Source organism: Alteromonas sp. NFXS44, from assembly GCF_040148705.1.
Taxonomy (GTDB): Bacteria; Pseudomonadota; Gammaproteobacteria; order Enterobacterales; family Alteromonadaceae; genus Alteromonas.
Genome location: NZ_JAGDEA010000002.1, coordinates 57,672 through 288,357 on the forward strand (window position 1 = coordinate 57,672; position 230,686 = coordinate 288,357).

Annotated in this window: 198 protein-coding genes, 1 pseudogene and 2 riboswitches (2 of these 201 only partly in view); of the genes and pseudogenes, 97 read left to right on the forward strand and 102 right to left on the reverse strand. The window is 49.5% G+C overall.

Annotated features, from left to right (window positions below; genetic code table 11):
* From J3369_RS03460 to J3369_RS03485, 6 genes are all read right to left on the reverse strand, one after another.
* On the reverse strand, positions 1 to 570 hold the 5' portion of the coding sequence (locus J3369_RS03460) for an ATP-grasp domain-containing protein (protein WP_349583821.1). The gene continues 321 nt to the left of window position 1, outside the view; only the first 570 of its 891 coding nucleotides appear in the window; it begins with the start codon at positions 568 to 570; its stop codon lies beyond the left edge, outside the window.
* 83 nt (positions 571 to 653) lie between these two features.
* Positions 654 to 833, reverse strand: a complete 180-nt coding sequence (locus J3369_RS03465; RefSeq protein ID WP_303573884.1) for a hypothetical protein — start codon at positions 831 to 833, stop codon at positions 654 to 656.
* A 65-nt stretch (positions 834 to 898) separates the two neighbouring features.
* A complete protein-coding gene (locus J3369_RS03470) occupies positions 899 to 1,207 on the reverse strand; it encodes a hypothetical protein (RefSeq protein ID WP_119499951.1) in 309 nt (102 codons plus the stop codon).
* Between the two features lie 2 nt (positions 1,208 to 1,209).
* Positions 1,210 to 1,461, reverse strand: coding sequence for a helix-turn-helix domain-containing protein (locus J3369_RS03475; RefSeq protein WP_349583825.1), 252 nt, complete (start codon positions 1,459 to 1,461; stop codon positions 1,210 to 1,212).
* Positions 1,454 to 3,619: a peptidase domain-containing ABC transporter gene (locus J3369_RS03480; protein WP_349583828.1), complete on the reverse strand. Its 2,166-nt coding sequence runs from the start codon at positions 3,617 to 3,619 to the stop codon at positions 1,454 to 1,456. The genes J3369_RS03475 and J3369_RS03480 overlap by 8 nt, the downstream gene beginning before the upstream one ends.
* Positions 3,619 to 4,872 (reverse strand): HlyD family secretion protein, encoded by a 1,254-nt coding sequence (locus J3369_RS03485; RefSeq protein ID WP_349583831.1) that lies wholly within the window; start codon positions 4,870 to 4,872, stop codon positions 3,619 to 3,621. The genes J3369_RS03480 and J3369_RS03485 overlap by 1 nt, the downstream gene beginning before the upstream one ends.
* 406 nt (positions 4,873 to 5,278) lie before the next feature.
* On the opposite strand from J3369_RS03485, the gene J3369_RS03490 reads away from it, so the two are divergent.
* Positions 5,279 to 6,823 carry a hydroxymethylglutaryl-CoA reductase gene (locus tag J3369_RS03490; protein ID WP_349583834.1) on the forward strand — a complete coding sequence of 515 codons (1,545 nt, stop codon included), beginning with the start codon at positions 5,279 to 5,281 and terminating at the stop codon, positions 6,821 to 6,823.
* Between the two features lie 109 nt (positions 6,824 to 6,932).
* On the forward strand, positions 6,933 to 7,946 hold the full coding sequence (locus tag J3369_RS03495; RefSeq protein ID WP_349583837.1) for a hypothetical protein: 1,014 nt from the start codon (positions 6,933 to 6,935) through the stop codon (positions 7,944 to 7,946).
* A 44-nt stretch (positions 7,947 to 7,990) separates the two neighbouring features.
* Here J3369_RS03495 and J3369_RS03500 read toward each other — a convergent pair whose 3' ends face one another.
* Positions 7,991 to 11,308, reverse strand: coding sequence for an amidohydrolase family protein (locus J3369_RS03500; protein WP_349583839.1), 3,318 nt, complete (start codon positions 11,306 to 11,308; stop codon positions 7,991 to 7,993).
* A gap of 589 nt (positions 11,309 to 11,897) precedes the next feature.
* Between J3369_RS03500 and J3369_RS03505 the strand changes: the two genes are divergently transcribed.
* Together J3369_RS03505 and J3369_RS03510 are read left to right on the forward strand one after the other, a co-directional pair.
* Positions 11,898 to 12,134: a ribbon-helix-helix domain-containing protein gene (locus J3369_RS03505; RefSeq protein ID WP_349583842.1), complete on the forward strand. Its 237-nt coding sequence runs from the start codon at positions 11,898 to 11,900 to the stop codon at positions 12,132 to 12,134.
* Positions 12,131 to 12,415: a type II toxin-antitoxin system RelE/ParE family toxin gene (locus tag J3369_RS03510; protein WP_349583845.1), complete on the forward strand. Its 285-nt coding sequence runs from the start codon at positions 12,131 to 12,133 to the stop codon at positions 12,413 to 12,415. The genes J3369_RS03505 and J3369_RS03510 overlap by 4 nt, the downstream gene beginning before the upstream one ends.
* A 29-nt stretch (positions 12,416 to 12,444) precedes the next feature.
* Here the strand turns inward: J3369_RS03510 and J3369_RS03515 are convergent, their stop codons facing one another.
* Together J3369_RS03515 and J3369_RS03520 are read right to left on the reverse strand one after the other, a co-directional pair.
* Positions 12,445 to 13,143, reverse strand: coding sequence for an NUDIX hydrolase (locus tag J3369_RS03515; RefSeq protein WP_349583848.1), 699 nt, complete (start codon positions 13,141 to 13,143; stop codon positions 12,445 to 12,447).
* Complete coding sequence (locus tag J3369_RS03520) at positions 13,136 to 13,663, reverse strand: nicotinate-nicotinamide nucleotide adenylyltransferase (protein ID WP_349583851.1); 528 nt, start codon at positions 13,661 to 13,663, stop codon at positions 13,136 to 13,138. The genes J3369_RS03515 and J3369_RS03520 overlap by 8 nt, the downstream gene beginning before the upstream one ends.
* A gap of 168 nt (positions 13,664 to 13,831) precedes the next feature.
* Here J3369_RS03520 and J3369_RS03525 point away from each other — a divergent pair, with 168 nt between their 5' ends.
* The 7 genes from J3369_RS03525 to J3369_RS03555 all read left to right on the forward strand — a co-directional run bounded on the left by J3369_RS03525 (position 13,832) and on the right by J3369_RS03555 (position 23,525).
* Complete coding sequence (locus J3369_RS03525; protein ID WP_349583854.1) at positions 13,832 to 14,467, forward strand: isochorismatase family protein; 636 nt, start codon at positions 13,832 to 13,834, stop codon at positions 14,465 to 14,467.
* Positions 14,468 to 14,486: 19 nt separating this feature from the next.
* Positions 14,487 to 15,695 (forward strand): nicotinate phosphoribosyltransferase, encoded by a 1,209-nt coding sequence (gene pncB, locus J3369_RS03530; RefSeq protein ID WP_303573872.1) that lies wholly within the window; start codon positions 14,487 to 14,489, stop codon positions 15,693 to 15,695.
* Between the two features lie 8 nt (positions 15,696 to 15,703).
* Entirely contained in the window at positions 15,704 to 17,818 is a 2,115-nt protein-coding gene (gene nadE / locus J3369_RS03535; protein WP_349583857.1) for an NAD(+) synthase, read from the forward strand.
* A 190-nt stretch (positions 17,819 to 18,008) separates the two neighbouring features.
* Positions 18,009 to 20,702 carry a TonB-dependent receptor gene (locus J3369_RS03540; protein WP_349583860.1) on the forward strand — a complete coding sequence of 898 codons (2,694 nt, stop codon included), beginning with the start codon at positions 18,009 to 18,011 and terminating at the stop codon, positions 20,700 to 20,702.
* 81 nt (positions 20,703 to 20,783) lie between these two features.
* Positions 20,784 to 21,659, forward strand: a complete 876-nt coding sequence (locus tag J3369_RS03545; protein WP_349583863.1) for a family 16 glycosylhydrolase — start codon at positions 20,784 to 20,786, stop codon at positions 21,657 to 21,659.
* Positions 21,593 to 22,714 (forward strand): sensor histidine kinase, encoded by a 1,122-nt coding sequence (locus J3369_RS03550; RefSeq protein WP_349583866.1) that lies wholly within the window; start codon positions 21,593 to 21,595, stop codon positions 22,712 to 22,714. The genes J3369_RS03545 and J3369_RS03550 overlap by 67 nt, the downstream gene beginning before the upstream one ends.
* Positions 22,701 to 23,525 (forward strand): LytR/AlgR family response regulator transcription factor, encoded by an 825-nt coding sequence (locus J3369_RS03555; RefSeq protein WP_349583868.1) that lies wholly within the window; start codon positions 22,701 to 22,703, stop codon positions 23,523 to 23,525. The genes J3369_RS03550 and J3369_RS03555 overlap by 14 nt, the downstream gene beginning before the upstream one ends.
* Here J3369_RS03555 and J3369_RS22025 read toward each other — a convergent pair.
* Both J3369_RS22025 and J3369_RS03560 read right to left on the reverse strand, forming a co-directional pair.
* A complete protein-coding gene (locus J3369_RS22025; RefSeq protein ID WP_502877403.1) occupies positions 23,490 to 23,783 on the reverse strand; it encodes an alcohol dehydrogenase catalytic domain-containing protein in 294 nt (97 codons plus the stop codon). The two genes, J3369_RS03555 and J3369_RS22025, sit on opposite strands and share 36 nt — an antisense overlap.
* Before the next feature lie 25 nt (positions 23,784 to 23,808).
* Positions 23,809 to 24,804: a zinc-dependent alcohol dehydrogenase family protein gene (locus tag J3369_RS03560; protein ID WP_349583871.1), complete on the reverse strand. Its 996-nt coding sequence runs from the start codon at positions 24,802 to 24,804 to the stop codon at positions 23,809 to 23,811.
* 120 nt (positions 24,805 to 24,924) lie between these two features.
* On the opposite strand from J3369_RS03560, the gene J3369_RS03565 reads away from it, so the two are divergent.
* Positions 24,925 to 25,308, forward strand: a complete 384-nt coding sequence (locus tag J3369_RS03565; protein ID WP_349583874.1) for a winged helix-turn-helix transcriptional regulator — start codon at positions 24,925 to 24,927, stop codon at positions 25,306 to 25,308.
* Between the two features lie 48 nt (positions 25,309 to 25,356).
* Positions 25,357 to 25,539, forward strand: a pseudogene (locus tag J3369_RS03570) (IS256 family transposase); the annotation flags it as partial.
* 25 nt (positions 25,540 to 25,564) lie between these two features.
* On the opposite strand, the gene J3369_RS03575 reads toward J3369_RS03570, so the two are convergent.
* Together J3369_RS03575 and J3369_RS03580 are read right to left on the reverse strand one after the other, a co-directional pair.
* The gene (locus tag J3369_RS03575; RefSeq protein WP_349583876.1) at positions 25,565 to 26,557 is read right to left on the reverse strand and encodes an MBL fold metallo-hydrolase; all 993 of its coding nucleotides are present in this window, start codon (positions 26,555 to 26,557) and stop codon (positions 25,565 to 25,567) included.
* Between the two features lie 47 nt (positions 26,558 to 26,604).
* The gene (locus tag J3369_RS03580) at positions 26,605 to 27,597 is read right to left on the reverse strand and encodes a zinc-dependent alcohol dehydrogenase family protein (RefSeq protein WP_349583879.1); all 993 of its coding nucleotides are present in this window, start codon (positions 27,595 to 27,597) and stop codon (positions 26,605 to 26,607) included.
* Positions 27,598 to 27,782: 185 nt separating this feature from the next.
* Between J3369_RS03580 and J3369_RS03585 the strand changes: the two genes are divergently transcribed.
* On the forward strand, positions 27,783 to 28,694 hold the full coding sequence (locus J3369_RS03585; protein WP_349583882.1) for a LysR family transcriptional regulator: 912 nt from the start codon (positions 27,783 to 27,785) through the stop codon (positions 28,692 to 28,694).
* A 52-nt stretch (positions 28,695 to 28,746) separates the two neighbouring features.
* On the opposite strand, the gene J3369_RS03590 is transcribed toward J3369_RS03585, so the two are convergent.
* The 3 genes from J3369_RS03590 to gorA all read right to left on the reverse strand — a co-directional run bounded on the left by J3369_RS03590 (position 28,747) and on the right by gorA (position 31,423).
* Positions 28,747 to 29,508 carry a tyrosine-type recombinase/integrase gene (locus J3369_RS03590; RefSeq protein ID WP_349583885.1) on the reverse strand — a complete coding sequence of 254 codons (762 nt, stop codon included), beginning with the start codon at positions 29,506 to 29,508 and terminating at the stop codon, positions 28,747 to 28,749.
* 47 nt (positions 29,509 to 29,555) lie between these two features.
* The gene (locus J3369_RS03595) at positions 29,556 to 29,975 is read right to left on the reverse strand and encodes a hypothetical protein (protein ID WP_349583888.1); all 420 of its coding nucleotides are present in this window, start codon (positions 29,973 to 29,975) and stop codon (positions 29,556 to 29,558) included.
* A gap of 95 nt (positions 29,976 to 30,070) precedes the next feature.
* On the reverse strand, positions 30,071 to 31,423 hold the full coding sequence (gene gorA / locus J3369_RS03600; RefSeq protein WP_349583891.1) for a glutathione-disulfide reductase: 1,353 nt from the start codon (positions 31,421 to 31,423) through the stop codon (positions 30,071 to 30,073).
* Positions 31,424 to 31,547: 124 nt separating this feature from the next.
* On the opposite strand from gorA, the gene J3369_RS03605 reads away from it, so the two are divergent.
* Positions 31,548 to 32,885: a sensor histidine kinase gene (locus J3369_RS03605; RefSeq protein ID WP_349583893.1), complete on the forward strand. Its 1,338-nt coding sequence runs from the start codon at positions 31,548 to 31,550 to the stop codon at positions 32,883 to 32,885.
* Here J3369_RS03605 and nosR read toward each other — a convergent pair.
* From nosR to J3369_RS03625, 4 genes are read right to left on the reverse strand one after another with little or no spacing between them, the layout of a single operon-like run.
* Positions 32,877 to 34,211: a response regulator c-di-GMP phosphodiesterase, NosR family gene (nosR, locus tag J3369_RS03610; protein ID WP_303573863.1), complete on the reverse strand. Its 1,335-nt coding sequence runs from the start codon at positions 34,209 to 34,211 to the stop codon at positions 32,877 to 32,879. The two genes, J3369_RS03605 and nosR, sit on opposite strands and share 9 nt — an antisense overlap.
* A 36-nt stretch (positions 34,212 to 34,247) precedes the next feature.
* The gene (locus J3369_RS03615; protein WP_303573862.1) at positions 34,248 to 35,186 is read right to left on the reverse strand and encodes a sensor histidine kinase; all 939 of its coding nucleotides are present in this window, start codon (positions 35,184 to 35,186) and stop codon (positions 34,248 to 34,250) included.
* 1 nt (position 35,187) lies between these two features.
* Positions 35,188 to 35,553, reverse strand: a complete 366-nt coding sequence (locus J3369_RS03620) for a hypothetical protein (protein ID WP_303573861.1) — start codon at positions 35,551 to 35,553, stop codon at positions 35,188 to 35,190.
* Between the two features lie 26 nt (positions 35,554 to 35,579).
* On the reverse strand, positions 35,580 to 36,140 hold the full coding sequence (locus J3369_RS03625) for a response regulator (protein WP_119499978.1): 561 nt from the start codon (positions 36,138 to 36,140) through the stop codon (positions 35,580 to 35,582).
* Between the two features lie 360 nt (positions 36,141 to 36,500).
* Between J3369_RS03625 and J3369_RS03630 the strand changes: the two genes are divergently transcribed.
* From J3369_RS03630 to J3369_RS03665, 8 genes are all read left to right on the forward strand, one after another.
* Positions 36,501 to 38,204: a two-component system response regulator gene (locus tag J3369_RS03630; protein ID WP_349583899.1), complete on the forward strand. Its 1,704-nt coding sequence runs from the start codon at positions 36,501 to 36,503 to the stop codon at positions 38,202 to 38,204.
* A gap of 141 nt (positions 38,205 to 38,345) precedes the next feature.
* Complete coding sequence (prlC, locus tag J3369_RS03635; RefSeq protein ID WP_349583902.1) at positions 38,346 to 40,382, forward strand: oligopeptidase A; 2,037 nt, start codon at positions 38,346 to 38,348, stop codon at positions 40,380 to 40,382.
* Positions 40,382 to 41,068: a DNA-3-methyladenine glycosylase I gene (locus J3369_RS03640; protein ID WP_119499981.1), complete on the forward strand. Its 687-nt coding sequence runs from the start codon at positions 40,382 to 40,384 to the stop codon at positions 41,066 to 41,068. Before prlC ends, J3369_RS03640 begins: the two co-directional genes overlap by 1 nt.
* Positions 41,069 to 41,191: 123 nt before the next feature.
* Positions 41,192 to 41,974 carry a bifunctional demethylmenaquinone methyltransferase/2-methoxy-6-polyprenyl-1,4-benzoquinol methylase UbiE gene (gene ubiE / locus J3369_RS03645; protein ID WP_349583905.1) on the forward strand — a complete coding sequence of 261 codons (783 nt, stop codon included), beginning with the start codon at positions 41,192 to 41,194 and terminating at the stop codon, positions 41,972 to 41,974.
* Positions 41,974 to 42,618, forward strand: a complete 645-nt coding sequence (locus J3369_RS03650; protein WP_349583907.1) for a ubiquinone biosynthesis accessory factor UbiJ — start codon at positions 41,974 to 41,976, stop codon at positions 42,616 to 42,618. Before ubiE ends, J3369_RS03650 begins: the two co-directional genes overlap by 1 nt.
* Positions 42,619 to 42,638: 20 nt before the next feature.
* The gene (gene ubiB, locus J3369_RS03655) at positions 42,639 to 44,279 is read left to right on the forward strand and encodes a ubiquinone biosynthesis regulatory protein kinase UbiB (RefSeq protein WP_349583910.1); all 1,641 of its coding nucleotides are present in this window, start codon (positions 42,639 to 42,641) and stop codon (positions 44,277 to 44,279) included.
* Positions 44,280 to 44,569: 290 nt separating this feature from the next.
* The gene (gene cspE / locus J3369_RS03660) at positions 44,570 to 44,779 is read left to right on the forward strand and encodes a transcription antiterminator/RNA stability regulator CspE (RefSeq protein WP_108568737.1); all 210 of its coding nucleotides are present in this window, start codon (positions 44,570 to 44,572) and stop codon (positions 44,777 to 44,779) included.
* 258 nt (positions 44,780 to 45,037) lie between these two features.
* The gene (locus tag J3369_RS03665; RefSeq protein WP_349583914.1) at positions 45,038 to 45,715 is read left to right on the forward strand and encodes a hypothetical protein; all 678 of its coding nucleotides are present in this window, start codon (positions 45,038 to 45,040) and stop codon (positions 45,713 to 45,715) included.
* Between the two features lie 321 nt (positions 45,716 to 46,036).
* Here the strand turns inward: J3369_RS03665 and J3369_RS03670 are convergent, their stop codons facing one another.
* The 3 genes from J3369_RS03670 to fadB form a co-directional block, all read right to left on the reverse strand.
* Complete coding sequence (locus J3369_RS03670; protein WP_349583917.1) at positions 46,037 to 46,486, reverse strand: MBOAT family O-acyltransferase; 450 nt, start codon at positions 46,484 to 46,486, stop codon at positions 46,037 to 46,039.
* Between the two features lie 168 nt (positions 46,487 to 46,654).
* Positions 46,655 to 47,818, reverse strand: a complete 1,164-nt coding sequence (gene fadA / locus J3369_RS03675; RefSeq protein WP_349583920.1) for an acetyl-CoA C-acyltransferase FadA — start codon at positions 47,816 to 47,818, stop codon at positions 46,655 to 46,657.
* Positions 47,819 to 47,837: 19 nt separating this feature from the next.
* A complete protein-coding gene (fadB, locus tag J3369_RS03680) occupies positions 47,838 to 49,988 on the reverse strand; it encodes a fatty acid oxidation complex subunit alpha FadB (RefSeq protein ID WP_349583924.1) in 2,151 nt (716 codons plus the stop codon).
* A gap of 328 nt (positions 49,989 to 50,316) precedes the next feature.
* On the opposite strand from fadB, the gene J3369_RS03685 reads away from it, so the two are divergent.
* A complete protein-coding gene (locus J3369_RS03685) occupies positions 50,317 to 52,347 on the forward strand; it encodes a transglycosylase SLT domain-containing protein (RefSeq protein ID WP_349583926.1) in 2,031 nt (676 codons plus the stop codon).
* Between the two features lie 65 nt (positions 52,348 to 52,412).
* Entirely contained in the window at positions 52,413 to 53,732 is a 1,320-nt protein-coding gene (gene pepQ / locus J3369_RS03690) for a Xaa-Pro dipeptidase (RefSeq protein WP_349583928.1), read from the forward strand.
* Between the two features lie 105 nt (positions 53,733 to 53,837).
* Here pepQ and ispB read toward each other — a convergent pair whose 3' ends face one another.
* Entirely contained in the window at positions 53,838 to 54,812 is a 975-nt protein-coding gene (gene ispB / locus J3369_RS03695) for an octaprenyl diphosphate synthase (RefSeq protein WP_349584550.1), read from the reverse strand.
* Between the two features lie 310 nt (positions 54,813 to 55,122).
* On the opposite strand from ispB, the gene rplU reads away from it, so the two are divergent.
* The 4 genes from rplU to folA all read left to right on the forward strand — a co-directional run bounded on the left by rplU (position 55,123) and on the right by folA (position 57,579).
* Entirely contained in the window at positions 55,123 to 55,434 is a 312-nt protein-coding gene (rplU, locus tag J3369_RS03700) for a 50S ribosomal protein L21 (protein ID WP_349583930.1), read from the forward strand.
* Between the two features lie 15 nt (positions 55,435 to 55,449).
* Complete coding sequence (gene rpmA / locus J3369_RS03705) at positions 55,450 to 55,707, forward strand: 50S ribosomal protein L27 (RefSeq protein ID WP_070125553.1); 258 nt, start codon at positions 55,450 to 55,452, stop codon at positions 55,705 to 55,707.
* A 182-nt stretch (positions 55,708 to 55,889) separates the two neighbouring features.
* Positions 55,890 to 57,053 carry an Obg family GTPase CgtA gene (gene cgtA, locus J3369_RS03710; protein WP_349583933.1) on the forward strand — a complete coding sequence of 388 codons (1,164 nt, stop codon included), beginning with the start codon at positions 55,890 to 55,892 and terminating at the stop codon, positions 57,051 to 57,053.
* Between the two features lie 22 nt (positions 57,054 to 57,075).
* Positions 57,076 to 57,579, forward strand: coding sequence for a type 3 dihydrofolate reductase (gene folA, locus J3369_RS03715; RefSeq protein WP_349583936.1), 504 nt, complete (start codon positions 57,076 to 57,078; stop codon positions 57,577 to 57,579).
* 97 nt (positions 57,580 to 57,676) lie between these two features.
* Here the strand turns inward: folA and rpoS are convergent, their stop codons facing one another.
* The 11 genes from rpoS to J3369_RS03770 form a co-directional block, all read right to left on the reverse strand.
* Entirely contained in the window at positions 57,677 to 58,627 is a 951-nt protein-coding gene (gene rpoS, locus J3369_RS03720) for an RNA polymerase sigma factor RpoS (protein WP_474845368.1), read from the reverse strand.
* A 119-nt stretch (positions 58,628 to 58,746) separates the two neighbouring features.
* Positions 58,747 to 59,616, reverse strand: coding sequence for a peptidoglycan DD-metalloendopeptidase family protein (locus tag J3369_RS03725; RefSeq protein ID WP_502877406.1), 870 nt, complete (start codon positions 59,614 to 59,616; stop codon positions 58,747 to 58,749).
* Positions 59,617 to 59,625: 9 nt separating this feature from the next.
* Positions 59,626 to 60,204: a YqaA family protein gene (locus tag J3369_RS03730; RefSeq protein ID WP_349583939.1), complete on the reverse strand. Its 579-nt coding sequence runs from the start codon at positions 60,202 to 60,204 to the stop codon at positions 59,626 to 59,628.
* A complete protein-coding gene (locus J3369_RS03735) occupies positions 60,201 to 60,836 on the reverse strand; it encodes a protein-L-isoaspartate(D-aspartate) O-methyltransferase (RefSeq protein WP_119499995.1) in 636 nt (211 codons plus the stop codon). Before J3369_RS03735 ends, J3369_RS03730 begins: the two co-directional genes overlap by 4 nt.
* An 84-nt stretch (positions 60,837 to 60,920) precedes the next feature.
* The gene (gene surE / locus J3369_RS03740) at positions 60,921 to 61,670 is read right to left on the reverse strand and encodes a 5'/3'-nucleotidase SurE (protein WP_349583943.1); all 750 of its coding nucleotides are present in this window, start codon (positions 61,668 to 61,670) and stop codon (positions 60,921 to 60,923) included.
* Positions 61,671 to 61,709: 39 nt separating this feature from the next.
* Positions 61,710 to 62,780 (reverse strand): tRNA pseudouridine(13) synthase TruD, encoded by a 1,071-nt coding sequence (gene truD, locus J3369_RS03745; protein ID WP_349583945.1) that lies wholly within the window; start codon positions 62,778 to 62,780, stop codon positions 61,710 to 61,712.
* Between the two features lies 1 nt (position 62,781).
* A complete protein-coding gene (gene ispF, locus J3369_RS03750; RefSeq protein WP_349583948.1) occupies positions 62,782 to 63,255 on the reverse strand; it encodes a 2-C-methyl-D-erythritol 2,4-cyclodiphosphate synthase in 474 nt (157 codons plus the stop codon).
* 14 nt (positions 63,256 to 63,269) lie between these two features.
* Complete coding sequence (gene ispD / locus J3369_RS03755) at positions 63,270 to 63,971, reverse strand: 2-C-methyl-D-erythritol 4-phosphate cytidylyltransferase (RefSeq protein ID WP_349583951.1); 702 nt, start codon at positions 63,969 to 63,971, stop codon at positions 63,270 to 63,272.
* Positions 63,972 to 63,974: 3 nt separating this feature from the next.
* A complete protein-coding gene (gene ftsB, locus J3369_RS03760; protein ID WP_349583954.1) occupies positions 63,975 to 64,265 on the reverse strand; it encodes a cell division protein FtsB in 291 nt (96 codons plus the stop codon).
* A 56-nt stretch (positions 64,266 to 64,321) separates the two neighbouring features.
* A complete protein-coding gene (locus J3369_RS03765; protein WP_349583956.1) occupies positions 64,322 to 66,031 on the reverse strand; it encodes a TIGR03545 family protein in 1,710 nt (569 codons plus the stop codon).
* Positions 66,032 to 66,054: 23 nt separating this feature from the next.
* Positions 66,055 to 67,686, reverse strand: a complete 1,632-nt coding sequence (locus J3369_RS03770; RefSeq protein ID WP_349583959.1) for a methyl-accepting chemotaxis protein — start codon at positions 67,684 to 67,686, stop codon at positions 66,055 to 66,057.
* A gap of 370 nt (positions 67,687 to 68,056) precedes the next feature.
* Between J3369_RS03770 and putA the strand changes: the two genes are divergently transcribed.
* Positions 68,057 to 71,857, forward strand: a complete 3,801-nt coding sequence (putA, locus tag J3369_RS03775; RefSeq protein WP_349583961.1) for a bifunctional proline dehydrogenase/L-glutamate gamma-semialdehyde dehydrogenase PutA — start codon at positions 68,057 to 68,059, stop codon at positions 71,855 to 71,857.
* A gap of 106 nt (positions 71,858 to 71,963) precedes the next feature.
* Here the strand turns inward: putA and J3369_RS03780 are convergent, their stop codons facing one another.
* A complete protein-coding gene (locus tag J3369_RS03780) occupies positions 71,964 to 72,578 on the reverse strand; it encodes a TIGR04211 family SH3 domain-containing protein (protein ID WP_303573841.1) in 615 nt (204 codons plus the stop codon).
* Positions 72,579 to 72,781: 203 nt separating this feature from the next.
* Here J3369_RS03780 and J3369_RS03785 point away from each other — a divergent pair, with 203 nt between their 5' ends.
* On the forward strand, positions 72,782 to 74,287 hold the full coding sequence (locus tag J3369_RS03785) for a CYTH domain-containing protein (RefSeq protein WP_349583965.1): 1,506 nt from the start codon (positions 72,782 to 72,784) through the stop codon (positions 74,285 to 74,287).
* A 54-nt stretch (positions 74,288 to 74,341) separates the two neighbouring features.
* Positions 74,342 to 75,406 carry a helix-turn-helix domain-containing protein gene (locus tag J3369_RS03790; RefSeq protein WP_349583968.1) on the forward strand — a complete coding sequence of 355 codons (1,065 nt, stop codon included), beginning with the start codon at positions 74,342 to 74,344 and terminating at the stop codon, positions 75,404 to 75,406.
* Positions 75,407 to 75,446: 40 nt separating this feature from the next.
* Here J3369_RS03790 and mutH read toward each other — a convergent pair whose 3' ends face one another.
* Positions 75,447 to 76,121 carry a DNA mismatch repair endonuclease MutH gene (mutH, locus tag J3369_RS03795; protein ID WP_349583971.1) on the reverse strand — a complete coding sequence of 225 codons (675 nt, stop codon included), beginning with the start codon at positions 76,119 to 76,121 and terminating at the stop codon, positions 75,447 to 75,449.
* A gap of 106 nt (positions 76,122 to 76,227) precedes the next feature.
* Between mutH and rppH the strand changes: the two genes are divergently transcribed.
* The 8 genes from rppH to J3369_RS03835 all read left to right on the forward strand — a co-directional run bounded on the left by rppH (position 76,228) and on the right by J3369_RS03835 (position 85,078).
* Entirely contained in the window at positions 76,228 to 76,773 is a 546-nt protein-coding gene (rppH, locus tag J3369_RS03800) for an RNA pyrophosphohydrolase (protein WP_119500007.1), read from the forward strand.
* A 34-nt stretch (positions 76,774 to 76,807) separates the two neighbouring features.
* Positions 76,808 to 79,099, forward strand: a complete 2,292-nt coding sequence (gene ptsP / locus J3369_RS03805) for a phosphoenolpyruvate--protein phosphotransferase (RefSeq protein ID WP_349584555.1) — start codon at positions 76,808 to 76,810, stop codon at positions 79,097 to 79,099.
* Between the two features lie 125 nt (positions 79,100 to 79,224).
* On the forward strand, positions 79,225 to 80,517 hold the full coding sequence (locus tag J3369_RS03810) for a methyl-accepting chemotaxis protein (protein WP_349583974.1): 1,293 nt from the start codon (positions 79,225 to 79,227) through the stop codon (positions 80,515 to 80,517).
* A 77-nt stretch (positions 80,518 to 80,594) separates the two neighbouring features.
* Positions 80,595 to 81,401: a sulfite exporter TauE/SafE family protein gene (locus tag J3369_RS03815; RefSeq protein ID WP_303573836.1), complete on the forward strand. Its 807-nt coding sequence runs from the start codon at positions 80,595 to 80,597 to the stop codon at positions 81,399 to 81,401.
* 3 nt (positions 81,402 to 81,404) lie between these two features.
* Entirely contained in the window at positions 81,405 to 82,217 is an 813-nt protein-coding gene (gene lgt, locus J3369_RS03820) for a prolipoprotein diacylglyceryl transferase (RefSeq protein ID WP_349583977.1), read from the forward strand.
* Positions 82,218 to 82,229: 12 nt separating this feature from the next.
* Positions 82,230 to 83,063, forward strand: coding sequence for a thymidylate synthase (locus J3369_RS03825; protein ID WP_119500011.1), 834 nt, complete (start codon positions 82,230 to 82,232; stop codon positions 83,061 to 83,063).
* A gap of 9 nt (positions 83,064 to 83,072) precedes the next feature.
* The gene (locus J3369_RS03830) at positions 83,073 to 84,095 is read left to right on the forward strand and encodes a response regulator (protein ID WP_303573834.1); all 1,023 of its coding nucleotides are present in this window, start codon (positions 83,073 to 83,075) and stop codon (positions 84,093 to 84,095) included.
* The gene (locus tag J3369_RS03835; RefSeq protein ID WP_349583981.1) at positions 84,092 to 85,078 is read left to right on the forward strand and encodes a sensor domain-containing diguanylate cyclase; all 987 of its coding nucleotides are present in this window, start codon (positions 84,092 to 84,094) and stop codon (positions 85,076 to 85,078) included. The genes J3369_RS03830 and J3369_RS03835 overlap by 4 nt, the downstream gene beginning before the upstream one ends.
* On the opposite strand, the gene J3369_RS03840 is transcribed toward J3369_RS03835, so the two are convergent.
* The 6 genes from J3369_RS03840 to rapA all read right to left on the reverse strand — a co-directional run bounded on the left by J3369_RS03840 (position 85,075) and on the right by rapA (position 93,696).
* Positions 85,075 to 87,261 carry a response regulator gene (locus tag J3369_RS03840; protein ID WP_303573832.1) on the reverse strand — a complete coding sequence of 729 codons (2,187 nt, stop codon included), beginning with the start codon at positions 87,259 to 87,261 and terminating at the stop codon, positions 85,075 to 85,077. The two genes, J3369_RS03835 and J3369_RS03840, sit on opposite strands and share 4 nt — an antisense overlap.
* A 67-nt stretch (positions 87,262 to 87,328) precedes the next feature.
* The gene (locus J3369_RS03845) at positions 87,329 to 88,669 is read right to left on the reverse strand and encodes an AmpG family muropeptide MFS transporter (protein WP_349583985.1); all 1,341 of its coding nucleotides are present in this window, start codon (positions 88,667 to 88,669) and stop codon (positions 87,329 to 87,331) included.
* Between the two features lie 87 nt (positions 88,670 to 88,756).
* Positions 88,757 to 89,077: a hypothetical protein gene (locus J3369_RS03850; protein ID WP_349583987.1), complete on the reverse strand. Its 321-nt coding sequence runs from the start codon at positions 89,075 to 89,077 to the stop codon at positions 88,757 to 88,759.
* A 136-nt stretch (positions 89,078 to 89,213) separates the two neighbouring features.
* The gene (locus tag J3369_RS03855) at positions 89,214 to 90,086 is read right to left on the reverse strand and encodes a DUF3530 family protein (RefSeq protein ID WP_349583990.1); all 873 of its coding nucleotides are present in this window, start codon (positions 90,084 to 90,086) and stop codon (positions 89,214 to 89,216) included.
* A 56-nt stretch (positions 90,087 to 90,142) separates the two neighbouring features.
* On the reverse strand, positions 90,143 to 90,868 hold the full coding sequence (locus tag J3369_RS03860) for a pseudouridine synthase (RefSeq protein ID WP_349584558.1): 726 nt from the start codon (positions 90,866 to 90,868) through the stop codon (positions 90,143 to 90,145).
* Positions 90,869 to 90,870: 2 nt separating this feature from the next.
* Complete coding sequence (gene rapA, locus J3369_RS03865) at positions 90,871 to 93,696, reverse strand: RNA polymerase-associated protein RapA (protein ID WP_349583993.1); 2,826 nt, start codon at positions 93,694 to 93,696, stop codon at positions 90,871 to 90,873.
* A 324-nt stretch (positions 93,697 to 94,020) separates the two neighbouring features.
* Here rapA and J3369_RS03870 point away from each other — a divergent pair, with 324 nt between their 5' ends.
* A complete protein-coding gene (locus J3369_RS03870; protein ID WP_349583996.1) occupies positions 94,021 to 95,418 on the forward strand; it encodes a PhoH family protein in 1,398 nt (465 codons plus the stop codon).
* Positions 95,419 to 95,458: 40 nt separating this feature from the next.
* Here the strand turns inward: J3369_RS03870 and J3369_RS03875 are convergent, their stop codons facing one another.
* The 3 genes from J3369_RS03875 to J3369_RS03885 form a co-directional block, all read right to left on the reverse strand.
* A complete protein-coding gene (locus J3369_RS03875) occupies positions 95,459 to 96,412 on the reverse strand; it encodes a hypothetical protein (protein WP_349583999.1) in 954 nt (317 codons plus the stop codon).
* 107 nt (positions 96,413 to 96,519) lie between these two features.
* Positions 96,520 to 97,905 (reverse strand): siroheme synthase CysG, encoded by a 1,386-nt coding sequence (gene cysG, locus J3369_RS03880; RefSeq protein ID WP_303573825.1) that lies wholly within the window; start codon positions 97,903 to 97,905, stop codon positions 96,520 to 96,522.
* Between the two features lie 149 nt (positions 97,906 to 98,054).
* Positions 98,055 to 99,800 carry a DEAD/DEAH box helicase gene (locus J3369_RS03885; protein WP_349584002.1) on the reverse strand — a complete coding sequence of 582 codons (1,746 nt, stop codon included), beginning with the start codon at positions 99,798 to 99,800 and terminating at the stop codon, positions 98,055 to 98,057.
* Positions 99,801 to 99,987: 187 nt separating this feature from the next.
* On the opposite strand from J3369_RS03885, the gene prsT reads away from it, so the two are divergent.
* The gene (gene prsT / locus J3369_RS03890; RefSeq protein ID WP_349584005.1) at positions 99,988 to 102,768 is read left to right on the forward strand and encodes an XrtA/PEP-CTERM system TPR-repeat protein PrsT; all 2,781 of its coding nucleotides are present in this window, start codon (positions 99,988 to 99,990) and stop codon (positions 102,766 to 102,768) included.
* Between the two features lie 86 nt (positions 102,769 to 102,854).
* On the opposite strand, the gene J3369_RS03895 is transcribed toward prsT, so the two are convergent.
* Entirely contained in the window at positions 102,855 to 103,667 is an 813-nt protein-coding gene (locus tag J3369_RS03895) for an ion transporter (RefSeq protein ID WP_349584007.1), read from the reverse strand.
* 113 nt (positions 103,668 to 103,780) lie between these two features.
* Between J3369_RS03895 and J3369_RS03900 the strand changes: the two genes are divergently transcribed.
* Positions 103,781 to 103,948, forward strand: a complete 168-nt coding sequence (locus J3369_RS03900) for a hypothetical protein (protein WP_161599088.1) — start codon at positions 103,781 to 103,783, stop codon at positions 103,946 to 103,948.
* A gap of 71 nt (positions 103,949 to 104,019) precedes the next feature.
* On the opposite strand, the gene tolC is transcribed toward J3369_RS03900, so the two are convergent.
* Entirely contained in the window at positions 104,020 to 105,399 is a 1,380-nt protein-coding gene (tolC, locus tag J3369_RS03905; protein ID WP_119500025.1) for an outer membrane channel protein TolC, read from the reverse strand.
* 246 nt (positions 105,400 to 105,645) lie between these two features.
* Between tolC and nudF the strand changes: the two genes are divergently transcribed.
* Genes nudF through J3369_RS03925 form a run of 4 tightly spaced genes read left to right on the forward strand, consistent with a single transcriptional unit; the run spans position 105,646 to position 108,015 of the window.
* Entirely contained in the window at positions 105,646 to 106,272 is a 627-nt protein-coding gene (nudF, locus tag J3369_RS03910; RefSeq protein WP_349584012.1) for an ADP-ribose diphosphatase, read from the forward strand.
* A gap of 38 nt (positions 106,273 to 106,310) precedes the next feature.
* Positions 106,311 to 106,706, forward strand: coding sequence for a DUF1249 domain-containing protein (locus J3369_RS03915; RefSeq protein ID WP_119500027.1), 396 nt, complete (start codon positions 106,311 to 106,313; stop codon positions 106,704 to 106,706).
* A complete protein-coding gene (locus tag J3369_RS03920; protein WP_349584015.1) occupies positions 106,706 to 107,440 on the forward strand; it encodes a metallophosphoesterase family protein in 735 nt (244 codons plus the stop codon). The genes J3369_RS03915 and J3369_RS03920 overlap by 1 nt, the downstream gene beginning before the upstream one ends.
* Positions 107,437 to 108,015 (forward strand): YqiA/YcfP family alpha/beta fold hydrolase, encoded by a 579-nt coding sequence (locus J3369_RS03925; protein ID WP_349584018.1) that lies wholly within the window; start codon positions 107,437 to 107,439, stop codon positions 108,013 to 108,015. Before J3369_RS03920 ends, J3369_RS03925 begins: the two co-directional genes overlap by 4 nt.
* On the opposite strand, the gene J3369_RS03930 is transcribed toward J3369_RS03925, so the two are convergent.
* Entirely contained in the window at positions 107,993 to 110,293 is a 2,301-nt protein-coding gene (locus tag J3369_RS03930; RefSeq protein ID WP_349584020.1) for a DPP IV N-terminal domain-containing protein, read from the reverse strand. The genes J3369_RS03925 and J3369_RS03930 overlap by 23 nt on opposite strands.
* Before the next feature lie 214 nt (positions 110,294 to 110,507).
* On the opposite strand from J3369_RS03930, the gene parE reads away from it, so the two are divergent.
* Positions 110,508 to 112,400, forward strand: coding sequence for a DNA topoisomerase IV subunit B (gene parE, locus J3369_RS03935; RefSeq protein WP_303573817.1), 1,893 nt, complete (start codon positions 110,508 to 110,510; stop codon positions 112,398 to 112,400).
* Positions 112,401 to 112,583: 183 nt separating this feature from the next.
* Here parE and J3369_RS03940 read toward each other — a convergent pair whose 3' ends face one another.
* Positions 112,584 to 113,036: a GNAT family N-acetyltransferase gene (locus tag J3369_RS03940; RefSeq protein WP_349584023.1), complete on the reverse strand. Its 453-nt coding sequence runs from the start codon at positions 113,034 to 113,036 to the stop codon at positions 112,584 to 112,586.
* 199 nt (positions 113,037 to 113,235) lie between these two features.
* On the opposite strand from J3369_RS03940, the gene J3369_RS03945 reads away from it, so the two are divergent.
* Complete coding sequence (locus J3369_RS03945) at positions 113,236 to 114,858, forward strand: PAS domain-containing sensor histidine kinase (protein WP_349584026.1); 1,623 nt, start codon at positions 113,236 to 113,238, stop codon at positions 114,856 to 114,858.
* Between the two features lie 3 nt (positions 114,859 to 114,861).
* Here J3369_RS03945 and J3369_RS03950 read toward each other — a convergent pair whose 3' ends face one another.
* A complete protein-coding gene (locus tag J3369_RS03950) occupies positions 114,862 to 116,040 on the reverse strand; it encodes a GGDEF domain-containing protein (protein ID WP_349584029.1) in 1,179 nt (392 codons plus the stop codon).
* Between the two features lie 171 nt (positions 116,041 to 116,211).
* Here J3369_RS03950 and J3369_RS03955 point away from each other — a divergent pair, with 171 nt between their 5' ends.
* Both J3369_RS03955 and J3369_RS03960 read left to right on the forward strand, forming a co-directional pair.
* Positions 116,212 to 116,883 carry an HAD family hydrolase gene (locus J3369_RS03955; RefSeq protein ID WP_349584032.1) on the forward strand — a complete coding sequence of 224 codons (672 nt, stop codon included), beginning with the start codon at positions 116,212 to 116,214 and terminating at the stop codon, positions 116,881 to 116,883.
* An 80-nt stretch (positions 116,884 to 116,963) separates the two neighbouring features.
* Positions 116,964 to 118,253: a hypothetical protein gene (locus tag J3369_RS03960; RefSeq protein WP_349584034.1), complete on the forward strand. Its 1,290-nt coding sequence runs from the start codon at positions 116,964 to 116,966 to the stop codon at positions 118,251 to 118,253.
* Positions 118,254 to 118,260: 7 nt separating this feature from the next.
* On the opposite strand, the gene J3369_RS03965 is transcribed toward J3369_RS03960, so the two are convergent.
* Complete coding sequence (locus tag J3369_RS03965; protein WP_349584037.1) at positions 118,261 to 118,572, reverse strand: hypothetical protein; 312 nt, start codon at positions 118,570 to 118,572, stop codon at positions 118,261 to 118,263.
* 145 nt (positions 118,573 to 118,717) lie between these two features.
* Between J3369_RS03965 and J3369_RS03970 the strand changes: the two genes are divergently transcribed.
* Positions 118,718 to 118,909 (forward strand): hypothetical protein, encoded by a 192-nt coding sequence (locus tag J3369_RS03970; RefSeq protein ID WP_119500038.1) that lies wholly within the window; start codon positions 118,718 to 118,720, stop codon positions 118,907 to 118,909.
* Here J3369_RS03970 and epmB read toward each other — a convergent pair whose 3' ends face one another.
* Complete coding sequence (gene epmB / locus J3369_RS03975) at positions 118,910 to 119,935, reverse strand: EF-P beta-lysylation protein EpmB (RefSeq protein WP_349584039.1); 1,026 nt, start codon at positions 119,933 to 119,935, stop codon at positions 118,910 to 118,912.
* A gap of 36 nt (positions 119,936 to 119,971) precedes the next feature.
* On the opposite strand from epmB, the gene efp reads away from it, so the two are divergent.
* The 4 genes from efp to J3369_RS03995 all read left to right on the forward strand — a co-directional run bounded on the left by efp (position 119,972) and on the right by J3369_RS03995 (position 124,879).
* Complete coding sequence (gene efp / locus J3369_RS03980; RefSeq protein ID WP_349584042.1) at positions 119,972 to 120,541, forward strand: elongation factor P; 570 nt, start codon at positions 119,972 to 119,974, stop codon at positions 120,539 to 120,541.
* Positions 120,542 to 120,634: 93 nt separating this feature from the next.
* Positions 120,635 to 121,612 carry an elongation factor P--(R)-beta-lysine ligase gene (epmA, locus tag J3369_RS03985; RefSeq protein ID WP_349584045.1) on the forward strand — a complete coding sequence of 326 codons (978 nt, stop codon included), beginning with the start codon at positions 120,635 to 120,637 and terminating at the stop codon, positions 121,610 to 121,612.
* Positions 121,613 to 121,822: 210 nt separating this feature from the next.
* A complete protein-coding gene (locus J3369_RS03990) occupies positions 121,823 to 124,216 on the forward strand; it encodes a TonB-dependent receptor (RefSeq protein ID WP_349584048.1) in 2,394 nt (797 codons plus the stop codon).
* Positions 124,217 to 124,345: 129 nt separating this feature from the next.
* Positions 124,346 to 124,879 carry a GNAT family N-acetyltransferase gene (locus tag J3369_RS03995; RefSeq protein ID WP_349584051.1) on the forward strand — a complete coding sequence of 178 codons (534 nt, stop codon included), beginning with the start codon at positions 124,346 to 124,348 and terminating at the stop codon, positions 124,877 to 124,879.
* 29 nt (positions 124,880 to 124,908) lie between these two features.
* On the opposite strand, the gene J3369_RS04000 is transcribed toward J3369_RS03995, so the two are convergent.
* Together J3369_RS04000 and J3369_RS04005 are read right to left on the reverse strand one after the other, a co-directional pair.
* Complete coding sequence (locus J3369_RS04000) at positions 124,909 to 125,508, reverse strand: peptidylprolyl isomerase (protein ID WP_349584053.1); 600 nt, start codon at positions 125,506 to 125,508, stop codon at positions 124,909 to 124,911.
* 12 nt (positions 125,509 to 125,520) lie between these two features.
* Positions 125,521 to 126,705, reverse strand: coding sequence for a methyltransferase (locus tag J3369_RS04005; protein ID WP_349584056.1), 1,185 nt, complete (start codon positions 126,703 to 126,705; stop codon positions 125,521 to 125,523).
* A 26-nt stretch (positions 126,706 to 126,731) separates the two neighbouring features.
* Here J3369_RS04005 and J3369_RS04010 point away from each other — a divergent pair, with 26 nt between their 5' ends.
* From J3369_RS04010 to J3369_RS04025, 4 genes are all read left to right on the forward strand, one after another.
* Complete coding sequence (locus J3369_RS04010; protein WP_349584058.1) at positions 126,732 to 127,385, forward strand: alpha-ketoglutarate-dependent dioxygenase AlkB family protein; 654 nt, start codon at positions 126,732 to 126,734, stop codon at positions 127,383 to 127,385.
* Entirely contained in the window at positions 127,373 to 127,693 is a 321-nt protein-coding gene (locus tag J3369_RS04015; RefSeq protein WP_119500046.1) for a BolA family protein, read from the forward strand. The genes J3369_RS04010 and J3369_RS04015 overlap by 13 nt, the downstream gene beginning before the upstream one ends.
* Positions 127,694 to 127,962: 269 nt before the next feature.
* On the forward strand, positions 127,963 to 128,919 hold the full coding sequence (locus J3369_RS04020) for a TIM barrel protein (RefSeq protein WP_349584061.1): 957 nt from the start codon (positions 127,963 to 127,965) through the stop codon (positions 128,917 to 128,919).
* A gap of 28 nt (positions 128,920 to 128,947) precedes the next feature.
* Complete coding sequence (locus J3369_RS04025; RefSeq protein WP_349584064.1) at positions 128,948 to 130,567, forward strand: carboxylesterase/lipase family protein; 1,620 nt, start codon at positions 128,948 to 128,950, stop codon at positions 130,565 to 130,567.
* 101 nt (positions 130,568 to 130,668) lie between these two features.
* Here J3369_RS04025 and J3369_RS04030 read toward each other — a convergent pair whose 3' ends face one another.
* Positions 130,669 to 131,601 carry an AEC family transporter gene (locus J3369_RS04030; RefSeq protein WP_349584067.1) on the reverse strand — a complete coding sequence of 311 codons (933 nt, stop codon included), beginning with the start codon at positions 131,599 to 131,601 and terminating at the stop codon, positions 130,669 to 130,671.
* 196 nt (positions 131,602 to 131,797) lie between these two features.
* Between J3369_RS04030 and J3369_RS04035 the strand changes: the two genes are divergently transcribed.
* Complete coding sequence (locus tag J3369_RS04035) at positions 131,798 to 132,430, forward strand: phosphatase PAP2 family protein (protein WP_349584070.1); 633 nt, start codon at positions 131,798 to 131,800, stop codon at positions 132,428 to 132,430.
* 1 nt (position 132,431) lies between these two features.
* Here the strand turns inward: J3369_RS04035 and J3369_RS04040 are convergent, their stop codons facing one another.
* Complete coding sequence (locus J3369_RS04040; protein WP_349584073.1) at positions 132,432 to 133,760, reverse strand: nitrate- and nitrite sensing domain-containing protein; 1,329 nt, start codon at positions 133,758 to 133,760, stop codon at positions 132,432 to 132,434.
* A 441-nt stretch (positions 133,761 to 134,201) separates the two neighbouring features.
* Between J3369_RS04040 and J3369_RS04045 the strand changes: the two genes are divergently transcribed.
* The 3 genes from J3369_RS04045 to cynS all read left to right on the forward strand — a co-directional run bounded on the left by J3369_RS04045 (position 134,202) and on the right by cynS (position 137,337).
* A complete protein-coding gene (locus tag J3369_RS04045) occupies positions 134,202 to 135,059 on the forward strand; it encodes a formate/nitrite transporter family protein (RefSeq protein ID WP_349584076.1) in 858 nt (285 codons plus the stop codon).
* Positions 135,060 to 135,150: 91 nt separating this feature from the next.
* Positions 135,151 to 136,872, forward strand: coding sequence for a bifunctional protein-serine/threonine kinase/phosphatase (locus J3369_RS04050; RefSeq protein ID WP_349584079.1), 1,722 nt, complete (start codon positions 135,151 to 135,153; stop codon positions 136,870 to 136,872).
* A gap of 15 nt (positions 136,873 to 136,887) precedes the next feature.
* Positions 136,888 to 137,337 carry a cyanase gene (gene cynS / locus J3369_RS04055; RefSeq protein WP_119500051.1) on the forward strand — a complete coding sequence of 150 codons (450 nt, stop codon included), beginning with the start codon at positions 136,888 to 136,890 and terminating at the stop codon, positions 137,335 to 137,337.
* Positions 137,338 to 137,421: 84 nt separating this feature from the next.
* On the opposite strand, the gene J3369_RS04060 is transcribed toward cynS, so the two are convergent.
* The 4 genes from J3369_RS04060 to J3369_RS04075 all read right to left on the reverse strand — a co-directional run bounded on the left by J3369_RS04060 (position 137,422) and on the right by J3369_RS04075 (position 140,520).
* Complete coding sequence (locus J3369_RS04060; protein WP_119500052.1) at positions 137,422 to 137,691, reverse strand: hypothetical protein; 270 nt, start codon at positions 137,689 to 137,691, stop codon at positions 137,422 to 137,424.
* Between the two features lie 98 nt (positions 137,692 to 137,789).
* Entirely contained in the window at positions 137,790 to 138,983 is a 1,194-nt protein-coding gene (locus J3369_RS04065) for a JmjC domain-containing protein (RefSeq protein WP_349584083.1), read from the reverse strand.
* 244 nt (positions 138,984 to 139,227) lie between these two features.
* A complete protein-coding gene (locus J3369_RS04070) occupies positions 139,228 to 139,659 on the reverse strand; it encodes an OsmC family protein (protein ID WP_349584086.1) in 432 nt (143 codons plus the stop codon).
* A 636-nt stretch (positions 139,660 to 140,295) separates the two neighbouring features.
* On the reverse strand, positions 140,296 to 140,520 hold the full coding sequence (locus J3369_RS04075) for a hypothetical protein (RefSeq protein ID WP_349584089.1): 225 nt from the start codon (positions 140,518 to 140,520) through the stop codon (positions 140,296 to 140,298).
* A gap of 239 nt (positions 140,521 to 140,759) precedes the next feature.
* Here J3369_RS04075 and J3369_RS04080 point away from each other — a divergent pair, with 239 nt between their 5' ends.
* The 11 genes from J3369_RS04080 (at position 140,760) to mobA (ending at position 155,842) form a co-directional block, all read left to right on the forward strand.
* A complete protein-coding gene (locus J3369_RS04080) occupies positions 140,760 to 142,325 on the forward strand; it encodes a SulP family inorganic anion transporter (protein WP_303573792.1) in 1,566 nt (521 codons plus the stop codon).
* 355 nt (positions 142,326 to 142,680) lie between these two features.
* Positions 142,681 to 145,224 carry a nitrite reductase large subunit NirB gene (nirB, locus tag J3369_RS04085; protein WP_349584092.1) on the forward strand — a complete coding sequence of 848 codons (2,544 nt, stop codon included), beginning with the start codon at positions 142,681 to 142,683 and terminating at the stop codon, positions 145,222 to 145,224.
* Between the two features lie 12 nt (positions 145,225 to 145,236).
* The gene (gene nirD / locus J3369_RS04090; protein ID WP_119500057.1) at positions 145,237 to 145,590 is read left to right on the forward strand and encodes a nitrite reductase small subunit NirD; all 354 of its coding nucleotides are present in this window, start codon (positions 145,237 to 145,239) and stop codon (positions 145,588 to 145,590) included.
* A gap of 52 nt (positions 145,591 to 145,642) precedes the next feature.
* Complete coding sequence (locus J3369_RS04095; RefSeq protein ID WP_349584095.1) at positions 145,643 to 148,414, forward strand: nitrate reductase; 2,772 nt, start codon at positions 145,643 to 145,645, stop codon at positions 148,412 to 148,414.
* Positions 148,407 to 149,297 carry a uroporphyrinogen-III C-methyltransferase gene (gene cobA, locus J3369_RS04100; protein WP_349584098.1) on the forward strand — a complete coding sequence of 297 codons (891 nt, stop codon included), beginning with the start codon at positions 148,407 to 148,409 and terminating at the stop codon, positions 149,295 to 149,297. The genes J3369_RS04095 and cobA overlap by 8 nt, the downstream gene beginning before the upstream one ends.
* Entirely contained in the window at positions 149,281 to 150,279 is a 999-nt protein-coding gene (locus tag J3369_RS04105; protein WP_349584101.1) for a glycosyl transferase family protein, read from the forward strand. Before cobA ends, J3369_RS04105 begins: the two co-directional genes overlap by 17 nt.
* 500 nt (positions 150,280 to 150,779) lie before the next feature.
* The gene (locus J3369_RS04110) at positions 150,780 to 152,105 is read left to right on the forward strand and encodes a CmpA/NrtA family ABC transporter substrate-binding protein (RefSeq protein ID WP_349584561.1); all 1,326 of its coding nucleotides are present in this window, start codon (positions 150,780 to 150,782) and stop codon (positions 152,103 to 152,105) included.
* Between the two features lie 21 nt (positions 152,106 to 152,126).
* The gene (locus J3369_RS04115; RefSeq protein ID WP_349584104.1) at positions 152,127 to 153,116 is read left to right on the forward strand and encodes an ABC transporter permease; all 990 of its coding nucleotides are present in this window, start codon (positions 152,127 to 152,129) and stop codon (positions 153,114 to 153,116) included.
* A 15-nt stretch (positions 153,117 to 153,131) separates the two neighbouring features.
* Positions 153,132 to 153,989, forward strand: a complete 858-nt coding sequence (locus J3369_RS04120) for an ABC transporter ATP-binding protein (RefSeq protein ID WP_119500064.1) — start codon at positions 153,132 to 153,134, stop codon at positions 153,987 to 153,989.
* 90 nt (positions 153,990 to 154,079) lie between these two features.
* Positions 154,080 to 155,282, forward strand: coding sequence for an alginate export family protein (locus J3369_RS04125; protein WP_502877408.1), 1,203 nt, complete (start codon positions 154,080 to 154,082; stop codon positions 155,280 to 155,282).
* Positions 155,255 to 155,842, forward strand: coding sequence for a molybdenum cofactor guanylyltransferase (mobA, locus tag J3369_RS04130; protein ID WP_349584107.1), 588 nt, complete (start codon positions 155,255 to 155,257; stop codon positions 155,840 to 155,842). Before J3369_RS04125 ends, mobA begins: the two co-directional genes overlap by 28 nt.
* Before the next feature lie 53 nt (positions 155,843 to 155,895).
* On the opposite strand, the gene J3369_RS04135 is transcribed toward mobA, so the two are convergent.
* The 5 genes from J3369_RS04135 to ccoG form a co-directional block, all read right to left on the reverse strand.
* On the reverse strand, positions 155,896 to 157,284 hold the full coding sequence (locus J3369_RS04135) for a sensor domain-containing diguanylate cyclase (RefSeq protein ID WP_349584110.1): 1,389 nt from the start codon (positions 157,282 to 157,284) through the stop codon (positions 155,896 to 155,898).
* Between the two features lie 167 nt (positions 157,285 to 157,451).
* Positions 157,452 to 158,054, reverse strand: coding sequence for an HD domain-containing protein (locus J3369_RS04140; RefSeq protein ID WP_349584113.1), 603 nt, complete (start codon positions 158,052 to 158,054; stop codon positions 157,452 to 157,454).
* Between the two features lie 68 nt (positions 158,055 to 158,122).
* Complete coding sequence (locus J3369_RS04145; RefSeq protein WP_349584116.1) at positions 158,123 to 158,746, reverse strand: thiol:disulfide interchange protein DsbA/DsbL; 624 nt, start codon at positions 158,744 to 158,746, stop codon at positions 158,123 to 158,125.
* 94 nt (positions 158,747 to 158,840) lie between these two features.
* Positions 158,841 to 159,848, reverse strand: a complete 1,008-nt coding sequence (locus J3369_RS04150; RefSeq protein ID WP_349584119.1) for a serine/threonine protein kinase — start codon at positions 159,846 to 159,848, stop codon at positions 158,841 to 158,843.
* A complete protein-coding gene (ccoG, locus tag J3369_RS04155) occupies positions 159,820 to 161,253 on the reverse strand; it encodes a cytochrome c oxidase accessory protein CcoG (protein WP_119500071.1) in 1,434 nt (477 codons plus the stop codon). The genes J3369_RS04150 and ccoG overlap by 29 nt, the downstream gene beginning before the upstream one ends.
* A gap of 265 nt (positions 161,254 to 161,518) precedes the next feature.
* Between ccoG and J3369_RS04160 the strand changes: the two genes are divergently transcribed.
* The 3 genes from J3369_RS04160 (at position 161,519) to J3369_RS04170 (ending at position 167,346) form a co-directional block, all read left to right on the forward strand.
* Positions 161,519 to 161,884: a hypothetical protein gene (locus J3369_RS04160; protein WP_349584123.1), complete on the forward strand. Its 366-nt coding sequence runs from the start codon at positions 161,519 to 161,521 to the stop codon at positions 161,882 to 161,884.
* A 218-nt stretch (positions 161,885 to 162,102) separates the two neighbouring features.
* Complete coding sequence (locus J3369_RS04165; protein ID WP_349584126.1) at positions 162,103 to 162,633, forward strand: DUF3016 domain-containing protein; 531 nt, start codon at positions 162,103 to 162,105, stop codon at positions 162,631 to 162,633.
* A gap of 231 nt (positions 162,634 to 162,864) precedes the next feature.
* Positions 162,865 to 167,346: an ExeM/NucH family extracellular endonuclease gene (locus J3369_RS04170; RefSeq protein WP_349584129.1), complete on the forward strand. Its 4,482-nt coding sequence runs from the start codon at positions 162,865 to 162,867 to the stop codon at positions 167,344 to 167,346.
* 87 nt (positions 167,347 to 167,433) lie between these two features.
* Here J3369_RS04170 and J3369_RS04175 read toward each other — a convergent pair whose 3' ends face one another.
* Positions 167,434 to 169,194 carry an acyl-CoA dehydrogenase family protein gene (locus J3369_RS04175; RefSeq protein ID WP_349584132.1) on the reverse strand — a complete coding sequence of 587 codons (1,761 nt, stop codon included), beginning with the start codon at positions 169,192 to 169,194 and terminating at the stop codon, positions 167,434 to 167,436.
* Between the two features lie 273 nt (positions 169,195 to 169,467).
* On the opposite strand from J3369_RS04175, the gene J3369_RS04180 reads away from it, so the two are divergent.
* The 3 genes from J3369_RS04180 (at position 169,468) to J3369_RS04190 (ending at position 173,047) form a co-directional block, all read left to right on the forward strand.
* On the forward strand, positions 169,468 to 171,336 hold the full coding sequence (locus tag J3369_RS04180; protein ID WP_349584135.1) for an acyltransferase family protein: 1,869 nt from the start codon (positions 169,468 to 169,470) through the stop codon (positions 171,334 to 171,336).
* A 119-nt stretch (positions 171,337 to 171,455) separates the two neighbouring features.
* Entirely contained in the window at positions 171,456 to 172,205 is a 750-nt protein-coding gene (locus J3369_RS04185) for an SDR family NAD(P)-dependent oxidoreductase (protein WP_349584138.1), read from the forward strand.
* Positions 172,206 to 172,207: 2 nt separating this feature from the next.
* On the forward strand, positions 172,208 to 173,047 hold the full coding sequence (locus J3369_RS04190; protein ID WP_349584141.1) for an amidohydrolase family protein: 840 nt from the start codon (positions 172,208 to 172,210) through the stop codon (positions 173,045 to 173,047).
* Positions 173,048 to 173,104: 57 nt separating this feature from the next.
* Here J3369_RS04190 and J3369_RS04195 read toward each other — a convergent pair whose 3' ends face one another.
* The 5 genes from J3369_RS04195 to J3369_RS04215 all read right to left on the reverse strand — a co-directional run bounded on the left by J3369_RS04195 (position 173,105) and on the right by J3369_RS04215 (position 178,042).
* The gene (locus J3369_RS04195; protein ID WP_349584144.1) at positions 173,105 to 174,469 is read right to left on the reverse strand and encodes a TrkH family potassium uptake protein; all 1,365 of its coding nucleotides are present in this window, start codon (positions 174,467 to 174,469) and stop codon (positions 173,105 to 173,107) included.
* Positions 174,466 to 175,122: a potassium channel family protein gene (locus tag J3369_RS04200; RefSeq protein WP_349584147.1), complete on the reverse strand. Its 657-nt coding sequence runs from the start codon at positions 175,120 to 175,122 to the stop codon at positions 174,466 to 174,468. The genes J3369_RS04195 and J3369_RS04200 overlap by 4 nt, the downstream gene beginning before the upstream one ends.
* 197 nt (positions 175,123 to 175,319) lie before the next feature.
* Positions 175,320 to 176,504 (reverse strand): mandelate racemase/muconate lactonizing enzyme family protein, encoded by a 1,185-nt coding sequence (locus J3369_RS04205; RefSeq protein ID WP_119500080.1) that lies wholly within the window; start codon positions 176,502 to 176,504, stop codon positions 175,320 to 175,322.
* 234 nt (positions 176,505 to 176,738) lie between these two features.
* Positions 176,739 to 177,506 carry a class II aldolase/adducin family protein gene (locus tag J3369_RS04210; protein WP_119500081.1) on the reverse strand — a complete coding sequence of 256 codons (768 nt, stop codon included), beginning with the start codon at positions 177,504 to 177,506 and terminating at the stop codon, positions 176,739 to 176,741.
* A 119-nt stretch (positions 177,507 to 177,625) separates the two neighbouring features.
* The gene (locus J3369_RS04215; RefSeq protein WP_303573769.1) at positions 177,626 to 178,042 is read right to left on the reverse strand and encodes a hypothetical protein; all 417 of its coding nucleotides are present in this window, start codon (positions 178,040 to 178,042) and stop codon (positions 177,626 to 177,628) included.
* Positions 178,043 to 178,377: 335 nt separating this feature from the next.
* On the opposite strand from J3369_RS04215, the gene J3369_RS04220 reads away from it, so the two are divergent.
* Both J3369_RS04220 and J3369_RS04225 read left to right on the forward strand, forming a co-directional pair.
* A complete protein-coding gene (locus tag J3369_RS04220) occupies positions 178,378 to 179,436 on the forward strand; it encodes an efflux RND transporter periplasmic adaptor subunit (RefSeq protein ID WP_349584152.1) in 1,059 nt (352 codons plus the stop codon).
* 2 nt (positions 179,437 to 179,438) lie between these two features.
* Entirely contained in the window at positions 179,439 to 182,546 is a 3,108-nt protein-coding gene (locus J3369_RS04225) for an efflux RND transporter permease subunit (RefSeq protein ID WP_349584155.1), read from the forward strand.
* 59 nt (positions 182,547 to 182,605) lie between these two features.
* Here the strand turns inward: J3369_RS04225 and tmpT are convergent, their stop codons facing one another.
* The 3 genes from tmpT to J3369_RS04240 all read right to left on the reverse strand — a co-directional run bounded on the left by tmpT (position 182,606) and on the right by J3369_RS04240 (position 185,559).
* Positions 182,606 to 183,232: a thiopurine S-methyltransferase gene (gene tmpT, locus J3369_RS04230; protein WP_349584158.1), complete on the reverse strand. Its 627-nt coding sequence runs from the start codon at positions 183,230 to 183,232 to the stop codon at positions 182,606 to 182,608.
* A 30-nt stretch (positions 183,233 to 183,262) separates the two neighbouring features.
* Positions 183,263 to 184,822: a sodium:solute symporter family transporter gene (locus tag J3369_RS04235; RefSeq protein WP_349584161.1), complete on the reverse strand. Its 1,560-nt coding sequence runs from the start codon at positions 184,820 to 184,822 to the stop codon at positions 183,263 to 183,265.
* 209 nt (positions 184,823 to 185,031) lie between these two features.
* Positions 185,032 to 185,559, reverse strand: a complete 528-nt coding sequence (locus tag J3369_RS04240; RefSeq protein WP_349584164.1) for an NADPH-dependent FMN reductase — start codon at positions 185,557 to 185,559, stop codon at positions 185,032 to 185,034.
* Positions 185,560 to 185,798: 239 nt separating this feature from the next.
* On the opposite strand from J3369_RS04240, the gene J3369_RS04245 reads away from it, so the two are divergent.
* On the forward strand, positions 185,799 to 186,941 hold the full coding sequence (locus tag J3369_RS04245) for an MFS transporter (RefSeq protein ID WP_349584167.1): 1,143 nt from the start codon (positions 185,799 to 185,801) through the stop codon (positions 186,939 to 186,941).
* Between the two features lie 3 nt (positions 186,942 to 186,944).
* Here the strand turns inward: J3369_RS04245 and J3369_RS04250 are convergent, their stop codons facing one another.
* Genes J3369_RS04250 through J3369_RS04265 form a run of 4 tightly spaced genes read right to left on the reverse strand, consistent with a single transcriptional unit; the run spans position 186,945 to position 191,606 of the window.
* Positions 186,945 to 188,351 (reverse strand): ABC transporter ATP-binding protein, encoded by a 1,407-nt coding sequence (locus J3369_RS04250; protein WP_349584170.1) that lies wholly within the window; start codon positions 188,349 to 188,351, stop codon positions 186,945 to 186,947.
* On the reverse strand, positions 188,348 to 189,139 hold the full coding sequence (locus J3369_RS04255) for an ABC transporter permease (RefSeq protein WP_349584173.1): 792 nt from the start codon (positions 189,137 to 189,139) through the stop codon (positions 188,348 to 188,350). The genes J3369_RS04250 and J3369_RS04255 overlap by 4 nt, the downstream gene beginning before the upstream one ends.
* Positions 189,139 to 190,077, reverse strand: a complete 939-nt coding sequence (locus tag J3369_RS04260; protein ID WP_349584176.1) for an ABC transporter permease — start codon at positions 190,075 to 190,077, stop codon at positions 189,139 to 189,141. The genes J3369_RS04255 and J3369_RS04260 overlap by 1 nt, the downstream gene beginning before the upstream one ends.
* Entirely contained in the window at positions 190,077 to 191,606 is a 1,530-nt protein-coding gene (locus J3369_RS04265; RefSeq protein WP_349584179.1) for an ABC transporter substrate-binding protein, read from the reverse strand. Before J3369_RS04265 ends, J3369_RS04260 begins: the two co-directional genes overlap by 1 nt.
* A gap of 219 nt (positions 191,607 to 191,825) precedes the next feature.
* Here J3369_RS04265 and J3369_RS04270 point away from each other — a divergent pair, with 219 nt between their 5' ends.
* From J3369_RS04270 to J3369_RS04285, 4 genes are all read left to right on the forward strand, one after another.
* A complete protein-coding gene (locus J3369_RS04270; RefSeq protein ID WP_349584181.1) occupies positions 191,826 to 193,958 on the forward strand; it encodes a TonB-dependent siderophore receptor in 2,133 nt (710 codons plus the stop codon).
* A 69-nt stretch (positions 193,959 to 194,027) separates the two neighbouring features.
* Positions 194,028 to 195,074, forward strand: coding sequence for a succinylglutamate desuccinylase/aspartoacylase family protein (locus J3369_RS04275; protein ID WP_349584184.1), 1,047 nt, complete (start codon positions 194,028 to 194,030; stop codon positions 195,072 to 195,074).
* A gap of 239 nt (positions 195,075 to 195,313) precedes the next feature.
* Positions 195,314 to 196,126 (forward strand): 2,5-didehydrogluconate reductase DkgB, encoded by an 813-nt coding sequence (dkgB, locus tag J3369_RS04280; RefSeq protein ID WP_502877409.1) that lies wholly within the window; start codon positions 195,314 to 195,316, stop codon positions 196,124 to 196,126.
* A gap of 21 nt (positions 196,127 to 196,147) precedes the next feature.
* The gene (locus tag J3369_RS04285; RefSeq protein ID WP_349584189.1) at positions 196,148 to 196,441 is read left to right on the forward strand and encodes a putative quinol monooxygenase; all 294 of its coding nucleotides are present in this window, start codon (positions 196,148 to 196,150) and stop codon (positions 196,439 to 196,441) included.
* 41 nt (positions 196,442 to 196,482) lie between these two features.
* Here the strand turns inward: J3369_RS04285 and dgcA are convergent, their stop codons facing one another.
* The 8 genes from dgcA to rpsU all read right to left on the reverse strand — a co-directional run bounded on the left by dgcA (position 196,483) and on the right by rpsU (position 205,390).
* Positions 196,483 to 197,475 (reverse strand): N-acetyl-D-Glu racemase DgcA, encoded by a 993-nt coding sequence (gene dgcA / locus J3369_RS04290; protein ID WP_349584191.1) that lies wholly within the window; start codon positions 197,473 to 197,475, stop codon positions 196,483 to 196,485.
* On the reverse strand, positions 197,475 to 198,470 hold the full coding sequence (gene dgcN, locus J3369_RS04295) for an N-acetyltransferase DgcN (RefSeq protein ID WP_349584194.1): 996 nt from the start codon (positions 198,468 to 198,470) through the stop codon (positions 197,475 to 197,477). The genes dgcA and dgcN overlap by 1 nt, the downstream gene beginning before the upstream one ends.
* 114 nt (positions 198,471 to 198,584) lie before the next feature.
* Positions 198,585 to 199,472, reverse strand: coding sequence for a LysR family transcriptional regulator (locus J3369_RS04300; RefSeq protein WP_349584196.1), 888 nt, complete (start codon positions 199,470 to 199,472; stop codon positions 198,585 to 198,587).
* Between the two features lie 151 nt (positions 199,473 to 199,623).
* The gene (locus tag J3369_RS04305) at positions 199,624 to 200,349 is read right to left on the reverse strand and encodes an SHOCT domain-containing protein (protein ID WP_349584199.1); all 726 of its coding nucleotides are present in this window, start codon (positions 200,347 to 200,349) and stop codon (positions 199,624 to 199,626) included.
* A gap of 168 nt (positions 200,350 to 200,517) precedes the next feature.
* Complete coding sequence (gene rpoD, locus J3369_RS04310) at positions 200,518 to 202,359, reverse strand: RNA polymerase sigma factor RpoD (RefSeq protein WP_349584202.1); 1,842 nt, start codon at positions 202,357 to 202,359, stop codon at positions 200,518 to 200,520.
* A gap of 294 nt (positions 202,360 to 202,653) precedes the next feature.
* Entirely contained in the window at positions 202,654 to 204,429 is a 1,776-nt protein-coding gene (gene dnaG / locus J3369_RS04315) for a DNA primase (RefSeq protein WP_349584204.1), read from the reverse strand.
* A gap of 174 nt (positions 204,430 to 204,603) precedes the next feature.
* Positions 204,604 to 205,050, reverse strand: a complete 447-nt coding sequence (locus J3369_RS04320; RefSeq protein ID WP_119500099.1) for a GatB/YqeY domain-containing protein — start codon at positions 205,048 to 205,050, stop codon at positions 204,604 to 204,606.
* 124 nt (positions 205,051 to 205,174) lie between these two features.
* Positions 205,175 to 205,390: a 30S ribosomal protein S21 gene (rpsU, locus tag J3369_RS04325; RefSeq protein WP_012517258.1), complete on the reverse strand. Its 216-nt coding sequence runs from the start codon at positions 205,388 to 205,390 to the stop codon at positions 205,175 to 205,177.
* A gap of 252 nt (positions 205,391 to 205,642) precedes the next feature.
* On the opposite strand from rpsU, the gene tsaD reads away from it, so the two are divergent.
* Positions 205,643 to 206,656, forward strand: coding sequence for a tRNA (adenosine(37)-N6)-threonylcarbamoyltransferase complex transferase subunit TsaD (tsaD, locus tag J3369_RS04330; protein WP_303573749.1), 1,014 nt, complete (start codon positions 205,643 to 205,645; stop codon positions 206,654 to 206,656).
* 82 nt (positions 206,657 to 206,738) lie between these two features.
* Positions 206,739 to 207,962 (forward strand): alkaline phosphatase family protein, encoded by a 1,224-nt coding sequence (locus tag J3369_RS04335; RefSeq protein WP_349584209.1) that lies wholly within the window; start codon positions 206,739 to 206,741, stop codon positions 207,960 to 207,962.
* On the opposite strand, the gene J3369_RS04340 is transcribed toward J3369_RS04335, so the two are convergent.
* A complete protein-coding gene (locus J3369_RS04340; RefSeq protein WP_349584212.1) occupies positions 207,937 to 209,133 on the reverse strand; it encodes an MFS transporter in 1,197 nt (398 codons plus the stop codon). The genes J3369_RS04335 and J3369_RS04340 overlap by 26 nt on opposite strands.
* Positions 209,134 to 209,212: 79 nt before the next feature.
* A complete protein-coding gene (plsY, locus tag J3369_RS04345) occupies positions 209,213 to 209,812 on the reverse strand; it encodes a glycerol-3-phosphate 1-O-acyltransferase PlsY (RefSeq protein WP_119500103.1) in 600 nt (199 codons plus the stop codon).
* 144 nt (positions 209,813 to 209,956) lie between these two features.
* Here plsY and folB point away from each other — a divergent pair, with 144 nt between their 5' ends.
* Genes folB through J3369_RS04365 form a run of 4 tightly spaced genes read left to right on the forward strand, consistent with a single transcriptional unit; the run spans position 209,957 to position 212,009 of the window.
* The gene (gene folB, locus J3369_RS04350; RefSeq protein WP_349584215.1) at positions 209,957 to 210,322 is read left to right on the forward strand and encodes a dihydroneopterin aldolase; all 366 of its coding nucleotides are present in this window, start codon (positions 209,957 to 209,959) and stop codon (positions 210,320 to 210,322) included.
* The gene (gene folK / locus J3369_RS04355) at positions 210,322 to 210,816 is read left to right on the forward strand and encodes a 2-amino-4-hydroxy-6-hydroxymethyldihydropteridine diphosphokinase (RefSeq protein WP_349584218.1); all 495 of its coding nucleotides are present in this window, start codon (positions 210,322 to 210,324) and stop codon (positions 210,814 to 210,816) included. Before folB ends, folK begins: the two co-directional genes overlap by 1 nt.
* Before the next feature lie 2 nt (positions 210,817 to 210,818).
* Positions 210,819 to 211,619, forward strand: coding sequence for an undecaprenyl-diphosphate phosphatase (locus tag J3369_RS04360; protein WP_349584222.1), 801 nt, complete (start codon positions 210,819 to 210,821; stop codon positions 211,617 to 211,619).
* 18 nt (positions 211,620 to 211,637) lie between these two features.
* Entirely contained in the window at positions 211,638 to 212,009 is a 372-nt protein-coding gene (locus J3369_RS04365; protein WP_349584224.1) for a histidine triad nucleotide-binding protein, read from the forward strand.
* 67 nt (positions 212,010 to 212,076) lie between these two features.
* On the opposite strand, the gene J3369_RS04370 is transcribed toward J3369_RS04365, so the two are convergent.
* Positions 212,077 to 213,765, reverse strand: coding sequence for a DUF8614 domain-containing protein (locus tag J3369_RS04370; protein ID WP_349584567.1), 1,689 nt, complete (start codon positions 213,763 to 213,765; stop codon positions 212,077 to 212,079).
* Positions 213,766 to 214,035: 270 nt separating this feature from the next.
* Here J3369_RS04370 and J3369_RS04375 point away from each other — a divergent pair, with 270 nt between their 5' ends.
* Complete coding sequence (locus tag J3369_RS04375) at positions 214,036 to 216,033, forward strand: cache domain-containing protein (protein WP_349584227.1); 1,998 nt, start codon at positions 214,036 to 214,038, stop codon at positions 216,031 to 216,033.
* Positions 216,034 to 216,082: 49 nt separating this feature from the next.
* Here the strand turns inward: J3369_RS04375 and J3369_RS04380 are convergent, their stop codons facing one another.
* The 12 genes from J3369_RS04380 to J3369_RS04435 form a co-directional block, all read right to left on the reverse strand.
* Positions 216,083 to 217,921 carry a TonB-dependent receptor plug domain-containing protein gene (locus J3369_RS04380; RefSeq protein WP_349584230.1) on the reverse strand — a complete coding sequence of 613 codons (1,839 nt, stop codon included), beginning with the start codon at positions 217,919 to 217,921 and terminating at the stop codon, positions 216,083 to 216,085.
* Positions 217,922 to 218,086: 165 nt separating this feature from the next.
* A riboswitch (cobalamin riboswitch) is annotated at positions 218,087 to 218,240 on the reverse strand.
* 53 nt (positions 218,241 to 218,293) lie between these two features.
* Positions 218,294 to 219,343 (reverse strand): threonine-phosphate decarboxylase CobD, encoded by a 1,050-nt coding sequence (cobD, locus tag J3369_RS04385; RefSeq protein ID WP_349584232.1) that lies wholly within the window; start codon positions 219,341 to 219,343, stop codon positions 218,294 to 218,296.
* Complete coding sequence (locus J3369_RS04390; RefSeq protein WP_349584235.1) at positions 219,340 to 220,302, reverse strand: cobalamin biosynthesis protein CobD/CbiB; 963 nt, start codon at positions 220,300 to 220,302, stop codon at positions 219,340 to 219,342. The genes cobD and J3369_RS04390 overlap by 4 nt, the downstream gene beginning before the upstream one ends.
* Positions 220,295 to 221,152 (reverse strand): cobalamin-binding protein, encoded by an 858-nt coding sequence (locus J3369_RS04395; protein ID WP_349584238.1) that lies wholly within the window; start codon positions 221,150 to 221,152, stop codon positions 220,295 to 220,297. The genes J3369_RS04390 and J3369_RS04395 overlap by 8 nt, the downstream gene beginning before the upstream one ends.
* Positions 221,152 to 221,745 carry a cob(I)yrinic acid a,c-diamide adenosyltransferase gene (gene cobO / locus J3369_RS04400; protein ID WP_349584241.1) on the reverse strand — a complete coding sequence of 198 codons (594 nt, stop codon included), beginning with the start codon at positions 221,743 to 221,745 and terminating at the stop codon, positions 221,152 to 221,154. Before cobO ends, J3369_RS04395 begins: the two co-directional genes overlap by 1 nt.
* Positions 221,746 to 221,834: 89 nt before the next feature.
* Positions 221,835 to 223,316, reverse strand: a complete 1,482-nt coding sequence (locus J3369_RS04405; RefSeq protein ID WP_349584244.1) for a cobyric acid synthase — start codon at positions 223,314 to 223,316, stop codon at positions 221,835 to 221,837.
* Positions 223,317 to 223,943, reverse strand: a complete 627-nt coding sequence (gene cobC / locus J3369_RS04410; protein WP_349584247.1) for an alpha-ribazole phosphatase family protein — start codon at positions 223,941 to 223,943, stop codon at positions 223,317 to 223,319.
* A complete protein-coding gene (gene cobU / locus J3369_RS04415; protein ID WP_349584249.1) occupies positions 223,940 to 224,473 on the reverse strand; it encodes a bifunctional adenosylcobinamide kinase/adenosylcobinamide-phosphate guanylyltransferase in 534 nt (177 codons plus the stop codon). Before cobU ends, cobC begins: the two co-directional genes overlap by 4 nt.
* Positions 224,470 to 225,267, reverse strand: coding sequence for an adenosylcobinamide-GDP ribazoletransferase (locus J3369_RS04420; RefSeq protein ID WP_349584252.1), 798 nt, complete (start codon positions 225,265 to 225,267; stop codon positions 224,470 to 224,472). Before J3369_RS04420 ends, cobU begins: the two co-directional genes overlap by 4 nt.
* The gene (cobT, locus tag J3369_RS04425; RefSeq protein WP_349584255.1) at positions 225,268 to 226,341 is read right to left on the reverse strand and encodes a nicotinate-nucleotide--dimethylbenzimidazole phosphoribosyltransferase; all 1,074 of its coding nucleotides are present in this window, start codon (positions 226,339 to 226,341) and stop codon (positions 225,268 to 225,270) included.
* A gap of 16 nt (positions 226,342 to 226,357) precedes the next feature.
* Positions 226,358 to 227,368, reverse strand: a complete 1,011-nt coding sequence (locus tag J3369_RS04430) for a FecCD family ABC transporter permease (protein WP_349584258.1) — start codon at positions 227,366 to 227,368, stop codon at positions 226,358 to 226,360.
* On the reverse strand, positions 227,358 to 228,191 hold the full coding sequence (locus J3369_RS04435; protein WP_303573731.1) for an ABC transporter ATP-binding protein: 834 nt from the start codon (positions 228,189 to 228,191) through the stop codon (positions 227,358 to 227,360). The genes J3369_RS04430 and J3369_RS04435 overlap by 11 nt, the downstream gene beginning before the upstream one ends.
* Before the next feature lie 164 nt (positions 228,192 to 228,355).
* A riboswitch (cobalamin riboswitch) is annotated at positions 228,356 to 228,497 on the reverse strand.
* 303 nt (positions 228,498 to 228,800) lie between these two features.
* Here J3369_RS04435 and J3369_RS04440 point away from each other — a divergent pair.
* Positions 228,801 to 229,637 (forward strand): HDOD domain-containing protein, encoded by an 837-nt coding sequence (locus J3369_RS04440; RefSeq protein WP_119500121.1) that lies wholly within the window; start codon positions 228,801 to 228,803, stop codon positions 229,635 to 229,637.
* Between the two features lie 251 nt (positions 229,638 to 229,888).
* Positions 229,889 to 230,686: the 5' portion of a benzoate/H(+) symporter BenE family transporter gene (locus tag J3369_RS04445; RefSeq protein ID WP_349584262.1), read on the forward strand. The gene runs 387 nt beyond the window's last position; only the first 798 of its 1,185 coding nucleotides appear in the window; it begins with the start codon at positions 229,889 to 229,891; the stop codon falls past the right edge of the window.

A 230,686-nucleotide genomic window follows, 5' to 3' on the forward strand; every position in this document is an offset into this window, starting at 1 on the left:
GTCAATCCATGTTTGTAACGTTACCGCACCGGTATCCTGCTGATGCAGAAGTTCACTGATATACACGCCATGCTGACGAAGCAAGGTGGTATGGGCACCACCGGAAACAGGCTTGATAATGACATCCTGAAACTGCTCAGCAAAGTGTTTAAGGGCTGTGGCATCATTACTGATGAACGTCCCGGGAATGGTGGCGCCCAGTGCTGATGCTGTTTGCAATTGCACGGGCTTGGCCTGGTGAAAACGAATGGCGCTCAGCGGGTTATACCAGCGCTCAGGCTGATGATAAAAAAGCGGTGACAGTGCACTGATTTGATTTTTACCGGCAACAGGATCTGCTGCTGGTGGAATTGAAAAGCGTTGCCACCAAAAGGCGCCGGCTTCGTCAAGATCCACGTATTCGTTATCGACAACAAGCGTGAAGGCATTTTTAAGCGGTTGCCATTGCAACTTTAACTGATCGCCCAGGTTCGCTGTATTGAGGATCAATGTTTCTTGCTGAAGATCGTGAAGTGTTGTTACTACATGCTGTAATTGATGGTCTGATTCATCACCCAGACAAAGAATCATACATTACGTCCTTGTTAAAAATGACGCTGACGCCAACAGGTGCGGGAGACAACCCTGTCCGCGCAGCATCATCAGGCCTGAAATCAGTAAACCGATTCTTCCGGGTAATCGCCACCATTTTCACCCAGCGCCAGGGTGAAATAGCGGGGCGGGATTAAGATGGCTTTGGCTTCTGTGACCGGCGTAGTTTTTATAAGACCGGCGCCTGATACTTCGCAGGCTTCTTCATTCGTTAACGGGCGTGGTGTGGTTGTTTCTTTCATGATGTTCTCCTTGAACAGGTTATTTTTCCGTTATGGGTTTCGTTGCGCATAACTCACAACAGGTTTTAGTTTACCGGGTCTTCCGGCGCTGTCTTCTGGCTAAAAGTCCGGTTATCGCCCACGCCGGGTTTCAGATAGGGCGACTGGCCTACTGTGTCTGAAACCCCTTGCAGGTAACAGGTTAAAATGGTCTCGCGCAGACTCATTATCCAGCACAAATTAAACGTTAAACCCACCACCCACATATCGGGTAATGTGCTGGTAATCGCGAAATACAACAGGCAGCAAAGCGAAGCTGCCGCCATGGGAATGAGACTGTTCATAAACAGGACTTCAGTCTCAAACGCCACGGTTTTATTGATGCGAAAGGACATTGCTACCCCTCTTGCTCTATCCGTGTACCGGGCTGATGAAACTGGCGGTAGTAACTCGCCATCAGTGAGGTACGGTTGTGGATATCCAGCTTGCGGTAAATGTTGGCGCAGTGAAATTTCACCGTTCTCTCGCTGATAAATAGCTGGGAAGCGATTCGCTTATTCGGCAGCCCTTCCATAATTTTATGGGCAACCTGCAATTCCCGGCGGGAAAGCTGCTCCAGGCGATCATTGATAGGGGTTGGATTAGTCATGACTCTCTCCTTGTTGTTCAATAACGGGGTTGGTACTGACGGGGTAGATTTCGGTTAATTTGCCTGCCTCAAGGCGGAAAACACGGTCTGCCATGGCGATGGTTTGCGGCCTGTGGGCGATAATAATGCGGGTGATGTTCAGCTGTTTCAGGTTGTGGTTTACCTGTGCTTCGTTGTGCATATCAAGGTGACTGCTTGCTTCATCGAGGAACAGGATCTGCGGCCGTTGATACAGTGCCCTGGCCAGCATAATCCGCTGGATCTGACCGCCGCTCAGGGTGCTTCCCATGTCGCCGACCAGTGTCTGGTACTGCATTGGCATGGCTACAATGTCATCGTGAATACAGGCCAGTTGTGCCGCGCCTGCTGCCCGCTGAATATCCGGGGAATCACAATAGCCGGCTATATTTTCAAGAATACTGCCGTTGAGCAGGGCGTCATCCTGATAAACCGCTGAGGATACGCCCTTCAGCGCGCCCTGACTGACAGGCTTTGTGCCGAAATATACTGAGCCTGAACAGAGCGGGTGTATACCGGTAATACATTTAAGTAACGTAGATTTTCCGCAGCCGCTTGCGCCGGTGATCGCTATGGCTTCGCCGGGGGCAACGGTCAGGTCGATATTTTCAAGTACCGGTGCTGAAAAGCTGTCGTAAGCATAGCTGACCTGTCTGAGGGATAAGGTTGCCGGGCCGGCATTATCCGTGCCGTCAACACCGGAAAAGGCAACAGTTACGTCTTCACATTCAGCCAGCACCACATCTGACAGCCGGTCAATGTGCAGCGATAACATACGCCATTCCAGTGCGGTGGTGATCAGACTTTCAGCGGCGGTAACAAAGCGGTTTTTGTAGCTGATAAACGCATACAGCATACCGGTGGTCAGTGCATTTTCCATGGCCATCTGTGCGCCAAGGTAAATCACCACAATGTTTTCAGCTCCGGTGATGACCTGTTTGGCAATACTGATACGCAAACCCCATTTGCCAATACTGATGTCTGCATTTAAGGATGATGTCAGCCGGTTCAGCCAGTGGCCGTGGCGGCTCGCCTCCAGGTTAAATTGCTTGATTGTCTGAATGGCCCGCATGGATTCGATGAAGTGCGTTTGCTCCTTTGAAGCCAGCTCCAGTTTGTCGGCGTGATGAGGCCGGACGCAATGCCAGGCAAACACGCGGAACAGCGCATACAAAAAGGTGATAACAATGACTACCGTGGCCAGAAGCGGCGCATAAACATACATGACTGCCACTGTCACCAGTGCCATCAGTCCGTCCATGATCACGGTAATGAAGCTGGCAGTGAGAAAATCCCGCAATGCATTTAATGAACTGAAACGGGAAATAATGTCGCCGGTGTGCCGGCTGTGAAACCATTTTAGCGGCAGTTGCAGTAAATGACTGAATACCCTGGCGCTCATCAGCAGTTGCAGGCGGCTGGTGAAGTGTAAAAGGATATGTTGGCGTAACGCTGAAGTCAGACATTCAATTAACAGAAAAAGCGCAAAGCCTATAGTTAATGCAGTCAGAAAGTCAGACGATCCTGCGGGCAAGGCATCATCTACCACCATTTGCATGTAATAAGGAGACAACAGGGCAAATAACTGAATAAGCAGGGTAATACAGAAGGTAAGCAGCAAGGTTCTGCGAAGCCCGCTGAGACCTGAGAAGAAACTGCTGATAGTGAGTTTTGGGGTAGCCGTGACCGGTGTAAAAGCCGGGGCCGGAGATACTTCCAGAGCAATGCCGGTGAAATGATCGGAAAAACGGGATAACGGCATTTTACGTTTACCCGTAGCCGGATCATGAATGGTTACGCTGTTTTTGTTCACTGCGATGAGTACCACAAAATGCTTCATATCCCAGTGAACTACGCAGGGCAATTGCAGCTTTGGCAGGTCGTCCAGATCCAGTTTCAGCGCTCTTGCAGATAAAGAAAGGCGCTTAGCGATGGTAATAATATCTCCCAGCGTGGCCCCTTTCAGTGACAAGCCATATTCCTGCCGGAGTTCTGCCAGTGTTCTTTTATCGCCATGGGCCTGCAATATCATACACAGGCAGGCCAGTCCGCATTCTGCGGCTTCCGCCTGATACACCACCGGTGTTTTAACAGAGCGGCGAAGGGAAGGGAGCGGGTTTGCTGATAAGAGGGCCTGCATTACCACGCTCCTTTTACAGACAGTAACGGTGCGAAAAGCCACTCAATCAGGCTGGACTCCCGTGTCGTCACATCGGCACTGAAGGTCATGCCGCTTCTCAGTGGTGTTTCCTGTCCGTAGGTGGCGATGCTTTGTTTATTCAGCGAAACCTGAACCAGATATGCCGGTTCGTCTGTGGTGACAGGAAACCATTGCTTACTCTGTGGCTGGATAAGATCGTCGGATATTAGCGTAATAATACCGTCAACGGTGCCGTATTGCTGATAAGGGAAAGCATCCAGTTTAATGCGGACTGACTGACCCTGTTGCAGTAAACCTGATGACCGCGCTGGCAGTAACACCTTGCCGGTAAGGGTGTCAGAAGAGGGTTGTATGTTCAGTAACGGTTTAGACGTATTGATGAAGTCACCGCTACGTACAGACAAATCGGATACGACACCAGCTCTTGATGAGGTAATTACCTTCTTGTGCTGACTGTCCCACTGCAGCATCTGATTGCGTAATGCACTGAGTTGATGCTGAAGGTCAAGGCGCTCCTGCTCCTGACTGGCGGGGAGTCTCGTCAGCTCATGGCGATTTTCTTCAAGATAGGCGAGTTTACTTTCACGCTCCCGCTGGTATTCCAGTAATTCCTGTTTCAGCGATAACACAGCACGGGCGGCACTGAGATGTTCATTTTTCGCCAGCAATCTGGCATCGGCGAGGGTTGCCATTGAGTTTGCAGACGTTTCTGCCAGAGCGATCCGTTGGGCTACCAGCTCAATGAGTCCGTTAAGTTTGGTAATATCCCGCTCTAGCTGCTTGCCGGTAGTTCTGGTCGTAGCAATAGCCAGCTTATGGGCAATTGTGAGGTAGCGGAGTTGTTGTTCAAGCTGTTCCTGCTGAACTTCATACTGACTGTGCACCGCAAAATGCACGTCTTCGCCGGAGCCCAGCGTCTGGCCGCTGTTGATTTGAAGTAAGGGGGTTCCCGCCTCAACCTCATCGCCATTTTTCACGAGAATGGCGGCAACCCTTCCGCCGGTATTGTCCGGATAAACCGGCGTACTGCCCTCTGACATTTCCAGCCAGCCGTTGATCCGGGTGAAGGTTTTGTATTCCTGACTATTCAGATACCAGGCCATCACGATGACCCAACCTGTTACCATCAGGCAGATCATCCTGACAGGCAAAGACGGTAAAACAAATACGTCTCCCTGACTGGCTGTCAGCTGATGTTGCAAAGCCTGTTGTCTGAACAGCTTGTGTTCCATGAGTTACTCCTTGCTAAATAAAAGTCCGGCAGATTACCCCTGAACAGCATCCTTAACTGATCAATTGAATCCCTGGCATCGTAGTCCCTGACACCTCCTTTTCCGGTAACAGGGGCAATCTGTCGAAAACACATCAGCGTCCTGCTGACGGAATTAAATTTACAAGAAGCAGTGCCGGAGGCTTTCAAATCACGGACACTGGATGATTTGTGTACAAAAAATGTGCGTTATGTCCGTTTTTGTTAAGTCATGTCCGTTTCAGGCAAGTCCGGAAAGGTTGACGGGGGTCAATCCGGTGGCTGGTTTGACCGGGAAAGAAGTGAAATTGTTGTTAACTGACGCTACTGTATTACATTGATAATAAGTGCGTCTCAAAAAGCGTCAGCCATTAAAAAGGAAGTGCCTCATGTTTATCCCCAGCATGCTTTTAAAGCAGTTGTATACTCACGGCAGTCTGCAAAAAACGGAAGATGGTTTGTGCTTTATGCTGAAAAACCGCTTGAAAGACGCCAGTATCAGCGAAATTTTACATATCGTGCTGGATGGCAATCATATTCCGAAAGAGAAAATTACCCTGAAAGTCGGGGCGGATATGCTGCTCTCTGCTGAGGAAATTAATGCAAAAGGGGATATTTCCTTTCCGCTACGGGAAGTCATTACGGTCTTTTTGAACGTGCGGGCAAAGGCCGGGCCTGAAAAGCTCAAATTGGGGCTCTCTTTTAAAGCCTCTCCATTCGGTAAACTGAAGTTTGAAGTCGAAGACTATATTTCGGACATCAGTGCCAAACCTGAGGGGATCCCAAGAGATCCTCACGACGATTATCAGGCAGAAATCATCAAAGCCCGTCAGGCATATTTTGCTTCTGCAACCGGCGCGCCGGTGAATCATGTGGGCAACTATTCTATCGATCCCAACACACTCAAAGGCAATATTGAGCACTTTATTGGTGTGGCGCAGGTACCCATTGGCATAGCGGGCCCGCTCAGCATTGACGGAGAATATGCGAAAGGCGATTTTGTAGTGCCGCTGGCTACCACTGAAGGCACGCTGGTGGCATCTTATAACCGTGGCATGAAGCTATTGAATATGAGCGGTGGTGTAAAAGCAACGGTGGTTGATGATGCCATGCAACGGGCGCCGGTTTTTGTTTTTTCTGATGCGCGCGGGGCACGGGATTTCGTTAAATGGATAAATAAAAATATCGAAAAGATCCGTGATGAAGCAGAAGCAACGTCTTCGGTGGCGAAGCTCACTTACATCGACCATTTCCTGTCTAACAAATTTGCGTTTCTCCGTTTTAACTACAGGACCGGAGATGCTGCCGGTCAGAATATGGTGGGGCGCGCCACATTTGCTGCCTGTGGCTGGATCATGGATCACTACGAAGGGATTGTGAATTTTTATCTGGAGTCTAACTTTGCCACCGACAAAAAGGCCTCGCAGATAAATATTATGCGGACCCGGGGGAAACGGGTTACTGCAGAGGCTACCATCAAGCGCGAACATTTACTCAGCGTAATGCGGGTGGAGCCAAAACAAATTGATTACCATGGCAGAGTCGCTGGTATCGGTTCGTTTTTATCCGGCGTTAATAACACCGGCCTGCATTCGCCCAACGGTATCACCGCCATGTTTATTGCCACGGGACAGGATGTCGCTAATGTCTCTGAATCCTCGGCGGGGATCATGTACTCCGAGCTCACCGATGAAGGGGATTTATACGTTTCACTGACTATCCCTTCTCTGATTGTCGCCACCTACGGCGGTGGAACCGGCATAGGTACACAGAAAGAGTGCCTGGAGCTAATGGATTGTTACGGCAAAAATAAGGTGTACAAGTTTGCCGAGATTGTAGGAGCGGTGGCACTGGCCGGAGAGATCTCGCTGGCTTCGGCCATTTCTTCATCTGACTGGGTGTCATCTCACGAACAATACGGACGTAACCGGTAAGTGAGACGCCGTTCGGGTAACATTCTGAAACTTATCTCCCTTTGCGCAGAGAACTGACCATGCAGTAAACTTTACCGGTGGCATGGTTAAGCAAACAGGGAGTGTTGTTATGCAGAAATCTGCTCAGTATCGTCTTATCTATTTCGTTCTGATGGTCGCTACATTTGCCGGCGGCTATTACTTTTTACCTGACACGATCCGGTTACCGCAGGATAAGTGGCTTACCGCACTTTTTGCAGGCTTGTATTTTATTATTTTGCCTGCAGCGTACTATGTTTGTGTTGTTGTGAAAGGCAAACAGAAACTGTGGAAAATAATTATCAGTTTTAGTCTCGCGGCGGTGGCCGCGCGGTACACCTTTCCTGAAGATCTTGCTGCTTATTTTGAGTTTATTTCCTGGCTACGTTATCCCATTGCGGCAGTGCTTATTATTCTCGAATTTGCACTGGTTTATATGGTGGTTAAAAGCTTGTGGAAAGCCCGCCATCTTCCCGGTGATCCGAGATTGCATGCTCATAAAGCGTATGCAGAGGATGACAAAAAACGAATGACTGCTGTTTTATGGGCCCATGAACCGGCATCCTGGTTTTATGCCATCCCCCGGTTTACCCGCCGGCATGTGTCGCCCGTGGGGAAACTACATACCAAATCAGACAGCGTGATTTATCAATGCGTGCTGACAGGCGGAATAGTGATGGCAGCTGCGCTCTCATACTGGCTTTTGGCTGAATGGAGTAGTACCGCAGCGGTTATCGTTTGCAGCCTGATCCTCTGGACGATGATTTCTGCCGTTGCCAGTATCCGTATAGGGAAGCATTTCTCGCTGTACATTCAGAACGATGATCTGGTTATCAATCCGGGGTTCTACAGTACCCTGTTTGCCAGGCTGTCTGCCATTGAGTCTGCAGAGGCAGGAAGCTGGAGCAGAGCTGACTATGGTGATGCATTGATTTTGGGGCAGGGTGATGAAGCTAACGTGCGCATCCGGTTCAGTAAGCCGGCGCTGTTATATTCAATGATGGCGACATTTGAAGACTGGCAGGATGAGGTTTATCTTATTTGCCGCGATCCACAACAGGTCGCTGACAGTCTCAAACCTGCAATGGCGTTGCCAGCAGCATGAAATAAAAAGGGCGCCTTATCAGGCGCCCGTAGAGGTTTAAGGTATCAATGCCTCCAGTGATACATATGCGCTTTGGCGTTGATTTCCTGCGCAGTCTCTTCCGGCATAAACAGTTTATTATCTGCTTCGAAGAAGAACGGCTTACGCTGTTTGCGGCTGCCCACTTCATTCATCGTCGCAGCTTCATAAACCCGTCCGTTCAGCACGGTATACTCAACAAATTCGCTTCTGCGGATATCGCTCAGTACATCACCGTCAATCACAACTAAATCGGCCAGCTTACCTTTTTCTATACTGCCAAGGTCGTTACCCATGCCTAAGTGTTTTGCACCGTCAATGGTTCCGCCACGCAGGGCTTCCCATGGCGTGAAACCACCCTGAGCCATACTCCACAATTCCCAGTGAGCGGCTAAACCTTCACGCTGGCCATGGGCACCGATGTGCACGCTCACACCTTTATCGCGCAGTGTTTTTGCATACGCTGCCACTTCGAAGTGATTGTACTGGTTATCCGGTGCGGTAGGACGGCGGATAGCACGGCTGTCGAGAATGGTTGACGGCACATAGCGTAGCAGGCGTTCGTTCTTCCACACTTCAGTTCTGTCGTACCAGTACTCTTCGCCCATCAGGCCACCATATGACACCACGAAGGTTGGCGTGTAACCCGATTCTGTGGCTGCCCATAACTGGTTAACATCATCATAGCCTTTCGCCACAGGAAAACTGTGCTCAAGGCCGGTATGTCCGTCTACCACCATGGTCAGGTTCTGCTGCATCTTACCGCCGCCTTCCGGCACAACCATCATCTGCTGTTCGTGTGAAGCCCACAGAATTTGCTGACGTTGATCCCGTCGCGGCTGGTTATAACTTTTTACTGAAATTGCACCCGCTTCTTTCAGCCTTTCAACATGGAAATACGCATCATCGTAGTTGTTGATAATGGCTTTATAACCCAGTGACTCGGCACCGTATAAAATCGCGCCGGTGGAATAAATGCGCGGAGCAATAATATCGCCATGTCGTTGCAACTCTGAGGCGGCAAAGATTTCAGTGGTGTCGTTGGACGGATCGTGAATCGTGGTCACACCAAACGCTACGTTGGCAAATTGTCCCCAGTTTTGTTGAGGAATAATTTCGTTACGCCCCTGAGAACCGTGAGCATGGGCATCGACTAAGCCCGGAATAATGGTTTTTCCGCGGGTATCGATGCGCATGGCGTCATCAGGAATAGTAATATCGTCAAGTGAGCCAACAGCTTCAATCCGGTTATCGCGAATAAGCACTACGCCGTTTTCGATGACTTCCTGTGTGTTATCTGCATCACGCATGGTAACGACTTTACCGCCAACCAGCGCTTTGTAGCCACCGGGTTTATCTGCCTTCGATTTGAAAGACAGGTTCATGCCTTTGGTTTCCGGTTCAGGCAGTGCATCTTTTTCTTTACCGGCAACAAAAGTAAATGCATCTTCCAGTGCGCGCTCGTAATACACCGGTCCGTGGAACCAGCCTAACGACGTACTATCCGGACTCCAGTTCAGGTACTCGCCGGCACGGGCAGACAGTTGTGTAACCGGTAATGATGTCATGTCCGGTCCCAGCGTAATTTTCTGACCGTTGTCTACGAACGGTGCTACGTAGGTCTTGAACTGGTAAACAAACGCCACCCACTTTTTGTCATGAGACAAACGGTATTCGCTGACTTTATCCGCACCGTATAAATGCGTGCGCTTGTCTTCACCGCGTAAATCTGTGCTGCTCAATTGCGTTTCAGGGTAAGCAGACCCGCCGGCGCGTTCAGTGAAATACACACGACCGTCATTTCCGGCAAAATGGGGTTGTGCACCACTTTCGCTGACTCTGACTTCAGTGTAGTTCTTCAAGTCTGCCACATATAAACCGGGCTCTACCGAATAAGTAGGATCTAACAAATAGCCGCCGCTGAATTTCCTGAATGCGACATAACGGCCATCTGGCGAGAAGCTTGGCTCTGCATAGTGTCCCGGCTTTTTGGAGATCACTTTACCTTTGCCACCTTTGGCGGAAACTATGCGTACATCACCCAGCTTTTCGTCATTCCAGGTGGTGTAAACGATGAATTTTCCATCGTTGGTATAACGGGGGAAGTATTCATCGTGCTCGTTTTGTTTCGTCAGGCGGGTCATTTTTCCGCTTTTAATATCTTTCACATAAAGCTTGCCCAGGGCCTGGAATAAAATGCTTTTGCCGTCCGGCGATTTTTGTGACCAGCGAATCATTTTTACATCGAATTCATCCGGTGCCACATCCACATCAAAGCGCAGTGCATCTGCATAATGCAGTGTCGCTTTTACGCTGACATCAATATCTCCGATATTGCCGGTTTTAATGTCGATGTTGTGAAACTTACCACCTGTCCAGTAAACCAGAGACTGGCTGTCGGGCATCCAGTCGTAATAGGCAAAGTAGCCTTCTGAACCAAAGCCTTCCTGCATATCTCGCTCAAGGGTAAGGGTTAGCGGTTTCTCAAGGCCGGTTTCCAGCTCTTTGAGAAAAAGCCCGGTTTTGTTTTTTACCCTGCGGATAAAGGCGATGTATTTACCGTCCGGTGAGGGCACAGGTACAATAGCGCCGCCGGTGCCACTGATAAAACTGTCCTCTTTACCGGTTTTGCGGTCGAAGCGGGTGATGTCGAAAATCCCTTCGAGGGGATCTCTGTTGTACTCGAAGCCTGCACCCGGCACGGTGTTGTGGGTGTAATAGATGTACTGGCCATCATGTGAGAACACCGGGTCGGCAATATTTTGCTGGTCGGCGTTCCCGTGTTCGCGGGCTTTGATTTGCAGACCGTCACCACCGGCAATGTGATACATCCAGATTTCACCGGCCGGAATACTCCGGCTGGACATAATCCCTTTGGTGGCAACAATGTACTGCCCGTCCGGACTCCATTTCGGAGAATGAATGATGTTTTTCTTTTCCGTAGTCACCTGACGCAAATTACTGCCGTCGATATCCATCACCCACACATTGGACAAACCGCCACGGTCTGAAATAAACGCAATATGCTTACCGTCCGGCGAAATGGCGGGATGAATATTCCAGGCAAAATCCTGTGTTAGCGACGTCGCAGCGCCGCCGGATAAAGGCACTTTATACAAATCGCCCAGCATATCGAACACCATAAATTTGCCATCCGGTGAGATGTCCAGGCTGGACCAGGTGGTTTCGCTGGTTTCAATATCCACGCTGTTAAGTGCAAAGGGGGGCTTGAGCACATCCCAGTTTTCGTTTTCTGATTTGTTTGTCGTTGCGGCCAGTGCAGCACTGCTGCCCAGCATCAGGCTGACAGCGAGTGCCAGACTGTTTCGGGTGTTTTTTATCATTATGCGTTCCGGTAAAGGTACTTATTGTGTGTTATGCGGCTGGCTGGCATCAATGCCGGCGAACAGGCCGTTTCCCGTTCAGAAGCATACGACACGGCTTACCGGATTTGCAAAGCGGATGGTTTTACTAAAGAGGTTATTCATCGTATCTGCAGGTTTACGACAACGACCTGCAACCTGAGACAGACCTAAAATGATGCGGAAGAAGGGTCCAGTTCAGTGAGGATCCAACGGATGCACAAATGAAAAAATGACACCATTAAGGCTGAAAAACCGCTCATCACCAAGTTTACAGTCAGAACATAGGTGGCAACAAACGCAACAGCGAACAACACAGCGACAGTTGAAATACCAGCTCTCATAATATATCTCTCCATTAAATTTAATGAATGTATTATGCGCGGTATTTCAGAAAGAGCGTAACGGGACTAATTGATAGACTTAATCTTAAAAATTAATCAAAAAGTGGTTCTGTATTTGAGTTCAGGTGAAAGAACATTATTGATGTGGGATATTACTGACGGTTATTGGCAGAAAGCAATTGAAGTGGTGTAAAATTGCACCAGTTGCTTTTTACAGGAGAATAACTATGCCCCGGCAAAGTATCACTTTAACCGAAAAAAACGATGCCTGGCTCAGGCAGCAAGTGGAGGGAGCGGGTGAATACGCGAATAAAAGTGAACTTGTGAATGATCTCATTCGCCGGGCGAGGCGGGCGGAAATCATAAATCATCGCCTGGCGATAGCGGAGAAGAGCGGGTTTAGTCATCAATCTCCGGCCGATATGCTCGAAGAATTCAAAAAGAGGCAATCTGAAGAGCCGTGAAGTATGTACTTTCCGAAAACGCGAAAGAAGACCTTTACAGAATATATGCATGCGGCGTTGCGACGTTCGGACAAGAATTGGCGGAAGATTATTTTTGGAAAATGCACAAGGCTTTCGGAAGAATTTCAGAAGATCCTTTCCGCTTTCCATTGGTGAATCATATCCGTACCGGTTATCGCCGTTATTTACTCCGGTCTGACACTATTTACTTCAGAATTGCAGAGAGCATGGTTGAAATTATGGCAATCATTGGTAGTCAGGATGTGGATGAATGGCTCTAGTTTTTAAGAGCGTTTCTACTGTAAACCCTCTAATCAAACGCACCTTGCATGACCCGGGAGAAAAAGTGGGGCTTTAACGGGGGTTTGTGGGTGTAAAGCTTGGCCCGGCTTCGTTTTACAATTTTACTGTCACCGGTTTCTTCCACTGACATACTTTCTTCAATCCGGTCTCTGAAGTTCTTTTTGTGCAGGGGTTTGCCAAGTACAATTTCATACACCGTTTGCAATTCTGAGAGGGTAAACGGATTCTTGAAAAAGTAATTGGGTTCGGTACTGTATTTTGCGCGGTGATAAAGCCGTTGAAAGGCTTTCTGTATAAGTTGCTGATGGTCAAACGGCAGTGTCAGTGAGGGGGAATCACACAGAAAATCGCTGACGTCATGCCAGTGAACATGCTCAAGACACGGCGCTGAGTCATCCACCAGACACAAATAAGGACAGGTAATACTCCATCCCTCCGGATCCCGGCTGATGTTACCTTCAAATTCCAGTTTAGCGATATAAGCCGGACACAACCCCACCTTTGACTGCAAATTGCGAAGGAGTGTGTCGTTGAGTGTCTGATCCCTGTCTGTATGAACAAATCCCCCCGGCAATGCTAATACGTTGGCGTATACCCGCGCATCAGCAGGGCGGCGGATCAGGGCCACTTCCAGCTTATTAGCACGGATACGAAATAAAATGGCGTCAATGGTACACACCGGGGCCGGGTAAGCAGTTTCACGCATATAACTGATGCCTGTTGATGTAGTCAGCCACGGAAGGGGTTATCAGCGATGTTGCGGCATTCCCCTCTGCCAGCGCTTCACGGACCATGGTTGAACGGATAGATTGCCGTTCAGGTACCACCAGAACATGCCACTTTTCTTCAATTTCCTGCGCTTTATAAAACTTCGGCCAGTTTGCTTTGTTATCCGGCCCGATGACGAAAGTAAGCTGATCGCCGCTAAACTGCGTATTGTGTAAGTAAGACAGTACATCGTAGGTATATACAGGGTTTTCACCGTCACTGATGAGGTGCTCAACGGGCAGGGCGTGTATACGGTCATCCTGAAGATCACTCACGAACGCATTCAGCATGGCAACCCTGTGACTGTAATCAATCATGTTTTTCGCGAACGCGTGGCAAAAAGAAGGGATGAGCACTACCCGTTCGTAGTGATTTGCATGTGCCAGAATCGATTCAATCGCATCAGCATGCCCCTTAGTGGGCGGATTAAACGCTGAACCAAACACCGCTACTTTCATATTGAACACCTTCTTAATGAGTATTTTTAAAATACTCATTAGTTACCAGAAAGGCAAATAAAACCACATTTTATAAGTCTTGAATCTAAATAGGTGGTGATTAATTAAATTTTGATTGACTTTAAAGGGTATTGATAGAATACTCTTTAAAAAGTGAGGAGTTTACTGATGAAAATTGCATCCGTTAATGTTGATCCGCAAAAAGGGTTCACCCCGTTATGCCCCGATGAACTGCCTGTTCCGGGTGGGGATGAGATTGTACCGGCGTTGCTGGCACAAAATGCACTTGCGGACTTCATTGTGGGTTCCAGCGATTCTCATTGTGATGCAGCCTTGTTCCGGGTGGAGAACGACGATGAACAGTTTCAACCGCTGGATCATCCGAATACCGATTGCACATTTAAAATGCACTGCAAGCCCGGTACGAAAGGCTTTGAGCTGCTTGACGGTTTACCTGCGCCCACAGAGTACGATTTTTTCGTCTGGAAAGGCGTGGCTCCCGACCTTCATCCCTATGGTGCCTGTTACCATGACCTGGCTGAAAAACTGTCCACGGGGTTAATTGAATACTTACGCTGCAATGACGTGACAACGGTAATTGTCGGTGGCCTGGCGACAGATTTCTGTGTCGCTACTACCGCCCGTCAACTACAAAAAACCGGCCGGTTTACTGTCATATTGCACCTGAATGCGTGCCGGGGCATTGCGCCTGACGGTATCGACACCCAAATTCAATCTCTTAAAGAATCAGGAGTTGTCATCGCCGCTACCATCGACGATGTCAAAAAGGCCCTTGCTGCATAATCCACTAAGAAACAAACCCATGTCCCGAAATTCTTTGTTTAAGGAACACTTAAACTTTTCTGCGTTAGATAACGACTTCTACAAAATGAATATGTGGCAGTGTTTTATGCACCAGTTTCCTTATGTTGAAGATGTGGAATACCGGTTTGTGGTGCGCAGCGATGTGGATTTACGTCCTTACCGGGCTGAAATTCAGCAGGAGCTGGAAAAGCTGGACGGCCTCCGGTTTACGCCGGACCAGATAAGCTGGCTGGAATCTATCCCGTGGTACACGAAAGACTTCATTGAGTGGCTTCGAATGTGGTCTTATCAGACACGCTTTTTGCATTTTTCAGAAGAAGACGGACAGTTGTCGATTCGTGCGAAAGGGCCCCTGATGCACGTACATAACTTTGAGATGCCGGTGTTGTCTACCGTGGCAGAAGTGTACAACCGCCGGAACTATCCAGATAAAACCTACGAGGATGTGCGTCAGCCTTTGTTCGAAAAGGTGAAATGGCTGAAAGAACAGCATGAAAAGCATGATTTAACCGGCTTATCCATTGCTGAGTTTGGTACCCGTCGTCGCTTCAGCTATGAAGCGCAGCTTACTGTTATTGATATGTTGAAAAGCATGGTGCCGCAATTTCTCACCGGTACATCGAACATGCATCTGGCGAAAGAGTTCGACATTTTGCCAATCGGTACCATGGCCCATGAAATTTTTATGTTGTCCCAGCAAGTCGGCGTGCAACTGGTAAATTCACAAAAGCACACTCTTGAAGCCTGGGTGAAGGAGTTCCGTGGCCAGCTGGGTTATGCCCTGACAGATACCATTGGTATGGACGCTTTCGTCCGTGATTTCGATTTGTACTTTGCAAAACTGTTCGATGGTTTAAGACATGACTCCGGTGATCCGATAGAATTCGGGGAAAAGGCGATTCGCATGTATGAGAATTTGCATATTGATCCGCGAACGAAAACCATTATTTTCAGTGACGGACTGGATTTTAAAACCATGGTAACGCTGTTTTTGCGGTTCCGCGGGCGGATCAAAACATCATTCGGGATCGGTACCTTTTTGTCTAACGATGTTCGCGGCGTCACACCACTGAATATTGTGATGAAACTCGTACGGGTCAACGGTAAGCCGGTGGCGAAAATATCTGATGCGCCGGGTAAAAACCTTTGCGAAGATCCTGAATTTGTAAGCTACCTGAAAAAGGTATTCGAAGTAGACTGGGCATAAGATCACCTATGGCAAATTACACCCGAATCGGCACAGCAGCGCTGCGTCAAATTCCTTTCGACTTTAAGGGCAATGTGTCCCGAATCCTCAGCGCTGTTGAGCGTGCAATGGACGCCCATATCAATATCCTGCTTATGCCTGAACTTGCACTGACAGGCTACGGGTGTGAAGACAATTTCAGTTACCAGGAATTTAACCAGGCGACGGAAGCTGCGCTGAACGATGTGCTCGCCGGCTATCAGGCACTGGCCCATGAGCGCGAACATGCCGGCAACATGCTTATTGCTATGGGCATGCCGGTGATGTTTCCGGGCGGTCAGGTGTATAACACCACGGCGTTTATCAGTGCCGACGGCCTGCATGGCTTTGCCTGTAAACAATATCTGGCCCGTAATGGCTTGCACTATGAGCCGCGCTGGTTTGAAGCCTGGCCACGGGGCAGGGTGGTAAATCATCCGACTTTCAACGTGCCCTTTGGCGATGTGGTAGTGAATGCCGGTGGCCTGCGTATCGGCGTGGAAACCTGCGAAGACGCCTGGGTGGCAAACCGTCCGGGGCGTGATCTCTATCATCGTAACGTGGATGTATTATTAAACCCCAGTGCCTCTCACTTCGCAGTAGGCAAAAATTTTATCCGCGAGCAGTTTATTAAAGAAGGCTCCCGTGCCTTTGGCGTGGTGTACGCCTATGCTAACTTAGCCGGAACGGAAAACGGCACCAGCATTTTTGACGGCGGTTCACTGATTGCGTCGGAAGGAAAAATCGTCTCCCGTGGCGACCGCTTCAACGTGCGCGATGTAGTTATGAACCAAACCCTGGTGAACGTGAGCGCGAACCGTGTTTCCCGCGTTATCAGTTCTGAAACCATCGATATCGACGACACTAACGTGGTGGATATCGAACTGTCACTTACCCTGCCTAACGATGCCGTGCTGGCTGCACGCAGCAACGACCGCGTAGATTCCGCCAAAGACGAGCTGCCGGTGTTCTGGGATACCCTCAGCGGCGACGACTATGCTTTTACCGAAATTTGCTATGCGCTTGGCAACGGCCTGTGGGACTGGACAACACGCACCCATACCGACGGTTACGTGGTGAGTTTGTCCGGCGGTGCAGATTCCGCGCTGGTGGCGGCTTCGGTGTATGTGTCGCATTTCGTGGCGCTGGAACAACTCGGCGTACACGATTACCTGGCGACCTTGCCGAAAGGGTTAGCTGCGAAAATAGACGCCATCGCGCCGGGCGAAGATAAAATTGTCTGGCTGAAAGAAAAGGCGATGCCGAAGGTGTTGTTATGCTTGTATCAGGGTACGGATAACTCATCGGAAACTACGTTCAATGCCGCGAAATATTTGGCAGAGGAAATTGGCGCGACTTTCCACAGCTGGAACATTGAACCGGTAGTACAGCAGTATCATTCACTGGTGAACGGCCTGTATCCAGACCGTCCGCTAAGCTGGAAAACCGATGATATCGCCATGCAAAACATTCAGGCCAGAAGCCGTAGCCCTGGTGTGTGGATGCTGGCGAACCGTGAGAACAAATTGCTGATTGCGACTTCTAACTTGTCTGAATCGGCGCTGGGTTACGCCACCATGGATGGTGATACCTCTGGTGTGATCTCCGTGATTGCGGGTATTAACAAAACCACTATCCGCAAGGTGAACCGCTGGCTGGAAGAAGTGGGTCTGCCATTGTCTGTCGACGGCAAGAGCGCCCGCCATCAGCTGAAAGAAATGCACCGCGTGAACGTACAGCAGCCTACTGCAGAATTACGGCCTGAAGAGCAGACAGACGAAGCGGATCTGATGCCTTACGTGGTGTGTGATTTCATCATGGATTGCTATCTGGCCCGCCAGATGTGGCCGAAGAGTATTCTGGTAGAACTGATGCTCAACGGCTTCGATAAAGAGCACGACATGCGCCAGCTGGCCGCTTATGTAGAACGCTGGTTCAGACTGTTCTGCCGTAATCCGTGGAAACGCTACGGCACCCGCGCCGGTTTCCACATTGAACAGGTGTCGCTGGATCCGAAAACCTTCCACCGCTTCCCGCTGCTGAACAATGGTTTCAGCGAACAATTACAGCAAATGTGGGATTATGTTGAGGAAGTAGAAGGGTAATAAATCAAAGAGCTTGCAATAGCATTTGCAAGCTCGTTAAACATTAGTTGCACGTTTTGTAGTATTTGCCACTCGGGTTGGCGAAAAGCAATTCGGGTTGTCCAGATTTGTATGTAGTTTGTTAAAAAATAGTAAATAGCGTGATTTTAGCGCTTTGCATTAACAGCCACAGGAAGTCGGGACACCACACATGCATAACATCAACAAAATCACCCTGGCCATGGTTTTTGGCCTGGCTTTTTCTGCTTACGGGCAGGAAGCCACTACCGGACAAGCAGACACATCAGCTCAAACCAGAGCGACCGAAGACGAGCTTGGCCTTGAGGTCATTTCGGTTACTGCCACCAAGCGTAAAACCAAACTTATGGAAACGCCGGTGGCAATCTCGGCACTCAGTGAGGCGCAATTAAAACAGAATGGTGTGAATAATGTAAAAGACATTGCCAATCTGGTGCCTGGCCTGGATATTTCTACGGCTACCGATCAGTCTGCGCCGGTGATTTCCATGCGTGGTGTTCGCTCAACCAACATCACTGAGCTGGGCGACCCCGCGGTAGGTGTGCACCTCGATGGCGTGTATTCTCCACGTATGCAGGGTGCGCTGGCCCTGATGTACGATGTCGACCGGGTTGAGGCGCTTCGCGGACCACAAGGTACGCTGTTTGGCCGTAACTCCACGGTAGGGAGCATCAATGTGATTTCGGCGAAGCCGAAATTCGAAGCCACTTATGGTGGTGTTAATGTTGAAGCGGGCAAGTACAACAGCCGGGTTATCGACGGGTTTGTCAACGTACCGCTGAGCGACGACTTTGCAATTCGTATCGCGGCTAAAGGCCTGCAGCGCGATTCATACCTGGAAGGCTATTACGACCCCAACCAGTATGACACCCGTTGGTTAAGCGATGAGGTGCTCTCGGCACCGGTGATTTCTGAAGATTCCTATCAGGGCATTGGCAGCACAGTTACCCAGCGGGAGAACTGGTGGATTGACGCTGCGGGCACCGATCCGGAAGCGCAGAAAGTACGCGCGCTTACCCCTGCCAGCAAGGATAACTTCTACAACAATGCCGATGAATATTCATTCCGCATTAGTACCCTGTGGGCACCACTGGACGGTAATTTCTCTAACCACACGGTGTTCCAGCAATATGTGAACCGCAGCGGTGGCAATGTTGATTTGGTAAATTGTGACAAGTTACGTGGTCGCCCGGCGGAATACGGCGGTGACTGCAATAACCTGCTGCCCGGCGACAATACCTATCAGGCCGTGGTGAATGTACCCGGTGAGCTGAATCTGGACATCACTTACCTGCGCAACACCTTGAACTACAACCTGAATGATGAGTTGAGCGTGGTGTGGTTGCTTGGTTATGAAGACATGGAGCGTTCATCACAACAGGATTCGGAAATTGGTCTGGACCCATGGGATGGTGCCATTTACTTCCTCGACGGTACCGGCGCGACATCGTACTCCACCGAATTACAATTGCAGTCTGACGAATACGGCGATTTAATCTGGATTGCCGGGGTGAACTATTTCCACGAGAAAACCACTACCCTGGGTTACTACGACAACGCCATGGATGATAAAGCGTTCTGGGATCAGCCGGATCGTTCCACGGATGCGCTGGCGGTATTCGGTCAGGCAACCTATAACCTGAGCAAGGATTTACACCTTACCTTAGGCTATCGCTACAGCGACGAAACGAAAGAGGACGTAGGTGGCCGTACATACCGCTGTTCCAATGCCGATGGTTGTGCGCCGGGCTGGTTCGGCCGCACTATTCTGAACGACCTGCCAACAGATGCCTTTGAAGACCCGTCTATCTATCCGGGCTACTTTGCCAACGACAACAAAGGCAGCTGGACGCATCATGATTTTCGCGTGGGACTGGATTACGACATTTCTGCCGACACCATGGTGTACAGCTATATCGCATCGGGCTTTAAAGCGGGCGGTATTGGTGATGTGTATGAAGTGGTGAACGACCGTACCGGCGATACCACACGCTTTGAAACCCAGTTTGATCCGGAAGAAGTGCTTACCTGGGAAATTGGCGCGAAATCCAGCTTGTTGAACAACTCGCTGAACTTGCAGGCGGTATTTTTCTATACCGACTACACCGATATGCAGTATGCCTCGGTGGGTTCCATCGGCAACGTTGAGCGTTTGTCGTCGGTGGAAGATGAGGAAGGGCGTCCAATCCTGGATGAAAACGGTCAGCCAGTGCTGGACTTCCAGAACCAGCCGGTAATTGCTTACTACACCCAGAATGTACCGGGTTCTACTATCAAGGGTATTGAACTGGAATTTGACTGGAAACCGTATGCGGGTGGCCGCATCACCGGTTATGCCACCTGGACGGATGCCAAGGTCACAGAAGACTGGATCACCAAGTGGGATTACGATCCGGAATACCTGTTTAATATTTCATATGAAGAGTCTATCGGCCCCACCAACGATGTGCTGACCACTAACCTGAATGGTAACAACATGGCGATGACGCCGCGATTCACCGCCAACGTCAGCTATACCCACACAGTGAACCTGGGCAACTACGGCTATCTGCATGGCTGGTTTAACGTAAGCTGGAAAGACAAGTCATACACCACCATCTGGAACCTCGACAAACACCTTGATGATATGGATTTCGTGGTACCGGATGAAGCCACTACCTACATGAACGATACCCGCGACAGCTTCGCCATGGTGAATGCGTCAGTGAAGTATGAGCCATTAAGTCAGGGGTGGTACGCCGAAGTATTCGTTAATAACGCCACCGACGAGCTGGTGCAGTACTGGAACAATACCAGTAAGGGTATCGGCAAGGGCAGTTTCGGTATGCCGCGTTATTACGGCGTGCGTGCTGGCTTCTCGTTCTAATCAGAACAATTCCACTCCCTCGCAGACTGCTGCTGCACTGGTTTCCAGTGGCAGTCTGCACCCACTCATACCGGAGGTTTTATGAAAACACTGACTGGATTATGTATGGCCGCTACCCTCGCTACCACAGCAGGTGTTAGCATTGAGGCAACTGCCGCAGGCTATTTCAAAGATGATTTTAGCTGGGGTTTTAACAGCGCAATCTGGCAGCCGCGCAATGGCAGCAATGGCACACCGTTTGGCTGTACCTTCAATGAAGGTGCTATTTCGCCCAGTTCCCATGGCATTACATTGTCGGTATCCGATGGCACCTGTTCAGAATTGCAGTCGAAAGCATTTTACGGGTACGGCAAAGTGCAGGGCTCGCTGAAAACCGGAAACACCGCAGGCACGGTTTCATCCATTTTCACTTATACCTCATGGTGGGATTCACCGGGCCGGGCATGGCAGGAAATTGATATTGAATTTTTGCCCGGTCTTGGCAATGTTGTGCATACCAACGTGATTTATCAGCCACAGGGTGGTCAGTACCAGAGTTGGGAGCAGGATGTACCGCTGGGCCAGTACGGCCTGAACATCCAGAACTATTTACTGACCATTGGCTTTGACTGGTCGGCAACGCAAATTCGCTGGTACGTGTATGATTCATCAGGCAATGAACAAACTCTGCGGGTGGTGTATAAAGACAATGGCGATGGCTATATAGCCAGCGATGAAATCCCCGCCTATGCCTGGCCGGTGGATAATACCAAAATCATGATTAATCACTGGCACGGTGACAACAGCGCGGAAGCGTTCTATTTCCCCGGTCAGTACTACCATCAGACCGCTTGGGCGTATTACGATTTTCTTGAATATATACGACAGGCAGGTCTGACTGAGGGCCCGCTGTGTTGGCAAACGAGTATAACGACAACAACATTGATGTATTTGTGCAGAAACTACCTTCCCGAATAAAGCTCTTCTGGTTCTGCCAGTTGAGCGGCTGGGCCGTTTATGCCCTGCTAACCGAAATCATGATAAAGCTCTCCGGCGACGAACCCTGGCGCATTCATTTACCCCATCTGGTGATGGATACGTTATGCGGTATCGCCATTACACTAGCGTTGCGCTGGCTGTACCGGCAGGCGTCTGCTTCCCAGCATTATGTGGTAGCAAAGCACGTGGTGTTACTTCTGCTGGCTGCGCTGCTATGGACGCAGTTCAAGTGGTATACCTTGCAGGCGCTGTTTGGCTCGTGGTGGGTGTCGATGACCTGGTTCGATTTTGGTACCTGGACGTCGGCGTCACTCACTATGCTGGCGACCTGGACGGCGGGCTACTACGGCATCAAGAATTACCTCACCAGTGTGGAAGAGCGGGAACGTGCCGACAAAGCGCTGCATCTGGCCAACGAGGCACAATTAAAAATGCTGCGTTATCAGCTGAACCCGCATTTTATGTTTAACAGCATCAATGCGATTTGCACGCTGATACTGAAAAATGAAAACACCCACGCGGTATCCATGCTGGAACAGCTGTGTGATTTTCTTCGCTACAGTCTGTATACCGACCCGCTGTCGATCATTCCGGTGGCCGAGGAAATCGATATTCTGAATAACTATCTGGATATCGAAAAAGGCCGTTTTCAGTCGCGCTTACAGGTAGATATTCAGGCTGATGAAAGCTGTCAGGATGTGCTGATCCCGTCGCTCATCGTTCAGCCGCTGGTGGAAAATGTGCTTAAACACGGCATGATCCCCAATCAGCCTATTGTTATTAAGGTAAATTTTGAAAGCCATAATCAGGGCTTGTTAGTCACTGTAAAAGACAACGGCAAAGGCTTTACAAAAAATACTCCGATGACAACAGCAGATAGTGAATCGGGCATTGGTCTGAGTAATTGCCGCCAGCGTTTGAAGCTTATCTATAATGGTTATGCGACACTGGATACCGGCAATAACGCCGGGGGTGGGGCATGGGTAAAAATCTGGCTACCGGTGAAAGAAGGAGCCCGCGATGCAGCCCATTAAAGCACTGCTGGTGGATGATGAATTCAGTGCCATAGAAGGCCTGCGGATACGGCTGGAACAATTCCCGGCCATTGAGATTATTGGTGAAGCCACCAGTGTGGATGAAGCACTGGCGTTTACCAATAAGTGTATGCCGGACCTGATTTTCCTGGACATTGAGATGCCCGGCCAGTCGGGCTTTGAATTGCTAAAGGCACTGCAACCGGAAACCTATCCCGCGATTATCTTTGTTACCGCCTATCATCAACATGCAATTCGTGCGTTTGAAGTTAGGGCGGTGGATTACCTGCTAAAGCCTATAAAAATGGCGCGATTGCAGGAAGCTGTCGCCCGGGTGGAAGAAAATATCGCGCTGAAATCGTCAAAGGCCACCATGCTGGCAACCCGCGAGGCGATGGATACACCGACAACATCTCACAAAGTCATGAACGATATTTACGCAGCTCCTACCGAAGGTTATTACGTCGAAAATGAAAAGCTGGTCATTCAGGGTGGCCGTTCGCCGACTGCGTTGGTTCCGTTTACTGACGTGTTCTGGGTGGATGCAGCCGGTGATTACATGTGTGTACATACCTGCAGTGACACCTACGTGATGCGGGCACGGCTGAAGAATTTATTGCACGACACACTGCCCGATGAGTTCGTACAAATTCACAAGTCCACCATTGTAAACCTGCGACACATTCAGCAACTGGAAGCTTTACGTAACTCTGAATTTAACGTGCAACTGGCAAACGGCAAAATGCTTAAAGCCAGCCGCACGTACAGTAAAGAACTAAAGGCTGCAATACTGAATAAAAAACGTATTTAAAACCGAAACAGCATAACCATATCGGTGAGTCTCATTCATTAGTTCATAAACCGTCCCAGCCGCTTCAAATCCGAGTTGCGATGGAAAAGTGGCTTTCTCCAAATAGTTGCCAGTTCGAAGCATGATATCGGCTCTGTTCATTCCGATTGCCTTAACTTCCAAAACAACTTCATCTAACTGGGGAGATGGAATAGGTCGTTGTTCAATAAACAATACGTCCGAACTATCCAACTGTTTGAATTTAACCACTCTTGACATCACACAACTCCGAAACTGTCTTAACTTACTGAATACTAATTACTAATTTACCTGTAATACGGCCTGACTCCTGATCGTGATGCGCTTTCAGTGCGTCACTAAAGTTATATTCGCGTTCATCCAATAGAGGTTTGACCTTTCCTTCCTCAACCAAGCGTGTCGCTTCGCGTAAAATGTCACCGTGATGAGCACGTCCTGTACCGCTAATCATTGGGTACAATACATATACACCAGATAACGTGGCACATCGCAAAGATCCCGGAGCTAAATTATGTTCAGCAAAAGCATAACAACTCAAAACGTGGCCATACGGTTTCACTGCAACGAGTGAATCATCCAAAATTGATCCGCCCACCGTGTCATAAACGACATCAAAACCAAGACCTGCTGCATGAGTTTGTACATAATCAGTCACGTTTTGGCGATTGTAGTCAATAAAGGTCGCCCCATATGATTCAATGATATGTTGCTTAGCTGCTGAAGCCGTTGCAAATACAGTAGCACCTTTGGCTCTGGCTATTTGCACTGCCATATGTCCAACGCCGCCAGCGCCGCCCTGAACCAAAACATGTTGACCTGCACTAACGTTTGCCTTGTCAACTAAGCCCTCCCAAGCGGTTAAGAACACTAATGGGATTGCCGCAGCTTCTCGCATACTGATGTTTTGGGGTTTGATCGCCAATAAATCAGCGTCAACAGCAACAAATTCTGCCAGAGATCCTTGAAGTCCACGCACACCGCCAGTTAACCCATATACCTCATCGCCAACTGTAAACTTGCTTACTTCTGAGCCAACGGCTTCAACAACGCCAGCCAAATCAGTACCTAATACAGCCGGCAACTCAGGCTCAGCGTAAGGCGCTTGACCTGTTCTTATTTTGTAATCTATTGGATTAACGCCACTGGCCATTATTCGAACCAGAACTTCGTTTGTTCCTACCGTTGGAACCGGGATTCGCTGTTCAATCATTTCTCCCGTTTCATAACTTTCAAGTACCAGTGCTTTCATTGATTCGTTCATTTTGTGTCCTCTCATTAAATTAAATTGCATTACGAAATGAAGTGCGCATAATAATAACTAGATGCCAAATAGACAATTAGGCACTTTTTTGTGCCATAGTAACCAAATGGAGACCATGCATTGAGTAAGACAAGAGAAGCACCAAATCCTTTTTTAGTGTCCGAAAATTGTTTACCTCGAAGAATAAACTTTCTATTTTCTTCTAAATGGACGTCTATGGTGTTGTATATCTTAAATTTTAAAACACTTAGGACGGGCGAATTAATGCGCACCATGCCGGGTATTTCAAAAAAAATGATGACTCAGACACTGAGAGAATTGGAGGAGTTAAAACTAATTCACAGAGAGGTTTATCAAGTAGTGCCGCCAATGGTGGAATATTCCTTGACCGACTTAGGTAAGCGATTTGTAGAGCCACTATTATCGCTGTATGACTGGGCAGAAGATAACAGTGACTTGTTGGATAAAATAGAAGAATACAGAAAGTTAAATGGATTAGGATAAAAAGCTTAACGTTTCTGCTCCATTGGGGCGTCTGTAAAAAAATCTGTGTTAGTGGCATTCTTGCAAAAAGTCACCAAAACCAGACGTTCATTCCCGAACGACGAAGCCGTGCTAAAACTGCTGTATCTGGCTTTACATCAAATTGCGAAGAAGTTGACAATGCCACTTAGGGACTGGAAACCGGCGATGAATCAGTTCATTATCATGTACGGTGACCGCGTATCGCTATGATAAACAGCCACTTACACAGAAAATTTTACATACTCTGTTCTGAATTAATAGGGTTTCTATATTCAACGGGGATCCAACGATATCCTTTGCCATTTTTCTGAAGATGACCTAATCCAGGGAACGGTAAATGTGGGGATGCGATCATCCATCGTTCCTTAGTTGCTTGGGCCAGTAAAAGCTTACGTGACTCAATTGCGGCTTCAGGATTGACATCAACTTCAATACTTACTTCAGGGTGTTCCAATTGTACTGAATGCACATGGATTATATCCCCCCAGAGCAGCAGCTTCTCAGAGCCAGAACTTAAAAGATATGATGTATGGCCTGGGGTGTGTCCATTACTCGGCATAATCTTGATGCCCGAAAAAAGCATATCGCTATCCTTAAAGGTCTTAAACTTACCTACACTTTTGTAAGGAGCAATAGCGTTTTGTGCTATGGGGAAAAACACGCGTTGACTTTCAGGGAGCGAACTTGCTGACTCATTGTTTAACCAAAACTGAGCATCTTTTTCGGCAGCCCAAACGGTAGCGTTTGGAAATGCAGCCTTACCATTCGGCAGTGTCACACCAGCGGCATGATCTGGGTGCATATGGGTTAATATCACGTCGTCGACTTCTTCAGGAGAAAAACCCGCAGCACGAATATTATCGACCATATTTCCCATCGTAGGACCAAAACTGTCTGATGAACCAGAATCGACAAGTACCAGTCTTTGACCGTCATCAATCAAAAATGCATTAACGGCGGTCTGTACCAGCGGTGAAGTCTTTTGATATTCGTTAAAAATATATTCTTGGATTTGCTTTTGTGACATACCAGATAGATGTCCCGGATTCAGACCTATGAAGCCGTCATAAATTGCGGTAACCACTACGTCCCCAACCATCTGACGATAAAATCCCGCAGCTTGCTGGTATTTTTCTGTAGGTTCAGCTTGGGCGGCAAGGCTTAGTGTTAGTATGCTTACCACACCTAGAGCACTCATACTTCTAGATATGTTTTTTGAAATATTCATAATTTTCCTTTAAATTCAATGATATTAGTTGATTTTAAAAAGTTGTATCACTCAATCGTGACGATGATTTTGCCAAATTGAGCGTTAGACTCTAGGAATTGAGTTGCTTCGACGATTTGTTCAAATGGGAACACTTTCGCTACTTTCGCTTTAAATTGACCAGATTCCATACCTTCTGTTATGAATTTTTTCGCTCTTGCTAGCTTCTCATCATCAGCAGTAACTTCAATGAACTCATAACCACGGATCGTTGTGTGTTTACCAAGGATATGCATCACTGGAATTGGAGTCGCATCGTGGCTTAACGCACCGTAAATAAAAACAATTGCATCTTTGCTAGTTGCTTTGATGATGTCTTCAAAGTCGGGACCAGTTACTGGGTCAAAGACCACACGTGCACCTTTACCGTTAGTTAGTGCCATGATCTCTTTTTCAAGATCATGAACTCCAACCTGTAGGACATGTTTCGCCCCTGCGTTTAGTAGCTGTTGAACCTTCTCATCTTTACGAGTCAGAGCAATTGGTGTTGCGCCAACACTGTATGCAATTTCCATTGCTGCCAAGCCTACGCTGCTCGATGCTGCACCAAGCACAACAAAGTCACCTTCACCAAGGTTTGCGATGTCGATCAATGCCCCCCAAGCGGTTGTGTAAGGCATCCATGTAGCAGCGGCTGTTTCCCAACTTACACCTTCTGGGTTTTTAACCACAGCACGAGCCGGTGCGACAACGAGATCACCGTATAGACCGTATTCATCAAACATAAAGGCAGGGATCACACTTACAGCATCACCCACTTCCAAACTTTTCACTTCTGCACCAACCGCATCGATATAGCCGGATGCTTCATAACCCATTGTCGCTGGGAACTGAGGTTCGATAACGTAACGGCCTGAACGGTACATACTCTCTGCACGGTTTAAACCCAGTGCGTGTACACGAATTCGTACTTCACCCGCTTTGGGTTCAGGTGTTTCTACTTCTTCAATTTTTAGAACTTCCGGGCCACCGGTTTCATGGAATCGTACATGACGTGCCATATTGATTTCCTCTTGATGTCGCTCCCAAATGGAGCCGTATTAGTCAGTAATGGTTGTTATAAAGCAAGTTGAGCGCAGTGGATTTGGCTTCTCTCTGCGTGACATGAATATTACTGTGACTGCTGCTATTTTTTAAGACAACAAAGTGATACTTTATTGTTATCAAAAAAGGAAATAATAGTGCTATGGATTTTATAAGACAGCTCCAAATATTTGTCACCGTGGCAGAGATGGGAAACTTTACTCGTGCCGCAGATACGCTTCATATGGCAAGGCCCGGAATCACTAAAGCCATTGGGGAACTAGAGAAAAACGTAGGTGTACGCTTGCTCCAGCGAACCACGCGACGGTCGAATTTAACAGGGGAAGGAGAAGCGCTTTATGCAAAAGCAACCGAATTGTTGCGTGAAGTGGAAGTGACTCAAAATCTGTTTGGCGGGAGTAAGGAGCGGCCTAGTGGACGTCTGAGAATTGATATTCCTGTCGCTCTTGCTAAATCACTGGTTATCCCAGAACTTCCTAAGTTTCGTCAATTGTACCCTGATATCAGTGTCATACTCGGTGTGAATGATCAACCTATTGATTTAATTGCAAACTCTGTGGATTGTGTATTGAGACTAGGGGAGCTACCTATCAGCAGTATGATAGGTAGAAAGATTGCGACCGTTAAAATGGTCATTTGCGCTTCCCCTGAGTATCTGGAGAAACAAGGCATTCCGTCTTCGCTTGATGATCTTAAAGACCATATGACGATTAACTACTTTTCAGGACAAAAACATACTCCTTTGTCATGGTACTTTTCGCATAATGGTAGCGTTGAAGAAGTCATACTATCAGGCGCATTAATGGCTAATGACGCAGAGGCTGTCGTCGCTTGTGCTCTCATTCACATGGGGTTGATTCAAGTACCAGGAATTTTAGTCTCAGAGGAATTAAGCCAAGGAAAGCTTGTGAGAGTGCTCGGAGAAATCAGCGATGTTGAGTTTCCTCTGTCCATCATGTACCCAAACCGCCAGTATTTGGCACCTCAAGTCAGGACTTTTATTGATTGGATAATTCAAACTACAGACTCACAAAAGGGGCTTTGGATTCGTTGAGCAATGTCAATCCTCAATGACCTTTAACTTACTTATAGTTATCCGTTGTTAACTAATTTAACGGAATCACAGGCTCACTACACATCCACGCCATAAACAGTTCCATACACTCAAGATCAAGGAGTCCGGCTTCGAGTAGGTCGCTGAGGCGGTAAGTGCCATAGGTCGAGCGAAAATCGTGGAAACGGTGGGTGAAGGTGGGGTGTGACTTTTTAATTACGCTGCGTAACTCTGACCACCTTGCTTCGATGGATTTTGCGGTTACCGGATTACCTTGTTCACTGACAAAAAGAGGTTCGTGGCGTTCACAGCGCTCCAGCGCATCAACAGCTTCCTGTTTCAGCCCTAATGCCACTTCAAATAAATTATCCAGTTTATTATTTAGCTTTGTCACACGCTGTAAGCGCCGCGCAGAGGTGCGGTAATTATCTAACTGAGCTAATAATTCGGCTGATATTTCAATGGTTCTTTGCTTGGCATATTTGGTTTGAACACCATTCAGTTGTGGTGAAATCGTCAGTTCATAGCGGTGCTCACTTTCAGCAAGTCGTATGGCAGTCTTTAATGCATCAAGGGTGAGTGTGGCGACTTCGTTGATCCGCATTCCGGTATCAATAGAAAGCAGCACTTGAAGGCGTAGTTCAATGGATGCTTGAGGCAGATACGAGGTCAATATGCCCAACGAATCATTACTCAGGGGGGTGAGCGGCCTTATGTTATTGCTGCTACTGTCCCTCGGCACTTTAATTCGTAGATCACTGGTCTGCACGGTGAATGTTGGAGATACGTGGGCCAGCATCCCTGTGCTTTGCACAGAAACATACTCCATCTTAAACGGCGCTTCTTTTTCGCTTTTGACTATCAAGTAGCCCTGTAAATCAACCACTTATAGTAGCTAACGATTTGGTTCATCCGAACGCTGGCGGTTGAGTGAGCTAATTCCCCGCTTTTGATCTGCTTGAGCAGATGTGAGCGAAAGAGGTAGGTTGGCTTTAAGCATTTAACAGGTGGGAAGTAATCCCAACGGAGGTTGTTATCTTCAAAAAACTGATAAAAGGCTTGGAGAGCTTGGGCGCAAGGCGATAAGTCTTTGGCTTGCTTAATGGCCTTCTGATAGAAGAAGTAGCTATTGGCTTCGCGATTAAAGGCTCCTTCTTTGGTAAACAACGTGGGTAAAGAACCAATATTGTCTTTAAGTGGGGAGCAATGGAACAAGCCATCACTATTCGCTATCAACTCCGTTTCTTTAAAAACATCATCTGAATGTATAAGAACCGACATAAATCCCTCTCAATACCCACTGTCCATGCATACAGTATGGCCAGTGGGTGATTATTTTCCAGAGTTATTTATGTGTGTAAGATGCTTTTCCTACACTAACCTGTCATTGTAACAAACTCTTCGGCGCTGGTAGGGTGAATTGCAATGCAGCTGTCGAAGTCCGCCTTGGTTGCACCCATCTTCATCGCCACGGCAAAGCCCTGCAGAATTTCATCCATGCCCATTCCGATGCCATGCAGGCCAACCACACGTTCATCTTCACCGGCACAAATAAGCTTCATCTTGGTGGCCTGACGGTGTTTGGTTACCGCGGTGTACATAGCGGCAAACGATGAGGTGTATACCTTCAGGTTTTCTTTACCGTAGGCTTCTTCTGCTTCCGGTTCGGTCATGCCCACGGTACCGATAGGTGGGTGACTGAATACCACGGTTGGGATGAGATTGTAATCCAGGTGCGCATTGCTCTGGCCATTGAACAAGCGTTCACTGAGCAAACGTCCGGCTTTAATGGCAACCGGCGTCAGTTCTGCATGACCGGTGACATCACCCACACAGTACACACCGTCTACGGTGGTGTTCTGGTATTTATCTACTTTAATAAAACCTTTATCGTCGGTGTCGATACCGGTGTTTTCCAAAGCCAGTTTGTCGCTGGAAGGTACACGGCCGATAGCCCAGATAAGCACATCGGTTTCGATGATTTCACCGGTGGAAAGGGTGATTTTCAGTGAATCGTCATCCTGCTTTTCCACTTTTTCAATTTCTGAAAACTTATGCAGGGCAGGGCCTTCGCTGTCGATGATTTCCGTGAGCGTTTCAGCAATCATGGGGTCGAAATGACGAAGTGGCTGACCGTGACGGATAACCAAATCGGTTTTTGTGCCCAGTGAATGCAGTACGCCCGCCAGTTCCACACCAATGTAGCCGGCTCCTACAACCACTGCCCGTTCGGGCTGTGTTTGCAGGGCAAAGAAGCCGTCTGAGTCGATGCCGTGTTCCGCGCCCGGAATATCAGGAAAGCGGGGGCGGCCGCCAACAGCAATAGTGATATGCGGCGCGGTGTACTGCTCGCCATTTACTTCAATGGTGTGATCGTCAACGAATGTTGCAAAGCCTTTGATAACGGTAATATCGTTGGCACCAAGCACGCGATCATAGGAAGCGTGGATACGCTCAATGTACGCCTGACGGTTGGCCACCATCACTTCCCAGCTGTAGTTATTGACGGTGACATCAAAACCATAGTCAGGGCCATACTTATGAATGGCTTCTGCCACGTTCGCGCCGAACCACATGGCTTTTTTCGGCACACAGCCCACGTTTACACAGGTACCGCCAATATCAGCGCCTTCAATGAGTGCGACTTTCTTGCCATGTTTTGCTGCGCGGTTGGCCGATGCGATTCCGCCGCTGCCACCACCAATACAGATATAATCAAAGGTTTTCATAATCATTTGCCCGTTAAGAGTAATATAGCTATTCTGGCACGAATAATTTCTTCGCTCAAAATGCAACAACTGTCTACACTACGAAGTAGCAAGAAATAAAGTCTAACGGGTTATGCGATGGGATATGAGTAGTATGCCTCAGGTAAATGACACGCGCGGTAATCAATCTGTACACATACTCATGCAAGAGCTGGGAAGTGTACTGTGCCTGGACTGCTCTTTGCACACTCTGCTGGATAAATACATTGAGCTGCTGGTCAATCATTTTGAGGCCCGCTGCGGCTTCTATACACCTTTCTGGTTCGAAGAACTTTCTCTGGTTTCCTCATTGCGGGTATTCAAAGAAGAAGCCTGGTCCGGCGATGATGCTGAACTTGATGCGTTGTGTGAGCGGGCGAGAAAGCGATACGCGGCTTATCCTGATGACACATTTCTTTACGACGCAGAAGATGACCCTTTTCTTTGTTTGCGGCTTGCTGACAATGGTCACCCGGAAATGTGGTTGATCATCGCGCTTGAAAAGCCAATGAGTAATGAGGCACTGAATGCTTTTGTGCCCCTGGTTAGCTGGTTTCAGAATGGAATGGTGCAATGCCGGCGCAAAACCACACTGGACAGTACGCAAACCCGCATTGATGAAATGACCCGGGGAATGGCAGAAACCATGGCTCAGCTTGTACAGGCTGAGAAAATGTCGGAGTTAGGTAAACTCACCGCAGGCATTGCTCACGAAATTAATAATCCCATCGGTTACATCCGCTCTAATCTTGAAACCCTTGTGCAGTATGTGGAAACGTTTGAAGAACTGTTTGCAGAAATCGCACAGTGGGCGAAAACCAAACCTGGTTGCTCAGAGATGTTGCAGGAGCTGGAAGCTAAATACGATTTGTCATTTTTATTAGAAGATGCACATGAGATTGTAGCAACCAATGTCAGTGGTATTGATCGTATCCGCGACATAGTCAGTGATTTATATGCGTTTTCCAGAAAGGGCGAAGGTAAGATGATGCCGTTGTCTTTGCAGGATGTTATACAGCGGTGCGTGAAACTCACTAAAACCCGTTTCGATAATCATCATCAGATTCAGGTCAATGTTCACACAGACACCCCCTACTGTGTTGGGGATGCTTCACAGCTTGAGCAGGTGATGATTAATATGATGATAAACGCCGCCCATGCTATGCCGGCAGGAGGCGTGTTATCACTGGACTTAAGCAGTACGGAAAACCGTCTTATTCTGAAAGTGAAGGATACTGGCGTCGGGATGGATAAGGTCACTCAGCAGAAAATTTTCTCGCCATTTTTCACTACCAAGCCCACCGGAGTGGGAACGGGGCTGGGATTGTCGATTTCTCACGGAATTTTGCAGGCGCATAACGCCACAGTGTCGGTGGAAAGCGCAATCAACGAGGGGACCGAATTTACCCTGTCGTTTCCCCTCTACCGCGAATCGTCAGATTGATTCAGGTTCAGCCTGATTTTCTGATTCACCCACGTCCAGCCGGCCAGCTTTAATCGTGATTTCAAACATCTTGCCGTGGTCATCTTCGAACTGACATAGTTTGGCAATCGTTGACTCGGTAAATACATGCCCTTCCGGCAAAATCAGAATATGACTGTCGTTGTACAGGTTGGCCGCCAGCACCATGCCGGGGGTGAGTTCATTGGCAGTAAACGTATTGTCTATGTGCTTAGGCAATCCGATTTCCTGTGATTCCAGCAGGATATCCAGATAAGTTGCGTCATAACGGGTGTTGCGGTGTTTCTTAAGTTCCTGCTTGGCTTCGTTCGGTGTCATGTGTTTTTCGGTCAGGCGTCCGGTGATTAACCGCCAGTAGTCGCGACTTATCGATAAAATTCGGGCACCGTCAGGGATCTCTTTCGCCACCTTGTGATACAAACCGGAACCGTTCCAGTGTTCAAACTGTAATTCGATAATGTCAGAAATCGGTTGCAGATGCTGGGCAGGTGCCAGGATAGTGGCCGCCTGTTTTGTTTGCGACAGAAAATTCTTTTGTTGCTCGTAGTTCAGCTTGTTAAACGGAGGCGCATAATCCGCCGGTGTCAGACCGAGACATCCCAGTTCACAAATTAAGCTGGCATAACGGATCAGTTTAATTTCCTCTGCGGGTAATCCGGCACGCTCTGCTAAAAGAGTCGCAAGCTCACTGACTTCAATGGCAAATTTGCCATCTATATCAGGGTTGATGCTGATCACATTGAATAACACCTGCTCAAGTGCCAGATTGTGTTTCTCAATGCGGTGAAGCGCCAGTTTGATTTGCTTAGTCCGCTTAATCACCGTTTGTTCGAGATTGGCATTAATGTCCTTAAGCTTTTTATTCTGCAGCCTTGTCAGTTTTTGCAGGCGGGCATTTTCGTCTTTTAATTTAACCCGCTCGAGCCCTTCTTCCAGGGTATTCATTAATTCCTGATTGTCCCAGGGTTTCTGAAGATAACGGTGGATTTTGCCCTGGTTAACGGCCTTTATGGTTGAATCAATGTCTGCGAAACCGGTGAGGACGACACGGAATGTGTCGGGATATAATTTAGCAACCTGTTCAAGCAATTCTGCACCTGACATATGCGGCATCTTCATGTCAGACACTACAACGTGAACCGTGTGACTTTCCAGTAACTCAAGGGCTTTCTTGCCGCTCTCTGCCAGCAGCATGTTTATGTTCATTTTGAACAGGGCACGCTTCAGCGCCCGAAGAATATTCGGCTCATCATCGACAAACAGAATCGTGTACTTCTTTTCCTCTTGAGTGGGCGTCTGCTCGCTCATGTATTCTCCTGTGAACCTCGCTTGCTGCTGCCGGCTTTAGCAGTCTGATTCCGGCTCCTGCTCATCTTCCGGGCCGGTCGTCGGCAGACTTAATGTGAAGGTGCTGCCTACTCCTTCTTTACTGGCGACTTTCAGTTCGCCGCCATGTTCTTCGGCAATGCCAAATGAAATCGATAAACCCAGTCCGGTACCTTGCCCCTCAGGCTTGGTGGTGAAAAACGGATGAAACAATTTATCGAGGTGCTCCTGTTTAATTCCGGAGCCGGAATCGGTCACGCTGATATGAACATAGTCACCTTCATGCCATGACTTAACAATAATTTGCCCTTGTTTGCCGGTAGATTCAATCGCCTGACCAGCGTTTATTAAAAGGTTAGTAAAGATTTGAGTAATTTTCCCTACATTTATATACACCTTTGGTATATCTTCGAGACGCAATTCCTGCTGACAAATATATTTCAGTTTGTTATTTACCATACTCAATGTGGTACGCATGCACTGGTTAATATCAAACCACTGCCGGTCGTCAGAGTCTATGCGGGAGAATAACCGCAGCCCGCGCACAATTTCACTGACACGCTCCAACCCTTCGGCAGACTCATCTACCAGCGCCAGAATATCTTCGCTGATAAATTCGATATCGTGTTCTTCAATGGCACTGGCCAGTTTCGATTTAATCGTGTCCTGCTCAGTGTTTTCCGGACTTGCCAGCTTAAGAACCTGCGTCATCACTTCCTGATAAGCATGAACGTAATCAGCCAGAGTGGACAAGTTGCTGGAAACAAAACCTACCGGATTATTAATCTCATGCGCAACACCGGCGGCAAGCTGACCCACTGAGGCCATCTTTTCTGCTTGTAACAATTGTCGCTGGGCATCGCGGAGATCTTTTTGCAGGCTGTCTATCAACCTGTCTTTTTGCTCCAGTTCCAGCTGCAGTTGATCTGCGCTTTTGCCATTTTCATGTTGTGTCATGTTAGCCCGCACTGCGAAAGGTAAAGAATAAGCCCGGTGGCGAAGCCGGATATCCTGTCGGAACGTCAATACGCGTCAGGGCAGGGGAGAGTAAATGTAATGCATCACAGATATGTGGTGCTTTTATCGGGTGTTTTACTTCTTTAACTACTGCCATGCTTTGCCCGGATTTTTGCCATCCATCATAAAAATAGCCGGGTATTTCCGATTTATGTAGTTTTGCAGTGTAAATCGCAGAAAAATCAGGTGTTGTGAGTTCTGTCACTGGTATATCGTCATGCTCAGATGCCAGACAGGCACATGTCATCACGACAAACAGTACCGCACTTAACACCGGGGGATGCAAAAATACAGAACGTTTCACCATTGACAGACTCCTCAGGCAAACAGGGCTTACACCGTCATAAATTTATCTAACAGTTCTGTCAGATCATGATTAGAAAAAGGCTTGGACAGTACCGCGTCAGCACCAAGATCCAGTGCCCGTTCAAGGCTGTTGTCGTCGAGGGCAGAAATGACAATGATTTTCAGACGCTTGTATCTTGCCTGCTCACGGGTAAATTGAATTACACTGTAGCCGTCCATACCCGGCATGCTTAAATCCAGTGTCATCAGTCTCGGATTGTGCTGGCTGAGCATGACACCTGCCTGAAAACCGCCGGTGGCGATCATAGTGTCGTAGCCCGCACGCCTCGCTACACGTTGGATTGACTTTGCTACAGGCAATTCGTCGTCTACAATCAAAATGCCCGGGGTTGCTTCTCCCTGCAATTGTGAGGGAACAGGCATATTGTGATGTTCGAGAAATTCAATAAAGTCGTCTACCAATACACGATTGTTACCCCGGCCGGGTAACTTAAAACCCTTGAGTTTTCCGCTTTCAATCCAGCGGATGACGGTTCGGAGATTCACATCGCAGTATGACGCGATTTCGCCAGACGTTAACGTCTTCATAAAGTATTGCTCCGCAAGATGCTCAAATAATAACCTTTGTATTTATAGCACTGAAAATTTAAAGTGACAATAAAGACTAAAGTATAGTAAATGACATTTGTGACAATTGAAGTGTTTGTTAAAATTTTAAGTTTCTGATTTTTAATATTTTTGTATTTTTAGCGTTAGTGAAAACTTACTTCTGTGTAATTATTATACCAATTTATAAGTGTGTACTTATACAAGATACGGTAAAAAGGAATGGTATCGTATAATTAAAGGTAGAAGCGGCACTGCCACGTGTCTGCGTTTTGCTTTAAACACACGGGTACATGCAATGCGTGTACTCCGGGTCTCCGGCCCCCGGTAATGAGGTATTTCATGTCTGGTTCTAATGCTGCTGTAACGAGGTTGAACAAACTGGAGCTGCTAATTGTTGATGATGAACCTGCGGTGTTGAGTTCAATCAAACGGGCTATCCGCCCCTCAGGTTATGTCGTTCACACGGCTCAAAACGGCAAGGAAGCCATGAAGGTACTGGCGAACAATAATATCGCCGTGGTGCTCACAGATCACAGAATGCCCGGTATGACCGGTGCGGAGTTACTGAAATATATCAATCAGTTTTATCCGCAAACCATCACGCTGATGCTGAGCGGAGAAAGCAATTTTGATATGGCGGTGGGGTTGCTGAACAACGGACTGGCGAATAAATATCTTACCAAGCCATGGAATGCCGGACAGCTCATCAACGAAATCGATCAGGCATTTGAGTATTTTAAGGGGCGCCGGAATCATGGCTGGCAACGACGGATCGCAGAACTCACCCGTCAGGTAGATGATGCCGGTGAGCCTCAGACAGCGCCCAATGTGGTCAGTATTGATGCCAACGCTGCGCTTATCGCGGTGAAGCTGGTGAATATGGATGACGTTTCCTACAGCCATGGTGAAGATACTATGGCTGCGCTGGTCAGTGAGGTCGGGCAGCTTATTGAAGATGCTGTTGACGGCAACGGTCATGTACGTTGTGATGAATTTGGATTGTTCTCCTTTCAGATGCGCGAAACCAATGAAGAAGAACTTGAGTCCTGGTGTGCTATGTTGCGCCGGAAGCTGCAGCGTACATACAGCATTGATAAACGGGCGGTGTATTGCCAGGTGGGCGTTGGCTTCCGGGTACTCGGGAAATCGCCGGTAGATTACAACACACTGATAAAGAACCTTGAGCTTACCATTTTACGGGAGATGCACTCCAGCCACGTGTCCAATCTCGACGATGGCACCATCGAGCGTTACCAGCGTCAGCAATTTATTCGCGCTGATGTGCAGAATGGTCTCGACAATAATCAGTTTAAACTGGCTTTTCAGCCAAAAGTAACATTGAAAAACGGGCTGGTGGAAGGTGCTGAAGTGTTGCTGCGCTGGCAGCATCATCATCTTGGCTGGGTGCCGCCTGCAGAGTTTGTCCGCCTGGCTGAGCTCGACGGTCAGATTGAAGCCATTGGCGAGTGGGTGTTGCGCCAGAGTGTACGCAGTGCCTCTGAATTGATGCGTTTCAGCCCTGATATCAAGCGTATTTCCATGAACGTGTCGGCCAAACAGCTGCAAAACCACCGGATCGTCCAAATCTTAAAAGATGAAATTGAGCGATATTCGGTGGACCCTGCATGCCTGGAACTGGAAATTACGGAAACCGCTGTTGCTACCAACTGTGATTATGTAAATGGCCTGCTCTGGCAATTAAAGTTGCTGGGAGTCAAAATCGCCATCGATGATTTTGGTGCCGGTTTTACTTCTATGTCGTACCTCGCGAAGCTGCCTGTGGACGTACTGAAGTTAGACAAATCGCTGGTGGACAACATCGATTACGAGGTCAATAAGCGGGAACTGGTGAAAAGCCTCATTGAAACCTGTCAGCGTCTGAGTATCGAGACCATCGCAGAAGGAGTTGAAACTGAGCAGGTGCTCCGGATCCTGCAAACTATCGGGTGCGACCAGGTGCAGGGCTTTTACTTCAGTAAGGCAGTACCGAGAAATGAACTGGAAAAAGTGGTGATTACCCAACCATTTGTGTCAATGATGTAACTGCGCTTGTTTTTATGTTGTGTGATCCCAACATCTGAGTAAATGTTACTAAGTGAAGCAGGCAGTCTGTGCGGTTGCCTGCTGTGACACTTAGCCACCATAATCAAAGTCACATGACATCAGATAACAAGCGAGATCATTATGACTACCCCTGCTATTGAGCAAGTTGACGGGCTGCCGCTTTTTTCCGGTATCGTTCCGCAAGATATTAAGCCGGCGATTGAAAAAGCCATCGAACATTGTAAAGCCACCATCGACGAAGTGGTGGAAAGTAACGATTTTAGCTATGCCAACGTGGTGGCAAAAATTGAAGAGGCTGATGACCGCCTGGGGAAAATGTGGTCACCGGTCTCCCACATGAACTCTGTGGTCAGCAGTGATGAACTGCGGGAAGCCCACGATGCCTGTTTGCCTTTGTTGTCTGAATACGGCACCTGGGTTGGTCAGCACGAAGGCCTGTTTAATGCCTATAAATCTCTTAAAGAAAGTGACGAATTTGCCGGCCTCGATGAACAGCGTAAGAAACTGATTGATAATACCATCCGTGACTTTACCTTATCCGGTGTCGCCCTGCCGCCTGAAGAGAAAAAACGCTTCGCTGCCATTCAGGCCCGCTTAAGCGAGCTGTCTTCTACGTTCAGTAACAATGTGATGGACGCCACCATGGGCTGGTCGAAACATGTTACGGACGAGTCAGAACTGGCGGGCTTACCTGAATCCGCACTTGCTGCGGCAGAGCAGGCAGCCCATCAGAAAGATCTGCAGGGCTGGTTGTTCACACTGGATATACCCTCTTACCTGCCTGTCATGATGTATGCCGACAATGCTGCCCTGCGGGAAGAAATGTACCGCGCCTATACGACCCGTGCGTCAGAGCAGGGGCCAAATGGTGGCCAGTGGGATAACACAGCCATCATTCAGGAGACTCTGTCCCTGCGTACTGAAATTGCAAAACTGCTCGGGTTCAGCAGCTATGCGGAGCGGTCTCTGGCAACAAAAATGGCCCAATCTACCGATCAGGTAAAAGGATTTCTGGAAGATCTCGCGGCAAAATCACGTCCGCAGGCACAGGAAGAACTGGAGGAAGTCAAAGCGTTTGCTGAATCCGGTTTCGGAATTACGTCACTGAACGCCTGGGATTTACCTTACTACAGTGAAAAACTGAAGCAGGAAAAATACACCATTTCTGATGAAATGCTGCGCCCTTATTTCCCCGAAGACAAAGTGTTGCATGGTCTGTTCCGCGTTGTGCATCAGCTCTACGGTTTGACGATTGTTGAGCAGCCGGGAATCGATGTATGGCACGACGATGTACGCTACTTCACGATTACTGATGACGCGGATGTGATGCGGGGCAGTTTCTACCTTGATTTATATGCACGTGCTAAAAAGCGTGGCGGCGCATGGATGGATGAATGTCGTGTACGCCGTTACAGAGAGGATGGGGAGCTGCAATTACCGGTCGCGTATCTGACCTGTAATTTTAATGGCCCTGTGGGCGGCAAGCCGGCATTGTTCACCCATGACGAAGTGGTTACCTTATTCCACGAATTTGGTCACGGCATACATCATATGCTGACTAAAATGTCTGTAGCCGGGGTTTCCGGTATCAATGGCGTGCCCTGGGATGCCGTAGAGCTGCCAAGCCAGTTCCTTGAAAACTGGTGCTGGGAAGAAGATGCGTTAACCTTTATTTCCGGTCACTATGAAACCGGCGAGCCGTTACCTGATGAACTTCTGGATAAAATGCTGGCAGCCAGAGATTACCATTCTGCCATGCAAATGGTGCGTCAGCTGGAATTCAGTTTATTTGATTTCAAAATCCATCAGCAGGATGGTGCGAATGTGGATGTTCAGGGGGTACTCGACAGCGTGCGCGGGCAGGTTGCCGTGGTCACACCGCCTTCATTCAATCGTTTCCAGCACAGCTTCGGTCATATATTTGCCGGCGGCTACGCAGCAGGTTATTACAGCTATAAGTGGGCTGAAGTACTGTCTGCTGACGCATTCAGCAAGTTCGAAGAAGACGGTATCTTTAACCGTGATACAGGCAAAGCATTTTTAGAGAACATCCTTGAGATGGGCGGCAGTAAAGAGCCCATGGAACTTTTCGTTGCGTTCCGGGGCCGTGAGCCTCAGGTAGATGCATTGCTTCGTCACTCGGGGATCAGAACCTGATGGCTGCCGAACCGTTTTCAGAAATTCAAAAACGGGCGGCACAGAGAAAGGGCGGCGCTGCCGCCCTTTCTCATTTAGTCAGTCAGCCTTTATCAGTAAAAGATGTAGCAGCTATTCCTGATGACCGTTTCTTAGCGGCAATGACAAAAAAAGTGTTTCAGTCCGGATTCGTGTGGCGGGTTATCGAAGCCAAATGGCCGGATTTTGAAACCGTTTTCTTTGGCTTTGATATTGAGAAAGTGTTGCTTATGCCCGATGAAATGCTTGAGCAGAAAGCCACTGACAAACGCATTGTGCGCAATTACAAAAAAGTCATGACCGTACGTGACAATGCCATGATGATTCAGGACATAAAACATGATCATGGTAGTTTCGGTGAATTTGTTGCCGGCTTCGGCCCTGAACGTATTACTGAGCTCTGGTTGTATCTGAAAAAGCACGGCGCCCGGCTGGGCGGCAATACCGGACCTTACACGTTACGTGCGCTGGGCGTCGATACCTTTTTGTTTTCCCGTGATGTGGAAGATTACCTGCGCAAGCACGAAATCATCGACGGTTCACTGACCAGCCAGAAGTCGTTGAAAGCTGCCAATGCCTGTTTTGCTCAATGGCAGCAGGAAAGCGGGTTGTCGCTACAGGAAATCAGCCAGACATTGTCACTAAGCTGGGGACCCAACGGAAATTAATGTTCACCGTCAGGAGAACACTGCAAAGTTTAATCTAAATAAGCGTAGCAGCGGCAAACCACTGTCGTTCGTTACCGCTTTTGGGTACACTTCTTCACACTGAAATTTAAAGACAGGACAGCCATGAGCGATAATACGGCGAGCCGGGCAGATACCGCTGCGGAAACATCCACTACCCATTTTGGCTATAAGCAGGTTGATAAAACACAGAAGGCATCGTTAGTTGCCAATGTTTTCGATTCTGTGGCCGCTAAATACGACGTGATGAATGATTTAATGTCGTTAGGTATTCACCGTTTGTGGAAGCGCCACGCTATTGACTGTTCAGGCGTCCGCACAGGGCATAAAGTGCTGGATATCGCCGGTGGTACCGGTGATTTGACAGCAAAGTTTTCACGACTTGTAGGCCCTGCAGGTCAGGTCACTCTGGCAGATATTAACCTGTCCATGCTGAAAGTTGGCCGTGACAAATTGCGTGACCGGGGTCTGGTTAATAATATCGATTACGTGCAGGCCGACGCCGAAGCATTGCCGTTTCCTGATAACACCTTTGATGTGGTTACCATGGCATTCGGTTTACGTAACGTGACAGAAAAACAGAACGCCCTGAATTCCATTAACCGCGTGTTAAAACCGGGCGGCCGGTTACTGGTGCTTGAGTTTTCTAAGCCCACCACAGAGCAGCTCAGCAAACTGTACGATATGTACTCTTTTCACATTCTTCCTAAAATGGGTCAACTGGTGGCCAATGATGCAGAAAGCTATCAGTATCTGGCAGAAAGTATCCGCATGCACCCGGATCAGGAGACATTGAAGGGCATGTTTGAACAGGCGGGTTTCGAACAGTGTGACTATCAGAATCTGACGGGCGGCATCGTGGCTTTACATCGGGGATTCAAGTTTTAATGCCTGCCATTGCGCTGGTTACGGCCGCTGTTGAAACGGCTCTTAACCGCCTGCTGACGCTGGATAAGCACGCTGCAGAACGCTTAAAGCCTCTGAACGGTAAGCGGCTTACCGTATTCGTTACCGGCACGCCGGTAGCGTTGTCACTGGTGTTCTCCCATCGCATCGATGTGCTTGGTGAAAACGGTACATTTGATGATGTGGTCGCGCAACTGGATAAGCATACCTGTTGCGTCCGGGCCGGATTGGATGTGTTACCGGAGCTGAAACAAAGCAGCAAAATTACCAGCCTTATTCAGGCCGGCAAATTGTCGGTTGAGGGCGAACTTAATATTGCCCAGCAGGCCAGTGCTTTGTTTCAGCAACTGAACATCGACTGGGAGGAAATCGCCTCAGGGTACGTGGGTGATGTGCCGGCACATTCGGCTTTTGCGTTATTAACGAAAGCCCGGCAATCTGCCACGCAATTTTTAAACAATGCGAAAGCCGGCCTCAGTAATGCTCTGACCGAAGAGAAAGATATCGCTGTGTCCCGTATAGCGGTTGCCTGGTATGCTGATCAGGTCTCGGAACTCAGAGACGATGTGGCCCGTTTTGAAGCCCGGCTGTCAAAACTGGAACAAAACCCTCCTTCTAACGGATAAAGCCTGAACCGGATTTTTTCATGCGTATTGGTCGTCTGTATTTCATCAATAAAATTCTGCTGCAACATGGTCTTGATGAGCTAATTCCATCCCGCTGGTTACCCTGGTATGCCCGCCTGGCGCGGAAACTGATTTTCTGGATCAGCAATGAACATAAAGATAAATCTGCCGGCGAACGGATAACCCTGGCATTGCAGGCGCTGGGGCCGGTGTTTATCAAGTTCGGTCAGATGTTATCTACGCGGCGGGATCTGCTGCCACCGGCAATCGCCAATGAGCTGGCCAGGTTACAGGACAAAGTGGCGCCCTTTTCCAGCGACGCCGCCACAGCTATCGTGCTGAAAAGTTTGAATATACCCGGGCTGGACCTGGTGTTCAGTCAGTTCGATGAGCAACCTCTTGCATCAGCTTCTATTGCCCAGGTTCATGCCGCGGTATTAAAAGAGAATGGTCAGCATGTGGTGGTAAAAGTACTGCGGCCGGGGATCCGCAAAACTATCGACGCAGATATGGAACTGCTGTATACCCTGGCCGGCGTACTGCAGAAGTGGCTGCCTGATGGCAAGCGCTTGCGTCCGGTGGAGGTTGTTACCGAGTACCAGAAAACCCTTGTGGACGAACTGGATCTGATGCGTGAGTCGGCGAACGGCATACAGTTGCGCAGAAATTTTGAAGGTTCACAGAGCCTCTACGTTCCGGAAATGTACGGTGATTATTGCCGTCATGACGTGCTTGTCATGGAGCGTATATATGGTATTCCCATTTCCAATATTGAAGCCCTGCTGGCGCAAAATACCAATATGAAAAAGCTGGCAGAACGTGGTGTTGAAGTGTTTTTCACCCAGGTGTTCCGTGACAGCTTCTTCCATGCCGATATGCACCCCGGCAACATTTTTGTCTCTGCAGAGAACCCTGAAAATCCGCAGTATATTGCCATCGATTTTGGCATTGTGGGTACGCTTAACAGAGAAGATAAGCGTTACCTGGCGGAAAACTTTATTGCCTTTTTTAACCGGGATTACCGCAAGGTGGCGCAACTTCATGCCGATTCCGGCTGGGTACCTGCCGATACTAATATCGATGAATTTGAAATGGCAATCCGGACGGTGTGCGAGCCTATTTTCCAGAAGCCGCTGGCAGAGATTTCTTTCGGCAACGTTCTGCTTCAGCTGTTTAATACGGCCAGGCGTTTCAATATGGTGGTGCAGCCTCAGCTTGTTTTGCTGCAAAAAACGTTACTTTATATCGAAGGGTTAGGGCGGCAACTCTATCCGCAACTGGATTTGTGGCAAACGGCAAAACCGTTTCTCGAAAACTGGATGAAAGAACAAATTGGTGTCCGTGCCATGTTATCCAAGGTAAAAGATAACCTGCCTTTCTGGTCCGAGAAATTGCCGGAGATGCCTGATCTGCTCTATGACAGCTTAAGGCAGGTAAAAACCATGCCTGTGCAAATAGCCAGAAATCATCAGGAGCTGGCACGTTTGCAACTGGAAACAGCCAAGGCCAATCATTGGGTGGTGGTCGGGTCCACGTTTATCATTGTGGCGGCCATTCTGCCTGTATATGTTCACCACTGGTCATTCGCTGCACTGAGCGGTGTGGTGGGGCTGGGATGCTGGATTCAGGGCTGGCGTCACAGTCACCCTAAGTCTTCGTAAGTAAGGGAATCTGACACTCCGGTTACGAAATTGTGATAATTTTCTGTTAGCGGTGAATTTTTGTATCATTTTTCCCGCCAACTGTTATAGTGGTTTTAGGCTGTTTTAGCCTAAGGTCTTTTTAAGACGAGATTATTTTTGTTTCTACCATGATGTTTTGAACGCTCTGGTTACACCTGTAATTGTTGTAAGTTGTTTGTCCATCCCATGTAAGACCCAAATATCCCGTTGCAATGAGGCCACGAGTAAAGCGCCTTTGGCGCAGTTTTATTGATAGTTTTGAGGTCTACATGTCTAAAGTTACAGGCACCGTTAAATGGTTTAACGCAGATAAAGGTTATGGATTCCTGACTCAGGATAGCGGCGACAAAGATGTATTCGTACATTTCCGTGCTATCGTTTCTGAAGGGTACAAAACCCTGAACGAAGGTCAGCGAGTTGAGTTTGAAGTTGAGCAAGGTCAAAAAGGCCTGCAAGCTGCCAACGTCAACGCTATCTGATTTCAAAAAAACGGTGACATCTGTCACCGTTTTTTATTTCCCCCACCGTTTATCATCAGCGATTGTCATCGCGTCTTATTGCAGTTGCAATTTTCTCTCTTTCCGCTTTTATTGAATTGTTACACTTAGTTATTAGCATCACCGGCAAGGTTACATTATGTTACTGTTTGAACCGTTGTTATTTGCTTTTATTCTGTGTATCACGCTTATGGACCACCGCGTGATTTAACGTGCCGGTATTCTTTTCAAGGAGCATTCATGTCGTATCCGTTTAAGCGACTTTTTCTTTTATTCATTTTAAGTACAACGTTATCCGGAGTTGCGCATGCCCAACAAAATGTAGTGGCTACTTTGCTGGGTAAACCAGTGACAGAGCGCTCTGTATCGCCCACAGAGAAGCAGCTCAATGCACTGGCTAAAACTATGAACGTGTCCAGAGAAATGGCCGTAGCGCAATTTCAGCAGGCCAGACTCACCGAAATCATTGTGGATGGTGTGTTAAAGGATTATGCCGAATCTAAAGGTATCGAACCGGACGCTGAACTGGTGGCACGTTTCGTTGAAGTGTTTGAAGACAGTCTGGATACCGCTACCCCTCCGCCAGAACCCGAGACGGAAGAAGATAAAGAGCTGGCATCAGCATTTACTCCGCCACCAAAACGTAGTGTGCAGGAGATTGCTTCAGAACAGGTTAAACACTGGCAAGTTGAAAAGGCGATGTTCGAGGAGTTTGGCGGTGCAGTTGTCTTTCGCTCCAACACCCCTCAATATCCGGTAGGCGCCTACAATAAGTTATTGAAAAAGTACGAGAAAGAAGGAAAGCTGACAATCAATGCAGCAGAATTCTCCGGGGTTTTCTGGCGTAGCTTCGCTCCCCCTTACACTGCAGAAATTGATCCTCAGTATGTGGATTTCAGCCACCCCTGGTGGTATTGAAATCGTCATCAGATTACAGCACGGTGATTAAATTCCCGTGCTAAACGCTTTCAGTTTTATCCGGCACGTTTGCGGGGAAACAGACCCGTCCAGAAAACGCCTTCTAACACGAAGCCAAGTACAACAAAAAGAAATGCACCGGTTTGATGTCCAGCGCTGTACGCAGTAAGTGCTGCTGTCAGCAACAAGAAAAGTCCAAGACACCTGAAAATCACTTTCATTTTATTCCCTGCAACGGTTAATTGCTGAACTTTCAATATAGCAGAGTGTGGCAGGGATCTGTACACCCCGGCATGTTTAATTGTACGGCCCTGAGCTGTGTTAATTAAATGCGCCTTCCATGAGGTACGTAAGACATAAACTGGCAGCAATAACTGACAGGTTTATAGCTGCTCTGAAACTCCGGGCAAAGTGCCTGTAGGTGATATCAAGTTTACTGCTGGTTATCACGATGAGTCCCATCAGGCCAAACCAGGGGGTGAAAAAGAACACCGCTTTCCATTTGACCACACTGACGGCTAAATCGTGCAGGGCGCCACTAACGAGAAATGTGAACAGGACAGCAATTGAGTAGGGCAGAACGTTGCTGAGGGGTCTCATTACATTGCGGGATAAATAGTAGCTCCAGACCGGATTCCAGTATTGCCAGAACTGAGGAAAAGAGCCTGCGCCTAAAGAACGTGAGAGCATATTCCTCATAGAATGACTTGCTCCCAGAGGCACTCCGGTTCGTTTTTTTACATATCGGGACAGCGTCAAAGAGCGCTTCATATCAATTTAATATCCCTTAATGCCGGTTTTATGTTTGATTAGACCATTGATTGATAATTAATGCGACACGATTTCCTGCAAGTCAGGTTATTGAGTTATAGTCGTTATTTTTGAGCGGGCATTAAAAAAGGGCCCGCAGGCCCTTTCTTCATAGTAATCTATAAAAGATTAAACACGTTCGAAGACGGTAGCAATACCCTGACCTAAGCCAATGCACATGGTGGCGAGGCCCAGAGTTTTATCTTTCGCTTCCATCAGGTTCAGCAAGGTGGTGCTGATACGTGAGCCTGAACAACCCAGCGGATGACCAAGTGCGATGGCACCGCCGTTCAGGTTGACGTGGTCATCGTATTTTTCCAGCCAGCCCAGTTGTTTGATACACGACAATGCCTGTGCAGCGAAAGCTTCGTTGAACTCGGCAATTTCAATGTCTTCCATACTCAGACCCGCCCGCTGCAGCGCCTTTTTAGTGGCTGGTACAGGGCCGTAACCCATGATTGCAGCGTCACAACCTGCCACCGCCATTGAGCGGATTTTCGCCCGTGGCGTTAACCCCAATGCTTCCGCTTTGTCAGCAGACATAACGAGCATGGCTGATGCGCCATCTGAAATAGCTGAAGCGGTACCGGCGGTGACGGTACCGTTTACCGGATCAAAAACGGGGCGTAAGCCGGATAAGGTTTCGACGGTCGTTTCGGGACGAATGACTTCGTCATAATCAACCATCGTCAGCACGCCGTCTGCATCATGGCCTTCAACGGGTACAATTTCATTTGCCCAGCGACCCTCAAGGTGGGCCTGATGAGCCAGCTGGTGCGAGCGGGCGCCGAAGGCATCCTGCATCTCACGGCTAATGCCGTTTTGACGACCGAGCAGTTCGGCAGTCATACCCATATTCCCCGATGCTTTGGCGGTATATTTAGCAAGAGCAGGGTGGAAATCGACGTTGAAGGTCATGGGAACGTGACCCATGTGCTCAACGCCGCCTATCATGTATACATCACCGCGACCGCTCATAATGCCGCTGGTGGCATCATGCAGGGCTTGCATAGAAGATCCGCACAAACGGTTCACCGTCACTGCCGCTGTGGAGCGGGGAACGTCAGTCAGCAACTGCGCATTTCGGGCAACGTTAAAACCCTGCTCTTTAGTTTGCTGTACACAACCCCAGATAATATCTTCAATCTCAGCAGGATCGAGGTTCGGGTTTCTTTTCAGTAATGCGGTCATCAGGTGGGCAGATAAAGTCTCTGCACGGACATTTCTGAATACGCCACCTTTGGAACGGCCCATAGGTGTGCGAATCGCATCAACAATTACTACATCTTTCATATTCTTCTCCCTGGTTCCGTTACGCGAAATAAGACTTACCGTCAGCGGCCATCTGGCGCACGCCGTCGGAAATCTGATAGATCGGACCTAAGTGGGCATATTTGTCTGCCAGAGCAACAAACTGCTCAAGGCCCAGTGTTTCGATATAACGGAAAATTCCGCCACGGAAAGGAGGGAATCCCAGTCCGTAAAGCAGCGCCATATCGGCTTCTGCAGCACTGGCAACAATGCCTTCTTCCAGACAACGGATAGCCTCGTTTGCCATAGGAATCATCAGGCGGGCAATGATTTCTTCTTTATCAAAGGCTTTTGTTTCAGCAGTGTTTGCGTTGATCAGGCTGTAAGCCTCTTCTGCGGCTTCTTTACCCGGGCGTCCCCGTTTGTCAGTACCGAAGTTATAAAAACCTTTGCCGTTTTTCTGACCCAGGCGTTTCGCTTCGTACAGCAAAGTGACCGGATCATTCTCAAGTTTCGCCATGCGCTCCGGAATACCTTCAGCCATAACACCCGCAGCGTGATCGGCGGTATCCATACCTACCACATCCAGCAGGTAAGCAGGCCCCATTGGCCAGCCGAAGTCTTTCTCCATGACCTTGTCAACCGCAACAAAATCGGCACCGTCGAGTACCAGTTTGCTGAAGCCGGCAAAGTAAGGGAACAACACACGGTTCACTAAAAAGCCGGGGCAATCATTGACCACAATGGGGGTTTTGCCCATTTTCAGCGTGGTAGCAACGACGGCATTAATTGTGTCGTCAGTGGTTTTCTCACCACGGATGATCTCTACCAGCGGCATGCGATGCACAGGGTTAAAGAAATGCATGCCACAGAAGCGCTCTGGTTTGTCGAGGTTTTCAGCCAGCTGGTTAATGGAAATGGTGGATGTGTTTGAACATATAATGGCGTCATCTGCCACCACACCTTCCACTTCTTTCAATACGATGCCTTTTACTTTCGGATTTTCGACAACTGCTTCGATGACAACGTCTGCATCTTTCAGCGTGCTGTATTCAAGAGTCGGGGTAATGGCATTTAACGTGGCTGCCATTTTCTTCGCGTCGACTTTGCCGCGCTCCATGCCTTTATTCAGAATTTTGGCGGCTTCACTCAAGCCTAAATCAAGCGCCGGAGTGTTGATGTCTTTCATCACTACCGGTAAGCCTTTGGATGCGCTCTGATAAGCGATTCCACCGCCCATGATGCCGGCGCCGAGAACCGCATTAAGTTTGACTTCTTTGGTGGCGGCTTTGGCCATTTTTTTGCCTTTGCCTTTCACCAGCTGGTCAGCCAGGAAAATACCGATTTGAGCTTGTGCCGCGTCGGTTTTAGCCAGTTTAACAAAGCCCTGGTTTTCCAGTTTCAACGCGCCGTCGCGATCCAGGCCGGCTGCATTTTTAACGGTCTCTACCATCATGTGGGGAGCCGGATAATGTTTACCTGCTTTGGCTGCCACAAATGCCTGCGCCGTGGAAAAACTCATCATTGCTTCATTTTGATTCAGTTTTAACGGTGCTTTTTTATTTGCACGGCGGGTTTCCCAGTCCAGCTTGCCGGCAGCGGCGTTGCTTACCATTGTGGTAGCAGCATCAAGTAGCTTCTCCGGTGCCACGACTGCGTCTACCGCACCTTCATCAAGTGCTTGCTGGCCTTTTCTGTCTTTACCGGTGGTCATCCATTCCAGAGCATTATCGGAACCAATCAGGCGGGGGAGGCGAACGGTACCACCAAAGCCGGGCATCAGGCCCAGTTTGACTTCCGGCAGGCCAATAGAAGCGGTAGTGTCAACAACGCGGAAATCACAAGCCAGTGCCATCTCACAGCCACCGCCCAGCGCGAAGCCATTTACCGCTGCGATGGTGGGGAAGGGAAGATCTTCAAAGCGATCGAATACCTGTGATGTTTTAGCTACCCACGCAAGCACTTCTTCTTCCGGTTGCTCAAACATAGCCGTAAATTCGGTGATATCAGCACCCACGATGAAAGCCGGTTTTCCACTTCTTACTACTGCACCTTTAATGCCACCATGAGCAGCCATAGCCGCAGTGGCTTCATCCAGTTCAGCTACCGTCTGGCGGTCAAATTTGTTGACTGAACCTTGTGCATCAAAAACCAGTTCAGCAATACCATCATCTGACAACGTAACGGTCAGACTCTTGCCTTCGTATATCATTCTCGTCTCCTTCGGCAATGGCGAGGATGTCAGAAATGAGGAACCGGAACTGCAAGCCGGTGTCTTACTCTGACGTGTTAGGGTGGCTTGATTGTGACAATGCCACGGAAAATTTCAATAAAAATTCAAACAAGTGTTTACATTTTTTTCCTAAATGGCGATTGACCAGCAAAAAATCAAGCTCGAATTCACATCACAAGGTTGTATAATGGTAAGGAAATCGGGTGTTCGCCAGCGCTATTTTAAATTTTCGGGTTGTTTTGTTTTTTACCCCTTATTTTCTGGTAACGCCCCTGTCATTCACTCGTTTTTGGATGGATGGTTTTGAATGCAAGTATCTTCGGCTGCTTCCGTGAAGCGCATTCCGGTGTCTTTTCTTGTTGCCAGTTTCTGGCTGGGTGTGATGAGTTTTGCAGGTATTGTGCAAGCTCAGCCAACGCCTTCTTCTCCCGAATCAGAGCTAAAGCGGGCACAGTTTACTGAGCTCGAAAAACAGCTTGGCCGCGCCAGCCGGAAAAAAGTGGCTGCGCTGGAAGACGATGTTGCCGCATTAAAAGACTATCCCCTTTATCCTTATCTGTTGCGGCAGCAAATCGATCAGCGGATGGATATGGCTCACCGTGAAGACATAGAATCTTTCCTGCTGAATTATCACAACCAGCCTTTTACCTATGGCTTACGTGGCCGCTGGCTCCGTTACCTGGCTACTCATGGTGAAAAGAAAGCGTTTCTTGCTAACTATCGCGATGGCATGGGGGCAACCATTACGTGTCAGTATCTGCAATATCAGCTGGAAGACGCGGGCCAGCCTGAATACTGGTTAGAAAAAGTTGAGCCCATCTGGCTGGCAGGCCGCTCTCAACCGGACGAATGTGACCCTGTATTTAAAAAATGGCAGCAGGCCGGCATGATGACTGGTGACATGGTGTTAGGTCGAATTGAAAAAGCAGCGTTGTCCGGTAACCCGAAGCTTATTCCTTACCTGAAGCGAAAACTTCCTGCAAAAGAACAATATCTGGCTGATTTATGGCAGCGCATCCGAACTTCATCATCGCTGGTACTGAAGAAGTCACAGTTTCCGCTGAAGAATAAAGAAACAGAAGGAAAAATTCTTGCTTACGGGTTGGAAAAGCTTGCCTGGCGGGATGCCGGTGATGCGATTAAAGCCTGGTACCTCTGGCAGCCGGCGGATGTGTTCACGCAACAGCAGCAACTGGATGTGACCAGGGCAATTGCTTTGAGTCTTGCCATTGACGACAAACCGGAAGCAGATGAATGGTTAAAGCGGGCTGATGTCAGTGGTGCTGCAGATGACGTAAAGCGCTGGCACATGTCTTATCTGCTGCGTCATGAGAAATGGCAGGACGTGCTGGATCTAATCGCTGCAGCTCCGGAATATGTGCAGCAGGATGAAGCCTATCGCTACTGGCAGGCCCGCAGTCTCGAGGCGATGGGGTTACCGGAGCAGGCCGGTATCCGTTACCGTGAACTGGCTCAGGAACGGAACTATTACGGTTTTATGGCCAGCGCCAGAGTCAATGAGAAGCCTTCGCTGAAACACATCGCTACGCCCCGCAGTGACGAAAATATGCAGATGATTGCTGAGCGTCCGGCGGCAAAGCGGGCGCAGGAATTTCTCGCTCTTGGCCGCTTAATTGATGCCAGACGTGAGTGGCGTTATCTGGTGAACTCACTGGATACTTCGCAAGTGAAGGACGCGGCATTACTGGCCAGTGAGTGGGGGTGGTTTGACCAGGCAATCATCAGTTTTACTCAAAGCGGCTTTCTGGATGACGTAGAGAAGCGCTTCCCTATGGCCTATGCCGAACAGTTTGATGATGTCGGACGGGCCTACGATATCCAGCCTGCATTTGCCATGGCGATTGCCCGCCGGGAAAGCTCGTTTATGGTCGATGCTGTGTCTCCTGCCGGTGCCCGTGGCCTGATGCAGTTAATGCCGGGCACTGCGGGATACGTTGCCGAAAAAAGAGTATCCACAGATGAATTGTTTGATGCAGGTCAGAATGTTCAGTTTGGTGTGCAGTACCTGCGTTATCTGATGGACAAAATGGGCGATAACCCGGTACTGGTTTCGGCGTCGTATAATGCCGGGTGGCGGCGGGTTATGGAATGGTTGCCTGCCGGCGGGAACGTAGAAACGGATATCTGGATTGAAACGATTCCGTATAAAGAAACCCGCAGTTACGTAAAAGCGGTGATGGCATACCGTTATATTTATGAACATCAGTTGGGTCAGTCTTCAGGGCTGTTTGAGCAACTGGCAAAATCTGCTATTCCGCCGGCTACCGACCTTTCCTCTCCCGGAGGAAGGGCAGGCGGCACTTACGCACCCAAATAAGGCCGGTGGCATACCGCCGGTCTTTTACATATTAAAACAATTAACGACAGAATAAATGAGGGTTTATGACCACACTTACCGCGTCCTACCGGGCACATATTGAGACACTTCAGTCCCGTACCAGAGAAGCTCTGCAGCGGGAAGGTCTGGACGGGCTGGTTATTCATGCGGGACAAAGTAAACGACTTTTCCTTGATGACAATGATTATCCGTTCAAGGTGAATCCTCATTTTAAAGCCTGGGTGCCTGTTGTAGATAACCCGCATTGCTGGCTGGTGGTTAACGGTACCGCTAAACCGAAACTCATTTTTTACCGTCCTGTGGATTTCTGGCACAAAGTACCACCTGAACCGGATGATTTCTGGACGGCTGAGTTTGATATCATCATGCTAAAGCAGGCTGACGCTGTCGAAAAACATTTGCCTTACGATAAGCAGAAATATGCCTATGTAGGTGAATATATTGAAGTGGCCAGCGCATTGGGATTCCACATTGTTAATCCTGACCGGGCGTTGAATTACCTGCATTATCAGCGGGCGTATAAGACTGATTACGAGATGCTGTGTATGCGCAAAGCCAATAAACTGGCAGTGCAGGGGCACCGTGCTGCCCGGGAAGCATTTATGGCAGGTGAGAGTGAATTTGCCATTAAGCAGGCTTATAACAGCGCGGGGGGCCAGGGAGACAACGACTTACCCTATACGAGTATTATTGCGCTCAACGAGCATGCATCTATTCTGCATTACATGCATTGTGACAATTCGGCACCGGATACGCCACGCTCGTTTCTCATTGATGCCGGTGCCTCTTTTCATGGTTATGCCGCTGATATTACGCGGACGTACAGCCACTCAGATCCTCTGTTCGCTGAGTTGATCGCACATGTGGATAAAGTTACGGTGACATTAGGCAATGCACTTAAACCCGGTGTTGCTTATACCGACATTCATATTCTTGCCCACGATGGCATTGCACAAATTCTTCATGATGTGGGGCTGGTCAATCTTAAGCCTCAGGAAATTGTTGAAAAACAAATCACCAGCACTTTCTTTCCTCACGGTATAGGCCACTTCCTTGGGTTACAGGTGCATGATGTAGGCGGGCTGGTGGCTGATGACCGCGGTACGCCAAAACCGGCACCGGAAGAGCATCCGTTTCTGCGTTGTACCCGTGTGGTGGAAGCCCGTCAGGTCTTCACTATTGAGCCCGGGTTATATTTCATCGACACGCTGCTGGCCGATTTGAAAGCCAGCGATAACTCTAAGTACATTAACTGGGATATTGTCGAACGGTACAGGCCTTTCGGCGGGATCCGTATTGAAGACAATATCATTGTACACCGGGACAGAAATGAGAATATGACCCGTGATTTAGGTTTGAACTAAGGAGCCAGATCTGTGATGGATCACAACCTGATCAGTGTGATCTTTATTGCGCTGATTGCAGGGGGGGGGATAGTAACAGGCCCGCAACAGCGGGCCTGAGAAGTCTTATTTAGTACGTTCTACAGCGATATGCGCTAATGCAATCAGCGCCTGTTTGTAGTCAGATTCCGGCACCGGAGCCAGTGCGGCTATGGCTTTCTGCGTTTCTTCATCCGCGCAGCGTTTGGTATATTCCAGCGCACCGGTTTCACTCATAATATTGACTATTCGTGACAGGTGAGGCAGGCCATTTGCTTTCTCAATGGCTTCTCTGATCAGTTGTTTATCCGCTTCATCTTCAGCGTGCCACATGGCATACAACAGGGGCAGGGTAGGCTTACCTTCTGCAAGATCATCGCCGGTGTTCTTACCCATTTCGTCTTTATCAGCCGCATAATCGAGAATGTCGTCAGCTAACTGAAAAGCGGTGCCCAGGTGTTTACCGTAATCCTGCATGGCTTTTTCAATGTGCTCAGGCTGCCCCGTCAGCACAGCGGCAAGCTGTGTTGCTGCTTCAAATAAGCGGGCAGTTTTGCCGTAAATTACGTCAAAATAGCGGGCTTCTGTGGTGTCCGGGTCATTACAGTTCATTAACTGCAATACTTCACCTTCGGCAATACGGTTGGTTGCGTCAGATAAAATCTCCATGACACGCATACTTTGCAGGTCGACCATCATCTGGAATGAACGGGAGTAAAGAAAATCGCCCACCAGTACGCTTGCCTGATTACCAAATATTGCATTCGCCGTTTGTTGACCCCGGCGTAATGTGGATTCATCAACCACATCATCATGAAGCAAAGTGGATGTGTGGATAAATTCAATGATCGCGGCCAGCGTGTGATGCTGATCTGTTGTGATCCCCATTGATCTCGCTGCCAGAACAGACAACAACGGGCGCAGCCTTTTTCCGCCACTGTTGACGATGTAAAAGCCTAACTGATTGATTAGAGCAACTTCTGAGTCGACTTGCTGCTGTATAAGCGCATTTACCGCTTTCATGTCCGCAGCTGTCAGCTCGCGGATCGCATTTATGTCCATGGGCATGTCGTGGGTATGTTTTACTGATTTCATTCTGAGCGCTGATTGTACCTGAATCTGAAAGGGTATCCACCCGCATGGTTTAAAAAACTGAAATGAATGAAAAAATAATCCCTTAGCAGCATTTCCCTGAAGGGGAAAATGCAGGTAAAATGCGGGCTTTTAGTAGTTCTGGCAGCGAATTGAGCCGAAGCGCGAAAAATAATCAAATTTTGTGTTTTTCGGGGTTGAGATCTCAGGATGTTTCACGTACAATTCGCGCCCTGTTTTTTGAATTGAAGCGTCAATGAGACGCAGAGCGGAGTAGAATATGTACGCGGTTTTCCAAAGTGGCGGTAAACAGCACCGTGTGGCTGAAGGCCAGACCGTTCGTCTAGAGAAGATCGAAGTCGCGCCGGGCGAGGCTGTTGAATTCGATAACGTATTAATGGTTAGCAACGGTGACGACGTTAAGATCGGCACCCCTTTAGTTGCTGGTGGCAAAATTACTGCTGAAGTAGTTCAGCACGGACGTGGCGATAAAATCAAAATCGTTAAGTTCCGTCGTCGTAAACATCACCGTAAACAAGCGGGTCACCGTCAGTGGTTCACAGAAGTGAAAATCACTGGTATCAACGCATAATAGGAGCACGAACACATGGCACACAAAAAAGCTGGTGGTAGTACCAAAAACGGTCGTGATTCAGAAAGTAAACGCCTTGGTGTTAAGCGCTTTGGCGGCGAATCTGTGCTTGCTGGTAACATCATCGTAAGACAACGTGGAACTCGTTTCCACGCTGGCGACAACGTAGGTATCGGTAAAGATCACACGTTGTTTGCTCTGAAAGACGGTAAAGTTCAATTTGACGTTAAAGGCAAGAACAACCGTAAATTCGTGAGCATCATCGGCGAGTAATCGCGGATTGACGTTACGCCGAACAGGCTTAAAAAACCCCGCGTAAGCGGGGTTTTTTGTTTTTAGTAACAAGATTTTTTCCGGGGTCCGCAGCCCTTCACCAGATTGGCGATGTAGTGATTGTCACAATGGTGTAAACTTAGCTTTCAAATACGGTAGTCGACAACGACTCGGAGTGACTAATGAAATTTGTTGATGAAGCTGAAATTCGTGTTGAAGCCGGCGACGGTGGTAACGGCACGGTTGGCTTTAGACGTGAAAAATATATCCCGAAAGGTGGTCCTGACGGCGGTGATGGTGGTGATGGCGGTTCTGTTTATCTGCAGGCCGATGAGAACCTGAACACCCTCATTGATTATCGCTTCGAGCGTTTCCACCGTGCTGAGCGTGGTCAGAATGGCCAGGGCGGAAACTGTACCGGCCGTGCAGGTGAAGATCTTACGGTAATGGTACCGGTTGGTACCCGTGCGACAGATGTGGAAACGGCAGAAGTGCTGGGCGATCTGACTAAGCACGGCCAGCGCCTGAAAGTCGCGCAGGGCGGTTTTCACGGTTTAGGTAATGCCCGCTTTAAAAGTAGCGTAAACCGCGCACCCAGACAGAAAACAAACGGTACGCCAGGTGAAATCCGCAATCTGAAGCTGGAGCTCATGCTGCTTGCCGATGTGGGCCTGCTCGGTATGCCGAATGCCGGTAAATCTACCTTCATCCGCTCTGTGTCTGCTGCTAAACCTAAAGTCGCCGATTACCCCTTTACCACACTGGTACCTAACCTGGGGGTTGTCAGACAGGATTCACAACGTAGTTTCGTTATTGCTGATATTCCCGGACTGATCGAAGGCGCGGCCGACGGTGCCGGTCTTGGTATCCGATTCCTGAAGCACTTGGAGCGCTGCCGCGTATTGTTACACATGGTTGATCTGTTACCGGCAGATCAGAGCGATCCTGCGGAAAACGCGAAGAAGATCATTGAAGAACTCGAGAAGTACAGTCCTAAGCTGGCAGCCAAGCCACGCTGGTTAGTATTCAACAAAGTTGATCTGCTTCTTGAGGAAGAAGTGGAAGCGTTGTGTGAATCGATTAAAGAGAAACTGGACTGGGATGGTCCTGTTTATCAAATTTCTGCTTTCCAGAAAATGAACACACAACAGCTTTGCCACGAAATCATGAATTACATTGAAACACTGCCTGCCGGCATCGATGAAGACGATGAGAAAGAGGCGGTAGAGTTTAAGTGGGATAGTTACGATCGTGAGACCATGCAGGGCGACCTGGATGATGATCTTGATGACGATGATGACTGGGATGAAGACGACTACGACGTTGAAGTAGAATACCGTCGCTGATATCGCGTCTTAAGGAGTAGTGATGAAGATTGCGATGATTGCCGCCATGGCACATAACCGGGTTATCGGCGCTGACAATGATATGCCCTGGCACCTGCCGGCCGATTTGAAGCATTTCAAGGCGGTAACATTAGGTAAGCCGGTGATCATGGGACGCAGAACCTGGGAGTCAATTGGCAGACCTTTACCTGGCAGACCCAATATAGTCATTACTTCTGCAGCAGCTTCAGATTTTCCTGACACAGTGACTGTGGTTACTAACGTCGACGAGGCACTCAGCGCTGCCAGTGAGATGGTCACGGAAGATGATGAAGTGATGGTGATTGGTGGCGGTAAGGTCTATGAAGCTTTTCTGCCTCAGGCAACCACTCTTTATCTGACACAAATAGCGTTTATTGTCGAAGGTGACACCTGTTTCCCTGATTACGATTCTCAGGGCGACTGGGTACGTTCAGATGTGGTTGAAAACCGTGCCGATGAGCATAATCCTTACGACTACACTTTCTTCACATTAACACGTAAATAGTCTTAAAATACATCAATCGGTATTTTATACAGTGCCGCCCGGTGCAACATACCGGGCAGAACGGCATAAACTGTATGGTCGGGTCAGACGGGTGAAATTACTCACCCATCTGATCGAACAGACTTTCCAGAGACAGTCCCTGATGACCCAGCATATCGCGCAGTCTGCGCAATGCTTCTACCTGGATCTGACGGACACGTTCCCGTGTAAGGCCAATTTCCGCACCCACATCTTCAAGGGTAGACGGTTCGTACCCTAATAAACCAAAACGACGTGCTAACACTTCCCGTTGTTTCGGATTTAACTCACCGAGCCATTTCACGATATTCGACTTCATATCGCTGTCCTGCAGGTTATCTTCCGGACCAAATTCATTATGGTCGGCAAGAATATCCAGCAGTGCCTTATCGTTTTCACCACCGATAGGTGTGTCCACCGATGTAATGCGCTCATTTAAGCGTAGCATGCGGCTGACTTCGTCAACAGGCTTATCAAGCTCTGTAGCTATCTCTTCTGCAGTAGGCTCGTGGTCGAGCTTCTGTGAGAGCTCACGTGCACAACGCAGATAAACATTTAATTCTTTGACTACGTGAATCGGTAAACGAATCGTGCGGGTTTGATTCATGATCGCCCGTTCGATAGTCTGACGAATCCACCAGGTCGCATACGTAGAGAAACGGAAACCACGTTCAGGATCAAATTTCTCAACTGCACGGATAAGACCCAGGTTACCTTCTTCAATCAGGTCAAGTAATGCCAGACCGCGATTGTTGTAGCGACGGGCAATTTTCACAACCAGACGAAGATTAGATACAATCATACGCTTACGGGAGGCCTCACAGCCTTTCAGTGCGCGACGTGCAAAATAAACTTCCTCTTCTGCGGTAAGTAGGGGTGAGAAGCCAATTTCTCCCAGGTACAACTGGGTGGCATCCAGGTTTTTCGGTAAGTCCTCCTGAACAAATACTGCATCATCCTCAGTATCATCCAGATCATTGTTAATTGCTTCACCAGCTTTCATATCAACTGGCATGTCCATCTCGTTCAACTCATCCCGAGACTTTGATTCGATTACAGCGGCTTTTGTTTGACCCACGACTGCATCTCCTGCGTTGTTGGTTACCCTGCGATGTTCTCCTCAAATTTTATTATTATTTATTGTTATTATTATCTTTTTGGCAGATACCTTTGGGGGTCTAACGACTTGCCCCGGTATCTCACTTCAAAATGAAGCTTGACCGAATCTGTTCCACTATCTCCCGTTGTCGCAATTTGCTGCCCTGCGGCGACCCATTGCTGCTCCTCTACAAGGAGCTTGTCGTTGTGTGCATAAGCACTCAACAGGGCATCGGTATGTTTAATAATTACCAGGTTACCGTACCCACGTAATGCACTGCCTGCGTAAACCACTTTGCCTTCCGCAGCGGCCAGAACTGGTGCGCCTCTTTGTGCGCTGAAATCCAACCCCTTGTTGCCTGATTCCGCATTACTGAATGTTAACGCTATGTTACCTGAGCTAGGCCAGACCCACTTTGATACCCTTTCAGGGAAATCCCTTCTGGCTGAATCTCTGGCACTTTTCGTCAAAGGTTTGACGCTGATAACTTCTTGGTTGTTAACATTAATTTCACGTCTACTGTACGCCTGTGGTTTATTCCGGTCAACACTCCTTTTGTCGTATATATTTCTGGTCGTACCAGTTTTTTCTTGAACTTTTTGTTTAGAAGTGTTCCCTGTCAACGCTGTCACAGGTTGTGGGTATAAGCGCAAAGTTTGACCGGGGTAAATATCGTAAGGTGCTGATAGAGAATTGTATTTTGCAAGATCTCTATAGTCATTTCCGGTAAACCAGGCGATAGCAAACAAGGTGTCACCCTTCTTTACCAGGTAGGTTTTGCTGTCTGACCCTTTTTCAGAATATTCAGTCTGACTATTAAGTAAAGTCACCGGTGCAGGGGCTGTTCTGCCACTGCAACCCGTCAAAAAAATGGCGAAAATGCAGGCGATTAAAGCATTTATTGCTCGCATTTTGCCCATTAATTTACCTCAGTGGAGTAAAAAATACGCAAGAACGGCCAGTCCGATTGTTAACCAACCGAGAATTTCCACGTATTCGCGGAGTTTGGCTTCCATGGCTGCACCACCCCATTTCATGAGACCGGCTACCAGAAAGAAGCGGGCACCACGACCTATTGCAGACGTTAAAATAAAAGGTACCAGAGCCATATTAAGGACACCTGCACTGATGGTAAATACTTTATACGGTATAGGAGAGAAGCCGGCGAGGAAGATTACCCATACGCCATAGGTCTCAAACCAGTCGATAGTGGTTTGCAGTTTTTCTTCGTAACCCGCAGAGATAATAAGCGGTTCCAGCCACGCCTCAAACGTGAAAAAACCCAGAGCATAGCCGGCGATACCGCCGAGTACAGATGCAATAGTGGTTAAGGCAGCAAACAACCATGCACGGTTGGGCTGTGACATGGACATTGGCGCCAGCATGACGTCCGGTGGTATAGGGAAAAACATAGATTCTGCGAAACTCAGTCCCGCAAGATAGCGATTAGCATGCTTGTGACGGGCCCATCGCAACGCCAGGTCATAGCATGGTTGAAAAATTTTCACTGAAGCTCTCCTGCAACCAGTGGTACAAAACGCACAGCTTCAATGGTCTCTGTTTTAAGCTCACCATCAATTCTGTCTACACATAACAAATTTTGCTGTTCGCTGCCTACCGGAATAATCAAGCGGCCACCTTCTTCAAGCTGGTCGCAGAGATCCTGTGGCAGGCTGCTCGCTGCGGCGGTAACCAGAATGGCATCATACGGGCCTTTGCTGGGCCAGCCTTTCCAGCCATCACCGTGTTTCATGGAAATATTGTGCAGGTTGAGTTGATTCATCCGGCGCTTCGCCTGAAACTGCAACGACTTGATACGTTCAACACTGTAAACGTGACCAAAAAGTTGTGCGAGGATTGCGGTCTGGTAGCCTGAGCCGGTCCCGATTTCCAGAATCTTCCTTGGACTGTTAGAGGCTTTGAGCAGCAACTCCGTCATTTTGGCGACAATATAAGGCTGAGAAATCGTTTGTCCCTGTCCTATGGGTAACGCCGTATTTTGATAAGCTTTGTGTTTGAGGGCATCGGGTAAAAATAATTCCCTTGGCGTGGATGCAATAGCGGTCAATACTTTTTGATCCCTTACGCCCTCGCTGAACAAAAGCTCAGCGAGCATTTCACCTTTTTTCAATGTTCTCATTGCTGCAAATGGTTTCCTGTTTTTCCCGTATCTTATTTCCGGCAGCCGGTTTGTGGTTAGCTGCCTTCACAGGTTTTATTGTTATCAGAGTTTTTTATTCAGCCAGTCTTCCATGTTAGTGAGGCTGTGATGAGCTGTCATGTCCACGCTTAATGGTGTCACAGAGCAGTAACCGTTAGCGATGGCATGAAAATCTGTGTCAGGGCCGGCATCCTGTTCGGCTCCGGCCGGACCGTACCAGTAAATTTCCCGACCGAAAGCATCTTTGGCTTTTACCATGGCTTCGGCACGGTGTCTGCGTCCCTGACGTGTCACTTTGATACCGGCGAGAGCATCGTATGGCACATCCGGCACGTTCACGTTCAATATTTGATTGGGGGGTAAAGGATGGGCCTGTAATTTACGGATAATATCCAGCACCACACGGGCTGCGGTTTCAAAGTGTTTGCCTTCGTGGCTGGCCAGTGAAACGGCAATGGCCGGCAGACCCATGTATCGTCCTTCGGTTGCTGCTGCTACCGTGCCGGAGTAAATAACGTCGTCACCCAGATTTGCGCCATGGTTAATACCCGACACCACCAGCTCCGGGTCGTCGTCAAGGAAACAATTAACGCCCAGGTGAACACAGTCTGACGGCGTGCCATTCACCGAATAAAAGCCGTTATCCAGTTGCTGAATGCGGAGCGGACTGTGCAGCGACAGCGCGTTGCTGGCACCGCTGCAATTGCGGTCCGGCGCGATCACGGTGACATCGTGCTCTGCGGTAAGTGTTTCGAATAAAACAGCAATGCCTTTGGCGAATACACTGTCGTCGTTACTTAAAAGAATACGCATGAAGGCTCCTGACGTTTGTTGTCCGGTAAGTCGCTTATACTAACTGCCGGCTGTTTCACCATTTGTGTCAACACAATCACGTAACACGGTAGTGGCATAGCAACCGGACGGTAAGCTGAAAGAAACAATTACTGTATCACCGTTATGTTGCCATTCAAGTTGCGCCGGCCAGATTTTTACCGGTCTGCGTTCCTGTCTCAGGCCGGCTTCACTGAGATAACCGGTAACGTCAGGGTATTTACCAGTTACAGCCAGTTCAAGCTCTGCCGCTTCACCGGTAACCGGTACATCACCTTTTCCCCACAGCGGCGCCGTAGGTGATAAATCTTTATCTTCGTAACGGGCTTGCAACCCGCTATCTTCAACGTTTTCAATAAAATAGCTGTGTGACCCGCTGAGCATCAGAGCGTCACCACTTATTACATCATTCAGTTTGCCAACACGGATGCGCTCACTGATGACTTCATTAAACAGCCAGCTCCTTAAGGCGGACAGTGCCATATTGCGTTTGTTGCGGTTGCGGATAGCTTCCCCGGCAATCATTTTTTCTGCCAGTTGCAGGTTACCGCCTTCCTGACGCTCGCCGGTTTCAGCGATCCGGACACTGCCAAAACGCTGCTCGCCGAAGTAATTGGGCACGCCGTTTCTGGCAGCCTGTTGCAGCGCCTCTGTCAGCGCAGTAACGTCGCTGACGGCACGCAGGGTAATGGTGAAATGGTTCCCTTTGAGCTGCCCGGTGCGTAATTTCTTATTGTGCCGTTCATGCTTAAGGATCTTTACGCCTTCAAGTTCCAGTCCTGAAAAGTCGAAATCCGGTTTTCCCGGAGCATGTAATCCGAACCACTGGCGGGTAACCGCGTATTTGTCTTTTCGTCCTGCGTAGGTCACATTCCGTAATGGCAAGCCGGTAAATTTAGCCAGTTGCTCAGCGACCCAGGCAGTATTGGCCAGCTTTTTTTCGACCCACAAAAATTGATGTTCACCGTCACCGCTGAAGCTGTAGCCAAGATCTTCGGTGACAACGAAGTCTTCAGGATGCGTCTTGAGTGCGGCGGTGCAGACCGGAGGAGTATCACTGTACAGCCAGTGCTGAGTGCGTAACGTGCTCATGTTATTCAACTCTGATCAGCACAACAGCGTGGGCTGCAATGCCTTCTTTGCGGCCGGTGAAGCCCAATTTTTCTGTTGTCGTGGCTTTTACGTTGATATCGTCAACAGCGCACCCGCAGTCACTGGCGAGAACTTCCCGCATTGTTTGTATATGAGGGGCCATTTTGGGAGCCTGCGCAATAATAGTCACATCGGCATTGCTCAGCACATATCCTCTTTCTTTCAGTAACCCGACTACGTGCCGGAGCAGAAAGCGGCTGTCCACACCAGACCACTCGTCATCAGTGTCCGGGAAGTGTTTACCAATATCTCCCATCGCTACAGCACCCAAAAGTGCGTCACACAATGCATGAATTAATACATCGCCGTCAGAATGGGCCAGTAAGCCCTGCTCGTAATCTATGCTGACGCCGCCGATAACAATGGGGCCTTCACCACCAAATTTATGAACGTCGTAACCATGACCAATACGCATAGGTGCCTCTTAAATTATAAAGTTTGGGTTTGTTGCAGATAAAATGCTGCCAGCGGCATATCGGCAGGGCGTGTAATTTTGATATTTGCCGGATTACTGTCAATCAGGGCTACCTTATGACCGGCTGCTTCCATGGCTGAGGCTTCATCGGTAACGGGAATATTTTTTTCCTGTGCCTGTATTAATGCCTGCCTGAGTTCGCCGGCACGAAACAGTTGTGGCGTCAGCGCATGCCATAGTTGTTCTCTGCATTCAGTGTGGGAAACAATATTGTTTTTACTCGCCATTTCCCGCTTCATGGTGTCTTTTACCGGCGTTGCCAGAATGCCGCCTGCCACGTCATCCCGTTCTCTGACCTGTAAAAGTGTGTCTATATCAGTCAGTGACACGCAGGGCCGCGCAGCATCGTGTACCAGGGCCCAGTCATTGTCGTTCAATTGTGAGAGGGCAGCGAATACCGAGTCTGCCCGTTCTGCTCCCCCATCAACCACAGTCAGCCAGGGGGCACTAGCCACCGGTAACTCCGGAAAGAAAGGGTCGCCGGCACTGACCGCTACTACAATATGAGAAATTTTCGGATGGGCGTGCAACGCAGAAAGCGTATGCTCAAGAATGGTTTTTTCGCCGAGCCTGAGATATTGCTTAGGTCTGTCAGCTTGCATGCGGCTGCCGACACCTGCTGCCGGTACCACAGCAACTACAGAAGGATGAGACATGGACTATTCGTTATCCGCGGGAAGGATCCGGTAGAAGGTTTCGCCCTGCTTAATCAGGCCCAGTTCATTTCTGGCCCGCTCTTCAATAGACTCAAGACCGATTTTTAAATCGCTGATATCAGCCTTAAGCAGATTGTTTCGCTGGGCAAGATTGTCGTTCTGTAACGACTGTTGCTGAACTTCCTGTTTAAGCGCAAGGTAGTCTGGCAGCGAATTTTTACCGGACCACAAGCGGTACTGGAGTAATCCCAGCAACACTATCAGTACAACGGTAACCCACTTATCTTGCCACACGGCAAACACCTTAACGTTAAATAAATGACTATTATGCCTGTACTGGTCCGGCGGGTCTACTGACCAAACTTGCTTTTAAGTTTGTCCAGCAGTTTATCCTTTCGCTTATCTATCACGCTGTTCAGCTGTGTTTTTAATAACCCTTCCAGTTCGCTGCTGTCTCCCTGCGCTGCTTTCAGCATGCTCTCCACACTCACCAGTTCGGTTTGTGTGTCTGACTGCAGGGCGCTGATCTTACTGTTGAGTTTATTCATGGCTTCGTTCAGCTTATCCTGTTGAGATGCCGTTAACTCTGTAAGTGCAGCCTGTGCCAGCTTATTATCGAGATCTGATTTGATACTGAAGCCGGGATCGCTGAGCGTACCGGATAACGCCATTTGCAAATCCAGCGACGATAGCTGTTTCAGCGCATTGGCAATGGCGGTAGTAAGTTTATTAGTGCCGGCGGCTTCCATCGCGAGCCCGGCAAGATCGATATCGCTGCCGCCACTGAGCTGGTTATCTTTTACAGACATACTTCCGGTGGCACTCATCAGGGCTTTTTGTAAAGCGGCAGAGAGTTTCTCACTTTTGACCATGGGAATGTCTGCCAGGTTAATGCCCGATAGCGACCATTGCTGGAAGGCCTCAACCACGCCGTCGTCTATGCGGAACTGCCCTGACGACTCAAACTGCTTAAGTAAGGCACCGGCAGCAGAAATGGTGAAGGTAGTCGCATCGCCGGCCACATCGTGCATGTTGGTGATGTTCTTCCATACGCTGCCAATGCTTTCATCCTGCCATTTCACTGACACTTCGGCGTCTTTAACCAGAATATAAGGTAAATCAGCAGGGGCTTCTTCTGCAGGTTGCGTATCACCCTGAATCAGAGGCAACACAATTTCTACGGCAGACATGAGGTACTGTGTATATTCCGCGGCTTTGTCGCCGAACACCATTTGTGTAACCTGCTGCATGGCGGCATCGTCGCCGGCGATAACATTTTTAATGAAATGGTAATCCTGCTGCGGGGCGTTCTTCAGGGCTTTTAGGCTGTCTGACAGGGCGGTTCTGGCATCGCCCGCTTTGTCAGTGAATTCCCGGATCCTGGTCCGGTCTGAGGTAATTTCCGCTTTCAGAGACTCAAGCTTTTCCTTTGCAGAAAGCAGGGTTTGAGGATCTTTATAATCTGTATTTTTCAGAGCCTCTATTTCTGATTTATAGAATGCGATTCGGGATTTGTCCGGAAGCGCCTTGTAGTTCGCTTTTAAATCTTCAGAGTAAGTGGTGTAAGCCTGTTGCGCCTGTTCCACCGCCGCAGTAGTTTTCAGCGGCGAGCGGGCCAGTAATTCATCCACCGTAGGTACAGCATCTTTGGCTTTTTGTTTCATTTCATCAAAGGTCAGACTCTGAGTTGGCTGACGGTATACCGCGCCAGGCGTACTTCTGGGCTGATTGAACTGCACATCCAGCACAGACAGTTTATTCACAATGACCTGATCTGACAGCAAGGGCATCAATGCCACATCGCCAAAAGCTTTGCCTACCACCACCTGATTCCTTGCCGGAGTCGTGGCATCCGTCAGTTGCACATTTTCAAGGGTAAAGGTAGTAGGGTACAGCGAGTGATCGAAACTGCCGATGTTTACCTCAGCCCCGTAAGATTCAGACAACTGAGATTCCAGTACGGACTTGATGAGGGCATTGGCAAACAGCCAGTACGCCACCACCAGCAGAACGATAATGAAAACGGGATAGTAGCGTTTCTTTACCCTCAAACCTGACATGAATAACTCCTGGTTGGATGCGGTCAGTACTGGAATTTTCGCATAGCCTGACGCGCCTGCTCAACATGACCTGCCAGTGCGATACTGGTTTGTGTCATTTCTTCTACGTTACTCACAGTATGCCTTGCGGACTCAGAAAGTTCATTTATTCGCAGGTTTACTTCCTGTGCCGCATCGCTTTGCTGGCCGGTCGCCTCCGCAATATGCCGGTTCTTAGCGGCGATGTCAGACATAATACTCAATAAAGTGCGTAATGTTTCATCTGCCTGCCTGATATTTGCAACGGTGCTGTCTACAGCAGACTGGCTGGTTTTAACTGCGTTCACTGCGGCAGATGAGCCACTTTGTAACTCCTGAATCATCTGCTGAATTTCATCAGTACTCTGACCGGTTCTGCTGGCGAGCGTACGTACTTCATCGGCCACCACTGCAAACCCGCGACCCTGTTCTCCGGCGCGGGCAGCCTCAATAGCCGCGTTCAGTGCCAGTAAATTAGTTTGTTCAGAAATACCCCGGATAACATCAAGCACGCTGCCAATCTTGTCGCTCTGCTGGGCAAGCTGGCTCACCGTATTCACCACGGATTCAATACTCTGGTTCAGCGACTGAATGTCTGTCACCGACTGTGTAACAGCCTGAATCCCTGCTTTTGCACTTTGCCCCGCCGACTCCGTAGAGTGGTCAGCCTCTGTAGCATGACGACTAACATCGCCAATATTCACGGTCATTTCTTCCATTGCAGAGGCAACCTGTATGGCATTGTGACTCTGCGTTTGTGCCTGACTTTCGCTGGACTGACGGATATCGGCTAACCGCGAACCTTCCTGGGCTACCTCTTCTATTGCACCATGGAGAGACTGCAGTGACTCCCTCACCTTCGCCACAAACGCATTGTAATGGCGGCTGAGTCTGGCTATTTCATCATTTCCGTCCTCAGGCAGTTCACGGGTTAGGTCACCCTGACCCTGGGAAATGTCTTTCATTCGCTCAGTGGTTGCCCGTAGTGGGGTAATAATGCTCTGACCAATTAACCAGGCAAACAGAATAACCAGGATCAAACACACCACACCAAGACCGATAAACACGTTGCGGATATGAGAAAACGCTGCGTCGAGACGGGTAAGGTAAATGCCGGTGCCAACGGTCCACTCCCAGGGGGCGAAACGTTTTACGTAAGATATTTTATCCACAGCTTTTTCGGAATTGGGCAATGGCCAGACGTAGGGAACAAAGCCTTCATTCTCAGACTTCACCAGCCGTGCCATGGTGACGAAGAACTTATCGCCGTTAGCATCTTTGAAATCCGTTAAATCCTGACCGTCAAGCGCGGGCTTCAGAGGATGCATGACCATGGCCGGCGTATCATCCTGGATCCACAAATAGTTACCGTCGTCATAGCGTATTGCTGCTATAACACCTTTGGCCTGCATTTGTGCTTCAGCGATGGTCATGTCCCCGTTTTCTGACAACGTGGAAAAGTGTTCCAGCACCGAGTAAGCCGACTCAACGATGTGTTTCGTCTCCTCATAAGCCTTGTCCTTTTGCGCTTCATAGTGTTGCTGCAACACTACCACTGTCATTAAAAGCAGCAGGCCTGCTACCAGCAGTACAAGAAAGGCTAACCGTTGAACAACGCTGAAATTTCGTAGCTTCATGATATCTCATCCATTTGTTTATGAAGGGAGTGTAGGAAAGCTTTCGTCATTCCGCCATATGAAAAGCGGTGAATATCAGTAAGAAAGTTGTATTTTCCGCTGGTCGTTTTCCAGGCCCGCTCAGGGATGTACATCTTTTTATACAATTCGCGCCGGACGACAGAAAAGTCAGGACAGAGCGCCCCTTTTCCTTACCGGGGTTTGTGATAGCATGCCGCCGCTGAAAGCCGGTCGTGATCTTTACAGGTCAGGGAACATACTAATGATCAACAATCGACTTTACTTGCTATTTCAGCCCCTGAAGGGCATCGTGAGTGCAAGAATCAATCAGCAGGTAATGACAACACCATACAGATAAAGAAGGGTTTCAATGCTCACTAATGACAATCTTAATACGCTGCCTTCTATTCGTCAGCGCATCCGCGACCACTACCGTATCGATGAATCCACCGCGATAGATCAAATTCTGCCTGTTGCCGAAGTCAATCCGAGAGCACGAAGCCGTGCCTGGGAGCGTGCACGTAAAATGGTGCTGCAAATCCGCCGGGAGCAGGAAAGTCATGGCGGCGTTGATGCCTTACTCAATGAATATTCGCTGTCTACCGCTGAAGGTGTGGTGTTGATGTGTCTGGCCGAAGCGTTACTTCGTGTGCCGGATAAAGCCACTCAGGACGAGCTTATCCGTGACAAACTGTCAAAAGGGCAGTGGACTCCGCACCTGGGGAACTCAGATTCCATGTTCGTTAACGCATCGGCATGGGGTCTTCTGTTAACCGGTAACATGGTTAACTATGCGGACAAGCGTCGTAAAGAGCAGTTCGGCTTGTTGAAGCAGACCCTTGGCAGATTGGGTGAACCGGTTATCCGCCGGGCAATGAACATCGCTATGCGGGTAATGGGCCGTCAGTTTGTTATGGGTGAAACCATTGCTGATGCGGTAGAGCGGGCGAAAGAGAAAGAGAAGAAAGGTTACGTCTATTCTTACGACATGCTGGGCGAAGGTGCCCGCACCATGAAGGATGCAGAACGTTACTACGACGCTTACGTTAAGGCCATTAAAGAAATCGGCAAAGCGGCAGCAGGTCGCGGGCCCAAGCGTTCTCCCGGGATTTCTGTCAAGCTGTCGGCGATCCATCCCCGCTATGAATTTTTACATGCAGAACGGGTGATGGCGGAAATTCCGCCCAGGCTGAAAGCCCTGTGTATGATGGCGAAAGAGTACGACATTGGCCTGACTGTTGACGCTGAAGAAGCGGATCGTCTGGACATTTCTCTGGACGTCATCGAAACCGTATTCCGCGACCCGGACCTTGAGGGCTGGACAGGATTTGGTCTGGCAGTTCAGGCTTATCAGAAGCGGGCTATTCATGTCATTGAATGGTTACGCACGCTGACCCTGGAAGTGGGTCGCAGCTTGATGGTGCGGCTGGTTAAAGGCGCTTACTGGGATACAGAAATTAAGATGACCCAGCAGGCCGGTGTGGACGGTTTCCCTGTATTTACACGAAAATCCTCGACTGACGTGTCTTATCATGCCTGTGCTAACCGTTTGCTGGATTACCGTGATTCGATTTACCCCCAGTTTGCTACCCATAATGCGTACAGCGCATCGGTGATCATTGAGCTGGCCGGTGATGACAAAGACGGGTTTGAGTTCCAGTGTCTTCACGGTATGGGCGACACCCTTTACGATCAGGTCGTGACGCAGGAAAAAATTCAGTGCCGCGTGTATGCGCCGGTGGGTGAGCATGAAGATCTGCTGGCTTACCTGGTTCGCCGCCTGCTGGAAAACGGGGCGAACTCATCTTTCGTTAACGCAATTGTTGATGATGAAAAGCCGGTTGAATCACTTCTGGAAGACCCGGTTGAGAAAACCCAGCGTCTTAAGACCCGTTACAACAAACAAATCAGTGCCCCACGCGATCTGTACGCGCCGGAGCGTAAAAACTCCCGCGGTCTCGACCTCACTGATGTGAACGCTGTGCACGCGCTTCAGCATGAACTGGCGCGCTGGAAAAATTACTATGTGGTAACTGACGGTAAGTTGCCGGAAGGGGCCACGGCAGTCCTGAACCCTGCCAACAAATCTGATGTGGTGGGTTTCCATCATTATGCAGAACAAAAACAGATGACAGAAGCGCTGGACAAAGCCCACAACGGTTTTGCGGCCTGGTCAAAACGTTCTGTGGAAGAACGGGCGGACATTCTTGAACGCACAGCTTTTGCTCTTGAGCGGCATATGGGCGAACTTATTGCCATTTGTATCCGTGAAGCAGGTAAAGTTACGCAGGACAGTATCGACGAAGTCCGTGAAGCTGTGGATTTCTGTCGTTACTATGCCGTCCGCGCCCGTGAGCTGGACGACGATCAGCGTTTTGTTCCCCGTGGAGTTGTGCTGTGTATCAGTCCCTGGAACTTCCCGCTGGCGATTTTCTTAGGTCAGGTGGTGGCAGCTTTATCGACCGGAAATACGGTGGTGGCGAAGCCTGCTGAACAAACCAGTATGATCGCTAAACGTGCGCTGGAAATTATGCACACAGTAGGTCTGCCGGAAGATGCTCTGCAACTGATTATTGCGCCGGGCAAGCATGTCGGCAGCACGTTACTGCCTGATGAGCGCATTAAAGCGGTAATGTTCACCGGTTCCACCCAAACCGGCACGTTGATTTCCCAGTTGCTGGCAGAGCGGGGCGGTGAGCAGGTTCCTCTGATTGCTGAAACCGGTGGTCAGAACTGTATGATTGTTGATTCAACGGCCTTGCCTGAGCAGGTGGTGGATGATGTGGTTCATTCCGGCTTCCAGAGTGCCGGACAGCGCTGTTCTGCATTGCGGGTGCTCTACGTTCAGGAAGACATTGCTGATGATTTAACTGATATGCTCATCGGCGCGATGAAGGAACTGAGTATCGGCGATCCGGCCCTTCTCAGTACTGACGTAGGTCCGGTGATTGACGAAAAAGCTTTCAACAGCCTGAAACAGCACGAAGAAGTGATGCAGGATAAAGGTAAGTTGCTTTATCAATGCGAGATCCCGGAAGGTTGCACTGACGGTTATTTCTTCCCGCCAACTCTGTACGAGATCAAGAGCATTGATGTGCTGGAGCGTGAGGTTTTCGGTCCGGTCATTCATATCGTCCGCTTTAAAGGTAAAGAGATCGGCGAAGTGGTGGACAAGATCAACAGCACCGGGTTTGGCCTGACAATGGGCATTCACTCCCGCATTGAAGAAAGGGCAAACGAACTGGCTGCCCGCAGCCGTGCCGGTAACGTTTATGTAAACCGCAACATGATCGGTGCTATCGTCGGCGTACAGCCATTCGGCGGACGGGGATTATCCGGGACCGGTCCTAAAGCCGGCGGTCCGAACTATCTGCGCCGTCTGATGCAGGAGCGTGCTACACCGAAGCCTTCTCAGGTCGACGATATCGATAATCTGGATGCTGCATTATCCGGTGAGAAGCAGGACGCCGAAGCTGCAACCCGCCTGATGAATCAGGGGGTTAATGTTGAGGCGCAATGGCGACATACTCCGCTGAACGACCGTATTTCTATGGTGCGTCAGTTACTGGCAAAACTTGCCAGAGTCGACATTGTTGATGAACTGGCGGATGACTTAAACCGCACCCTGGCAACCGCCCGTCAGCAACTGACAACGGTTGAACGCACATTGTCCAAACCCACACAGCTTCCGGGGCCGACTGGTGAGTCTAACAAGCTTTACCTTGAACCCCGTGGTGTGCTGGTTTGTTTCGCCGATAAAGGCGTGACATTCGAATACTGGACGTTGTCTATCGTTACGGCACTGGCAACCGGTAACGTTGTGGTATCAGTAGTATCTGATCTGTTTTATGAAGAAGCGCTGGAATTCCAGAAACACTTTAATAAAACCGGTGCCGCTGAGGGGGTATTCCAGGTAGCAAGATTAAGTCATTTAAATGACTTGCTTATGCATGAACATCTGGCCGGTGTGGTAGTGGATTCTCACACTGAACGTACTGCTCAGATTGCGGCCATGTTATCTTCCCGCAAGGGCGCTATTCTGCCGGTCATCACCGCAGAATATAATGATAACCTGATCCAACGTTTGCTTACTGAGAAAACCATCAGTATTGATACTACCGCATCCGGCGGTAATACCTCGCTGATGACGCTGGTGGAAGACGACGAATAAGTCCTTCAGGCCTGTCGTAAACCCCACAAAAAAACCGGTCCCGTTAAAAAAACGGAACCGGTTTTTTTTAAGCTTAAATAAAATGGCGTTGCAGGTTATGTCCTGCTTACATCCATTCGTCGTTACGACGACGCTTCTTCGGCAAGAAGGTAAGGATTACGCCAAGCAGTACGCCACCACCGGCAACAATACCGCCCCAGGTAAACCACTTGATCATCTCATCTTTACTCTGCTGTTCCAGCTTATTGGAAAGACGGGTAATCTGAGTTGTCTGATCGCCGGTTTCGTCCTGAAGTTGTTTCAGTTCCTGACGGGTCGCGTTCAGTTGCTGTTTCAGCCTTTCATTCTCTGATTGTAAACCCTGTACGCCGGCTTCGCTGTCGGCCAGGCGCTGAGTCAGTAACGGAATTTTCTCGGCATAAGACATTTCATTACTGATAAAACGGGTTTCTACCCAGCCAGTGCGGCCTTCGTTATCTTTTATCTGCGTAAACTCTGTCTCGTTATTTCTGTCCAGTACAGTAATGGGCGTTCCGGCGGCCACAGAGCCTAAAATCCGGTAGTTCCGGCCCGCACCCGTATGAAGAAATACGAAAAGATCGTCGCGGATATAATTTGAAGAAGAAGCTTCCAGCTGCAGAGATTCTTCAATGGAATCCTCCTGTGCGAAAACCTGGATTGAAAGACCAATTAATGCGATGGTCAGCCATTTTCGTAACATAGTGCGTCCGTAGTTGTTTTAAGAAACTGTGTGATGTTATTGGCTGCAAACCTGAAAGGCAAGCGTACCCGCCACATTGGACCGGCAACCCGGCTGACAGTTCACTACGTTTGCACATTTGTAAGGTGATCATCCGTTGCGAAAAATATTATACGAAGGTATTGTGTCGTAATACTGACACTTACCGACCTGCCTTTTTCTCTATGTCGGAAATAGAAATAAAATTTGTTACCCGCGACAATGCTTTACCTGCATTTGTCGAAAAAGTGCTGCCTGCCTTTGAGCAGGCTGGTTTCAGCATTTTCCGTGAGCCGGAAATGCGCTTGCAGAACGATTATTACGATACCGCAGACCATCTTTTCCAGCAGGAAAAGATGGGCTTCCGCGTCCGTGGTAACAATGGCCGTTTTGAACAGACCATGAAAACCCATGGCAAAGTCAGCGGCGGTTTGCATGACCGTGCCGAGTACAATGTGGCCCTCGACGGTGCTGAGCCGGACTTGCGCCTGTTTCCCGGGGATGTCTGGCCGGACGGCTGGCAGATTGAGCAGGTAAACGATAAATTGCAGCGCCAGTTCAGTACGCATTTCGTAAGAACCGCGTTCGATGTTGAATGGGACGGCGCATGTGTAGAAGTAGTGATCGACGAAGGTGAAGCCAGTACGGGTAAGAACAGCTCTCCTATCCATGAGATTGAGCTGGAACTGAAACAGGGCGAAGTGACTCACCTGTTTACACTGGCAAAGTTGATCACAGAAAACACATCTGTGCGCCTGAGCGATGTGTCCAAAGCTGCGCAGGGCTACCAGTTGCTTAACGGGCTGTCGCCGGTTATTTCTCAAATGCAGCCTTATTTAAAGCTGGAGCAGGGTACAACAACCGAAGAGGCTTTCTGCCGGGCAGTGCAGCAAGCGTTGTCTCACTGGCAGAAACATGAACATCTGTATTTCGAAACCGGGTCTGTGAAGATGCTCGGCGAAATCGTTAAAGGTGCACGCCTGTTGTTGCAGACAGTATCTTTGTATCTGCCTGTTCTGCAGTGCCCGCAATTATTGTCAGTGCATCAGCTGCTGATGAAATATATGCAGGTCTGGTTATGGCAGGATGATCTGCAGAGCCTTCGCTATCTGTTGTCGAAAAAGAGTTTGTTTAATAAGTGCCTGAGTCGCTATCCGGCACTGACCAGTTATTTGCAGGGCAGAAAAGCCGGGTTAATTCATGCACACACACCTGATGAAATACTGTACAGTAAACAAACTAATACGTTAAAAATATTAGTTGCTCAGTTATTGCAGGAAAAACCCTGGCGCCAGCATTCAACTGCATACAGTCTGCCGGTAATGGAACATGCGCAGGGGTGGTTATCTCAGGGTTGGCAAACGGTACAACAAACCATGCCGGGCAGCAAAACAATGACACCCGAAAATTATCTGGCCATTGGTGTACTGCTGAGACAAACCTTATGGAACGGTTTTCTGCTGGCTGATTTATTTGATGAAGAACGACATCATTTCCGCGCGCCATGGTTAGATATTCTTACCGGAATTGACGAATTAAAAGCGTTAATGATGCTGCGGGCCCTTGCTACTGAATCTGAGCTGGACGAACTGTCAGATGTATTCAGTTGGGTGGATGATAAGATTGCTAATTTGATGCATGTCATGGAGAGAACCAGACAAGCCGGTATGCAGGGCGACGTATACTGGTAAGCAGGCCGTCTGGTCGCATAGCGTTACTTGAAGGAAGTGAGGTAGAAATACATTATGTTGCATCGCTACACCTTTTTCGTGCTGGTTTTGCTCTACCTGGTGGTACTGGTTCAGTTCTTCAGGGAAAAACACCGTGTTTCCGGTGCGCCATGGGTGCTGGCAGCCATGATAGTGTGGCCGTTCATTCTCACTGATGAATGGTTGCGTGCCTTCGGACAGGATGCCGCCGGACTGTCGGTGCTTACTGTATTTACCCCACTGCTTTCACTCACATTACTGTACCGTAGTGTCAAACTGCTGGTTATTGATAATGCCAGACCTTCTAAATTGTTACTGTGGCTGCCGGTCGCCCTCGCGCTGCTGGCAGAAATCCCCCTATTGTTTGTCAGCGCTGAAGAAAAAGCGCAATGGCTGATCTCCTCTCCCACAGGTCATCCGCTGGACAACTGGCATATTTACCTGGTTTATATGGTCACCGGGTTCGGTATTCTGGTACTCGGGATCCTGATCACCGAACTGATACAGAATTACCACCGTTACCTGTCATCTCAGGTGGCTGATGTGCGGGAATTTCGTGTGCAGTGGCTCGGCGGTGCTATGGGAGTAACTGTTGGTCTGGCATTCTGCTGTATTTTGCTGGTCACAGCCGGTGCATTCGGTTTTTTCGATATTCACTTCTGGCAGTCATTGTTTAATGTGCTGTTTGCTATCGCCTTACTGCAAACATTTATTGCTGTTATTCGTCCGCAACACACGTCTCCATCGCCGCTGGACTATCACCGCCTTGACGATTTAAAAGCCGAGCAGTGCATCATGAGGGAGGCGCTGGTGAAGGCTGAACAGACAATGACGGATGCAGAAGCGTTTAAATCCCCCGGCTTGCAGCTCAAAGCCTTTGCCGGTCAGTGCCATGTGGATCCCACTACCCTGGTGATTGCGCTGAGGTTACTGGAAAAAAGAGATTTCAGAAGTTTCGTTTATCAGTACCGTCTGACCTATGCCAAAAATGAGCTTCTCGGTACCGATGACTCACTGGCGGCGCAGGCGAAACGTCTTGGTGTGCATTCAGAACAGTTTCTGAGTGGTGTAATGATGAACCACATGCGTAAGCAAAGGTAGTCTGTTGCGCGGCTTTAGCTGCTGCGTGAAAAGGCAGGTGTCAGGTAAAGTGACGGTGCAATACTGCGCCGGTAAACGAGGTACGTAAGTAAAATCCTCTTGGACGGGTTTTTATTTTCTGTCCGTCAGTATCAAAGGCATCTGTCAGCACATTGCCACTGGCTGCTTTAGGACGGATGTGCAGTGCCTGACCAAGACGCGCAGTGATTTTTTCTACTTCCCCCAGCACAATCATTTCTGTGAGTTCTTCCCAGTCTTGTTGCAAGATTGCGTCTTCCCGGGCGTCCGGTTGCCAGAAAAATGCCGTGGCAACACGTCGCTGTGCGAGGGGGATGGCGCGGTCACCTTCCAGCGGCACCCATAAAACCTGCTGAAGCTTATTGCGCACATTAGAGGTTTGCCAGGTAGTACCGGGTTTACTTATCAGCGGCGCGTAACAAACATACGTGGTTTCCAGCGGAGTAAAATTCCCGTCAATAGGAATCGTTTTCAGCTCTACACCGAGTTCCGGGAAGTCCTGTTGAGGTTTTGAGCCGGCTGTGGCTCCCAGCCATTTTTCTATCAGCATACCCGGCCAGCCCTTGTGCCGTTGAAGATTTTCCGGAATGGCCACGTGCGCCAGCTCTGCCAGTTCGCCCAGTGACAAGCCGGCAATCCGGTAGCTGCGTGCCAGTAACTCTTCCGGTGTAGCAGGGGCGGTATCGGGTGGCTGCAAGAGACTCTCCGGGTAATATTTGCTGAATTAGGATTAATGCTTTGAAAGGGCTATAGTTTATGGAAGAATGCAGAAATAGAAAAGTTTATCGTGCCCGGGAGTCTATGTGATAGATGCCGACGGATTCCGTGCGAATGTGGGCATAGTGATTTGCAACAAAATGGGTCAGGTGTTTTGGGCAAGGCGTTATGGTCAGCATTCATGGCAGTTTCCACAAGGCGGAATTGATGAAGGGGAAACTGCAGAACAAGCTATGTACAGGGAATTGCACGAAGAAGTAGGGTTAACGCAAAAAGACGTTACTGTTTTAGGTGTTACCCGCAACTGGTTGCGATACAAATTGCCAAAGCGATTAATTCGCCAGGGCAGTTCTCCGGTATGTATCGGGCAAAAACAGAAGTGGTTTCTGCTTCAGTTAGATTGCCAGGAAAAAGATGTCAATGTGCTCAAAAGTGGTCATCCTGAATTTGATGACTGGCGTTGGGTGAGTTATTGGTATCCCATCCGAAATGTCGTGTCTTTCAAACGGGATGTGTACCGTAAGGTGATGAAAGAATTTGCCGGTGTTGCGATGCCCGCGGGTCAACGCGTGCAAAACAATCCGCCGGGGAAACCCAACAAACGTAACCGCAAGCGCCGGCGTAGCGGTTAAACAGGAGAGCATCTTCGTGGCTGGAACCGGGAACATACTCACCACGTTAAAACGCATCGTACAGGAAATGAACCAGATCCCGGATTTGGATCAGGCTTTGTTTCGTCTTGCGTCCCGGGTTAAGCATACGATGCAGGTGGACTCCTGCTCTATCTATCTTGCTGATTATGAAAAGCAGGATTTCGTGCTTAAAGCCACAGATGGTCTGCACCCTGATGCGGTGGAACTGGTCCGCATCGGATTTTCCGAAGGCTTAATTGGTCTGGTGGGTCAGCGTGAAGAGCCGCTGAATATCGAAAATGCGCATCAACATCCCCGCTTTAAGCATTATCCCGAAGTAAAAGAAGAAAACTACAACGCTTTCCTTGGTACACCGATCATTCATCAGCGCAAAGTGCTGGGCGTGATCACCATGCAGCAAAAAGCCATGCGCCGTTTCGGTGAAGACGAAGAGGCATTCCTCGTCACACTGGCCACTCAACTGGCTCTGGAAATCACCAATGCGGATATCCGCGGTGCACTTACGCCGAATGCGGCAGTGGAATCTGTTCCGAGACAAAAAAATGTGCGCGGAATTGCCGGCTCTCCCGGCCTGGCTGTGGGTACCGGTTATTCCACAGACAGTTCAATTTCCCTCCGTAACTGGGTGGTAAAACGCTGTACTGATAAAGATCTGGAAATCCGTCTGTACCGGCGAGGTGTAGAACTTACCCGTAAGCACGTTGATGATTTATCAGGTCGTCTGGATGAAGCAATTCCCGATGACGTAAAGTCCATTTTTCAGCTTTATCATCATTTGCTTGACGCCAACAGTCTGGGACGTGAAGTTGAAGCGAAAATCCGTGAGGGATGGGATGCAGCTTCATCGCTGAAAATGGTGGTGGAAGATTACGCCGCTAAGTTCCAGAATATGGAAGATCCCTACATGCAGGAGCGGGCAATTGATATTGTCGACCTGTCGAACCGGATTCTGCTGAATATTCTGTACGACAACAAAGGCAAGACGCCGGTAAATAACGAGGTGAAAGGTGACAGCATTCTGGTTGCTGAAGAAGTCAGCGCCTCTATGCTGGCAGAGTTTCCGCGAGCTCACCTTAAAGGCATCATTTCTATCCGCGGGTCGAATAACTCCCACGCTGCAATACTCGCCAGAGCCATGGGTGTTCCTGCGGTTATGGGATGCCAGAACGTCTCCCCGGCACTGCTGAACGGTAAAGAAATCCTGCTTGACGGCTATGGTGGCGAAGTGATTATTTCGCCGGAAAAAACCATCCGTAATGAATTTACCCAGCTCATTGCTGAAGAAGCAACCCTGTCTGAGCGTATTGATGCTGAAGCTTGGCAGGTATGTAAAACGCAGGATGGCTGTCGCATTGCGCTATATGTGAATGCGGGTTTATCGGCGGAGATTGAAGCGACGCAATTTGCTAATGCAGACGGCATTGGCCTTTACCGTACCGAAATTCCGTTCATGCTCAGAGAGCGTTTTCCGTCTGAGCAGGAGCAGGTAGAGCTGTACCGGCAAATCCTGATGGCCTCACCGGAACAGCCAATCACCATGCGTACACTGGATGTCGGCGGTGATAAACCTTTGCCCTACTTTCCGATTAACGAAGAAAATCCGTTTCTTGGCTGGCGGGGGATCAGGCTGACACTGGACCATCCGGAGATTTTTCTGGTACAGGTGCGGGCAATGTTGCGGGCCAGTATCGGTTTAACGAATCTGCAAATCATGCTGCCAATGATCTCCTCTGTCGCGGAAGTTCAGGAGGCAAGGCGTCTTATCGACCAGGCTTTCTTTGAAATCAGTGATGAAGTTAAAGACATGGATGTACTGCTTGAGCGTCCGAAGCTGGGTATTATGCTGGAGGTACCTTCGGTACTTTATCAGTTGCCACAGCTGGCCAGACAGGTAGATTTCTTCTCTGTCGGTAGTAATGACTTAACGCAATATTTGTTGGCGGTGGACAGAAACAATACCCGTGTGGCCAGTTTATATAACAGTTATCACCCTGCGGTGCTCAGTGCTCTGTATGATATTGTTAAGCAGGCGGATGCCAATCAGGTACCGGTTACTGTTTGCGGTGAGATTGCCGGTGAACCGGGCGGTGCCATTCTGCTTATGGGAATGGGTTACCGCAAATTAAGTATGAACGCCCACAACCTGCGCAAAATAAACTGGGTGGTACGCAATGTATCGCTGGAAGAGTCTAAACAACTGCTTATCAAAACCTTGACGGCAAGCACTCATGAAGAAGTGTTTGTTTATATCAATCAATATCTGGAACAGCGCGGGCTGGGTGGGCTGGTACGGGCAGGCTCATAAAATAGCCGTTTATCTCCTTGTTATTACTAACAAATGTTTCTTAGGCCGGATTCGACTTAAACGATTCTTATTCTTGTTTTATGATTCTCAATCAGATGAGAAAATCCTAATACGTAAGGAATCGTATGATGTTTGGAAGAAAGCGCGTCGACCCCCTCCCGGAAGTAAATACCGCAGCAGAAGAAAAAGCTCTGGCTCTGCAGGCCATTGAAGACAACATCGGCATGATTACCTTCACGCCGGACGGTTCTATCTTATCCGCCAATGCCATCTATGAGAGACTGCTTGGCGTGCGGGAAAGTGACGTAGTGAATAAACATCACCGGATTTTCTGTCCCGGAACGGTGAGTGAATCACCCGAATACCAGTCATTCTGGCGGGAGCTGGCCAGTGGCCGTGCAAAGCGCGGCCGTTTTGAGCGCCGGAACAGTGTCGGTGAAGCTGTATGGCTGGAAGCCACCTATTTCCCTGTTAAGGATGAAACCGGCCAGGTCACAAAAGTCGTCAAACTGGCGAAAGATGTCACCGAAAGCCACAACGAATGGCAAAATAAAGAAGCCCTTTTCGAAGCATTAAACCGCTCGATGGCAGTGATCGAATTTTTGCCGGACGGCACAGTCGTCACAGCCAATCAGAACTTCCTGGATGCTATGCATTACCGCCTCGATCAAATTGCCGGTCAGCATCATAAGATGTTCTGCGATGATGTTTTCTACCGAAACAATCCTGATTTCTGGAAGCGTCTCGCAAGCGGTACTTTTCAGTCCGGCAAATACAAGCGAATTGATGGCAAGGGCAACGAAATCTGGCTGGAAGCGACGTATAACCCTGTGTTTGACCAACAGGGACGCGTCGAAAAGGTGATCAAGTTTGCTACAGATATTACTGCACGTGTTACTTCAGCCCACGACACCATTGCACTTGCTTCACTCACGAGCGAACGTACCTCAAAAGCGTCCGCAGAGGCCTCCGCCGCGCTGGAACATTCCGAGGCTTTATCTGTACAAATTTGTAAACGTGTCGTTGAAGCGTTGAGCAGTAGTGCTAAATTAAGCGGTCAGGCAACAGATATCCGTAATATTGTGAGTACCATCCGCTCCATATCAGAACAGACCAATTTGCTTGCTTTGAATGCCGCCATTGAAGCAGCCCGCGCCGGAGAGGCAGGCAGGGGGTTTGCTGTCGTTGCCGATGAAGTGCGCTCCCTGGCTGGCCGTGCAAGTCAGGCCACCGGTGAAATTGAGAATGTGGTGAATAATAACAATGCGTTGATTGAGCAAATTACCTCACAGATGTCGTTGATCGATGCCAGCGCCAGTGACGAAAAAGATGCACTGAACAAGATTGCCGCCAACCTTCATGAAGTCACGCACAGTCTTCAGGAGCTGGTTGCTGCCGTGACAGATCTGGGAGAATAGTTGCAGCTGGTGTCAAGAAACACAAATCGTCATGGTTCTGTGATACGCTACGCGCCTCGTCAATCCGGATGCGGCGCATGGACCCTTTTTTAATACTTTTTTTTTGCTGTATGGCCTTAGGCCTGGTTGTTGGCCTGCTCGCCGGGATGCTCGGCATCGGCGGCGGTCTTATTATCGTTCCCTGTCTTTCCTACTTGTTGGTACACTTCCTTGGCGTAAATACCGATACCGTCATGCCTATGGCTGTTGCCACCTCGTTATCGACCATTATTTTTACCGGTTTATCCTCCGCGCTGGCCCATCACAAACTGGGTAATCTCGACCGTCATATTGTTATCTGGAGCAGTATTGGCATTGCCTTCGGGGCTATCGCAGGCGCTAACGTTGCCAGTGCTATATCGGGACATACATTGAAAAATATCTTTGCTGTGCTGGTAATAGCAGTGGCTGCACAGATGGTATTTGGCCGCAGACAGGCCTCCTCTTATAAAGCCGGTAAACCTGCACTGGTTTCTGTGGGCGCGGGAACCGGTTGTGTCAGTGCATTAATGGGCATTGGCGGTGGCGCTCTGCTGGTGCCGGCACTGGTGTGGTTTCAGGTAAATGTACGGCAGGCAATTGGCTGCGCAGCATTCAGCGGACTGGTCGTCGCACTGTTTGGTACCGCCAGCTTTATACTTACCGGTTCATCCGTCGACGGACTTCCGCAAAACTCGATAGGTTACGTGTATTGGCCGGCAACTTTAGGTATTGTGTGTACCTCGGTATTTACCGCCAATATCGGCGCCCGTCTGGGCCAGCGGATGAATACTGTTTTATTGAAGAAAATGCTCGCCTGCCTGCTGGTGCTGGTAAGTATAAGAATGATTGTAGGAATAGAATAAACCATGGCAGAAAGTAGTTATCTGGTCTTTCCCAATATAGACCCGGTTATATTTAGCATCGGCCCGTTGAGTGTGCGCTGGTACGGCATGATGTACCTTGTGGGCTTTGTGGCTGCTTATATGCTGGCGCAAAAGCGCCTGTCACAAACTAACTGGACCCGTGACCAGTTGAGCGACCTGCTATTCTGGGGATTTGTGGGGGTGATTTTAGGTGGTCGTATCGGCTATGTACTGTTTTATCAGTTCGGTATGTTCCTGGAAGATCCGACCTATCTGTTCAGAATATGGACCGGTGGTATGTCTTTCCATGGCGGGCTTCTGGGGGTACTGGTTGCACTGGCATGGCAGGCAAAGAGAATGAACGCCACATTCCTGCAAATCGGTGATTTTGTTGCGCCTCTTGTCCCCATTGGCCTGGGAGCCGGCAGAATAGGTAACTTCCTGAATGCCGAATTATGGGGGCGTCCTGCCGATGTGCCCTGGGCGATTATTTTCCCCGGCGCGGGAGAGCAGCCCCGTCACCCGTCTCAATTATATGAGTTCGCGCTTGAAGGTGTGCTACTGTTTACCATTCTCTGGCTGTTTTCTGCGAAGCCTCGTCCTACGGGGGCGGCAGGTGGTTTATTCCTGCTTGGTTACGGCTGTTTCCGCTTCATCGTTGAGTACTTCCGTGAACCGGATCAGCACATCGGTTTGTATTCCGTGGGTCTGAGCCAGGGGCAACTACTCTGTGTTCCCATGATCCTGCTCGGCGCCGGCCTGATGATGTGGGCTTACATGCGCAAATCGCCGGTACAAAAATCAGAACAATCATAAGAAAAAGCAAGTATGAAAGAATACCTCAAACTGATGCGTCATGTGAAAGAGCATGGCGTGAAAAAAGAAGACCGTACGGGTACCGGCACGTTAAGCGTATTTGGCTATCAGATGCGTTTCGACCTTGCGAAAGGGTTTCCGCTGGTCACAACCAAAAAGTGTCATTTGAAGTCTATCATTCATGAGTTGTTATGGTTTCTTAAAGGTGAAACCAACATTCGGTATCTCAAAGAAAACGGTGTTTCAATTTGGGATGAATGGGCCACTGATGAAGGCGAGCTGGGGCCGGTTTATGGTCATCAGTGGCGCAGCTGGGATGCCGGAGACGGCACCACAATCGATCAGATTAAAGACGTGGTTGAGCAAATCAAAAGTAATCCTGATTCCCGCCGGTTAATTGTCAGTGCATGGAATCCTGCCGTATTACCTGATACGTCTGTTTCGCCCAAAGAAAATGCAGCCAACGGCAGACAAGCTTTGCCGCCGTGTCATACCATGTTTCAGTTTTATGTGCTGAACGGTAAATTGTCCTGCCAGTTATATCAGCGCAGCGGTGATGTATTCCTGGGTGTGCCCTTCAATATTGCCAGCTATGCGTTACTGACTCTCATGGTGGCGCAGGTCTGCGATCTGGAACCCGGTGAATTTATTCATACCCTGGGTGATGCTCATCTGTATTCCAACCATCTGGAACAAACAGAGATCCAGTTAGCCAGAGAGCCGTTTCCGTCGCCGCAAATGAACATAAACCCGGCAGTGAAAGACTTGTTTGGTTTCACGTTTGATGATTTCGAACTGGTAAATTACCAGGCTCATCCGCACATTAAAGCGCCTGTTGCTATTTAAGGGGCAGAAATGACCACACCGGTACTGATTTGCGATGATTCAGGCTTCGCACGCAAACAAATGGCCCGTTCCATACCTGATGGCTGGGATGTGAGTATTTCGTTTGCCGGTAACGGTCAGGAAGCCCTTGACGCAATCCGTGCAGGCAAAGCCGATGTGATGTTTCTTGATTTAAATATGCCGGTGATGGATGGCTATGAAACCATGAAAGCCATCCGCGAACAGGATTTACCTTGTCTGGTGATTGTGGTGTCCGGTGATGTACAGCCGGAAGCGCGGGAACGCATGGTAGCTTTAGGGGCGCTGGATTTTATCCGCAAGCCGATGGACAACCAGAAACTCACCGCCTTATTGCGTCAGTATGGTATTTACAGTGGTGACAGCAGTGCGCAGAACCGTACGTTGCAACTGGCCGGCACGCAAAAAAATACCGCAGATGAGCAACTGGATGCCTACCGCGAACTGGTAAATGTTGCCATGGGGCAGGCCGGTGAGAGCCTTGCCCGGTTGCTCGGTGAATTTATCGATTTGCCTATTCCCAATGTTAATGTCATTGAAGCCACAGAACTGCATATGGCGCTGGCTGAAGCGCACCAGAATCAACGGGTTTCAGCCGTTTCCAAAGGTTTTACCAGCGCGGGCATTAAGGGTGAAGCACTGGTGATTTTCAGCGACACCAAAATGGAAAATATTATCCGGCTGCTGAATTACAACGACCAGGTCGCCACAGAAGATCAGCAACTCGAAGCGTTAATGGACGTATCCAATATTCTTACCGGTGCCTGTCTTAACGCATTATCTGCCCAACTGAATGTAACTTTCAGTCATAGTCATCCCATATTACTGGGACAGCACAGCGGATTTGAAACCATGTTGAATAATAATGCGAGTCGCTGGGGGAAAGTCATGGCGATTGAAATTGCCTATGCCATCAAAAGCCGGGATATCCGTTTTGATCTGTTGTTACTGTTTCCGGAGCAATCAATGGCCAAGATTTATTCCCGCCTGGTCGATGAGGAACATGTAGCATGATTTCTGATGAACTGATTAGCATGCACTGGCAACAGGATCTTTTGAGTTCTGTTGAGGTGGGAATAGTGGTAATGGACAAAGATTTCACCATCGAAGTGTGGAATCAGTTCATGGAGAACCACGCCGGTCTGCGGCCTAGTCAGGTTAGCGGTAAAAAGCTTTTTTCTTTGTTTGATGAGATAGATGAACAGTGGCTCAGAAGTAAAGCCGAACCGGTTTTCAATCTGAAGACCCCTGTTTTTATTATCTGGGAGCAGCGTCCGTATTTGTTCCGCTTCAGCACGAGCCGGCCTATTACATCTGATGCCCTTTACATGTTCCAGAACGTGACCATGTTTCCCCTTTCTTCACCGGATGGTACGGTAAACAAGCTGTGTATGCTGGTGTATGACGTAACAGATCAGGCATTGAGTAAGCTTCGGGTAGAGCGTCTGAATGACGAATTACAGCATATGAGCCGGGTGGACGGGTTGACCGGCTTATTCAACCGTCGCTACTGGCAGGAGCGGTTTGATAGTCTGTTTAAGTTGTCTCAGCGCCGTGAAAGTGTATCGACAGCCTGTATGCTGGATATTGACCACTTCAAAAAGATCAATGATACCTACGGGCACCAGGCCGGTGATCTGGTGATAAAAACGCTGGCCAGAGTTATTCAAAAAAGTATCCGTGAAACCGATCTGGCCGGTCGTTACGGCGGAGAGGAGTTTGCGGTGATCCTGGTGGATTCAACTGCATCAAACGCGCTCAAGGTTGCTGAGCGCATCCGCCGGCTGGCGGAAGACATGGTGATTGATCATGAAGGGCAACAAATCCGCTTCACAGTCAGTATCGGCCTCAGTGAATTCCGAAAACCGGTCAGTTCTTCTATGGCATGGCTGGAAGAAGCCGACCAGGCCTTGTATATGTCTAAGAATAGTGGCCGTAACCGGGTATCTGTATGGCACCACGAAAATGAAAAGCAAATAGGGCAGCTGCAGGGTTAAGACACCGCCAGCAGCAGCTTCATGGTATTTTTCAGTTCCTGATAGGCGACCGGTTTCACCAGATGGTAACGCATACCTACTTCCATTGAGCGTTGTTTATCGCTTTCATAAGCGCTGGCCGTAACGGCCACCAGATGGGATTTGCAGCCACGTTCTTTGAGTATTGTTGCTACTTCAAAGCCGCTCATATCCGGCAAATTGAGATCCAGTAAAATAATACTGAACTCTTCCTCGCCGGCTCTCGACAGTGCGCTCTCACCGTCCTCTGCAAGGGTAACGTCATAGCCAAGGTTTTCCACCATATCCCTCAGGATCTCAGCATTAATAGGCTCGTCCTCGACGATAAGCACATTGACTTTGTCTGACTGACTGAAAGATTTGCCTTTATTGAGACTCAGATGGTGAATGGAGTCGATAAAACGGTTCCTGTCGATGGGTTTAACAAACACCTGCCAGGCCGGAATGTTGGAGTTGGCAATGATATTGGCAATTTGCGGCGCAGCCGAAACCATAATGACCGGTGGCATCCTCTCACCCAGCATAGCTTGCAGATAATTGGCTAATTCGGCGCCATTAATGCCTGGCATGTAATAGTCGGTGATGATGCCGTCATAGGTTTTTAGTTTATCCTGATTGGCCAGTAGATCTGCGCCCGAGAGATAGGTGTCAACGTGATAGCCTTCACTCTCAATCATGTGAGATAAGTGAATGCGGGTGATTTCCTGGTCATCAACAACAGCAAATTTTGAGGACGATACAGGCTTTTTCGCCTCGCGGGTATCTCCTTTGGCTGCGTTGAGCGGTACATTCAACGTAAACTCCGACCCGTTATGAAGTGCGCTGGTAACCGTGATAGTGCCGCCCGCCTGTTCCACCAAAGTGCGGGATGCATATAATCCGACGCCTGCTCCGCTGTATAATCTTGAATTGCCGTGAGCCTTGTAGAAGCGCTGAAATATATTCTGCAGGTCGCTTTCGGGGATACCAATGCCGGTATCAACTACACGAATGGTCAACAGCAGCTTTCCATCACTGACGGACAAGCGGTTGTATACTGATACTGAGCCTTCGGGAGTGAATTTAACGGCATTGTCCAGTATATTTTTGAGTGCTTTTATCAGACTGGATGAGTTTCCGTTCACATAGTGGGGCAGAGTACTCTCGTTCTTTACCTGATAATGCAGGTTTTTTTGCTGGCAATTGTAAGCAAACTGGCTGAGCGCATCGTCCAGTAACCGGATGAGGTCAAAATCTTCGTTTACAAACACCTCATCAATTTGTTTCGACTGCATGCTATCCACCAGGTTGCTTGTCAGCATAAGCAGGCGATAGCAGCTTTGTTCTGCTTTCTGAATCAACTGACCCTGTCTGGATTGCATGTTTGGCATGAGCTCCAACGCACCGATAATGGCTGAAATTGGCGAACGGAATTCATGACTCATACTGGCCAGAAACTCTTCCTTCGTGGATACCACCTTATTCGTTTGTTCACGTTCGAATTCCACATCCCGCTTCGCTTCCTGAACCAGATTAAATTGCTCCAGCACCAGATTTTTTAAGGGTCTGAAGAGCAACAATACAGTGAGCAAAGATAAGCCCAGAGTGATGAACCAGATTCCCAGTAACATCCACTGATTAAATCTCAGCTCAGCAGAGAGTTGCTGTTCAAAAAGCAGTACCGCATGGTCGAGATCTTCCAGCAGCTCAGTGGCTTCAGAAAGGCTGACCGGAGACGCAGAGGTCAGAGCAGAATCCGGCATACTGGCAAGTTCCAGAGCCCGGTCGGCATACTCAAGGGCATGGGAGTCCAGATCACTTTCTTTCGAGAAATAAAGTGTTTCCAGATCACCGGATAGTGGAGTAAATAAGCCGTTCAAAGATTGCCTGGCAACCAGTACTTCATGGCTTCTGGCAAACTCCCGTGTCCGGTCAACAAGCTCCGACTTCAGTGATACTCTGCGGGCGCGGTCATCTTCAGACACAAGCAAGTTTTGCAGAAATGCAATACGCTGAGACAACATGCGTTGCTTTCCTGCAATATTGATTATCTGAGGTTGTATTTGGGTCGAAACGAGATACTGCTGAGTCCATGCAAAGTACACTGTGAGTAACAGTGCAATGGCACTTAGTGCAACAAGGTAAGTTCGCCTGATTTTCCCTTTTAAATCTTCTATGGTCAGCATGAACGAAGGTACGTGTTGATGTCTATAAAGCGTAGTTGTTAAATTTCAAATTACCAGAAACCCGGCATTATTGTGCCTGCTGTTCTGCTTTCATAATGTGGGGTTTCATCGCCCGCAAAAACAATAAACTGGGAATCACCATCAAGGCGGTAATGATGAAAAAGGTCGACCAGTCGCCGTCCAGCTTATCTACTATGTAACCACTGCCTGATGCCAGCAGGTTTTTCCCTGCCACACTTAACGACGCCATTAACGCGTACTGGGAGGCTGAAAAGGTGCGGTTACACATCAGCGAGATGAACGCGACCATGGCAACGGTACTCCAGGCGGCTGTGAAACCGTCGACGATAATTGTCAGAGCAAATAAGGTTTTATCCGGCCCCACCCGGGCCATCAGTGAAAACATCAGGTTGCTGGCTGCCATGGCAATACCGGCAATAAACAACCCGCGATAAATGCCGTAGCGGATGGTTACCATACCGCCTATGACGGAAAATAATATGGTCACCCACCAGTTCAGCAGTTTGGAGTAGCCACCAATTTCACTTTTACTGAATCCCAGCTCAATGTAGAACTGAAGACTCATGCGACCCAGAAAGGCTTCACCGATTTTAAACAGGAAGATGAAGAGCAATAGTGATAATGCGAGCCTTGTTCCGTTACGGGTAAAAAATTCGCGGAATGGTTCTGCAAGAGTAACAAAAAACCACGCGCCGGCTTTTTGCACAAAGCCTGCACTTTGCGGAACAGCGCCCAGGGCCTTCTGATAATATTCTGTTGCAGCTTTGAGCTGTGCCGCACGGTCTGTAACCGGCTCCTGTGCAAACAGGGTGAATATCATAATGATGCCCATTACGCCGGCCAGCAATAAATAGATGTCATTCCAGGCCCAGCCTGTCCAGTCGGCAATGAAGAAAGGCAGTGCGCCCAGACCGCCGTAACCAGTCCACCAACCGGCGGTAGCCATAGATGAGCCTGCAGCCAGTTTCTCTCTTTCATCATCGTTAATAATATCGATCCGGTAAGCATCAATCGCGATATCCTGAGTAGCGGAACACAGGGCGATACTGAGACCGAAAAGGGCAACGTAGAATAATGAGTGAGTGGCGTCCAGCATGCTCATCATCACACAGCAGGCTACGATGATCCCCTGCATCAGGAAAATCCAACCTTTGCGCTGACCTGACCAGGGCAGACGGATGCGATCGAGAAGGGGGGACCAGAGAAAATTAATTGCGTAAACCGCAAAAATACTGCCGAATAAGCTGATATCTGTACGGGATAAGCCTTCATCTTTTAGCCAGGCTGTCATGACAGAACTGATCATGACCCAGGGAAAACCGCTGGCAATACCGAACACGAAAATACTGAAGAGTCGCCGGTCAGCAAAGGACTGGATAAAACGCATAAGAAAACTTACCGGTCAGTAACCAAAAGAGTATTTGATCATGTAACGGGAGGAAACACAACCGCCATAAGCAATTGTGAAGGTCGTTCAGGGACGGATGCCTACGCAGTCGAGAGGACAGGCACCTTTGCCTTCCAAAAAAGCGGTACAGGTGGTCAGTTCTTCCACCAGAAAGGGGTCGTATTTGAGTTTTTCTTCAGACCAGAAGTGGAGTTGATGCAGCACATGCCAGAATACACGTTCTCTTTGAGTGTATGGCTGATCGAGGTCGTAATGAACCAGGCTCCATTCTTCCATAGTGTCCCAGAAGAATATTTCTACCTCAGAATGTGGGATTTCGTCTTGCCAAAAACCGCGAATATAAAAGCATAGCTGCGCGGCCTTGGTATCAACAAATGACAAAAGCATAGTCGGCGCTGCCTGATACCCAAATGATTAGTTAGTATAGTCGTTAACCGGGTATTTTGTGTGATTTGTAAACAAAAGTAAACAGGCTTTTGATTTCCTTGTAAAAATTCACCATTGACTTCCGCTTTGAAGCGCTTTACCAGCCCAGGTAATTTACCCAGCCATAAATTTCTTTGCTAAGGCTGTTACTGAACGCCGAGTTTCCGAACGTGCTGGCGAGATTAACTGATGCACCTAACTGCTTCTGCCGGTAGTGAAGTTTGAGCGCCTTTGTGGCGTCTGTCCGACGGATAGCAGGGGCTCCGGCAGTCCAGGGAGTCGAGCCCGGCAGCTGTAAATCAAGTACCGGAAACAATGTACTGGCAAGTTGCTCTGATATATTTTGCTGCAGGCCGCTCTGGGGCCAGTAGGGACTTATCACCACCAGACCATCAGGCGGGGGCACATTATCGGTAACGGCCAGGGAGAGAAATTGCGCTGCACCCATTCCCTGACTGATCACCAGTCTGAACCCGGGAACATCATCCACACTGCGAAAGACTGCACCGGCTATCAAAGCCATCATTGTCTGGCTAGTGCTTGCATCGGCTACCGGTGAACCCGCCCACGCCCTGGGATGCATCAGTGCACTCAGCGTATCACTGTCGCTTTGCACTTCATCGCCGTCCGCAGGGGAAGCTGTTTCTGTGGCAGGGGTTGTTGCCAGCGCATTTAAACTTACCGGAGAAGGCACAACACGGGTGTGCCAGCCCCACTGATTAAGTCTGGCAGCCAGTTGCTGTGCATTTTGTAAGGTCAGGCCCTGATAGCCTGTATCCATAAAAATAATCGCTACACCGCGACTGAGGGTGGTGGTGGGCTGCGCAGAGAAAACCGGAATGTCTTCTTCACCGGCGAGCACGGTTTCATACTCAGACGGCAAATACTGCTGACGAATATCGTCTGCAAGTATGCCGGCCCTTGTACTGCCGGACAGCAATAAAAGAAAACACACTATCGAGCGGAACACTGGGACTCCGGTTAACAAATCTGGCTAAACAGGTTATCGGCAGTGCAAAGCAAAACTTAATCCGGGTTGATGTCGTCCGACCCCGGAAGTGGCAGCGTGTCAGGTTGATAGTCCATGAATGGCACATCGCTGGTAAACCGTTTCCATTCCCCCGAAGACGGATGTTGCAGGATCAGCGTTTCAGCGTGGAGCTGAAGGCGGGGAGCCTTCGCTCTGGCTTCATCATGAGCATATAACCTGTCACCCAGAATGGGATGACCCAGTGACAGCATGTGCACCCGTAATTGATGAGAGCGGCCGGTGACCGGCAACAGCTCGACCCAGGTTTCCCCGTCAAGACGTTTAATAACACGGTAATATGTTAGTGAGGGCTTGCCATTCTCAAAATCTACTTTCTGTTTGGGGCGGTTAGGCCAGTCCACAATCAGGGGCAGGGTAATACTTCCCTCATCATCCGCCACTGTGCCATCAACCCTCGCGTAGTAACGCTTTTTCGTCAGCCTGTCCTGAAACTGCTTTGAGAGCCGGCGGTGAGCCTCTTTGTTTAGCGCCATCACTATAATGCCGGAGGTTGCCATATCCAGCCGGTGAACCACGGTGGCAGAAGGCAGCACTTTTTGCACGCGGCTGATAAGCGCATCTTTGTGTGCGGGCTGGATACCCGTCACACTTAACAGGCCACTTTGTTTATTTGCCACCACAATGTCATTGTCGTAGTACACCAGAGACAAATAAGGTGACATGGGCGGATTGTAAATAAACGGCTTTTTACCGGCGGGCATACTCACGGATTATTCACCACGATACGCAGGCCTTCCAGTTGAACTGTTGCAGACTGCAGCGCGGCGGTTAAGCCCGTCAGCTGGGTCTCAATAAATTCGATTTCACTGTCCCGTATTGACGGATTCTGTGCTTGTAAATCCCGTAAGCGGCGGGCTTCAGCGCTTAAAGTTGCCTGCATGGTTTCAATGGCATCATGCTGAATTTGGTTCGCTTGTTGTTGAGCCGCTGCAGTGGCTTTTTCAATGTGAAGTGTCAGCGGTTGTTGCAATGCCTGAATCAGTTGCTGAACAATTTTTCTGCCGGCTTTACGTGGAGCGTCAAAGACCTGGTCTACCGGTTTACCGTGTCCGTCGGTACAAATGCGCAGCGGTGTTGCCGGCAGGAAGCGGCCCGGTTGCAGCTGGCGATCTGCATTTGCCTGAAGTACAAACAGTGACTCCAGCCAGAATGCCCCTTTTGGCAAACCTTTATCAGCGATAAACCCGACACTGGCTTTACCCAGTACATCCGTTAACACCATATCGATGGCATTGTGGACCAGCGGATGATCCCAGCTTAAAAAGTGCACATGCTCAAGCGTCGTGGCAATGCGGCGGCGGTAGGTGACTGTCATCCCTTCAGGATCAAGCCCCGGAAGGTGATTAACCATCGATTCTGAGGGGGTCAGAATGAAACAGTCGTTACCTTTCTCTTCCTGATTAACGCCAAGGGCATCAAACAGGCGGCCCATGAAGCGGGACAGCTCAACAGATGCATCCTGCTCAACAATTTCTTCGAGCAGCCCGTCTACCTTACCTTCGCCTGACGCATTCAATTCCAGCAGACGATCACGGCCGGCATCCAGTCTGGCTTTCAGTGTGTCATTCAGGGCTTTACTGGTGGTAACCAGTTCAGAAACCAGCGCTTCGTTTTCAGGGTCCAGACAGGCTTCCACTAATTGCGACTGCACTTCTTCGAATACACCGGAGCCTGTGGGACAGGTATGTGAGAAAGCACCTAAACCATCACGATACCATTTCAACAACACTTCCTGAGCAGATTGACTGAGGTAAGGCACGTGGATTTGAATATCTTTTGTCTGACCTATGCGGTCCAGACGACCGATACGCTGTTCCAGTAAGTCCGGTGTAAGCGGTAAATCAAACAGCACCAGATGATGGGCAAACTGGAAGTTACGGCCTTCGCTGCCAATTTCACTACACAGTAAAATTTGCGCCCCTTCTTCCGGGTCGGAGAAATAGTGAGCCGCTTTATCCCGCTCTACAATACTCATGCCTTCATGAAATACACTCTGGCGAATACCGCTGCGGGTTCTGATCACTTCACCCAGTTGCTGTGCGGTGCGTTTGTCTGCACAAATCAGCAGTACTTTGGCAGGGCGGACAGAGGGTAAAAATTCCAGCAACCAGTCAACACGGGGGTCGTTATCTGTCCAGCTGTTAACCAGCGCGCTCTGGCGCTCCGGATATAACGCGTCGAAGAGTTCACCGCCGCAGACGGCACTGTCGTACAATTCCGGAAGAGGCAACGGATAGCTGTTCAGCATTCTTACCGGGAAGCCTTCAATACCGGCGCGACGGTTACGGAATAACAACCGGCCTGTGCCGTGTGTATCAATCAGCTGACTAAGAATGGCTTTACGTGTGGCCGGTTCATCCATATCGCTGTAGCGGCCGGTTATCTCAGGAGCGAGAAACGTGAGTTTTTCTCTTGCATCAGCAGATAACGGCTCGTCTGTGAGTAACGGTGACACTGCGTCTGCAAGTGCACTGTACTGACTTTCTTCTTCAAGGAAGTGATTGTAATCATGGAACCTGGCAGGATCTAACAGCCGCAGACGGGCAAAGTGACTCTCATGTCCCAGTTGATCAGGGGTGGCTGTTAACAGCAGAACGCCGGCGGTGATTTCTGCCAGAGCCTCAATGCGCTGATATTCTTTAGAAGGCGCATCTTTGGACCAGGCCAGATGATGGGCCTCGTCGACAACCAGTAAATCCCAGCCGGCATCAAGGGCCTGCTGGTGGCGTTTAGGATTGTCTTTTAAGAAACTGATACTGCACAGTACCAGCTGGTCGTTCTCAAACGGGTTCGTGCCCGACTCGTCCAGCGCATCGCAACGGCTTTCATCAAAAATGGCGAAGGCCAGATTTACCCGGCGCAGCATTTCAACCAGCCACTGATGGACCAGGGAGTCCGGTACCACAATGAGTACCCGCTGTGCCCGGCCGGTTTTTAACTGGCGATGAATAACCAGTGCGGCTTCAATGGTTTTACCCAATCCCACTTCATCGGCAAGCAATACCCTTGGTGCATGACGGTTACCCACTTCAGAGGCAATGTGTAACTGGTGAGGGATTAATTCAATCCGCGCACCAGACAAGCCAATCGTGCCTGATTTCAGGTACGCATGCTGATGTTCCAGAGCTTTCTGGCGCAGTTCGAACCACTTAGGGGGATCGGTTTGAAAGTTAAATAAACGCTGTTCCGGCTGGTTCAGCCGGATGTGGTGGTCGAGAAAGGTTTCCGGCAGTCGCGCCGTTTCTTTGGTGTCCTCGCGCAATCCGTGATAAATCAGTACACCGTTGCTTTCTTCTACCTTTTGTATTTGTAAAGTCCAGCCTTCTTCGCTGGTAATGACGTCGCCTTCAGTAAAGATAAGACGGGTGAGAGGGGCGTTGTCCTTCGTGTAAATACGGCTGTCACCGGTTGCAGGAAAAAGTATCTCAACAGAACGAAAATCGACGCTGAGCACAGCCCCTAAACCTAATTCAGACTCAGTGTTACTCAACCAGCGCTGACCGGCTGAAAACGTATTTACAGAACTCATATTACCACCCTTTGTTTTAGCGGCCGGTATTGTACTGAACACCGCTGTACGAATAAAGCCGTGAAGCACCATACCGGGTAAGTTTCACAGAAGTGTAGCCGAAGGCTGGCGGACTACTGATGAAATCGGGTTCGGGTTTGCCGCCCGCGCAATCAGAAAAGAAATTAATAGCCAAGCCGGGAAAACTGGATTATGGTTAATTTGAAGGTCGACGCGACATGGAGTTGAGCGTCCGGTTCGACACAGGCATCTTCTCCTTCGCGGGACTCTTGATTGCACGTCAGTAATCAGGCGGGCGAGGTTTTACTCTTGACGGAGCGAAGGATGCCAAGAAAAAAATCCACAGAAACAAAGATCTACGTTTTAGATACGAATATTCTGCTACACGAACCCCTTGCATTTCTCTCATTCAAAGAAAATGACGTTGTCGTTCCGATGACTGTTCTTGAAGAACTCGATTACATCAAAGACAGTAAAAAAGACGTTGCCCGTGATGCCAGAGTATCTATCCGCTCAATGGAAGACTTACTTCATGACGCCACCCCGGAAGACATGCTGGCAGGCGTATCCCTTGAAGGGCTGGGTGCAGGAGAAAATAAACCCTCTGGTGCACTGTCTATTTTCGCTGATTTGAATATGGCTGAATCCCAGCAAATATTTACCAGCAACGAAAATGACAACCGTATCATTAATGTGGCGCTGCATCTGCAGAAAACCTATGCACCCCAGCAAGTTGTGCTGGTGACGAAAGATCTGAACATGCGCCTGAAAGCAAAAGGCGCAGGGCTTGCTCACGTAGAAGACTACCGTACCGACCAGCTCATCACAGACATTAAATACTTGTCGAAGGGCTTCCATAAATTTGAAGGCAATTTCTGGGAAAAGGTGAAATCGGTAGAAAGTCGCTCGGAAGGCAGAGACACCATCCACACGATCCCCCGTAATGTCATGGAAGATCCCTACATCAACGAATACCTGCTGGACGATACGCAGCAGTTCGCCGGTATTGTTGAGGATATGACTTCTGACACGCTGGAGGTGCTCGATTTAGGTTATGAGCGCTTGATGGGCCGCCATGCATGGGGGATTTCACCTAAGAATATTGGCCAGGCTATGGCATTGCACTCGCTGCTGGACCCGCATATTGACCTTGTTATTCTTACCGGGCCTGCCGGTAGCGGTAAAACATTGCTGGCGCTGGCTGCCGCCCTTGAAATGGTGGTAGAGAAGAACATGTACGATAAAATTATCGTTACGCGTTCTACGCCGGAAATTGCCGAGTCTATCGGTTTCCTGCCGGGCACTGAGGAAGAGAAAATGGCCCCCTGGCTGGCAGCCATCACCGATTCGCTGGAAGTTTTGCATAAGCATGATGAAAACGCGAAAAGTTCGATGAACTACATCATGGAGAAAGCGAACATCCAGTTTAAGTCCGTAAACTTTATGCGCGGGCGAAGCATCCAGAACTCCATCGTTATTCTGGATGAATCGCAAAACCTGACGGCTGCCCAACTGAAAACCATTATTACCCGGTGCGGGGAGGGCACTAAGCTGATTTGTTCGGGTAACCTGGCACAGATAGATAGCAATTATCTGTCAGCGGTAACATCGGGGCTGACCTATCTGGTAGAAAGATTCAAGAATTTCTCCGGCAGCGCCACGATTAATCTGGACGGGGTGGTACGCTCACGTCTGGCAGAGTTTGCCGAGCAGGAACTCTGAGCTGAATGATTCCTTTCAGGCCGCCTCTGCGCGGCCTTTTTTACTGAATTTCTTCCAGCGTATATTTTTTCTGTGCTACGGCAAATTCAGAGGTTGGCGCAATTTCACCCACTTCGTATAACGCCGGGCCGGTGGGCTCTATCAACACGTAGGTTTTGCCATCGGCTTTTATGGTTCTCTCACCTTTGCGTGGTGTAAGTGCTATGCCCAGCAGGGCGTGGTCAGGCAATAATACCAGTACCATGGCGGTGTCTGGCAGAAAAGCTCTGGCAATAGAAGCGGTCAGTACGGATTTGCTGTCACAGTCACCACGGTTTTCAGCCAGCAACTGGGCGGGTGGTGCAAAACCTGAACCGTTACTTTGTGCCCGGTTATCCAATGCGTCGTAGGGAATGCTTTGCACCCAACTGAGCAGAATATTGAAATATTCTCTGGCATCCGCCTGTGTACTCACTTTCTCGTAAAATGCCTGTGAGAGCGGGATCAGTGTGCCGGTCATCTCATTAATGTACCTTACATGATCCGGCTTGATGGCTTCCTGATTAAATGATGTGCGGTAGCGTGTGTAGTAATGCTTTTGCAGGTAATCGTTGAATGCTTTTTCCTTCGCTTGCGCCAGCTGGCCCTGAATGACTGCCAGTTTTTCCTTATTACGGGATTTTACTTTTATTGATACTTTGTCACCCTGTTGCCTGATTTGAATATTGGCATCTTTTGGGTTGAACTGGCGGGCCACATTCAGCAGCTCTACCGTTACATATCGCATGGCAAGCTCAGGACGGTAATTTTTCTGTTCCCGTGGTCCCGCTGCCAGCTTTTTGTTATCCAGCGCAAAACTGACAGACTGGGTTCTGTCCTGAGCATCAAGCCACTTGTACTGGTACGTTGTCTGGCCGCCGGCAGTATTTTTTTTAAAAGCCGTTTGTTCTGCTATGGCGCCGGTAGCGGCAAACATAAAACAAAACAACCACCACCGGAGCAGAGAGATATTCATATCAGATCGTATCCATTTGCGCCGGGGCGCAATGCGTCAAAATCCGCCGGAACAATCTGCCCGGCAATTACACAGAGTATGGAACAAAACCTGAATTTAACAAAGGGTTAAGCAGTAAACCAGTCCAGCTTCTTATGCAGTGTGACTACGCTGCCCACAATAATGAGTGTAGGGGGCTTCATTTCATCCAGTTGCGGATGAGCGGGGATAGTATCGAGAGTGCCGGTAATGACTTTCTGAGACTCTCTGGTTGCTTCCTGAACCAGCGCAATGGGCGTGGAAGCAGACAAACCGTGTTCAATCAGCTTGCTGCAAATAACAGGCAGGCCGGTGAGGCCCATGTAGAATACGATAGTCTGATTTTGATGGGCCAGTGCCGGCCAGTTCAAATCGATAGTGCCGTTTTTCAGATGACCGGTAGCAAAGGTAACAGACTGGGCATGATCGCGGTGAGTTAACGGAATGCCGGCGTAAGTACTGGCACCGCTGGCTGCGGTAATGCCCGGCACAACCTGAAAATCGATACCGGCGGCTATCAGTTCTTCGATTTCTTCGCCGCCACGACCAAAGATGAACGGGTCGCCCCCCTTCAGACGGACAACACGGTTACCTTTTTTCGCTTCTTCGACCATCAGTGAATTGATTTGGTCCTGAGGCAGAGTATGGTTACTTTTCGCCTTGCCCACATAGATCTTTTCGGCGTCCCGGCGCACCAGTTCAAGAATGGCAGGAGACACCAGCCGGTCGTAAACCACGACATCCGCTTTCTGCATCAGGCGCAAGGCGCGGAATGTCAGCAGATCAGGATCACCGGGGCCGGCACCTACCAGATAGACCTGACCTTCAATTTTTTGTTCGCTTTGCGCTGCTGACAGTGCTTCCAGAAAACGTGCATCAGCTTTTTCTGGCTGGCCTTTTTCAACCAGCTCGGCTATGTCGCCATCCAGTACGTCTTCCCAGAAATACCGTCTGGCCGTTACGCCTTTCAGTGACGACTTCACTTTCTCACGGAATTTCTCAGAAAAAGCGCCCAGACGGGAGATATTCGCAGGAATCACGGATTCCAGCTTCTGACGTAAATAACGCAGTAAAACCGGAGCGACACCACCGCTGCTCATTGCAATAACAATGGGGGAACGGTCAATAATCGAGGGCGTGATGAACTGGCAAAGTGGTGTGTTATCTACCACATTAACCAGAATGCCTTTTTCACGGGCAATATCATGTACATGCTGATTAATGTCGGTTTCGCTGGTGGCCACAAATACCATTTGCTGATCAGTCAGATCAGTATCCGCAAATTCACGTTTAATGAGTGTGACCCGGGGATTATCCGCGTAGGATTTTACGGTGTCGCACATCCATGGGGCGACAACAGTCACGCTGGCTTCGGATTTCAGGATTAATTCCAGTTTTCGGGCTGCCACTTCTCCGGCACCTACGATCAGGCAATGAGATTGTTGAGTGTCGATAAATAACGGGAAGTAACGCATGTGCCTGTGGATCCTGTAACGCTGATAATAACGCAGTGGTGTTAGGACTATTTTGACGGGATTCCACGGAAAGAAAAGAGTTGTTTTGTGCCTTCTTATTTCCAAATGGCATATAAAAAAGGCAAGCTATAACGCTTGCCTTTATTCATTTAGTTTTTGCGGGGAGCCCGACGCTTTGGCGGCGTATCTGACCACTCGCGGATAGATAACTTCTGTCCGGCTACGCGGGTGTTTTGCAGCAGCTCTTTAGTTTCACGGGGCATGCCCTGAGGCAAATCAACGGTGCTGAATTTATCATAAATTTCGATAGCACCAATGTTCTTGCTGTTGATATTCCCTTCGTTAGCAATAGCGCCCACAATGTTACCTGGCTTGGCACCGTGAGTATGACCAACATCAATACGGTAACGCTGCATGCCGGCTTCTGGCTTGCTTGAAGCTCGCTTACCACGACGGTCGCCTCTGTCACCTCTGTCACTGCGGGGGCCACGGTCGCCTCGATCACCACGATCACGGGGGCCGCGGTCACCACGATCTTCGCGTTGTGGTTTACTGTGTAAATCAGGACGGTCAGATTCTTTCAGTAACAGAGGTTCGTCACCTTGTGCAAGTTTAATCAGTGCGGCAATTAAACGCTCCGGCGAAGCTTCTGTTTCCTTTTGTAAAGATTCCACGATAGGCATCAGAGATTCCAGGCTGTCATCACTGGTCGCTTCGCTCACCGCGTGCTTAAACTTGCTCAGGCGTGTTTCGTTCAATTCATTAATTGAAGGAATCGGCATACGCTCAATAGGCTGACGCGTAGCTTTCTCGATGGCAAAAAGTAAACGCTTTTCACGGTGAGAAATGAACAGAATTGCTTCACCACTACGACCTGCGCGGCCAGTTCGACCGATACGGTGCACGTATGACTCTGTATCGTAAGGAATATCAAAGTTAACGACATGGCTTACACGTTCAACGTCAAGACCACGGGCAACAACGTCTGTTGCAACCAGAATGTCGATAGCACCCTGCTTGAGTTTTTCTACTGTGCGTTCACGGGCATTCTGCGGGATATCACCGTTCAGTGGCTCAACATCGTAGCCACGGGCAGACAGTTTTTCAGATAACTCAACAGTCGCCGTTTTCGTACGTACGAAAATGATCATGCCGTCAAACGGTTCCACTTCCATAATACGGGTTAACGCTTCCAGCTTATGGTGCGGTGCAACCTGGCAGTAACGCTGACGGATGGTGCTGGCCGTTGAAACTTTCGATTCAATTTTAACGTGCTTCGGATTTTTCAGATAACGCTGGGTAATCTTTTTGATTGGTCCGGGCATGGTGGCCGAGAACAGCGCAGTCTGCTTTTCTTCCGGAGCATGACTTAAGATTGTCTCAACGTCATCAATGAAACCCATGCGCAGCATTTCGTCAGCTTCGTCGAGAACCAGAAACCTCAGTTCACTTAAGTTTAATGTTTTGCGGTTAATATGGTCGATGATACGGCCCGGGGTACCAACAACAACCTGTACGCCACGCTTAAGCTGACGAATTTGGTTATCGTAAGACTGACCACCGTATACAGGCAGTACCTTAATTTTTTGCGAAAAGCTGGCATAAACCTGAAAGGCTTCCGCCACCTGAATAGCGAGTTCGCGGGTTGGAGCAAGTACCAGCAATTGCGGTAACTTTGCTTCCGGGTCGATATTTGCGAGCATTGGAAGGGCAAAGGCCGCAGTCTTACCTGTACCTGTTTGCGCCTGACCTAACAGGTCATGGCCTTCAAGCAGTAGCGGGATACTTTCAGCCTGGATAGGGGATGGCTTTTCATAGCCAACTTTCTCCAGAGCCTGTAGTATGCTTTCTGGTAAGTTAAGGTCTTTAAATGTCAGCTCGACAGTATTGGTCATTAATGATCCTGAATGATTATATGAAAGAGGTGGGCACGGCACACGCCGGCACGATTACCCGGAGTACCCCTGAATCATGTATCTTCTGTGAATCATGTATCTTGAGGTGGCGCGGGCTGTTTTACTAAAGAGGTATTATATTCCAGATAGGAGTGGAATACCAAACAAGAAAGTAAAGGTACAAAGGATGAATTATAACAAAACAGGAAAACGGATAATAGTGCCTCTGGCGATTGCTGCATGTTTATCTGCGGGTCTCACCGGCTGCGGCAAAAAATCCACAGAAGAACACCTCGAAGCTGCGAAGCAGTTCGCCAATGCGAATAACAGTGATGCAGCCATTATCGAGTTTAAAAACGCGATAAAGAGTAATCCTAAAGCACCTGAACCCCGTTTCGAATTGGGTAAATATTATCTGCAAACCGGTGACTTTGACGGCGCTGAAAAAGAACTTAACCGTGCACTGGATCTGGGGCAGTCTGCCTCTGAAGTGATTCCTTATCTCTCTGTGGCCTATCAGAAAACCGGCGCTGAAAATGCGCTGGCCGGTGTTGATTTTCAAATGGAAGGAATGACAGCAGTCGAATCTGCAGAAGTTGGCTTCTACAAAATGCAGGCCATGGCGCAACTGGGCAAGAATGAAGATGCGCTGGCGCTGATTGATCAGTTAGAAACCCTCGATACCGGTTCGGTGTATAAGGGGCTGGCGTTAACTTACCGTGATATTATCAATGAGAATGCAGAAGGTGCGCTCTCATCGTTAAAAGCCCTGCGTGAGCAGGCACCGCAAAACAAAGATGTGTTGCAACAGTTAGGCAAACTGGCACTGGCGACAGGTGATAAAGCGATTGCCATGGATGCCTTCGGTGACTACGTAGAAGGTAACCCCACTGATGTAACCAGTAAATTTGCTTACATCACACTGCTAATCGAAGCAGGAAAAACTGAAGATGCCGACCCGATGGTCACGGAACTGCTGAACAATAACCCCCAGCATCCGTTACTGAACCAGTATAAAGGTATCATCGAAGCCAATGCCGGCAACTATGAAAAGGCCATGAGTTTCCTTGAAACTGCCATGCGTAATGGCAATAACAATCCGGCGATCAGATTACTGGGCGGCTATGTGGCTTATCAGATGCAGGATTTTGCCGCAGCCAATGAGTACCTGTCTGAGGTGGCGCCAGCTTTACCTGCCGATCATCCTGCGTTACGCATGCTGGCCGACAGCTTATTACAGATGGGGCAGGGAGAAGACGCATCACAGATCCTGAACCGGGTAGAAGTTGACGGTGAAGCCGGTGCATCACTGTTTTCAAAAGCCGGTTATCAGTTGTTACGTCAGGGCAACGTGGTAGACGCCAAAGCCATGATTGAGAAGTCCGGCACCATGAGTGAAACCGCGGAAGACCTTGCCAGACTTGGTGTGCTGCAGTTATCGGTTAATGATATCGACGGGTTAGTGAATCTGGAAGCTGCCGCTAAAATGGCGCCGGAGTCTTTCGTGACGCAACGTACGTTGATCACGGCTTATATGACCACGAACAAACTCGATAAAGCGAAAGCAGCATCGCTGGAATGGGCTGAAAAAGAACCGGACAACCACACGCCACACTTATTCCTGGCGGAAATTGCATTTAAGCAGGGTGACAAAGAGGGGGCTCTGGCTGAAATTGAAAAAGCCAAGGCGCTTAATCCCGGTACCACTGAAATCGATCTGGTACAGGCAAGATTACTTCTGTCTGAGAGCGACGTGCCGGCAGCAGTAGCGGTGTTAAATGATATTCTCAAAAAAGAACCGGGTAATGTGCAGGCAAGAGATGTGTTATACACCGTCGCTGTACAGACTAATGAAGCTGATGCCGCCACCGTTGCACAAGGTGTCTATGATCAGCTTCAGAAAACGCCGGATGATCTGAATTTACGTTTATTAGCGGGCCGTATTGCCTTTGCCAATAACGAAGATGACAGAGTGATGAGTTTGCTGGCACCGGTGCAGGCTACAGTCAAGACGCCCAAGTTGTTCTGGAACCTTAAAGGTCAGACGCTTATCCGTCAGAACGACGTGAAAGGCGCTGCGGCACATTACGATGCATGGCTGAAACTCTATCCTCAGGACAAAACTGCTGTGCTGGGAATGTTGTTACTGTTAGATGCACAGCAACAATATCAGCAGGGGCTGAATCTCACTAATTCATTTCTGGCGAAACAGCCTGACAGTCAGGTCAAATTACTGAAAGCCCATTTTCTGGCTATGACCCGTCAACCCAAGCCTGCAAAGGCGATTCTGGATGATATGCCTGAAAACGTTAAAGCGTTGCCCTTTGTTCGCAGTATTTACGCCCGTGTTGCTATTTTGGAAGGTAAGAGCGCGGATGCTGTGAAAGATGCCATGACAGCATATGACGCCAATCCGAACAGCCAGAATGCGTTGCTGGTGGTTGCAGCATACGAAACGTCTGGTCAGGCACCAAAGGTTAACCCGTTTATAGATAGTCACCTTGAGGCACATCCGGCTGATATCCGCATTGCCATGTTAAAGGCGGAGCGGTTGATCGGCTCAGACAAAGAAGGAGCGAAATCTGTGTACGCCGGTATTTTAGAGCAAATGCCGGAGAACTTTGTGGTACTGAATAACCTGGCTTACCTGTATTACGAAGATGGTGAACTGAATAAGGCCATGGAACTGGCCCGTAAAGCCGTTGGCCTGCAGCCTAAAAATGCGGATTCAGTTGATACACTGGCGCAGATCCTTATTCAGCAGGACAAGTATGAGGAATCACTGTCTTTGTATGAGTCGGTGGTCAATGATCAGCCTGTTACCGATATTGTGTATCTGAACTACGTTCAATTGCTGCTTGATATGGGCAAAAAAGAAGTCGCACGCCGTAAAATGCGCAATCAGGAATTCACGACAACCGACGGGCAGAAGCGGGCGGAACGTATCCGCGTTCGCTACAGTCTGTGATTACCTGGTATTGAAGGGTAAACAAAAATCCCCGCTGAGCCGTCAGCGGGGATTTTTTTATACTTCACCTTTATGGATTAAACTGATCAGTCGGGAGATTTTTGAAACTTGTTTACTGTCTCACGGAGTGATTTCAGTTCAGCCATCACATCATTCAGCGTGGGCTCATTATTTTCAGCTGCGGCTTCAAGACGGGCGGCAGCGTTTTCCTGCTCCATCACACCTACCACAATACCAATTACCATATTGAGGAAGGCAAACGCCGTAAAGAAGATAAAAGTGAGATAGTACAGCCAGCTGAGCGGGTACACTGCCATGGTCTCGTACATGACATCCGTCCAGTCTTCAAAGGTCATTACCCTGAACAGCGTCAGCATGGAAATAGTGATATCGCCCCATAGCTCACTGTTTATTTGCTCAAATAAAGTGCTGCCAACGGCGGCATAGATGTAAAAGATGATAAACATCAGCAGCATGACATAGCCAAGCTGAGGCAAGGCTTTTACCAGCGACACCAGTAAGATCCGCAGTTCGGGGATGATGGAAATCATCCTTAAAACCCTGAACACCCTGACCAGCCGGCCTACGAGAGCAAGATCGGTGCTTTCAGCCGGGATAAGGCTGACAATCACAATCAACGTATCAAACCAGTTCCAGAAGCTTTTGAAGAACTGCTTTTTGTTTTTCTCGGCCAGAAAGCGGATGGTGATTTCCGTCAGGAAAAAAGCACTGATAAACCAGTCGAGTATCAAGGTGACCGAGGCAAAACCTCTTGGCATATCATAGGTTTTGGCGCCTACCAGTAAGGCGGAGATGATGATGACTGAGATGACAAAAATCTCAAATGTCTTATTAGAACGGATCCGTTCAAAGCGATTCTGGAGTTCAGTGGCTTTCATGATGTTGGCAAAATTACTACTTAAGTATAAATATTAAGAATCAAGAGTGTTTCAAAAATGCAGTTGGTTTTTCTACAATGTCATTAACGTTAACATCATCGAAGGCATGTATAATGGATGACTCATTATCAGGCTTGCAAGGAAAATTGCTGGATACCAGTGAAAAACTGGAGAATTTTATTCCCACTTCAGAGCATGCTTCCTCGCTGAAAGAGGACTTGCATGATTTGCTATCCATGCTTTCTGCGTTGCAATCCCGTTCAGCAAACGCCGGCCAGTAATCTTATTTCATATACATACAAAAAAGCCGTTCGCCCGCAAGGGCAAACGGCTTTTGCATTTCTCTTCACAATTAACTGTTTTCGGTATCCGCCGGCCGTAAACCTTTGTTAATCATTTCAATATCCTGTGCTGTCAGCGTACCGGCAGCCTGTTTCAGATTAACCACCGCCTGAATGAAATCGTAGCGGGCACCAGCCAGGTTACGGCGGGCATCAAACAGGTTTTGCGTGCTGTCCAGTACGTCAACAATGGTACGGGTACCCACATCGAAACCGGCTTCAGTGGCTTCAAGTGCACTGCGGGCAGAAACCACAGCCTGTTCCAGTGCGCGGATTGTCGACATCGATGCTTTCACATCGTTGAACGAGCTGCGTACTGACTGAACAGTCTGACGATAAGTCAGTTCCAGATCCTGACTGGCAGAAATGTAGTTAAACTTCGCCTGCTCAGTTTGTCCTGATACGCTCAGGCCCTGGAAAATTGGTACGTTCAGTTGCACACCAACGCTGTAGCTGTCGAGGTAAGGCGTGGTGTTGTCTATAACTTCGTTACCTACAGTCGTTGTACTGTGAGTTTTGTCCTTACCCGCAGACGCAGTTAAATCCAGTGTTGGCAGGTGACCGGCACGGGCAGAAGAAATGTCTTCTTTCGCAATGTCCATTGCCAGGCGGTTAACCAGTAACGATAAGTTCTTCTCTTCGGCGGTTTCCAGCCATTCATCCGGGGTGGCCGGTTGTGGCATGGTTGCAGAGAAGTTCTCTGTGTTGAGTTCGTACAGTCTGTCGTGGTACTTGCCGGAAATTACACGAAGTGCTTCAAGTGCCAGCTCGACGGCATTTTCTGCCTGAATTTCCTGAGCAATGGTATTGTCGTAGTTAGCTTGCGCTTCATGCACGTCAGTGATCGCCGTTAAGCCCACTTCAAAACGTTGCTTGGTTTGTTCAAGTTGACGTTCAATGGCACTTTTCTGAGCTTTTACAAATTCCAGGCTGTCTTTCGCACGTAACACATCAAAATACGCAGTGGTTACCCGTACAATCAGTTGCTGCATGGCAGAGGCCAGAGTGGCGTCACTTTGTTCTGCTACTTTTTCCGCGCGGTCCAGACCTACCCAGTTGGCATGGTCGTACAATGACATGGAAAGGTTCAGGCCATAGCTGGTGGTATCACTGTCGGAGTCGATCATGGTGATACCTTCGCCTAAAAACTGGGCACGTTCAGCAGAAGACGTGGTGTAACCTACGGTTCCTGAAATTTGTGGCAGTAAAGAGGCACGGCTGATGGTAATACCGGAGTAGGCAGCGTCCCGTTGCGCTTTGGCCTGATTTACAACCGGATCATTTGCCAGTGACTGCTGATATACTTGTAAAAGGTCGTCTGCAAATGCCGTTGCCGGAACACCTGCGGTAATACCTAATCCAACCATCAACGATAAGAGTGTTCGTTTCATTAATGTGCCTTCCTGTAATTATTGACGGTCCACTGGACTCATAAGCTATGAAGTGTATGAAATCACTCCGTAAACCGGTAGTCTGTTCTGGTAACAGGGCGTGTTTAACTGTAACAGAATATGTTATCGCCGCTTTTCTCTGTAAGCTTGAGTACGGCTTTTTACCAGAAAACCAAAATGGTGATTAAACAGCCGGTTTCAAGTTGACCAGTATCATAAGGCTTTTACATGCGAGAGTGAATGTAAATGAGCAAAAAAATCGGGATGTTTAACTCAAACGATATAAAGATTGAAGCAAAAACGCCACTGTATCAGGGCTTTTTTAAAATGGTGCGTTACGACTTCAAACACAAGCTTTTTGCCGGTGGATGGAGCGATACAGTGCGCCGTGAAATATTTGAACGGGGTCATGCCGTTGCCGTGCTGCCTTACGATCCTGATACGCAGGAATTCGTACTGATCGAACAAATACGGATAGGGGCAATGGCCACCAGTGATAATCCCTGGTTAATTGAAGTGATCGCCGGCATTATCGATGAAGGTGAAACTGAAGCGGATGTGTGTTGCCGCGAAGCAGAAGAAGAAGCGGGTATTGTGCTCAGGCAACTGAGTAAAGCCACCAGTTACCTCGCCAGTCCGGGCGGCACCACGGAGCGTATTCATATTTTTATGGCCACCACGGATGCCACTACCGCCAGCGGTATTCATGGCCTTGAACATGAGTCAGAAGATATCCGTGTTCACCGTGTGGCGGAAAAAGACGCCCTTGAATGGCTGGAAAATGGCCGCATTGACAACGCTGCTACCATAATTGCGCTACAATGGTTCTTCATGCATAAAGAAGAACTGTTGAAAAACTGGAGTCAGGTTTGAATCAGACAACGCGAAAATATGTACCACATCTTCCCAGCATGCAGGCACTGTGTGAACTGAACTACAGCCGTTTCCTGCGTTTGCTGCCGGATTGTGATACCGAATCGCTTGTCTACCGGTTTTCCGTGGCTGAGCAGTTCACCTATCAAATTACCATTGATGAGGCTGCCCGTTACACCACCACGCTGACGGTTTCTCAAAACAGTACCGGCACGCCGGAATATCTGAAGCCGTCTATGTCTGTCAGGTTGTATCACGATGCCAGAATGGCTGAAGTCATCACCAGTCAGAACACCGGTGCATTTGCCCCGTCATACGATTATCCCAACAGCAAAATGCGTCAGCGCAACGAGAAATTGATGATTAATATCTTTCTTGCAGAATGGCTGCAGTTTTGTCTGAAAAATAAACCTGTGGTATCGGCCCCGGTTTAATGCGGCTGCTACAACTGTCCGACTGTCACCTGTTTGCTGATCCTGAACAGACAGCATACGGTGTAAATCCTTATCTGTCATTGAGCCGTGTGCTTGAATGTGCCGCCGGGGAAGCGCCGGACAATGTGATAATTACCGGCGATGTGAGCGGCGATAACAGTGAAGAAAGTTACCGGCATTTTCTGTCACTGATGAACCGGTATCTGCCCGGCTGTGAGTGGCGGGTCATAGCCGGAAACCATGACAGCAACGCTCACTTTGAAGCCCTTTTCGCTGAGCACATTCTCCATGCCGGCAACGCCTGGTGCATCAATAACTGGAAAGTACACGGGCTCGATACGCGTTTTCAGGGCGCACGGGGACAAATTCTGCCGGCAGAATTGCAGGCGGTGAGTGCAGATATCAACAGTATCGCTGATTGTTTTCACATACTGGCACTGCATCATCATGTTTTGCCTACCGGCAGCTGGATGGATAAACACGCCCTGGAAAACCCTCAGGATCTGCTGGCCTGGCTTGAGTCCGCTACCGGTATGGCTATGGCAATACATGGTCATGTGCATGCCGGATTATGTTATGAAGCCGCCGGGATACCCGTGCTGTCGGTACCGTCGACCTGTTGGCAATGGCAGTTAGGTCCTGAATTCGGCACTGCTGCGTTACCCCCCGGGTACCGGGAGATTATGTTGTCGCCTGATGGCGAATGGACCTCTTCAGTCAGGAGAATTGAATGATTCACGTGTTGTACCTGCACGGCTTTCTAAGCTCACCTAAATCAGTAAAAGCGCAGCAAACTCTCGCCTGGTGTGAAAAGCACCGGCCGGATATCACATTACATATCCCGCAACTGTCGAATTACCCTTCTCAGGTGGGGCAGCAATTGACTGACTATATTCAGGCCCATCCACAACTGACGGAAACGGGTCTGCGTGCCATAGGCAGTTCAATGGGAGGCTATTTGTCTACCTGGCTGGTGGAGCAGTACGGCGGCAAAGCGGTATTAATCAATCCGGCGGTAAAGCCATTCGAATTGTTGCTTAAGTACGTCGGTGAACATGTTAACCCTTACACCGGTGAGCCGTTTAAGATTGTGCAGGAAGATATGGCGGTACTGAAGGCAATGGAAAGCGAAAGTTTAGCGGCACCGGAAAGCTATAAGGTACTGCTGCAAACCGGTGATGAAACACTGGATTACCGCCAGGCTGAAGAAAAGTACGCTGACAGCGACCTTATCATTGAGCGGGGCGGCGACCACAGTTTTACCGGTTTTGAAAAACACCTGCCGGCTATTTTCCGCTTTCTTGATTAAAATCCGGCAGGGGGCTGTGTTGCAGCTTTTCTACAAAAAAGCTGAATTGCCTGCGCTGAACGTAGTCTACCGGGCCGGTTGAGCGCCCGGCAGAATGCTCTCCGCCCGGAATGATCAGCAAATCAAAATCTTTGCCGGCTTTTACCAGTTTGTCGACGACTTGCATGGTTGACGCCGGATCTACGTTGCTGTCCTGCTCGCCGTTAATGATCAATAAGTTGCCCTGTAAATCCCCGGCATGTTCCATCGCCGATGAGGCCACATAGCTCTGATCCACAGGGTAGCCCATCCACAGTTCATTCCAGCTGATTTTATCCATGCGGTTATCATAGCAACCGGCGTAAGCAACGCCGGTGGTATAAAATTCAGGGTGGAACACCAGTGCACCCAGTGTACTCTGGCCGCCTGCAGAGGCACCGTAAATGCCTGCGCCTTTTGAAATATCATACCAGGGATATTGAGCGGCAGCGGCTTTATGCCATTTTATCCGGTCGGGAAAACCTGAATCGCCAAGATTTTTCCACGCCACATCATGAAAGGCTTTAGAGCGGTTTGCCGTACCCATGCCATCCATCTGCACCACAATGAAACCCAGATTTGCCAGCGCCTGCATACCAATGATTTTATCGCCGCCGGAATGGTAGCCAAACGGCCAGAAATTTTTAGGCACGAAACTGTCATGGGGGCCGGCGTAGATATTTTCTATTACCGGATACTGCTTTGTCGCATCGAAGTTCTGCGGTTTCACAATCAGGCCCCAGATATCTGTTTTATCATCCCGCCCTTTTGCCACAAATACGTCCGGGGCAGTAAACCCGGCGGCGGTCAGGCGGGAAATATCCGGCTTCGCCAGTGTGCGCAGTAATTTGCTATCTTTTGTGCGTCTGAGTTCGGCCACATTGGGCAGGTCGGGTCTTGAATACACATCCACATACCACTGCATATCATTAGAGAAGCGCACTTCGTGATTTGCCTTCGCGCCGGTAAGTGGTGTCAGTGCCGTACCGTCAAAATTGATCCGGTAGTAATGCGTAAAGTACGGGTCTTCACCTTCATTCATGCCACTGGCAGCAAAATAGATCTGGCGGGCTTCATCATCAACATGTACCACTTCCCGCACCAGCCAGTTCCCCTGCGTAATTTGTTGCGGCTGGCTGTCATTATCCCCGTCATATAAATAGAGGTGGGCATAGCCGTCGCGCTCAGATAACCAGATTCGTTCTTTGCCGGCCTCGTTTACATCGTGATAAAAGCCACGCCAGCGGTTGATGAAGGTCTCAGCGTTTTCTTCAATGGCAACGGTGGCATGACCGGATTGTTTATCCACCGTGATGATGCGCTCCTGCTGGTGGCCGCGGCGGGTGTAGTGAAACGAAAACGCACGGTTATCCTTATGCCAGTAAATACCGCTGATGATGTAAGCCTGATCTGTCAGTGAACGTGCGACATCCTGTTGTGATGATGTTGTCAGGTTAATCAGTACAGGCTGGTCGGCATCAACACGGTCACCGGGCTTGGGGTAGAGCTGTTTAACTACCTCAGGCTGCAGGCGGTTTTCAGGTGCTGCCACCACCCGTGTCACATATCGTGCTTCCCCCGGCACAAAACGGATGACCACCAGCGCGTCATTTTCGCCGGACCATTTTACCGAAGCAATGTCGTACTGATTTTCTGCAGAGCCGTCTGAAGTTTGATAAACAATGTCATCGTTGCCGTTTTTTATTACCAGGTTATAGCCTTCCTGCATGGCCCGGTATTTACCATCCGGTGAAGCCGGCACCCTATCCTCCAGCGAAACGGTTAAATCCCGTACCACGCCAAATGCTTTCGGACGATAATGGTCGTACTCCTGCGCATGGCAATCTGCACGGGACAAACTGCACTGCCAGCTCTCATAGTCCATATTGAAATGCAGGGTGTCATTTTCATTATCAAGCGTGACATGAGACAAGGGTAAATCTGATGACGATACTTCACTGCCCAGGGCAACCGACAGCCCTCTGGCAATGATGTCATGGTCAAACGCTTTCACCGGCTTACCACCGGATACGGACTCAATGAACCAGGTGAAGCCGCCGGCTACTGTTTTGCGGTAAATGAATGTCTCATTGTCTGGTTGCCAGTCTGCGGGGAAAACTATGTCACGGGTCAGGGTCTTCCAGTTTTCCCTGAGTGACACGGCAGCTTCAAAGTCAGCAGTGTCCGGCGATGATGCTTGTGAGGCAGGGGTGTAAGTGACAATAAGAGTGGATAACAAAGCTAAATGCGCAAATTTCACGGTTTCTCCCGGTTCTTTTTATTTTTTCTTCGTCCTGAATAATGAGACATCAGATTACGAAGTTTTCCGGGCAAAGGTAAAGCGTCTCTGTCTGCGTCAGATGCCCGCCGGACGCAAACGGGCAATTGCTCACATAACTGATGCCTGCTAACATCGTTTAATACTGTGGCACGCCCGTGCCTATAATAAACAGCGTCCTGGAATAAGCAGCACTATGTCTAATCAATATAATTCCGAAGCGATAGAAGTCCTCAATGGCCTGGATCCGGTTAAACGCCGTCCGGGCATGTATACCGATACGATGCGGCCAAATCACCTCGGTCAGGAAGTTATCGATAACAGTGTGGATGAGGCGCTGGCCGGACACGCGACGAATATCAAAGTGATCCTGCATGAAGATCAGTCGCTGGAAGTCATTGATGATGGCCGGGGGATGCCGGTAGACATTCACCCGGAAGAAAAAATGTCCGGTGTGGAATTAATCATGACCAAACTTCATGCCGGCGGTAAGTTTTCCAATAAAAATTATGCTTTTTCCGGTGGTTTGCACGGGGTAGGGATTTCTGTTGTTAACGCCCTGTCTACCCGTGTCGAAGTGGTTATCCGCCGTGACGCGAACGTCTATCAGATTGACTTTGCCAATGGTGAAAAGGCGGAAGAGTTACGGGTCATCGACTCCTGCGGTCGCCGGAATACCGGTACCCGTGTAAGGTTCTGGCCTGATCCTCAGTATTTCGATTCTGCTAAGTTTTCTGTATCCCGCTTAGTGCACAACTTACGTGCTAAAGCGGTGCTTTGCCCGGGGCTGCGCATCCGCTTCGACAATAAAGTCAGCGGCGATACCACCGAGTGGTATTTTGAAGACGGCTTGCGGGACTATTTGTATCAGGCTGTGCAGGAATTCGAAACGCTACCGGCAGACACGCCTTTTATCGGAAACTTCTCCGGCAATACCGAGGCTGCGGATTGGGCTGTCATGTGGCTGCCTGAAGGTGGCGAACTGGTCACTGAGAGTTACGTAAACCTCATTCCTACTGCACAGGGCGGTACCCATGTTAACGGTCTTCGTCAGGGCCTGCTGGAGTCTATGCGGGAATTTTGTGAATTCCGTAATCTGATGCCCCGCGGTGTTAAATTGTCCCCTGATGATATCTGGGATCGCTGTGCTTACATCTTATCAACGAAGATGCAGGACCCTCAGTTTGCCGGTCAGACAAAAGAACGTTTATCCAGCCGTCAGGCATCAGCGTTTGTGTCCGGCGTGGTTAAGGATGCTTTCAGCTTATGGCTGAACCAGCATACTGACGTGGCAGAAGCCCTGGCGGAAATGTGTATTAACAACGCCCAGCGCCGTCTGCGCCAGAATAAGAAAGTAGCCCGTAAGAAAGTGACGCAGGGCCCGGCACTGCCCGGCAAGCTCACAGACTGTTCCGGTCAGGATATTACCCGTTCAGAACTGTTTCTGGTGGAAGGGGATTCTGCGGGTGGTTCTGCCAAGCAAGCCCGTGACCGTGAGTTTCAGGCCATTATGCCGCTGCGGGGAAAAATTCTGAACAGCTGGGAAGTGGAGTCTTCTCAGGTACTGGGTTCACAGGAAATTCATGATATTTCCGTTGCACTGGGTATTGACCCTGATTCTTCGGATTTATCCGGTTTGCGGTACGGGAAAATTTGTATTCTGGCTGATGCCGACTCCGATGGTCTGCACATCGCCACCCTGTTATGTGCCTTGTTCGTCCGCCATTTCCGTGCGCTGGTAGATGCCGGTCACGTATACGTTGCCATGCCGCCGCTATTCCGCATTGATGTGGGCAAAGAAGTGTTTTATGCGCTGGATGAAAGTGAGAAACAGGGTATTCTGGACCGTATTGAAGCTGAGAAGAAGCGGGGCAAAGTGAACGTGCAACGCTTCAAAGGTCTGGGTGAAATGAACCCTATCCAGTTACGTGAAACCACCATGGATCCTAATACCCGCCGGTTAGTCCAGCTCACTATTGATGACAGCACAGAAATGTTAGAGATGATGGACATGTTGCTGGCTAAAAAGCGCTCCGGCGACAGAAAGTCCTGGCTGGAAAGTAAAGGGAATATGGCCGAAGTGGTGTAATGTCCCGCTGCCATTATTAAAACTAAAAATAGCCACATCTGTGGCTATTTTTGATTCTGAATACCACTTTAAATACGCGGCCGGATTATTTATCCAGTGCTAGCCTGACACCCGGGGCCACCAGTAATGTGCCGGTAAATTTGTTTAAGTGATTCAGGTATCCCACACGCAGGGCTCTTTTCTTTAACAGGTGAGTTTCATATCAATATGGGGAATACCGTCTTCCAGATACATGGTGGATGTCGGCGTAAAGCCAAATTTTCCGTAGAAACCTGCCAGATGTTCCTGTGCGCCGATTTCAATATCCTGCTCAGGCCAGTATTCAGCGCAGTACGCTAATGCTTTTTCGATCAGAGTGTAACCCTGTCCCGAACCGCGACACTGGCTGGTTGTCAGCACCCTGCCAATACTGACTGACGGATAACTGAGTCCTGGCGGTAACAACCTGGCGTAGGCGACAATGTCTCCGTTCTCATAACCAAGCAGGTGACGAGCACAGGCCTGAGTATCTTTATCATCCAGCTCAGGATAGGGACAATTTTGCTCTACGACAAATACATTTATTCGTGCCTGAACCAGGGCGTACAGTTGGGTGGTTGTTAGCTCACCGAAAGTCAGGCATTGCCAGTTGAGCATAGTATTATCTGCATTGTCTTTAAAATGAATAAGGGGAATGTATCAGGCTTACCGGATTATTGCACCGGCATTCCGGAAGCATAGTCCATTATTTCACCTGTATATCAGGTGGCACTATGTTCAATCTTTGCTAATTTTTGTATGAGGTGGCAATCAGGCCGCTTTCTTTTTTAGCGATCCGGCTTCGGAACATTTTTCAATGAAAGACATCAGCTTGCACGATAACGGATTTGAGGCCGTTTTCAGGGCCTCAAAAGATGGTCTGGGTATTTTCCGCGAAGGTATATTCTTCGATTGTAATCAGTCGATGCTGGATCTGGTCGGCATCGCTGATAAAGAACAGTTCATCGGCCAGACGCCTTTCGATTTTTCTCCTGAATTTCAGCCTGACGGCCAGGTGTCGGCTGAGAAAGGCGCAAAGCTCATTGAGCGTTGTATGGAGGAGGGGAGTTTACGATTTGAATGGCTGCACTCCAGATTCAACGGGGAGCCATTCTGGGCGGAGGTCATCATCACAAAAATGATGATGAACGACGAAGTTGTGGTGCACGCAAACTGGCGGGATATTTCTGAAAAGAAAAACCTTGAACTGGAAATCGCTGCACAGAAAGATGCCTTTGAAACACTATTCAATGAGTCAGTAGACGGATTATGCCTGCTCACCAGCGAGCACTATCTGGATTGCAACCGCGCCTTTCTCGATCAACTGGGATTCCGTAAAAAAGAAGACATTATTGGTCTGACGCCCATGGATATTTCGCCCGAATATCAGCCGGGTGGCCGGCCGTCTGAAGAGGCTGCCGTAGAGATCATCGAAAATGCGTTTAATAAAGGTAGTGTGCGGTTCGAATGGGTGCACAAAAAAGCCTGCGGGTCAGAATTCTGGTGCGAAATTATTGTCACCCGAATTACCCTTGGCGGAGATGATGTGCTGTACGCCATCACCAGGGATATATCTGAAAAGAAAGCACTGGAATTACAAATTGTAGAGCGCAATGCGGCACTGAAAGACTCCAATGCCAGCCTTGAAACCATGATCAATGATTTGAAGCAAACTCAGGATAAGTTAATCGAGTCTGAGAAAATGGCCAGTTTAGGGTCGCTGGTGGCGGGGGTGGCTCACGAAATAAATACGCCGGTAGGTATTGGCCTGACGGGGGTAACTCAATTGATGGAAGAGTGCACAGATATCCGTCAGCGTTACGATAAAGGCAGCCTGACAGAAAACGACTTCGAAGACTTCCTTAACAGTGCCAATGAAATCGCTGATATCGTGAAAAAGAATCTGGTAAGAACCGCTCATCTGGTGAGAAGCTTCAAGCAAGTTGCGGTGGACCAGACCAGCGAGGAAGACCGCGAGGTGAACCTTAAGCAATACTTCGATGAAGTGGTGTTCAGTCTTGCCTCGGTGTTACGAAAAGCCAGTGTCGTGGTGGATATTCATTGCCCTGATAATCTCAATGTTATTACTAACCCGGGTTTGTTGTCTCAGGTACTGACCAATCTTATAGTCAATTCGGTAAATCATGGGTTCAGTGAGCGTGACAGCGGGCATATTGCCATGACGCTCAGTGAGCTGAACAGTCACGAATTTTTGCTGGTGTACAAAGATAACGGGAAAGGGATCAGCGAGGAAAATGCACCGAAAATCTTCGACCCGTTTTTTACCACGCGCCGGGGGACCGGCGGCACCGGACTCGGGCTCAATATCACTTACAATATTATTACGAATGCATTGGGCGGAAGCATTAAATGCAGAAGCAAAGAAGGCGAAGGCGTAGAGTTTACCATTCAGTTTAAAGTGACTGACCGGCTGTTGTAATGTTCAGCCCTTGACCAGTGACAACGCATTTGCGGTAAGAAAGCGGGTGTTATTCCGTCCGCCTTTTTTCGCCGCATAGAGTGCGTCATCTGCTCTTTCCAGCACCACATGCCAGCCCAGATCGCCCTGTTCCATGGTGGCCATTCCCACACTGACAGACAAGGTGAGGGATTCAATTCCCATACACAAGGGCGTTGACTGAATAGCGAACCGCACCCGTTCAGCAATGGCTTTCACATCGCTGACTTTCAGCCCTGCCAGCATGATCACAAACTCCTCGCCGCCAAGACGGAAGTGATAGTCGTACTCCCGTGTGGCTTCCCTGGCGACATTAGCAATATGACGAATGGCTCTGTCGCCGGTTGTGTGTCCGTACTGGTCGTTTACATTTTTAAAAAAATCGATGTCGAAAGTGACAAACGCGAAGGAAAGCTGATTACGCTGGCAGCGGGTAAATTCTCTGCTGGCAGATTCATTCAGGGCATGACGGTTAAACCAGCCGGTGAGCGCGTCGGTTCTGGATACAGTTTTAAGGGTAACCTCCCGTTTCCAGGCGTGAACAAAGATTAATCCCAGTGTCAGACCGGAAATATACAACAGCACAACCAGTGAATTAGTGGTCTGAATAATATCGTTACCAAGGAACTCAAGGTGGTCAGGGAAAAGAAGAATTGCCACAGCACTGCCGGCGGTGTGAACAATGAAAAGCAGAATAATCGTCATGACAGCCCAATAACTCTTACCATGGGCCGAGTGTCTGAAGCGCCACAAGTGGAAGACGCTCAGCAGGTTTAATGTCAGCATAACCGGGTAGATGGCCAGCATGCGGAATTCCACATTGCTGCTGATTGCATCGTTAAAATGCATCAGCAAAACAAAAGCTGAAAACACGCCAATGGAAAGGTGGCTGTTCACTGAGCGGGTTTGGGATGTAATCCCGCTGAGCACTAAACCATGGGCGGCGATATACAGTGTGTTAGATAACACAGGGGTAAGAAGCCAGGGCACGGTGCGAACAGAAGCAACAAGAATTAACAGGCTGCAGGCGAGAAAACAGACGCCGGCCAGGGACCAGTCACGCATGGCTTTATCAGCGGTGTTGGTCAGAAAGAGAGCTGACAGCGTAATGGCCATCATTGCACTTAGTAAAACCGTGCAGAGGGAAAGCGTAAACAAGTCCATGTGAGTTCCACGTCAGGGAAGAAATATCGAAATCCGTGATATGGAAAAGTAATTTGCAGCAATACCGGATGCAATTCAATACTAATGCGATGAACGGATTAAGATTGATCCGAATCCGGGGTAAGGTTAGTTTCAATGAGATACCTGTTTAAACAAGGACATTCACACCCTATGACATCTCCCCGTGCAATCAGCCAGTCAACCCGCGCCATTTTGTTTGATCATGACGGTACCCTCATTGATTCTGAACAGGTGCATTATGAAATCTGGCGAACAGTGCTCCGCCAGCATGGTGTGAGCCTGAGTGAAGCTTTTTACAGTGATGTAATGGCCGGTATTCCTGTTGCCCAAAACGCGGTTGATGCAGTGACAACATTTAAGCTGCCCGTTGCCGCAGAAAGTCTGGCGGAAGAAAAACATGAACAAACCCGCAGCTATCTTGCCGAGCAGCCTTTTCCTCTGATGCCTCACGCGATACAGACCATTAAAAAGTGTTACCAGAGCGGCTATCAACTGGCCATCGTGACCGGTGGAAGCCGCATTTCAGTAGAGCGTACGCTGGAGGCCCGGAACCTTCGTCATATGTTTTCCGCAACGGTATCCGTTGAAGATGTGACTGACAGCAAGCCGGCACCGGATTGCTATTTACTCGCCATGAAAAAGCTGGGACGCCAACCCCATGAATGTGTAGCCGTTGAAGACACTGAACATGGTATGCGGGCAGCGGTGAACGCCGGTGTGCCATGCGTCGTTATACCCACTGTCCATTCAGCCGGACATAATTTTAACGATGCGACATCCAGATATTCATCCCTTCAGGCATGGTGGATGTTAGAGTCCTGATTGTCTGAAGACATACCGGGATTGAATTTATTCCGGAATTCACAAAGAATAATAACCTTCGGTTTAAGAGGCGGATCCGTTTGCGAATATTACGTGGTGTCATTATAGCGTTGCTGGTGAGTGTATTGCTGGTGGCGGGACTGATTGTACTGATGATAGAAAGTGAACCTGTGGTTGATGTAAAAGCAGCGGAACAGGTGGCAGATGCCGATACCGTACATGAACTGCTGGCTCAGCTGGAATCCAGCGTTTCTGATCGCCATCAGGGCCACACTATTACCATCACAACTCAACAGTTTGACTCCATTGTGGGTTTCCTGCAGCGTGCCACGCCGGACTTCCGCGGTAAGGTAACTGTGCATCCCGATGCTACCCGTTTACAAGCCAGCATTGCTATTCCGGTGGATTTATTTGACAGTTACCTGAACGTTGATGCCACGATTTTGCCGGCTAATTTTCTGTTGCTGGATGAAGTGAAAATTGGCGATTTACATATTCCCGGGCATCTGGCGGTAGGGTTGGCCGAGTGGCTGGTTAACCGCCGGACTAAAAGCGATATCGCCACCCAGGCAAGAGAGCAGATAGAAAAAGTCAGTATGACGGAACAGGAAATGATGGTCAGCCTGCGTCCTATGGACGGGTTCCTGCGTAATCTGAACGAAGTCAAAAATGGTTTATCGGTGGATCAGGACGACGAGCTGCGGGACTTAACGGCCTATTACCTGCGCTATATTTCTTTTCAGGATATTACCCTGGCGGATACCCCGCAACCGGCGGTGGATTTTATCCGCCTGACCATGAAACGCGCAGCGCAGCGAAGCACACCGGAAAACGCGGCGGAACATAACCGTGCAGCCATTCTGGCGCTGGCAATTTTTATTGGCCATCACCGGGTTGCCAACTTCGTCGGAGACGTTCAGCCTGATGCCGATAAAGCCCTGAAACCGCTAACGCCACCACTACTGCGGGGCCGCAACGACCTTGCCAGACACTTCCTGATTTCCGCTGCATTAAAAGTATTAAGTGAGCAGGGTGTCACACTGGCAATCGGTGAATTTAAAGAGTTGATGGATCGCGCCATGGGCGGAAGCGGTTATTCTTTCGTGGATCTGACTGCTGATATGGCCGGGATTGAGTTTGCGCGTGTGGCAACGTCACCGGTTCATGCCGTCCGGGTGCAGCAACTATTATCTGAAATGCATGACGACGATGTGATCATGCCGCCGGTTGACGGTCTGGCAGAGGGATTGTCGAAAGACCAGTTTATTGAACAGTTTGAGCGGGTAGACAGTGACGCCTACCTGCAGGAAGTGGCAAAGATAAAGGCCCGTCTTGCAACGGTGCCTCTTTACCAACTTGAAGACAACTGAGGGCGGGTCAGGCTTTGCCAACCGCCTGAAACTGTGACAGGGTCGTCAGCGCCAGTTCTATCTTTTTCACCAGCGGAGCCAGGCCTGCTTTGAAGGTCGCCTCGTCAGCGTCTTTGATGGCCTGCCAGTCGCGGGCGATTTCTTCCACGTAGGGTGAAAAGCGTTTTGACTGTGTTTCAAACCCGCTGTCTTCTGCGAATACTGCCTGAAACTTGCCTTTCTGAATCTGTTGTAACTGGTCCAGCACCGCATCGGCATCTATCGCTTTGCGGTAGAGGGTTTGTAAGGTTTCCTGAAGTTGTTCGTTAATTGCCTGCATGACTTTCCGGATTTCTGCTAAAGTTTATGAGTGTATGGTCGATAACGATATACCCGTACTGCATCATTAATGATGTAGTACGCTGATGAAGGTGGGCAATTCTGCCTACTTTTTTACTTTGCTACAAGCAACAAAGGAAACTGGTATGGATATACAAGGTGCTGGTGCATCTGCAACATCCGGTGCGTCGCTTGAGTTGGCCTCTCTTAAAATGGCGAAAAGCCAGCAACAACAAGAGGGACAAGCAACGCTTCAGCTGCTGGAATCAGCCGCTGACGTACCAAAACCGTCATCCGGTAATCCGTCGTTGGGTGCCAACGTCGATACCTACGCGTAATTACGGGTGAAGATGTAAGTCGACAGGCGTTTTGCCGGGCTGGCCACCGATTTCTCTGGTGAGTTTCGGTACCAGAAAACCCGGTAAGCGCTTTATTACTTCCGCCATCAATGATCTGGCTTCATCGTCAGACACTTCAAAGTGGGCCGCGCCCTGAACTTTGTCCAGCAAATACAGGTAGTAGGGCATCACGCCTGCTTCAAAAGACGCTTCCTGCAAATCTACCAGTGCATCAGCCGTATCATTAACGCCTTTCAATAATACTGCCTGATTGAGCAGCGTCACGCCATGCCTGCGTAATGCATCTAAACGGTCGTTCAGTGCCGGACTGAATTCATTGGCGTGGTTAGCATGTAATACCAGAATCGTTTTCACCGGCAATGACGTTAACCAGTCACTGAACTCTGCGTCCAGGCGTTGGGGGAGCACCACCGGCAGGCGTGTATGAATTCGCAATCTGCGGATATGGGGGATCCGTGATATTTCACCGGCCAGCCAGGCCAGATGGGTATCTTTTGCCATCAGCGGATCACCGCCCGAGAAAATCACTTCGTTAATGGCCGGATCGGCAGCAATATAAGCAATGGCGTTTTCCCATTCCTGTTTGCTCACCGCATTGTCGGCGTAGGGGAAGTGGCGACGGAAGCAGTAGCGGCAGTTTACAGCGCATCCGCCTTTTACAATCAGCAGTACGCGACTTTGGTACTTATGTAATAACCCCTTACCGGCAGTATCATGTTCATCCAGCGGGTCGGTGCTGTAGCCCGGGGCGGCTTCAAATTCCTGAGATAAAGGCATTACCTGGCGGAGCAACGGGTCATGCCAGTTACCTTTTTCCATCAATGAGGCGAAGTGGCGGGGGACGCGCATGGGAAATAACCGTCGGGCAGCGCCGTGATGACCCAGTTGATCTACATCGAGATCCAGGTAGTCCAGCAGGTCTTCCGGGCGGGTAAACGCCATTGCAAGATCTTTTTGCCAGTTTGTCTCTACAGACAGCCGATTTTTAGGTATTATTTGCGCCACTTCGTATTTACACCTTATGTATTGGCAGAGAAAAATATGGCTTTTTACAGCACTAACGAATTCAAAGGCGGCCTCAAGATCATGCTTGACGGCGAACCTTGTAACATTCTGGAAAACGAATACGTAAAACCGGGTAAGGGCCAGGCTTTTAACCGCGTTAAAATCCGTAAGCTGATCTCCGGTAAAGTTCTGGAAAAAACGTTCCGCTCCGGTGAAACCGTAGAAGGCGCAGACGTGATGGATACGGAACTGGCCTACCTGTACACCGACGGCGAATTCTACCACTTTATGAATAACGATACATTCGAACAAATCGCTGCAGACGAAAAAGCGGTTGGCGAGAACATTAAGTGGCTTAAAGAGAACGATGTGTGCACCATTACACTGTGGAACGGCTCACCTATCACAGTAACTCCGCCTAATTTCGTTGAGCTGGAAATCACGGAAACAGACCCCGGCCTGAAAGGCGATACAGCGGGAACCGGCGGCAAGCCTGCTACGTTGTCTACCAGCGCTGTTGTTCGTGTACCTTTATTCGTTCAAACCGGTGAAGTTATCCGTGTGGATACCCGCTCCGGCGAGTACGTATCACGGGCGCAGAAGTAATCTGAACCCGCTGCCGGCCGGTACGCACATACGTGCACCGGCCGGATATATTTTTATGCCCTCTCCGGCCTCATCATTCCCGTATCAGATCACATGTCATCAAATACTCCCTGGCAACCCACTGCATCGCTGAATAATTTGCGTGAGCGGGCAGAACTGCTGCGCCAAATCCGTGATTTCTTCGCCGGCAGAGGCGTGCTTGAAGTCGATACACCATTGCTGAGTCACGGTACCGTTACCGATGTACATCTGGCTGCCTTTTCAAGCGAGTTTGATCACAGCGTGACAGGCAGAAAGGAAACCCTGTATTTGCAAACGTCGCCGGAATACGCCATGAAACGGTTATTGTGTGCAGGCTACGGTTCGATTTATCAGATTTGCAAAGCGTTTCGCCATGAAGGGGCAGGGCGCTTTCACAACCCTGAATTTACTATGCTGGAATGGTACCGTACCGGCTATGACCATCATCAGTTGATGGCAGAAATGGACACCCTGCTGCAACTGACATTGTCGACCGGAACTGCGGAAAAAATCAGTTATCAGGATGTATTCCTCAGGGAATTAAACGTCGATCCTCTTACCGCCACAGTTGACCTTCTGCAGCAAACCGCTTTGCAATTCGGGCTGGATATGCATGCCGGCATGCCGGAAGACGCAGACACCCTGCTGCAACTGCTGTTTAGCCTTTACATCGAGCCCCGTATTGGCGCTGCCGTACCCTGTTTTGTTTATGGCTTTCCAGCCTCGCAGGCAGCACTGGCAAAAGTGAATGAAGATGACCCCCGTACTGCTGATCGTTTCGAAGTGTATTTTAAAGGCGTGGAACTGGCGAACGGGTTTAATGAACTGGCTAACCCCGTGGAGCAGCGTCAGCGCTTTCTTAATGATAATGCACAGCGGCGTCAATCCGGCTTACCGGAACTGCCGGTGGATGAGCATTTCCTCTCTGCGCTGGAGCAGGGATTACCTGACTGTGCCGGCGTGGCGCTGGGTATAGACCGTTTGCTGATGCTGAAAACCGGTGCTGAACATATTCAGGACATCATTGCGTTTCCTGTATCGCGGGCTTAAAAGTCCACTATCCATACTTTCACCGTTAATTCTGCTTTTTTCACCCTGAACGGCAGTTTATCCCACCGTGAATTCTCGTTTTTTAAAATGATATGTTATATCATCGATAAACTGCAGGTGCTGTCGATAAATTGCCGTTGACCTCAACGTGAATTCGTTTAAAAATGTTATAACATCACAAAATGAATAAAAGCAGTAACGGATTCAACCATGCATACTCCCTCTCTTATCGCTGTAGCTATGATGACAGCATTCAGCAGTGCCGCACTGGCCACGACAATAACCGGTAAAGTCACTGATCAAGCAGGCGCTCCCGTCGCTGGAGCCGAAGTCTCAGTAGAAGGTTCAAGGCGCGTAGTCTATACCGACGAGAATGGCATTTATTCAATGGATAATGTCACCGCACAAGACGTCCATATTCATGTTGCAACGCCGAAATATCTGCATGGTGATAAAGATTTAGGTCGTATTACTGAAAACCAGCAAGTTAACTTTACGCTCCTGCCAGCTTCTATAGAAAACATCACGGTAACCGCTACCGCTATGCAAACTTCTGTACTTGAAAGCGTGACGCCGGTCTCGGTTATCGGCGCTGAAGAACTGCGCAGAAAGCAACAGCCGACTTTGGGTGAAACCCTAAAAACCGTTCCGGGTGTGCATTCCAGTTACTTCGGACCGGTCTCAAGCAGTCCGGTCATTCGTGGTGCCGGTGGTCCGCGGGTTAAAATTGTGCAGAACGGCCTGGATGTATCTGATGTATCACGAATTGGTCCTGATCATAACGTAGCGGCCAGCACGTCCAGTGCCACTCAGGTGGAAGTACTGCGCGGTCCTGCCACATTACAATATGGCTCCGGCGCGATCGGCGGTGTGGTCAACGTGGTCGACAAACGTATTCCTCAGGAAATGCCATACGGCACAGAAGGGGAAGCAGAAATGCGTTATTCCACTGTGGACAACGGTAAGTTCGGTAAGGTGGACGTGACCACCGGAACCGGCAATGTGGCATTTCACTTTGATGGTTTCAAACGCAAAACGGATGACGTGGATATTCCCGGCTACTCAGAGGCTGAGCCGGATGATGATGCCACTTACGGCACACTGGCCAGTACAGATATGGATACAACCGACTTCAATGCCGGTATCAGCTATGTACAGGATGAAGGCTTCTTCGGCTTTTCTGTAGAAAAACTGGATAACCTGTATGGTGTGCCCGGTCATCACCATCATCATGAGGAAGAAGAGCATGAGGAAGAAGGCGCAGAAGAAGGTACCAAAATTGATGTGGATATGACCCGCTATCAACTGGCCGGCGAATGGCATTCGCCCACTGCCGGCATTGATAATATCCGGTTCTCTGCTGCTTATACAGACTACACCCACGTTGAAATTGAAGATGGCGAAATTGGTACGCAATTTAATAATGAAGGCGTGAATGCCAAGCTGACGATTGCTCATACCGGTATTGCCGGATGGCATGGTGTATTTGGTTTCCAGTTAACGGACAGCGATTACGAAGCGATTGGTGAAGAAGCATTTTCCCCGCCAACCAGCACAGATACACAAGCTGTTTTTCTTATTGAACAGAAGAAAGTGGGCGACGTGACTTTTGAGTTGGGTGGCCGTCTCGAGCAAACCTCCTACGATGCAGATGACGCTGAAGTGGAACTTCATGTGGAGCATCTTGATGAAGAAGAGCATGAGGAAGAGGAAGAACATGAAGAAGAGGCTATGGTCTTCAACTTCCCTGACTATGACTTCACCAGTGTTTCGGTATCTGCCGGTGCAAACTGGGAATATCAGCCGGGTTACTCTGCCGCACTGACATTATCCCGTAATGAACGTGCGCCAAGTCAGCAGGAATTGTTCTCCGGTGGTCAGCACATTGCGACCCGGACTTATGAAGTCGGGTTGGTGTATCAACTGGATGATGAAGGTGAGTTATCTGACACGCTCAGAAGTGTAGATGAAGAAGTCAGTACCAACCTGGATCTCACATTCCGTAAATTCAGCGGCAACTGGGGTTACACTGCGTCACTGTTCTACAACCAGGTAGACAACTACATTTATGAAAGTGGTACAGGCCTGATTGCTGTAACCGAAGAGCATGAACACGAGGAAGAAGGGGCAGAAGAGGAAGGTCATGAGGAAGAGGGCACACCGGTGTACTACTTCCGGCAATCCGATGCTGACTTATACGGTATGGAAGCCGAGGTGTTCTACAACATTACCGGTGAATGGCGTGTGGATTTATATGGTGACTACATTCGTGCCAAACTGGATAACGAAGACTTGCCACGCATTCCGCCTCTGCGTATCGGCTCGTCAATCCGTTATCAGGGGCAATCACTTTCCGGTGAGGTGGGTGTGGAATGGTATGACGACCAAACCCGTACTGCACCGTATGAAACCGCAACCGATGGTTACACCTTACTGAATGCCAGTGTTGAATACGACATTGCATCTGCCGGGGTGGACTGGGTGCTGTTCGCTACTGCAGACAACATCACAGACGAAGAGGCCCGCGTGCACACGTCGTTCCTGAAAGATTTAGCGCCGCTACCCGGCCGTAACTTTTCGGTGGGTGTAAGAGCCGTGTTTTAAGTCCCTGGCATGCCGGCATGGTGATGTGTGTGTTCGCGTAGTAACTGAATCTGTCAGTTTGCTGCGTGAAGCCTGGCCGGCGAGACGCTATACTGACTCCCGTTATGGTTTTCCATTGCGGGAGTTTTTTTGTTTAAGGGCACATCTTTGATTCTTTCTACATTGCGGCTACGTCTGCGCAAGCCGCTGGCTGATGATCGCAACTGGATTTTTGCGTTAAATCACGACCCTCTGTGGCTACGTTTTATTGGAAACCGGGGTGTACATACACTTAAAGATGCGAACCGGTATATTGATAATGCGCTGGTGCATTTTGAAAACCATGGCTATGGCCTGTTTGCCGTAGAAGATAAATTAACCGGTAAACCGTTGGGGATGTGTGGTTTGATAAACCGCGGCATTTTCAGTGCACCTGATTTAGGATTCGCCTTGCTGCCGCAAGCCCGCGGGCAGGGGATTGGTGGCGAAGCCGGTGAAGCGGTTATCAGCTATGCCAGAGACATCCTTGGCGTGAATTACCTCACTGCGATGACTCATGCTGATAATACGGATTCTCAGAAACTGTTAATGAAGCTGGGCTTTATGAAGCGGGGCAATCTGTTTATGTCAGGTGTATTTGCGCAACATTTTTTCTGGCTGGATTTAAAAACGCGGCAGCGCTGAATTTACGCGCTGCCACAGCGTCAGCTTTTTTACACCGCCGGAAGTAAAGTGACAGATTTCAGAATGATGGGCTCTTTAGGGGAATTCGGTTCACCCAGTGCCGGCTGATAGTCCAGTTCTACTTCCATCATTTTTTCCACAACAGCTTCGCCTTCCACAATCATACCGAACACGCTGTAACCCCAGTCTCTGCCGGGATCCAGGTTGGTATTGTCATTCATGTTAAAGAAGAACTGTCGTGTCGCTGAATGCGGGTCGTTCTGGCGTGCCATGGAAACCGTGTACATCTTGTTGCTTATGCCACTGCCGGATTCGTTGAAAATCGTGCCGTAATCCGGCTTTTCATCAAACTCAGCATTGTAACCGCCACCCTGGACGATATAGCCGGGTACAACACGGTGAAAAATGGTGCTGTTATAGCTTTTCTTATCAACGTAACGCAGGAAGTTGTTCACGGTGATAGGCGCACGGCGGCGGTACAGTTCGACGACAAAATCGCCCATTGTGGTTTCCATTTTCACCCGCGGGTAATAATTGTCCGGCTGAATTTGTGAGCCGTCATCTTTTGGTTTTGCTGCAATAACCGGAGTGGTTACCACAACTAAAGCCAGCAGCAAAGCACGCAGCATAGCATTCTCCCTTTAGCGTTTTGCACAACTTAAAATAACAAACTTCTGATGGCTGGCAACTTGCGTTACGCCACCAAACAAGCGCTTTAATTTAACATGGTAATCGAGATGGCGGTTACCCACCACCACCAGATGTCCACCTCTGGCCAGACTGGCTTTGGAATCTGAAAACATTTGCCAGGCAATGTGGTCGGTTATCGCGTTCTGTTGATGAAATGGCGGGTTGCAGAACACTTTACTGAATCCTCCCTCTTCAGCCTGTTTCAAGGCGTCAAGGCAGTTCGATGGCACAAATTCACATTGTTCCAGTTGTTCAGGAAAGTTCTCTGCTACGTTTTGTCTGGCTGAGGCCAGCGCCATGAATGACTCATCAACAAAGGTGATCCGCGCCTGTGGTGCCAGTGACAGGGCGTTCAGACCTAAAATGCCGTTACCGCAACCAAGATCAATAACCCGTTCGTTATTGGTCACGTTCATATTGTCAATCATGAACCTTGCCCCGATGTCTAAAGAGCGCCCAGAGAATACATTGGCATGATTGGAAAGTGTCAGCGTTACGCCGTTCTGGCTTTTCGCTGTCCAGCGTACCGGATAAGGAGATTGTACGGGCTTTTTCAGTATCGCTGCATCCGGCTTTGCAAAAATAAGGCGGGATTTTTTCTTAGCCAGTGAGGTGGTGGTGTGACCGGTGTATTTCTCAAACAGCTCCAGCACATTTTTCGTAATGGCCTTCACTTTCGCACCGGCCACAACACGTGTTTCAGGCGTGATGACCTTTTGCAGCATAATTAACTGATGTTCCAGCAACGCCAGAGTACGGGGTATTTTTATAATCACCGTTTGCGGGTTTTCCGGCAACGGAGCAAGGCAGTCTGCAGCTTTCAATGGCGAGGCTACCAGTCCGTTGTCATCCAGTGTGGCGGCAATATTGTTACCTTCCAGGTTGTCAGCCAACGAGCGGTGAGCAATCCATGAATCTGAAATCCAGCAGGGGTTATGACTGGCATACCAGCAGCCCAGGGTGCCGAAGTCATCATTAAATATGATACATTTGCCGGGGCCTTCTGTGGCAAGATAATCGATAATCAATTCATCGGCGCTGTCCCAGGCCTGTAAACTGACATGCTGATGTTTTGCCGGGTGGCGTATTAAGTTCAGTTCGCGGTCGCGAAATACAAAGGCTGTGTTGTCGCTCATGGTAACGTTAATCGGGTTCCGGATTTATGCAATTTTCACTATTCGATGATGGCTGTAACGCCGGCGCTGCGCCTCAGAAACTGGCGTTACCCGGCGCGGATGTTACTTACATACCGGGCTGGATAGGACCGGATGATGCTGACGCGTTGTACGCATCGCTGGCCTCATCGTTAAACTGGTCGCAGGATACCATTAAACTGTTTGGTAAGCCGGTTAAAATTCCGCGCCTGCAAGCCTGGTATGGTGATGCTGTCAGCGAGTATTCCTACTCCGGCCTGACGATGGTACCGCGCCCCTGGACCGCTGATCTGCTGGCGTTGAAAACACGTTGCGAAAATACCGCCGGTTGCAGGTTTAACAGTGTGCTGGCGAACTGGTACCGGCACGGGCAGGACAGCATGGGCATGCATGCCGATGATGAAAAGGAGCTGGGCGTGCAGCCGGTTATTGCATCTGTGACTCTCGGTGAAGCGAGGCCCTTTTTATTTCGTCACCGCAGTGGTGCTCCGTCAGTGAAGGTCAGTCTTGAGCATGGCTCACTGCTAATCATGCAGGGAGACACTCAGCGCAACTATCTGCACGGCATCAACAAGACGACCCGGCACGTTGATGGTAGAATTAATCTAACTTTCCGATTTATCTATCCCGCTGTGCCGGAGCAGAACCCATGCAAAATGTAAAACAGTTTATCGAACAGCAACTTAATGATGCTCTCACACCTGTGTATCTTGAAGTGCTGGATGAAAGTCATATGCACAATGTGCCCGACGGTGCCCAGAGTCACTTCAAAGTAACGGTGGTGTCTGAAGCGTTTGTTGACGTACGTCGGGTGCCCCGTCACCAGAAGGTGAACGGTTTGCTGGCTGAAGCTTTACAGGGGCCGGTACATGCACTGGCTTTGCACACGTATACCCCTGAAGAATGGGAAGCCAGAGGCGGCAGTGTAACCCCGTCACCGGATTGCCTGGGTGGCAGTAAGTTGGGATAATTTTCCATAATTTTTAAAGAGAAAAAGAGCACGCCGGTCGTGCTCTTTTTTTGTTTTTTGACCCGCCCGGGATCCGTCCGGAAGAGAAGAGATCTCAAACCGGCGTCCGGTTCTGTCACTTGTCTAAAAATGTTAAACAATAGTTGTAAAATGATATCGATGTCATTAATGTAAAGGTTCTAAAGTGGGTGTAACAAATAATTAACTTCTTGCAGGCTCAACGGGACCAACGTGTTGAGCCTGTTTCTTACCGGAGAGAGGAAACAATAATGACTTCGTCACTTACCCGTCGACATTTTCTTAAAGCTGGTCTGGGCGTAGCCGGTGTGCTGGCAGCGCCGGGACTGATGGCCAACGCGATGACCGGAGGCTGTAATGCAGCTTCAAGCAGACCTTACGGCGTTCAGATGTACATGCTGCGCGACATGTTTGCTAAAGATCCCGCCGGTACAATTAAAAAACTGGCTGCAGCCGGTTTCAAGCAGCTTGAAATGTTCGGTGTAGGTGGCTCAGTGAATGCAGAAGGCGCGCCGCTGTTCGGCTTAAGCATCGATGATATGGCAGATCTGATGGCAGAATATAAGCTGACAGTGCCGTCTGTACATATTAATTCCGACCTGGAAGACATTGAATATATCAAGGAACTGGGCAGCAAACTGAATATCGATTACTTCATCGAGCCCATGGCCGGCGAATTCCTGAATTTCAAAGATGGTAAAGTAAACCTGAACACCCCTTCTTCTGTTGACGAAGTTAAAGCTATTGCTGCACGTCTGAACAAACGTGGTCAGACAATGAAAGAGCTTGGCTTCAAGTTCGCATACCACAACCACAACTTTGAGTTCGATAAGGTGGATGGACAGGTGATTTTCGACATCATGATGGAGAACACCGACCCGGAGCTGGTTAAAATTGAGCTGGATTTAGGTTGGGTTGCGGCAGCCGGTCATGATCCTGTTGCCATGCTCAATAAATACAAAGGCCGTGTTATCGGCTGTCATATGAAGGATTACGACGGCTCGGTTCCGCTGAGTGACGATCCGCGTATGATCATTCCTGAGATGTCACGCATCTCAACGCCGGGGGACGGCAAATCAGACTTTGCCGCCATCGTTAAACACCTGAACGAAAATGACGTGAAGTACCGCTACGTAGAAGTGGATGTAACAGATACACCGTTTGAAGATGCTGTGCGCGGACTCTGTCATCTGAGTGCGTTAGGTTAACCGTGGATCAGAATAAGGAACGTTTGTTATGAAAAAACGGCTGTTTGCTTTGTCTGCTGTTGCAGCAGTAATGTTAAGTGCCTGTGGTGAGAAAGTGGCTGAAAGTCCTGCGCCGGTAGCTGAAGATGCATCACCGCAGGTAACGGTTAAAAATGGTACGCTGCAGGGCGTTAAAGATGATGATATCCGCGTTTTTAAAGGGATCCCTTACGCAAAACCTCCGGTAGGTGAAAATCGCTGGCGTTCTCCTCAGCCCGTTGCAGACTGGAACGGTGTGAAAGAAGTGCTGGATTACGGCAACGACTGTATGCAAAAGCCGTTTCCAAGTGACGCTGCACCGCTAGGGAAAGAGCCTGCGGAAGATTGTTTGTACGTTAACGTATGGGCACCGCAGGAAGATGATATCAAGCGTCCTGTGGTTGTGTGGATCCATGGTGGTGGCTACGTGAATGGTGGTGCATCGCCTGCAACCTATGACGGCAGCGAGTTTGCCCGTGCCGGTGTGATTTTTGTCAGCTTTAACTACCGCCTTGGCCGTTTTGGTTTCTTCGCACATCCGGCGCTTTCAGCCGTTGAAGAAGGTCCGTTAGGCAACTACGGTTTTGAAGATCAGATAGCGGCCATGCAATGGGTGAAAGATAACGTGGAAGCTTTCGGTGGCGATAAGAATAATGTCACCATCATGGGCGAATCTGCCGGCGGCGGCTCTGTACACAATCTTATGCAGACACCGGGCGCACGGGGTACCTTCCAGCGGGCGATTATTATGTCCGGTGGTGGCCGTTCATTAACCGGTGAGCGCAGCTTAACGGAAGAAGTAAACGGTCAGCCCTCTGCTGAACAGATAGGCGTTAATTTCGCTGAAAAGAATGGCATTTCCGGTAATGGCGCAGAAGCGCTGGCTGCTTTGCGGGCATTGCCGGCAGACAAAGTGGTAGATGGCCTGAATCTGATGGCGCTGTTCCAGCCTCCCGGCGGTGTACCGACGTATGTTGGCGGCCCCATTGCTGATGGTGACATTGTACAGGGTAGCACCCAGTCATTGCTTGAGCAGGGCAAAGTCGCGAAAGTGCCGGTAATGGTGGGTACGACCAGTCAGGATATCGGATTCAGCATGTTCCCGGATAAAGAGGCATTGTTCGCCTCTTTCGGCGAATACGCGCAGGCAGCGAAAGACGCCTATGACCTTGAAGGCACCGGTGAATTACAGGATATCGGAGCGGAAGTGGCACAGGACCGTATGATGCAGGAGCCTGCAAGGTTTGTTGCTGAGCGTATGACGGATCTGGACGAAAACGTGTACATGTACCGGTATGGTTACGTGGCAGAAAGTGTCCGTAACGGGAAGGGCGCACCCCATGCCAGTGAGATCCCGTTTTTCTTTAAAACGGCTGACGTGAAGTATCCGGATGCCACTGAGCAGGATCTGAATGCCTCTGAACTGGTTTTCGACTACGTGGTGAGCTTTATCGAAAATGGTGACCCGAATGTGTCCCGGTTGCCGGAATGGAAGCCTTATGACAATGAAGCGCATAACATCATGACGTTCACCATGGACGCTACAGCGGTGCATGGTGAAGACCCCTGGACAGAGCGTCTGGATGTGGTCCAGCGTTCAACCGAAGCGGCTCAGGCAGCCATGCGTTAACCGTGTTATTCAGCGGTATTTAAACGTAAAAGAGCGCATAAATATGCGCTCTTTTTTGTTTTCATTATCTGTTCATTACGGAGGGGCTTTATATCAGGCCACTATACCAGGTTCATAGCAGTCAGTGTTCCGAATGCCAGTGCTGTCACCGGTAATGAAACCAGTGTGGATACAGCAATAATACTGGCAGCCAGCCTGTGGTCTCCGCCCATATTTCTTACCATCACATAGCTGGCAGCGGCTGTCGGGGCAATCGACAGCAGCAGCACAATCCCGAGGCTCATTCCGGTAAATCCGGCAAGATATGCCAGTCCGACCATCAGGGCCGGATAAAGAATGCACTTGCTCACTGTACTCAACGTAATGTTAAACCAGTCGGCTGAGAATGAACGGAATTGCAGCGAGGCACCGGTACAAATGAGCGCAAGCGGTAAGGTTAACTGGGAAACGTATTCGCCGGTTTTAAGAATGGCGTCAGGCAGTGTCCATGAATAATAGGAAAAGGGCAGCGCCAGGACGATGGAAATGATCAGCGGATTTTTAGTGATACCTTTGATTTGTTTGCTCACAGAGCGGTGGCCGGTCTGATAAAAGTTAAGCACTATCACCGATAAAATATTAAATAAAATCGTGATACAGCCCAGGTATACAGATGCAGCAGCCAGCCCTTCTGGCCCGTACGTATTGGCGCAGTAAGCCAGGCCGATAATACCCATGTTGGCTCTGAAACCGCCCTGAACCACCACACCTCTTGCCTGATAGGGCGTCACAGTGAGCCGCGCGGTCAAAACCAGCAGGGCACACATGATGAGCGTGCCCGCAATACCTACCCCAATCAGTGGAAAGTTTGCGGCATGGGCAAAGTCGGCCTGACTGATAGATAAAAACAGCAGTGCAGGTAATGTGACGTTGAAAACCAGTTTAGAACCGGCTTCAACAAAGCTCTCATTCAGCCATTTTATACGGAAGAATAACCAGCCCATCAGTAATAATATCAGTACGGGTAATAAGGTTTCAGTGATAAAGGAAAACATGGGCAGTCAAAACAAGAGGTGATGGCGGCCATTATATCAAGATTTTTGATACTTGAAGGCGTTGTAACAGCAAAATCTGTTGTATTCAGCGTATTGATTCTTCTGGTAAAGCGATCCAAAGCTGCACTCAAATGGAATAAAGGCTATTAGTCAGTGACCCTTCGTTTCTATGCAATCCAATCACATCAGGCCATCCGTGTTGCGACTTATGGCTTTTGCCGGACTTTCCGGTTTGTTTCTGCTCGCTGTATGGGTGCATTTTGACCCCGTGCCCGCCATTGATAAAAGCATCATGCTGATGTTCCGCCGGGCTGGAGACCCGGGGCAGCCAGCAGGACCGTTATGGCTTGCGGTACATTTCCGTGATATGACCACCTTGGGCAGTAACTGGTTTTTAATTGTGATCACCGGACTGGCATCTCTGGTGTTACATAAAAAGGGGCAGACCCGTCACGCTGTTTTTCTGATAACAACGGTACTGTCCGGTATGGTTGTCAGTTTTGCACTGAAATATGGTTTTCACCGGCCACGGCCTGAGCTGGTTCCTCATATTACGAAGGTATACACCAGCAGCTTTCCCTCAGGCCATGCCATGATGTCATGTTTAACGTATCTTAGTCTGGCATATACCGGTGCATCAGTGAGCGGCAACCCGTCATTGACCCGCTGGTTTTACGTTATTGCCATGTTAATTATTTTGCTGGTTGGCATGAGCCGTGTGTTTCTGGGGGTTCACTGGCCCACTGACATTCTGGCAGGTTGGTGCGCGGCTGTCCTCTGGCTGTCACTGGCTTTAATGACAGTGGCACCCGGACGGCGAACTGGCTGAATCATTTACTGCCGGATGTGGCTTTTACTACCCGTTCCGCTACATCAATCAGACGACAATTCTGATCCATCGCTGTTTTTTGCAGGCGACGGTAAGCTTGATCTTCGGTTAATTGCCATTGCTGCATAATAAGCAGCTTGGCACGGTCGATACATTTTTGATCGGTAATCGCCTGGCGGGCTTCCTCCAGCGCTACTGACATGTTTTTGATGTGTTCAGTCTGATCGCATAACAAGTCGTAAAAAGACCGGTGTGCGGACAAATTTTCCGCATTGGAAATGGTATCCGGACCGGACATTTCTGATCCCCGTAAGCCCGGCATTTGCGGATCAAACAGCATTGTCAGTGGTGTGCCCGTTGGATTAGGCTGTTGTTCCAGCGTTTTTACCCGTTGATGATGATTTTTCAGCTCGGCATCAGCACGACTGACCAGCTCTGTAGCCAGTGAAATGAGTTTGGCGGTCAGAGCTTCGTCAATGGATTGCATGGCATCAATGCGGGTCGTGGCAATGTCATACCATACCTCACTGATTTGTCCGTCAATGGGGCTGCCATCAGCCAGTTGTTTTATCATTGTCCGCAGGCGGGTAAGGTCGGCCTGGGCATCGCTCTGACAGATGTCTTCCCATTGTTGCAGTGTTTGCGGATCCGCAAAAGCCGTAAATATGTCAAAACTGTGTTGCTGATCCTGCTGCAGTTGTTCAAGGCGGTCGCATAATGATTTATTAAAATGGGTTTCAGCAAAGCCAATAGCGCCCCATGCCCGTTCCTGTCCGGCCAGTTCTTTGCCTTGTAAAAAATTGAACAGCGCCACAAGAAGCCGGGTGATATCCGGATCGCTTGCCACGTCAGCGGCCTCAAAGATAACCGAGAGTAAACCCGTTACCAGCCGGCAGTATGCCTGCGTTGATTCAAGGGATGTCAGTGCCTTTTCTGCTACCTGATCCCGCAGGGAAGAAAGGTTATCCAGCCCTTGTAGCGCCATGGTGATGCTTACCAGTAAGCGCATGTTAGCGGCACTTTCGTCGCCCGAGAGATAGAGAGACTTTAGCTGGCTGCGTAAGGTTTGTTCGGCAAAATTACTGTCTGCAATCTGATCTTCCCGTTGCTGACCAAACCGTTCCCCTTTCGACGCCAGATATACGTTACTGATACCGCGCTCCCGCTGGAGTTGATGGATCATGTCTTTCACTGAGGTCACCAGTTTGCAGTTGGATGCAAGTTGATTAAGTGCGTGAATTTCGGCGTGCTTTGCCGCCAGTAGGAACCGTTTTGTCGCTTCGCTGAATACTGCCATGGTGGTGATGGTGTCTTTCTGTGGTGGTCGCAATTGACGTTGCCTGTTTATAAGATTTAGCAAAGCCTGTTCCACCATTTTAACCTGTTGACAATAAAGGTTTATTTTCCTTGTTCTACCTTGTTAATACGCAATCCGCATAGCTTTGGCGGAATTTTCTCCGTTTCACAGGAAAATGCGGATCTTCATTGTGCGCGGATGAACTTTTTTGGTGCAATCAAGAAATGAATGGTCAGCAAGTCACACGTTAATATTCATAACTATCAGAAAAATAATGACAATTTAAATTTGGCCTTTTCCTTGCTGTTTAAAATTGCAACACGGGTTTTTGCATACAACACAATGTAAACTTGGATAACGGCGTCCAATACCACACTGGAAACAGTGCATGGTTGGGCGTTTTTTTGTGCCCGCATTTTGTTGTGTGCAACACATGTCAGCGACTAATCAACACACAACAAAAAGGTATACACAATGGCTTACTTACTTCCGAATGAATTTGTAACCAAGATGGTGGATGCGGGTGAATCTAAAATTTACATGTCTACCCGTGATACATTAATCCGCGGTTATATGGCCGGCGCAATCCTTGCTCTGGCAGCGGTTTTCGCAATTACGATTGCTGTACAAACCGGCGTATTTTTAATTGGCGCGGTGCTGTTTCCTGTTGGCTTCTGCATGCTTTATCTGATGGGATTCGATCTGTTAACCGGCGTTTTTGTACTGACACCACTGGCCTGGCTGGCGAAACGGCCCGGCGTCACATGGTCTCAAATTCTCCGCAACTGGGGGCTGGTATTCTGCGGTAACTTTGCCGGTGCACTGACAGTGGCGTTCATGATGTCATTTATCTTTACCATGGGTTACAACACTGATGGTGGTGCTATTGCAACAAAAGTAGCCGGTATCGGTGAAGCCCGTACCCTGGGTTATGCTCAGTACGGTATGGAAGGCTGGCTGACCATTTTCATCCGTGGCATGTTATGTAACTGGATGGTATCACTGGGTGTAGTAGGTGCCATGATCTCAACCCACGTGAGCGGTAAAATCTTTGCCATGTGGATGCCAATCATGCTGTTCTTCTTCATGGGCTTTGAACACTCTGTGGTGAACATGTTCCTGTTCCCGTTCGGCCTGATCATGGGCGGTGATTTCTCTGTAATGGATTACTTCTTCTGGAATGAAATCCCGACTGCTCTGGGTAACCTGGTCGGTGGTCTGGCGTTTACAGGTTTAACGCTGTACAGCACGCACTTCCGTACTGCTCCCAAGCGTAAGCTGGCTGCGCAATCTGTACCGGTAGCAACAGATTCAAAACCTGCTGCAGTTTAGTGAAGATTTGCCGGATACCTTCCGGCACACAGGGCTTGGCGGAACATTGTCCGGCAGGCTCAATTCAAACCTCTCACTGAGCTGCTTCAATATGCTTAGTTTATCCATCGGTCAATATTCCAGTGCAGGGGAAAAGCCGCTGAACCAGGACAGTTATGGTTTCAGGCTTCCCGAAGGTGATTTGCTCACATTCAAAGGCGCTGCGGTGGCACTGGCAGACGGCATCAGTACCAGTTCAGTGAGTCACATTGCCAGTCAGGTATGTGTTAAACAGTTTCTCGAAGATTATTTTTGTACCTCAGATACCTGGACGGTCCCCGGTGCGGCTACGCAAGTTATTACAGCAATAAACCGCTGGTTACTCGGCCAGAGTCGTAACAGTCCCTATGCCGGCGAACCGGACAAAGGTTACGTTTGCACATTCAGTGCACTGATTTTCAAGCATCATCGTGTACATGTATTTCATCTGGGGGACGCCAGAGTGTACCGGTTGCGGGGCAGGGTGCTGGAGCAACTTACCCGCGACCACCGTCAGATGATAAATGGTGAAAAGCACTATTTATCCAATGCCATGGGTATCAATGAATCATTGCAACTGGATAAAGACAGCCGCTCTCTGAAAGAGCAGGACTGTTTCCTTCTGCTCACAGACGGTGTGTATGAGTTCATCGATGAGGCCAGCCTCTGCAGTGTAGTGACTGAATATGAGCATGATCCGGATGAAGCAGCGAAGAAACTGGTGGAAATGGCGTTTGCCAGAGGCAGCAACGATAACCTGACAGCTCAGATTGTCAGGGTAAATACCCTGCCTGCAGCCAATACCAGTGCCGCCGGGTCTGAAGAGGAAGAATTACCCATTCCCGGCATGCTGCAAAGCGGGGATTTTCTCGATCAGTTTAAAATTGTCCGCAACATCTATCACAGTGCCCGCAGCCACGTTTACCTGGCGCAGAACACTGCAGATGGCAGCCAGGTGGTGCTGAAAGTGCCTTCTGTGGAAATGGCACACGAACTGGCTCATCTTGAAGCATTCCGTATGGAAGAGTGGATAGCAAGGCGTATTCACAGCCAGCATGTGGTGAGCGCCCCGGATCAGCAGGCTGCCAAAACGGCATTGTATACCGTGACAGATTTTGTGCCGGGACAAACACTGGCCCAGTGGCTGAATGATAACCCGCAGCCGGATTTGGAAACTGTCCGCATGATCATTGAGCAGGTCGCCAGGGGATTGATGGCATTGCATCGCAAAGACGTTCTCCACCGTGATATCAGACCTGAAAATATCATGATTGATATCAACCATCACATCACACTGGTGGATTTAGGTGCGGCTTCTGTTGCCGGCATCAATGAATTTGCAGGAGATAATGAAGATATTCCCGGTACAGCTATTTATGCAGCACCGGAGTATTTTCTTGGTCAGGGTGGCAGTGAACAGTCTGAGCAGTTTTCGCTGGCGGTGCTGAGCTACCATTTGCTTAGTGGCCGCTTTCCTTATGGCACGCAGGTTGCCAAATGCAGAAGCGTGACATCACAGCATAAATTGAAATATGAAAGCGTGTTAGATCCGAACCGGAGCATTCCCTTCTGGCTTGATCACACTTTAAGAAAAGCACTGCATCCTAATCCGCTCAAGCGCTATGACGCACTTTCAGAGTTTGTGTATGCCCTGAGACATCCCGATGCAAAATTTCTCAGCAGCGAGAGGCCGCCCCTACTGGAGCGTAATCCCGTTGCTTTCTGGCAGGGAGTCAGCGGTTTACTCCTTTGTCTTATTCTCGTTCTGTTACTGGAACGATTTTCACTTATCTAACCCGTGGAGCCCACTATGATTACTGACAGACAGCAAGTCACCGCAATGATTATGAGCGCAAAAGTCACTAAAGGCATTAAATGGTCACAGGCCGCAGAAGTGATTGGCGAGTCGAAAGAATGGAGTACTGCAGCATGCCTGGGTCAGATGGCAATGACTAAAGCGCAGGCTGAAGCCACCGGTGAATTATTCGGGTTAACTGAAGAAGCCGTCGCCTGGTTGCAGATTGCACCTTATAAAGGCTCTCTGCCAACGGCTGTTCCTACTGATCCGTTAATTTACCGTTGGTACGAATTGGTGAATGTGTACGGCACCACACTGAAAGAGCTCATTCACGAAGAGTTTGGCGACGGCATTATGAGTGCCATCGATTTTGAAATGGACTTAACCCGTGAACCTGATCCTAAAGGCGACCGTGTGAAAGTGGTGATGTCAGGTAAATTCCTGCCGTACAAAACCTACTGACCGAAGTCGTAACTAAGGGCGAGACGGCATCATGAAACTGAATGGTGCCGTGTCATGCTTTTGAAATGCTATTTTGAAACTAAATTATTTGCGTACCACATAAAGAAACCAGCCTACGAATACTGAAATCAGAATTGCGAAAAAACCAAGCAGGGGCAAAATCGAGAATACCCAGCGGCGAACTTCTTCAGGCTCTGCTTCCACGCCGAGTGGCAGGTACATTAACCCCACAGATGTAACGATGAAAATGGAAAGTGCTGAGGTAAGCGTGGCGCGCCAGAATGGCCTTGGCATGAACCAGTTCACGATAAAGGCGACAACAATGGCTACACCTGCCAGAAGATATGCAATCAAAGGAGCTCCGTATTAGCTTAGCAAAAACGCACAGTTTGACAGGTCGCCCGCCAAATGCAATTGCTGAACTCCGCTTTTGCATGGTAAATCATGGATGATTATTGGCGGGCAGGCGAAGGTTCAAGAAAGCCGCAGGCAAGCAAACGCTGTGTCAGGGCGACACGTACATCATCACCTATCTCACCCGGAATATCAGCAACCCTGAACGCAGACGTGGTTATCATGAATTGCAATTGTGCTTTTACGCCGGGGTGAATCAGTATTTGTTCGCCGGGAACAGATAAATCAAGAATCTTGTCTGTTTCTGTTAACTCCGCCATGGCAAGGGAGCTGCGCTGAACAAAAGTATTTACGGATACAGGATGCCGGGCAGGCACTGACGGTTTCAATTTTGGCATATCCTGAATCAGTCGTGCACGCTGGCGTTTAAGCGATTCCATAATAAACTGATCGTGTTGAGCAGCACTCAATAAGCTTTGCAGATGCTCCTTTACCTGCTGAGAAACCTGCTCAAGTGCATTGTGTGACGTAAGGCAGTCCGCTCTCGGGCCTATATCTTTCCGCAATGGCAAACTAACTTCAGTTAAATGGTCTAAAACAGCATTCACTGTATCCCTGACGGTGACGGGGACAAAGCCAATGGATAAGTGGATTGACTCTGAAGTCGACTGCACAGTATGGACGGTGCCCCGTGGCAGATAGATAAGATCGCCGGCTTTCACATCGACTGTTTGATAATGGGGCATTTGTGGAGGCAAAGAACCCGCCTTTTTCCATCGCGTAGGAAAGGAAGGTGGTGCATCGGAAACAAACCAGCGTTTCGTTCCTTCCAACTGTATAACAATAACATCCACCTCATCGTGGTGCACCGGAGCCTGTGCGCCCTGATGACTCCAGAATACGACTACACTGACCGGTGACTGAATGATCTTTTCAAGTGACCGGGTAAAATTCGTAAGTTCAGGTGACAGCCCGGTGACATCGGGTATGCGGACTGTGTAGTCAAGCTTAAAGTGATCAGTAATCAGCTGATAAAATGCCTGTTCGTTTTCAACTTCCGTTGCCGCAGGTGGGGGCAGCTTAGGGGCATGAGAGTGACAGGTTACTGCGGGAGCATACCGGCGATGTCCCTGAAGCAACTTTTCTCTTGGAGATGCACCGCCAATCGATGCTCTGAAAGGATTGTTATCTTTAATTATTAACGGCTTTTTGCCCACATAGAAATTGAAAAAGTCGTCATAACTGACCGGGTTCAGGATCTGTTGCAGCGCGTCCCTGGCGTCTGAAAGCATTGGTTTCCCTCCAAAAATTCTCATACTACATTAAGAACGTTTGGATAAATGTAACCTTTTGTAAAAAAATTTGAACAGTGAAACACTTAGTGAATTCAGCTTGAGTTATTTTCCCGTACCAGCCTCATTGTGTTTTACTTTGTTCTGGTGAGACTATCCACCAGAATGAACTGTCACAGCAAAGGCACAATTTCACAGGAGTAATTACTGAAACCGTCCCTGGCTTCATTTGCTTGACGGCCGGTTAGCTTTGTAAAGTGTAATCGAGAGTGATTTTGGCGTTCAGCAATTTAGAGATCGGGCAGTTTTCTTTTGCGCCCTTCGCGATATCTGCAAACTTATCTTCATCAATCCCGTCTACTTTAGCTTCAAGGGTTAATGCAGATTTCGTTACGGTAAAGCCATCACCGTCTTTTTCCAGTGTGACCTCAGCATCAACTTTTAGATCACCGTTTTGATAACCTGCGTCTGATAACGCAAACGACAACGCCATGGCATAGCAACTGCTGTGAGCAGCAGCAATCAGTTCCTCAGGATTAGTACCGCTCTTGTCTTCAAAACGTGTATTAAAGCCGTAAGGCTGATCAGACAAGGCACCACTTCCGGTGCTCACATGACCTTTGCCTTCTTTACCCAGCGGCTGATAGTGCGCAGAACCAGTTTTAACAATAGACATAATTTCTCCTTTTTCGGGAACAGTGACAGGAAGCCTTTCTGGCCAGAAAGGGAATTCACATTTAAAACTCGCGGTAAACCCATCCCTGGGCGCTCGGCAGCCGCATCCATGCGGCTGACGGTTTTAAATGTGAATTCCCACTCTGTCCACGGCTTCCCCGCACTAACCCCGAATGCAGTCCTTATGCCGCAAGCTATACTTTGTGCTGTAGTCCTTGTCATAAAAGAGATACGTGGAATCGGGCTGTACATCCTCTGCCTCACATTTACTGAAGGTTACTGTAACCCTTACAGAGCCGCTGTACCTTTTTCTGGCAGCCGGTGATTGCATAATTCATATGGAAGTAGTTAGTATTTACAAGCTGCATTGACCGTTGATGCATATTCAATAAAATTACTTTACTCTGTACTGAGAAAATAAATAGCAGATAGTCAGGCTTACCAAGAATGCGGCCGGGACCGCGAAAATATATTCAGAAGGTTTCACGCTAAAGATATTAGCTATGAATATTGTCGATATGCCGGTCACGACCAACGCTAATGGGACACATTGTTTCATGCTTTCAAATTTCATAATCCTAACTCCTGTATATAGATATTTGCAGGCACTAAATTGATGCCCGCAAAACAATGGGAATCAAGCAGTCGTTAACGCTATTGCAGTGCCGCTTGAAAAGATTGAAGCGCCAAGCATTACACCCACGCCTATAGGAGAAAGCACTCCCGTCAAGCTAAGCCCCAAGCCCAAAAAAGTCAGTGCACTCGCAACACTGGCACCGTATATAGCATCGTCACTCACGCCACCATTCACAAGTGTAATTTCAGTTTCCGACAATTCCGTTAATTGGTTATCTTTTTTCATTTGTTTTTCCTTAAAAATGCAGAATCACTCAGGATTAAGTGATACGTCTATTATCTAAATGCTAAGATTTTAAATAACTGTCACTGTGGGACTAATAAAGATCAGTTTATAAAGAAATTAGCCTTATGATTGCTGAAAGCAAGACAGCCGGTTTTAACATTCTGTTAAAGGACTTTGCAGGACGATGGTGATAGAATCGCCGACCGTTTTTTAACCATGTACTGAATAATTGGACACCCATGTTTGATTTGATTAATAGCAAAGACAGCAATGTTAAAAACGACGTGCTGTCTGGCATTACTGTCGCACTGGCTTTAGTACCTGAAGCTGTGGCATTTGCCTTTGTTGCCGGTGTAGAACCTATGATTGGTTTGTATGCGGCCTTTATGATGGGCCTCATTACGTCTGCCATCGGTGGTCGTCCGGGCATGATTTCCGGCGCAACAGGGGCAATGGCCGTTGTAATGGTGGCACTGGTTGCAGAGCATGGCGTGCAATATCTTTTTGCTGCTGTGGTGCTGGCAGGTTTGCTGCAAATTTTGTGCGGGGTATTCCGTCTGGGTAAGTTCATCCGGCTGGTACCCTATCCGGTGATGCTGGGCTTTGTAAATGGCCTGGCTATCGTTATATTCCTTGCCCAGTTAGGTCAGTTTAAAGTGCAAAATGCGCCGGGCTCACTGGAATGGATGCAGGGCACCATGCTTTACATCATGCTGGGCCTGGTCGGGCTGACAATGGCAATCATCTATCTGTTGCCTAAGCTGACAAAGGCTGTTCCAGCCTCGCTGGTGGCTATCGTCACCATTACGCTGCTGGTACATGGTCTGGATTTAGAAGCCCGTACCGTTATCGATTTTGTCCGTGATTTACTACCGGCAGATCAAAAAGCCACGGCCACACTGGCCGGTGAGCTGCCAACATTCTCTATCCCTATGGTGCCGTTCACCTGGGATACGCTGATGATTATCCTGCCAACTTCAGTCATTTTATGCCTGGTTGGCTTAATTGAGTCACTGTTAACTCTCACACTTATCGATGAGATGACTGATACCCGTGGTCGCGGAAACAAAGAATGTATCGGTCAGGGTGTGGCAAACACCGTGAACGGTTTCTTTGGTGGTATGGGCGGTTGTGCCATGATTGGACAGTCGATGATCAACATCAACTCCGGTGGCCGTGGCCGTTTGTCAGGTATTACTGCAGCGGTAGTGCTGCTGGGCTTTATCCTGTTTGCAGCGCCGCTGATTGAAATGATTCCCCTTGCTGCACTGGTAGGCGTGATGTTCGTGGTGGTAATCGGTACCTTCGAATGGGCATCGTTCCGCATAATCCGTGGTGTGAATAAGGAAGATGCATTCGTGCTGTTCCTGGTAACAGCGGTAACAGTTATTTCTGACCTCGCCATTGCTGTTGTTGTTGGTGTGATTGTGTCGGCACTGGTATTTGCCTGGAAAGCGGCCCGCTACATTGAAGCAAAAACCCACATCGATGACGATGGCTGGAAGGTTTATGAGCTGCGCGGACCGGTTTTCTTTGGTTCGATTCATCACTTTAAAGAGATGTTTGATGTAGCTAATGACCCGAATGACGTGGTGATCGATTTTAATAACAGCCGCATCTGGGACTCTTCCGGTATCGATGCGCTGGACAGTCTGGCCGGTAAATACGAAGAGCAGGGTAAAAAGCTGCACATCCGGCATATCAGTTCTGAGTGTCGTGGCCTGCTTACAAAAGCCGATAAGTTTGTTGAAATTAATGTCAATGAAGACCCGCGTTATCGGGTAGCAACGGATAAATTAGGTTAAGCCGGTTAGTTGCGCCTGAGGTTGCCGGGCAGGACAAGGTTGGCACTAAAATGGTGCAATTGCAGTGTTGAGGTGCGTGTTTCCGGAAGCAGAATACGCATCTGAATCGCGTAGTTTAAGCTAACTTATTGATCTGTAGACATTGCTCAAACTGGCATCATACCTGCTATATCCAATACATAACCGTAAGTGATATCACGTAGATATCCACATAGCGTGAAGTTAAAGGCCGGCAAGAGCCTGACGCTGTGTAAGGAAACAATTTGTGCACGTTAAGTGCGTATCAGGCAAAGAAGCCCATGTTCAGTTTATCTGAATGTGGGCTTTTTTTATGGCTCAAAGAAAGGGTTAAACAATGACAACATCAACAACACATCCAAAAGTACTCGTTATCGGTAACGGGATGGTTGGTCACCACTTTGTTGAACAACTGGTCGCCAGTGAGTACCCCTGTGACATTACAGTGTTAAGTGGCGAAAACCGTCTGGCATATGACCGTGTTTATCTTTCTTCGTGGTTTACCGGCGCAACGGCAGCCGATCTGGCCATGACAGATGAAGAAACTTATACCAAGTGGGGCGTTAACTATAAGCTGAATGCCTGGGTCGAAAGCATTGACCGTAAGAACAAAACCGTCAGCACCAAAACTGACACCTTTGATTATGATGTGCTGGTGATGGCAACCGGTTCATATCCGTTTGTTCCACCTATACCGGGTAACGACCAGCCTCATTGTCTGGTCTATCGTACCATTGAAGATCTGCAGGCCATTGAAGCTTCAGCAGCAGAAAGCAAAACCGGTGTGGTTGTCGGTGGTGGTCTGCTGGGCCTTGAAGCTGCAAATGCATTAAAGCAAGCCGGTGTAGAAACACATGTGGTTGAATTTGCGCCTCAGTTGATGGCCGTTCAGCTGGACGGGCAGGGCGGTGATCTGCTGCGCACTAAAATTGAAGATTTGGGCGTAACAGTACATACGCAAAAAGCTACCCAAGTGATTGAGGCCGGTGAGCAAAGCCGCTACCGCATGGTGTTTGCCGACGGCTCACACTTAGAAACCGACATGATTTTATTCTCTGCCGGTATTCGTCCGTCGGATGCCCTGGGCCGCTTAGCTGAGCTGGCAGTAGGCGAACGTGGTGGTATTGTCATTAACAATCAGTGCCAGACATCAGACCCCGACATTTACGCTATCGGTGAATGTGCGTTATGGGACAACCGTATTTTTGGTCTGGTTGCGCCGGGCTACACCATGGCCCGTGCGGTTGCAGCAAACATTGCCGGTAAAGAAGGTGAGTTTGCCGGTGCTGACATGAGTACCAAACTTAAACTTATGGGCGTAGAAGTTGGTTCTATCGGTGATGCACATGCCAGAACCCCGGGCGCACTGAGCTATACCTATCACAACCAGCCAGACGGCGTTTACAAAAAGCTGGTGGTTGATGCGGCTCAAAAGCAGGTTATCGGTGCTGTGCTGGTAGGTGATACCAGTGATTACGATACCTTATTGCAATATGCGTTAAACGGCATTGAACTGCCTGAGCACGCTGAATCGCTTATTCTGCCTTCATCGTCAGACAAGCCTGCTCTGGGCGCTGACGCGCTGCCGGATACAGCGACTATCTGTTCCTGTCACAACGTGGCGAAATGCGATATTTCGGCAGCCATCGACGGCGGTTGCTGCAGTGTTGGCGACGTGAAGTCAGCGACCAAAGCGGCAACGGGTTGCGGTGGTTGTGCAGCACTACTTAAAAATGTGGTGGACAGTGAGCTTGAGAAACGTGGTGTGGAAGTGTCAAAAGCCATTTGTGAGCACTTCAACTTTACCCGCCAGGAGCTCTACCACATGGTAAAAGTGGAAGGGATCCGAAGCTTCGATGCACTGCTTGAAAAGCACGGTACCGGTTTGGGCTGTGATGTGTGTAAGCCGGCAGTGGGCTCTATTCTGGCTTCAGTATGGAATGACTACATTCTTACGCAAACTAATTTGCCGCTGCAGGACACCAACGATACCTACCTGGGTAACATGCAAAAAGACGGGACTTATTCCATTGTACCCCGTGTACCCGGCGGTGAAATTACCCCTGAAGGTCTTATCCTGATTGGTGAAGTGGCGAAGAAATATGGTCTGTATACAAAAATTACCGGTGGACAACGTATCGATTTATTCGGTGCCCGTGTAGAGCAGTTACCTGATATCTGGCAGGAACTGGTCGACGGTGGTTTTGAAACCGGCCACGCCTACGCCAAAGCCCTGCGTACGGTTAAATCCTGTGTGGGCAGCACCTGGTGCCGCTACGGTGTACAGGACTCTGTAGGTCAGGCTATTGATCTGGAAAATCGTTACAAAGGCCTGCGTGCACCTCACAAAATCAAATTTGCAGTATCAGGTTGTACCCGTGAATGTGCAGAAGCACAGGGCAAAGACATTGGCGTAATTGCAACGGAAAAAGGCTGGAACCTGTATGTGTGCGGTAACGGCGGTATGAAGCCCCGTCACGCAGACTTATTCGCCACCGATATTGATGATGAAACGCTGGTGAAATATATCGACCGTGTACTGATGTTCTACGTGAAAACTGCTGACAGATTACAGCGCACATCGGTGTGGATGGAAAACCTCGAAGGCGGGCTCGATTATCTTAAATCTGTCGTGATTGATGATGCGCTGGGTATTTGTCAGGAGCTGGAAGATCAGATGCAGGCTGTGGTCGATGCTTATCAGTGCGAATGGAAAACCACACTGGAGTCGCCTGAATCACGTAAGCGTTTCCGTCAGTTTGTGAACAGTAAAGAAGGCGATTCAAACATTCAGTTTGTAGACGAGCGTGGTCAGATCCGCCCTGCCACAGAGGCAGAGAAAATTTCGGGTACATCGCGTATTCCGGTAGAGCTGGTTTAAGGAGACAATATCATGCAAGCATCTGTAGAAATCATGCCGCGCTGGCACGACATCTGTGAACAAAGTGACCTGGTTGCCAACAGTGGCGTGTGCGCCCTGATTGACGAACAACAGGTTGCGATCTTCGCCCTGAACACAGCCGGCGGTACCAACCTTTATGCAGTCTCAAACTGGGACCCTGTAGGTAAAGCCAATGTGATGTACCGCGGCATTGTCGGTTCTGTTAAAGGTGAAGCCGTGATTGCCTCTCCTTTGTATAAAGAGCATTATTCTCTGGTGACGGGGAAATGTGTCGAGAATGAAGCAGTCAGCCTGTCTGTATACGATGTCCGTCTTGAAGACGGCCGCGTACAGGTTGCACTGTAAGATTCCGGTTTAAAAGGTCTGCTGACCAACATTAAAAGCACAGGTAACTACCATGAATCACGCCCGCGCCACAGTAATTTCAGTACAGTCTGCCCCTAAGAGTGTTGCCAGGACACCAACGCTTGCGCAGACAACGTGCCCTTACTGTGGCGTTGGTTGTGGTGTGGACATCACGCTGGAAACAGCAGGCAATAAAACAACGCTTAAAGCCCTTACCGGTACGCCTGAACATCCGGCCAACTTCGGCAGATTGTGTGTAAAAGGCACCAACCTGCTTGAAACCAATGATCTTAATGGCCGCCTGACTCAGCCTCAGATGGGCGGCAAGCCGGTATCCTGGGACACTGCAACCAGCGCCATTGCTGAAAAAATGCAACATGTGATTGATGAGCATGGCCCGGATGCTGTGGCGCTGTATGTTTCAGGACAACTGCTCACTGAAGACTACTACGTCGCCAATAAGTTTATGAAGGGGTATGTTGGCAGCGCGAACATCGACACCAACTCACGACTTTGTATGTCTTCTGCGGTTGCCGCGTATAAACGCGCTTTCGGGGAAGATATCGTACCGTGCAACTACGAAGACCTGGAGCAGACGGATTTGCTCATCCTTACAGGCAGCAACGCCGCCTGGACACATCCGGTGCTGTTCCAGCGTATGGAGCGGGCAAAACGACAAAATCCGGATATGAAAGTGGTTGTGGTTGACCCGCGGGCAACAGATACATCCACGCTGGCCGATTTACACATTCCGTTGAAACCGGGCACTGATGCAGTGCTGTTTAACGGTCTGCTGCATTTTCTGGCACAAAACGGTGGCCTGGATACTGATTTTATTGCCGCTTCAACCAGTGGTTTTGAGGCGGCACTGTCCAGCGCGGCAGAATATTCACTGAGCCGTGTGGCTGAAGAATGTGACGTGCCGGAGCACGATATACTGGCACTGTTCACGCTGTTCCTCGAACGTCAACGAGCCATTACCTTTTTCTCTATGGGTATCAATCAGTCCACCAGTGGTGTAGATAAAGGTAATGCCATTATCAACTGCCATCTGGCAACAGGCAAAATTGGCAAAACAGGCAGCGGACCGTTCTCCATCACCGGACAACCTAATGCCATGGGCGGCCGCGAAGTTGGCGGACTGGCGAACATGCTGGCTGCTCACATGGATATTGATAACGCGCAGCACCGTGATCGGGTGCAACGTTTCTGGCAATCGCCCCGTATGGCTGAAAAACCGGGGTTAAAAGCGGTTGATCTGTTTAAGCGGATTAATGAAGGCAAAGTGAAGTTTGTCTGGATCATGGCCACCAACCCCGTGGTGAGCATGCCAAACCGCTGTGAAGTCGAAGCGGCACTGAGCAAATGCGATATGGTTGTGGTATCGGATATGGTGACCAAAAACGATACTCTGAAGTTTGCTCATATTGCGCTGCCGGCATCCGGCTGGTCAGAAAAAAACGGTACAGTAACCAATTCAGAAAGACGTATTTCACGCCAGCGCGGTTTACTGAAACCGGCAGGTGAATCCAGACATGACTGGCATGCGTTGTGTGCTGTGGCTGCAAAGATGGGGTTTGCAGAACATTTTGATTACCAGCACCCGGCTGAAATCTTCGATGAACATGCCCGCCTGACCGCTTTTGAGAATAACGGCGACCGTGCTTTGGATTTGGGCGGTCTTAGCGGCTTAACAATTGCGGAATACGATAACTTCCGTCCTGTGCAATGGCCGGTGCCGGAAAAAACAGTAGCCGGCGCGACGCGCTTGTTTGCTGATGGCGCATTTTTCACCGCAGATAAAAAAGCCCGTTTTATCGCGATTTCCCCCCGTTTGCCCGAACAGCAAACCACAACAGCATTTCCGTTTGTACTTAATACCGGTCGCAGTCGTGACCAGTGGCATACCATGACCCGCACCGGTAAAGCAGGGAAATTACTCAAGCATGCACCGTATTCTCAACTGTCTTTGCACCCTGAAGATATAAAAGCGCTTGGACTGTCAGCACAGGAACTGGTTGCTGTGAACAGCGCCTGCAATACCGGTGAGCCGGTTATTTTACCTGTGGTTGAAGATAAACAACTGCGTAAAGGCAATTGCTTTGCGCCTATTCACTGGTCTGCTACCTGGGGCTCTAACCTGACACTTGGGGCGTTATTTAATGGCGCCCACGATCCCTTATCCGGACAGCCTGAACTGAAACAGGGCGCGGTGAGTGTTGCTGCAGTCAGTTTTAATTTACACGGACAAATGATTATCAGCGACGCTGATGTGGCAGCGGTTCTGTCTCCGGCTTTTGATTACTGGGCGAAAACTACCACTGACGGCGGCACGGCCTTCCGTATTGCCAGCAATAATGACACCGGGAGTCTGTTCAGCAGTTTAAAATGCGTGCTCCCCGCGCTCTGGTTACTCGTTACCCGTCAGCATGAAAAAGGGCTGACGGTCATCGCAACCAGTGAGAATCGTTTGGTTTTCGGTTTATGGCTGGAACAGAGCTACTGGGCGTTACCTGATGAGTGGCTGGACAGTTGTCTGCAACAGGACGACATCTCTTCAGAGTTGCTGGCTAATCTGTTGCGCGGTACACCTGATGAAGCGTTCCTCAACGGAAAACTGGTATGCAGTTGCTTCTCCGTCAGGGAAAAAACTATTGAAACTGCCATACAGGCAGGTTGCTCATCTGTCGACGGACTGGGCAATGAACTTAAATGCGGTACTAACTGCGGTTCCTGCAAACCGGAACTGCAAAAGATGCTCGACAGTTATTCTTCTACTCAAACTGCAAAAGCAGTGACACCTGAGGTGATTCTCCATGATTAATTCAGCCATCACAAAACTGCCGCAAATGTTCTTCCGTAAGCTGATGACCGGCCAGCAACGTCACCGTGTCATGCAGCCAGCGACGCCGGCATCCCTGACGGATGAGAAAAAACAGGGACAGGTGTTTATTGTCGGCGCCGGTCCGGGCGATGCAGAGTTGCTGACAATCAAAGCATGGAAGTGCCTGCAGCAGGCCGATGCGGTGTTATTTGACTGGCTGGTGGATGAGTCTGTCATTGCAGAAATTCCCCGTCATGTAAAAACGGAATTCGTGGGTAAGCGGGCTGGCAAGCATTCAATGGTGCAGGATGATATTTGCAAGCGGGTGGTTGAACTGGCCCAGTCAGGATTAAATGTGGTGCGGTTGAAGGGCGGGGACCCGGCTGTTTTTGCCCGTACCTGTGAGGAAACCGCTGCGCTTGAAGCCGCTGACATTCCGTTTGCCATTGTGCCCGGGATCACTGCCGCTTCAGGGGCTTCGGCTTATACCGGCATTCCTTTAACAGAGCGCAACTGCGCGCAGTCGGTAACATTAACCACCGCCAGTTTTAAAGATAAAAACCAGATGCCCGACTGGGCAACGCTTGCAGATACCATGCAGCGTCAAACTGTTGTGGTTTACATGGGATTGTCCCGGTTGAGCAAAATCACGTCTGAGCTGGTGGATGCCGGTATTCGTGAAACCCTTCCGGTGGCGGTGATTGAAAACGCTTGCACTCCCAACCAGCAAGTGATCACCGGCACTGTTTCTTCTATCGCTGAACAGGTAACGTCAGCAAACCTGCAAGGTCCTGCTTTGTTGATCTTCGGAGAGGTGGTAAAGTCTCGCCAACAGGTCTCCACAGCGCTGCTTCAGCAGGTAACCCATGTCGCAGGAATTTAGTCAGTACATCAAAATAATAGGAAAGGGTCAGAAAGGCAGCCGTAGTCTGACCCGCGAAGAAGCATTCACCGCGATGAGAATGCTGCTGGCCGGCGAAGTGACCGGTGATCAACGGGGCGCATTTTTAATGTTGCTCCGTACCCGCGAAGAAACCCCCGAAGAAGTCATTGGTTTTGTTCAGGCATGCCATCAACTTATCCCGCAAGATTTAGCCACACTCAAACCTGACGTAGATATTGGTTGTTATGCCGGTAAAAGACGCCAGTTGCCCTGGTACCTTTTATCTGCAGCTTTGCTGGCAAAAACAGGCAAACGGGTTTTTCTGCACGGTGCCCATGAACCCGGTTCCGGTCGGTTATATGCCAGCCACGTGCTGCCAACGCTGGGCTTACAGGCTGTAACATCAATCAGCGAAGCGAAGTCTCAACTGGACAGCTTCAATGCCAGCTATCTGGATTTAGGCGTGGTTCTGCCGCCGCTGAATACGTTAATAAAGCTCCGCGAAGTTTTTGCGCTGCGTTCCTGTGCGAATACGTTGGCGCGGTTACTGAATCCTACGGTAGCCCCGTATTGTGTGCAGGGTGTTTATCACATGCATCTTGACCACAAACACCGGCACGTCAATGAAGCCTTCACTGCGTGGGATTCATTGTGTTTCCGTGGGGATGGTGGCGATCCGGAAGTGAACAGTGAAAGGCCTACGGATTTGTTTATTACCCGTAATGGTGAAACGGAAACGGCGGTGTTACCTGCTTTTACGGAAAAGTGGGCTATGAAAGACAGGGAAATGGACATTGCTGATATGCTGGCTTTCTGGCGCGGCGATATTCAGCATCAATATGGTGAGCAGGCCGTTCATGCGACACTGGTGAGCTATCTGATGCTGACAGATTCCTTGTCATCTGAGGAAGCCGCGAAGCTGGCTGTTACTCTCTGGCAAAACAGAGACAAGCAAGCTTTACCCTTCACTCAGTCTTTTTAAGGCTGAATTTTCCATCTTGCCGTTGCCGGCAACATTCTGCATTTTATGGCGCAAATCAGGCAGTTTAACTGCCTTTTTTGTTAATTTAATGTTTGTTTGCACCGTAATGATACACGTCGGCGGGTTTCTATTTGCATCCCAATTGAGCGCAATGCGCGCTTTTTGTGCACAAATTTGAAACACCCTTTACCTTTTCTAATGCTGAATTTCAATAAGTGACTGATATTAAGGGTTTTTAACTTTTGGCATACCTGATGCAATAGTTAATTTGCGATAGTTACTGCTTATTAAAAGAACATTAATAGTAACGCGCTTACAACTTATTCATGCTCCAAAGTGATTTGGAGTGCGGCAACGAAGCCCACCACCTTAGCGGTCATTCGCTAAGGTGGTGGGTTTTTTTTTGGCAACGAGGAACCCACATGAAAGCGTCAAAACCGTTATTTGGTCTGACAAAGAAAGTAATAGCGCTGGCATCTACGCTGGCTCTGTCGTTGACAATGGCAGGCGCAAGCGTCTCAGCTGTTACAGCACAGGAAATTGACTGGCCCGAGAAAGAAGAACTTAAATTCGGCTTTATCAAACTGACTGATATGGCACCTCTGGCTATTGCGTATGAGAAAGGTTTCTTCGAAGACGAAGGTTTGTATGTCACGCTGGAAGCGCAGGCAAACTGGAAGGTTCTGCTCGACCGTGTTATTGACGGTCAGCTTGACGGTGCACATATGCTGGCCGGACAGCCTCTGGGTGCAACCATCGGTTTCGGTACTGAAGCGCACATTATTACTGCATTCAGCATGGACTTAAACGGTAACGGTATCACCGTCTCCAACGACATCTGGAAGGAGATGGAAAAGCACATCCCTCAGGAAAACGGTCAACCGGTTCACCCGATTAAAGCGGATTACCTGAAGCCGGTAGTCGACAGTTACCGTGAAGCGGGCAAGCCTTTCAATATGGGCATGGTATTCCCGGTATCTACCCACAACTACGAGCTGCGTTACTGGCTGGCGGCCGGTGGTATTCACCCGGGCTTCTATGCACCGCACAAAGGTGACACATCCGGTCAGATTGATGCTCAGGCACTGCTGTCTGTGACACCTCCGCCGCAAATGCCGGCCACGATGGAAGCGGGTACCATTTACGGTTATTGCGTAGGTGAACCGTGGAACCAGCAAGCCGTGTTTAAAGGCATTGGTGTACCGGTTATTACCGACTATGAAATCTGGAAAAACAACCCGGAAAAAGTATTCGGTGTCAGCAACGAATGGGCCGAAAAGTACCCGAACACGCACCTTCGTGTTGTAAAAGCGATGATCCGTGCAGCGATGTGGCTGGATGAAAACAACAACGCTAACCGTCCTGAAGCGGTAAAAATTCTCTCTAAACCTTCATATGTTGGTGCAGACGAAGCGGTACTGGCAAACAGCATGACAGGTACATTTGAATACGAAAAAGGCGACAAGCGTGAGGTGCCTGATTTCAACGTATTCTTCCGCTACAACGCTACTTACCCGTACTACAGCGATGCGATCTGGTATTTAACGCAAATGCGTCGTTGGGGTCAGATCTCTGAAGCGAAACCTGACAGCTGGTATATGGACATGGCGAAGAAAGTGTATCGCCCTGACATCTACGCCGTTGCTGCTAAAGCGCTAATCGCGGAAGGTAAAGCGAAAGCTGCAGAATTCCCGGATTTCGACTCAGAATCCGGTTTTAAACCACCTCAATCAGAATTCATTGACGGCGTAACGTACGACGGTACTAAGCCCAATGCTTATCTGGAAAGCTTTGGTATCGGCCTGAAAGGCGACACCGTACTTTAATTACGCATACGGGAGACGAACATGAGCAAGTCAGCGTCATTAGTCACATCCATTGGATTAAAAGAAGGCAACATGGGTAAGGTCATATTATCAAACCTGCAAGCGTTGTTGTTGCCAGTCATTGGTTTACTGCTTTTCCTCGCCGTCTGGAACGGGGTAGCAAAAACCATCGATACGTCACTGGGCCAGTTCCCTGGTCCGGCACAGGTATGGACGCAGGCGCTGACCCTCATGGACGAACACAATGCGCAACGTGAAAAGGCTGACGCATTTTACGAGCGTCAGGAAGAACGTAATGCTGCGCGGGTAGCAAAGGACCCGGACTATGTACCGAAAATTCGTCTTTTTACCGGCGCACCAACCTTCTTTGATCAAATCTGGACAAGCTTGTACACCGTTATGGTCGGCTTTGTTATTGCGTCGGTCATCGCTGTACCGGTAGGGATAATGTGCGGACTAAGCAAGTCTGCTTACACCGCGATTAACCCTCTTATCCAGCTTTTCAAACCTGTGTCTCCGTTGGCCTGGCTGCCACTGGTAACGATGGTAGTCAGTGCCCTTTACGTGTCAGACGACCCGATGTTTTCCAAGTCATTTGTCACTTCTGCATTCACGGTATCACTGTGCTGTTTGTGGCCAACACTGATCAATACGGCTGTGGGTGTATCTAACATCGACAAAGACCTGGTGAATGTAAGCCGCGTACTGCGTCTCAAGCCGCCTACGCACCTGACTAAAATTGTTTTACCTGCCTCAATTCCGATGATCTTTACCGGTTTGCGCTTGTCGCTGGGTATTGGCTGGATGGTGTTGATTGCCGCAGAAATGCTGGCACAAAACCCGGGGCTGGGTAAATTCGTTTGGGACGAGTTCCAGAACGGCAGCTCAGAATCACTGGCCCGAATTATGGTTGCTGTACTGACTATCGGTGCCATCGGTTTCGTACTGGACCGCATCATGCTGATGTTTCAGCGCATGGTGAGCTGGGACAAAAACAGCGTATTACGCTAATCAGGAGAAACAGATATGACTGCAAAACATCTTGAACTGACGCAGGTAGGTATCGATTTTCCTACCCCGAAAGGCCCGTTCACTGCTTTACGGGACGTAAACCTGAAAATCAGCAAAGGCGAATTCGTATCATTAATCGGGCATTCAGGGTGTGGTAAGTCCACCGTACTGAACATCGTTGCCGGTTTACATCAGGCAACTTCCGGCGGTGTCATTCTGGACAACGCTGAAGTGAAAGAGCCCGGTCCGGAGCGGGCGGTAGTATTCCAGAACCATTCTTTGCTGCCCTGGCTGACCGTTTACAAAAACGTAGAGCTTGCTGTTAAGCAAACTCTGCGTGGTAAGTCTAAAGCCGAAATCAAAGACTGGGTTATGCACAACCTTGAGCTGGTGCATATGACCCATGCGATCGACAAGCTGCCTTCGGAAATTTCCGGCGGGATGAAACAGCGTGTTGGTATTGCCCGCGCACTGGCTATGGAGCCCAAAGTACTGCTCATGGACGAACCCTTCGGTGCCCTTGATGCACTGACCCGTGCCCATTTGCAGGATTCACTGATGGACATTCATGCTGATCTTGGTAACACCGTCATCATGATTACCCATGACGTGGATGAAGCCGTTTTGTTGTCTGACCGCATCGTCATGATGACCAACGGTCCGGCAGCAACAGTGGGTGAAATTCTGGATATTAATCTGCCAAGACCACGGGATCGTCTGGTGCTGGCAGATAACCCGGAATATAACCATTACCGCCATGAAGTACTCACCTTCCTGTACGAAAAACAGAAAAAAGTTGAGCCGGTAAACAGCCGTCAAAAAGATTCAAAAAACACTAAGGCTACATCAGCAAAAAAGTCTGATGCTGCCTGACTAAAGCACACTATTTAACAAAAACAATAGGATAGCTCAGCTGCAAGGCACGGGCGGGCTATCTCTGTCTCAAAATCAGAGGAACACACGATGAAACTAACTGCAATGTACCCGCGCACACTGCTTGCTGTTGCGCTCACAGGTGTCTTTTCCCCGGCTATGGCAGCCGACTGGTATGACGCAATGAAAGAAACCACTGCCACGGCAGCGTTTAATTTGCGGTATGAGGGTGTGCAACAGGATAACGCGCTGGCTGACGCTGATGCCCTGACGTTACGTACGATGGTGGGAATTACATCCGGCAGCTACAAAGGCTTTTCTTTCACTGCTGAAATGGAAGATGTGCGTATTGCTTTAGGGCAGGGCGATTACTCAGTGCCACCGGCCGGTTACCAGGCGGGTGAATATTCCGTTATCGCAGACCCTGAAACCACCGAGCTGCACCAAGGATTTGTACAATATAAAAATGAAGGCCTGACCATCAAAGGTGGTCGTCAGATTATTGCACTGGACGGTCACCGCTTTGTCGGCCACGTGGGCTGGCGTCAGGACTGGCAAACCTTCGACGGGGTAACCGCAAAGTACACGTCCGGTAATATGTCTGCATTTTACGGGTATGTTACCCAACGTAACCGTATTTTCGCTGAAGCGGCAGACCTGGACAGTAAAGATCACCTGCTAAACCTGTCTTACAGCAGCGATATCGGTAAGTTCACGGCGTATGCTTACTTACTGGAAGTGGATAACGGTATTGATAACGGACTCGATACCTACGGCATCAGCTATGCCGGCAGCACCTCTACGGATTCCGTGAAGTGGATTTATAATGCTGAATATGCCACGCAAACCAGCGATACCCCGGCGGCCAGCTATGATGCCGATTATTATATGTTAGAAGGTGGGGCAGTGGTTTCCGGTATCACGGCTAAAGTGACTTATGAAGTGCTGGGTTCAGACAACGGCATGTACGGCTTTTCTACACCGCTGGCGACCCTGCATAAGTTTAACGGCTGGACGGATCAATTCCTTGCTACGCCGGCACAGGGTCTTGAAGACCTGGCCTTTACCGTCAGTGGCGGTCTGGCAGGTGGTAAATGGCTGGCAGCTTACCACGCGTTTGATGCAAATGAAGCCACTGAAGGGGTCAGTGATCTCGGTAGTGAAATCAATGTACAATACGTCACAACTGTAGCTGAGCATTTCACACTGGGTCTGAAATACGGTACGTATTCTGCCGGTGATATTAAAGTGGACACTGACAAAGTATGGGTTTGGATCGGCGCGAAATTCTAAGTCATGAAACCGCAGGGTTAGTACTCTGCGGCGGCAAGTCATCCAGAATGGGGCGGGATAAATCCCGCCTGACACTGAATGGTTTGACGCTGCTGGATACTACCCGGCAAACAATGTCAGGTGTTTGTGAGATGGTTTACACCCTTGGCAAAACAGACTGCGATTTTACCGATTTATACGAAGATAAAGGGCCGGCTATGGCCCTTTTCAGTATGCTCGGCCAGGCCCGTATTCAGGATGGTGCCAGATTACTGGTTATGCCGGTAGACATGCCCCTTTGTACTGCCGCGTGCCTGAAAGCAATTCTGCAGGAGAGCCGCCAGCGTGAGACCAGCGTATATACCAGTGATGCTATCATGCCACTGGTGATCTGCTACTCGCAGCAGGGCATGAATAACCTCAAACAATGCGTTAAAGAACAGCCTTCATTATCCTTGCGCAGATTACTCAATTGTTTCGGCTGCGAAGCAGTAGCCCTGCCACAATTTGCAGACGAATTGATGAATGTGAATAACCCTGATGACTGGCAGCAGGTGCTGGACAGAAAAAGCAGTGAGTAGGTTTGTCTGAACGAAAATGAAAAATTACGTAAAGTGGTGAATGCGGCGGAACCTTATATGATGCGATTCCGGCCGGCTTTTTTTGCATCGTAAAGTGCTCTGTCAGCCTCATCAAATGCCTGCCCAAATGGAGCGCCTTTAGTTGCTTCAGCGACACCGAAACTACAAGTGGCAGTAAACTCAAAACCAGCAAACGAAAGTTGTGAGATATTTTCTCTTAACGTAGCGGCAACCTGTCTGGCCCTGTGTACATTTGTCCGGGGTAAAAGTAAAACAAACTCGTCTCCGCCAAACCGCCCGAACACATCACTTTTGCGTAATTTTTTACGCACACAAATAGCAATTTCTCTGAGTACACTGTCACCCACAGAGTGCCCGTAGGTGTCGTTAATCACTTTGAACTTGTCCACATCAAACACAATCAGGCTGACCGGCTTGTCGTAACGTGCCGCGTATTTGAGCTGCTGTTCAGCCAGAGCTGTGAAGTGTTCACGGTTTAAGGCCTGCGTCAGATAATCTATATGTACTTTTTCAAACAGTGCCCGGTTGTCCGCTGCCAGTGCAGGGACGCACATAGTAAAGTAAGCACTACAGGCGATGACATTAATGCCGAACTGGTAAATATAGGCCTGCGTGTCTACACCAATAACCGCCACTATTGCCGCAGTCAAAACACTCACTGCAGCCAGGCTGATACTGGCTCTGAATGGCGTCTCAGTAAATACAATCCAGGTGACAGGAATAGCGAGAAAAAAAATGAAGCATGCTATCTCCTCTGAGTTAAGCCATTCTGCCGTGATTAAAATTATGCTTAATAGCAAACCTGTCAGTACCAGTTTCCAGATAAACGTCGAAAGGGCTTTCGGGCGATCATAAAAATTAATTTCCGGCATGAATGAGTAACGTGGAAATAAACGGGTGACAATACCGGCAAAGATCGGGGTCATAACCACAACACCCGTCATATCCCCAATCCACCAGGCAATCAGGCTGTCGACGCCATCGTAAGAATAAATCAGAGCCAAACCGCTTGCCGCCAGAATCAGACTGCTGACAGCGGCAATCAGCAAAAATCTGGTCACAAGAGTGACTAAGTTAAAAGACGCTGAAAGCGCCATCTGGCGCTTAAGCAGTAACGCGCCTCCACCATACAGGAACGTGTGCAGGGTGGCGAAGATACTGCCGGAAGCTAACAGTTCAGCGGTATCCCTGGCCGTATTAAATAAGCTGTTTTCCCAGAATGTAGAGAGCATGCAGGCAAGCCATACAGCAAGCGTTGCAGATCTGCTTCCCATGAGTAAGAAAGCTGCAAAGGTAAGTCCTGCAGGAGGAAACCAGAGACTCGCGTGGGGTGCATACTCCAGAAATACGGACAGCCTCCAGAGTAATAACCACAGTGGAAGCAGCAGACAACATTTAATTACAGCAGAGAAATTTAACAAGGATCCAGCACAGCATACGAGTAACTATACTTCCATCATAAAACGACCCTCTTGTTGTTCCAAATAAAACTGGAGCTTTTACCTGAAGACAAAAAGGTAAAGAGAAAAGTACAGTGCTTGTCTCATCGTGTGAGAGCGATTTGCAGACATCCCTCAGCTCAAACAGGCTAAGCCTTGTCACCGCTTTTCAGCCATCCCTTCTCAACGGCCAAATCAAGTTGTTCGTTTACATAGCGCCATAAGCCCGGGGCGGCTTGCTGCAAGTGGGCGTTGCGGGCAAGAATTTTCTCTTTCGCTACCCCGTGACGCACCCAGCTTCCGCCTTCTGCTGCCATGTTCTGAAACACCGGTAATACTCTGTCCATGGCTTTGGCAAATTTAGCGTCGGGTGTTTCTGCAGCTTCAAACTCGTGCCACAACGCCAGCAAGGTTTCCCCCTGGCCCCGGGGAAGTAATCCGAAGATGCGCTCTGCGGCGGCAAATTCTTTTTCTTCCTGCTCAGCATGATCGGCCGCTCCAGCAAAAGCGAACATATCGCCGGCGTCGATTTCAACCAGGTCGTGGATAAGAATCATCTGTATGACACGGTGAATATTCACGTTTTGTTCTGCATAGGGTGCCAGCACCGATGCCATTAACGCCACGTGCCAGCTGTGTTCGGCACTGTTCTCCTGTCGGTCACCATCGCAGGGCAGACGGACCTGACGTTTTACAGCTTTGAGATTATCGAGCTCACGGATAAAAGCGGCCTGAGCCTGAATATCTGTCATAAAAAGCGTTCCTGTGTAGCAAAGAAAAAACGCGCCGTGCGGCGCGTTTTAAGTGATTTATAAAAAGCTTACTGTGTAGACAACCACACGATCAGGTCTTTCACGTCATCCATGGTCATGCCCTGGGTGAACGTTGCCTGATAACGGCCATTCACGATGAATGATGGCGTACCACGAACGTAGGCGCGGTATTGATCCTGCAACTTGATGTTCTTCTTCACCATGTTGTTTACGCCGAAGCTGGCAGCCAGCTTATCGAACTCGGCCGGATCAACATCGTTAACAACGAACAGGTTTTTCAGATCAGCCAGATTTGTTACCGGTGCACGTTGCTCATGAATATACTTGAAGATTGCGCCGTTCAGCTTGTCTTCTTCTTTCATTGCACGGCCAATCATCATGGCACGGGTAGCATCGTTCTGTGCTTCTTCTGAGGCGCCGGGCATAAAGTTCACGTGAATTTTTGTGAACCTGGTGCCGGCAGGCAGATCTTTCTTAATTTCAGCTACAACCGGCTCGAAGCGGTAGCAGTGACCACACCAGAATGAATGGAACTCATACACTTCCGGTTTGGCTGTCGCCGGCTCATCCAGTACTTTATAGTGCGTACCTTCTTTCCATTTAACGTCATCTGCACAGGCCTGCAACGGGATCATCAGTGCCGCCAGCAGAAATAAACCTATTTTTTTCATTGTTTAACAATCCGTAAAACCAAAATACAAAAAAAGAGTACCACAGCAATTCCCGTCCGGGTAGCGTACGCGACAAGTCGCTCACATCTCAGGGCTAGTAACCCAGTTTTAGCGGCGGTTCATGCAGGGCTGCCAGCTGTTCCTTCAGTGCCAGAATTTGTCCTTCCCAGTATTTGTCTTCGGCAAACCAGGGGAATGCACGGGGGAAAGCGGGATCTTCCCAGCGCTGTGACAGCCATGCCATATAGTGCACCATACGCATCGCACGCAGGGGTTCTAACAGGGTCAGCTGGCTGTTATCGAATGAATGAAATTCTTCATAGGCTTCGACCAGCACATCGAGCTGCAACATCTGCTGCTGCCTGTCACCGCAAAGCATCATCCACAAATCCTGAATGGCCGGCCCGCTGCGGCAGTCGTCCAGGTCGACAAACATGGGGCCGTCGCGCCACAAAATATTGCCGGGGTGACAATCGCCATGTAAGCGGATAAGGGTTGAATTATGGTAGCGCTGGCGGGCTTCTTTGATCAGCGGATCGAGAATAGCGAAAAAAGCGGTTTCCAGATGTGACGGCAGCAAGCGGCTGCGGGTGAGTACATCTCTTGGTGCATCCAGAAAGCTCTGAGTATTCAGCTCAGGCCGGTGAACAAAGGGTTTAGCCTGAGCCACACGGTGAATTCGGCCAATGAAGCGGCCCATCCATTCAATCTGGTCAAGGTTGTCGACTTCAAACTGTCTGCCGCCTACCGATGGAAATACCGCAAAGCGGAATCCGCAAGCCTGCTGCATAGTTTTGCCATCGATGGCAAGCGGTGCTACCAGAGGAATATCGGCACCGGCCAGCTCCAGAGCAAAGGCGTGTTCTTCGAGGATCTGCTCATCTGTCCAGCGACCGGGACGGTAAAATTTGACCACCAGGCGCTGACCGTCTTCGGCTTTAAACTGATATACGCGGTTTTCGTAACTGTTCAGCGCCAGTAAACCGGACTCAGGATAAATGCCACAGGTTTCCAGCGCGTCTAAAACAGTATCCGGGCTGAGCCCAGAAAAGGCGAAATCACCCTGAGGTGTTTCACCGGTAGAGGAATTTTGTTGGTTCATTGACTTCCACAACATTGCCCTCAGCATCCTGAGTACGGACACGGAATGATATTTCCGTTACCGCCTCGCTGAGGTTCTTCGGAGAGGTTTCCAGAGATATTGGCATACTGAAGACTTCTCCGCCACCCACAGTCACGGTTGTGTCACCCAAAATGTTGTAATCGGGCAGGCCTTCGACCTGAATGGTATAGGTGTGGGTGTCCTGAGATTTATTCAGAATCTTAATGGTGTAGACGTTTTCCACGTTGCCTTTACCGTTTTCCCTGTACAGAGAATTACGGTCGCGGATTAAATCCACTTCCAGCGGCGTGCGGGTGGCAATGTCGGCAATAAGTAACCCGACCATCAGCAGCAGGACGATCAGGTAGCCTATCAGTTTGGGTCTGACGATATGGGTGGTTCCGCCGGTCAGCCTTTCCTCAGAGGTAAAGCTGATAAGCCCCTTTGGATAATTCATTTTTTCCATAACGCCGTTACAGGCATCCACGCAGGCGCCGCAGTTAATGCATTCGTATTGCAGACCGTTACGGATATCGATACCGGTGGGGCAAACCTGCACACACAAGTTACAGTCGATGCAGTCTCCCAACTGTTTTGTCGCCAGATCTTCATGACTGAGCTTACGGGGGCGGGGCCCGCGTTTTTCACCACGGTTATAATTGTATGACACGGTGAAGGTGTCTTTATCAAACATGGCAGACTGGAAACGGGCATACGGACACATGTGGGTGCACATGATTTCACGCATCCATCCGGCATTACCGTAGGTGCAGAAGGTAAAAAACAGAATGGAAAATACTGACCAGAAGCCGGCATTGAAGGTGAAAAAATCGATAAACAACTGTCCGATTGGCGTGAAGTATCCCACAAACGTCAGTGAGGTCAGCAGGGCAATGGCAATCCAGGCGCTGTGCTTAAGTGTTTTGCGCCAGAACTTGTCGAAGTCCATGGCCCTTTCATCCAGCTTGATACGCTTATTTCGGGGGCCTTCAATTTTCTCCTCGCACCAGATATACATGTAGACCCAGGTAGTTTGCGGGCACATAAAACCACACCACACACGGCCTGCAAATGTGGTAACAAAAAACAGGGCGAAAGCACCGACGATAAATATGTAAGCGAGCAGGGTAAGGTCCTGAGGCCATAACGTCAGGCCGAAGATGGTAAACCGCTGCTCCATGATATCGAGAAGAATGGCCTGATGGCCGTCATAGCGGATCCAGGGGATCACGGCGAATAAACCCAGGAAGATAAAACCGAACAGGCGGCGGAACGTTTCGATGGGGCCCTTCACCGCGCGCACATAAATCTGACTGCGTGCCGACTGGCGTTTATGACTTACGCCGCCGGCGGGCTGGTGTACTTTTACCGTGGATACTTGTTTAACCTGAATTTGTTCGCTCATTAGGCAACCTTAACTGGCACAGGTGTGTAGTGTACTGCGGGCAGTATAACAAGTGTATGTCTGCCACACTTAATATAGATCAAATAAACCCCTTCTGTGCATACTACTCAGGCTTATAAAACCTCATAAATAAGTATGAAAACAAATCTGTTGCACTTGACGTTAAGCGGTTAAATTATCTACAGGGCTAATTGTCTCCAATGATTTATTACCGGGCGGGGAACGGGCCGGGGTAGTCAGAAAACAACAGGAAAAAGTAAAGCAGATGTGGCGTAGTTTTGTGGTAGTTTCAGAGATTGTAGTACTGGTCTTTGTGCTTCGTTTACCCTTCGTCCAGTACATGTTTAAAGACGCACAGGATGTGGTCGGCCAGTGGTATGCCTATGTGGCTACCTGGCAGGACAGAAATGAACTGGCTGAGCTTCACACAATCAGTGCAGCACAACGGGACCAGTTTCGTCCCTTCCAGCAGGAATACGTGGACGGCATTATGGCGAGCCGCCACAATGTGCAAATATTCCATAAGAAATTCTGCGGTACAGACAACATCAATCCTTATATCCACGGTGCGCAACTGGCGCAGTTTTGCTACTCAATAGAGACCACCGGCCTGCTGGCGATGGACTACTGAACGCGGTTCAGCTTCCATTCATCTTTTCATGCTTTAATAATGGTGATTTAGCGGAACAATCTGCTTAATCACTGCTCTAACAAAGTGTCTGCTTATTGTCCGTGCGGGAATTCGCAAAAGAGGCGTGGTAAATCCACTCAAAGCAGGCACCGGATAACCGGAGAATGTTTTCGCCGCCCGCGGGCAACGCGGCCGAAATTATCGGGGAGATGCAAAGCATGAACACATTGATTAAAACTGCACTGGTTTCCTTGACCGCCGGCAGTTTACTGCTGTCTGTACAGGCATGGTCTGCCACCACAGAAATTACCTGGGAAAAGCCGGAGAAGTACACTGATGTACGTCCTGCTAATGAAAGCCGGGTGAAATTCCGTGAACGCACATTTAAAGCGCTGGACGAATACTTCGCCAAACTGGCAGAGAAGCTGCCTGAAAAAGACAAGCTGGCGATCACGGTGACAAATCTGGATCTTGCCGGCCAGGTGTGGCCAAGCAGCTTTGTCTTTGGCAACGCTACCGGCACCGATGTTCGCATTGTGAAACGGGTGGACATTCCGCGTATTAAATTCAGCTACACCCTCACTAACGAAGCGGGCAAAGTAGTGAAGAGTGCAGATGTCGACTTAAAGGATATGGGATTTTTAGATAACCCCCGTACCTTCACCCAAAATACGCACCTGGGTTACGAAAAAGCCATGATAAAAGAATGGTTTAACGAAGAGATGGCCAGCGCGCTGGTACAAAACTAACCTGTTATCTCACCACTTTCTTCAGTGCCCTGAATCCCCGGGGCACAACCCCTTCCTTGTACATCAATTTTCTCTGATATACCTGCATCCCTTTGCTGTCAGGGAGTACAGACCATATGGTCAAAAAAGTACCGCTGCTGGCCAAAAAATTGTCATTTCTTTGTAGTAATTTCTTTATACTCTGCAACTGCACTTTGGGATAGTTTCTAATTACAAGCAGGAGCACTAATAATGAAAGCACCAATCCTGCTTCCTCTCGTATTGGGGATATCAGCATCTGCCATTGGCGATGAACTGCTTATTTCTCAGTATGTTGAAGGGAGTAGCTCTAATAAAGCGATAGAAATCTATAACCCGACAGACAGCGCGGTATCACTGACTGGTTATACACTGTCCATCTATTTCAACGGAAACACTGCAGCGGGCGCGAACATCGAACTTACAGGTTCAATCGCAGCGCAAAGTACACAAGTTATTGCCAGTTCAAGTGCCGGAGACACTTTGAAGGCATTGGCTGATGTGCTGACTTCACAGTCCATGTTTAATGGTGATGACGCCATTGTTCTGACTGACAGCAGCGGTAACGTTCTTGACAGTATTGGCCAGGTTGGCGTTGATCCCGGTTCTTCCTGGGGCAGCGGCAGTGTAACCACAGCGAACGACACACTCATACGTTTAAGCAGTGTTGCCGGTGGCGATACTGACCCGTTTGATGCCTATGATACGTCGGAATGGGAAGGTCTGGCTCAGGATGATTTCACAGGCCTGGGCAGCCACGATTACACCGGTGGTGGTGATGACGGCGGCGATGATGGCAGTGGCACCGGCGGCGGTGACGAAGACTTAAGCGGTGTTTGTACAAACTGTCCTGATCTGGACAAAGTTGCAGATGCCGGCGAATTTGATGTTGCTTCATACTACGCAGCGGTTCAGGCTGAAATCGATGCCAGTTCCGACACCTCTGTTATCCGTCAGGTACTCAGTGAAACCATTTCCGGTCAACGGGTGCTGACTTATTCTGAAGTCTGGACGGCATTAACGGAAACCGATGAAGATCCTGCAAATCCGGATAACATCATTCTGATTTATTCCGGCAAATCGATTCCTAAGTCAGAAAACGGCTCCGGCGAGTATTCCAGCCAGCCTGACTACTGGAACCGTGAGCACAGCTGGCCAAAGAGTCATGGCTTCAGCAGCTCGTCAAATGAAGCTTATACCGATATTCAGCACCTGCGACCGTCTGACATTACCGTTAACAGCAGCCGCAGCAACCTGGATTTCGACAATTCCGACAACGCCCTTTCTGAAGCGCCGGCCAACCGTATCGACAGTGACTCTTTCGAGCCACGGGATGAGGTAAAAGGCGACATCGCGCGGATGATGATGTACATGGATATGCGCTATGAAGGTGCCGGCAGCGATGTTACGCCGGACCTGGTACTGGTTGACCGTATTACCTCAAATGGTGAAGCGGCGCTGGGCAAACTGTGTACGCTGATTGCCTGGAGCAATGCTGATCCTGTAGATGCAGACGAAACCCGTCGTCACAGTGCCATCTATGAATATCAGGGCAACCGTAATCCGTTTGTCGACCATCCTGAATGGATCGACTTATTTTACGATGCAGACAGCTGTGGTGATGTAACAGCGCCCGATCCTGAGCCGGAGCCGGAGCCCGATCCGGAACCACAACCTTCCGGCAGCGGTGCACTGATGCTCACCGGTGTATTTGACGGCCCGTTATCCGGCGGTACACCTAAAGGTATCGAATTACTGGTAACGCAGAACATTGATGATCTCAGTGTGTGTGGTGTCGGCGGCGCGAATAATGGTGGCGGTTCTGACGGTCAGGAATTCACTTTCCCTGCGGTATCAGCTGTGGCCGGCCAATTCATTTATGTTGCCAGCGAGGCCACAGGGTTCGCAGACTTCTTCGGTTTTGCACCGGATTACACCAGTGGTGCTATGTCTGTCAACGGTGACGATGCCATTGAAGTCTTTTGTGACGGCGCGCTGGTAGATTACTACGGTGACCGTGATACTGACGGCACGGGCACAGACTGGGATTATCTGGACAGCTGGGCTTACCGTACCGGCGGCAGTGCTTCTTCAACGTTTAACATTGCAGACTGGCAGGTTGCCGGTACCAATGTGTTTGACGGTGAAACCAGCAATGCCACTGCTGCAATGCCTTTCCCGCTGGGTTCTTACGTAGCACCGGCCACAGAGCTTTTCTTTTCTGAATACATTGAAGGCGGTTCTAATAATAAAGCGGTTGAGATTGCTAACCTGACATTGTCTGACATCGACCTGAGTACATACGATGTGCAGATTTACTTTAACGGGTCAGCCTCTGCCGGTCAGATATTCACTTTAACCGGCACACTGGCTGCGGGTGATGTATTTGTGCTGGCGCATACTTCTTCGGAAGATCCAATCCTGAATGTGGCAGACATGACCAGCGGCAGCGTTCAGTTCAACGGTGATGATGCTGTTGTGCTGCGTAACAATGGCGTGATCATTGACAGTATTGGTGTTATCGGAGAAGACCCCGGTTCATACTGGTCTGGTGGTGACGTGCGTACACAAAACCGCACGCTGGTACGCAAGTCTTCTGTGACGGAAGGCGACAGTGATGCTTATGATGCGTTCGACCCCAGTGTTGAATGGGATGCTTACGCTCAGGATACCTTCGATTACCTCGGTTTCTACGGCACCGGCAATGATGATGGCGGTAACGCATCATTAGGTATTTGCGGTGACGAAGCGACATACATCAGTGCTGTACAGGGAAGCGGTGACAGCTCACCACTTTCAGGTCAGAGCGTGATTGTTGAAGCCATTGTGACCCATGTGACACCGGCTCTGGACGGTTTCTGGATTCAGGAAGAAAGCAGCGACAGTGACGGCGACGAGACAACCTCTGAAGGTGTGTTCATTGCCAGCGCTTCTCTGGCCGGCTCTGTCACTGAAGGTGAGATTGTCCGTTTAGCGGGTACGGTTGGTGAAGACTACGGCCGCACAATGATCACTGCCTCTTCAGAAGCCCTGTCCTGTGGTTCCGGCTCTGTATCTGCAGTGGCGATTACTCTGCCTATGACAGATGCTTCCGGATTTGAAAAATATGAAGGCATGCTGGTAACCAGTAACGAAAACTGGGTGATCAGCAATATCTATCCGTATTCTGACTTCGGTGAAATCTGGGTGTCTACAGAGCGTCTGTTCAACCCGACACAACTGTATGCACCGGGTTCCCAGGAAGCGGCAGACCTGGCTACTGCTAACGGGCTGAACAAGCTGATTATTGACGATAATGCAGACGGTTATGCGTCAGAGTGGATGCTGCCTGCAGGTGGTTTCACACCTTACAACACTATCCGTTCCGGCGACCTGATCACCGGTGTAACCGGCGTAATGGACTATGGCTATTCTGCATACCGTATCCGTCCGGTTGAGGTGCCGTCTTTACTGGCTGATAACTATCGTGAAGATGCTCCAGTGGTATCTGAAGGTAACCTGAAAATTGCCAGCTTCAACGTACTGAACCTGTTCAACGGTGACGGTAATGAAGGTGGTTTCCCGACAGAGCGCGGTGCAGATTCCTATGCAGAATATCAGCGCCAGCTGGCGAAAATTGTCAACGCGCTGGTAGCCATTGATGCTGACGTACTTGGTCTGCTGGAACTGGAAAATGACGGTTTCGGTGCTGACAGTACAGTGGCTCATCTGGTTGATGCGCTGAATGCGGAATTTGGCGAAGGCACTTACGCCTATGTAGATGCCGGTGTTGAACAGTTAGGCACCGATGCGATTACCTCAGGTATTCTGTACCGTCCTGCCGTGGTTACACCTTCAGGTGCACCGCAGATTCTGATGGAAACGAACAGTCCTTCTGATGAGGAAGGCGTGTTGTTTGCAGACTACGGTAACCGTCCGTCGCTGTCACAACTGTTTACACACACTGAAAGCGGTAAAACCTTTGTGGTTGATGTTAACCATCTGAAATCGAAAGGTTCAAGCAGCAGCTGTCAGGAAGACGGTAATACCGAACAGGGTTTCTGTAACCGTAAGCGTACCCGTGCCGCCATGGCCATTGCACAATGGTTGCAAAGCACTTATCAGGACACGCCGATGATCCTGCTGGGAGACTACAACGCTTATGCTCAGGAGGATCCTGTGCAGGTACTGGCAGAAGCCGGTTTTACCGACACCGTGTCTGAATTGAAAGGCAGTGCGTCTTACAGCTATACCTATGACGGCCTTGTGGGTACGCTGGATTACATGTTCAACAACGCCGCTGCCCGCGATATGCTGGTGGATGTTACTGAATGGCACATCAACAGTGATGAACCGGAGTTCTTCGATTATAACGAAGAATATAAGCCGGCTTCATTCCTGAACGAGCTGCCCTTCCGTGCGTCTGACCATGATCCGGTTATCGGTACTTATCAGCTGGACGCAGATGTGCAGGCAGTGACAGGTGACTGGGACGGCGACGAAGACGTGGATAACAATGATATCCGCAGTTTCATGTTTGCTATCATCGCCCGTCAGGCTATCGACATGGCTTTCGATTTAAATAATGACGGCAAAGTGAATACCCGTGACATCGCAGTAATGCGTTCGTTATGTACACGCAGCCGCTGTGCGACGGAAGACGCGCAGAACAACGGTGCCCGCCGCAATCTTGGTGCACTGTTACGCAGCAGATAAATACTGCTGATTTGATATAAATGAAAAGGGCGCCTTGCATTGCAGGCGCCCTTCTTTTTTATCTGTTGCTATCGTTGCCAGTGATAATCAGCGGTAGTCAAACTCACTGCCACTGACGGCAAGTACATTCTCAGCGCCGCTTAACATGGCTGACAAATGCGCGTCCCGCCGTGGCAAGATACGTGCAATGTAAAAATCTGCACACTTTTGTTTCGCTGCGGCAAAGGTGGGATTGTCTCCCCGCGCGGCTTTATCTGCCATGCTGTACCAGCACAGACCAGTTAATGAATACGCTGTGTAAGCCAGATAATCACAGGCCGCAGCCGCTACAAATACCGGATCTTTGTCCAGGCAGGCAGTGGATGCATCCATCCAGCTGCCCAGCAGAGTCTGTGCATTCTGTCTGGCGTCTGAATCTGTCATAGCGTCAACAAGTCCGGCAAACACGTCGTAAGTCGCTTTCAGCATGTTGCCGCCATCGCGGGTCAGTTTACGGCCAATTAAATCCAGCGCCTGTATGCCATTGGTACCTTCATACAACTGGGCTATACGCACATCCCGCATCAGTTGCTCCATGCCCCATTCCCGGATGTAGCCGTGTCCGCCGAATATCTGGATCCCCAGGCTGGTGGTTTCCAGCCCCATATCAGTGAAGAATGCTTTGCAGACCGGTGTCAGAAATTGCAGAACCTGACCGGCGTGCTGTTTCTCGTCCTCTGTCCCGTAGTGCTCCGCATCCATATACTTTGCATATAACAGTGATAAAGCGCGGCTGCCTTCTGTTAACGTTTTCTGGGTGAGTAGCATACGGGCCACATCAGGCTGAAATACAATAGGATCGGCTTTCGCGTCCGGTTGCTGTACGCCCTGTGGCGCGCGGCTTTGAAGCCGTTCTCTGGCATATGTCAGTGCGCCCTGGAAAGAGGCTTCTGCAGCACCCAGCCCCTGCAGACCTACCTGAAAACGGGCATCATTCATCATGGTAAACATACAGGTCAGGCCCTGGTTTTCACCGCCAACCAGCCAGCCTGTCGCGCCATCGAAATTCATCACACAGGTGGGACTGGCTTTGATCCCCATCTTGTGTTCAATACTGCCCACAGACAGCGAGTTAGCTTCACCCGGTTCTCCCTGACTGTCCGGCATAAACTTCGGCACCAGAAACAGGCTGATCCCCTTCACACCTTTCGGCGCATCAGCTAAACGTGCCAGCACCATATGGATAATATTCGACGTCCAGTCGTGGTCGCCGCCGGTGATGAATATTTTGCTGCCGGTAATGCGATAACTGCCGTCGTCCTGCGGCTCGGCTTTTGTGTTCAGCAAAGCCAGATCAGTACCGGCCTGAGGCTCTGTCAGGTTCATGGTTCCGGTCCACTCTCCGGACACCAGCTTAGCCAGATAAGTGGCTTTTAAATCCTCACTTGCATGGCGGCTGACAGCCAGAACAGCGCTTTCTGTCAGCATAGTCGTCAGGCGCCAGCTCAGGTTGGCTGAGTTCAGCATTTCATGCACCGGCACCGCCATGGTGTAGGGTAATCCCTGACCTTCGTAGTCCACCGGACCAAGCATGGCGTTCCAGCCATTGGCAACATACTCTTCATAGGCCGCAGCAAACCCTTGCGGCGTAGTTACTGCACCATTTGCAAACGTACAGCCGGCTTCGTCACCGCTGCGGTTTAGCGGTGCCACCACGTCTTCTGCAAATCTGGCTCCCTGAGTGAGCACTTCGCTGGCAAGCTCAAAATCGAAATCTTCCAGTCCGGTCGATTGATAATGGTCACTGACGTTCAGCCAGTCCCGCAACAGAAATTGAAAATCCGCCAGTGGCGCCTGATATTGCGGCATGATTCACTCCAAAGTTAAACGCTTGTTTGAATTTTAACATTATATGCACAAACTCACGGGACAAGATAGCCTGCAGGTTTTAAATTTAGTGTTTGTCATCTGAATGAAAGCATAGTCTATGAGCTGAGAAAGGGCAGCGGTAGCCGTAGCGGCGTGAATTGAGCAGACCGGTTGCGGGGTAATCCTGATTATCCCTTTAAGCGTAGTTATGTGATGACAAAAAGTGCCTGGTCAGACGCTCTGCGTTCAGGCATGTGATTGACAGGGAATGAATTGCAATTTCGTAAAGATATAAACGGACTCCGCGCGCTGGCAGTGATTGCCGTGGTGCTTTTTCATTATCAACCGGAATACCTGCCCGGCGGCTTCGCCGGCGTCGATGTGTTCTTTGTGATATCCGGTTTCCTGATGACTTCCATTATCAGCAGGGGGCTGGATAAAAAAACCTTCGGTACCTGGCGGTTCTATTGTGCCAGAGCTAAACGTATCGTTCCTGCTCTGACAGCGGCTTGTCTGGTATTACTGGTGTGCGGCTGGTTTGCTGTCACGCCGGTTGATTATGCCGCGCTGAGTAAGCATATTGCGTCCAGCCTGACTTTTGTTTCGAATATTGTGTACTGGCAGGAGGCCGGTTATTTTGATGCGGCATCGACGCAAAAATGGTTGCTGCATACCTGGTCACTGTCTGTGGAGTGGCAGTTTTATCTCCTTTATCCACTGATACTCATCGGGCTACGTAAACTGTGTGGCAGCGAGTCCCTCAGGCATGTTGTGCTGGCCCTCACCTTGCTGGCCTTCTTAGCTAACCTGTGGCTGTCTTTTGCTTATCCTTCAGCAAGCTATTTTTTAATTTCTGCACGGGCCTGGGAAATGCTGGCCGGCGGAGTGGCATTCTTCTATCCGTTAAATGTTTCAGACAAAACGCGGGGTTACCTTGCACTGGCGGGACTGGCGCTCATCGCAATAACCTATTTTGTTATCAGCGAAGATAATCTCTGGCCCGGCTATCTCGCATTCTTTCCGGTTGCCGGCACGTTTATGGTCATTCAGGCGCGGGACGAAAAGAGCGTCATCACCACCAATGTCGTCAGTCAGAAACTGGGATTGTGGTCTTACTCCATCTATCTTTGGCACTGGATCATTGTGGCGGCGAACAATATCTACCACCTTGAACTGTCTTTCTGGCTTTTTGTTACCCTGACTACTCTGGCAGGCTGGTTGTCCTACCGGCTGATAGAGCAGCACCACCGGCCCCGGCGTTACTGGTTGATGTTCATCCTGACCCTTGCGGGGAGTTTATGGGTTTACCTGCAACAGGGATCGCCGGAGCGCGTGCCGGAGAAATTCCATCATGATGCTCTGTCTTACCATGAAACCTATTATGGCGGGGCGGGATACAGTGCCGATGAATGGATTTATTTTCATGCGAAGGACAATGACTACAAGTTTATTCTGATTGGTGACAGTTATTCTCTTCAATATGGCCGTACGCTGCGTGACAGCGGGATCCCGGTACTCGGACGGTTTTATCATGGCTGTCCCTTCTTTCCCACACTGGCCAAATATGAAGAAGGCGGGGAACTTGAAGCTTGCTCCGATCAGTTTGAGGAAGTGAAACAACGGATAGAAGGTAACGACAAGCCGCTGGTTCTGGCTCAGTCATGGGACAGTTATCAGGAAAAAATCATGAAAAAGGACGCCAGTGATAAGCTGGAGCTTACCGAAGAAGAATATAACGACAAAGTCATCGCTGAAATGGAAACCTTTATCTCAAGGTTAGGTGACAGAAAGTATTTTCTGGTTGGTGTGCCACAAAAGGCGTGGGTAAATGCTTACGAATGTCTGGCCAGGCAGTCTCTTCCCGCCGCCGGCTTTTTTCCTGTATGCAGCAGTACTCAGCCGAAGCAGGACTACTCTGTTAATGGCCGCCTGAAGCAATTTGCTGAAGCGCACAGTAATGTGTGGTACGTGGATCCTGATGCCGCCCTTTGTGAAGGCGAAACCTGTACCATCATTGATGACGGGGAACCGGTTCACTCAGACCGCTCTCATCTTGCGGTGCACGGGGCAGGAAAAGTCTGGCAGGAATTGATGCAGGTGATGGCGTCTGCTGATGTCAGCCTGGCGACGGAGAAGCCCTGACCGCCTGAGATTGTCAGTTATGAAACTGAACGCTGCCGGCACGGTTCATTTTTACTTTTCCGTCAACTGCAGGCATCCTGTTAGCCATTGTGAAGGCGAAAGCTGAAATAGGAAAAGTAATGCAACAATCATCACCTGTTTGCGTGGTCACCGGCGGCAGTTTAGGGATCGGTCTGGCCGTCTGCGAAAAGTTTGCGTCCGGGGGATATCAGGTCATCAATTTAGATATTCGTGATTTCGATAACCCTCCTGAGCACGCGCAATGGATGCAGTGCGATGTCACCAGTGCTGCAGCGGTCAGTGACTGTATCAGTGACATTGCAGCGCGTTTCGGACGTATCGATTGCCTGGTAAGCAATGCGGGTATGCATTTCTCTGCCACCATCGAAGACACTACTCCGGAAGACTTCGATAAGGTGTTCTCTTTAAACGTGAAAGGGGCCTATCATGCAGTACGCGCGGTGTTGCCGGTAATGAAACAGGCGAACAAAGGCGCAATCATCATCATGGCGTCAGACCAGGCGATCATCGGTAAGCGTAATTCTTTTGCTTATAACCTGAGTAAAGCGGCGCTGGCATCCATGGCTAAAACCACCGCGCTGGATTACGCGCCTCATAATATTCGTGCAAACGCGGTTTGCCCGGGCACAATCGAAACGCCTTTGTATCATAACGCCATCGATAAATATGTGGCCGCAAGCGGTGCGGATAAAGCAGAAGTGCACGCAGAAGAGGCCGCTGCACAACCCCTCGGACGGCTGGGACAACCGGAAGAAGTGGCTGCGTTAATATTCTTCCTTGCCAGTGAAGATGCGGCTTTTATCACCGGCAGTCTGCAAAGTATCGACGGCGGCTATACCACACAGTAACCATGAAAATCATCGACGCCCATCTGCACTTATTTGATTTACAGGCCGGTGAATACCGCTGGTTGTCCCCTGACAATCCGCCATTCTGGCCGGATAAACCGGTTATCGCGAAAAATTTCTCTGAGTCTGATTTAGTTGTGTCAGCCCCGGAGCAGCTTAGCGGGTTTGTGCATATTGAAGCCGGATTCGACAATGCAAAGCCCTGGCGTGAGGCTGATTACCTGGCGCAGCATTGCCATATGCCTTTTCGCGCAGTTGCCGGCTTTGATTTGCTGGCAGGTAATAATCAGCATGTGATTTCAGAATTGCTCAAACGCCCTTGTATTACCGGTGTCAGGCATATTCTGGACGACGAAGCCGCGTCTGTTCTGAACGATGCTGAAGCCAAAGGGAGCCTGGCATTGCTGGCAGAGGCGGGATTGAGTTTTGATGCCCAGTTATCCTTGTATGACACTGCCGGCGTCCAGGCGCTGTCTGCTGTGGCTGCGGATTTTCCTGCCATGTCCTTCATTCTGAATCATGCCGGATTTCCGTTGGCAGATAAAAATATTAAGGTGTGGCAGGACAACCTGAAAGCCTTAAGCAGGGCTGATAATATTGCCGTAAAACTGTCCGGTTGGGAAATGCATAACCGTCAATGGCGTGCTGATGATATTGCGCCGGTGGTGAACACCGTGCATCAGTATTTTGGCGAAAGCCGGGTAATGACAGGCAGTAACTTTCCCTTGTGTACCTGGCACAGTGATTACGATGCTTTCTGGCGCACAATAACGCAGGCAGTGCCCGCCGTGTATGCAGACAAATGGCTGAGTGAAAATACTCTGGACTGGTATTTTGGTTAGCCTGCCGGCTATTCAGGTAATCCACACCGGCAAGCTTAGAGATAAGGTCTGAGACTTTTATCCGATAGAAATACGGCTGTCAGGGTAGCGAACATGACGTTGTCTCGGACTTGCCAGCAAATAGGCGAGGGTAAGCGGCCCCAGCCGGCCAAGGAACATCAGTACAATAATAATGCCTTCGCCGGCAGCGGATAAGCTTCCTGTCAGTCCTCTCGACAGACCCACCGTGCCCATCGCCGATACAGCTTCAAAGACGATATCCAGAAAAGGTGCATCCTCTGTGATGGTCAGCAGAAAAATCGCCACCCAGGTTACCCCGCCTGAAATCACTGTCAGAGCCAAAGCTTTAGACACGGTTTCTGTACGGATGGTGCGTTGAAAAAGCGTTGGCGCGTGGTCACGGCGCAGAAAATTGTAAGTGGCGGTCAGAAGTACCACGAAGGTTACGACTTTGATACCGCTGGCGGTACTCATTGACCCGCCGCCGATAAACATCAGCAGCAACATAAGGGTGACAGAGCCGTCTTCCAGTGCAGCAATATCCAAAGTGTTAAAGCCCGCAGTTCTCGGTGTGACTGCCTGAAACCAGGAGGCCCACCATTTACCCGCCGCGTCCAGCTTGCCCAGCGTGTCCGGGTTATCGTATTCAATGACATAAATAAGCAATAACGCTACTACGTTGATGATGACCGTACCGGCTATCATGGTTTTACTGTAAGGCGTCAGCGTTTGCCAGCTTCGTTTTTTAACCAGATCTATCCATACAGAAAAGCCCAGTCCGCCGGTGATGAACAACGCGGTAATCGTGATGTTAACTACCGGATCGCTGACATACCGGGACAAACTGTCCGGCTGCAGTGCAAAGCCGGCGTTATTGAACGCGGATATGGTATAGAAGAAGGCTTCGTATGCGGCCGTTGACCAGCCAGATTCCGCCTGCCAGTAGCAGGTCAGGATCAGCATGCCTGCGGCTTCTGTTACCAGCGCAAAAAGAATAACGGCTTTGGCGGTACTGACCAGCGACGACGTGTCGGTTTCATTAAACGCTTCTTTCACCGCGCTTTGTTGCAGAAAGCTTATTTTACTGCCTACCGCGACCAGTGTTACAACCGCAAAAGTCATTAAACCAAGACCGCCAAATTGAATGAGGCCGGCAATAACGGTTTGTCCGAAAAGAGTGAAGCCGGTTCCGGTATCCACAACGGCAAGTCCCGTTACAGTCACCGCTGAGGTGGCGGTGAACAGGCTTTGCGTCCAGGTGATTGGTGCTGTGGTGGCAAAGGGCAATTTAAGCAGCTGGGTGCCAAGAACGATAAAGCTCAGAAAGCTCAACGACAGGATAAGAGGCGGAGCCGCCTGAATTTTTCGCGCGCCTTTCGGCTTTCGTTCCAGCGGGCGGTTCGCCGGTAACCAGCGTTTCAATGTTTAAGTCTCGGCGCAATTTTTACCAGCACTTCCCTGGAACCACTCAGCACCAGCTGATCTTCAGGTTTCAGGTGAAACGCCATGTCAGGCGTACAGTGTATCTGATGCTTACGTTTAACCATCAGGCAGTGAATATCATCTTTGTAGCCGTTAATGACCGTATCCAGTGTCATGGGGGACTTTGTTTGCGGTACCACCACTTCTACAATGTAATAGCCGTGCCCCAAACTCAGATAGTCGCTGACCATAGGATAATTCAATGCCTGAGCCACGCGAACGCCCATCTCTTCTTCAGGATGAATGATCCGGCTCACATCCAGTTTTGAAAGAATGGTGTGATGCGCTTTGCTGTTAGCCTTCACCCAGATATTCTGCACACCTTCATTTTTCAGGTTCAGCACACACAGCAAGCTGGCCTGCATATCTTCACCGATGGCGACAAGCACGGCATCACTGTCGTGAAGACTGAGTTCTGCCATGGCTCTTTCGTCGGTGGCGTCACAGATAAGGGTTTGGGTCAGTTCGGTAGAATATTGTTCAGCCAGCTTTTCATCGCTGTCGATACCGGTAACAGTGTGACCCAGATGGATCAGTTCTAAACTGGTGGTAATGCCAAAGCGGCCAAGGCCGATGACAGTAAAATGCGCCATAAGTGCTCCAGAAAACGGAAACGGCGTCGCAAGGATTGCGGCAACTGGCGTATGGTACGTGAGAGACTGGAAAAAGGAGCGGTTACTGAACGTGATAGTTGGTGGTTTCAGCTATGTAAGCCGGCGCTTTCCTGCGGACAGAAAAAAGCCGTTCAACGGATGAACGGCTCTGAAGATTTTAAATGCGTCACTGCGACTTATTTCAGTTCAGTCACTGACATGTTGGGTGAGCGGTAAACCACTTCATCATTCAGCTCGATACCAATTCCCGGTGTGTCCGGCGCTTCGATAAATCCGTTAACCGGTTGAGGATCCTGAATACATAATTCACGGTTCCAGGATTTTGTCGCGTAGGTGTGATGCTCGTGGATCAGGAAGTTAGGAATGGCGGTTTCAAGGTGCAGGCTGGCTGCCGTTGCCACCGGACCACCGCAGACGTGAGCCTGAATGCGCACATCGTATATGTCGGCGTAGTCACACACTTTTTTCGCTTCGGTGAAGCCGCCGCACAGACCAATATCAGGCTGTAAAACGTCCAGAGACTGATCTTCCAGATACGGACGGATGCCCCAGCGGTTATACAAACGTTCGCCGCCGGCAATCGGTGCCTTCACGTTACGGGCAACTTTGTCATGCAGTTTTGAGTTCAGGTAGTTAACCGGTTCTTCGTAGTACATACAGCCGAATTCTTCTACCAGTTCGCCCAGTTGAATAGCCGTAGTCGCACCCGGTAAGCTGTGGCATTCAAAAATAATATCGCCTTCGTCACCCATGGCATCACGGATTGCCTGCAGACGTGCACGGAACAGTTTCATTTCCCCTCTGGAAATGATTTTCGTGCGGTCATAATGGGTGTCGCCGTTAATGTCATAAACGATTGGGTCAACTTTCACCGCGGTGTAACCTTCAGCCATCGCCTTTTCTGCGGCACGGCCATATTCTTCAGGCTGGATCAGTTTGGTGATAGTGGTATCCCAGTCGAACTGTAGCTGACTGGCGTAAGAACGCAGCTTGCCGTTAGTCTTACCGCCAAGCAGTTGATAAACCGGCAAGCCAAGTGCTTTACCTTTGATATCCCAAAGGGCTGTATCCACCGCACTCATGGCGGCGTAAATGACAGGACCGCCACCTAAGCCCCAGAAGCTCTCACGGAGCATTTTCGACCACAGACCTTCAGTGTTGAAAGGGTTCCAGCCAATCAGCATAGCTTCTGCGATTTCTTTGATCATGTGCGCAGCAGCAGAATGTCCCCAGTCGTAAGCCAGGCCTGCTTCACCAACACCGGTAATACCTTCATCGGTGTAAATACGCACAAAAACCGGATTCCAAGGCGGACGTTCCGGGCATTCAATATCAAATATTTCAACTTTGGTAATTTTCATCTTTTGTCCTGAATGTAGTTGCTGTCTAAGCGCAGACGCAGCGGGAAAAAGGATTGGCATTCATAACCGTCTGCCGCAGGGATGCGGCAGCCGAGGCACCATGGATGGGTTTACGCCGTGTTATGAATGACAATCCGTTCCCGCAACGGCGCCGCCGCGATAGCTGACAAGATTCCGTATAAACCGGTGCGCTATAAATGCCAATCCCGTCCCCGCAATTAGCCTGCAACTAGCTTATTCGCAGAATGTCGGGTCGAGTTTCCAGGCTTTTCTCAGCATCGCTGGCCAGGCTTTCTGGCCGCCGGTTTCGCCTGAGTGTACAATTTTTGCCTGATCATAAATGCCCTTTACAATGGGCTCGGGTATTTCAATCACTTCCTGACCGGATTGCATCAGTGACATTTGTATATCACAGGCGCGTTCCAGATCATAAAAGCGCATAAATGCGTCGCCTACCGTAGGGCCTAACGTCAAGCCGCCGTGATTGGGCAATAACATATGGTTGGTATCGCCCAAATCATCCTGTAATTGCTTTCTTTCATTGTCATCAACCGCCAGACCTTCGTAGCTGTGATAGCTCAGCGAGGGCAGGGAGAACAGAGAATACTGGCTCCAGGGTTTCAAACCACCTTTAACTGACGCCACGGCGATAGTGGCTTTTGTGTGCAGGTGAATAACACATTTCGCATCTTCACGGACTTCGTGTATGGCGCTGTGAATGGTGAAACCGGCCGGATTAATCTGGTAGGGGGAGCCATCGAGAATATTGCCGTCGAGATCCACCTTCACCAGATTCGACGCGCGCACTTCATCAAATGCCAGACCAAAAGGGTTAACCAGATAATGCTGTGTACCCGGTACTTTAGCGGAAATGTGAGTATAGATAAGATCGCCCCAGCGCATGTTATCTACCAGCCTGTAGCAGGCGGCGAGATCGACGCGGGTTTGCCATTCTTCCGGCGACACCTTGTCTTTCAAACTGAAATGTTCAAGCTCAAACACGGGTATCACTCCTTTTATGTCCTGTTGATACAAAGTAGCAGAGGGACTGACAGTCAACAATGCCAGTATCGTCTGACTTATTATTTATCATCCGGAGGAAAATGCAGAGACGTTGAGATTTACTCTCCGGACTGGTTCGCTGTGGTGGTGTTACCACCGGCTGGTTGCGTATTCTGATGCAGTATTGTGACGCTGTCACGCAGCGGGATCAAATGATCGCGGTTTTCCATGTCTTTGATATTGATTGAAAAAACATCACGCTTTACCCAACTGAGTGATTTGCCGGTCCAGCCGGGCGAGGGGAAGTCGCCAGTGATGTTGTCCAGGCCGGCTTGCTGGGTGCATTCGTACACGGCCATATTCTGGCTGGTGGTCAGCACAAGTTTACCCACTTCCACGTTTACACCGGTTTGTTGCCAGACCTGTTCATGCAGGGCGCACTGTTCACTTTGCTCTTCATTGATGCTGGCCAGCGGCATGGTCAGAAGACCTCCGGCGTTTTCCAGCAGTAATGCGTATTTATCTGTTTTGATCACACAGGCGAGAGCGTCATGAGCCGGTAAGGTTGATTCAACTGAACGGCAAACCGGGGGCGCGGGAACCTCAGAGCAGCCAAAAAGCGGCAGAAGTAACAAAACGACTGATGAGCGAATCCTAAAAAGCATACAACCAGGTAAAATAAAATTTAAATAATTATAAACAAACAGACCGGCAGCCTGATTTCATCATGAGTTGTCCGGCAGTATAACAACAATAACAACAGCCACGTACCAAGGCTTGTTTTAATTTCTCAGTGCATGGAATAGAAATGCATACACAGTGTCAGCATCGCCCTGACTGTGCAGTTGAGAAACGTTGATAGGAATCAGAGATGTCGAAAAAGTCCTTTTTGTCCCCGTTACTGGTGGGCGTTGTCGCGTTAGGTGCGTTCTTAATTTATATCAATCTGCCTGCTGAAGAATCTTCCGCAGGCGGAGGCCGTTTACCTTCTCCCGTTCGCGTGACTGTAGTTGCCGAGCAAACCTTTCCGGTGACCATCGAGGCGCTGGGTACGGCCAATGCCAACGAATCGGTCACGATCACGGCGCAGCAGACCGACCGCGTTACAGACGTAAAGTTTGATGACGGTGATACGGTAAAAACCGGGCAATTACTGGTTCAGTTGAATAATGACCAAGAGCTGGCCCGCATTGTTGAACTTGAAGCGAACATTGTGGAAGCGAAAAGTCAGTATGAGCGGGTAGTGAACCTGGCCAAAACCCGCGCGGCATCGCAACAAATACTTGGCGAACAGCAAGCCAAACTGAAAGGACTTGAAGCGCAACTGGATGTTGCGAAGTCTCAGCTGGATGAGCTGCAAATCCGTGCACCCTTTGCCGGTCTGCTTGGCATCCGCAACATCAGCAAAGGCTCACTGGTACAACCGGGTGACGCCATTACCACGCTGGATGATATCAGCATTATCAAGGTCGATTTCAGTGTGGCAGAAGGGCAGCTGGCCAGCCTTTCTCCCGGTCAGCGGGTTATCGCCCGTTCCGTAGCGTATCCGGGAGAAGATTTTGAAGGCACCATTGCCACTATCGGTTCCCGTATCGATCCGGTCTCACGCTCTGTTCTGGTAAGAGCACACATTAAAAACGAACCGGTGAAAATCCGTCCCGGTATGCTGCTTCAAATCACACTGGAAAAGCAGGTTCTGGAAACACTGGTTATTCCTGAAAAAGCGCTGGTGCCCATTCAGGATAAGCAGTACGTATTTGTCGTGAATAACGATGTGGTCGAGCAACGCGAAGTCATTATCGGTGAGCGTAAACCCGGTATCGTGCAGGTTGTCGACGGCCTGGTCAGCGGTGAACGTATTATTACCGAAGGCACGTTACGTGTGCAGGAAGGCTCTGCCGTTCGTGTACTGAATGCTGAGGGAGTGTAACCATGTGGTTATCTGATGCTTCCGTAAAAAGGCCGGTGTTCGCATCGGTGATTAATTTGCTGGTGGTGATCTTCGGCATCGTGGCGATCAGTATGCTGTCGCTGCGGGAATATCCGGATATCGACCCGCCAATCGTATCAATCAACACCAACTACGACGGGGCTTCTGCCAACATTGTTGAAACCCGTATCACTCAGTTGCTGGAAGACCGGATCAGCGGAATTGAAGGGATAAAAAATATCACCTCAACCAGCCGCAACGGACGTTCGTCTATTTCAATTGAGTTTAAGCTGACCCGTGATATCGATGCCGCTGCCAATGATGTGCGGGAACGGGTGAGCCGTGCGCTGAACAACCTGCCTGAACAGGCTGATCCTCCCGAGGTATCAAAAGAAAGTTCAGACGAAGATGTTGTGGTGTGGTTTAACCTGCGCAGTACCAACCTGGATACCATGGAGCTTACCGATTATGCTGAGCGTTTCCTGGTAGACCGATTGTCTATTGCTGATGGCGTGGCCAGGGTTCAGCTGGGCGGCGGCCGGACCTATGCCATGAAGGTGTTTCTTGACCGTAACGCCATGGCGGCACGTGGTATCACCGTTACCGACGTGGAAGATGTGATTCAGTCAGAAAACGTAGAGTTGCCGGCTGGTGAGGTCGAGTCCAATGACCGGGATTTTGAGGTGCGGGTAGCGCGCTCATTCTTAACGCCGGATGATTTCGCCCAGTTGACTGTCGCGGTAGGTAATGACGGTTATCTGGTACGACTGGGTGAAATTGCCAATGTGGAGCTGGCACCGGAGGATGACGAAAGTGAATTCCGCGGTGACGGTGTAAACATGATTGGCCTGGGGATCATTAAGCAGTCGAAAGCCAATACCCTCGATGTGGTGCGTTCTGCCAAAGAGCAGATTGCTAAAATTGAAGAAACGCTGCCGGATAACATTTTCATTGTACCCAGTTACGACTCTTCGGTATTTATCGAGGAATCAATCAACGAAGTATACAACACCCTGATTATCGCCATGATTCTGGTGGTGGTAGTGATTTATCTGTTCCTCGGGAATGTCCGTGCAACACTGATCCCTGCTGTCACCGTGCCGGTGTCGATGATCGGTGCGTTCATTGTGATGTACATGCTGGGCTTTTCCATTAACTTGCTGACGCTGCTGGCGATGGTGCTCGGCATCGGGCTGGTGGTGGATGATGCCATTGTTGTGCTTGAGAATATTTACCGTCGTATCGAAATGGGAGAGCCGCCTTTACTCGCGTCTTACCGCGGGGCAAAAGAAGTAGGCTTTGCTGTTATCGCCACCACGCTGGTACTGATTTCTGTATTTGTACCGCTAATCTTCCTGGAAGGAAATATCGGGCGGTTGTTTACAGAATTTGCGCTGGCTATGGCCGCCGCTGTGGCTTTCTCCAGTTTTACGGCGTTATCGCTGTCTCCCATGATGTGCTCGAAATTACTGAAAAAGCAATCGCGGGATAAAGGCTTCGGCAGCTGGCTGGATAAGCGCTTTAAAGCTATCGAGAACCGCTATGAAAGCAGTCTGGGTACTACCATCCACCAGCCATGGCTGATGGCCGTGCTGTTCATCATTACGCTAATTCTCATCTGGCAGCTGTTCGGGAAAATTCCCGGAGAGTTCACGCCGAAAGAAGACCGGGGGACTTTTTATATAATGGTAAAAGGTCAGGAAGGTGCGTCTTTTGAAAATACAGCGGAAAGCATGAGAAAAGTGGAATCGATTCTGATGCCTTACCGTGAAGAAGGGACTTTCGATCGCCTGCTGGTACGTGCGCCGGGCCGGGGCACCATGGCCGGGCTGGCTGTGGTAGGCGTGATCCCATGGGATCAGCGTGACTTCACGTCTTTTGAATTAATGGAAGAGGTGACTAAAAAACTGGAAGTGATTCCGGATGTCACTGCGTTTGGCGTAATGCGAAGCGGCATCAGTGGCGGGACAGGGCGTCCGGTCCAGTTTGTGTTGCAGGGCGACACCTACGAAAACCTGGTGGCCTGGCGTGACATCGTCATGGATAAAGCCAGAGACAATCCGGGACTGGTTCGCCTGGATTCCGATTACAAAGATACCTCTCCGCAGTTACTGGTGAATATAGACCGTGACCGCGCAGCTGATTTAGGGGTGTCGATTTCTGATATCGGCCGCACGCTGGAAGTGATGCTGGGACAACGCCGTGTATCTACTTACCTGGACAGAGGCGAAGAATACTACGTCATCATGGAAGGGATAGAATCGGATTACCGCAGCCCCAGCAGCATTGATAATCTGTATGTCCGTTCACAACGCACCGGTCAGCTTATTCCCATGGATAACCTGCTGAAAGTGGATGAGCAGGCGACTTCGGCGCTGCTGAACCGTTATAACCGCATGCGTGCTATTACTATTGAAGCGAACCTGGCAGAAGGTTATACCCTCGGGGAAGCACTGGCGTATCTGGAAAACATCGTTGCGACAGAACTGCCTGATGCTGTGTCCATTGACTACAAAGGTGAGTCCCAGCTTTATCATGAAGCCGGTAACTCATTTATCTTCGTCTTCATTCTGGCACTGGCGGTGACTTACCTCATTCTTGCAGCCCAGTTTGAAAGCTGGGTGCATCCGCTGGTTATTATGCTTACCGTTCCTCTGGCACTGGTCGGGGCGTTTATCGGCTTGTATGTGGCAGGCATGACCATGAATATCTACAGCCAGATCGGGCTGGTGATGTTGATTGGTCTGGCGGCGAAGAACGGTATTCTTATTGTTGAGTTTGCCAACCAGTTACGGGATGCCGGTGTTGAATTTGAAGAGGCGCTGAAACGTGCTGCAGCCCAGCGCTTACGCCCGATTGTGATGACGGGTTTCACTACGGTATTCAGTTCGCTGCCGCTGGTGCTGGCAACAGGCCCTGGATCTGAAAGCCGGATGGTGATTGGTATGGTGATATTTGCCGGCGTAATCGTATCGGCCTTTATGACCCTGTTCATCGTGCCTACAGCCTATGCTGCATTTGCCCGCAATACCGGGTCACCGGAAGCCCGGGAAAAAGCACTGACAGAGCAGGATGCTGCTATTCCATACCGCAAGGGGGAGTTGGAATAAACGGCGAGTAAACGACAAATGGCCTGCCTGACGCAGGCCATTTTTTTATCCGCGGGAGACTATTTCAGCAACCAGACATTTTCCTGTGCCGGCACTTTGCCTTTCAGGTTGATTTCTTTACCCTGCAGCAAGGTTAAGCTGTAGTGGTCGATGTAATGCTGTTCTACTTCGTTGCTGATCACTGAGAACGGCGGGCCATCAAGCTTTTGCTGGTCGTAATCGAAGGTCACCAGTAACTGTGGAGCCGTATTGGTAATTTTACGAAGATGTGCTGCATAGCGGACACGCATTTCAAACGGTAAAGCTACCAGTGCGGCACGGTCGTAGATGGCGTCTACTTTGCCGAGCATGTCAGCCGTAAGATCAAAAATGTCGCCGCCGAAAAGGGTGAAATTGGGAACGTCGTAGCGGGTTACGCCATTCAGCTTTTCTGAATCAGGAATAATGTTTAACTTATCGAATAACTGAATGATCGCCAGATGGCTTAATTCTGCTGCTACCACCTCATAACCCTTCGACAAGAGCCAGGGAATATCCAGTGTTTTGCCGCATAAAGGCACGAAGATACGACTGCCCGGAGCCAGCGATAACTGGTCAATATTGGCAGTCAGATTCGGGTTCGCTTCAGGCTCATGAAATCCGGTTTCATTGTTTTGCCACTTTAACATCCAGAATTGCGGATCCATACATTCCCCTAAAGAAGATAAAAAAGCAGATTATCCTAACCAGTCCGGCAGGTAAATCACAGTCACTACTAAAATACCGGACCAGACGGCCAGGATGGCGGCAGCGCGGTAACTGATACCCCGCACCGAAGGCAGCTTATGTGCCGCATCGTTAGGTAAAAAGCGGGATAACACAAAGGCTGAAGACAAGGTAATCACAAAACCAATCAGGTTCCACCAGAACCAGAATAACGGGTTGCCGCTCAGCCACAGAAACACGTTTACCGCTACACCGGCCAGTAATCCGGCATTAGCGGCAGCAGGAGACACCTTGCGGCTGTGAATACCTGCCAGGAATGTGGCCAGCACCGGACCGTAAAAAACTGAACCGATTTTATTAATAGCCTCAATTACCGTCGGAGCAATGTTACCGGCATACAACGACAGCACCAGAGTGATCAGTCCCCACACTATACCTGCAAGGCGAGCCCGTTTCAGATAGGTCTCATCATCGGGTTTGGCACCGGTGATACGGCAAATGTCTTCGGTGGTCACCGCAGCCAGACTGTTAATGGCAGAACTGAGCGACGACATGGCCGCAGCCAGAATGGCGACTACCAGAATGCCGACAATGCCTGCAGGAAGATAGTTAATAATAAAGACGGGCATCATCCAGTCGGGTTCGCCTTCCGGGATTTGCGCCTGCAATTCCGGCGTTGCTATCACAAGGGCCCCGATCACCAGGCCTGCAGCGCAATACAGCAATGTGACGGGAAAACGCAGAAAGGCTACGGTCAGCATCATTTTCTTTAAGTCTTTTATGCTGTGGCTGGACAGCGCCCGCTGGGCTTCAGACTGATCGCACCCGTAATACGAGGCATACAGCACAAGACCGCCAAACAGCATGGGCAGTAAACCGAAATCGCTGCCATTTAATCCGGCTGTACCGGTATTAGCTGCCTGCAGACGCTCCGGCGGAATGATTTCAAATACTTTGTCCCAGCCACCGGCAGTGTCCAGACCGGCCCACAGACATAAAGCTGCGCCGGCAACGATGAGGATCATCTGAATGGCATCACCGTAAACCACCGCTTTCATGCCGCCCATTGCTGAGTAAATCAGTGTGATCACTCCGATAACCAGAATAGCGTGAAACTGGTTCAGTCCCATGGTGCCCTGTAATATCAGACTGATAGCGTAAATCATAATGGCAGTGGCGAAGGAACGGCTGATCTGAAAGACGAAGCTGATCAGCAAGCGGGTAGAGCGGGAGAAACGCTGCTCAAGATAGTCATAGACACTTACCACACCGGCGTTATGTAAGGTGGGCAGCAAACGCCAGAGCATAATAATTACCGCCAGCGGCAAAGCCAGTTCGTAGCTCAGCCAGATGAGACCGCCACCTTCACGCAGTCCGACAAATGCCGGTGCGGAAATGAAGCTGATTGCGGATAGCTGGGTTGCCATGACAGAGAGTGTCAGTGTGGGCCAGGCCAGTGAGCGCCCGCCGAGAAAGTATTCCTGCCCGGAATGCTGATGCCTGAACCTGAGTCCTAAAAACAATAATCCCAGTAAATAAATACCAACAATGGAATAGTCCAGCCACGTCATTCCTTTCTCCTGAATTTGCTTCCGCTGCCTGCGCGTAATGAGGTAACACGTTGAATACAAAGGGGCAGAGAGTTGATGATATTTCAACCATATCACACTGTCAGAAAGAGTTAAGCGCAGAATATATACAGATAAGAGAAAGGAAACGTTCAGACGGGCGGGAATAAAAAAGGGCAGCCGCAGCTGCCCCTGTATTTTTGACTCTGTGATTAAGCCGTCAGCTTAGCCACTGCCGCTTTCAATTCAGTCGCGACTGTGTCGTCTTTTACTTCGCCGGTTCCCATATCGAAAACATCGTAGAAGTTAGCCACAGATACCGATGCTTTTACGTTTCCGCCGAAGAAACCTGCAGAACCGGTTGCCGCTGCCAGCACAGACTTTGCGCCGCCCGGACCTGGTGAAGATGACAGGTAAACGGCTGGTTTGTCGCCATATACCGTGCGGTTGATACGGGTTGCCCAGTCAAACAGGTTTTTAAACGCTGCGGGGTAGTGACCATTGTGCTCAGCAAATGAGATAACCAGGGCATCAGCGCCGGCGATGTCATCTAAAAACTTCTGTGCGCCTTCAGCCTGACCAATTTCTTTTTCTTTATCTTCACTGAACATAGGAACATCATAATCGTTGATGTCCAGAACGGTAACATCAGCACCTTCTACCAGCTTTGCCGTGTAGGTTGCTAACGCCTTATTAATTGAGTTTTTGCTTGTACTTGCACCAAATGCAACAACTTTCATGAACTGAATCCTTTTTGAGTTTTTCGTTATCAATACAATACGTTTTTTATCGTAAATGGATAAGTGCTAAATACAAAATGGTTCGTTCGATTTTATGAAATGAACGTGTTAAGCCGAAATAGCTTGTTGCATATTGTGTCAACGGAATTTAAATTCAGTCCGGATATTGTATGATGCTGAGTGCGCTGCCAGCCGAGTCTGAATATTACCAGCGTCGTCAACTACATGTAGGATAGTGAATGTCTTCAGTGCCAGCAGGTCCTTTAATACCTGCGCAAAAACGTGCCACCCGGATTGCTTTTTTCAGCGCAGGATTCATTACTGCAGCCTGGGCGGCCATCATTCCATTTATTAAGATAAACCTCGCCATTGGTGACGGTACCATGGGACTGATGCTGTTATGTCTCGGCGCCGGAGCGTTAGTTGGCATGCCTCTGGCCGGTAAATTCTCATCTCAGCTTGGCTGCAAGCCTGTGCTGGTGGCTTCTATGGCATGCTTCTCACTGCTTTATCCGGCACTGATTTGGCTGGACTCCGTTACTTTGCTGGCTGTTTTTCTGGTGCTCTTCGGGTTGTGCGTAGGCACCACCGATTGTGCGATGAATATTCAGGGCGTTGCAGTAGAAAAAGAAGCGGATAAGCCGCTGATGTCGGGTTTCCATGGCTTTTACAGTCTGGGAGGCATGAGCGGCGCAATTTTAATGACAGCGATTTTATCTTCCGGTGTCCCGGTGGAGTTGGCCAGTGCAGCCGGTGCGGTAATGTCAGTGGCCTTTTTGCTGGCTGGCATAAACGGATTCAGAACCGGCAAGTCACAGGAGCCGGCGGCATTTTTTGCGCTGCCAAAAGGTGTGGTAGTACTGATTGGTATCGTGTGTTCCATTGTGTTTCTGGCCGAAGGTACTGTGCTGGACTGGAGCGGCATTTATCTGACTGAATACCGTGACGTTAATCCTGAGAACGCCGGGTTGGGGGTCGCCTGTTTTTCTGTTGCCATGACGCTGGGACGTCTGGCCGGGGATAAGATCACCAGCATACTGGGACCAAAAATGATGGTACTGGGAGGCGGCGGCATTGCAATTACAGGTTTTGCATTATCACTTCTGGTGCCGCTTCCTGTGGCAGCGCTTACCGGATATGTCCTGATTGGTCTCGGGTGTTCCAATATTGTGCCCATCATGTTTTCGGCCACGGGTAAGCAAAAAATCATGAGCGAAGCGTCTGCGGTAACAGCCGTATCAACACTGGGCTATGTGGGTGTTCTGGCCGGGCCTGCTCTGGTGGGCTTCGGGGCACAGGTTTACGGCCTGCCTGCGGCATTGGGTGTGATTGCTGTGTTACTTTGTATCGCTACTGCTCTGGCCGGAAGAGTCAGGGTATAGGTGTTACTGTTGCCTGAGGCTGTTGGTATCGATCACCCGGTCACAGAGCTTTTCCAGTTGTTGCCTGTCGTGGCTGATAAAGAGCAGCGTACACTGCCGTTCACGGCAGCTTGATACCAGTAACCGTGAGACCACTTCACTGGTTATGGGGTCCAGCCGGGAGGCGGGTTCATCGGCGACCAGGAAGGCTGGTTTCAATAGCAGCGCCCGCAGCAGGGCGACCCGCTGTAATTCGCCTCCGCTGATCATGCCTGCGTGCCGTTGCAGTAACTGACGGGAAAGTCCGAGTTCATTAATCAGCGGGTTTAGTTCGCTGTCGTCCAGTTGATGGAGGCGGATGACATCGTCCAGAAGCTGAATAACAGGCACGTTTTTAGCGAAAGCATTGGGAGGATCCTGATAGATTTTCAGCATGTTGTGACGGGCCAGTGGTTCTGCAATGTGTCGCTTACCGTCTGCCGGAAGTAATCCCAGAAGTACATTCCCCAAGGTGGATTTTCCGCTGCCACTGTCACCGGTTAAGCCGACAATTTCCCCTTTCCCTAATGCCAGACTGACATTATCAAATATAACGTCTGTGCCACGTCTTATCGCGCAGTCCTGCAAAGTGATCAGTGGAGCAAAACTCCTTTTCTTAGTGCTCAGTGGAGTCCAGTTCTCCGGTAAGGCATTGAGCAGGGCTTGTCCGTATGGGGAGCGCGGAGTATTCAGCACGCGGCCCGCTGCACCGGTTTCCAAAACCTTACCTTTCTGCATAATGATGACTTTACCGCCAAGCAGCTTTGCAAGGCTCATATCATGGGTGATCGTGAGCAGGGTACCCGTTTTAGCGAACTGACGAAGCTCTTCCCCGAGAACCGCTTTGTGATGACTATCCAGTCCTTTCGTCGGCTCGTCGGCAATCATGATTCCGGCAGACGTTGCCGCAACACAGGTATAAGCGGCGCGCTGCGCCATACCGCCTGATAGTTGCGACGGTATTTTATCTGCAGCCTGAGTCAGTCCGGTGCGCCCGAGTGCACCATCAACCGATGTCTGAGCATTGTCGCCGCTGAGATTTCTGATAAATCTGAATACTTCACCAACTTGCTGCCGTAGTTTCATCAGGGGGCTTAAGGCTTTCACAGGTTCCTGGGGCAACATGACAATGGTTCGTCCCCACAGAGACGATGGTGTCTGCGTCGCATGCGCCTGCAACATGTCGTGTCCGGCGGTGAGCACTTTACCGGTGGCCTGAAGATTCCGCGGTAAGTCTCCCATGATGGTGTGAGCCAGCAAGCTTTTTCCTGAGCCTGTTTCTCCGATAACCGTTACCGGCTCGCCGGGCCTGACGGTGAAACTCAGGTTGTCTACCAGTGTGCCTTCTGAAGAAACGATGGTCAGATTTTCTATTTGAAGCACAGCATTCATGACTTTTTACCTGCCAGAAGCTGGAAAGCAAGAACCATTAAAAACAGTGCTGCGATGGGCTCTATTAACAGCCAGGGCGCTTTGTAGTAATACGGAAATAATTCCACAATCATCAGGCCGAGTTCCGGCGTGGGGGGCTTGAGGCCGACGTACACAAATCCTGTTGATGACATAGCAATGACCGATGTCGCAGCGCCGAAGGCGGAAAGAGAATACACATCGGGTGCAATGGCAGGCCAGATATGACGTTTGAACAGATACCACTTTCCGAAGCCGTGCAATGCTGATGACTCCAGTTCTTCCCCTTGTACAACCGGCAGGGTAATGGCTCTGACGAGTCTGAAAAACTCTACCCACAGCACCAGCGATATGGCGATGTATATCATTAAAAATGAACCGGGCACAATTGCAGCAAAAACGAGGATCAGAACCAGCCCGGGCAGTGCCAGAATCGTGTTGGCCAGAAAATTCAGACCTGTGTCCAGCCAGCGCCGGTACCAGGCAGCGGCCAAACCGCAGGCTACACCGCTTACTGCTGCGCTGAATACGCAGATTATCGCCAGCGCAAATGAAATCCGCATTCCGCCGCTCAGACGGGCAAGCATGTCGCGGCCAAAATGATCAGTACCTAGCAGGTGTTCTGCGCCCGGCGCGGCGAATGCATGACGCAAATCCTGTGTATCAGGATCGGTGCCGGCAAGCGGTGCACAAAAGGCAAATACAGCGAGGCATAACAGAATTACCATGCCAGCCCGTTGCTGCATGGTCAGCCTGTGAAAAATAGACATCATTTTTCCTGCCTCGTTCTTGGGTCAAGGTAGTGCTGGCTGATATCCACAAGCGTGTTAATTGCCACAAACAACATACCCATGACCAGCGCTGTGCCCTGCAACATGGGAATGTCTCTGGCAAAAACAGCGTGAGACAAACCATGGCCTATACCCGGCCAGGCAAACAGGCTTTCCACCATGATAACCCCTTCAATCAGGCCGATGAGCTGAATACCCATAAAAGCCAGGCCGGGTACGATGACGTTTGGTATTACATGGCGGGTGAAGGCTTGTGCATAGCTCAGTCCCTTGGTGCGGGCAAAATGAAAGTAAGCACTGTTAACGGCCTGGCGGGTACTGTTGCGGACTACCCGGTTAGATACTGCTGCCAGACTGAGTGCTAAAGTAAGTACCGGAAGTACAGCGTACTCAGCGCTGCCGAAGCCGGCTACAGGAAACCAGTTCAGCTCCATGGCAAAAATAAAAATGAGTAACAGCCCCAGACAAAATACCGGCTGAGAGCGGATAAATGTTGATGTGATGAGTGAAGCCCTGTCTGGCACCGTTTCGGCTTTTGCACCACACAAAAGCCCCACAGGAAAGGCAATGAGCGCTGCTGCAAGAATAGCCCAGAATGCAAGCACCAGAGTAAAACTCATCTGATTTTGCAGTTCATGCACAACCGGCGCGCCGGTCACCAGGCTTGTACCCAGATCTCCGGTAATCAAATCTCCCAGCCACACCAGATATTGCTGAAAAGCAGGCCGGTCAAGTCCTAGTTCGGCGTTCACCGCATTGGCTGCAGCGGTGCTGACTGCATCATCGCCATAGCGTCCGGTTGCAATTTTATAGGCCATATCCCCCGGCAGCAAGCGAGTAAGGATGAACGTGAGTGTGCCCACGCTCCACGCCATCAAAAGGCACTGACCAAGTCTGGAGAGTAGTATTTTCAGCATTATTTACTCTGAAAGCGCATCTGGTCGATTCTGAATGAACGTTCATAGGGGTCGAAACTAAAATTTCTGACCCGCGAAGATGTGGCTGATTGCTGAACATAAAATGCCACCGGAATAAGCGGCATATCTTCGTTCAGCGTGCTGATAAGTTCTTTTTGCAATACATAGTAGTTGTCATCCGGTTTGCCGGACGCCAATTGATTAACGATGGAAAATACCCGTTCATTGCTCCAGTTCATGGGGCCCCATTCTCCGCCTTCAACCGAGGTGAAGTCGGCCAGTAAGATGCCAAGAGGGTCTGGGATATTGGCAAAGTTGCGCGCCAGCAAAGCTGTTTCCAGTGTGCCGTCGCTGTGACCTGAAGGTATGGCACTGGCATTCTCCATATGTACTGCCAGCTCAACACCAGCCTCCCGCCACTGAGCCTGTATCGCCGTGGCAATGGTGATAAGTTCCGGCCGGTTTGCGTAGGTAATCATTGATAAGGACAGCGGCTTACCGTCATGGTAGCGGATACCGTCATCACGAAGTTTCCAGCCTGCTTCATCAAGCAACGTTTTTGCTTTTTCAATATTTGTAGCAAGTGGTGGTAAAGAAGCATCGTGCCAGGTACCCATGGATGGCCCGAACAGTTGATTAGCTTCAGCACCTTTAACATGAAGAATACCTTCTGCGATGGCCTGACGGTCAATGGCCAGACTCAGCGCCTGCCTTACCCGCACATCGCTGAGCTTTTCGTTTCCGCTGTTAAGCTTGACCAGAGTCGTTCTGGGGATATAACGGGTGTGCACATTCACATCAGAATCCTGTTTCAGCATCTCTGTTGCCGGCGGATCGAGATTAAATACAATGTCTGCCTGGCCCGTTCTTACCATGAGTGCACGGGTTTCTGACCGGTGTCCGGTTACATAATCAACGGATTCAATGGTAGCAGGGCCATTGCGGTACTTTTCAAAACGCTTAGCTTTAATGTTATGGGGCGGTATGAATTCAGTAATTTCATAAGGACCCGTACCAATCAGTGCCTTCATCCGGTTAAATTTACCAAATGATGCGGGCGATAAGATTGCTGTCGTGTAGTTGGAAAGCAGGGACGGAAATGGCCGGTAAGGCGCTTTGAGTGTAAAACTGACCGTCAGCGGGTCAACGATTTCAATGTTGGTGACGATATCGACCGGAAAGGGAGCCGGTTTTCCCAGCGCCACGGCAAGACTCTTTCGTACTGACTCTGCGTCCATCAATGTGCCGTCGTGGAATGTTACGCCGGGTCTGAGATTAAATGTCCAGCGGGTCAAATCTGCATTGCTTTTCCAGGAAGTTGCCAGGCCCGGTATCAGATTTCCATCATTATCCACGTCTACCAGTGTTTCTATAATTTGCATCCGGGTAAACATATAGCCTGCGGAAGCCGGGTTCAGATTGACCGGCTCAAAGGGGCCGCTGATATGTAAGGTCGTGTCTTTCGGCGCAGGCGAGCAGGATTGCATGAAGAATGTGAGCAAGCAAAGAAATAAAACGCGGGAGATCACGATATACCTTATTAAATTGATATTTAGCGGATGGAATGTTACCCGCTGAGTATACTTATCTCGCGTAAAAAAGTGGCGTTTTTTACGTTAGTTGACATCCGAAAGGCGTTTAGCGGAACGCTCTGATTATTAGTAGAGTAAACTGTAATGATATGTGATAATGTATCAAATTATATTGATTTAATAATTATCATTATTTTTTAGAATGGAACTTGCACAGTGAAACCCTCAGTAACCCGGGTGACCAGGCTCACCTCTCTCGCCATACTTATCGGTACCAGTTTTCAATCTTTTTCACAAAATATTGAAGCAGAAGACGACAGTGTAGAACACGTCGAAGTGACCTCTCTGCGCCAGGCTTATCGCGGCAATGTGCCACTAAAGTCCTTACCGCAAGCGGTGACAGTATTGTCAGATGAAACCCTGGATTCCTTTGGGGTTACCGATTTGCAAACAGCCTTGTCCCTTTCAGGAAGTGTTGCCAGCCAGAATAACTTTGGGGGTCTCTGGGACAGCTTTGCAGTACGGGGATTTGCAGGTGATGAGAATTCACCTTCGGGTTATCTGGTCAACGGCTTTAACGTTGGCCGTGGATTCAGTGGCCGTCGTGATGCCTCAAATATTGAAGCGATAGAAATTCTCAAAGGTCCGGGATCAGCGCTGTATGGTCGCGGTGAACCCGGCGGCACCATCAATATTATTACCAAAAAGCCTGAGTTTGATCAGGAAGGCTACATTGAAGCAACGGCAGGTAGTTACGATTTATATCGTCTGGAAGGTGATTACACGAACGCAGTCACGTCGGACCTGGCTTTCCGGGTTAATGGTGCTTATGAAGACGCGGGTAGTTTCCGTGACACTGTTGAAAGCAATAAGCTCATTTTCACCCCTTCAGTGCTTTACCGGCTCAATGACACTACAAACCTGGTTTACGAACTGGAGATAATCGACCAGCAGGCCCCATTCGACAGAGGCATTGTGGTTGTGGGTGACAACTTTACCGGCGTACCCCGTGAAACCTTCTATGGCGAACCGGCCGACGGCGACATGAATATTGAAGCTGTAGGACATCAATTGTCACTACAAACATCTTTGAACGAAAACTGGGACGTAAATGCCGGTCTAAGTTATCGTGATTCTTCATTCGAAGGTTACTCAACAGAGGTTGAGTTGTCTTCCGGTCGCCAGCTGCTGAGCGAAGATAATCCTGTTGTCTCACGTCAGCGTCGTTACAGAGACTACGATACTAAGGACCTTTCTGCGCGGGCAGAACTGAGTGGCCCGGTACAAACCGGTGAAATGACTCATCACATTTTGATCGGGGTGGATGCATATGATTATACCTTTGAACAGGAAATGCAGCGCTGGAGAACGGCGTGGGGAACCGGCGATACTACTTATTCAGTGAGTAAAATAAATCCGGAATATGGCCAGGTTCAGCCGGAGGTTGCGCCACTCACGGACCGTGAAGAAAATCAAAGTGCGCAAGGTATCTACATTCAGGATCAGGTAGATTTGTCGGAGCAGTTTAAGCTGTTAGTTGGTTTCCGCTTCGATGACTTTTCCCAGGATATTGAGAATTTCATGAACGGATCGGTGACCAGTCAGGATCGCACGGCAACCAGCCCGCGGGTGGGTTTTGTGTTTGAGGCGAATAGTAATTTCACCTTTTACACCAGTTATTCTGAAGGGTTCCGTCCGAATAGCGGAGCCGACGTAGATGGTAATTCTTTTGAACCTGAAGAAAGTGAGTCTTACGAGCTGGGGGTTAAATTCTCTACCGAAGGTGACGGGATCACCGGTACACTGGCGCTATTTAATGCCGAAAAGTCGAATATACTGGCTTCTGACCCTGTGAATTCCGGGTTCACAGCCGCGCTGGGTGAAGCGGAAAGTAAAGGACTGGAACTGGATGTAAAAGCGTATATTTCTGAGCAAACCTCTCTGAGCTTGTCTTATACTTATACGGACGCAGCGACTTCTAATACAGTAACGAATTCCGACTGGGGTGTTGAGATCCCGGCAGGGACCAGGTTGCTGAACATTCCTGAGAACCGGTTTGTGCTTACCGCGCAACGGGAGTTTACCGTTTCCGGTAAAGCCGCCGCGGTGCTGGGGTCATTCCAATACGTTGGTGAGCGTCCCGGAGAGCTGATTAATCAGTCATATGTATTGCCGTCCTATACTCTGGTGAGTATTGCCGGGCATGTAGACATTAACGAATCCTTGCAGGTGAAGGTGTTTGTCGACAACTTGCTGGATGAAGTGTATTTCGATAATTCATATTCTGCTTTATGGACTCAGCCAGGCACACCGCGAACGGTTAATGTAAGTGCCCGCTATCAATTCTGACCATTACTATTCGTTTTAAAAGGGGCTGATGCCCCTTTTTCTGTTATTCAACTATTTCAGAGTATTTTCATGCACTTAACTACATTGCGTACTGGCATTGCGATAGTATTATTCTTTTTTTCTTATTTCATTAGCGCCGGCGTTCTGGCTAAAGACGGTTTTGAACTTGCCGGAATAACAACTCAGACCGGTGAAAAAAAGTCCTTCATGGCGACAAGGGGAGATATCGCTCTGCCGGTCACAGTCATTAACGGTAAGCAAGAGGGGCCTGTATTACTTCTGGCGGCCGGCACGCATGGTGATGAATTTCCGTCTATGTTTGCGTTGCAAAAATTACGTGAAGAGGTCAGGCCCGGTGAGCTTTCCGGTACATTGGTTCTGCTTCATCTTTCGAACATTGATGGCTTTCATGCCAATCGCATAGCCTTAAACCCCAAAGATAACAAAAACCTCAATCGTGAATTTCCGGGTAGCGCCGGTGGCACGCCGACTGAGCAAATCGCAGACTTCTTAACCAAAGAATTTATTGCAAAGGCGGACTACTTCATTGATATGCATTCAGGTAGTGCCAATCAACAATTACTGGATCATGTCTATTCGCCATTTGTGGGTGACAAAGCACTTGATGATCTGACTTTTGAATTTGCTAAGGCCACCGGTATGCAACACATCGTAATGTATGGCGACAGACCCCGCGACCCTGACAATTCTATTTCATTTCCCAATACGGCAATGACAAGAGGCGTGCCCGGACTTACCACTGAAATCGGACACCTGGGTCAGTACACGGAAGAATCGGTCGGGTATGCTGTTCAGGTATCACGGAATGCGCTGTATTTCTTAGAGATGTTACCGGGGGAGCCGGGTCCGCATTCAGAGGCTGTTATTTATGAAACACTGACTTCGGCGAAAAGTCATCATACCGGCTTCTTTCTGCCTGGCGTAAAAATTGGTGCAAAGGTTGAAAAAGGCGCGTCGCTGGGCAAAGTCACGGACTACTTTGGAAATGTGGTAGAAACAATTTCCTCGCCTGTAGCGGGTACCGTGATGATGATTAATGAGATGCCGGCTATCAAAGAGGGGCAATCAGCCGTGACGATTGGTATCCTGCAATAAGAGGCAAAAACCTTTCCTGACAAAAATGACAGTAACAGTAACAGTAGCAGGTATGATATCTCTATCATTTCAGACAAAGGTATTTTGTCACTATTACTGTTTTTGTTATTTAAACTATCCCTCAAACTGCGCTTCATTTTTCTGCGACTGAACCTGCTTAATCTGAATTCAGTCGTAAATCGTAAAGATTGAGTATTTTCATCCCAATACTCATTTCATAGAACATGAAGGAGCAATTTATGGAATCCCATTCATCCATGCCTCAGTTAGGCGCGGGTACTTTCCGGTTAAAAGACGATGTGGCATACAACAGTGTGAAAGATGCACTGGAAGTCGGCTACCGTCATATCGACACTGCACAAATTTATGAAAATGAAGAAGCGGTAGGCCGTGCGTTGAAAGACAGCGGTATTAACAGAGACGAATTATTTGTCACTACCAAAGTGTGGAATAACAAGCTGAACAGCAAGGACTTTCTGCCCAGTTTGAAGGAAAGTCTGGAGAAATTACAGCTCAGTTATGTTGATCTGCTGCTGATCCACTGGCCTTCCCCTGAGAACGGCGAGTCCATGGAGGAGTATCTGGGTGAACTGGCGAAAGCGAAAGCGCAGGGCCTGACCAGACACATCGGTGTTTCTAACTTTACGATTGCCCACCTGGAAGAAGCGCAGCAGATTTTAGGAAAAGGGGAAATTTTTACCAATCAGGTAGAGGTACACCCGCATTTAACTAACGACAAGTTGCGTGCATACTGTACGGTTAATGATATTCATATCACAGGATATATGCCGTTTGCTGTGGGCAAAGTGTTGAAAGACGAAACGGTGATACAAATTGCTGAGAAGTATGAAGTGTCACCCGCCGAAGTAGTGATTGCATGGGAACTGGGGCACGGTCTGGCGACCATCCCGTCATCGACTAAGCGGGAAAATCTGGCGACAAACCTTAAAGGGGCATCGCTGACTCTCGCTATCGAAGACATGGATGCCATCGACAAATTAAACCGCAATGAACGTGAAGCGACGCCGGACTTTTCACCTGAGTGGGATTAATCCCTGACAAAAAAGGAACTGATGATGACTGTATGTGTAATTGCCACCGCAAGGACATCGCTGAGTGATGCAGCGAAAGTGACCGCGTTGTTTGAAACGTTGCAGGAACACTCGCGAAAGGAAGAAGGCTGTATTCAGTATGATCTTGGAATACGTGAAGTTGACGAAGAAGTGGAAGTGCTGGTGATGGAGCAGTGGACGTCTCAGGCGGCACTTGATGACCATATGACATTGCCTCATTTCACTGCGTTTCAGGAAGTGTCAGAAGGCCTTGTTAAAAACGTCACTATGCACGTATATACGCTGCATTCATGAGATTGTGTTCAGTGCCTGAGGTTGTCAGGCACTGAACTTTTCTAATTTGCCATACCCCACAAAAACGTATCGGGTTGCCACATTTTGCCGTTGTCGAAACAGAAGCCGTTTTCTCTGTCCTGTGCAATGAGGATAGGGCCGTCGAGGTCGACAAAGTCAGCGCCGTCACACAGCAAATAAGCCGGCGCCATTGCCAGCGACGTGCCTACCATACAACCTACCATGACTGAGAATTCCATAGCTCTTGCGGCTTTGTACAGAGCTGCAGCTTCGGTGAGACCACCGGTCTTATCTAACTTGATATTGATGCTCTGATAGCGTTTACGCAATACGTCCAGCCCGGCTGACGTATGGCAGGACTCATCGGCGCAAAGCGGAACAGGGCATTCATAATGCTCAAGCACTGCATCGTTCTCTGCCGGTACGGGTTGCTCAATGAGGACAACATTACAGGCTTTCAGCGGCTCAGCCACGGCTTTTAAGTCTTCGATGGTCCAGCCTTCGTTAGCATCCACAATCAGCCGGCTTTCCGGCGTGACTTCGTGAATAGCGCGGATCTTGTCAACAACGGCATCGGGGTCCAGCTTCACTTTGATTATCGGCGCGCCTTTGAGTTTACGTGCAGACGCCTGCATATTTTCGACAGTATCCACACTGATAGTTTGTGCGGTAAAGCAATGTGGCGTAACGGGTAAACCAAGCAGTTCAGACACCGGTTTGCCGGTTACTTTTGCGGTTAAATCCCACAGGGCACAATCCAGTGCATTGCGGGCAGAGCCGGCTGGCAGCAATTCTGGTAGTGCTGCATGATCTTCAAGGCTGACAATGCTGGCGCTGACCTGTTCTAACTGGGCTGTAACCGATTCGATGGACTCGCCGTATCTGCCATAGGGCACAGACTCGCCATATCCGGTATGCTTGCCGTCACTCACTGACACGTGTATCACATCGGCTGCCGTTTTGGCTCCCCGGGAAATGCGAAACACCTGCGCCAGCGGAAAGCGTTCGTGTTTAATTGTAACTGTTAATGCCATCAGAGGTTCCCGATAATTTCACTGACACCAAAACGTACCGGGTCGGTACACGGTAAGCCGAGTTTTGCAGCCGCTTCTTCACAATACGCCTTTGCTTCAGCTTCACTGACACTGGATGTGTTTACCGCAATGCCAACAACTTTCACGTCCGGATTCGTTAATCTGGCAGCATTTACAGTCATTTCAATGACAGCTTCCAGCGTCGGTTGGGGATAGTGAGGTAACCCCCGCATGTGTGAACGGTTCAGCGCATGGCAGATCACCAGTGCATCAGGTTGGGAGCCGTGCAGCAACCCTAAACTGACACCGGCAAAGGCCGGGTGGGACAGGGAACCTTGTCCCTCGATAATATCCCAGTGGTCTTCGTCGTTGTCAGGGCTGAGTGTCTCCACTGCACCGGATATGAAGTCTGCTACCACACAGTCGATAGCGACGCCTTCTCCGGCAACCAGAATGCCGCTTTGCCCGGTAGCACGGAAAGTCGCTTTCTGACCGGCTTCTTCAAGCGCTCTGGTCAGACACAGTGAAGTGTACATTTTGCCCACAGAGCAGTCGGTGCCAACTGTCAGCAGACGCTTGCCTGTGCGTTTGATGCCTTTTCCTGTTTTGAAGCGGGCTGTGGGATGACGGATATCAATGAGCTGGCGGTCACAACGCTGCGCGGCTTCCACCACGGCTGGGATGCTGGTGAGTTTATCGTGCAGGCCGCTGACAACATGCATGCCGGCTTCAATGGCTTCTACGATTGTAGGAACCCAGGCTTCATCAATAAAACCGCCGCTGTTTGCAAAGCCCAGCACGAAAGTGTTGGCGCCGGCATCGACCGCCTCATCAATAGTCATTGACGGGCAACCGGTGGTGACCTCGCAACCCGGAAGACGGTATTCACCGATGCAGGCTTCAGGGTTCCAGTCAGCCACGCTTTTTGCCATTTTTATGCTGAGCGGATCGGTGGCGTTGCCAATGAAAAGCAAATAAGGAGGAGTAAGTACCATAGTGCATCCTGAAAATTCTGAGAAGAAATCACTGTAAGGTCAGTGTGTTATTTCAGGCAGTGTAAAAGGCCGGAGAGCCGGTGATAAGTAGTAACTTTTCGTAAGGGTATAACGTCAGGTTATCTGCCCGATAGTGTCGGACAGTGTATCGAGAAAACTTTCACACAGTTTGGATACCGGACGACTGTCCAGAGAAAGCGCTTTTACGGTGAACGTTAATGAAGGGGCGAACCGGGCGATACCGGTTTTTTCTGTCTGATTACCCTCAGCGGTCAGTCTGTCAACAATACAGCATCCCAGACCTGCATCAACCAGCCGCGCGGCGATGTAATAGGTATCCACCTGGATTTGCGTTTTAATATCCAGGCCAGACTGTTCAATGTGACGCCAGGCCATTTCTCCTAGCGGTCCGCTTTCCCAGATCCCGATAATATCCAGGTTTTGTAAATCACTGATTGTCAGTGTTTCCGGCGCTTCGCTGAAAGCTTGTCTGGGATACATCACTACCATTTCCTGTTCGCATAACGGACGTTCTGCCACACCGGGCAATTCGGGAGATGAAAACAGTACGGCGGCATCGCATTTGTGCGCCAGCAGGGTTTGCAGCGCTTCCTGGTTATGTACGGTTTTAATATTCAGGGCTACATCCGGATGTTGCCGGCGGAACATTGCCATGGTTTGGGGAAGTACGTTGAAACCCAGCGCAGGAGTAACGGCAATATTGATGATGCCACTGCGTCCCCGTTGAATATTATTGGCAAGCTGCTTAACCGTATTCAGTTGCTTATAAATTTTGCTGATTTCCGGAAACATCATTTCTGCTTCCGCTGTGGGCGTTAACTTGCCTTTGTTGCGGTGAAAAAGGTCGAAGCCAAGCTGTTGCTCTGCATGGGCCAGCACTTTAGACACCGATGGCTGAGACACATACAGTAAGTTAGCAGCGCCGGTAATGGAGCCGGTGGTGTAAATGGCATGAAATACTTCAATATGGCGCAAACGCATATCACTTTCCCTGGTTCAGCAAAGGCCTGAAAAACCATTTAATTAAATTCGCAGCGGGATGACAAGGTCGCGAAGACAAAAAAATCAGGAGGGGAGAGCCGCGCAACAGCAAGGAAGTGCTATTGTGCGGCAGGTTGGTATAAGGGATGACTCAAAGCTGGTCTAACAGTGCCTTACGTTTTTCTTCGTAATCCGCATCGCTGATAAGCCCTTCTTCGAAAAGCTCTTTAAGTGTAGCGAGTTTGGCACGAACTTCGGTTGAAATCGTGTCTGCTGCCTCACCCACGATAGAACTGCGTTTACCCGTTAAGGTTTCATCGATAGTTGCGACAAAAATTTTGCTGTATCTGCCGTTCGCTTCAAACTGACAATCTGTTTCACCATCGTAGGCCCATGGCACGTTAGACCACTCTTTGATCTGAGGGCTGTCAGACGCACATTTACGAATTTGACCCAGTTTTATCAGGTTCCGGCCTTCAAGCTGATACTTCTCAATCACACTCCATGACCAGTGTGAATTTTCCGGATGATGGCGGACATCTTTGGGAGATTCGAGGAAAAACTCCTCATGATGCCCGTATGTCATATACAGGTAGCTGCCGTCATACAGCGCGAGAAATTTAGAACGGGTCCAGTTACAGTTGGTACAGGTATACCAGCCGTAAATAATATTATTTTCGTCCATGCGCTCGAATTGAAGGTAAATACCGTCACTCACGTACTGCCGGTAAATTTTTTCCTGCGGCTCCACAGGCTTTATACTGACGAGCTTTTTAAATACCTCTGTTTCCAGCATAGGCGAGGGCGGATTCCAGGTGGCACAACCACCCAGAGATAAACCTGCAAGGACCAGACAGGCCGACAAAAATTTGTTCACGGACACTTCCTTATTCAGTAATGCAATTGATTAAATATGGAACAAGTATACAAAACTGACAAGGAAGCGGGCGGGAACTTGCTAACGTTCTTTCATACCCGGGTATAGTAAGCCGGAAACAAAACAGCCACCCGAAGGTGGCTGTTTTAACGATAACATCAGCAAGTCTTACTCGTCCAGGAAGCTGCGCAGCTGCTCTGAACGGCTTGGGTGGCGAAGTTTACGCAATGCTTTCGCTTCAATCTGACGGATACGCTCACGGGTAACGTCGAACTGCTTACCTACTTCTTCCAGCGTGTGGTCAGTGTTCATGTCGATACCGAAACGCATACGCAGAACTTTTGCTTCACGGGCTGTCAGACCGGCCAGAACTTCCTGGGTCGCGTCTTTCAGGCTGCCGCCGGTAGCTGAATCGAGGGGCTGAATAATGGTGCTGTCCTCGATAAAGTCACCCAGATGCGAATCTTCATCATCACCGATGGGGGTTTCCATGGAGATTGGCTCTTTCGCAATCTTAAGCACTTTACGGATTTTGTCTTCCGGCATTGCCATACGTTCTGACAATTCTTCCGGCGTTGGCTCACGACCCATTTCCTGCAGCATCTGACGGGAGATACGGTTCAGTTTGTTAATGGTTTCAATCATGTGAACCGGAATACGGATAGTCCGTGCCTGGTCAGCGATTGAACGGGTGATCGCCTGACGAATCCACCATGTTGCATAGGTTGAGAACTTATAACCACGACGGTATTCGAACTTGTCTACCGCTTTCATCAGACCGATGTTACCTTCCTGAATCAGATCCAGGAATTGAAGGCCACGGTTGGTGTATTTTTTCGCGATTGAAATAACCAGACGTAAGTTCGCCTCAACCATTTCTTTCTTCGCACGGCGGGCTTTCGCTTCACCGATAGACATGCGACGGTTGATGTCTTTAATGTCAGCGATAACCAGACCAGTTTCCTGTTCTACGCTATTCATCTTGGAGACTGAACGTTCGATATCTTCTTTGTAGTTTTGCAGCATGCCGGTGTAAGGCGCGCCTGAAGATAACGTGGCTTCTAACCAGTCTGTAGTGGTTTCGTTGCCAGCAAATGCCTTAATGAAATCTTTCTTAGGCATCTTCGCGTTTACAACGCAGTACTTCATGACCAGGCGTTCCTGGATACGTACTTTGTCCATCATGTCGCGCATGTTTTTAACCATGCGGTCAAACTGCTTAGGTACTAAGCGGAATTCTTTGAAGACTTCGCTGAGTACGCCAATTTCTTCGCGGGATTTTTTGTCTGAACGGCCATGCTTTTCAATAACACCACGGGTTTTCAGGTATTGTTCACGAAGCTTGCCGAACTTTTCACGGGCAACTTCCGGATCAACGCCGCTATCGTCCTCGTCGCTGTCATCATCGTCGTCGTCATCATCGTCATCATCTTCGTCATCTAACTCTTCAGCTGACAATTCAGAACCGATGTGGGTAGCGGTAGGTGCGAGATCCTGCTCTTCGTTAGGATCGACGAAACCGGAAATAATATCGCCAAGACGAATTTCTTCCGCTTCAAATAAATCCCACTGTTCTAACAGGTAAGTGATGGCTTCAGGGTATTCAGCAACAGAACACTGTACCTGGTTGATACCGTCTTCGATACGCTTGGCGATTTCGATTTCGCCTTCACGGGTCAACAGTTCAACGGTACCCATTTCACGCATGTACATGCGGACAGGGTCGGTTGTACGGCCAATTTCACTTTCTACGGTTGCCAGCGCCTGAGCTGCAGCTTCAGCGGCATCTTCATCGGCGGTGGTTTCTTGCATGAGTAATTCATCCGAATCCGGTGCGGACTCTGAAACCTGAATACCCATATCGTTGATCATACTAATGATGTCTTCGATCTGATCTGAATCGACGATATCTTGTGGCAGGTGGTCGTTTACTTCTGCAAAAGTTAAGTAACCTTGTTCTTTACCTTTTGCAATCAGGAGTTTAATCTGAGACTGCTTGCTTTGAGCCATATAACCTACACTTCTCACATTGAATTAATTAGCAAAAAAGCACGTTCAAGAGCCGGAAAAATCCCGTCTTGTCCATGCTTGCTATCGTTTGTTACCGCACCTGTCAGAACATCGGCTATTGTAATTTCGGCCTGAATTATGCATCTTATACGTCTCAAGATTGCATCAAGGTAAGCCCGATGTTTTCTATAAAGTCTGCTTGCAGCGAATTAACCAGTATAACAGAAAGACACCATTTTTGACCAGACGTTCAGCGTGATTTTTCGCCAGAACTTTATCCGGCGGCCTCGTGAGCTACGACTTCTGACGTTCTTTCATCAATAAGGTCAATTCTGTTTTCTCTTCCTGAGAAAGCGGCTGCATACGCGACCGTGAAATCAGCGTCTCAATTCTGCTGTCGAAATGCCAGTCAAGCAGCTTTGCAAAACTGTCGCAATACACGGTATCTGCATTATCTTCCTTAATCAGGTGTTCCTGTAACAGCAACTTCGCGATGACAGAAGAATGGGGATGGTCACGGAAGTTTTCAAGGACCTGGGCGGTGGTAGATTGTGGATTATTTAAACAGTACCCGTGAATGTCGATGAGCACGTGGATACCGGCAACACCACTTTGTGCCAGTACCTGCGGCGAGCAGTGGGTGTGTCTGGCAGCCAGTGCCGGGTTATCCAGCAGTAACCGCACCATTGTGCGGACCGGCGATATCTGGGTCTTTTGTTGGGTGTAGTGGGAATCCTTTGGTTTTGACGACTTTTGTTTTGCCTGTTGCATATCCTGCTGCAAACGAAAGCGGTCATATTCACCCACATGTTTCGCCAGCTCTTCCTGCAACATGGCTTTCTGACTGTCACCCAGTACCTGGTCTATCAAAGGCTGCGCAGCGGCTTTCAACGCCACTTTACCTTCCGGCGTGCCGACTTCATGTTGTTTCAGCAGTGATTCAAAAAAGAATCGCGATAAGGGCATGGCGTCATCGAGTAATGCCATAAAGGTATCTTTGCCCGTCTGGCGAACCATGGTATCCGGATCTTCACCGTCAGGAAGAAACAGGAATGTCAGTTTCACACCATCTTTTAATGCGGGTAATGCATTTTCAAGTGCCCGCCAGGCAGCTTCACGCCCGGCACGGTCACCGTCGTAACAGCACACAATGTGGGAAGTGGTGCGCATCAGCATACTGAGGTGCTCCGGCGTTGTCGCCGTGCCCAGTGCTGCCGTGGCAATATGGATATCGAACTGGCTCAGCGCTACCACATCCATGTAGCCTTCCACTATCACCACTTTATCAAGGTGGCGCTGGCTTTGTTTCGCCTGATAAAAGCCAAACAGTTCGTAGCCTTTGTGGAAAATCCGTGTTTCCGGAGAGTTAAGGTACTTCGGGCCGCCGTCATCCAGCACGCGGCCGCCAAAGCCGATCACTCTGCCACGGCGATCGCGGATAGGAAACATGATCCGGTCACGGAAGAAATCATAAGTCTTGCCGCGATCATTTTTGTTTACCAGTTTCAGATCCAGCAACTGCTGAACCCGTTGGGGATCTGTGCCGAAGGTTTTCAGTACGCCATCCCATTCTGACGGGGCGTAGCCGATTTCCCAGTGCTTCACAATATCACCGGATAAACCCCGGCCTTTCAGGTAATCAATTGCTTTGGGGCTGTTGGCGTGCTGTCTTAACTGTTGCTGAAAATAGCGGGTGACAGATTCCATCAGCGCATAGTCATCCTGTTGCTGCTGACGCTTCTCTTCTGTCATTGCAGGCCGGCTGCTCTGTTCCCGCGGGATCTCTAACCCGTGTAGCCGTGCCAGCTCTTCAATCGCCTCTACAAACTCCAGCCGGTCAAATTCCATGATAAAGGAGATTGCATTGCCGTGAGCGCCACAGCCAAAACAGTGATAGAACTGCTTGTCCTGACTGACGGTAAAAGAAGGGGTTTTTTCATTGTGAAACGGACAACAGGCCTGATAATTCTTACCCGCTTTTTTCAGTTTCACACGGCTGTCTACAATGTCGACAACATCGGTACGGGCTAACAGATCATCAATAAAATCGCGGGGAATTCTTCCGGACATGCAGTATATGTAACCTACGGGTATATAACAGAAACAGTAACAGCTGATCAGTGCCTGAGCGCGATGTCAGAAGGGTCAGCAAACGTGGGTTACTTTATCAGGGAGAGAAGAAGGCGCAACCTTTTCGTATTGCGCCTGATCTTTTTAAACGGCTATCCGAACTGACTCAGAGTTTTACGCGTTCAGACGCGCTTTGATTTTTCCACTCAGTGCGCCCATGTCTGTGCGGCCCTGAACTTTTGGCTTCAATGCACCCATGACTTTACCCATGTCCTGCATGCCGGTGGCACCGGTTGCAGCCATAGCTTCGTCAATCAGAGCAGCCACTTCTTCATCAGTAAGCGGTTGTGGCAGGAAAGATTCTAAAATTACGATTTCCGCACGTTCTGTGCTGGCCAGATCATCACGATTTGCCTGATCATACTGGGCGGCCGCGTCGGCACGCTGCTTAACCATCTTGGTTAAGATAGCCAGAATGGCGGTATCGTCTACAGTGATTTGCTCATCAATTTCTTTTTGCTTGATGGCGGCCAGTGCCATACGAATTGTGCCAAGTTTCAATTTCTCTTTGGCGCGCATGGCATCTTTTTGTGCGTTTTTTAAATCGTCAATTAAAGCCATAGTAATTTTCTTTCCTGATGTCGGGCTTATCAGAAGGACAGGGCGGGCAGGACGGGAATCACTTTTTCAGTGGTCCTGAGACAGCAAAGGTGCCTTAAGGCACCTTTGTTAAGCCAACACTATCTTAGTAGAGTTTTACGCGACGTGCGTTTTCGCGAGCCAGCTTTTTCAGATGACGCTTTTTAGCAGCCGCTTTTTTACGCTTACGTTCCCAAGTAGGCTTTTCGAAGAACTCACGACGACGAACTTCTGACAAAACACCTGCTTTTTCACAAGAGCGTTTAAAACGACGAAGAGCGACATCAAACGGCTCGTTTTCTCTAACTTTAACGATAGGCATTAAATTCTCACCTCAAAATTTTCAAGACTGTAGCCGGGCGTGAAAGTGTGCGATAAATCGACACCCGGGTTAAAAATGGTGCGAAATTCTATTCTTTTCTGAAGGGAAAGTAAAGCCGGTAGTGTTAATAAATTAACCAGCGATCGCAGATTTTTAGCTGAATCTGATTCGCGATCCTCGCATTTACCATTTTCAGGGTGAACGAATAACGGTAAACTTGCCCGCCCTGCACCACCATAAAGAGGTTTATCAATGCGTATTCTGGGTATCGAAACATCCTGCGACGAAACGGGCATCGCGGTTTACGATGACGAAAAAGGATTGTTGTCCCACGAATTATACAGTCAGGTTAAACTGCACGCCGACTATGGTGGTGTGGTTCCCGAACTGGCATCCCGCGATCATGTGCGTAAGATCATACCACTGATCCGCAAAGCATTGAAAGACGCGGCTACTGAAGGTGAAGACCTGGACGGCATCGCGTTTACTCAGGGACCGGGCCTTGTTGGTGCATTATTAGTAGGCTCATCCGTAGGTCGCGCACTGTCTTACGCATGGAATATACCGGCCGTGGGTGTGCACCACATGGAAGGGCATTTGCTGGCTCCTATGCTGGAAGAAAATGCTCCCGCGTTTCCTTTCGTGGCGCTGTTGGTATCCGGTGGTCACTCGATGCTGGTGAATGTGCAGGGAATTGGTCAGTATGAAGTGCTGGGTGAGTCCATTGACGATGCTGCAGGTGAAGCCTTTGATAAAACCGCCAAGTTACTGGGTCTGGATTACCCTGGCGGTCCGCTGCTGGCAAAGCTGGCAGAAAAAGGTGAGGGTGGACATTATAAATTTCCCCGTCCGATGACTGATCGCCCCGGGCTGGATTTCAGCTTCAGCGGATTAAAAACCTTTGCCGCTAACACCATCCGCGATGCCGACGGCTCCGAACAAACCAAAGCGAATATTGCATTCGCCTTTCAGGAAGCTGTTGTTGATACCCTTATCATTAAGTGCAAGCGTGCGCTTAAACAAACCGGCCTGAAGCGGCTGGTCATTGCCGGCGGTGTCAGTGCCAATACGTATTTGCGTGAGTCCATGGAATCGCTGATGAAAGAACTCCGTGGCGAGGTGTTCTATCCGGGTCTCGCTTTTTGCACCGATAACGGCGCCATGATTGCCTATGCCGGCATGCAGCGCTTAAAGGCCGGACAATTCTGTGATTTATCCGCCGCCGCCAAACCCCGCTGGCCACTGGATTCTTTGCCCGCGGTGTAAGTCGCGAACTTTGCGGTCAGTGAGTTGTTGTTGTCATAGTCCACTTTTATACTGTGCCAAGTATTAAAAGACGGAAAAAACAATGAAACGAAAAGGACTGTGGGCAACACTTTTGCTGACTGTACTGACAACCGGCGTCCAGGCGAAGGATGACACGCCTTATGTGGTGATGATATCCATAGATGGTTTTCGCCACGATTATGTGGAAAAACACAACGCGGCCAATATTGCACAAATTGCGAAAGACGGGGTGCGGGCTGAGAAGATGATTCCGGTGTACCCGTCCAGCACATTTCCCAATCATATTTCTATAATCACCGGTTTATTACCCGTTCACCACGGTATCGTAAATAACGCTTTTTACGACAAATCCCGCCCTGTAAAAGACAGTTATGCCCGATATTCCATGGGAAATGGGCACGGCGATTCGACCTGGTTGTCTGGTATGCCTTTCTGGAATCTGGTGGAATTTAACGGTTTGAAGGCGGCTACGTATTTCTGGCCGGAATCTGATGCCAGAATTAACGGCAATCTGCCGTCTTATCACTATCACTACTCTAAATATGCGGATTATCAGGGAAGAATTGATCAGATAACCGAATGGTTGTCATTACCCGAAATATCGCGGCCGCACTTCATTGCGGGCTACTTTTCACTGGTGGATACGCAGGGGCACGATTTCGGGCCGGATGCTAAAGAAACCTATGACGCTGTTCAGCTCATAGACGGTCTGATTGGCCAGCTTTATGGCAGAATCAAACAGCTGGATATCCCGGTTAACCTGGTGTTGGTGTCTGATCACGGTATGACGGCTATCCGCCAGGAAAGCAAGGTGGTAGAGGCTGAGCTTGGGATCAGCGACAAGTTTGCTGTTGAGACCCGCGGTTCACAGGTACTTATCTATGGTGAAAAAGGCACAACGGAGCAGGAAATCAGTGCGCTGAAGGCGTCTTTAGAAGATGCTGCTAAAGGGCGTTATTCGGTGATGTCCGATTCACGCAGAGCCAGCGTTCATATGGAACGGGATCCGCGTACCGGCGACATCATGCTGGAAATCCGGCCCCCGGGTTACTTTGTCAGTGACAGCACCCACGACGGTAAAGGTGCTCACGGTTTTGATGCAACACTGGAAGACATGGCTGCCACCTTTATTGCTGCAGGCCCTGATTTCAGGCAGGGGGCGACCATACCGCCGATGAAAAACCTGGAAATTTATCCCGGTCTGGCGAAGCTGATGAAGCTGCAATATGTGCCTGAAACAGACAGTGGCAGCGACACCTTTAATCTTGGTCTGGCTGAGCAATAATCTGACCCGCACCGCGGGGGCTGAAGCGTCGCTCAAAGCACCCTGCGGTTACCGGAATGATCAGAAGAAGCAGCAGTACTCCTACCAGCGTATTCCATCCGAAATGCTTGTATAAAAGGCTGGATAGGGTAATACCGGCCCAGCCACCCACATAGTAAAACAGCGTGTACAGAGCATTAGCACGGCCTTGTCCGCCGGTAAGTTTACTGTTCAGTGCACCTACAGCAGCGGCATGAATGGTGAAAAAACCTGCGCACAGTAAAATCAGCCCGGCAGTGACAGCCAGCACCGAGGGAAGCAACAACATCAACAGGGAAACACACAGTACAGCAGCACCTGTCAGTAAGGTGTTGCCGCTGCCAATGCGGTTACTGAGCTTGCCTGTTAACGGACCAATCATCACGCCGGTAAGATACACCAGGTAAAGCAGGGTGGTGTCCTCAGTGGTGAATGCAAATGGGGCTTGAGTAAGGTGAAAAGGCAGAAAATTAAATACTGACGAGAAAATGCCGAATCCGCTCAGTGCACACAGGTACAGTCGTAAAAGCGGCCACTGCCTGACAAGTTGAATGTAACGGACTGCAGGCGCTTTCGGGTCAGACTTTTCGCGCTTATCACGTGGAAGACCGTACAGAGCCAGCGAAAAGGCAATGAGCGTGAACAGACTGGTTGCAACAAATGCATAACGCCAGTGCTCCGGAGAAAACGCCCAGCCACCCAGTAACCGCCCGCCTAGACCGCCGGCAACGGTGGCTGACACATAAGCACCCATCACAACATTCAATTTTTCAGGGGGCAGTGAGCGGGAAAGCCAGGCAACGATACAGGTTGTCAGTGACGGAACGAAGATACCCTGTACGAATCTTGCGGCAATCAGTACATTCAGGTTGACTGTGGCCGCACAAATCAGTCCGCACAGAACAATGGCGGTTCCGCCTGTTGCGATGACGGGGCGAACCGGAAATTTATCTGATATTAATCCGAAAGGCAGGTTTGCCAGCGCTATGCCCAACACCACTGCCGATACCGTGAAAGACACCATGACCAGGTCAGTATTAAAGTCCTGACGGAGTACAGGAAGTACCGGTTGAGTAATATATATGTTGGTAAACGCGGTACAGACCAGCATGAAAATGATGAACTGCAAGCGGGTTTGCGCCTGAAAATGCATGATGTTTCTCAGATTACAGAAAGAAATGAAGAGTTTGCCGGTAAACCGGTCACATCCGTTATTCTGGCAGTGTGCGGTTTTATTTTAAACGTACTTTATCCCACACTTTACTTTCTTCACCTTTGAGCAGGCGTTGAATATTGTCTTTGTGCCGAAAGATAATGAGCACCGACAACATGATCACCGGAACGGTGTACATAGGTTTGATAAACCAGGTAAATAACGGCGCCAGACTTACCGCAATAATGGCTGCCAGAGAGGCATAGCCCCAGACAAACATGACCAGCAGCCAGGTCAGGATCAGCAAGCCTGCCAATTCCGGGCCCAGTGGTAACAGAACACCAAAAGCGGTAGCCACGGCTTTGCCACCTTTGAAGCCGAAGTACAGCGGAAAAATGTGTCCCAGACAGGCCGCAACGCCAATAAAACCCAGAGCAACAGGTTCAATGCCCATCCAGTAGCTGCAATATACCGGCACCGTGCCTTTAAACACGTCCATGAACAATACCAGGGCTGCCGGAACACGGCCGCCGAGTCTGAATACATTGGTGGCCCCGGGGTTATTTGAACCGGCGGCGCGGGGATCAGGAAGCTGGTATAACCGGCAAACCACAACGGCGCTGGAAAGCGAACCCATCAGGTAAGCGATACAGACCATAAGAATTACCAGGGCGATCATTTCTTGCAGACACTATCAATACGTTACATGCACGCAGACTAACAGGAATCGCAGGTAAAATACCAGCAAGGTTTAGTGACCACAGTGGCAGTTGTGGTAAAGTGGCGGCCACCACTGTAAGGCGAGCCGCAGGCGCTGTAACCTATGCCACAAACGCAACACATTATTCTGTCCGGTCTGAAAGTTGATACCCTGATCGGGGTGTATGACTGGGAGCGGACCCGCAAAACCACACTATTGTTTGACGTGACCGTACAGGCCGACCTTTCTGCGGCAATGCAAAGCGATGATGTAAAAGACACCATTGATTATGCATTGCTGGCAAAAGCTATTCAGGATGCCGCCGCCGATCAGACCTTTGAGTTGCTTGAAGCCCTGGGCGGCCACGTGATGAACGCTGTCTTTAAGGATTTTCCTGTCGCGCACATTAAGCTGGCGATCACCAAGCCGGATATTCTGCCGGATGTAAATACAGTGACAGTTGTCTTTGAACAGAGTCGTGGTGACTGATGCACCTTATTACCATCAGTCTGGGCACTAACGTTCAGCGTACCTGGTACGCCAGACAAGGGTACGTTTATTTAAAACGTCACTTTTCTGCGGTAACGTGTTCAAGAATGTTTGAAAGTGAAGCGGTTGGCTTTGATGGCTCACCGTTTTATAACTGTGTGATCAGTGCTGAAACGACTTTAAGTGCCGGTGATGTGAATGCCACGCTTAAAGCGATTGAGCGTGAAAATGGCCGGACTCACAGTGAAAAAAAGTATTGTGCTCGCACTCTGGATTTAGATCTATTAACCTACGACAACGTAGTGACAACGCACCCTGTTGCGTTGCCGAGAGCAGAAATTTTGCACAATGCATTTGTACTGCAACCCCTTGCAGAACTGTTGCCTGACCACGTGCACCCCGTAACAGGAAAAACCTACCGGCAGTTGTGGCAGGAATACGATCAAACTTCCCAACGGCTATGGCCAATCGATTTTACATGGAGTGATTCTTAGGGATGACGCTTTTTGAAATTATTATTCTTGCCCTGATCCAGGGAATAACTGAGTTTTTGCCAATCAGCAGTTCGGGACATTTGTTGTTGCCGGCGGAACTGCTTGGCTGGGATAGTCAGGGGCTGGCCTTTGATGTGGCTGTTCACGTAGGCAGTTTGCTGGCTGTTATGCTGTATTTCCGTCAGGAAATTGCGCAAATGACAGTGGCCTGGCTGACCAGAGGATTCACAAAGAATCAGAATACTGACAGCAAGCTTGCCTGGTATGTCATTCTGGCAACGATTCCTGCTGTGCTTGTGGGCCTGGCACTGGATGAATGGATTGAAATGAATGCCAGAACTGCGCTGGTGATAGCGGCCACAACCATTATTTTCGGACTCTTACTGTGGTATGCTGACGTGAAAGCGACACACACGCAGTCTCTGGAAAACATCACCATGAAACAGGCGATCATCATTGGTATCGCTCAGGTGATGGCCCTGATTCCGGGCACATCACGCTCTGGCATTACGATGACGGCCGGATTGATGTTAGGTCTGGACCGCGAGAGTTGTGCGCGGTTTTCTTTTTTACTGTCTATTCCGGTCATTCTGGGAGCCGGTACGTTAAAAACCTTTGATTTAGTTCAGGCGACGACAGCAGTAGACTGGAGTGCGTTGCTGTACGGTGCGGCATTCTCGTTCATCAGTGCCTATTTATGTATTTTCCTGTTCCTGAGCTGGATTTCCCGCATCGGCATGCTGCCGTTTGTGATCTACCGCATGATTTTAGGCGCGGTGTTGCTTTGGTTCGTGTTCGCTTAACCTGCATGGAGAATTAGAATGTCAGAGACTATTTTTACGAAAATCATCAACAAAGAAATTCCCGCTGATATCATTTATGAAGATGATCTGGCGCTGGCATTCAAAGACATTAATCCGCAGGCGCCGGTGCACTTTCTGGTAATCCCGAAAAAGCCCATCGCAACCATTAACGACATTACAGAAGAGGACCGTGCCGTGGTCGGGCACTTAAGTTATGTGGCTGCGAAAGTAGCCGCAGAACAGGGCTTCGCAGAGCAGGGCTATCGTACGGTAATGAACTGCAATGAGTTCGGTGGTCAGACGGTCTATCACATTCATCTGCACGTAATCGCCGGCAAGCCGCTGGGCTGGCCTCCGTACACTGAGAAGCTGAAAACTGCGCTGGAATAGGCAGGAAGTCACAGAGAATCGTGACCTCCCGCCAGGCCCTGCAATAACGTGCAGGGCTTTTTAATTTCTACAATCCCAGAACGTCTTTACCTTGTTTAAAGGTAATATCGACAGGAATATTAGCGGCTTCGAGCTTCGCCAGGTCAGACGCTAATTCAGGTTTTATGACCCCCATTTCGTCCACCAGTTTTGCGACACCGTCGTAATCGCCGTCACCCTGATAAGTTAATATTAACCGGCTTAGTGCTTCTACCGCGCTGCCCATTTTTTCCATGTTTACACTGTAGTAGCCGTCTTCATCTTTGGTAAACGCACCTTGTTGAGCAAAGAAGTTAAACCGGATCATATTGGCTTTGCCGTGGGCCGAGCTGGCACCGAAGCGCACGGAGCGGAAAATCCCTGCAAGGAAAGTTACGTAGTAGTCTTCAAGTACACCTTCAGTGATCTCGCCTTTTTCCAGCAGGCTCTGCACCATGTATAAACCGAGAATGTCAGCTTTCCCTTCTTCAAGGGCTGATGCATGTTCTTTCAGTGCGGCACGTACGGTGCTGCTGCCGTCCAGCGTGTTTTTGATACCCAGACCATGAGCAACTTCATGAAACATGGTATTGGCAAAAAACGCGTCGAAGGTGATGTGATTGCGCTGTTCAGGGTTGATAAGTTCATCTGCAATGGGCATGAGGATCTCGTCGAACTTGGCGCGCATGGCGTTTTTAAGCTGCAAGCGACGTGTTCCTTTCGCCAGCTGTACCCGTTCATCATTAGGCAGATTAATCGCTATGGTTTTACTGCCCGCATTGGAGTGGCCTGCGTAGTAGATGACATCATAGGCGTTTAGGTCAGCATCGGAGCCGGGCATTTCAGCTTTGTAGGCATCCGGTACCGGTAAGCCTTTTTGCAACTCCGGCAAAAACTGCGCGTATTTAGACAGTTTGTCACTCCAGGCCAGGTCTTTTATCAGAACATAAGCTTCAAAGGCGGCACGGTAACCGAAAAGCTGATCTTCGTAGGTTTCAATGGGGCCAATCACCAGTTCAACAGGATTGGTTTTCATGTCCATCCAGGCCATATCAGACGCGTAATAATCGTTGCTTAACAGGGCGTCTGCCCGCAAATTCAGGTAATTCGCAAATTCTTCATTGCCGGCCAGTTTTGCGGCTTTTCTCAGCAGCGCCGCCGCTTCGGTAAGCTCAGGTTTGTATGCGTCTGAGTAAGGTACGCTGTAAAGGGCGCCGTCGTCCTTGCGTTTTACCAGCGAATAAAGGCCGTCCTTATCTGCAAAGTCTGCTGCCGCGAACTCCTCTTTAGTCATATCGTGAGGATAGAATTCTGCGCCGGCGGGCTTGCTGTCTGTGTTTTTAAGAAAAGCGGCGTCACCGTTCAGGCGATCCCAGGGGCCATAATTAATATTTGCAAAACGGGCAACGTCTTCGTTACTGAAAGACTTCAGGAACGTATCTTTATCGCCACTGAACGCCTGCTTCCAGAAAAGTCTGTCCATGATGACAGAGGCATCGATGAGCAGCGAAAGCATGGCCTTCTGATCATCAGAAAAACGTGACAGATCAGTCGTTAATTCGACAGGCTTATAAATAGATAGACGGGCAGGGTCGACCAGCAACTGGCCGGACTTTTCAGAAGCAGATTGCGCTTCAGGTGTATGGGTGGTTGTCGTTTCCGGTGCTTTTGAGCAGGCTGAGAGCGCAAAAACGGCAGCAGCGACGGCAATACTCAAACGGGCTTTACGGGTATTCATTATCATCGTTATTTTTCCAAACAAGTTTGTCCCACCGATTGATACACAAAACATTGTGCATGTTCAACATCTGCTGCGGTCACTTGCGCTGAATATCCGTCTGTTAAGGGGAAGTCCTTTTAACAACTTACGCCGGCATGACGCATAAAAAAGTTTAAAAAAAAGCCAGATTTAACAAAATTTATACAAGCTGGCGTTTTAATATCTGCTAGGGTAATTTAAAAATGCTGATAAAAAACAATAATCTATACTAAAGTATAAGGTGTCACAGTGGAAGCGCTACTCAAAAATAATAAAAGTCAGTTCCTCGATATTTTTACAACAGTATCCGGTCATAAATCGAATCTGGTCAGTCTCAACAGTTGGTGGGATAAGGTGGCACTGGTCGGCAAAATCAATTCTCTGAATGTACCCCAGAGTTTGCTCAGCAATATGCTTGAAACAAAAGCCGAATTCAGCGAACTGCAGGAAATCCTCATAGAGAATCTGCTGTCTGAAAACATGCAGCAATGCGGAGTAAAAAATCAGACTGTTGCGCAAACGCTGATTGATATACCAGTCCGAAATCTGTTTGAACGCACTGCAGACGTTGGATTTCTGGCAACAGATGCTGACATACTGGCATTCCTTAGTGACAGCACAGATCATGGGCCGGATACGTCTGCCATTGTGAAACGCCTGACTGAATATGCTGCCAAGTATTCTGTCTATGATGACATTATGTTGTTTGATGAGACCGGACAGTTAAAAGCACAGATGGATACAGGCGCAGATATTTCCGGCGACGATCCGGTGATTGCAGAAGTACTGACCGGCGAACATGAATATCTGGAAATTTGTCGCTATTCTCCTCTGAGGCCAGCCTTTCCCCTGTCCTCCCTTTTCCTTGCGCCTGTGAAAGATCCTGAAACCCAACGTGTTACCGGCGTTTTATGCATGAGTTTCAAACTGGAAGGTGAGATGCGCAGTTTGTTTGCCGATCTGGATGACGGGTCCGGTGCGATCATGGCATTGCTCGATAAGCAGGGAAATACACTGGTGTCGGCTGACGAAACTGTGCTGCCCCGGGGGATGGTGCTGAATGTCAGTCGCAGTAATCAGATCATTACTCTGGGTAAGCATGAGTACTACTGCACCGTAGCCCGGACGCGTGGCTATCAGGGCTATGCGGGGCTTGGCTGGCAAGGATGTGTATTGCTGCCGTTTGCCAGCATGTCGGCACATCCTGACAACAGTGAAGAAAACAGTGACGATGTTCAGCGCTGGCGCGGCTTTTCACCGGCATTGAGTAACATACGTCACAAGGCGAAAATTGTGACTGAGGATTTGGATCTCGTTGTGCTTAACGGACGGATAGCTGCTGCCCGCAGTGATGCTGACGAGTTTATTCCCATTCTGGAAGAGATCCGGCAAATTGGCCGGCAAATGCAGTCAATTTTTACCGACTCAGTAAGTCAGTTGATGAATACTGCGCTGAACACCCATTACGAGGGACTGATTTTTCAGGCTGCACTGGCGATCGATATCATGGACAGAAATCTCTATGAACGCGCGAACGACTGTCGTTGGTGGGCACTCACCGGTTTGTTTCAAAGCGTACTCAACAAGAGGCAGATTTCCTCTGATGATGCTCAGGCTATGGCTGATGTGCTCTCCTATATTAACGACCTCTACACAGTGTATACCGGTTTATATATTTATGACCGGAATGGAAAAATCGTCGCGGTTTCCAGTCCGTCAATGAAGACGCTGGAAGGGACCACGGTTCATGCTGATACAGGGGCCGGACAGGTGTTTAACCTGAAAAGCTCACAGCAATTTTGTGTATCAGAATTCGTGCCCTGTCATTACTATGAGAGTAAGCACACCTACATTTATAATGCTGCGATTACCGCAGACGGCCAGGTAAATGGTGGGATCGGGCTGGTCTTCGACAGTGGGCCCGAGTTTAAACAAATGCTGGAAGATGTTACCGGCGGGGAAAATGACGGTATATTTGGCCTGTACACCGACAGGAATGGACACGTGATCAGTGCCACTGACAATGCAAAATGGAAAACCGGTGACAGAATCACATTGCCGGATATCATCAGTAAAGGTGGTAACGGGCACAAAGGTGCAGGTATTTATGAGATTAGCGGCGTGGAATATATTCTGGCTTTTGCTGTATCAAAAGGCTATCGGGAATATAAAACGTCAGACGGTTATCATAATGATGTTATCGCAATTATCGGTGAGCCAAATCAACCGGTAAAATCACAGCAATAAAAAATGGCTGCCCGGGGCAGCCATTTTTGTCTGAATTAATGCACAACTATCAGAATGCGTAAGTCAGACCTACGTGGGCTGCCCGTCCACGTGAACGGAATGCTGATGCGCCCTGGTAATCTTCATCCAGCGCGTTTTCAACGCGACCAAATACGTCCAGGTGCTCATTAACACTGTACCGTGCGCTCACATCTACCAGTGCATAGTCTTTCAACTTTACGCCACTGTCGACAGCATCAGCGACCAGACGGATGTTAGCTTCTGCTGTCAGTGCTTCGTACTGATACATAACCCCTAATGAACCCAGCTGCCGGGGCCGGCGGCTGCGCTGAGCGCCGGTGGCATCTTCGGTATCGTTATAGGTATAGTTAGCTTTCAGTAACCAGGCATCTGTTACCGCCCACTGACCAATCAGCTCGACACCGTCAGAATAAGACGTGCCGGATTCCTGCAGATAGCCGGAGTAAGTGGCGAGATCAAAAGAAATGGCGTCTTCGATTTTTTGATCGAAGTAAACCACTTCAACAGATGTGCCTGCCGACGGGGTAAATTGCAGACCGATTTCGTAACCTTCTGAGGTTTCTTCTTTCAAATCGATGTCTGAAGCAGGAGCATAACCGAAATCACGGTTGTACTGGATTTCGTACAGGCTCGGCGCGCGGAAACCTGTTCCGTATGCTCCACGTAATTTCAAATCACCCTGTTCCAGTGCCCAGATGTATGCAGAACTGAGACGGAAACTGACATGTTCGCCGAAATCTTCGTTATCATCGTAGCGAACGCCGGCGGTGGTAAATAAGTTTTCAGTGAATTCGCTTTGTAGTTCCGCGTAGTAACCGGTCTGTGTACGGCTTTCTCCGGAAGATGTAATGCTCTCTTCCTCCCAGTCGATACCGTAAACTACGTTGTTCTGAGCATTTACCTGTGTATTACCCAGATATTCGACACGCTCGATATTCCCTTTCGTGAAGTAGCTTTGCTCGCCGAGAGTCAGGTTTTCACGCTCTACCAGGCTTTTAGAGTACGCCAGTTGCTGATTACCTGAATCTGTTTCGTAGTTTGCATTCACGCGAAAGTTGGTCTGTTTGAAATTGCTCTGACAGTCGTCAACGTAACCACCGCTGTAGCAATGGTCAAACTCACCTTCACCGTCATTATTGCGGACAACAAAACCCAGAGATAAATCTTCAACCGGACGGACATTTACGCGGGCGTGCACGGTGGTATTTTCATAGCCGTCATCATCCTGCAGGGTGGTGTCGTCCAGACGTGCGTTAAAACCATCCGTTGAGTAATCAGACACTGACAAATACCCATCAACCAGTTCTGTACCGGCACCCACTTCACCGGCAATGTTATTGGTGTTATACGCGCCGGCAGAGGCGGACACGCTGCCAAATGTGCCCTGTTCAACACGGCCGGTCTGAATGTTGATAACACCACCGGCATCTGCACCATATAACAGGCCTTGTGTACCACGGAGGATCTCTACCCGCGACACATTGGCGCTCTGTAACTGACCAACATGAGGTTGAACCTGTGTGCCGGTAGGATCAGAGATGTCCACGCCATCAATACGGATAAGCGTACGGTAACCTTCTTCACCACGGATCCGTAGTGCCGAAGTCGAACCGATACCGCCGCTGTCAGTCACATGAATGGATGGCTGAATGCGCAGCACTTCTGCCAGGTTGGCATAACCGCGAAGTTCGATTTCTTCCTGCGTAACAACAGATACGGAGGTCGCCAGTTGCCGCAATGGCGTGGCAATACGGCTTGATACGACAACGTGTTCAATAGAGTCTTCAGTACTGCCTGCGTCTGCCGCCATAACAGATGTAGCAGCGCAGCTCATAGCAACGGCCAGGGCCAGTTTGCTGGTTTTCATGTGTGTTCCTCAATCTTATTGGTGTCAACGATTGAAGGAGGGAAAGGGAGTGCGGAAACGTAAAGTCAGTTTAGCCTGAACATCCGGCATGGTGTTACATGCAGGAATGAAATGCATAAGGTAGTCACGAACAATGCAATCCGATGAAGCCCTCCGCTTCATTCGTAAAAAACTGTCTGACAGGCCGGTGTCGGGCTGAATGCATTAACTGCATTGTACCGTTGCGGGGGCAGCGGTGGATTAGAACCACACTTCCCGTTTACCTTACCCAAATACACAACGGTGTGTACCGGTAAGCACCTGAAACAGCGGGCGCAACCTTACAAACGGGAGAAGCTAAAGTCAATGTGAACAGGCGGTTTGCTACTAAATTTACGGCCTTTCCATGATCCCGCTCACCCTGGCGACAACTTGTGCCAGGCGGGCTCTTTGCGAAACAGTGACCATACCAAACCGCAGTGCGTCTTTCTCATCGGTAAGACGGGGATAAACCCCCTCTGCACAAAATGCTGCAAACAGCTCCGGAGCGCGGGTATGTGGCATGGTGCAAAAGAGCGCTGTGCCCGTACATTTAACGCCGAAGTGGGTTGTCAGTAAGTTACCCAGCCACAATGCAGACTCGTTGAGTTGACTGCGCTGAGCTGATTGCCATGATAGATCGTTAAATGCTAACTCCAGCACTTGCAATGCCGGCCCGTTAATCTGCCAGGGGCCCAGTACCGCGGAGCAACGTTCCCGCCATTGACGGGATGCAAACAAAAAGCCGGCGCGGATGCCGGCAAGACCAAAGAACTTCCCTGCCGAGCGCAATACCAGTAAGTTTTCCCCGTGCAGAGACTGCAACATGGAATGTTCCGGTGTGCAGTCCATAAACGCCTCGTCAATGATGAGGAGGCCGTTCAGCGCATGCAGTTGTTTCTGAAGTGTAGCGAGTGTGGTCCTCTCTTCAAGGGTGCCTGTCGGGTTGTTCGGGTTTATCACTACAACAATATCGCCGCTTGTTAGTGCAGTAAGATGAGGGAGATGCCGGTACCGGTAAACCGGTACGCCGGCGTCTGCCCAGGCTTTTTCATGTTCCTTGTAACCGGGGTGCGGCACCCATACACGGGATGGTTTGCGCCCGGCGCGGCTGACTATGGCAGGTAAGTGCTGAATAACGCTCTGTGACCCGGCAACCGGCAAAAGGCTTTCACAGCCATAATAGTCTGAGGCTGCCTTAAGAAACGAAGGGGTAATTTCGGGCAGACGGTGCCAGGCTGAAGACGGTAAATCCGGTAGCGGATAACTTTCCGGCGCAATGCCGGTGGATACGTCCAGCCAGTCTGCAACCGGCCGGTTATATTGCTGTGCGATTGTATGCAGGCGGCCACCATGCTCAAGCGGTGAGGGAGAAGATGATGGAGTTAAAGGTGATGACGTCAAAATGAAAGTGCCCCGGCAGCGAATATGGCGGAAAAGAGAGATACTACGACACAGAATATCACCGCAGCTTTACTTACCAGAGTGAGACTTTGCCGGATATGCTCCGGCTCTGGTTTGCTGCCCCTTCCCAGTAGCGGTAACGGCACAGATACGCCGTGATAAACCGGCGTCCCGCCACCTATGGTCACGCCCAGCGTATTTGCGCCGGCAGCCATAACCAGCCCGCCATTGGCACTTTTATAGGTTGCTGATTGTTTCCGGCTCTTAGCCAGGTTGGTGAACAACTTTCCCGGATGTTTTTGTATCAAGTAGCCTGCTGCAGTTAGCCAGGCGCCGGGCAGTGCCATCAGATCGTCAGCTTTAGCGGCAGCCCGGCCAAAATAAAGGTACCGGGTATTTTTGTAGCCCCACATGGCATCCAGTGTGTTCACCAGCCGGTGGAGCAGGGCGAATGCAGGTCCTCCGGCTGCGAAGTAAAACAATCCGGAGATAACAGCGTCATTCCCGTTCTCAAGCACGGATTCAACGGTGGCGCGGGTCATCTCGTCTTTGCTCAGGCTGGTTGTATCTCTGGACACCATATAACCGGTAAAGTGTCTGGCGGTGGTGAGATCGTCTCTTTTCAGCGGCCCTGCAATCTGTAGCGCATGAACACGCAAGCTCTGCAGACCGGAGCATAAATAAAGCGTGAGTGCGCTGAACGCAATGTACAGCCAGCCGTTCAACGTCCATTGTAAATAAAGCACAAGGCAGAAGGCCGGCACGGTAAGTAATGCTAACGCCAGCGAACCGGTGACGACACTGAATGATGACGCCGGGGCACGGTTAAGAATATGCTCAACCTTGCCGGCAAGGGTTCCGAAGCCAACCAGCGGGTGAAAGCGTGCTGGTTCGCCCAGTAATCTGTCAAGGAGCAGGGCCAGCCACAACACCAGCGGGATGACTACCCATTCATTCATCAGAGGCGTAAAACTGGCGTGCTTTGTCTATGCCTTCACACATACTTTCTACTTCCCCGAGCATGCGGGTGGTCATGCGGTGAACTTTGTCTGCATCCGGTGTGAGAATAAATGCATTCTCTACGGCGGGGATGCCGGGCCACTTTTGCCAGTCCATTTTGTCCGGCTGTCCCCGTCCGTGGGTTGAAGGTTGAATAATGATCTGTGGTCTGGCTGACAACACCTGCTCGAGGCTGACCTGAGGATAATCGTCATCAATACTGGCAAAAATATTGTCTCCGCCACATACCGCGATTTGTTGCTGCAACCAGGCTTCGCCGGCAACCGTGCGGAGGGGCCGGGCCCACAGTTCATAAAATACACTCACCGGCATGGCAGACCTATACCTGTTTTGTAAGGTTTCAAGACGCATAAGGTAGTCATCAGCAATGCGGTTGGCGGTGGAGTCCCGGCCTGTGATTTGACCTAACAAGCGGATCTCTTCTGCCACGTCTTCCAGTTTGCCCGGTTGGGTGTACACCACATTAATGTTGTATTTCTCCAGCCGCAGTAAATCCTCAGCAGGGTTACCGGTTCGCCAGGCAACCACAACATCCGGTCGTAACTGAAGAATTTTTTCAATCTGTAAGCGGGCGTAATTGCCAATTCTCGGAATGGATGCTGCAGCCTGCGGATAATCAGAATGATCGGTGGTGGCAATGATTTGATCGCCGGCACCGATTTCATACATCGACTCAACCAGATGCGGCGCCAACACGATTAACCTGAGTTGTTGTTTCTGTATATCGTCAGCACGGACGGCGACAGACAGAAATAAACAGAGAAAAGGCAGCAGAAAGCGCAATCTCATCACCAGTCGATTCCTTTTTGCGCTTTAATGCCGGCGTCGAAGGCGTGTTTGCGGGATTGCACTTCACTGACGGTATCTGCGATGTCGATAACTGCGCGGTGGCAGGCACGTCCGGTCACGACCACGCTCTGGTTCACAGGGCGGCTTTGCAGGGTCTCAATAACGTCATCGAGGTCAAGATACTTGTAGGTCAGCATGTAAGTGATTTCATCCAGCAGGACCACATCAATGGACGGATCTTTCAGCCAGATTTTCGCCTGCTCCCAGGCTTTGGTGGCGGCTTTAATATCTGTGTCTTTGTCCTGAGTTTCCCAGGTAAAGCCTGTTCCCATCACATGGAAGGGGACACCAACCTGTTGCAGCAAATCCCGTTCACCACAAGGCCAGGTGCCTTTGACAAACTGTACCACGGCAGCTTTCAGACCGTGACCTGCAGCCCGCGCGACAGTGCCGAAACCCGACGTTGACTTACCCTTACCGTTTCCGGTGATCACAATCAATATGCCCCGTTCTTCCGTGGCCTGTGCAATCCGCTCGTCTACTTTCTCTTTTTGCGCCTGCATGCGCTTTTTATGTTTATCCCGTTCACTCATGTTTTTGTACCTTTTACTTTTTCAGGGCTGTGCCTGTCACTGATGTTCTGACCGCAACGCACTATACGCGGTTACCGGCTGACCATGGATTACGTTAAATTCAGGATTGCGTTAAGTTTCGTCCAGTCCAGATATTCTTCACACATGCTGGCAAGCCGCGCGATTTCCCGTTCCTGTTGAACCTCGTAAGGCTCGGCTAAATCTGTTTTTAATCCTGCCCAGTCAATAATGTGCTGCAACGCTTCCGGCGAATCAAAAATGCCGTGTAAGTAAGTACCTGCTACCTGATTATCGTTACTTATACAGCCATCTTGTTCCCCATTTTTTAAAATGGCAAAGGGCGGCTGCCCCAGGGCAACCGTGCTTCTGCCTGCATGGATTTGGTAGCCGCTGACTGGAATGCCATTTGCCTGATGTAAATAAAGATGCCCCTCGTCACGGGTCAGTTGTTTTTCTTTTTCAAGACGGGTGGAGACGGGTAGAAATCCCAGTCCCTGACTGCTGCCGGCTTTATCTTCGATACCGTCCGGGTCGTGAATATCGGTGCCCAGCATTTGATAGCCGCCGCAAATTCCCAGCACTTTTCCCCCGTAGCGCAGATGCCGGTTAATATCATTGTGCCAGCCACACTGGTGTAACAATGCCAGATCGCCGCGAACATTTTTGCTGCCCGGTAAAATGATGAGGTCAGCCGGGGGTAAGGGACTGTGCTGTGGCACAAACTGCAAATTGATTTGCGGGTGGGTGCGTAACATATCAAAATCTGTATGGTTGCTGATGCGGCCGAAAACCGGCACAACCACCTTCAGAATCGCCTGTTCAGGGTTTATGTGCTGACTGGCCTGAATTGCATCTTCAGCGGCCAGTTGCAGATTATGCAGATAAGGCAACACCCCCAGAACCGGTTTGCCGGTTTCTTTCTCAAGCCATTCCAGCCCGGATTCCAGCAAGCTGATATCGCCGCGAAACTTGTTGATTACCAGACCGCATATTCTTTCACGTTCACTGTCAGACAACAGTGCACGGGTGCCCACCAGTTGCGCAAACACGCCACCCCGGTCAATATCGGCAACCAGAATAACCGGACAATCGGCGGCTTCGGCAAAGCCCATATTCGCAATATCACGGTCGCGCAGGTTAATCTCTGCCGGACTGCCTGCACCTTCAACAATCACCCGTTCATACCTAGCGGTGAGTCTGCGGTGCGATGCCATGACGGCTTCCATAGCGATGGTTTTGTACTGGTGATAGGGCGAAGCCTGCATGTTGCCAATGGCCTTACCATGCACAATTACCTGTGCGCCTGTGTCGGAAGATGGCTTGAGCAGAATAGGATTCATATCGGTGTGCGGTGCAATGCCCGCTGCCAGTGCCTGCACTGCCTGCGCACGGCCAATTTCACCACCTTCTGCTGTTACCGCGCTGTTTAAGGCCATGTTTTGCGGCTTGAAAGGGGCTACGGTGTATTGTCTGTTCTTCAGACACCGGCACAGGGCGGCAACCAGCATACTTTTTCCGGCATCGGAAGACGTGCCCTGAACCATTAACGTGGTATGACTTTTATATCCCATTTATCTGTCTGCTCCGTATACAGCCGGTGGCGGTACGCCAATAAACTGAATGGCTGGAAGGGCATCAGCATAACCGCCAATGGTTATCCGGGTCAGACTACCGTAGCCGATCGTCAGGTGTTGATATACGCTGGCCTGTTGCCAGTCGATATTCAGTAACCGGGCGATGATCTGGCGAATCACACCGCCATGGGTGACAACCAGACAATGTTGACCTTTTACATCATGCAGCAGGGTATGCCAGGCATCCATCACACGCTGATGGAATTCAGCAAGGGGTTCTCCTCCCGGCAGCGGACAGGCAACCGGTTGTTGCCAGAACGCTTCCATTGCCGGCCACTTATCTCCTGCGTCATCAAACGGCAGGCCGTCCACGTCACCAAACCGGCATTCTGCGATGCCGGACATCAAAGACATCGGGACTGTCAGGGCCTCACTTAATGCCACAGCACCTTTGCGGCAGCGCTGCAAAGGAGAGGAAATGAGCCGCTCTGCGCCGCTGAATTGAGGCACTTGAGACATCATCTGCTGTAAACCGTTGTCACTGAGGGGCACATCGGTTTCGCCGTAAAGTGCCGGTTTCCCTGCTACTTCGCCGTGTCTGAGTAAGTCGATTGTGGTGGTCACTGTCCGGTTCCTTTTTTCAGTGACAGGGGCAGGCCGGCAGCCACAAAGGTCACGTTGTCAGCCGCTGCAGCCACCGCCTGATTCAGCCAGCCGGCGAGATCCACAAACCGGCGGCTGACAGAATCGGCAGGAATGACACCAAGACCCACTTCATTCGCCACCACGAAGGTGGGGCCGGTACGGGTACTGAGTACATCTGTAAGTGCGCTGAACAGTGCCGTAAAATCTTGATCCGGGTAATGATACAACTGGTTATTGAGCCACAGTGTCAGGCAATCGCTAAGCACGATATCGTCTGCAGGCAGTGCAGCCAGCGCCTCTGCCAGCAACAGCGGCGCTTCGACGGTTTGCCAGTGTGACGGACGGTCCTGGCGGTGGCGCGCAATACGTAACTGCATTTCTTCATCAAGGGGCGTCGCTGTGGCGATGTAGTGAACTTGTTGCACACTCTGTGCAGCGGCTTGTTCTGTAAGAGTCTGTGCGTAGCGGGATTTGCCTGAACGGGCGCCGCCGGTAATAAAATGGATCACAGGGTACCTCCGGCTACGGCTGCGAAGAACAGATAAATCAGCAACTCCTGGCATTGTTGCGCTGCGCCGAGGGTATCACCGGTAAACCCCTGAATGTGTTTTTGCATACGATTTTTCAGCACACTGCGCATCAGCAGGCAGGCCGCAATCAATAGCAGACTGTGTGCTAACGGAATAAACAGCAACATCAGACCGCCGGTAATAAACAGAAATGCCATTGAAGCTGTATCGTAAGGCACTGCAAACGGCATGCTCTTACTGGCTTTACTGCTGAGATCGCCGGTGGCATAGGGAAGATGCTGCACGTGGCTTAGCGCGAATGCGCGGGAAAGCGGACAGGCGGTCAGTAGTGCCGGGAGCAGCGCATCCTGTGCAGCCAGTACCGACAGCAGTAACCATTTACCCACCAGTGCGCCGGTGAGTGCGCAAACACCGTAGGTACCCAGCAGGCTGTCTTTCATAATTGTCAGTTTGTGTGCTCTGTCCCGGCCGCCGCCGAAGGCATCGGCCGTATCGGCAAGACCGTCTTCATGAAAGGCACCGGTGATCATAAGGCTAAGTGCAATCATCAGAAAAACACTGATTTCAGGGGCAAAGACTAACGACAGCACACTGTAAAAAGCATAGAGAATAAGGGCGACAAGCCAGCCGGTAAGCGCAAAGTATTTACCGGCATCGTGCATGGCTTCGTCGCTGTAGGCTACATATTTGCCCACAGGGATACGGGTGAAAAAACTTAACGCCAGCAGAAAGCTGGCAGTATGCCGGTTAAACCCGGAAATACGATGACTCATTTACAGCACCACTTTCGCACTTTCAAAAGAGGCCATGTCGTTATAGAAGGACGCAGCAGCTTTTAACAGTGGTAAGGACAACGCCGCGCCGGTGCCTTCGCCCAGCCTCAGGCCTAAATCCAGCAAGGGCGTGGCATTCAGTTGCTCCAGCACAAACTTGTGCCCCCGCTCCGCTGAGCAGTGACAAAACACCATATAATCCCGCACTTCGGGGGCAATTTTTGTCGCCAGCAGCGCCGCAGCAGAGACAATAAATCCGTCGACCAGAATGAGCTTGCCCGCCTGTGCGGTTGCCAGCATTGCGCCTGCTATCTGCCCGATTTCAAAGCCGCCGGTGTGAACCAGCGCCTGTTCAGGACTGACGGGTAGATTCCCGCAGGCAGTTTCAGTTCTGGTCATTGCCTGTTCCAGTAAGTTTTGTTTCACCGTTAACTGAGAGTCGTTAATGCCGGTGCCTTTGCCGGTCAGATTTCTAACCGGTTCGCCGGTGAGCGCGCTGATCAGAGCGGCTGCCACACTGGTGTTGCCAATGCCCATTTCGCCAAAGCCCACCACATTGCAGCCTTTACCGGTAATGCATTTAGCCACGTCAGCACCATGCAGGATGGCCAGTTCGGCCTCCATGTCAGACATGGCCGGTTGACGTGAGATGTCATGACTGCCGGAAGCAACCCGTTTAACAATGTAATCTTCATGGGATACCGGGAGTGCTTTTATCATCCCGCAATCTATGACTTTCAGAGCCAGCCCGTTAGTGGCACAAAAGGCATTGATGGCTGCGCCGCCATTGAGGAAATTCAGCACCATCTGCTGAGTCACAGTCTGCGGGGCAATACTGATATTATGGGCAGCAATACCGTGGTCGGCAGCGAACACCAGCATGGCCGGTTGAGTAATGTAGACGGGTTGAATCGTTCCCTGCCATTGCATCAGCGCCAGTTGCAACGCCAGTGACTCCAGTTGGCCCAGTGCTCCCGGCGGCTTGGTTTTGCCATCTATATGCCCGCGGATCAGCGGTTCCGGTTCGCGGTTTAATGGCGGGACTGACCAGAATGTACTTTCAAATATCGACATAAATTATGACTTGTCCTCAGGTCTGACGCTGTCGCATGACCAGCAGAAAGAAAACACTGCCGATGGCCGACGTGATAATACCGATGGGAATTTCCCTTCCGGTAAAGGCTGTGCGGGCGAATACATCTACCCACACCATGAAAAATCCGCCGAGCAGCGCGCAACCAATGAACAGGGTGCGGCTGGTGACGCCCAGCCAGTGCCTGACAATATGCGGGATCATCAGCCCCACAAAACCAATGCCACCGCAGTAGGAAACAATGGCAGCTGTCAGAGCGGCGCACAGCAGTAAACATAAAACGCGCATCCTGGTGACGTTCACGCCCAGTGTGCGGGCGCTTTCATCGCCCAGCAGCAATGCATCAATCTGCGGTCCGTACAGGTACAACACGCCGGTACTTGCTGCCACAATCAACAGCATGGCCCAGGCATACCAGCCTTCCACCCGCGCCAGCGAACCCATGAGCCAGAACACCACCTGGTTGGCAGCGAAAGGGTCACCGACAAACAGTAAAAACTGGCTGAGTGCACTGAGCATGAAAGACACGGCAACACCTGCCAGTAACATGTGTTCTATGCGTCTGCCGAAAGTAGTGTGTGACAACACCTGCACCAGCAGAACAGCCAATACCGCTCCGGCTAATGCAGATGCGGGCAGGGCGATGCTGTATATTTGTGCCGGAAAACCGGCTTCGCTGCCGGCAGGGCTGATAAACAGCAGGGCGGCAACGGCTGCACCGAGTCCTGCGCCTGCAACAACACCGAAAAGATAAGGATCGGCCAGGCCGTTCCGGGTGACATTCTGCAGTGTTGCGCCGGCTACAGACAAACCTGCACCAACAAGAAAGCCGGTGAGTACGCGGGGAGCACGAATTTCCATAAAAATCGCCTGATCAACCGGATCGGCACATTGTGCGAATACGCACTGAAAAATAGTATCTGCGGATAATGATGCTGCACCAAAAAACAGTGACAGAACAGGGGCTGAAAGTGCCAGTAATACCAGCAGGATCCATTTAAACTTCATGGGATTGTCCTGAATGCTGTTGCCATTGATGCTCAGTATTTTGTGGCATGAACTCTACGCGGGCAGAGCCGGGTGAATGGCCTTTATGGACGGTACAGGGGATCCTGAATGTGTCACTCAGCCGTTCTGCTTCCAGGACCTGTTCCGGTGTGCCGGTGGCAATGGCTTTACCGTTGTTGAGCAAAACAACGTGATCGCAGTAGGCGGCAGCCAGATTTAAATCATGCAAACTGACAATCACGGTTTTCCCGTGTTGCTGACAAAGACTGTGCAGCAAATGCAGAACCTGGTGCTGGTAATACACGTCAAGGTGATTAACCGGTTCATCCAGCACTAATAGTGATGCGCCCTGTACCAGAGCTCTGGCGATAAGACATCGTTGTTGTTCACCCCCGGACAACTCACTGAAAAACTGGTCCCGTTTATCGCTAAGGCCTACATCGTTCAGCGCGCAGTCCACCACCTGCATGTCGGCTTTGGTGTAACGTGATAGCAGGTTTTTATGAGGCAGAAGACCCATGGTCACCACCTGGCGGCTGGTCAGGGCAAATACAGTATCGTTTACCTGATTGACCACGGCGATTTGTCTGGCCAGTGCCTGAGGAGAAAGGGTATTAAGGTGCTGGCCCTGCCATAAAACCTTGCCTTCACTTTGCCGCTGGCCGGTGAGGATTTTCAGTAAACTGGTTTTGCCCGCCCCGTTGGGGCCCAGAACACCATGAAACTGACCGCCGCAAAAGGAAAGAGTCATATCATCAAGAATGACTTTGTCACCGGCTTGTAACCGGATGGCTTCAGTTTGTAAAGCCGTGGTTGTGGTCATGGTGTTCTGCCGCGTCAATCCGGGCGCAGGAGAAAACACCGGTCAGAACCGGTACAGGCAAGGTCTCCTGCCAGAAGATGTGGCAGAGACAGTGTCACTGTCTTCGTGTTTTCCCGCACGAGTTAAGTATTTAAATGGTTATATTTGCACCATGATGTCTGTCAAAAGGCGCAAGGCCGGAGTTTGGTATCTGACTTTGCTGACAGGCAGCATTACAGTTGCGGGTACAGTTCCGGATTTTCACCGGATTCCCAATCAGGCTGCTCATTATCTGATGAGTACAGCACCTCCGGAACGTGTGCCGGAGTCTAGCAAGTTTTCTGCTGGCTGACGAGTTCGCTGATACATATATCAACGATTTACCTGGCCGTTGATGCCACAATACTTTAGGTGAGAAAACGTATGACAGAAGAAACGCCTGTATATGACCTGTTTCAATAAAATCGCATTTGCAGGATGCAGATTACTTATTCTGCTGATATATTTTCATTAACACGCTTTAATGATGGCCTGGTCGTTCCACTCCGAAGGATTGCCGGATTTCCACATACCTCTCGGCTACTCTATGCTTTCAGGCGGGTGGCTTACAGACAATAAAAAGGTAGGTATATGTCAACACAAAACGCGCTTCTCACGATTCTTGTTGAAAAGATTAATAACGATACACTGGTACTGCCCACTTTACCGGCCATTGCGCTGAAAGTCCGGAAGGCAGCAGATGATCCGAACGTGAATCTGAATGCCATGGGAGACGTTATCGGCAAAGATCCTTCTTTAAGTATGCGGATGATTAAGATTGCCAACAGTGCATACCTGGGCCGTACAGTTAAAGTCACATCCATTGGTCAGGCGGTAACCCGTATCGGCCTGCGCCAGATTAAAAATATTTCCACTGCTCTGGCAATGGAACAATTGTTCGTGTCTAAGAATGATGTCGTTGCCAAACACCTGAAAAAAGAATGGGCTTCAACGGTTAATGTAGTGGCCTATTCTATGGCGACGCTGCAGCTTTACATCAACCGCACGAAGAACCGTGAGCTGAGCCTGGACACCATGACCCTCGCTGCACTGGTGCACAATATTGGCGTACTGCCTATTCTCACAGAAGCGGAACGCCACGAAGAGGTGTTTGCGAACCCGACCTTCCTGAATGTTGCCATTGATAAGTTGTCCGGCCGGATTGGCGGCAGCATCATGCGAGCCTGGGATTTCAGTGATGATTTCACCGTGGTAGCCGAGCAATGGCGGGATCTGTCAGTCATACCGGAGAAGCTGTCTTATCTGGATTTTGTCCGTGTCGGTGCAGCGCTGGCGGGTAAAATGGAAGGTCAGAAAGATGCCGTTTTGAATCTGGCAATTCAGCGTGGCGTAATTGAAGACATTAAAGAACTGACCACTGACGAATATAAAGAAATGTGTGTTAACGCCAAGCAAGTCTTCGCCTGAGCTTAACCGCAATACCCGACCGGCAGCGCTGTTGCCGGTCTGAATCTTCCGCTCATCTCTGACAACATCCACGTCCATTCTCACTTTTTCTGTTCATAATCCTGTTCATTCGCTTACGGGTATTCCTTTTATCCCGGACAAAGTCGTTTTCAGGTGAACGATGAATTTGTTTGTACGCTATAGCGCACGGTGATAAACTTTGTTACCTTTATTGTGCGTTATAGCGCACATTTAAATTGACGGAGAATATCGTGTCCACATCATCACTTCTCAGGCTGAGCCATATAACTGCCGGACTCACCGCTGTTATTGTGGGGTACAGCAGTGCAGTGGTGCTGGTAATAAAGGCTGCTCAGGCTTCCGGAGCAGATGCGGGCATGATTGTCAGTTGGTTGCTGATGCTCGGGTTGGGTATGGGCATCACCTGTATCGGCTTTTCCTGGTTTTATAAGGTGCCGGTGGTTACGGCATGGTCCACGCCGGGCGCTGCTTTTCTCATTGGTGCTGCAGGCGGATTTTCGCTGGCAGAAGTCATCGGGGCTTTTGTCATCGCGGCATTGCTGGCACTTATCGCCGCCCGGAGCCGCTTTATTACTAAGCAAATTGAGCGCATCCCGTCTGCGGTGTCTTCGGCCATGCTGGCGGGCATTCTACTGCCGGTATGTTTGGGCATATTTTCTGACGCGCCGGAGCATCCGCTTCTGGTGGTTATATTTATCAGTGTGTATTTGCTGGGTACGGTGTGGTTTCCCCGCTATAGCATGCTGATATTGCTCGCCGTGGCACTGGTTGCTGGTATGTGGGTGGCCGGTGAGCCTGTAATGGCGTTTGAGTGGGCCTGGCCGGTGCCTGTATGGGTCGCCCCGGAATTTACCCTCTCAGCGACTGTGAGTCTGGCTGTTCCGTTATTTCTTATTACGCTGCTATCGCAGAATTTACCCGGCATCGCTATTTTAAAAAGTTATGACTACAAACCGGATGTGAGACAGGTTCTGTCAGGGGTGTACGTGGTCAATCTGATCACTGCACCTTTCGGGGGGTTTGCACTG

What these genes read in the sequence shown, in the direction of transcription:
- J3369_RS03465 (WP_303573884.1), bottom strand. Translation starts at nt 833, where the DNA reads ATGAAAGAAACAACCACACCACGCCCGTTAACGAATGAAGAAGCCTGC.
- J3369_RS03470 (WP_119499951.1), bottom strand. Translation starts at nt 1,207, where the DNA reads ATGTCCTTTCGCATCAATAAAACCGTGGCGTTTGAGACTGAAGTCCTG.
- J3369_RS03475 (WP_349583825.1), bottom strand. Translation starts at nt 1,461, where the DNA reads ATGACTAATCCAACCCCTATCAATGATCGCCTGGAGCAGCTTTCCCGC.
- J3369_RS03480 (WP_349583828.1), bottom strand. Translation starts at nt 3,619, where the DNA reads ATGCAGGCCCTCTTATCAGCAAACCCGCTCCCTTCCCTTCGCCGCTCT.
- J3369_RS03485 (WP_349583831.1), bottom strand. Translation starts at nt 4,872, where the DNA reads ATGGAACACAAGCTGTTCAGACAACAGGCTTTGCAACATCAGCTGACA.
- J3369_RS03490 (WP_349583834.1), top strand. Translation starts at nt 5,279, where the DNA reads ATGTTTATCCCCAGCATGCTTTTAAAGCAGTTGTATACTCACGGCAGT.
- J3369_RS03495 (WP_349583837.1), top strand. Translation starts at nt 6,933, where the DNA reads ATGCAGAAATCTGCTCAGTATCGTCTTATCTATTTCGTTCTGATGGTC.
- J3369_RS03500 (WP_349583839.1), bottom strand. Translation starts at nt 11,308, where the DNA reads ATGATAAAAAACACCCGAAACAGTCTGGCACTCGCTGTCAGCCTGATG.
- J3369_RS03505 (WP_349583842.1), top strand. Translation starts at nt 11,898, where the DNA reads ATGCCCCGGCAAAGTATCACTTTAACCGAAAAAAACGATGCCTGGCTC.
- J3369_RS03515 (WP_349583848.1), bottom strand. Translation starts at nt 13,143, where the DNA reads ATGCGTGAAACTGCTTACCCGGCCCCGGTGTGTACCATTGACGCCATT.
- J3369_RS03520 (WP_349583851.1), bottom strand. Translation starts at nt 13,663, where the DNA reads ATGAAAGTAGCGGTGTTTGGTTCAGCGTTTAATCCGCCCACTAAGGGG.
- J3369_RS03525 (WP_349583854.1), top strand. Translation starts at nt 13,832, where the DNA reads ATGAAAATTGCATCCGTTAATGTTGATCCGCAAAAAGGGTTCACCCCG.
- pncB (WP_303573872.1), top strand. Translation starts at nt 14,487, where the DNA reads ATGTCCCGAAATTCTTTGTTTAAGGAACACTTAAACTTTTCTGCGTTA.
- nadE (WP_349583857.1), top strand. Translation starts at nt 15,704, where the DNA reads ATGGCAAATTACACCCGAATCGGCACAGCAGCGCTGCGTCAAATTCCT.
- J3369_RS03540 (WP_349583860.1), top strand. Translation starts at nt 18,009, where the DNA reads ATGCATAACATCAACAAAATCACCCTGGCCATGGTTTTTGGCCTGGCT.
- J3369_RS03545 (WP_349583863.1), top strand. Translation starts at nt 20,784, where the DNA reads ATGAAAACACTGACTGGATTATGTATGGCCGCTACCCTCGCTACCACA.
- J3369_RS03555 (WP_349583868.1), top strand. Translation starts at nt 22,701, where the DNA reads ATGCAGCCCATTAAAGCACTGCTGGTGGATGATGAATTCAGTGCCATA.
- J3369_RS22025 (WP_502877403.1), bottom strand. Translation starts at nt 23,783, where the DNA reads ATGTCAAGAGTGGTTAAATTCAAACAGTTGGATAGTTCGGACGTATTG.
- J3369_RS03560 (WP_349583871.1), bottom strand. Translation starts at nt 24,804, where the DNA reads ATGAACGAATCAATGAAAGCACTGGTACTTGAAAGTTATGAAACGGGA.
- J3369_RS03575 (WP_349583876.1), bottom strand. Translation starts at nt 26,557, where the DNA reads ATGAATATTTCAAAAAACATATCTAGAAGTATGAGTGCTCTAGGTGTG.
- J3369_RS03580 (WP_349583879.1), bottom strand. Translation starts at nt 27,597, where the DNA reads ATGGCACGTCATGTACGATTCCATGAAACCGGTGGCCCGGAAGTTCTA.
- J3369_RS03585 (WP_349583882.1), top strand. Translation starts at nt 27,783, where the DNA reads ATGGATTTTATAAGACAGCTCCAAATATTTGTCACCGTGGCAGAGATG.
- J3369_RS03595 (WP_349583888.1), bottom strand. Translation starts at nt 29,975, where the DNA reads ATGTCGGTTCTTATACATTCAGATGATGTTTTTAAAGAAACGGAGTTG.
- gorA (WP_349583891.1), bottom strand. Translation starts at nt 31,423, where the DNA reads ATGAAAACCTTTGATTATATCTGTATTGGTGGTGGCAGCGGCGGAATC.
- J3369_RS03605 (WP_349583893.1), top strand. Translation starts at nt 31,548, where the DNA reads ATGAGTAGTATGCCTCAGGTAAATGACACGCGCGGTAATCAATCTGTA.
- nosR (WP_303573863.1), bottom strand. Translation starts at nt 34,211, where the DNA reads ATGAGCGAGCAGACGCCCACTCAAGAGGAAAAGAAGTACACGATTCTG.
- J3369_RS03615 (WP_303573862.1), bottom strand. Translation starts at nt 35,186, where the DNA reads ATGACACAACATGAAAATGGCAAAAGCGCAGATCAACTGCAGCTGGAA.
- J3369_RS03620 (WP_303573861.1), bottom strand. Translation starts at nt 35,553, where the DNA reads ATGGTGAAACGTTCTGTATTTTTGCATCCCCCGGTGTTAAGTGCGGTA.
- J3369_RS03625 (WP_119499978.1), bottom strand. Translation starts at nt 36,140, where the DNA reads ATGAAGACGTTAACGTCTGGCGAAATCGCGTCATACTGCGATGTGAAT.
- J3369_RS03630 (WP_349583899.1), top strand. Translation starts at nt 36,501, where the DNA reads ATGTCTGGTTCTAATGCTGCTGTAACGAGGTTGAACAAACTGGAGCTG.
- prlC (WP_349583902.1), top strand. Translation starts at nt 38,346, where the DNA reads ATGACTACCCCTGCTATTGAGCAAGTTGACGGGCTGCCGCTTTTTTCC.
- J3369_RS03640 (WP_119499981.1), top strand. Translation starts at nt 40,382, where the DNA reads ATGGCTGCCGAACCGTTTTCAGAAATTCAAAAACGGGCGGCACAGAGA.
- ubiE (WP_349583905.1), top strand. Translation starts at nt 41,192, where the DNA reads ATGAGCGATAATACGGCGAGCCGGGCAGATACCGCTGCGGAAACATCC.
- J3369_RS03650 (WP_349583907.1), top strand. Translation starts at nt 41,974, where the DNA reads ATGCCTGCCATTGCGCTGGTTACGGCCGCTGTTGAAACGGCTCTTAAC.
- ubiB (WP_349583910.1), top strand. Translation starts at nt 42,639, where the DNA reads ATGCGTATTGGTCGTCTGTATTTCATCAATAAAATTCTGCTGCAACAT.
- cspE (WP_108568737.1), top strand. Translation starts at nt 44,570, where the DNA reads ATGTCTAAAGTTACAGGCACCGTTAAATGGTTTAACGCAGATAAAGGT.
- J3369_RS03665 (WP_349583914.1), top strand. Translation starts at nt 45,038, where the DNA reads ATGTCGTATCCGTTTAAGCGACTTTTTCTTTTATTCATTTTAAGTACA.
- J3369_RS03670 (WP_349583917.1), bottom strand. Translation starts at nt 46,486, where the DNA reads ATGAAGCGCTCTTTGACGCTGTCCCGATATGTAAAAAAACGAACCGGA.
- fadA (WP_349583920.1), bottom strand. Translation starts at nt 47,818, where the DNA reads ATGAAAGATGTAGTAATTGTTGATGCGATTCGCACACCTATGGGCCGT.
- fadB (WP_349583924.1), bottom strand. Translation starts at nt 49,988, where the DNA reads ATGATATACGAAGGCAAGAGTCTGACCGTTACGTTGTCAGATGATGGT.
- J3369_RS03685 (WP_349583926.1), top strand. Translation starts at nt 50,317, where the DNA reads ATGCAAGTATCTTCGGCTGCTTCCGTGAAGCGCATTCCGGTGTCTTTT.
- pepQ (WP_349583928.1), top strand. Translation starts at nt 52,413, where the DNA reads ATGACCACACTTACCGCGTCCTACCGGGCACATATTGAGACACTTCAG.
- ispB (WP_349584550.1), bottom strand. Translation starts at nt 54,812, where the DNA reads ATGGACATAAATGCGATCCGCGAGCTGACAGCTGCGGACATGAAAGCG.
- rplU (WP_349583930.1), top strand. Translation starts at nt 55,123, where the DNA reads ATGTACGCGGTTTTCCAAAGTGGCGGTAAACAGCACCGTGTGGCTGAA.
- rpmA (WP_070125553.1), top strand. Translation starts at nt 55,450, where the DNA reads ATGGCACACAAAAAAGCTGGTGGTAGTACCAAAAACGGTCGTGATTCA.
- cgtA (WP_349583933.1), top strand. Translation starts at nt 55,890, where the DNA reads ATGAAATTTGTTGATGAAGCTGAAATTCGTGTTGAAGCCGGCGACGGT.
- folA (WP_349583936.1), top strand. Translation starts at nt 57,076, where the DNA reads ATGAAGATTGCGATGATTGCCGCCATGGCACATAACCGGGTTATCGGC.
- J3369_RS03725 (WP_502877406.1), bottom strand. Translation starts at nt 59,616, where the DNA reads ATGGGCAAAATGCGAGCAATAAATGCTTTAATCGCCTGCATTTTCGCC.
- J3369_RS03735 (WP_119499995.1), bottom strand. Translation starts at nt 60,836, where the DNA reads ATGAGAACATTGAAAAAAGGTGAAATGCTCGCTGAGCTTTTGTTCAGC.
- surE (WP_349583943.1), bottom strand. Translation starts at nt 61,670, where the DNA reads ATGCGTATTCTTTTAAGTAACGACGACAGTGTATTCGCCAAAGGCATT.
- truD (WP_349583945.1), bottom strand. Translation starts at nt 62,780, where the DNA reads ATGAGCACGTTACGCACTCAGCACTGGCTGTACAGTGATACTCCTCCG.
- ispF (WP_349583948.1), bottom strand. Translation starts at nt 63,255, where the DNA reads ATGCGTATTGGTCATGGTTACGACGTTCATAAATTTGGTGGTGAAGGC.
- ispD (WP_349583951.1), bottom strand. Translation starts at nt 63,971, where the DNA reads ATGTCTCATCCTTCTGTAGTTGCTGTGGTACCGGCAGCAGGTGTCGGC.
- J3369_RS03765 (WP_349583956.1), bottom strand. Translation starts at nt 66,031, where the DNA reads ATGTCAGGTTTGAGGGTAAAGAAACGCTACTATCCCGTTTTCATTATC.
- J3369_RS03770 (WP_349583959.1), bottom strand. Translation starts at nt 67,686, where the DNA reads ATGAAGCTACGAAATTTCAGCGTTGTTCAACGGTTAGCCTTTCTTGTA.
- putA (WP_349583961.1), top strand. Translation starts at nt 68,057, where the DNA reads ATGCTCACTAATGACAATCTTAATACGCTGCCTTCTATTCGTCAGCGC.
- J3369_RS03780 (WP_303573841.1), bottom strand. Translation starts at nt 72,578, where the DNA reads ATGTTACGAAAATGGCTGACCATCGCATTAATTGGTCTTTCAATCCAG.
- J3369_RS03785 (WP_349583965.1), top strand. Translation starts at nt 72,782, where the DNA reads ATGTCGGAAATAGAAATAAAATTTGTTACCCGCGACAATGCTTTACCT.
- J3369_RS03790 (WP_349583968.1), top strand. Translation starts at nt 74,342, where the DNA reads ATGTTGCATCGCTACACCTTTTTCGTGCTGGTTTTGCTCTACCTGGTG.
- J3369_RS03810 (WP_349583974.1), top strand. Translation starts at nt 79,225, where the DNA reads ATGATGTTTGGAAGAAAGCGCGTCGACCCCCTCCCGGAAGTAAATACC.
- J3369_RS03815 (WP_303573836.1), top strand. Translation starts at nt 80,595, where the DNA reads ATGGACCCTTTTTTAATACTTTTTTTTTGCTGTATGGCCTTAGGCCTG.
- lgt (WP_349583977.1), top strand. Translation starts at nt 81,405, where the DNA reads ATGGCAGAAAGTAGTTATCTGGTCTTTCCCAATATAGACCCGGTTATA.
- J3369_RS03825 (WP_119500011.1), top strand. Translation starts at nt 82,230, where the DNA reads ATGAAAGAATACCTCAAACTGATGCGTCATGTGAAAGAGCATGGCGTG.
- J3369_RS03830 (WP_303573834.1), top strand. Translation starts at nt 83,073, where the DNA reads ATGACCACACCGGTACTGATTTGCGATGATTCAGGCTTCGCACGCAAA.
- J3369_RS03835 (WP_349583981.1), top strand. Translation starts at nt 84,092, where the DNA reads ATGATTTCTGATGAACTGATTAGCATGCACTGGCAACAGGATCTTTTG.
- J3369_RS03840 (WP_303573832.1), bottom strand. Translation starts at nt 87,261, where the DNA reads ATGCTGACCATAGAAGATTTAAAAGGGAAAATCAGGCGAACTTACCTT.
- J3369_RS03845 (WP_349583985.1), bottom strand. Translation starts at nt 88,669, where the DNA reads ATGCGTTTTATCCAGTCCTTTGCTGACCGGCGACTCTTCAGTATTTTC.
- J3369_RS03850 (WP_349583987.1), bottom strand. Translation starts at nt 89,077, where the DNA reads ATGCTTTTGTCATTTGTTGATACCAAGGCCGCGCAGCTATGCTTTTAT.
- J3369_RS03860 (WP_349584558.1), bottom strand. Translation starts at nt 90,868, where the DNA reads ATGCCCGCCGGTAAAAAGCCGTTTATTTACAATCCGCCCATGTCACCT.
- rapA (WP_349583993.1), bottom strand. Translation starts at nt 93,696, where the DNA reads ATGAGTTCTGTAAATACGTTTTCAGCCGGTCAGCGCTGGTTGAGTAAC.
- J3369_RS03870 (WP_349583996.1), top strand. Translation starts at nt 94,021, where the DNA reads ATGCCAAGAAAAAAATCCACAGAAACAAAGATCTACGTTTTAGATACG.
- J3369_RS03875 (WP_349583999.1), bottom strand. Translation starts at nt 96,412, where the DNA reads ATGAATATCTCTCTGCTCCGGTGGTGGTTGTTTTGTTTTATGTTTGCC.
- cysG (WP_303573825.1), bottom strand. Translation starts at nt 97,905, where the DNA reads ATGCGTTACTTCCCGTTATTTATCGACACTCAACAATCTCATTGCCTG.
- J3369_RS03885 (WP_349584002.1), bottom strand. Translation starts at nt 99,800, where the DNA reads ATGACCAATACTGTCGAGCTGACATTTAAAGACCTTAACTTACCAGAA.
- prsT (WP_349584005.1), top strand. Translation starts at nt 99,988, where the DNA reads ATGAATTATAACAAAACAGGAAAACGGATAATAGTGCCTCTGGCGATT.
- J3369_RS03895 (WP_349584007.1), bottom strand. Translation starts at nt 103,667, where the DNA reads ATGAAAGCCACTGAACTCCAGAATCGCTTTGAACGGATCCGTTCTAAT.
- J3369_RS03900 (WP_161599088.1), top strand. Translation starts at nt 103,781, where the DNA reads ATGGATGACTCATTATCAGGCTTGCAAGGAAAATTGCTGGATACCAGT.
- tolC (WP_119500025.1), bottom strand. Translation starts at nt 105,399, where the DNA reads ATGAAACGAACACTCTTATCGTTGATGGTTGGATTAGGTATTACCGCA.
- nudF (WP_349584012.1), top strand. Translation starts at nt 105,646, where the DNA reads ATGAGCAAAAAAATCGGGATGTTTAACTCAAACGATATAAAGATTGAA.
- J3369_RS03915 (WP_119500027.1), top strand. Translation starts at nt 106,311, where the DNA reads ATGCAGGCACTGTGTGAACTGAACTACAGCCGTTTCCTGCGTTTGCTG.
- J3369_RS03920 (WP_349584015.1), top strand. Translation starts at nt 106,706, where the DNA reads ATGCGGCTGCTACAACTGTCCGACTGTCACCTGTTTGCTGATCCTGAA.
- J3369_RS03925 (WP_349584018.1), top strand. Translation starts at nt 107,437, where the DNA reads ATGATTCACGTGTTGTACCTGCACGGCTTTCTAAGCTCACCTAAATCA.
- parE (WP_303573817.1), top strand. Translation starts at nt 110,508, where the DNA reads ATGTCTAATCAATATAATTCCGAAGCGATAGAAGTCCTCAATGGCCTG.
- J3369_RS03940 (WP_349584023.1), bottom strand. Translation starts at nt 113,036, where the DNA reads ATGCTCAACTGGCAATGCCTGACTTTCGGTGAGCTAACAACCACCCAA.
- J3369_RS03945 (WP_349584026.1), top strand. Translation starts at nt 113,236, where the DNA reads ATGAAAGACATCAGCTTGCACGATAACGGATTTGAGGCCGTTTTCAGG.
- J3369_RS03950 (WP_349584029.1), bottom strand. Translation starts at nt 116,040, where the DNA reads ATGGACTTGTTTACGCTTTCCCTCTGCACGGTTTTACTAAGTGCAATG.
- J3369_RS03955 (WP_349584032.1), top strand. Translation starts at nt 116,212, where the DNA reads ATGACATCTCCCCGTGCAATCAGCCAGTCAACCCGCGCCATTTTGTTT.
- J3369_RS03965 (WP_349584037.1), bottom strand. Translation starts at nt 118,572, where the DNA reads ATGCAGGCAATTAACGAACAACTTCAGGAAACCTTACAAACCCTCTAC.
- J3369_RS03970 (WP_119500038.1), top strand. Translation starts at nt 118,718, where the DNA reads ATGGATATACAAGGTGCTGGTGCATCTGCAACATCCGGTGCGTCGCTT.
- efp (WP_349584042.1), top strand. Translation starts at nt 119,972, where the DNA reads ATGGCTTTTTACAGCACTAACGAATTCAAAGGCGGCCTCAAGATCATG.
- epmA (WP_349584045.1), top strand. Translation starts at nt 120,635, where the DNA reads ATGTCATCAAATACTCCCTGGCAACCCACTGCATCGCTGAATAATTTG.
- J3369_RS03990 (WP_349584048.1), top strand. Translation starts at nt 121,823, where the DNA reads ATGCATACTCCCTCTCTTATCGCTGTAGCTATGATGACAGCATTCAGC.
- J3369_RS04000 (WP_349584053.1), bottom strand. Translation starts at nt 125,508, where the DNA reads ATGCTGCGTGCTTTGCTGCTGGCTTTAGTTGTGGTAACCACTCCGGTT.
- J3369_RS04005 (WP_349584056.1), bottom strand. Translation starts at nt 126,705, where the DNA reads ATGAGCGACAACACAGCCTTTGTATTTCGCGACCGCGAACTGAACTTA.
- J3369_RS04010 (WP_349584058.1), top strand. Translation starts at nt 126,732, where the DNA reads ATGCAATTTTCACTATTCGATGATGGCTGTAACGCCGGCGCTGCGCCT.
- J3369_RS04015 (WP_119500046.1), top strand. Translation starts at nt 127,373, where the DNA reads ATGCAAAATGTAAAACAGTTTATCGAACAGCAACTTAATGATGCTCTC.
- J3369_RS04020 (WP_349584061.1), top strand. Translation starts at nt 127,963, where the DNA reads ATGACTTCGTCACTTACCCGTCGACATTTTCTTAAAGCTGGTCTGGGC.
- J3369_RS04025 (WP_349584064.1), top strand. Translation starts at nt 128,948, where the DNA reads ATGAAAAAACGGCTGTTTGCTTTGTCTGCTGTTGCAGCAGTAATGTTA.
- J3369_RS04030 (WP_349584067.1), bottom strand. Translation starts at nt 131,601, where the DNA reads ATGTTTTCCTTTATCACTGAAACCTTATTACCCGTACTGATATTATTA.
- J3369_RS04045 (WP_349584076.1), top strand. Translation starts at nt 134,202, where the DNA reads ATGGCTTACTTACTTCCGAATGAATTTGTAACCAAGATGGTGGATGCG.
- J3369_RS04050 (WP_349584079.1), top strand. Translation starts at nt 135,151, where the DNA reads ATGCTTAGTTTATCCATCGGTCAATATTCCAGTGCAGGGGAAAAGCCG.
- cynS (WP_119500051.1), top strand. Translation starts at nt 136,888, where the DNA reads ATGATTACTGACAGACAGCAAGTCACCGCAATGATTATGAGCGCAAAA.
- J3369_RS04065 (WP_349584083.1), bottom strand. Translation starts at nt 138,983, where the DNA reads ATGCTTTCAGACGCCAGGGACGCGCTGCAACAGATCCTGAACCCGGTC.
- J3369_RS04070 (WP_349584086.1), bottom strand. Translation starts at nt 139,659, where the DNA reads ATGTCTATTGTTAAAACTGGTTCTGCGCACTATCAGCCGCTGGGTAAA.
- J3369_RS04075 (WP_349584089.1), bottom strand. Translation starts at nt 140,520, where the DNA reads ATGAAAAAAGATAACCAATTAACGGAATTGTCGGAAACTGAAATTACA.
- J3369_RS04080 (WP_303573792.1), top strand. Translation starts at nt 140,760, where the DNA reads ATGTTTGATTTGATTAATAGCAAAGACAGCAATGTTAAAAACGACGTG.
- nirB (WP_349584092.1), top strand. Translation starts at nt 142,681, where the DNA reads ATGACAACATCAACAACACATCCAAAAGTACTCGTTATCGGTAACGGG.
- nirD (WP_119500057.1), top strand. Translation starts at nt 145,237, where the DNA reads ATGCAAGCATCTGTAGAAATCATGCCGCGCTGGCACGACATCTGTGAA.
- J3369_RS04095 (WP_349584095.1), top strand. Translation starts at nt 145,643, where the DNA reads ATGAATCACGCCCGCGCCACAGTAATTTCAGTACAGTCTGCCCCTAAG.
- cobA (WP_349584098.1), top strand. Translation starts at nt 148,407, where the DNA reads ATGATTAATTCAGCCATCACAAAACTGCCGCAAATGTTCTTCCGTAAG.
- J3369_RS04105 (WP_349584101.1), top strand. Translation starts at nt 149,281, where the DNA reads ATGTCGCAGGAATTTAGTCAGTACATCAAAATAATAGGAAAGGGTCAG.
- J3369_RS04110 (WP_349584561.1), top strand. Translation starts at nt 150,780, where the DNA reads ATGGCAGGCGCAAGCGTCTCAGCTGTTACAGCACAGGAAATTGACTGG.
- J3369_RS04115 (WP_349584104.1), top strand. Translation starts at nt 152,127, where the DNA reads ATGAGCAAGTCAGCGTCATTAGTCACATCCATTGGATTAAAAGAAGGC.
- J3369_RS04120 (WP_119500064.1), top strand. Translation starts at nt 153,132, where the DNA reads ATGACTGCAAAACATCTTGAACTGACGCAGGTAGGTATCGATTTTCCT.
- J3369_RS04125 (WP_502877408.1), top strand. Translation starts at nt 154,080, where the DNA reads ATGAAACTAACTGCAATGTACCCGCGCACACTGCTTGCTGTTGCGCTC.
- mobA (WP_349584107.1), top strand. Translation starts at nt 155,255, where the DNA reads ATGGGTTTGGATCGGCGCGAAATTCTAAGTCATGAAACCGCAGGGTTA.
- J3369_RS04140 (WP_349584113.1), bottom strand. Translation starts at nt 158,054, where the DNA reads ATGACAGATATTCAGGCTCAGGCCGCTTTTATCCGTGAGCTCGATAAT.
- J3369_RS04145 (WP_349584116.1), bottom strand. Translation starts at nt 158,746, where the DNA reads ATGAAAAAAATAGGTTTATTTCTGCTGGCGGCACTGATGATCCCGTTG.
- J3369_RS04150 (WP_349584119.1), bottom strand. Translation starts at nt 159,848, where the DNA reads ATGAACCAACAAAATTCCTCTACCGGTGAAACACCTCAGGGTGATTTC.
- ccoG (WP_119500071.1), bottom strand. Translation starts at nt 161,253, where the DNA reads ATGAGCGAACAAATTCAGGTTAAACAAGTATCCACGGTAAAAGTACAC.
- J3369_RS04160 (WP_349584123.1), top strand. Translation starts at nt 161,519, where the DNA reads ATGTGGCGTAGTTTTGTGGTAGTTTCAGAGATTGTAGTACTGGTCTTT.
- J3369_RS04165 (WP_349584126.1), top strand. Translation starts at nt 162,103, where the DNA reads ATGAACACATTGATTAAAACTGCACTGGTTTCCTTGACCGCCGGCAGT.
- J3369_RS04170 (WP_349584129.1), top strand. Translation starts at nt 162,865, where the DNA reads ATGAAAGCACCAATCCTGCTTCCTCTCGTATTGGGGATATCAGCATCT.
- J3369_RS04175 (WP_349584132.1), bottom strand. Translation starts at nt 169,194, where the DNA reads ATGCCGCAATATCAGGCGCCACTGGCGGATTTTCAATTTCTGTTGCGG.
- J3369_RS04185 (WP_349584138.1), top strand. Translation starts at nt 171,456, where the DNA reads ATGCAACAATCATCACCTGTTTGCGTGGTCACCGGCGGCAGTTTAGGG.
- J3369_RS04190 (WP_349584141.1), top strand. Translation starts at nt 172,208, where the DNA reads ATGAAAATCATCGACGCCCATCTGCACTTATTTGATTTACAGGCCGGT.
- J3369_RS04200 (WP_349584147.1), bottom strand. Translation starts at nt 175,122, where the DNA reads ATGGCGCATTTTACTGTCATCGGCCTTGGCCGCTTTGGCATTACCACC.
- J3369_RS04205 (WP_119500080.1), bottom strand. Translation starts at nt 176,504, where the DNA reads ATGAAAATTACCAAAGTTGAAATATTTGATATTGAATGCCCGGAACGT.
- J3369_RS04220 (WP_349584152.1), top strand. Translation starts at nt 178,378, where the DNA reads ATGTCGAAAAAGTCCTTTTTGTCCCCGTTACTGGTGGGCGTTGTCGCG.
- J3369_RS04225 (WP_349584155.1), top strand. Translation starts at nt 179,439, where the DNA reads ATGTGGTTATCTGATGCTTCCGTAAAAAGGCCGGTGTTCGCATCGGTG.
- tmpT (WP_349584158.1), bottom strand. Translation starts at nt 183,232, where the DNA reads ATGGATCCGCAATTCTGGATGTTAAAGTGGCAAAACAATGAAACCGGA.
- J3369_RS04235 (WP_349584161.1), bottom strand. Translation starts at nt 184,822, where the DNA reads ATGACGTGGCTGGACTATTCCATTGTTGGTATTTATTTACTGGGATTA.
- J3369_RS04240 (WP_349584164.1), bottom strand. Translation starts at nt 185,559, where the DNA reads ATGAAAGTTGTTGCATTTGGTGCAAGTACAAGCAAAAACTCAATTAAT.
- J3369_RS04245 (WP_349584167.1), top strand. Translation starts at nt 185,799, where the DNA reads ATGTCTTCAGTGCCAGCAGGTCCTTTAATACCTGCGCAAAAACGTGCC.
- J3369_RS04250 (WP_349584170.1), bottom strand. Translation starts at nt 188,351, where the DNA reads ATGAATGCTGTGCTTCAAATAGAAAATCTGACCATCGTTTCTTCAGAA.
- J3369_RS04255 (WP_349584173.1), bottom strand. Translation starts at nt 189,139, where the DNA reads ATGTCTATTTTTCACAGGCTGACCATGCAGCAACGGGCTGGCATGGTA.
- J3369_RS04260 (WP_349584176.1), bottom strand. Translation starts at nt 190,077, where the DNA reads ATGCTGAAAATACTACTCTCCAGACTTGGTCAGTGCCTTTTGATGGCG.
- J3369_RS04275 (WP_349584184.1), top strand. Translation starts at nt 194,028, where the DNA reads ATGCACTTAACTACATTGCGTACTGGCATTGCGATAGTATTATTCTTT.
- dkgB (WP_502877409.1), top strand. Translation starts at nt 195,314, where the DNA reads ATGGAATCCCATTCATCCATGCCTCAGTTAGGCGCGGGTACTTTCCGG.
- J3369_RS04285 (WP_349584189.1), top strand. Translation starts at nt 196,148, where the DNA reads ATGATGACTGTATGTGTAATTGCCACCGCAAGGACATCGCTGAGTGAT.
- dgcA (WP_349584191.1), bottom strand. Translation starts at nt 197,475, where the DNA reads ATGGCATTAACAGTTACAATTAAACACGAACGCTTTCCGCTGGCGCAG.
- dgcN (WP_349584194.1), bottom strand. Translation starts at nt 198,470, where the DNA reads ATGGTACTTACTCCTCCTTATTTGCTTTTCATTGGCAACGCCACCGAT.
- J3369_RS04300 (WP_349584196.1), bottom strand. Translation starts at nt 199,472, where the DNA reads ATGCGTTTGCGCCATATTGAAGTATTTCATGCCATTTACACCACCGGC.
- rpoD (WP_349584202.1), bottom strand. Translation starts at nt 202,359, where the DNA reads ATGGCTCAAAGCAAGCAGTCTCAGATTAAACTCCTGATTGCAAAAGGT.
- dnaG (WP_349584204.1), bottom strand. Translation starts at nt 204,429, where the DNA reads ATGTCCGGAAGAATTCCCCGCGATTTTATTGATGATCTGTTAGCCCGT.
- J3369_RS04320 (WP_119500099.1), bottom strand. Translation starts at nt 205,050, where the DNA reads ATGGCTTTAATTGACGATTTAAAAAACGCACAAAAAGATGCCATGCGC.
- rpsU (WP_012517258.1), bottom strand. Translation starts at nt 205,390, where the DNA reads ATGCCTATCGTTAAAGTTAGAGAAAACGAGCCGTTTGATGTCGCTCTT.
- tsaD (WP_303573749.1), top strand. Translation starts at nt 205,643, where the DNA reads ATGCGTATTCTGGGTATCGAAACATCCTGCGACGAAACGGGCATCGCG.
- J3369_RS04335 (WP_349584209.1), top strand. Translation starts at nt 206,739, where the DNA reads ATGAAACGAAAAGGACTGTGGGCAACACTTTTGCTGACTGTACTGACA.
- J3369_RS04340 (WP_349584212.1), bottom strand. Translation starts at nt 209,133, where the DNA reads ATGCATTTTCAGGCGCAAACCCGCTTGCAGTTCATCATTTTCATGCTG.
- plsY (WP_119500103.1), bottom strand. Translation starts at nt 209,812, where the DNA reads ATGATCGCCCTGGTAATTCTTATGGTCTGTATCGCTTACCTGATGGGT.
- folB (WP_349584215.1), top strand. Translation starts at nt 209,957, where the DNA reads ATGCCACAAACGCAACACATTATTCTGTCCGGTCTGAAAGTTGATACC.
- folK (WP_349584218.1), top strand. Translation starts at nt 210,322, where the DNA reads ATGCACCTTATTACCATCAGTCTGGGCACTAACGTTCAGCGTACCTGG.
- J3369_RS04360 (WP_349584222.1), top strand. Translation starts at nt 210,819, where the DNA reads ATGACGCTTTTTGAAATTATTATTCTTGCCCTGATCCAGGGAATAACT.
- J3369_RS04365 (WP_349584224.1), top strand. Translation starts at nt 211,638, where the DNA reads ATGTCAGAGACTATTTTTACGAAAATCATCAACAAAGAAATTCCCGCT.
- J3369_RS04370 (WP_349584567.1), bottom strand. Translation starts at nt 213,765, where the DNA reads ATGAATACCCGTAAAGCCCGTTTGAGTATTGCCGTCGCTGCTGCCGTT.
- J3369_RS04380 (WP_349584230.1), bottom strand. Translation starts at nt 217,921, where the DNA reads ATGAAAACCAGCAAACTGGCCCTGGCCGTTGCTATGAGCTGCGCTGCT.
- J3369_RS04390 (WP_349584235.1), bottom strand. Translation starts at nt 220,302, where the DNA reads ATGAATGAATGGGTAGTCATCCCGCTGGTGTTGTGGCTGGCCCTGCTC.
- J3369_RS04395 (WP_349584238.1), bottom strand. Translation starts at nt 221,152, where the DNA reads ATGAGATTGCGCTTTCTGCTGCCTTTTCTCTGTTTATTTCTGTCTGTC.
- cobO (WP_349584241.1), bottom strand. Translation starts at nt 221,745, where the DNA reads ATGAGTGAACGGGATAAACATAAAAAGCGCATGCAGGCGCAAAAAGAG.
- J3369_RS04405 (WP_349584244.1), bottom strand. Translation starts at nt 223,316, where the DNA reads ATGGGATATAAAAGTCATACCACGTTAATGGTTCAGGGCACGTCTTCC.
- J3369_RS04420 (WP_349584252.1), bottom strand. Translation starts at nt 225,267, where the DNA reads ATGAGTCATCGTATTTCCGGGTTTAACCGGCATACTGCCAGCTTTCTG.
- cobT (WP_349584255.1), bottom strand. Translation starts at nt 226,341, where the DNA reads ATGTCGATATTTGAAAGTACATTCTGGTCAGTCCCGCCATTAAACCGC.
- J3369_RS04430 (WP_349584258.1), bottom strand. Translation starts at nt 227,368, where the DNA reads ATGAAGTTTAAATGGATCCTGCTGGTATTACTGGCACTTTCAGCCCCT.
- J3369_RS04435 (WP_303573731.1), bottom strand. Translation starts at nt 228,191, where the DNA reads ATGACCACAACCACGGCTTTACAAACTGAAGCCATCCGGTTACAAGCC.
- J3369_RS04440 (WP_119500121.1), top strand. Translation starts at nt 228,801, where the DNA reads ATGTCAACACAAAACGCGCTTCTCACGATTCTTGTTGAAAAGATTAAT.